Here is a 230686-nt window from a genome sequence, read left to right on the forward strand (position 1 = left end):
GCCAGCGTGCGCGCGAGCTTCGCGAGATTGTCGTCATCCATCGGCGTCGATGCGTTCATCTCGCGATGTAATGCTGCACGATATCGCGGATCAACGCGGCGTCCTCGGCGCTGACCTTGGCGTAGATCGTCGGACCCGCGGCGGCTTCCGGGTCGCCGCTTCTCAGCATGAGCGCGGTCCAGTCGAGCAGCCTGCGCGTGGAGAACGCGCTCGACAGATCTTCGCGCGCGAAGGCAGCGCGACAGTCCGCCGCGATGGAGGCAAGCGTCGTCGCCATGGATGCGCTCACGCCCTCACCGAAGGTACGCACGAGCACCTCGGCTTCATCGGTGGGAGAAAGGTAGTCGAATTGATACACGCGCCAGCGGTCGAGGAACGCCTCGTTCATCACGTTGGCGCCCTGATACAAGTGCCGATATTGACTCATCGCGCCGACTGCATTGGCTGTCGCAAACAATCTAAACGAGGGATGCGGCGTCACGATCTCGTTGCCCTTCTCCTTGAGCAGGAGACGTCCGCCGGGTTCCAGCACGGCGGTGAGGACGGCGAGTATCGCGGGTTCGGCGAAGTCCACTTCGTCGACGATCAGCCAGAGACCTTCGCGCATGGCGGTGGGCAACACGCCGTCGATCCAGATGGTCTCGCCGCCCTTGACGGTCCAGAAGCCGACGAAGTCGCCGACTGTCGTCTGGCCGTTCATGTTCGAGCGCAGCACGCCCTGATTCGTATGCGCGGCGACTTGTTCGATGAGGCTCGTCTTGCCCGTTCCCGTATGCCCGATCAGCAAGAGGCGCCGGTTCTCGACGATGTCCAAGAGGATGTCGCGTGAGCGTGCCGCGAAGAGATAGGCCGGGTTCGGTGCGGGAACGAAGGGTCCGCCCGCACCCGTCGGCATGGACACGGAGTCGATGACCGTGCTGTCCACCATGCTCACGACGCCCACGCTTGCAACGGCCGCGCGCTTCAAGTCCTGCATGAACGCATGACGGTTTGGAGACGACGCCTGATCTTCCCGATGCTTCACGAAGCCTTCACGCCGCCACTTTTGCAGCTTGGCTTCGAGATTGTCGAGGTCGACCACTGTATCGACACGGACTTCGCCCGCATTCAGACGATGCAGGATGCGATACAGATGCGGCCGGTCCGCGTGACTGACGGTCCATTGGCCGGCGTTTGCATCGGCGGGATGAACATAGACGCCGACGTGAGACGCGTCGCGCGTGGAAGATTCGAAAGAGGCGTTCATGAAAGGCGAGGCGCGGGCGATGACCTGTGCGAGGGTGCATCAAAAGTTACGCCACGTCCAGCTTACTTCGTCGTGACCGACGACGGCACGAAGACGAAACCTTCCATCAGACGCCGCGCGCTGCGGCTCATGATGGCTTTCGTCACGGTCCAGCTTCCGTCGCGTTGCTCGGCTTTCGCGCCCACTTCGAGACTGCCGGAAGGATGCCCGAAGCGCACCGGTGCGTGCGCATTCGCGACGAGCCGGTTGACGACCGTCCCCGGAATGGCCGCCGCGACGGCGATAGCCACGGCGCCCGTGCCCGTCATCGCGTGATGCAGCTTGCCCATGGAAAAGATACGCGCGTTGATGTCGAGCGCGCTCGCATCGACATGCTTGCCGCTCGATGCGACATAGCTCGCGGGCTTCGCGACGAAGGCGAGCTTCGGCGTATGCGGGCGCGATTGCGTGGCTTCGTCGGCTGACGCGGCGAGACCCATGCGCACCGCGGCGTGAGCGCGAATGGCTTCGGCTCGTTGCAGCAAGGCGCTGTCGCCGTTCACGTCGCGCTGCAGCTCGCTGCCTTTCAAGTCGAGCGATGCCGCATCCACGAAAATGGCCGGGTTTCCCGCGTTGATCATGGTCATTTCGACCGGGCCGACGCCGGGCACGTCGAGCACGTCGATAGCGTTGCCGGTCGGAAACATGCTCTCGTTTGCATCGCCGGCCGGATCGAGGAATTCGATCTTGATCTCGGCTGCGGGGAAGGTCACGCCGTCGAGTTCGAAGTCGCCTTCTTCGACCACTTCGCCATCTTTCATCGGCACATGCGCGGTGATCTTCGCGCCGATATTCGCCTGCCAGATGCGCACGGTGGCCGTGCCGTTACGCGGGGCATCGACGAGACCCTGCGCGATGGCGAACGGACCGACCGCCGCAGTCAGGTTGCCGCAATTGCCTGACCAGTCGACCACCGGCCGGTCGATGGCGACCTGACCGAAGCGATAGTCCACGTCGCAATCTTCACGCGAGGAAGGACCGATGATCACGACCTTGCTCGTGCTGGAGGTCGCGCCGCCCAAGCCGTCGATATGCTGGCCATAAGGGTCGGGGCTGCCGATCACGCGCAGCAGGACGGCGTCGCGCACGGCAGCGTCGGCGGGTAGCCAGTCGTCGCGGAAAAATACGCCCTTGCTTGTGCCGCCGCGCATGTAGACGGCCTGAAACTTCGACTGAGCCAAGATGATTCTCCGGGTGTGCACGCATTCGATGTCTTCATTAAACATCAAAACGTCCCGACCCGGATAACTTACAAAACCATCTCAACGCCTGGCATAGTCTTTCGCCGAACACAGCGAGGCTGCCAGCGCGACTTGCGTTTCATCCTCGCCGCGCAGACGCGCGAGCCACTTGCCCGCGTTTGCCGATGCAGTAGCGAACGGCGCGGTCACGCGTTGCAGATAGGCTGTCATCGGCGAGACGATACTGACGTTCTCCATCATGCCGCGATCTTCGTGATCGAGGATATGGCAATGCATGACGAATTCGCCCGTGAAGTCCTGATAGATCGTGCGCATGGAAAGCTGATACCCGGCCTTGATGAAAAGCGTATCGCGCTCCACGCCTTGCAGGTTGCAGTACTCCGTGTCGCCGGTTTGAAGCTCTTCGTCGGTGCAACCCCCCGAGCCATTGAAAATGGAGTTGCCGGCTGCGTTCTTGATGTCGATGATCCTGAACGGATTCGTGTGAATGTGAAACACGTGTGTGGCGAAGGCCGTGGCAGAGACGTTCCATTGATCGATGTTGCCGAGCACGCCGGTGTAAGCAGTGACGCTCGGATCGTAGCTCTTGCCGTTGATGGTGAATGCGGGCGGCTTGATGTCGAACACGGCAGGAACGACGTTGACCACCTTGCCATCCACCGGCACACTGGGCGCGAACGCTCGCAACGTAAGCGATGCGAGATCCGTCTTCGCGGGTTCCGCGAGCGTGGGATTGGCCGCGACCAGTTGATTGCGAATGTATTGCCAGTAGCGCGAGTGATTGCCGACCGTGGTGTTCGGAATGTTGACGCCGGGACCGACACGCGCGAGCGACAACAGACGCCGGTCCTTCGCCTTCGATGAATTGGTTCTGAAGTTGATGGTCGCGGAAGCCGAGGCGGCTTCGTCGAGTATGCAATACACGCCCGGCGATGGAAAGGCCACGAGCACGTCGCTGCGGTAGCCGGGGTTCATCGAATTGACGTCCTTTTCGACCATCGCGTTCATGGTGATGCCGTCTTCGGCGAACTCGAGTTGCTTGACGGTTTCACCGCTGCAGAGTTGATCGAGCGTCAGGGTCTGCGACGTCTTGGTGTTGTCCTTCGCGAGCGCCGAGGCTGCCGCGCTCGTCGCCGTGTTGACCTGCGCCGCGCTCAAGGACTGCGAATCCGCCACGCCAACGGCCGAGAGATTTGCACGCACTATCTTCACATTGATGGTGTCGCGATTGCCGCCATGCACCATGCGAAGACGGCGCACTTCGCCTGCGGGTACGAAGGTCGTGGCGCTCGGAAAGACTGGCTGAACCACGCCGTTGATCTGCGTATAACGGCCGGATATTTGCCACGTCGAATTGAACTGCCCCGTGTGACCGGGCCGCGGGTCCTGAACGAAGGAAAGCTGGTTCGTATAGCCGCGAATTTCGCCGATCTTTCCAGATGGGCAGATCCATTCGAAAGTGGTCGGGTCGGCCAATGGCACGGTGGATTGCGCGTCGCTGAAGCAGCCGTATTCGATCTGCTGAAACAGCATGACGTGTTCGCGCATCGGCAAGGGCAACAGCAGGAAGCGGCGATGCAGGATGGTGTCGATATCGGCGCTGCCATCGACGACGCCACGGCGCGCCTGACGTGAACCGCGCACGATCAGCACGCCGGCCATGCCGCTCGCGACATCGATGGCAGTCGAGCCGTGCAGATGCGCGTGATACCAGAACGTGCCGGAGGGATGCGTCGACGGAATGTTATAGACGTATTGCTGCGACTGCTGAGGCAGCACCGTCAGCAGCACGTTGTCCGACTTGCCGGAAGGCGAGACATGCAGACCGTGCGTATGGATGTTCGTGTGATTGAAGCAATGCGGCGTGGAGTGATCCGGATTGTCCGGGCAGTCGTCCACGGGATCGTTCACCTGCAACCTGTTGTTGAGCTTCAGCCTGAGCGTGGCGCCCGGCTTGATGCTGATGGTCGGCCCGGATGGGCAGCCATTGTACGAACGCATCGACACGGTATCAAAGGCGTTGGTGGAGGGGTTGTAGATGCGGTAGCTGCCCTTTTGCACCGACAGCGTGACCGAGGCCGAATTACCCGATGGATTCAGCCCTTGCAAGCACTGAAGCCGCGCGAGTATCGAAGCAAGCCCGCCCGGCGTTGCGACCGCTGTGTTGTCCGCCGTGGTGTCGGAGTCGTCGCTGAGATCGTCGAACGAACGTGTGGTCAGCGTGCTCGACGTGCTCTGCGCGAAGCTCATAGCGGGCGCGAATGCACAAGCAAGAAGCACGATCGGCAGAGCGCTTTTGAAACGACGAACGAGGGATTTCATGATCCGCTCCTTGCATGGACGAACACGGTTGGCTCGCTGCAAGAGGACATTAGGTGATTGGAAGAATGTCGTATCCCTAATCTTTTTCGATCTGTTCGCTTCACCACACGATGACCCGAGCGAGACGGTAAAAGCCGGTTGGCGTTGAAATCCCTGAGAGGGGAATATGAAAGGAAACCGAAGGGCGATGCCTCGGCGTCATCGCTTGCATGGAATTAGATCGGAACCCGAAACAATCTTCAGATGCGACGAAATTCATCGCATCAATGCCATGGATTCATGTCTGACGATTAGGCGAAGTCGTCCTTGCACTCCCAATCCCGTCATAAGCTTTCCACCCGTTCGTGCTTTTGCATATGCAAATCGATTCGTTCGCGTCCGCGTGACGGCGTTTTAACGTGTGCGCTGCGGCAGCAGCCCAGCAACGCCGCCAAGATCATCGACGACAGACGAAACAAAGGAACGGCATTACATGGCAGGCATCGATCGACGGGGATTTCTCATTTCATCGGGCGCGGCGCTCGCGTCCGCAAGCCTGTCCTCACTGGCGTTCGCTCAGGGCGACGCCGGAAGTCCGAAGCGCGGCGGCACGCTCAACATGCTGATCAATCCCGAGCCGCCCGTGCTCGTGTCCATCTTTCAGACGACGGGACCCGCGCTCGTCGCCAGCTCGAAAGTGCTGGAAGGCTTGCTCGCCTACGACTTCGATCTGAAACCGAAAGCGCAATTGGCGACCGCATGGAACGTAAGCCCGGACGGTCTCAAGTACACGTTCACGCTGCGCGAGAACGTCAAATGGCACGACGGCCAGCCGTTCAGCTCGGCCGACGTCGCGTTTTCCATCGATTTGCTCAAGTCGATCCATCCTCGCGGGCGTAGCACGTTTGCCAACGTGGTGAAGGTCTCGACTCCCGATGCGAGCACCGCCGTGATCGAATTGTCGAAGCCCGCACCGTATCTGTTGAAGGCGTTGTCGGCGGGCGAATCGCCGATGGTCCCGAAGCATCTCTACGCCACGGGCGACCCGCTCTCGAATCCGCACAACAACGCACCCGCCGGCACGGGACCGTTCCGCTTCAAGTCGTGGACACGCGGCGCGAATATCGTCTATGAGCGCAACCCGGACTACTGGGATGCGGGCAAGCCGTATATCGATTCGCTCGTGTTCAAGGTCATTCCCGATGCGGCGGCGCGTTCCGCTGCGTTCGAAACCGGCGCGCTCGATCTCGGCGGCGAGAATCCGGTGCCGCTCACGGACTTGCCGCGTCTTGGGCAACTGCCGCAGCTTGCCACGGAAACGCGCGGGTATCGTTTTCTTCAGCCGCAATCGGAGATCGACTTCAATCTCGATCATCCGATCCTGAAGGATCTGCGCGTGCGTCAGGCCATTGCGCACGCCATCAATCCGCAGATAGTGCAGCGCACGATTGCATACGGTTACGCCGATATTTCGCCGACACCGATCACGCCTGCATCGCCCTATCACGACGCCAAGATCACGCCCTATGCGTTCGATACGGCGAGCGCCGAGAAGCTGCTCGATGCGGCGGGTTATCCGCGCAAGAACGGCGGGCCGCGTTTCAGTCTCACGCATGACTTCCTGCCTTATGGCGATATGCATCGGCGTCAGGCGGACTATGTGAAGTCGGCGCTCTCGCGCGTGGGGATCGACGTGACAGTGCGCTCGCAGGACTTGCCTTCGTTCCTGAAGCGCGTGTATGCGGACCGCCAGTTCGACTTCACCAGCATAGGCGTGAATACGCTGTTCGATCCGAGCGTGGGCGTGCAGCGTCTCTATTGGTCGAAGAATATTCGTCCGGGCGTGCCGTTTTCCAATGCGCCGCACTACAGCAATGCGGAAGTCGATACGCTGCTCGAATCGGCATCCGTGGAAACGGATGAAGGCAAACGGGTCGCGCTTTATCAGCAGTTCCAGCAGATCGTGAATCGCGACTTGCCTGTTCTGAACCTCATCGCGCCGCGCATGATCACGGTCGCCAACAAGCGCGTGCATAACCACACGGTGTCGGCGCAAGGTCTGGAAGGCAATCTCGCCGATGTCTGGCTGAGCGCGTGAAGGCATCCAAATGAGCCGACGCACGCGCCTCGCCGCCATCGTTCGCCGCACGGCGTGGCAAGCCGTGCCGACGATGCTTGCCATCGTGATCCTCAACTTCTTCCTGCTGAAGCTCATGCCGGGCGATGCCGCCGATGTCATCGCGGGAGAGTCCGGCTCGGCCACGACGGAGAGCTTGCAAGCATTGCGCGCGAAGTTCGGTCTCGATCAGACGGTGCTCCATCAGTTGTGGTCGTATCTCTCGCATCTCGCGCACGGCAGTCTTGGTTTCTCGCCGCGTTACGACGCGCCCGTCATGCAGCTAATTCTTTCGCGGTTGCCCAATACACTCATTCTGATGGGCGCGGCACTTGGCATTGCAATCGTGGCGGGCATCGTACTCGGCGCGGTCATGGCGCATTGGGCCGGCAAGTGGCCGGACCGTGTGCTGTCCGTGCTTGCGTTGTTGCTCTATTCGACGCCGGGCTTCTGGGTCGGGCTTCTCGCCATCGTGCTGTTCTCGGTGCATCTCGGCTGGCTGCCGAGCGGCGGCGACGTGACGGTTGGCGCGAACCTTCATGGCTTCGCTTATCTGGCCGATATCGGCAAGCACGTGCTGTTGCCCGCGGTCACGCTCGCCACGTTCTTCGTCGCGATCTATGCGCGTCTCACGCGCGCCGCCATGCTCGAAGTGCAGCGGCAGGACTTCGTGCGCACGGCGCATGCAAAAGGATTGCATCCGTTGCGCGTCACCGTGCGGCATGTGCTGCGCAATGCGCTGATGCCGCTCACGACGATGGTCGGCATTCACTTCGGTACCTTGCTCGGCGGCGCGGCCGTGACCGAGACGGTGTTCAGTTGGCCAGGGCTTGGCCGCCTCGCGGTCGATGCCGTCATGGCGCGCGACTTCAGCGTTCTGCTCGGCGTGCTGCTGCTTTCGTCGCTGCTCGTGATCGTGGCGAACGTGGTGGTCGATCTGTTGCAGGCATGGCTCGATCCGCGTATAGCCTGATACGCCCGGCACGCCCGACACGCCTGACATTCATTCGAGGACGCATGGCTTCCGATTCCCCCGAACTCGCTTCATCCCATGCCTCGCCCTGGCGGCGTCAGCTCGCGGGCGCGTTGTTCGGCACCCGCCGTGGTGAAGGCGCACCCACGGCCCGCGCGCGGCGTGGCGCATGGCACGCGTTATTGCGCAACCCTTCGGCGCTTGCGGGACTCGTGTTGCTCGCGGCGTTCATCGTGCTTGCGTTGAGCGCGCCGCACTTCTTTCCGGGCGATCCGCTCGACATGGTAGCGCTTCCATTCGAATGGCCTGGCGCCGATCCGATGTATCGCCTCGGCACCGATTCGCTTGGCCGAGATGTCGCCGCGGGCGTAGCCCACGGCACGCGCGTGTCGCTACTGATCGGCGCATCGGCGGCTGCGATCGGCTTGTTGATCGGCACGCTCGTGGGCGCTATCGGCGGCTTCTTCGGCGGTCTCGTCGATGATCTGCTCGTGCGTATCACCGAACTCTTTCAGACAGTGCCGTCGTTCCTGCTCGTGATCGTGATCGTCGCTATAGGACGGCCCAGCGTGACGATCATTGCGCTTGCCATCGGCATTGCTTCGTGGCCCACGGTCGCGCGAATCGTGCGTGCCGAGTTCCGCACCTTGCGTCAGTCGGACTTCGTGCTTGCGGCGCGCAGCCAGGGCTTCAGCAACGCGCGCATCATCTTCGGCGAGATTCTGCCGAACGCGTTGCCGCCGGTGATCGTCACTGCATCCGTGATGGTGGCGAGCGCCATCCTGATCGAATCGTCGCTTTCGTTTCTCGGCATGGGCGACCCGAACGTCGTCACGTGGGGCGGCATGATCGGCGCGGGACGCGATTCGCTGCGTACCGCGTGGTATCTGACGGCGATACCGGGCGCGGCCATCGTGCTCGCCGTGCTCGCATTGAACCTGCTCGGCGACGGTCTCAACGACGCACTCAACCCGCGCATGCGCGAACGACCATGACGAGGCGCGACGTGGCCAATCTACTTGAAGTGCGCGACCTGCGCGTGAGCTTCGGCGCGCAACACGCGGTGCGCGGCATCGACCTCAATATCGCGGAAGGCGAGACGCTGGCGCTCGTCGGCGAATCGGGCTGCGGCAAGTCCGCGACCGCGCTTTCGCTCATGCGTCTCGTGCCGGAGCCCGGCCGCGTGACGGGCAGCGTGCGTTTCGACGGACGCGATCTGCTTGCGCTGGCCCCACGTGAAATGCGTGCGATGCGCGGCCGACAGATATCGATGATCTTCCAGGAGCCGATGACATCGCTTAATCCGGTGCTGTCGATCGGCGCGCAGATCGTCGAGACCTTGCGGCAGCATGAGGCGCTCTCGAAGGAAGCCGCACATAGACGTGCCATCGAATTGCTCGACCTCGTGCATATTCCCGAGCCGCAGCGGCGCGTGTCCGACTATCCGCATGAGCTTTCGGGCGGGCAACGTCAGCGCGTGATGATCGCCATGGCGGTGGCGTGCAGGCCGCGTCTTCTCATCGCCGATGAACCCACCACCGCGCTCGATGTGACCATTCAGGCGCGCATCCTCGAATTGCTCGCGGAGCTGCGGCGCGAACTCTCGATGTCGTTGTTGCTCATCACGCACGACCTCGGCGTCGTCGCGAACCATGCGGACCGGGTGGCGGTGATGCTGGCGGGCGAGAAGGTCGAGGAAGCGAGCGTGGAGCAGCTTTTTACCGCGCCCAGCCATGCCTATACACGGGGATTGCTCGGGGCGTCGTTGAATCTGTCCGGCGAGTTGCATTATCGCGAGTGGAAGCTGCCGGAGATAAGGCACACCGTCACCGAAGACGGTAAGCCCGTCTTCGACGTTACGCCGCTTGCGCCGCATCGGATCGTGCCGACCGCACAGGCGGACGATGTGCCCTTGCTTTCAGTGCGGGATTTATCGGTGCATTACGCGCATCGTCATGGCAAGGACTTGCTGCGTGCGGTCGATGGCGTGTCGTTCGACATCGCACGCGGTGAGACGGTCGGTCTCGTTGGCGAATCGGGTTGCGGAAAGTCCACGCTATCGAAGGCGATCATGCGGCTTGTGCCGTCCGCTGCCGGCGCGATCCAACTGCGCGGCACCGACCTCGCACCGCTTTCCGAACGTGCCTTGCGCCCGCTGCGCCGTCAGGTGCAGATGGTGTTCCAGGACCCGTATGCGTCGCTCAATCCGCGCCGTAGCGTGGGTGAAATACTCGAAGCGGTGCTCGAAGTAAATGGCATCGGCGATGGCAAGACACGGCGTGCACGCGCTGCGGCCATTCTCGATCGCGTCGGTTTGCCCAGTGCCGCGCTCGGGCGCTATCCGCATGAATTTTCGGGCGGTCAGCGTCAGCGCATAGGCATTGCGCGTGCGCTGATTCTCGAACCCGCGCTTCTTATCTGCGATGAACCCGTGTCCGCGCTCGACGTATCCATACAGGCGCAGATTCTCAATCTGCTGGTCGAACTCAAGCGCGATCTCGGGCTTGCGTATCTCTTCATCTCGCACGATCTTTCGGTGGTGCGCTATATCGCGGACCGCGTGCATGTGATGCAGGGCGGACGCATCGTGGAGAGTGGACATCATCGCGAAATATGGCGAGCGCCGCGGCATGCTTATACGCGCACGCTGCTCGAAGCCATTCCGGTGAAGCAATTCGATGCGGAAGCCGCATGACACAGAACCATTCAAACAAGGAAGAAGGTATGTCACAACAGGACCCGCGCCAGGCCGCGCTCGATGCGCTGCCCGCGCTCGCCGAGGCGATCGGCGAAGATGCGGCCGCACGCGAGGTGCGCCGCGAGTTGCCCTTCGAGGGCTTCGCATTGTTTCGTCAGTCGGGTCTTGGCAAGCTGCGCTTGCCCGTGGAATGGGGCGGTCTCGGCGGGTCGCTCGAAGACGTGTTTCATGTGATCGCCACGCTTGCCGCGCATGAAAGCAATGTCGCGCATGCGCTGCGTATTCACTTCGATCAGACCGAAGCGCTGTTGCTCTCGCCCCGCACGCCGTTCAACGAATTGCAGATCAGGCGCGTGGTGGATGGCGCGATCTTCGGCGGAGCTTCGACCGAAGCGGGCACGTCGCGTCCCGGCGAGATCACGACCCGTTTGCAGCGCGACGGGGAACACTTTCGCCTGAGCGGCCGCAAATATTACTCGACGGGCACGGCGTTCTCGGACTACGCGCGCCTCAACGTGCAGGACGAAAACGGCGATGCGGCCGTTGCCATCGTACCCGTGCAACGTGAGGGTTTTCGCGTGATCGACGACTGGGACGGCATGGGCCAGCGCATGACGGCAAGCGGCAGTCTCGAGTTCGACAATCTGCTCGTGCATGCCGATGAAGTCACGCCGCGCGTGCAATCGACGCTCACGGGACGTCATGGCGGCGCGTTGCGTCAGTTGCATCTCGTGACGGTGGCGGCGGGCATCGTGCGCAATATCGTCGCGGATGCAAAGCGTTATGTGCTGAAGCATGGCCGGCCGGTGATGCACAGCACCGCGCCCACCGCGCGCGAGGATGCGTTCATTCAGCAGGTGATCGGCGAACTGAGTGCGCATAGTCACAGCATCGATGCACTGGTGCGCGAAAACGCGCGCGAGCTGGAGCGTTCCGCGCAAGCCATTCGCAATGGCGTTGCGAATGCCGAGGCGCTCGTGCTCGAAGGCGCGCTTGCGACGGCACGCACGCAGATCGTGGTCAGCAAGCTCGCGCTGTTTGCAGGCGAGCGGATGTTCGAGGCGGGCGGTGCATCGGCGACTTCGCGGGCGCACAACTTCGACCGGCACTGGCGCAATCTGCGGACCATCTTCAGCCACAATCCGCTGCTGCACAAGGCACGCGTGATCGGCGACTACGAATTGAACGGCGTGACCACGCATTTGACCGAAGGGAAGGTTTTCTAAGCGGCATTGAAGCCGTTCACCGGACGAGGCACGGCGACGTGTCCAGCGCTCGCGTGGGTTTTCAGCGCAAATCGCCTTCATCACGAGGCGATGAAGCCATCGCAAAGCTCAGGGCTTGTAGCCGTCGTTCAACGTCTGCAGGAACGCGACGATGTCGCGAATATCCGCGTCCGTCATCGCGGGCTTGTCGCCGAACTTGCGGTCGAACGGCGCGTCCTTGTCATCGATATTCGCGTGATACCGCGGCGGCAGATCGTCGTACTTACGCACCGCGCCCTTCGCGTCTTTCGAATAGAACTTTTGCGGCGCGGTATTGCGCTCGTTGTAGAAGGCCATCACGTCGTCGAGCGAATGATAGATGCCGTTGTGAAAGAACGCGTGGCGCGTAGCGACGTTGCGCAGCGTTGGCGTGAGGAACATGCCGCAATACTGCGTCTGGTCGCGCAGATCGTCACGGAAAGGTCCGCATACGCCCATGTCGAAGAACTTCGGATCGTGATTGGTCGCGAGCTTGTCGTTGCGCGGCACGCCAAGCGACTCGTACTGATAATCCGTGAACATGGGCGGCAGGCCATCGCCGCCAGGCTTCGACAAATGGCATCCCGCGCAATTGGCCTTGGCGGGATCGTTGAAGAGGTGCAGGCCGTGCAACTCCGCTTGCGTGAGGCGCGTCTTGCCTTCGAGCCAGTAGTCGTACTTGCTCGTATAAGGATGAAACGCCTGTTCCTCAACCTGATAACGCGCCACCGCGAACATGGCTTCCGACACGGCCAGGCCGCGCGTATCGAAGATGCGCGGGCCGAAGAGCTTTTCGAATTCGCCCTTGTAGGCCGTATGCGCGAGCTTGCCGGACACTTCGTCGAGACTCGTGTTCGCCATCTCGACCGGGTTCAGCATGGGACCGGATGCCTGTGCCTGCAAGGTATCCGCGCGGCCGTCCCAGAAGAGGCCGCCTTGTGGAACCAGCGCGGGTGCGGCGGGCGCCACGCCTGCGTTCTTCGTGGCGCGTTGCGTGCTTTTGGCCTGATCGGCGAGTTGCGCGAGATCGGGCGGGGCGTCGGCATCGCCTGCATCGGGACCAATGCTGAAGTTCGGTTGCCGATACAGATACATGAGCGAAGGCGGCGGCCGATAACCCTGCAAGCTCAAATGCGGTCCGCCTTCCTGCACGGACAGATCATTGGATGGCCCGAACGAATGGGCCGGGTCATGGCATGACGCGCACGACTGCTTGCCGGATGCGGAAAGCGTCTTGTCGAAGAAGATGTTCTTGCCGAGTTGCGCGACCGCACTCAGTTGCACGGCCGGCGGACGCTGCAAGACAACCGGCGCGGGATTCGCGCCGGTCAGGTTTTCCACGATCTCGCCGACGGCCGCAGGCACATGTGATGGATACATCAACGCAAACGCACCGAACGCGCCTGCGGCGATCACGAGGGCAGCAACGCCGCGTAACGCATGACGCCTGAGCGGCGGCTTGTGAAGGGAACGACCGAAGGGGGGTTCGACAGTAGCGGACATGTGCGGATGAGTTCGGAAAAACGCGATGTCGCCGGCGAGCGGCGACACGATACGAGTGGCGATGGCGCGCATTGAACGCGCACGCCATGCGCCACCTTCAGATTGCGGGCACCGATGCGACCGGCGAACCGAGCGACTGATCGACGAAGACCTTCGGGTTGTTGCCCTTGCCCGAGAAGTCGAACATGCCCATGATGCTGCCGGCCGTGGCGTCGAACGAACCGCTGCCGAGACGCGTCGAACCAAGCCAGTTGTCTTCGATGAAGCGCACCACCGAAGCCTGCGAGATCGCCGTGTGATCGACGTAATTCACCTTCGCCCAAGGCGAGATCACGAGAAACGGAATGCGCGTGCCCGGACCGCAGCGGCCATTCACCGCGCCGCCGTTCACGCCGACGGGCGCCGCGCCCGAGCCGCATTTGCCCGCACCGTTCAACTGGTCGGCTTGCGGATCGAACGACGATGAAGTCGGTACCGCATAAGCGTGGTCGTACCAGCCATCCGAGTCATCCCATGCAACGATCACGGCCGTCGTGTTCCAGTCCGGCTGTTGCTGCAGGAAGTTCACGATCTTCGACGTGAAAGCCTGCTCGTCGAGCGGATCGGAATAGCCCGCATGGCCGTCCTGGAACGCGGGCGCCTTGATGAAGCTCACCGAAGGGTAGTTGCCGGCCTTCACCGCAGCGAAGAAGTCGTCGCTATCGTATTCGTGATTCGCGGGCTCGGCGGTCTTGCCATCCGCCTCCAGCGACGAACCGATGGCCGCCGTCGAACTCGGACGCAAATGCTGCGGATTCGCCGTCGACGCGTAGTACTGGAACCAGTTGTGATGTGCAACGTAGTCGGCCGTGGATGCATTGACCACGTTCGAGAAGGTCGCGCGCTTGCAACCGGTCGAGCCGTCGCTGTTCACGGTGGCGAGATTGAAACCGCCCATGAAGCCGCCCCACGTGATGCTCTTCGCATTGAGCAAGTCGCCGATGTTCTTCGAGGTCATCAACGCCTGATCCGTCGTGCTCGAACAGACGTCGTTGGCGGGATCGACGTCGTTGATCATCGAGAAGCCGCCTTGACCGTCGGCGACATAGTACGAGCCCGATGCCGTCGTCAGGTTGAACACGGGCTTGCTCGTCTTCACGATCTGCATGCCGTTGTTCTGGCCGGAGACGACTTCGAGCGCGCCGGGCGTGGACGGGCCGTAGGTGTCGGTGTACGCGTTGTCGCTCATCGCGAAGTTTTGCGCGTAGTTCCACAACGCGGCGACCGTGTTGCCGTCGTAATAGCCCATGACTTGGCCTGCCGTGCCGAATGCACCCGCGCCGCCGCTCGAACCCTTACCCGTGTATTTCGGGAAGAGATCGGCTGCACCGTTGTTATAGGCTTGTTGTTCCGCGGTGTAAGCGTGGTTCTGGTCGGCGGTTGCGGCTTGCGTGCGATCGAGGCGGAACGGGTTGGCGGCAGCCGCGCCGTTCAGCGTGTTGACGAAGTTCGGGTTGGCCGTGAGCAGCGTGCCAGTGAGGCCATTGACCGTCGGCGTGCCGGCGGCCGCCGTGAAGGCGGGCTCGCCTGCGGGGTTGGCGGCGTTCGGGTAGGTTGCGAAGTAGTGATCGAACGAGACGTTCTCGTTGAAGATCACGACTACGTGCTTGATGGGCGTGGCGGTGACGAGCTTGTTTTGCGCGCTCTGTTGAGCGTTGTTGTCGTGATCGCTGCCGCAGGCGTAGAGGCCGAAGGCGGCGATCGCGGCCGATGTTGCGACCATGATGGCTCGACGAAACATGAAGGAACTCCGGGGGTCGATGTGATTTTGTTTGATGAGGCGCAAAGGCTTCTCCTCGACGCGGATTACAACACTCGCGTGTTGCGCGTCGAAGTCGAAGCGCTTTCGCACCTCTTACTTCACATTGACGATTCGGCGTACTCCGGCGTGTTTCCGATCCGACTCCGTAAGGCTTATTTCGCGGCAGCCCCGATGCCGTTCAGTTCCTCGATCACTTCCTGCGACAATTCGAGGCCCGCACTTTCGATGTTCTGCCGCAAATGCGCGCGTGATGACGTACCCGGAATGAGCAGGATGTTTTGCGAGCGTTGCAGAAGCCATGCAAGCGCTACTTGCATGGTGGTGGCGTTCACTTGTTGCGCGACGCGATTCAAAATGTCGGATTGCAAGGGCGAGAAGCCGCCGAGCGGAAAAAACGGCACATACGCTATGCCTTGCTGCGCAAGATGATCGATCATGGCGTCGTCGCCGCGATGCGCGAGGTTGTACTGGTTCTGCACGCAGACAATAGGCGTGATGCTCTGTCCTTGCGCGAGTTGCTTCGCCGTGACGTTGCTCAGGCCGATATGCCGGATGAGGCCCTTGCGCTGCAATTCCGCAAGCGTCGTAACCTGTTCCTCGATATCGCCTTCAGCGGGACCGGCTATGTCGAACATGACGCGCATGTTCACGACGTCCAGCACGTCGAGGCCGAGATTGCGCAGATTGTCGTGCACGGCAGATTCGAGTTCGGCGGGAGACCGCGCGAGATTCCACGATGCGTCGTCGCCGCGTTTGGCCCCCACCTTGGTGACGATCACGAGATCGTCGCGATACGGATAGAGCGCTTCACGAATCAGTCGATTGGTCACGTGCGGGCCGTAAAAGTCGCTCGTGTCGAGATGCGTGATGCCGCTGTCGATCGCTTCACGCAGCACGGCGATGGCTTCGTCGTGGTCCTTGGGCGGGCCGAACACATGCGGCCCTGCGAGTTGCATGGCGCCGTAACCCATGCGCGGCACGGACGATTCGCCGAGTTGATAGAGGCCAGCGCGGTTTGCGTCGGTCATTGCAATGCTCCTTGCATCCGTCGATGCGAAATGGATTCTTGAAACTGCTCGTCTATAATACGAATAATCCTTCAGATTGTGCATTCGCATATGTCGAGCGACAACAAGACCGCGTTGAAGCCCCGCAAGCTGCCGCGCCAGGCGCGTTCGCAGGCCACCGTCGATGCAATCTTCGACGCCACTATTCAGGTTTTGCTGGCCGATGGTTTGCAGCGGCTCACCACCATTCGAGTGGCCGAGAGGGCCGGTGTGTCCATCGGCACCTTGTATCAATACTTTCCGCACAAGCAGGCGTTGTTGTTCGCGGTGCTGGAGCGGCATCTCGGCAGAGTAGGCGACGTGCTCCAGCAGGCGGCGGAGTCGGTGCATGGCGAGTCGCTGGCGACCATGGTGTCTACAGTCGTGGAGGCATTCGTACGAGCAAAGACCGCACGCATAGATGAAGCGCGCGCGCTGTATGCGGTCGCGGCCGAACTCGATGTGCGGGAGCTTGCGCAAGGCGCGGAACGCCGAAGCCGCGCTACGCTCGTTGCCATGCTTGCGACAGCGTCGGACGCCATCTTCGACGATCTCAATACCACTGCCTTCATGCTCGCAGCGGCGATGGTTGGACCCACGCGCTTGATGGTCGAAGGCGGAGCACCGCGCGCCATGTTGCGGGCCCTGCCGCGTCAACTCGAGTCGCTATGTCTGGGTTATCTGGAGCGAGAGGCAAGGCCGCGCGCGCGGTTGAAGCGCACTGGCGCTTCGTGAGTACGGCGTGCATGGGGCGGAGTTAGCCAGCCTTCGAGTTTTGAGCTAGGCTTGATGTCTCGACTCAACTCATGGCTGCAAAATCATGTCTCGTCCCCTGCAAATCGACTTCGTTTCCGACATCGCGTGCCCGTGGTGCGCCGTTGGTCTTTCGTCATTGCAACGCGCGCTGGAACGCCTAGGCGATACCGTCGATGCAACCATCACGCTGCATCCGTTCGAACTGAACCCGGACATGGGTCCGGAAGGCGAGCGTATTGTCGATTACCTGGGCAGGAAGTACGGCCGCACGCCCGAGCAAATAAAGGAAGCGCAAGCGATGATCCGCGAGCGTGGCGCGAGCGCCGGCTTTACCTTTGGTCAGCGCGATCGGGTGTACAACACATTCGATGCGCATCGGTTGCTGCATTGGGCGCGTATCGAAGGCAAGCAAGTGCCGCTCAAGCTCGAACTCCTGCGTGCGTATCATTCCGATGGTAAAAACCCGAGCAATCGAGATGTATTGATCGAAGCCGCCAAGGCCGTCGGGCTCGACGGCGACGCCGCGCGTGAAGTGTTGACGAGCGGTGCGTATGCGAACGAAGTCCGAGACGAGGAACGCGAGTTCCAGCAACTCGGCATCAATTCGGTGCCCGCGATCATCTTCGATCGACAATATCTCGTGAGCGGTGGCCAGCCCGTGGAAGCGTTCGAGGAGGCCATCCGCAAGATCGTCGCCGAGGCGCAGTAAGGAAACGAAGGGCGCGCTTACTTGGCTGCGCCGACGAGCGAGAAAGCGTCCCAGGTCGGATCGATAGGCGTGTGCGGATTGTGCGTGAGCGCTTCAGCCACGAGCGGTTCGCATGCGCCGTAATCCGAACCGACACTGTCGCTATGCGCTTGTGGGAAGTTCACGCCCGTGACCTGACCGCCCCAACGATTGACGGTCGCGGTCATGCTGCACTTGCCAGCCCCACCCACCTTCAAATCCAGCACGAGCGCGTTCAAGTCGAGCGCCGCATCGGAGTTGGAAAAATTCCACTGCACTTCCATACGGTCGCTTGGGCTATTGCGATCCACGAGCTTCATGGTCTTGTCGGGAATGCCGACGGACTGCACCAGATCGAGCACATTGGAGCCGATGAGCGCGCCGTCGGTGTTGCGGGCTTCATGCGTTCGAATGGCGCTACATCCTGTCAGCAACGTGAAAAGAAAAGCGAAAGCGATCGTCAAACGTGACATGCGGGCTCCTTTCGATGAGCGTATCGATTGATGAAACGGCGCGCGTCCCTCGAATGGTGCAGGATTGCCGAACGACGCGAACCGCTTGAATACTGGTGCGACACCGCTGCTGCGGGCTGGTTCCAAACTTGCGGCATCGGTGTATGTGTTGAACACGGGTTACTCGCTTTCAACGCGCCACGGAAACAGTCCAAGCCATGCGAAGGAGACTTGATGCACAACGATGAATCACGACAATCGAACATGCGGCGACGCGTGCTTGCTTCCATCGGCGCGGGTTTGCTCGGCACGATGAGTGTGGGTGCAGCGACGCAGACGGCATTTGCTGCAGGTGCAAAAAACGCGCCTCGTCTGGAAACCGTGGCAACTTTCGACGATGATTTTCGTCTCGTGGGAATCGGCGTATCGAAGGAGGGGCGTGTGTTCGCCACGGCGCCGGCTTCGGCGAAGCGATCGCGTTACAGCATGGTCGAAGTCGATACGAAGACCGGCGCGCTCACGCCGTTTCCCGACGAAAGCTGGAATGTTTTCAAACCGGATGAAGATGGTTCGCATCAGTGGATCTCGGTGCAGGCGCTATGGGTCGATGAACAGGACCATCTGTGGGCGCTCGACTCGTCGCTGACATCGGTCGATCAGACACGTCAGCCACCGAAGCTGATCGAGTTCGATCTGGCTACGAAGAAGATCGTGCGTCGGTTCGACTATGGCAGTGTGGTGACGCCGAAGGACTCGCTCAACGACATTCGCGTCGATCTGAAACACGGCTACGTGTTTTTGAGCAATGCTGCAAATCAGGGCGGCGTGGCAGTGACGAACCTTGCAACTGGCGAGTCGCGTCTCGTGCTCGCGGGCGACAAGTCGAGCGTGTCGGACCCGCAGCAGCATCTCATGTTCCGCGATCAGATTGCGCGCAAGGGCGATGGCAGCGTCCTCGTCTTACAGACCGATGGCATTGCGCTTTCGCCCGATCGCGAATGGCTTTATTACCGGCCGCTCACGGATCACCACTATTGGCGAGTGCCGACCAAGGCGCTTATCGATACGTCGCTTTCTGCTGACGCCCTATCGAAGAAGGTGCAGTTTCTCGGCGACGGCGCGTTGACCGGCGGTCTCATCATGAGTCCAGCTGGCGTGCTATACGGTGGCGATCTGGAGAACAGGACCGTGGTGGGCTTCGATGTCGTCGAGAAGCATGGCAAGCCTGGGCTCGTGCAGAAGACGCTGGTGGGCAAGCATCCGCAGCTTTCATGGGCAGATGGCTTTGCTATTCAAAACGGCTACTTGTATATCGCGGATTCGCATTTGCATGAGTTGAACAACTTCTCCAATCCTTACCCGCGCGAAGGCAAGTTCGCGATCTTTCGCGTGCGCTTGCCGAAGCAGCCGGCGCATGGGTTGGCGGGTTGAGTTTAGCCTGGCGGTTGATGCTGCGGTTTATCGACGGATTGCCCAAGCGAGTCAAGCAAGGGCCACGCGCTTGCCAGTTCGCTTCGCATTTAGTCGATGAGCCATTGCGCGATCTGCCGCGCATGCTCCGAAAAACTCGACGAGCGATGTTCGACCACACCAGTGACAACCCTTCGCTACATGACGACTCCGTGCTGGCACCACCTTGCCTTCGTTAAGCGGTGCCGCTATTGCCAGCAACCATCCGGGGACAATGCGACGCACAGAGTTCGAAACTGCGTGGACTGAAGGGCAGTCGGTCAGGTCGGTTGATGAGGTATCGGTTTGGAGAATCTGCTTGGCTGAGTCGGTATGCACGATTCAACGTGGAAGCGCCGCCAACGCAATATCGCCCGCGTTCCCTAATTGCTCGACCTGCCAGCATTTATCCATCAACGCGCGAGTTTGCTCGGGCGAGAGAATCCCATCGGCGAGATCGGAGAACTTCTTCTCCAATTGCTGATCAGTCATCGGCACTTCGGTACTGCCGATAGCGTGCTGAATATACTTGTGCAGCTTGCGGCCGTCCTTCAGCACGATCGTCATGTCGACCTGTTCCGGTTTTATCGCGGGATCGATGATCGCATTCACCTTGTCGCGCAACGCGATGGTGTTCGGGTCGCGCACCTTCGCATCGCTGAACTGCTTCTCACCGGCCGCGCCGTCGATGATCGCAATCGCTACCGCATGATAGATGCTGAACTTGCCTTCGAGCCCGATCTGCGGCGTCTTCTTCCCCGTCAACTCAATGACGAGAGGATGCACGCGAAGATCGATACGTTCTATTTGATCCGCTTGCAGCTTGTTTTCGTTGCGAAGCTGAATTGCAGCGTCTATTGCCGGATGAATGACGATGCCGCATGCAAACGGCTTGTACGTATTCAAGGTCGATTCGTAATGCGATCCCAGACCTTCGGTAATCTCGCGGTAATCCTGCTTCGTGCTGATGGTGTTCGCCCATCCGCGCTTGGCTTCGATCATGCCGTCAGAACTCGTGTAATCCCTTGCCGCCAGCAAGGCCGCGAAGATGCCGTTCGCGGCGGCACGCCCCGGATTGAAGCTCTTGTTCATCGAGCCGAATGACTCGCGCAGTCCTACCGGTTGCGACGCTGCAAGTCCCAGCGCCCATACCATTTGCTGAACGCTCAGTCCCATGAGCTTGCCGGTCGCGGCGGCCGAGCCGAATACGCCGCATGTTCCGGTGATGTGCCAGCCGACATCGTAGTGGTTGGGATACACGGCATTGCCAATGCGCAGTTCGGTTTCGACACCCAGCACGAGTGCGTTGAGGAAGTCCTTGCCCGACACCGGTTGGTATTGCGAGAACGCGAGGATCGCGGATGCCACGGGACCCGCTGGGTGAATGATCGTCTTGAGATGCGTGTCGTCGTAATCGAAGATATGACTGCTGACGCCATTGATAAACGCCGCGTTCATGATGTCGAAGCGCTCGGCGCGGCCCAGCAGATTGGCTTGTGGCGGACCTCAGAATGGCGTGAGCGCGGCGACGGCGCGACTGACGGTTTCATCGTGCGAGCCGCCCACCGCGACGCCGACCCAGTTCATGAGCGTGCGCACGCCTTCCTTGCGTGCTGGCGCGGGCAAATCTTGATAGCTCGTCTTGCAGATGAACTCCGCAAGTATGCGTGTGACTTTCGGCGGGCGGGCGTTGGGTGCGCTTGCGGGCGCAGGTGTTGAAGCCGAAGCCGCGTTAGATTGAGCGAACGCGGCCGGACTGACGGTAGCCGATGCCAAGGCACCCGCTGCGCTGGTCCTGAGAAAATTACGACGGTCGAATGCGGACATTTTCTTTGTCTCCTTGAGTACTCATGCCGTGAAAGATGGCTCGGTATCGCGGCGAGCAGGTTTCGCTCCCGAAGGGATCAGACTCACGGTCCTCCAGCGTGATAGGACCTCTCCTTGACAGCCTCGTTCAGCAACTGTTATTAATAATGGTTATCATTTAGCCTGAATCGATCACGCCGTTGGCTTACGTGAGCATCGCGCTTGCAACTCCTGCTCGGCCATCTGTTTCGATGCCTTCGGCGTCGGTCACACGGCGCGTGTCCGCGACGGGACACAGCGCACTCATGAACTAAAGGATTCGCCAGCCAATGACTGGTTTGATTACGAACCGAATTGCCCGCGTGGGGCCGCTCGTATCGCGCATCGTCTGCGCGATGTTGGGCGGTTACACGCTTGCCGCCCTGACGAGCGTCGCCGCGCTCGCGCTGCCGATGAGCAAGCCACAAGCGGTGCTCACCGGCATGCTGGCAAGTTTCGTCGTCTACGTATGCGCGGTGATCTGGGTCTTCGCGGTGCGGAGCGCAACGCGCGCATGGTTCGGATGCCTTATCTTATCGATACCGCTCCTGATCGCAGCGTGGTCGGTATGAAGGCAGACGTCAAACCGCGCGGCATCCGCCAGAGCATGTCGGACCTGCATACATGGTCCGGTCTGCTCGTCGGGTGGATTCTCTATGCCATGTTTCTCACCGGCACGGTCAGTTACTTCAAGGACGAGATCTCGCAGTGGATGCGCCCGGAAGTCGCGCATCAAAAGGTCTTGCCCGACGCGGCATCCGCTGCCGAACGCGTCGCCGCGACGCTCGGCACCATCGCTGCGGGAAGCTCGCAATGGAGCTTCGACTTGCCGAACGATCGCAGCAGCGTGATGGGATCGTTCTGGCGCACGCCGGGCGCGGCGCAGGGCCGGCGCACGTTTTCGGAAGCGAGCCTCGATCCTGCAACCGGCCAGAAAGTGACTACGCGCGAGACGCTCGGCGGTGACTTCTTCTACCGCTTTCATTTCCAGTTTTACTACATGCCCGCGCTGTGGGGACGCTGGATTGCAGGCTTCTGCGCGATGTTCATGCTGGTCGCAATCGTGAGCGGCGTCATCACGCACAAAAAGATTTTCATCGACTTCTTTACGTTTCGATGGGGCAAGGGACAACGCTCATGGCTCGACGCGCACAATGCGCTGTCGGTGTTCGGCCTGCCGTTCCACTTGATGATCACCTACACCGGTCTCGTTACGTTGATGGCGATGTACATGCCGTTCGGCGCATCGGCCGCATTCAAGACGCCCGCGGAACGCCAGCAGATGACGGCGCAACTGAGCGCATTCATTCAACCGGGCAAGCCCGATGGAACGAAGGTTCCGCTCGCGCCCATCGCTCCGATGGTGCGCGAAGCCGAAGCGCGCTGGGGCCGGGAAAATGCGGGACGAGTGACGATCACGAATCCGGGCGACGGCGCGGCACGCGTGGCCGTATCGCGTGGCGATGCGGTGCGTGTATCGATGAGTCCGCAGTATCTTCTCTTCGATGGCGTGACGGGCAAACTCATCGACGTGAAGGACAGCGTGGGCGCAGCCGCCGAAACGCGCGGTGTGCTCTATGCGTTGCATCTCGGGCGCTTCAGCGGTCTGCAACTGCGCTGGCTGTATTTCATCGTCAGTCTCGCGGGCACGGCGATGGTCGGCACTGGCCTCGTCATGTGGACGGTCAAACGCCGTCAAAAGCTGCTCGATCCGACGCGGCCGTACTTCGGCTTCTGGCTCGTCGAGCGGCTGAATATCGCGAGCATTGCGGGACTTTCCATCGCCATGACCGGATATCTGTGGGCGAATCGACTATTGCCCGTGTCGATGCACGACCGCGCCGAAGCGGAGATCAACCTGTTCTTCGCCATCTGGGCGGCAACGTTGCCGTGGGTGTTCGCGCGGCCCGCGAAGCGCGCGTGGATGGAACTGCTTTGGCTTGCGGCTGCCTTGCTCGCGCTCTTGCCGATGCTCAATGCCTTCACGACGCAAAGGCCGTTCTGGCGCAGTGTCGCGGAAGGCGATTGGGTGTTCGCCGGATTCGATCTGATGATGTGGGCGTTCGCCGCGTTGCATGCCGCATTGGCGATACGCACAGCACGTCACACGCCGCGCGTGAAGCCCGCGAGAACCGTCGACGAGCGCAAGGTGCCGATGAAGGAAACCGAGGAGGAAAGCACGTGACGCAGGGAATCGCCTTGCTGGTCTGCGTCGTGTCATTCGCGTTTCTTGCGCTGGCAATGGAGCGGCATCAAGAGACCCTCTTCGGACGCGAGTTGTCACGCGGTCAGTCGCGCGCGTTTCGCACCGCCGGATGGTGCGGCCTCGTGCTCGCGCTTCGATACCTCGTCGGCGGCGAAGGCTGGGCGCTCGGACTCGTGAGCTTTAGCGGATGCACGAGTCTTGCCGCAGGCATCGTATATGGCGCGCTCATCTTGCTTGAGCGACGCGAGGTTCGTGGATGAATGAAGCATCGCCCACGCCTCGCATCCATCAAAACGCCGTGCGTAATCCGATCATCACGCTGCGACCGCCTTCAGGCGCGATGTCCCTTACGACCGAACTCGCGTAACGCACTTCCTGATTCGTCAGGTTCTGTCCGCGCACGTAAGCGAGCCAATCCGTTGGTCCGACGCGGAACTTGTACGTGAGCGTGAGCCCGAGCGTCGTGTAGCTTCCCGTCGGCAGATCGTTCTCCGGCACGCGATGCTGCGCCCACGCGTGAACCATTTCCGCGCGCGCGCCGTAAGGACCGTAGCCGTAGTCGAGCGCGAGCGTCGTGCGCAACGGCGAGATGCGCGGCAAGGCTTCGCCGGTATCGACATTACGGGCATGCGTGTAATCGGCGACGACTTCTACATCGAGCCGATGCGCGCCTTGATCGAGCACGCGCCATTTGCCATCCAGTTCGATGCCGTAAAACTCCGCGCGCACGCCGCGATAAACCGCTTCGTCGAGCGCGTCGTCGGTGCCCGGCGCCACGGGCGTGTCGTCGTCGTTGACGAGACGGCCCGTGTTGAACTCGGTCAGATAGTTGCGAAAGCGGCTGTAGAACACGCCCGCGCTGCCTTTGTTGGGGCCGCTCGCGAAGCGCAAGGACAAGTCGGTGGACACGGCCTTTTCCTTCTGCGCGTCCTGATTGCCGATCAGGTACTGACCGGTGGCATCGTGCGGACCGTTGGCGAAGAGTTCGTAGTAAGTCGGCGCGCGCTCCGTGTAGGCGAGATTGCCGACCACCGACCAGATCGGATTCAGCTTGAACAACGCGCCCGCGGACACGCTTCCCGCGTTGAAATCACGCGACATCGCCGATGCGAATTTCTCGTTGCCGCCCGCCGTCGGGTCGATCTTCACATGCTCGTAGCGTGCCCCGACGCTGAGCGTGAGCGCGTCGTTGACGGCCCATTCCTCGAGTCCGAAGAGCGCGGCGCTCGTCGTCTGCGATGTCGGCACGAGCGCTTCGTCGCCGAGCGCGGAAAATGTGTTTTGACTCAACTGCACGCCGATGGCGCCATCGAACGGACCGATCTTCTTGTGACGCGCCTCGATGCGCGCCTCGTAGCCGTGGTTACGAAAGGTCGTGCCGGTTTCGCCGTCGTCGATCTCCTTGTGTTCGTAATCGGTATAGCCGAAGTTGAACTTGAGCTGGCTGAACGGTCCTTGCAGATTGCGTATCTCCGATGCCGCCGTCACGTGATCCTGATGCATGCGCAGACGCACATCGTCTTCGGCGACCGATCCGTAGTTCGCTTCGTAGCCGTTGTAGCTCACACCCGCATATCCGTCGGCCCAGGTGTAGGACGTGCCGACCGCGCCGCCGTGCCAGCGCCCGTCGCTATTCGGGATGCTGCCGTAGGGCTCTTGCGCGTCCGGTCCGTCGAGCTCGCGCTGGCGATCCGAGTGCGTAAAGCCGGGGACGCGCTCCTTGCTGGTTTCGCGGTCGAAGGCATCGACGTGAAACGCGAACTGTCCGTTGCCGCCTTCCACGAGCGCCGCGCCCGCGCGCGCATCGTTGGCGCCGCCATAGCTGGCATCGGCCTGACCGGAGACGCCTTTGATCGGCTCGCGCGGAATGCGGTTGTCGATGGTGTTCACCACGCCGCCTATCGCGTTGCCGCCGTATAGCAGCGCCGCCGGTCCGCGCACGATCTCGACGCGCTCCACTGAAAGCGGATCTTGCGGGACGGCGTGATCGTACGAGAGCGACGATGCATCGAAGGCCGCGACGCCGTTTTGCAATATGCGGATGCGGTCGCCGTCCATGCCACGGATGATCGGCCGGCCGACCATCGGACCGTAAGTCGTCGTGGAGACGCCGGGCAGACCGTTGAGCGTCTCGCCGAGCGAATCGCCGCGTCGCAGAGCGAGGGCGTCGCCGTCGAGCGCGCTGGATGGCGACATCAACTGGTTCGATCCAAGCGGATTCGCCGTGACGAATACCGGCGTGAGCGCGGTGTCCTTTACGTTGCCGGCGGCCGTCTGGCCGCGTGCCACGGCGGTGACCAGCAGCATGCCGAGTGGCAAGAGGCGCTGTTTGCGCGGCGCTGGATGAGCGAAAGGCGTATGGTGCAAGATTTTATTGCTCCTGTCGAAATGATATAACGTTGCATCCGATGAGCGTACGGAGGCGTAAGGAACGGCATCCACCGCAGGCGGTGAGATGATATAACGTATCTTTACAAAAACGCCAGTGTCACGTGATCGACTAAACAACGCGCGTCAGTTGCGCAAAACACCACACCTTTTTGCGATGACTTGCCCCATCGTGTCCGCTGCGATATTCGATGTGATAAAAGTCCGCGTGCTTTTTTCGATCGGCTTCACGAGAGCCATCGGCAAAGCGCGACATACAACATCGATCAAAGCATCCAGCTCACGACATCCATGAAGACGATCACATCGCGTGCCGTATCCGCCCTTGGCATCACGGCCATTGCACTCGCCTGTCACACCGCATTCGCGCAAAGCTCGGTCACGCTGTACGGCGTCGCCGACGTCGGCGTGCGCTATCTCACCAACGCCAATGCCAACAACGACGGCAAGGTGTTCATGACCAACGGCGCAATCACCAATAGCCGGATCGGCTTGAAAGGCACTGAAGATCTCGGCGGCGGTCTCAAGGCGATTTTCCGTTTGGAAAGCGGCGTGGAATTGCAGAACGGCCAGTACTCGGATAGCCAGCGCGAGTTCAATCGCGCGGCGTATGTCGGTCTGTCGAACCAGTACGGCACGCTCACGCTCGGCCGCCAGAAGACGCCGCTTTTCGACATGCTGGGCGATACCTACGACCCGCTCACGGTCGGTAACTACTTCGAGAATGCGTGGTTGCCGGTCGCGCTCGGCGCCGGTCTCTATGCGGATAACGCGGTGAAGTACAACGGCACGTTCGCGGGCCTGACGGTCGCGGCGATGTACTCGTTCGGCACCAACTACACGTCGACGGGCGCGGGCGGCTTCTCGGGCCAGGTGCCGGGTCACATGGGCGCGGGCAACATGTACGGCTTCACGGCTTCGTATGCCGTGGGGCCGCTTGCCATCGGCGGCGGCTACCAGCAAAACAGCGACAACGCCAGCAACAAGCAGAAGATCTGGAACGCCAACGCGGTCTATACCATCGGTCAGGCAAAGCTCTACGTCGGCTATCTGCATTCGACGGATGACACCGGTTTCGTCGATAGCACGCTGTCGCAACGCGATCTCGTATCGGGCGTGGATATCCTCAAAGGCTCGGGTCGTCGCGACGATGGTCCCTTCGCCGGCATCACCTATCAAGTGACGCCCGCGCTCTTGCTCACCGGCGCGTTCTACTACGACCACATGAAGAATGCGGCGATCGGCGGTGGAGAAGTCGGCAGCGGCAATCGCTATACGGGCGTGGCGGTCGCGGAATACGCGTTGTCCAAGCGCACCGAAGTTTACGGCACGGTGGACTTCAACAAGGTAACGGGCGCGGGCTTCGTGGAACTGCCGGGACGCTCGAATCAAACGGGCGTTTCCATCGGGCTTCGCAATATTTTCTAAGTGCTATCGATGACGGCGCGTTCGCATCGCGCCGCCGATGTCGCCTCTTGCGGGTGCGAATATTGCGATCTTTCGTGCTATTCGAAGAAGGACCGGAGTCAGCGCGCTTGCGCTGACTCCGCCTCACAGGAGACGACATGCCCGAGAATCAGTCCCCCGATGTCTGCCGCATGGGTGTCGCGTTTATCGACGCCCAGTTGCAATCGCTCTATATCCACGCGGCGCTATTGAGCGGATGGATCGAGAACGGCGGTCCTGCGCCCGATTTCAGCGGCGTGGAGCGGCTCCTGACGATGCGCCACGCGCATCCCGAAGCGCACACGCATAGCGAAGACGGCATGCCTGCCAAGCGCGCGCCGGACGATCCGCCGCCGTCGCTTCCGTCACTCGACAATCCCGCCGATCGCATGGCTTTCGCGCTTCGCGTGCCGTCGACGAACGCGATTCTCGCCGTCGCCGATTTTTTCGATGCGCATCGCCTGTCCGGTTCGCGCACGCCCGAAGTGCAGTTTCTGATGCGTATCCGCGATGCCGCCGTCAATGCCAATACCTTGCATGTGGAGACGGGCGTTTATCGTCCGCACGCGGCGTATGGCGGAATCATCATCGACGAAGCGCTCGACGGCGCACGGCTTTTCAGCGACGGAGAAAAGCCCGGCTTCATGGAATTTGGCGATACGGTGGGGTTACTGCGATATCTGCGCACGCTTCTGAAGAGCATGCAGACGGTGATCAGTTCAGGCGATGCAGGTTGAGCGCGGCAATCGGCGAGCATGAAGTCCGCTGAATGCCGCGCCCGGCATTCATGATCCTGCTTACTGCGATGCTGCGGCGGCCTTCTTTGCGTGATGCTTGTGGCTGTGCTTCTTGTAAGCAGGCCGCGGCTTGTTGTTCGGATATTGCGCTTCGGCGAACGACACGCTCGGTGCGAAGATAGCGGCGACCGCCAACAGGGCAACAGCTTTCTTGAGAGACATTTTCATCAGGAACTCGCAGAGAAGAAAGGCTTGGAAATGCGCGGCGGCGAGGCCTTCGCCGCATGCGCGGTGAGCACTGTAGAGACTGCGAAGCGGAGTGTAACTTGGGGAAAACATCAGCGCTCGTTAAAACAACAATGGCGTTGTTTTTTGCGGGACTGCCACGGAATTTGCACGCTTCCGGCGCACGTTTAGCGGTATTTCGTTAAACTCGACGAAAGCTCGCGCGCGCAAGCCACCTGTGGATTGCAATCGATACCGTCAGGAAAATCCATACACGAGCGACTGGGAAACCGGCGAACTATCCCTCCATCAGTCCTTACCTTGTTTCCCTGCACTGCGGAAACGCTCAGTCGTTTTCTTGCAGCTGGCCGCGCAACGAGCCACAGCGCTAGTCGCCCAGCAACGTCTGCACGCCCTGCGCGAATTCATCGAGTAAGACGGGCTTGCGCAATACGATGGCGTCCTCGGGCAGCGTCGCCTTGACGGCATCGATATCGTCGTAGCCGGTCATGAACATCACCGGCAGACGCGGATGCGTTTCCGCGAGAATGCGCGCGAGCAAGCCGCCGTTCAAGCCCTGCATGGCCTGATCGGTCACAACGACATCGGGCGGCGAACGATCGATCGCCTGCAGCGCCGCAATGCCGCCGCTCACCGCTTCGACATCGTAGTTCGCGTCGCGCAGCAGTTCGGACAACGCTTCGCGCACGTTGGCTTCGTCATCGACCAGAATGATGCGCACGCGCCTTCGCAGCGCGACTGGGCTCGCCGATTCGCATTCGCCGTCAGCATCGCCCGCTTCCTGAACGGCCGTTCGCAGATACAGCGAGACGGTCGTGCCCGCGCCCGGTTCCGTGCCGATACGCGCGATCCCGCCCGCCTTGAGCGCCACGCCATACACCTGCGAAAGCCCGAGCCCCGTGCCCTTGCCTTCGGGCTTGGTCGAGAAGAAAGGCTCGAACGCGCGCCGGGCGACTTCGGGCGGCATGCCGGGGCCGGTATCCGACACGCGCAGCTCCACGTAATTGCCATTCGCGAGATCGGGGTCGCCCTCGGCTTCGAAGACACGTGTGGCGACTTCTATTCGCCCGCGTCCTTGCATTGCGTCCCGTGCGTTGATGACGAGATTGAGCAGCGCCGCTTCGAGTTGCGTCGCGTTGGTCAGCACGCGAACGCCTTCGGAGCGAAGCTGAAACGCGAGCTGGGTTTCGGGCCCGAGCACGCGCGCCAGCAGTTCCTTCATGCCGTGCACCGAACGCGTGACGCACAGCGACTCCAGTTCGACCGATTCCTGCCGGGAAAACGTCAGCAATTGCCTGATGAGCGCCGCGCCATGCGTGACCGCCTGCAGACCGTTGGCGCTCCAACGGCGCACCTGATCCGCGTCGTGCGCGCGATGCTCGACGAGTTGCAGACACGTGCTGATGGTCTGCAGGAGATTGTTGAAGTCGTGCGCAATGCCGCCCGTCAACTGCCCGACCGAACCCACGCGCTGATTCTGCTTGAACGTTTCGTGCGCGGCGTCGTCATCGGCGAGTGCGTCGGTGATCTTGCGCTGCAGTTCGCGTTTCTCCTCGCCGCGCTGAATGCCCATGCGCCGCAGCTTCAGCATGATGGCAGCCTGACGCGCGAGCGATTCGAGCGCCGTGCATTGTTCCTGACTCAAGGCACGCGGCTCGCGGTCGATCACGCAGACGGTGCCGAGCGCGTGACCGTCGTCCGTGACGATAGGCGCGCCCGCATAAAAGCGGATATGCGGCTCGCCGAGCACGAGCGGGTTGTCCCTGAAACGCGGATCGAGCGTCGCGTCCTCGATCACCAGCAGCGAGGTGGGTTCCAGAATGGCATGCGCGCAGAACGCCTGATCGCGTGGGGTCTCGCGTGCGCCGAGACCGATGCACGCCTTGAACCATTGCCGGTCGCGGTCGATCAGCGAAACGAGCGCGATAGGCGACTGGCAGATCGTCGCGGCCAGCGTGGCGATGTCGTCGAAAGCGGGTTCGGGCAACGAATCGAGTACGTCGAAGCTTCGCAGCGTATAGAGACGTTCCGCTTCGGTGGCGGGCACGGCCGCGCCACTGTGCGTTGATTTGGGCATGAGTACGAGGGCAGAACGGGTAGCGAAAGGCGCTGACCGATCATGGGACGTGATCGTGCGCCGTCGCTCAGTGTACGCTGGTTCGCCGTGCGTTATCGGACAGGCTCAAGTCCGTGCAAGCGCGCTGCGCTTCGCTGGTTTGCGCCGTTTGCGCGCACCCGGCACGACGCCGATGCGCGGATCGCGAGCGAGTACGAGTTCCGCGAGCCGACGCGCCGTGTCTTCGAACGCCGGATCGTCCTGCGGCACGTAGAGCCATTTTCCTAGCACGGGATGTGGCTGCAAAGTCGGAATCTCTTCGATGAGCGCTGCATGATGCTCTTGCGAGGTGCATACGAGCACGCCATTCCATGGCTTGTCGCGGTCGGCGGCCACGAGACACATCAGTCCATCGATATACGCGGCGTCGGAACCGAACATGCGCTTTTGAATGAACGTGTCATCGCTCTCGAGCGGCTCGAAAACCCATAGCAGCGAATTACGAACGGTGGAGGGCATGATGGCGGTCGCGAGCCTTGACGGGCTCCATGTTACAACTCGAAGCGGTCGCGGGTCGTCACGTAATCGCTTGCGCCGAAGCGCCCGACCGGAAAGTAATGCTGTAAGCGCACGCGCCAGGTGTCGAGGTCGATGAGCTCGTCGCGTGCGTGCAGCATCAATACCTTGCCGATGAAGATGTGCCGGCTTGCGGTTTCCAGCGTTTCCCACAGCACGCATTCGAACGCGACGGGCGCCTCGGCGATGCGCGGCGGCTTCACGCGCAGCGACGGCAGCGCGGTGAAACCAACCGCGTCGAGTTCGCTGACATCGGCGGCGAAGCGTTCGCCGCAGCGATGCATCTGCTCGGCGATTGCTTCATCGGCGAGATGGACGACGAATTCCTTCTCGCGCGGCACGTTCGCGGCTGTGTCTTTCAACGTGCCATCCGCGAGCCGGTTGATGCTGATCATCACGATGGGCGGTTCTTCGCCGAGCATGTTGAACATCGAGAAAGGCGCGGCATTCACGGTGCCATCCGCACCGAGCGTGGTCACGAGCGCAATGGGCCGTGGCACGATGAGGCTCGCCATCAGCTTGTAGCGCTGGTATTCGGTGATGGCCTCGAAGTCGATTTCCATGTCATTGCACCTTTTCAATGCCGAGCAGATGCGCAAGGCTCTTGGTGCCTGGCATCCGTGTGGTTTCTATACGCGCTTCGAGTCCCTGCAGATGCGCGCTCATATGCGCCGCCGCGCCTTTTGCGTCGCGTCGTTCGAGGCAATCGAGAATGGCGGTGTGCTCGTCGTGCTCGCATGGCGCGTTGCCCGCCGGTTCATAGACGCCAACGATAAGCGAGCAGCGCGAGACGAGTTCGTTCAGATACTGCAGCAGGATGGCATTGCCCGCGAGCGCCGCGATGCGCAGATGAAACTCGCTCGCGAGGCGCGCCCATGACGGTTGATCGAAGCGGTGCATCGCTTCGTGTTCTTGGTTGAGTTGCTCGCGCAAGGCGGCAATATCCGCGCTGCTCGCGCGCTCCGCCGCGAGTTCGACGAGCGCGCGTTCCACCGAGCGGCGCGCTTCGAACACCTCGCGCGTTTCCTCGCGCGTCGGTTGTGCGATCACCGCGCCCTTGTTGGGCCGCAACACCACGATGCCGTCGTACGCGAGCTTTTCGAGCGCGCGCCGGACCACTGCGCGGCCCACGCCGAAGAGCTCGCACAGTTCCGGCTCGGGCAGCTTGGTGCCGGGCGCGAGACGCCGGCTCAGCACACCGTCGAAGATGCTTCGATAGATGCGCATATCGGCGGCATCGGCTTGATCACGCATGCGCGGCGAGCTCATGCGGCGCGCGCGGCCGTGCTCGCCGCCTGTTCCATGTGCCGCGCGATTGCGCCGGGCGTGGTGAGCCAGATGTCGTTGCGCGCCGCCGCGATATGCGCGAGCGCGCGCCGTAAATGACGCAAGCGATACGGTTGTCCGACGATATACGGATGCAGCGCAATTCCCATGACGAGGCCCTGCGGCGTGCTCGCGCGTTGAGTCTGTTCGAGCATTTCATCGAACTGGTCGACGATCATGTCGGTGAACGCGCACATGTCGAGATGCCGCGCCATGATCATCGGCAGATCGTTCAGCTCTTGCGGATAAGGCACGGACCACAGCGCGCCGTGACGTGTTTTCATGCGCACGGGCCGGTCGTCGTGACACCAGTTGAGCGTGTAGCCGTAACCCGTTTCAGCAAGAAGGTCCGGCGTGTGATGCGTCTCCGAGATCCACGGCGATAGCCATCCTTGCGGCATCACGCCCGACTCCGCAAGGATGCGTTCGCGACAGTGCGCGAGTAGCGCGCGCTCGCCGGCTTCGTCGAGATCGCTCTGACGCTCGGCGTTCGTGTGACCGTGCGCGATGAGTTCATCGCCCCGCGCCACACATGCTTCGATCAGCTCGGGGCAATGATCGTAAAGCGACGTGTTGATGAGCGTGCCCGCGGGCATGTCGAGCGCATCGAACAATTCAATGCAACGCCACGCGCCCACGCGATTCCCGTACTCGCGCCAACTATGGTTGAGGACATCCGGTTGCGGCGATAGTGGTCCGAGCGCGGCCCCCAGTCCTTCGCCGAACGCAAAGTGTTCGAGGTTGAAGCCGAGATAAACCGCGAGACGCGCGCCGTTCGGCCAGCAATACGGCTCGCCATGATGAATCGCTTGATAGTCGAAACGGCCGTGCGATCGGAGTACATCGGGATTGAAGTCGCTCATTGTCGATGAATGCATGAACCGGTTTGGTTACGTCGTGCCCCAAGGCGGACCTGTTGCGCACCGCGAACGTACACGCCTCGCGTCGCGACGTGCCGACGATCGAGGCTTGCGATCGTGTGCAATATGCGAGCCAACGTGTCGACACGCATACTGCGCTACGCGTTGCATGCGATGAAGCCGAACCACGACAGCAAATGGCATATGTCTTGCAATGGCTTCGCGCTGCAAGCCATTTCCCGTCAGCGCGTTCATAAGGACAAGCCTTCATGGTTCAGCCGGCATCAACCGTGGTTCACGCGACAGCCGCCGATATCGAACTCGTTCACGTGACGAAGCGCTATGCGGATTCCGTCGCCGTCGATGCGATCGACCTGCGCATTCCCGGCGGCGCGTACTGTTGCCTGCTCGGTCCTTCGGGATGCGGCAAGACATCGACCTTGCGCATGATCGCGGGGCACGAGTGGATTTCCGAAGGCGATGTGCTGATCGGCGGGCGCAACGTCACGCGCGAACAGCCGGCCGCACGCGGCACCGCGATGGTCTTTCAAAGCTACGCGCTCTTTCCGCATCTGTCCGCGCTCGATAACGTCGCCTTCAGCCTCAAGATGCGCGGCGTCGGGAAGGAAGCACGCAGAAAGCGCGCGGGCGAACTGCTCGAACTCGTCGCCATGTCGCCCTACGCGAACCGCAAGCCCGCGCAGCTTTCCGGTGGGCAGCAGCAACGTGTGGCACTCGCGCGCGCCTTGCTCAATGAACCACGCTGTCTTTTGCTCGACGAACCGCTCTCCGCGCTCGATCCTTTCCTGCGCGTGCAGATGCGCGCCGAACTCAAGCGCTGGCAGAAAGAACTGGGCATCACTTTCGTGCACGTCACGCACTCGCAGGAAGAAGCAATGGCGCTCGCCGATCTCGTCGTCGTGATGAGTCACGGTCATATCGAACAAAGCGGCACGCCGTTTGAAGTCTTCAACCGGCCGCGCACCGAATTCGTCGCGCGCTTTCTCGGCGGCCATAACGTGCTCGGTTCGAAGGGCGGGCTGTTCACGGTGCGTGCGGATCATCTGCGGATCGCGCCGCAGGGCACGACGCCCGGCACGAGCGCGGGCGAGGGAGGACTGAGCCGCATCGGCGGACTCGCGTGCACGGTGCGCGAGGCCGAGTATCAAGGCACGCATGTGCGCATGACGCTCGTGCCGCTCGACGGTTCCCCCGAACTCGTTTCTATCGTCAGCGATGCCGACTACGACGCCGAGCGCCTCGGCCCCGATGCGCGCGTGACCGTCTGGTGGGATCAACGCAACGCGCATCCGCTCGCGGCGTGATGCGCGCTTGAGCCAAACACATCAAAACCCGAAACGAGGAGGAAGGCTATGAGCAATGACAATGCACGTCCGCAAGCGACTCAGGAAATCAAAGAGACCAAAGAGGAACTGGAAAGCCGCGGCCGCACGCGCCGCACTTTCATCAAGGGCGCCGTGGCGGCGGCGGGCATTGCCGGGTTCCCTTACGTGCATGCACAAGAGAAGATCACCTTGCGCTATCTCGGCACGGCGGTCAACCAGAGCGCGGACATTGCGAAGAAGTTCAAGGAAGACACGGGCATCGAGATTCAATACATTCCGGTGACGACCGATGACGTCACCAAGCGCATCATCACGCAGCCCAACTCGTTCGATATCGTCGATACCGAATACTTTTCCCTCAAGAAGCTGATTCCGGCGGGCACGCTGGCCGGCATGGATGCAAAGCGCATCAAGCTCGCGGACAAGATCACGCCGGTGCTCACGAAGGGCGAAGTGAACGGCAAGAAGATTGGCGATCAGGGCACGGCCCCGAAGAAAGTGATGTTCTTGAAGGGCGCGCGCTCGACGGAGTTCTCCGCGACGCCTACCGAATGGATGACGCTCATTCCCACGACGTATAACGCGGATACGCTCGGCATTCGCCCGGACCTCATCAAGCGTCCGGTCAACACGTGGGCCGACTTGTTGAATCCGCAATTCAAGGGCAAGGCGGCGCTGCTCAACATTCCGGCTATCGGCATCATGGATGCGGCAATGGCCATCGAAGCAATGGGTCAGGTCAAGTACGGCGACAAAGGCAACATGACCAAGGCCGAGATCGATCAGACCATCAAGGTGCTGATCGAAGCGAAGCGCGCAGGTCAGTTCCGCGCCTTCTGGCGCGACTTCAACGAAAGCGTGAACCTGATGGCATCGGGCGAAGTGGTCATTCAGTCGATGTGGTCGCCCGCGGTCACGAAGGTGCGCACCATGGGTATCGCCTGCACGTTTCAGCCGCTGAAGGAAGGTTATCGCTCGTGGGCGTCGGGCTTCGGCTTTCCGCGTTCGCTGCAAGGCAAGAAACTCGATGCGGCCTATGAGTTCGTCAACTGGTTCCAGGACGGCTGGGCGGGCGCCTATCTGATGCGTCAGGGTTATTACCCCGGCGTGACGGAGACGGCCAAGACGCACATGCAGGCTTACGAGTGGGACTACTGGATGGAAGGCAAGCCCGCGACACAGGACATCAAGGCACCCGATGGCCAATTGCTCGAAAAGACCGGCGCGGTGCGCGACGGCGGCTCTTATACGCAGCGCATGGGCGCCATTGCATGCTGGAACGCGGTGATGGACGAGAACATCTAGATGGTGCAGAAGTGGAACGAGTTCATCGCCGCCTGATGTTGACGTGAGGTTCGCATGATGCACACAAGGAGCATTTGCTGATGGCATCCGTCGAGTATTTGTCGCAAGCGAAGGAAGCGCCGAAGCGTCATCGGCGCGTGAGCGCATGGTTGCAGGCCACGCCGCTGACGCTCACCTTCGTGTTGTTCTTCATCGTGCCGCTCGTGATCACGTTGATCGTGAGCTTCTGGGATTTCAACGAATATCAGATCATCCCGGCGTTCACGCTCAAGAACTATGTGGCGATCTTCGACGGTTGCAGCTCCTTCACCGATGTCTGCGTGACCTTCAAGACATATTGGTCGACGCTCAAGTTCTGCGCAATGGTGTGGGCCGTGACGCTCGTGCTCGGATTCTCCATTGCGTACTTCCTCGCGTTTCACGTGCGCACCACGGCCATGCAGACCATTCTCTTCTTGCTCTGCACGATTCCGTTCTGGACGTCCAACGTCATCCGCATGATCTCGTGGATTCCGCTGCTCGGCCGTAACGGGCTCGTGAATCAGGCGCTGATCAACGCGCATCTCATCGATCAACCGCTGGAATGGCTGCTGTATTCGAACTTTTCGGTGGTGCTCGCGTTCGTGCATCTGTTCACGTTCTTCATGATCGTGCCGATCTTCAACGCGATGATGCGTATCGACAAGTCGCTCTTGGAAGCCGCGCGCGATGGCGGGGCGAGCGGCTGGCAGGTGATCCGCGATGTCGTGTTGCCGCTCTCGAAGACCGGAATCGTCATTGGCTCGATCTTCGTCATCACCATCGTGATGGGCGACTTTCTCACAGTGGGCGTAATGGGTGGACAGCAGATTGCGTCGGTGGGCAAGATCATTCAGGTGCAGACGGGCTATCTGCAATTTCCCGCCGCAGCGGCCAACGCGATCATTTTGCTGGCCGTCGTGCTGATGATCGTGTGGGCGCTCACGCGTGTGGTCGATATCAGGAAGGAGCTTTGACATGGCCAGCGGCATTGCGGGATTGAAGAAACATCGGGAGCACCGGCCCGCCAGCTTTTACTGGCTCGCGTTGCTGTTCGGCTTGTTCGTGCTATTCCTTTATGGACCGGTCATCACCATTTTCATTCTCTCGTTTCAAGGTCCCGAAGGCGGTCTGACGTTTCCCATGCGCGGCGTCTCGCTGCACTGGTTCGCGCAATTGCGTCAGGGTGTGGGCGATATCGATATCTGGGCTTCGTTCGGCCGCTCCGTGAAGCTTGCGCTCGCGGTCACGGTGCTGACCGTGCTGTTCTCGGTCACGGCGGGTCTCGCCTTCAGAAGGCGTTTTCGTGGCGATACGGCCGTGTTCTACGTGTCGGTGGCGAGTCTCATCATGCCGTCGATCATCGTGTCGCTCGGTATCGGCCTCACGTTTCGTCTGCTCGACAACGTGATCAAGTATCTGGCGAACGAGTGGGGCTTTACTTCTTTCGCGGATTCGTGGACCACGTCGATGGGCCTCTTCACCTCCGCGCTCGGCGCCCATCTGACGTGGACGCTGCCGTTTGGTTTGCTCGTGATGTTCGCTGTCTTCAACCGCTTTAATCCGGCTTACGAGGAAGCGGCGCGCGATCTGGGCGCATCGCCGTGGCAGAGCTTCAGGAATGTGGTGTTGCCGATCATCGGGCCATCTGTCATTGGCGTGGGAATGTTCGGCTTCACGCTGTCATGGGATGAAATCGCGCGGACGTCGCAGGCTATCGGCGAGCAGAATACGTTGCCGCTCGAATTGCAGGGCCTGACGACATCGGTGACCACGCCGGTCATCTATGCGCTCGGGACCATGACCACGCTGATGTCGCTGGCGGTCATGGTCGGCGGCTTGTTGATCGTGAGGGCGGTGACCAGGCGCCGGACTTCGAAGTAGGCGCCGGCGCTTTCCTCACGTGCGATCAAATGCAATCAAGTGCGATCACCTATGATCGTGCTCCCAGCGGCCGTCGTTCCAGCCGTTGTCGTCGTCATGACCGGTATGAGCGGCGCGCCAGTGGTTGCCGCCCTTGCACACGAGTTGCGATCCGTTTGCGCTGCATGACGCTTCATAGCCCGGCGAATAGAGAAACTCGCCGACCCAATGCGGATTCACGTTGGTGTTGCCGGGGTTGTACGCGACGAAGTTCGCTGCGTCGTCCGTGCTGCCCGAGCCCGTGTAGCGCGCTGCCAGCGGATACGGAAACACCGGACGCGTGCGCGTGGTCTGCCCGGTCGTATCGACAAGCGATGCCACGATCTTGCCCGGCTTCGCGCCCGTTTCAACCCACGCCATGGCGGGCGTCAGCATGTCGAAGGTGCTGGGACCGTCGCCGCCGCCGCAGTGCGCAACGCCCGGGAACAGATACAGCTTCCCGAACTTCTCGACGCGCTCGTCGCCCATGTATTCCTTCATCTTCGCGTAGTACTGCAGCGTCGATTGCGGCGAGATGTGCTGGTCTTCCAGGCCGTGCCAGAGAATCAGCTTGCCGCCGCGTCGATGAAAGTCACTCAGATCGGGATCGGTTGCAGCAAGATAGTTCGACGTCTGCACGGTCTTCCAGAACGATTCGACAGTGAACTTCAGATCGCTGAACGCGGCGTTCGGGCGCGAGTCGTTGAAGTAGTCGAGGTATGCCAGGAACGGCATCACGAAGTTGATGCTGCCGCTAGGTCCGGCGTCCGTCGCGGGCACGAAGAGCGACCATTGCAATTCCGAACCCCATTCACGCGCGATCGGCTGTTCGAGATGACGGCCATACTGATCCGTCGCGCCATCGTGAATCTTGCGCACCACCGCGGCTTGCGCGGGCGTGAGACACGTGGCGTCGGGCTGCCCCTTCGCACACACGAGACTCGCGGGATCGAAATGACAAGCCTGCGGATTGTCGATGATGCCGTCCGTCACGCCGTCCTGACCGTCGCACGACTTCAGCACGGCGGCGTGGATCATCGGCAACTTGTCGGCGAGCAGAATGTACTTGCCCGTCTTCTGGTCGATGTTGACCGCCGCCGCCCAGCCGTGGTGGAACGTGTTCTGCACGATCAGATCGTTGGCCGGCGCGCCCGCGACGATGCCGTCGAAGTCGTCGGGATAGCGTTGCGCTTCCATCAGCGCCTCACGTCCGCCGTCTGAGCAGCCGTCGAAATACGAGTACTTCGGAGCGCGCGCATAGAACTTGTTGATGATCGCCTTGGATACCTGCGCCGTGGCGTGCTCCGCGCGATAAGCAAAATCGATCTTGGCTTTCGGATCCAGCGCCCATGCGCCATCGTTGCCGCCTTCGTGGCCCATGTCGGTGGCGGAGATGGCGATCTGACCGTTCGTGACCGACACGCAGGTCGATGCCATCGGCGCGCTGATCGAGAGATTGCCGCACAGACCGCCGCATCCCGTTTGCAGATAGCGCTGCGTCCAGCCTTGCGTCGGCAAGCGCAATTCAAAGAGCGATGCGCCAGGGCCTATGGTTCCCTTGATATCGCACACTTCGGAAGGCAGTCCGGGTCCAGCCGTCGCGCCTGGAGGCATGCCGGGGTTGCTGATGACCGTTCCTTTTGCAAGGACCGTTGCCGAGGTGATGGTGACGGTACCATCGGTGACGCCGCTTAGATCGAGCGTGGCGACTGCCGCGCAGTTCATCGCGGGAAGGATCGAGGGGAGGTCGGCTAGACCGCTTGAATTGGCCGCCATTGCTTGAGGCGCCATGAATACGCATGTCGTCAAAAGAGCAAGCCACGCATAGAGCGTGCGGATGCATCGTCTGAGTAGGGCGGGGTTGCTGCAGAGTAATCGCATCATCGTCTCCTGAGGTCGTCGGGTCACTTTCCAGCGAGTACGGAGGATGACGAAAGAGTTTCGCTATAGGGAGAGGGCGTATACCCGGCAACCCTGCTTAGTCGGCGCTCTAAAGCGTCAACGTTTGCGGCGCCGGCATGCTGCACCAAGGCGGAGCGGACATACCGCGCTTCCGGTGACCGATAAACAAAACAGATAGCCAGGCAAATGATACGCAAGGAAAGCGTCCTTCGTGCCGTACGCGGCTTCACCGAGACGCTTCGCCTGACTCATGCTAAAACGCTTCGAAGGCATCGAATCTGTTTATCGGGCACCGCATGGTCTTGCTGCGCAATACCGCGCCAAATCACGCTGACGTGCATTTTCCAGCCCATGGGCATGGTTAACCCATCCTTTGCGTGATCAAACACAGGGACTAGCTTGCGTCATCGCCTGATAACCATTCCGGAGAAGCGTCCATGAGTAGCAACCTGCATCCGAGCGGCAGTCAGTTTCCGAACGGCATTGCAACGCCCAAGCCCACGAGCGCGTCGTCGGCCATACGCGCCGGTGTAGCCGGTGGTCTGGCGGGCGCCGTCGTCATCTGGATCTACGAAGCATTGATCTGGGTAGGCGTACAGCATCTGATGCCCCTTGCGGGCATTCCGCGTAACGCGACCGGGCTGGTCTTCGGAAAAGCGTTTCAGGAAGCGAGCGGCATTTGGGCGTATGTGATTGGCACGGGTATTCACTTCGTGTTCGCCATTGCTTGGGGCATTCTCTTCGCACTCGTCTGGCCGTACTTTCGCCGACGCGGCTACGAGGCGACGTTCATCGCATTGTTCTATGCCGTGCTCGCGTGGATAGTGATGCATGTCGCCATCATGATCGCTTCGGACAATCATCCGAATTACTATGATCCAGCTGTCGTCATCGGCGGATTCATGTCGCATATCTTTTTCACTGTGCCGCTCGCGCTTATCGTAAAGCGCAAGATGGAAGTGCGTTAGGCGTTTAGCCTATCGATCGGTCCGCAGCGGCTTGCCTCGTTCGAGGCGCATGAGCCGTTCGCGGATTGAGTCTCGCTGTCACCTGTTTCAAATTCCCTTATTGCAGCGCGAAAGCAGACGGCATGGCAGAAGACGCATGCCGCGTTTCTTCAATCTCGCGCAGAAGTCGACTTTCTTGTCACTTCGCGGTGAAAGCCCACATTGGGTTGCAGCCGAAAGACGAGTAAACGGTTTCCTTTTTGTTTCCGAAACTCCGACTCCATCTAAAACCATGCCTTGTTCGTGCCGGGTAATCCCCTATCAGGTCGTTGGATAAAACGTTTGACAGCATCGGCTTACAAAGCCTAAATTTGGAAAACGTTTTCCGGTGAAGTTCGCTGACTCAAGCTCGGGGCTTCAATCAAATCATTTTTAATCTTCACCGATTCCGATGAAAAACTTCGGAAGGCCAAATAACGTCCGGTGTCGATCAAGCGCTCAAAGGACGCGCAAAAGAAACCCCCCGCACTACCCACATTCATAACTAAAGACGGAGACAACATGAATCGAAACAGGCAAATCACGCGTGCGTTCGCGCTCGGCACGCTCTCGGCGCTCGTCCTCGCTGCATGCGGTGGCCATGACTCATCGGATGGTTCCACGCCGCCGCCCGCCGCTGTGGCGGCTAATTCGCTTCAAGCCGTGGTCTACGGCGCGAACGACACGAGCGTGCCCGCCGGCGCCGGCGTCCCCATCACGATGATGGGCCAGATGCGCGCGCTCTTCGACCTCATCCGCAAGTCGCCGGATTTCACTCAGGTCGTGATGGATCTGGGCGATGACAGCCCCGTGCACGTACTCGATACCAACACGGGCGACAAGTTCCTGCCGGGCAAGCTGGCGCTCGGTCTGTCTTACATCCTCATCGACATGAAGAAGAAGAGCGACCCCAAGTACGCCGACTATCTCGCAACCTATCAGAAGATAACCACGGCGATGATGGCGCAGTCCGCGAGCGGCGACTACGTCTACGCGAACACGTCCTGGGGCGAGTATTACTATCTCGTCGCCCTCAACAATTTGAAGGCGAACGGCATGCTGAACGAAGTCTTTAGCGATGCCATGCTCAACACGTTGCAAGGCCGCCTCACGTTCTGCGACATGTTCGGCCCCGATGCAAGCGGCAAGGACAATACGTGCCCGGCTGGCGGCGCGTCTATCGACGTGGCTTCGCTCAACACGGCGCAGAATTACTATGCGGTGTCATATGGCATTGCCGGGCTGAGACAGAAGCTCGGCTGGAGCAATCCGGGCTTCGTCTCCACTTCGGACCCGGCGGTTGCGACCATGGGCGCGCGCGATGCGCTGCTCTACACGTTAACCAAGCATATCCGCAATGATTCGTCGGGCGGCTTCTCGGATGAGGCATCGAACACGCATACGACCTACTACGATCAGGCGCGCTTCGACCGCTACAGCACGCTGCTTATCGCGGAGACGGTCGAGCGCAGTCTCGAGATGGGCAACGAAGCGAATTTGACGCCTGAATTGAAGGGCTATTTGCGCAAGTCGATCGATCTGATTCTGCCGCAGATCAATCCGGACGGGCAGGGCTTCAACTACGGCCGCTCGATCGGACCTTACGGCGATTCCGCTTTCATGGAGATTCTCACGGCCGCAGCCAACGCGGGCGTGCTGAGTGCCAAGGAGATGCAGGTCGCCTACACGTTCATCTACAAGGCAGCGCTGCGCTTCGACACGTTTTGGTACGACCCGAACCTGCCGACGCCGTCCGTGAACATGTGGGTGAAGGGGCGCGGCACGGACACATATCGCGGCAAGCCTCGCGTGATGGGCGAAAACTTCAGCCTGCTGCATCAGTACATGTACGTCAACGCGTGGTGGAGCAAGCTCGGCTTCGGCGGCCAAGCCCCCATGAGCGACAGCGATTTCAAAGCATGGCGCGATGCATTGCCTCATTACACGCTCACGTATTACAACTTGCCGAGCGACAGCGCGCATCCGTATAACGCGGCGTTGCTGACGGTGCGTGATGGCGAGCGTGTGATCAACCTGAATCTGAGTCAGGCGCCGGACTACAACTCGTATTCGCCGTACTATCCGGTGCCGTTCTCCGACAAGCTCATCTACGGCACGACCGACCTGGGTTACGCCTTGCTGATTCCGCAAGTGACGTACAACGGCAAGACATACATTCCGGTGACGTACTACAAGAATCTGAGCGTGCTGGAGAGCAACGGTCAGGTGACCGTTTCCTTCGATACAACGAAATTCCGTCAAGCGACCAAGAACGCGGCGTACACGACCGATATCGACCTGCAAGCGCACACGGTGCTGACTTTCGCGCATGGCACGATCACGCGTACGGACACATTGAGTTCGGCCACCCTTGCGGCGCCGCTCGCGGTGGAAACGGACTTTACCTCGTTCGCGGACTTTCAAAGCACGGCGGCGGGCGCGAACGGTAACTCGGTCACCTACGCCAATAGCGCCGCGACGAGCTATGCCACGAGCGGCTTCGATGCTTGCGCGCTGTCGAATTTCGATGTCGCGAACGGTGTCACCAATCCGCTGTCGACTACGCCTGTCGGCCAGTTGCACTCGAACTTCGCATGCAAGACGAATGCGTTCTCTCTTGCGGGTGGCGCGCAACGCAACTTTAGCTGGACCTTGAAGTACGCGGACCCGAACTGATCCTCGTGCAAGGCAAAGCGGGCTCCTCTTGCGAAAGGAGCCCGCTTCTTTTTATTCGACGTGCGCGGCAAATCCGGTCTGTCCCGCAGCATGCTCGTCTTGCAAGGTCAATTGCGGAATGCGGTAGTCGCCATGATTCTGCCGTCTATAAGCAATCGGCGCGTGGTCCCAGAGGGTGTCTAGCCGTTCTCCGAGCGCATCGCGCGTGGCCTCGAAACGCGTTTCATCCATCTTGCTCGTGCGATACACCACGAACGGTGGCACCACGTCGAAGCCCGGATAGAACAGCATGCCGTGCTGGATCGGGAAGAGGATATCGTCCATCGGGCCGTTGATGCCGCGCGCGTCGTAATGCGATTCCCAACCGCCGGTCGTCACGATGATCATCGCGCGTTTGCCCGACATCATGCCTTCGCCATAACGATCGCCCCAGTGCGTGTCCGAGTGTTCGCCCACGCCGTAAGCGAAGCCATAGGCATAGACGCGCTCGAACCAGCCTTTCATGATGGCGGGCATGGAGAACCACCACATCGGGAATTGCAGTATCAATGCGTCGGCCCAGCGCAGCTTGTCCTGTTCGATTTCGATGTCGCGGCTTTGCAGGCCGTTTGCGAACGCGTGTTTCGAATCGAGACTGGGATGAAACGGCGCGTCGGTGTTGCGCTCGCGCACGTCGTTCGCGTCGAGCGTCGTCTTCCAGTTCATCTCATACAGGTTCGACATCTGCACCGTGTGGCCGTTATCGCGCAGGCGCTGCACGGTAAAGTCGTTGAGGGCGCCGTTCAACGAGCGGCGTTCGGGGTGGTCATAGACGATCAGCACATTCATGGCTGCAACTCTCCGGGTTCGTATGACCGCCAGACTAGTGCGGATGAAGGTATATTGGAAATGAATAGTCAATATGCCAGGCATTTCGATGGATAATATTCTCCGCAGACTCGATCTCAATCTACTCGTGACACTCGACGCGCTGCTCGCCGAACACAACGTCACGCGCGCGGCCGAACGGCTGAACTTCTCGCAGCCTTCGGTGAGCGTGCATCTGGCGAAACTGCGCGATATCTTCGGCGATCCGCTATTGCTGCCCGGCCCGCGCGGCATGCGTCCGACTGCGCGCGCCGAGGGTTTGCGCGAGCCATTGCGCGAAGCGCTTGCAGCACTTGCGCGCGCGGTGTCGCCGGAGCAGGCATTCGAGCCGGCGAGCGCGGAGCTTACGTGGCGTATCGCCGCAACCGATTACAGCGAGTCCACCGTGCTCATGCCGGCGATAAACGGCTTGCGGCTGGCCGCACCGCGGACGCGCATTGCCGTGCTCGAAGCCACGCCGCCGCGTCTCGCGCGACAAGCCGAACGCGGCGAGATCGATCTTGCGTTTCATATCACCGAAGGCGCGCCACCGGGTCTGCATCGGCAGGCGCTTTTTACCGAACGCTATGTGCTTGTGGCGAAGAAGGGGCATCCGCGTCTCAAGCGCAAACCCAGCCTCAAGCAGTTTTGTGCGCTCGAACATGTGATCGTGTCGCCGGACGGCGGAGGCTTCTTCGGTCCGACCGACGAAGCGCTCGCGGCACTCGGCGTCGCGCGTCGCGTCGTGCTGTCCGCGCCGCATTTTCTCTTCGTGCGCTCGCTGATTGCATCGACCGATCTCGTGGGCATGCTGCCATTGCGGCTAGTCGAGCACGATGCGGCGCTGCACGTGGTGGACGCGCCAATCGAAGTGTCCGGCTATGAAATGTCGATGTTCTGGCACGAGCGCGTGCATCGCGATCCGGCGCATCGGTGGTTGCGAGACTTCATCGCCGGATCGGTATGACGCGCGATTGCTAAGACGTGAACTGCGAGCGCAGCGACTTGCGGATGATCTTGCCAGTCGCCGTCATCGGCAATTCGGAGACGAAGCGCACCTCGCGCGGATATTCATGTGCCGCAAGCCGCGTGCGGACGTGCTGCTGCAGTTCGAGCACGAGGGCATCGCCCGGTTCGAAGCCGTCGTTGAGCACGACGACCGCGCAGACGATCTCCGTGCGCCGTTCATCCGCCACGCCGATGACCGCCGCGAAGCGCACGGCGGGATGCCTCAAAAGACAGTCCTCGATCGGTCCCGGCCCGATGCGATAACCCGCGCTCGTGATGACATCGTCGTCGCGACCGATGAAGCGAAAGAAGCCCTCCGCGTCGAGCATGCCGAGGTCGCCCGTCAACAGATAGTCGCCGCGAAACTTCTGCGCGGTCGCGGCCTCGTCGCGCCAGTAGCCGAGAAACATCACGGGATCGGGCGCGGCAATGGCGATATTGCCGGGCGTGCCCAAAGGCTGCGGCCTACCTGAATCGTCGACGACAGCCACGCGGTGCCCCGGCACCGCGCGCCCGATCACGCCGTCGCGCGGTTCGAACCATCTGGCGCACGAGGAGAGCACCACGTTGCATTCGGTCTGCCCGTAGAACTCGTTGATGGTGACGCCAAGCGTTGCGCGGCCCCACGACAGCAACTCCTCGCCGAGCGATTCACCGCCGCTCGCCACCGAACGCAACGCGAGCGCCGGCGCTTTCGCTTGCGGCGTCGCACGCATCATCTTGAGCGCGGTCGGCGGCAGGAACGTGTGGCTCACGCCATGCCGTTCGAGCAGATCGAACGCGGAGTGGCCATCGAACTTGTCGAAGCGCCGCGCGAGTACCGGCACGCCGTGATGCCACGAAGGCAAGAGCACATCGAAGAGGCCGCCGATCCACGCCCAGTCCGCGGGCGTCCACATGAGCGTCGCGTCGAGCGGGAAGCACTGCTGCGACATCTCCACGCCCGGCAGATGGCCAAGCAGCACGCGATGTCCGTGCAATGCGCCTTTCGGTTTGCCCGTGGTGCCAGACGTATAGATGATGACGGCGGGATCGTCCGCGGAAGTATCGACGAGGGCGTCTTCTTCCGATGCCGCTTCGAGCGCGGGCCAGAACGTAGCGTCGCTGCCATCGGTCGCGAAGACGTGGCGCAACTCCGGCAGCGATGCGCGAATCGACGCGATCTTCGCCGCGCCTTCGGCGTCCGTCACGACGGCGGCGGCCCCGGAATGCGCGAGCCGGAACTCGATTGCATCGATACCGAAGAGCGCGAAGAGCGGCACGGCAATGCATCCCATGCGATAGGCTGCGAGATGCGCGATCGCCGCTTCGACCGATTGCCGCACGAAGATGGCCACGCGCTCGCCGCGCTGCACGCCGCGTTCGGCAAGCGCGTTGGCGAAGCGGTTGGAGAGGCGTTGCAGGTCGTCGAAGGTATAGCGTTGCTGCGAGAGATCGTTCGATTCGACGATCAGCGCGAGCCGGTTCGAGCTGTCCGCCCATTTGTCGCACACGTCTTGCGCGATGTTATAGCGCGCGGGGATGCGCCAGGTGAAGGCGGCATCGACTGCTTCGTAGGTGTCTCCTGACGGCAGCATGGTTTTTTGTGGTGGGTGAGGGTTCCTCGATCATACGCGTTGCAGCGTCTGCTCCTTCACTTCGTGGTCGCGCTCGGGCGTAATCTGCTCCCAGGTGCTATGCACATGCCGCCTCAGAAATTCCCCAAGCCGCGCGCCATCGCGCGCGTTGAGCAATTGCACGATGATCTCGTGTTCATCGATAGCGGTATGCCACGTCTCCGACGTCACGCTACCTTGAAAGCGATAGCGATAAAGCTGCCGGTTGAGCCGCTCGTGCACTTGCGTGAGCGTGGCGTTCTTGGCCGCCACGATGATGTTCGCGTGGATCGCCTGATTGAGCCGGAAGTAATTCATGCGGTCGCGCCGCTCGTAAGCCGCGTGCATCTCGTGATGGAGCGCGCGAATCTCGGCGATCTCCGCATCCGTCGCTAAACGACACGCCTGTTCGCCGCCAAACGCCTCGATTGCGCCCAACACGTCGAGCTTCTCGCGGATTTCCGCCGCGCTCAGGTCCGCCACGACCGCGCCGCGCTTAGGCAGCACGACGACGAGGCCGTCGCCCGCCAGTTCCTTGAGCGCCTCGCGCAATGGCGTGCGCGAGACCGTCAGCCGTTCGGCGAGCGTGCGCTCGCGCAGGCGCTCGCCGGGCTTGAGTTCGTCGGTCGCGATCATCGTGCGCAAGCGTTGCGCAATCTGCATGGAGAGCAGCGAATCCGGCTCGTCGGCGCTGTCGAAGCCTTCCTGCTCGTCGTCTGAATCCTTCATTTTTGCTTGTTCCCTCGTCGCGGCGACATCCTCGGCCGCTCTGGTATGCCACTTTACCAGCGAACGCGTCACCTGAGATTTGCGGCCGACAATCGGCCCGTCTAGGTGCGATCCCGCACTTGACGGTACACGACGATAGAACTAAATTTCGGTATACCAGAATCAGACAGAGCGCAGAACGTCGTCCGACGCCTGCGAAATTCATAAGAACGCGACTTGGAGACCTGCATGCCAATCAACCGAAAACACCGTTGAATAAGGGTTTCTTGCCGATGCCCGTGTAGTTCGTCCGTGTTTTCGGCAAATAACTCCATCGTTCGGGCGTCGCATTCGTCCGGTATACCGCAAAGAAAACCTCGTCGACACCGGCGGGGCGCCACGCTTTTCGAGCCGCACTACTTCATGTCGCCTTCGCTCTATACGTTGATCGCGCCCGTTATCGCGATCCTTCTGCTGGTACTGCTGATCACGAAGGTCAAGCTTCACCCGTTTCTCGCGCTCATTCTCACGGCCGGCTTTCTCGGCTGCGCGGCCGGACTCGCGCCTACCGCCGTCATCAAGAGCTTTGAAAAAGGCTTTGGCGGCATTCTCAGTTCCGTGGGGCTCGTGGTCGGACTCGGCACCATGCTCGGCGGCTTGCTGCTCGAATCGGGCGGCGCGGATCGCATTGCCAACGCATTCATCGGACTCGGTTCTAAGCGCTGGATTCCGGCGGCCATTTGCGCGGCGTCGCTGCTCATCGGCTTGCCGCATCTGTTCGATGTGAGCTTCGTGATGCTCGTCCCGCTCGTCTACGCCATCGCGCATCGCACGAAAAGTCCGCTGATGGCCGTCGGCATTCCGATGGCCGCCGGCCTCTACGTCTCGCACGGACTCTTGCCGCCGCATCCGTCGCCGACGCTCGCGCTTGCCGCGTTGCATGCGGACGCGGGCCGCACGATCTTTTTCGGCCTGATCGTCGCCGTTCCGATGGCCATTCTCTCCGGCCCGCTCTTCACGGCCTTCGTCATGCGCTTTCTGCCGGTTACGCCAGGCGAGGGTCTTTATTCGCCCGCTGCCGCCGACGACAAGAAAGCCGGCCGCGCCACGCCGCCGCTCGCGCTCGTGCTCGTCACGGTCCTGTTGCCGCCGGTCCTGATGATGATCCGCACGTTCGGCCGCAACTACGCGCCGACCGGCACGCCGATGCGCGAACTGCTCGAAACCGTGGGCGACCCTATCGTCTCGTTGCTGATTGCCGTGCTGTTCGCAATCTGGTCGCTCGGCGTCAAGAGCGGCCTCACGTTGCCGCAGATTCAGAAGCTCCTCGGCAAGAGCGTGGCGCCCGCTGCCGCCGTGATCCTGATCCTCGGCGCGGGTGGCGGCCTGAAAGAGATGCTGCTCGCCACGCATATCGGCGACGCCATCGCGCATTGGGCCACGCATTGGTCGATCTCGCCGCTCGTGCTCGGCTGGGCGGTCGCGGCGCTGATCCGTATCGCGATCGGCTCGGCGACGGTCGCAACCGTGACGGCGGCGGGCATCGTCGCGCCGATCGCGGCGGCCACGCCCGGCGTCAATCTCGAACTGCTGGTGCTCGCCGTGAGCTCGGGCGGACTGATGCTCTCGCATCTGAACGACTCGGGCTTCTGGCTTTTCAAGGAATATTTCCGCCTCTCGGTCGCCGATACGCTCAAGACCTGGACGCTGCTCGTCTCGTTTCAATCGCTCGTCGCCCTCGGCGTGATTCTCCTCATCAACTCGGTGATCGGCTAAACGTGCCGTTCACGTTCCCCACAAGATCAGGCCTTAAAGGACAGACATCGCCATGAACTACGAACATCTCTTCAAGTCGCTCGGCAGCCGCACGATCCGCATGGCGCTCGTCGGTCCGAAAGGCGGCTTCGGCCGCTCGCTGCTCGTGCAATGCCGCGCGTTGCCGGGCCTCGAGATCGCCGCGCTGTGCGATATCGATATCGAAGGCACGCTCGCCGCCCTGGCTTCGCTCGGCTTCGCGAACGATACTGCGCGCGTCTGCAACAACGCCGACGACGTGCGCGCCGCTCGCGCTGATGGCCGTATCGCGCTGGTGGGCGACCATCTGCTGTTGAAGAACGTGGAGCTCGATATCGTCGTGGAAGCGACGGGGCATCCTGAAGTGAGCGTGCAGATCGCCGAGAACGCATTGAAGCGCGGCGTGCACGTGGCGATGGCGACCAAGGAAACCGATTCGGTCGTGGGCCCGTATCTGAACCGGCTCGCGCTCGAAAACGGCGTGACGTACACCACGCCCGACGGCGATCAGCCGAGCAATCTGATCGGCCTCGTGACGTGGGCGCGCGTGCTCGGTTTCGAAGTGATCGTGGCTGGCAAGTCGAGCGAGTACGACTTCATCTACGATCCGGACGCGCATACCATCGACTATCTCGATCAACGCCACGAAGTCTCGCTCGATGCATGCTGGACGCCTGGCGACGATATCGCCGCGACGCTCGCCGCCCGTAGCAAGGCGCTCTCGATGCTGCCGCAAAGCGCGACGCCCGATTACTGCGAGATGAACGTCGTCGCCAATTCGACCGGCTTCGTGCCGGCTGCCGATGCGCTCAACTATCCGCTCGCGCGCTTGAATGAACTCGCCGATATCTTCGTGCCGAAGGAAGACGGCGGCATTCTAGAGCGCACCGGCGTGGTCGATGTCTTCAACTGCCTGCGTCGTCCGGACGATCTGAGCTTCGGTGGCGGCGTGTTCGTCATCGTGCGCTGCAAGGACGAGGAAACCTGGGAGTTGCTCAAGCAAAAGGGCCATGTGGTCGGCAAGAACGGCCGCTATGCATGCATCTACTTGCCGTATCACCTGATGGGTCTCGAAACGCCGATGAGTATTTTTTCGGCGGTGCTGCTCAATCAGCCGACTGGCAGCGCGGAGCAGTTGCCGCACGCGCAAATGGTGGCGCGTGCCGAACGCGACTTCAAGGCGGGCGAGACGCTTGCCATGGGCGGTCATCATCACACCATTCAGGGCGCGACGCCATTGCTCATCGAACGCGCGAAGGCGGGAGTCGCGGCGCCGTTCTATCTCGCGGCCAACAAGCGTCTTCTCGCCGATGTAAAGCAGGGCGACCTCGTTCCGCTCGATGCGCTCGACTTGCAAGGCTCGGCGCTTTACGAAGCGTGGAAGCGCAATCCGTCGCTATAAACGGCCTGAGATACGACGAGGGCTTTCGACCCATACAGGAGGAGACATGCAAACCAATTTATCCGCGAGCGCCTCGGGCAGTTCGCTGCGCGCGCTTCTTTGCACCACCCGCTGGCGCATGGTGCTGTTGCTCTTCGTGCTCTATACGATCAACTGCATCGACCGCATGTCGCTGTCCATTGCAATGCCGACCATCGTGCGCGAGTTTCATCTCGCCGCGACGATGCAGGGGTTGATCCTCTCTGCGTTCTTCTGGACGTACAGCACGTTCCAGATTCCCGCTGGCTGGGCCGCCGACCGCTTCGGCGCACGCCGCATGATCGGCATCTCGGCGGTGCTGTGGGGCGGCTTCCAGTGTCTTGCCGCGTTCGCCATGAACGGCGTGACGCTGTTGCTTACGCGTATCGGTCTCGGCGTGTTCGAAGCGCCTTACATGCCCGCCGCGACGAAGCTCACGGCGGCGTGGCTGCCGCCCGCGGAACGGGCGCGCGGCGTGACACTCATCGATAGCGGCGCGCCGCTCGGCTCGGCGCTCGGTGGCCTGCTCATCAGCGCGCTGATCGGCTTCTCGGGATCGTGGCGTTCGGCGTTCCTGATCGTGGGAGCGGTGACGATCGTCTTCGGTCTCGTCGTCTATCGCATGCTGCGCGAGACGCCCGAGCGGCACGCGGGTATCGACCAGGCGGAAGTCGCGTATATCCGCGAGCAGAAGCTCGTTGCTGGCGAAACCCCTAGCGCGAAGATGGCGCCGCTGTCACGCGGCATCATTTCGGCGATGGTGGTGGGCCGTGTCGGTTGGGCGATGGTGTTCTTCGGCCTCGTGACCTGGGGACCGAACTATTTGTCGGTGGGACGCGGGCTCGATATCCGCGGCATGGGCTTCGCGACCTTCATCATTTTTCTCGCGGGCGCGGTCGGCGAGATTCTGTCGGGCGTGACAGCCGACTGGCTGCAACGGCATTTCGCACGCAAGACGGCGTTCAAGATCCTCTTCGGCGTGTCGGGCGGCATGTCGCTTCTTTGTCTGCTGGCTTTGCCGTTCGTGGCGGATATCCGGTTCGCGGTCGCCGTGTTGTCGCTCGGCGTGTTCTTTCACTTGTGGGGCGGCCTGTACTGGCTCATTCCCGCGATGCTCGCACCGCGCGAGCAAGTCGGCCTCGTCGGCGGCGTGATGAACTTCGCGGGCACGGGCGGCGCGATCATCGTGCCTATCGTCGTGGGCGTGATCGTCGATATGACAGGCGGCTTCACGGCGGTCATCCTGTTCTTCGCTGCGGCGGCGTTCGCTTATCTCGTCGGCTCGCTCTTTATCGATTTCGGCCGCAACGATTCAGGAGCGCGCGCATGAAGGAGTTGTACGAAGGGCCGATCATCGACGCGCATCAGCACTTCTGGGACCTCGAAGCGAATCGCTATCCGTGGCTCATGCCGGGCGTGCTGATCGAACATCGTTACGGCGACTACACGCCGATCAAAGAGACGTACCTGCCATCGGACTATCTGCGCGATGCGGCGGGGCATCGCGTGATCGGCAGCGTGTATGTCGAAGCCGAGTGGAACCCGGATGATCCGCTCGGCGAAACGCGCTATGTCCGCGAGCTTGCCGAAGAGACGGGTCGCCCCAACGCGATCGTGGCGCAAGCGTGGCTCGACCGCGCCGACGTGGACGACGTGTTGTCCGCGCAAGCCCGCGTGGCTCGCGTTCGCAGCGTGCGTCACAAGCCGGGCGCACCGGACAAGGATGGCCGCACGCTCATGTCCGACGAACGCTGGCGGCGCGGCTATGCCTTGCTCGAACGATACGGCCTGCACTTCGACTTGCAGGCGTCGTGGCGGCAACTGTCCGAAGCGGCACAGCTCGCCCGCGATTTTCCACACACCACGCTCATCGTCAATCATGCGGGCGTGCCCGGCGATAGATCGAACGCGACGCTTACGCGTTGGCGCGTGGCGCTGGAAGAACTCGCGCGTCTGCCGAATGTGGCCGTGAAGGTGTCGGGGCTGTGCGAGGCGGGCAAGCCGTGGAGCGTGGCCGCAAACCAGCCAGTGCTCGATACGCTTCATCAAGTCTTCGGCGCCGGGCGCCTCATGTTCGGCAGCAACTTCCCCGTGGATGGCATGTTCATCTCGCTCGACGGTCTGCTACGCGGCTTTGCCGAAGTGGTGCGCGCCTGGCCGCGCGCGGATCAAGAGGCTTTCTTTCACGATACGGCCGTGCGCATCTATCGCCCGGAAGGGCTCGACGACAACGCACGCGGCACTCACGCAAGGACATCGCGATGACCACCAACACGCTCGGCTTCGACCTGCCGATACTGGATGCGCATCATCACTTCTGGGACTTGTCGGACGGCGACTTTCCCTGGCTCACGAACGAGTATGACGACGCCTTCTTCCTCGGCGACTATCGCCGAATGTGTCAGGACTTTTTGCCGCCGCAGTATCGCCAGGCGACGGCCGGCTTCAACGTGATCGGCACCGTGCATGTGGAAGCGGAGCGTTCGCGCAGGCAACAAGTGCGCGAAACCGACTGGCTCACCGCGCTCAACGCGAAAACGGGATTACCCAGCGCGATCGTCGGCCATGTGTTCTTCGTGCAGCCCGATTGCGATGCGATTCTCGCAGGCCATGCAAACAGCCCGCTCGCGCGCGGTGTGCGCTCGAAGCCTGAAATCTCCAGCGGTCCGCATGAATCCGTTGCGGGCCAACCGGGCACGATGCAAGACGAAGCATGGCTTGCGGGTCTTGCTTTACTCGATAAGTACGGCTTCTCGTGGGACTTGCGCGTGCCGTATTGGCACTTGGAAGAAGCGGCGGAAGTGGCGCGTGCATTCCCGAAGACGCCTATCGTCACGAACCATCTCGGCTTGCCGCTCGATCGATCGGACGAAGGCGTCGCGATCTGGCACCGTGGCATGGAGAAGCTCGCGGCGTGTCCGAACGTCTATCTGAAGGTATCGGAACTCGGCTTGCCGAACGGCACGTGGGACAGCGCGAGCAATCGCCGCGTGATTCGCGAAGCCGTCGATCTATTCGGCTACGAGCGTTCGATGTTCGCGAGCAATCTGCCGGTGGGTAACTTGTCGGCGAGCTTCACGGAGATCGTCGCCGATGTGCTCGGCGCCTTGCCGCAAGCCACCGAAACCGATTTACGCGCGTTGTTCGAAGGGACCGCGCGACGTTTCTATCGCGTCGAATAAAAACATGACCGCACGAAATCAAGGAGACTGACATGACGCCCGCCATCGACGAAAACAGGCTTTTCAGAAAGATATCCCTGCGCATTCTGCCCGTGCTGATGCTTGGATTTTTCTTTTCCTATTTGAACCGCGTGAACGTGGGGTTCGCCAAGCTGCAGATGTCGAGCGACCTCCATTTCAGCGATGCCGTGTATGGCTTCGGCGCGGGCATCTTTTTTCTCGGTTACTTTCTGCTCGAAGTGCCGAGCAACGTAATCTTGCATCGCGTGGGTGCGCGACGCTGGATTGCGCGAATCATGGTGACGTGGGGCCTGCTTTCGTGCGCGACCATTTTCATCCGCACGCCGACGCAGTTTTATGTCATGCGCTTTCTGCTGGGTCTCGCCGAAGCGGGCTTCATTCCGGGCGCGATCTATTACATGAGTCAGTGGTATCCGGCGGCGCGACGCGGACGCGCATGGGGCGTGTTTTATATCGCGCTGGCATCGTCGGGCGTCATCGGCGGACTCGTGTCCGGCTCGATTCTCGGCTTTCTGTCGGGCGTCGGCGGCATGCGCGGCTGGCAGTGGCTGATCTTGTGCGAAGGCATTCCGACGATACTCCTCGGCATCTATATCTACTTCCGCATGAGCGAGGATATTCGCCGCGTCACGTGGCTGACCGATGGCGAGAAGACGCATCTGAGCACGGTGCTTGCGGCGGAGAATCGCGACAAGATCGCGCATGGCTTCATGAGCCTGCTGGGTCATGGACGCATCTGGGCGCTGGTGCTGATCTATTTCGTCTACAACATGGGGCTGTACGCGATCAGCTTCTGGATGCCGACGCTCGTGCAGAAGATGGGCGTGGCCGATCCGTTCACCATCGGGCTTCTCACGGCGTTGCCGGGCGTGTGCGCGATCATCAGCATGCTGGCGTTCGGATTCTCGGCGGATCGTCGCAAGGAACGCAAGTGGCATCTGATTGCCGCGTTCTCGATGGCCGCGCTTGGCTTTGCGTTGTGCGTCGTGTGGCAGAACCAGCCGGTATTGGGCGTGATCGCGCTGTGCATCGCCAACATGGGCGTGCTGTCGATTCCCGCGTTGTTCTGGAGCTTGCCGACGGCGTTTCTCACCGGCGTGACGGCGGCAGCGGGCATTGCGATGATCAACTCCATCGGCAATCTCGCGGGCTTCGTGTCGCCCTATATGATCGGCTATCTCAAGGACGTGACGGGACGCACGGATGTGGCGTTGATCGTCGTGGCGGCGGGTTTGTTGGTCGGCGCGGTGGCGGTGGGGTGTGTCTTGCGTGGGCGTAGCGGAGTTGGGGCGGCGGGGGTGGGGGTGAGGAGTTGAGGCAGCCGGAAGGCACAGACCGGATGTCCGTGCCTTCCCCGATAGGCCCTGCCAGCGAGGCACGCTACGATGCCTGTTTCCCCAGGCATCGTGACAGCATGAAGGACGAACGCCTCACCGAGATGAGGATCTTCAGGGCCGTCGCCGAGACGGGCGGTTTCACAGCTGCGGCGCTCGCGCTCGATTTGCAGCAGCCTTACGTCAGCCGCACTGTATCCGCGCTGGAGAAGCGGCTCGGCGTATCGCTTTTGAGGCGCTCCACGCGTCGCCTTCAGATGACGCAGGAGGGCACGCAGTATCTCGCGCTCTGCAAGCGCATTCTCGAAGAACTCGAAAGCGGCGAAGCACAACTCTCGCGCGCGGGCCAGCACATGTCCGGCGATATTCGCGTGACCGTGGCTACGTCGTTCGGCATGGATCAGATCGTGCCGCTCATTCCGGCATTTCTCGAACGTTATCCGGGCCTGCGCGTGCGGCTTTCTCTTTCGGATACGCTCGCCGATATCATCGGAGAAGGGTTCGATGTCGCCATCCGCATGGGCAATTTGCAGGACTCGAATCTCGTGAGCCGCAAGCTATGTCATCTGCAGCGAGTGGTCACGGCGTCGCCTGCGTATATCGCCAGACATGGGGTACCCTCGACACCCGCGGAACTCGCCCGACACAACTGCCTGATGTGGGAACCGCCGATGGACCATCTCAACCATTGGCCTTTCATGGTCGGCGGCGAGCGCACGTCCATGCTCATCAACGGCAACTTTCAGACGAGCAGCGGCGTGAGTTCGGTTTATATGTGTCTTGCAGGCGTGGGCATTACGCGGATGGCTGAACACATGGTGTTGCCTTCCATTCGCAGCAACATGCTCGTGCCTTTGCTCACCGACTTTCAATCGAGCGACGAAACCGCGATCTATGTGCTGTATCCGCGCGATTCGACTTTGCATCCGCGCGTGCGTGCGTTTATTGATTACGTGGCGGATAAGCTCCGGCGGCCGCCATGGGCCGCCTGAAGCAACGCGTCATTTGTCCAACGTTCGAGGCAAGCGCATCGTCATGCAGGCGCCGAGCACGAGGAATGCGGAGATCACATACATGCCGACTTCCGCGTGTCCAAGCCACACGTTGAGCAAGCCTACGAGATACGGCGACATGAAGCCCGCGATATTGCCCACTGAATTGATGAACGCCAACGCTGCCGCCACCGATGCTCCCACGAAGAGACTTGTCGGCAAGGCCCAGAACAGCGCGATGCACGAATAGACGCCCGCTGCGGCGACCGACAGGCAAGCTACCGTCACGAGCGGCCCCGCCGACAACCACATGCTTACGGCAAGTCCAACCGCGCCGATCACCATGAACGCCGCGAAGTGGATGCGCCTGCCGCCGGTGCGATCGGCGCTGCGGTTCGACAAATAAAGCGCTATCGCCGCAAAGATGTTCGGCACGGCCGTATAGAGTCCGATGGCGAACGGGTCGGCGACACCGCTGCGCTTGACGAGCGAGGGCATCCAGAAACCGAGCGCATAAAGACCCATGATGAGGCAGAAGTAGATCGCGCAGAACGCCCACAATTTCTTGTTGCCGAGAAAGCCGCGCACGCTCGTATAGTCGATCTTGCTGGCGTTTTCCGCGCGAATGTCGGCGAGCACGAGATTGCGTTCGTCGTCCGAAAGCCAGCGCGCCTTGGCGGGATCGTCGTCAAGAAAGCGCAACACGACGAAGGCGAGCACGATGGCGGGCAGCGCTTCGATCAGAAAAAGCCATTGCCACGGGGCTAGCTGGTCGTTACCTGAAAACGCGTGCAGGATATAGCCGGAAATCGGCCCGCCGACGACGAACGCGAGCGGCGCGCCCATCACGTAGATGGACATTGCGCGACCGCGGTAGCGCGCGGGAAACCACAGCGTGAGCAGATACATGATCGCCGGTGCGAAGCCTGCTTCGGCGGCACCAAGCATGAAGCGCGCAATGTAGAACATGGTCGGCGTCTTGACGAGGACCATCGCCGCAGAAATGACACCCCACGTGAGCATGATGCGCGCAATCCAGCGGCGCGCGCCGACCTTGCGCATCACGAGATTGCTCGGAACCTCGAAGAAGAAGTAGCCGGCGAAGAAGATGCCCGAGCCGAGGCCATAGATGGCGTCGTCGAAGCCGAGTGCATCGAGCATCTGCAACTTCGCGAAGCCAACGTTCACACGGTCCAGATATGCCACGAGATAGCAGATCAAGAGCAACGGCAAGAGCCGCCAGTAAGCCCTGCCATAGATGCGGCCAGCATCCGTTTCCTTGACGGCCTGATCTCCGTATAGCGCTTCCATGCTTGTCTCCTGTATTTTTTAGCGCTTTATCACGGCATGCTCGTATGGCACGCATGCCGCTGGGTCATTGCTCAGTCGAGATATTCCGGCTCCTCTTCGGCGATCTCATACAGCATGGTCTGGAAATGCAGCCAGCTGATGAACGAGTTGCCCAGATGACGATGCGAATACTCGGCATGCTCCGGGTCGATCTGCAACGGGCGCGATTCGGTCGCGTCCATGAGCAGCTGCATCTTGCAACAGTGATCGAGGGCGATGAACGTCCATACTGCATCATCGATGCTATGGCGGCTCGCCGTCAGAAGCCCATGGTTCTGATGGATTACGGCCTTGTGTTCGTTGAAGGCGCGTGCAATCGGATTACCCGATGCATCCGCGACCGGCACCTTGCCCGCGCCGTCGCGCACGACCATATGCGAGCCATAAAACATGCAGGCGTCCTGCGTCACATAGTCGAGCGGCTTGCCCATTGCGGCCCACGCATCGCCATGAACGGTATGCGCGTGACACGACCCGATGATGTCGGGATTGTCAGCGTGGATCGCGGAATGCAGCACGTAGCCTGCGCGGTTCACCGCGTACTTTCCTTCGACCACTGTGCCCGAATGATCGACGAGCACGAGTTGCGAGGTCTTCACGCGTGACCATGGCACGCACATCGGATTGGTCCAGAAGAGTTCGGGATGTTCCGGGTCGCGCACGGTCAGATGGCCGCCGAAGCCGAAGCTGAATCCGTGCCGCGCGAAGATCCGGCATGCGGCGGCGAGATGCTCTTTGCGATAGCGCCGTTCTTCCGCCGAGGAGGAAAACGTGGGCTCTTCGGGGAAAATCAGCCCGTCCTGCGTCGGGCTGTAGATCGATTCCTTTGCTTCCATCAACATCGGTGTCCCCTTGTTCGAAATGTGAGACCCCAGTATAGGAAAGCCTTCCGCAAGAATTCAGTACCGCGCCGGAATAGCATTTATGCAACGCCATGCCGATATTGCGCCCGCACAATTTTGGCGTCGTACGATCAATTGCCAGTCGCCGCTCTCCGGGCAGGCCGTCGCTTTCAATCGTTCATGGAGCTTTCAGCAATGAAAAGGTCAATGTTGATGGTCGCGCTGCCCGCCGCTTTATGCGCAGCTTCGGTGCATGCGCAAAGCAGTGTCACGCTATACGGCCTGATCGACACGGGTATCGTCTACACCAACAATCAGACCGGCCACAGCAACTGGCAGATGCTCAGCAGCGTCACGCAGAACACGGTCTTCGGGCTGAAAGGCAGTGAGGATCTCGGCGGCGGCCTTAAGGCCATCTTCAAGCTGGAGCAAGGCTTCAATCTGAATAACGGCACCAATGCATTCGCGGGCGATGGCTTCGGCTCGCAAGCATGGGTCGGCCTGCAACACGACGACTACGGCACGCTCACGGCCGGGCGTCAATACGACGTGCTCAACGATCTGCTCGGTCCGCTCACCGCCGAATTCAATACGTGGGGCGGCAGCATCTCGGCGCATCCGTTCGAAAACGATAATCTGGCGGCAAACTCGGTCGTCATCAACAACACCGTCAAATACGTCAGCCCCACTTATCGCGGCGTGACGGTCGAGAGCATGTATTCCTTCGGCAATAGCGCCGGAAACTTCGCGGATAACCGCGCGTATGGCTTTTCGGCATCGTACGCGCAAGGGCCGTTCACGGTCGCGGGCGGCTATCTGCAATTGAATAACGCGGGCGGCGGCATTGCGGGGACGAATTTGAATGGCGCGGTGTCGCAAGGGGATGGCAGCGCGAACTTCGTCGCGCAACGGCAGCGCATCTGGGGCGCGGGCGCCAACGCCACCTTCGGGCCGGCGACGGTCGGTCTCGTCTGGTCGCACACGCAACTCGACAATATGAACAGCGTGCTTTCCATCGGGCTCGGCAACTATATTCCGCTCGATGGCACCCTGCGTCTCGACAATTACGAAGCGAACGTGCATTACGCGCTCACGCCCGTGTTGAGCGTATCGGCGGCTTACACGTTCACGGACGGCGCTTATGGCAACGCTGCATCCATCGCTTATCCGTCGTGGCATACGGTCATGTTGCAGACCGACTATTCGCTCTCGAAACGCACGGATGTCTATCTCGAAGGCGTCTATCAGCACGTAAAGGGGGCGCCGCCCGATTCCGTGCTCGGGCAGGCGATGCTCAATACGTTGTCGCCGTCATCGACAGGTACGCAAGTCGGCGTCACTGTCGGCTTGCGGCACGCGTTCTAGCATGATTCAAGGGCGCGCGGCCACTTCGTCGAGATGGAACAGCAGGTCGGCGGGGTCTTCGTAGACGCGCAGCGCGCCCGAGCGTTCCAGTTCGTCGCTGCCATAACCGCCCGACAGCAGGCCGACGCCGAGCGATCGGCAGCGACGCGCCGCGAGCATGTCCCAGATGCTGTCGCCAACCACCACCGTATGCTCGATCGGCACGTTCAGACGCGCGGCCGCCGCAAGGAACAAGTCGGGATCGGGCTTGGCGTATTTCACCTGATCGCGCGTGACGACCACTTGCTTGCCTGGGTCCACGCCCAATGCTTCGAGATTGAACGCCGCCGTTTCCATGCGGCCGCTCGTGGCGATCGCCCAGCGCGTGCCCGCCTGGGTCAGCGCGTCGAGCAATTCGCGCGCGCCCGGCAATGGGCAGACCTGTGCGCGCAGACTTTGATAAGCGTCGGCATGAAGGCGCCGCAGACGTTCCACGCGATCCGCGTTGATCTCCCCATGCGTTTCGCGCAGCAATTGATCGGTGAAGAGGCCGCCGCTCATGCCGATTTTGCGATGAATGCGCCACACCGACAGTTCGATGCCCTCGCTGTCCAGCGCTTCTTTCCACGCGAGCACGTGCTGATAGACGCTGTCGACCAGCGTTCCGTCGAGATCGAAGAGAAAGGATGTTTCGATTCGCATGGTCTGCTCCCTTGATGAATGGCGTGTTCCGGTTCCTTTCATGATACGCACGATCCTCGTCCGCTTTCGGAAATGCGCGACGCATGCGCTTCAAATGCGATAATCGATGTTTGCACCGCGCGGCCAAAAGTGCGCGGTTTTCTCGCATCGAATAGCCGCAACATGCATTCTTTACGCATTCATTACGCCCGACGGAGCTGACCTTGAGCCGCATCGACAATCCCTCCCGCGATCAGGAGGCCGGCGTGGCCGACTCCACGCAAGACACGACCCGTATCGACGATACGCGCATCGGCGCGGTGCGCCCGCTGATCTCGCCAGCGCTTTTGCTCGACGAACTGCCGGTCACGCCCGGCGTGCAGGCGCTCGTGGAAACGAGCCGCGCGCGCATCGCGGACGTTCTGCATGGCCGCGATGACCGCCTCGTGGTCGTGGTCGGACCGTGTTCCATTCACGATCACGACCAGGCGATCGAATACGCGCACCATCTGAAGACCGTCGCGGATCGTCTCGGCGACGATTTGCTGATCGTCATGCGCGTGTACTTCGAAAAGCCGCGCACGACGGTCGGCTGGAAGGGCTATATCAACGACCCGCGTTTGGACGGCAGTTTCCGTATCAACGAAGGTCTGCGCCGCGCGCGTGAGCTTCTGCTGGAAATCAGCGAGCTTGGTCTGCCAACGGGCACCGAATTTCTCGACCTGCTGAGTCCGCAGTACATCGCGGACCTGATCGCGTGGGGCGCGATCGGCGCACGCACGACGGAGAGTCAGAGCCATCGGCAACTGGCGTCGGGGCTGAGTTGCCCGATCGGCTTCAAGAACGGCACGGACGGCGGCGTGCAGGTCGCGGCGGACGCGATCGTCGCGGCGCGCGCGAGCCATGCCTTCATGGGCATGACGAAGATGGGCCTTGCCGCCATCTTCGAAACGCGCGGCAACGACGACTGCCACGTGATCCTGCGCGGCGGCAAAAAAGCACCGAATTACGATGCGGCTAGCGTCGCGGCGAGTTGCGCGGCGTTGGCGGCGCTCGGACAGCGCGAGCAGGTGATGATCGATTGCTCGCATGCCAACTCGAACAAGTCGCATCTGCGGCAGGTGGATGTGGCCGAAGACATCGCGCGGCAACTGATCGCGGGCGAAAGCCGCATCACCGGCGTGATGATCGAAAGTCATTTGGACGAAGGGCGGCAGGACCTCAAGCCGGGCGTGCCGCTCAAGCACGGCGTCTCGATCACGGATGCGTGTCTCGGCTGGAGCCAGACCGAGCCGGTGCTCGAACTGCTTGCCGATGCGGTGAGACAGCGCCGTCGCGGCTAGGCGTGCGTACCTAGCCGTCTCCGCGTTCGGAGACGGCTAGCGGATCACCGAATCACCGCTGCGTTCAACGCTTCGATCAACGCCAGCGGGTCGTAAGGCTTGCGCAACTGCGTCGCGCGCGGCAAGGCCTTGCGTTCGTCGGCGCTCAAGACGAGGTCGTATCCGGTGACGAACACCACGCCGATTCCGGGCGCCTCACGGCTAGCCGCAAGGGCCAGCTCGATGCCCGATTCGCCCGCCAGATCCACATCGGTCAGCAAGAGTTCGAAGCGCTCTTCGCGCAGCAGGGCGAGCGCCTCGGCGACGCTGCCGGCTTCCACGAGATCGAGCCCGAACGTGCGCAGCAACTCGGCGCTGCTTACGCGCACGAGTTCGTTGTCTTCGACGAACAGCACGCGCAGGTGCGAAAGGGCGTCGGCGGGCGCGGCATCGGAAACCGTGTTGCCGGTGACCGTCGCGGGCGGTGCGCTGGAACTCGCGCCCTTGCCGCTAGCCGCGAGCACCTGACGCACCTTGCGGGCGAGCGCCTCATGCATATAAGGCTTGCTCAGCAGATCGATTCCTTCATCGAGCCGTCCCGCATGCACGATGGCGTTGTCCGTGTAGCCCGACGTGAACAGCACCGCGATACCCGGCACGCGTTCGCGCGCCTTTCGCGCCAGTTCGGGGCTGCGTAGCGGACCGGGCATCACGACATCGGTGAAGAGCAGGTCCACGGGCACGCCGCTCTCGACGATAGCCAGCGCGCTTTGCGCATCCTTTGCACGAAGCACGCGATAACCGAGGTCGCCAAGCATGGCGACGACGGTTGCGCGCACTTCTTCGTCGTCCTCGACCACGAGAATGGTTTCGTCGCCGCCGTGCGCGGGGCCGGCGTCGATCGTGGTTTCGAGGTCTTCTTCCTGGCGCGCGCGCGGAAGATAAATGCGTATCGTCGTGCCGTGTCCTTCCTCGCTGTACACCTTCACGTGGCCGCCGGACTGCTTCACGAAGCCGTACACCATCGAGAGTCCGAGACCCGTGCCCTGGCCCTCGCGCTTGGTGGTGAAGAACGGTTCGAACGCGCGTTCCTGCACTTCGGGCGACATGCCCGAGCCGGTATCGGTAACAGCGACCATGACGTATTGGCCGGGCAACAGGTCGGCGTGGCGCTTGGCGTAGTTTTCATCGAGCGATGCATTGCCCGCTTCGATGGTCAGCTTGCCGTGCGCGTTCATCGCGTCGCGCGCGTTGATCGCCAGATTGAGCAGCGCGTTCTCGACCTGGAACGGATCGACGAGCGTGTTCCACAAGCCGCCCGATACGATCGTCTCGATCTCGATGCCGTCGCCCAGCGCGCGGCGGAACATGTCGTCGAGACCGCGCACGAAACGGCCCAGATTGACGACCTTCGGCGCGAGCGGCTGGCGTCTGCCGAACGCAAGCAGCTGCGAGGCGAGGTTCGCGCCGCGCGCCACGCCCGCGAGCGCGCTCTTCACGCGCTGCTCGGGGCGTTCCTGGCCCGCGACGTCCTTTGCCAGCAATTGCAGATTCCCGCCGATCACCTGCAGCAGATTGTTGAAGTCGTGCGCGACGCCGCCCGTCAACTTGCCGATGGCTTCCATCTTCTGCGCCATGCGCAGCGCTTCCTCGGCGTGCCGCAGCGCGTCGGCGGTTTCGCGGTCCGCGGTGACGTCGCGCCCCACGCCGTGTATGCGGCGCGTGGCCGGGTCGATCGACAAGGTCCACGCGATCCAGCGCCAGCCGCCTTCCACGAAGCCGTGCCGGCACTCGTAACGCACGGACGCGCCGCTTTGGCGCAGACTTTCCATCGCGCTCGCGACCGCTTCGACGTCGTCGGGATGGACGAGGTCGAGCATGGTTCGCGCATGCACGCGCTGCAGATCGACGCCGAGCACGGTCGACCACGACGGGCTCACGCGCAGCAGCGCGCCTTCGAAGCTCGTCACGACGAACAGGTCTTCGGTCAGTTCCCACAGCCGGTCGCGGTCCGCGATGGCGTCGGCGACGCGGCGTTCGAGCGTATCGTTGAGATCGTGCAGCGCGGCCTGCGCCTTGGTGCGCTCGGCGATCTCGTCCTGCGCCGCCTGAAAGAGCCGCGCGTTGTCGATGGCGATAGCCGCCTGCGCGGCGATACCCACGACGATCCGCTCCGCGCGCAGGTTGAACATCGCCGGTTCGGGATGACCGAAGAACAGCCCGCCCAGCACTTCGCCCGTGCGCGAGATGACGGGCGCGGCGAGATAGCTGCATACGCTGAGATGACCTTCCGGCATGCCGTAATGCGGCGCGCTCTGGCCGTAGCGCGGGTCTTTGGTGATGTCGTCGGAACGCACCACGCCTTCGCCCGCGAAAGTCGGGCCGAAGAGCGCGGTGTTGCGCGGCATGGGAAAGCGCGAAAACGCGTCTTTCGGCACGCCGGAGATGGAATAGAGCGTGTAGCTCTCGCCCTTGTCGTCGAGCAGGTTGTAGAAGAACGAGCCGAAGGCCGCGCCGGTGAGCTCGGTGGCGGCATCCACGACGACCTGCACGGCGCGCGACAGATCGAGCTCGCCCGCGACCGTGGTGCCGACGTCGTTCAGAATCTCCAGCATGCGCGACTCTTCGCGCAGGTTCTCCTCGGACGCGCGCCGCAGCCGCGCGATGCGCAGATTGCTCGCGACTCGCGCAAGCAATTCTCGCGCGGCGAAGGGCTTAGTCAGATAGTCGTGCGCGCCAGCCTCGAGACCGCCCAGGCGCGCTTCCTCGCCCGCGCGCGCGGACAGCAGCACGACCGGTGTCTCGCGCAGCGCTTCGTCGGCGCGCACCGCGTTCAAGAGGCCGAAGCCGTCGAGGCGCGGCATCATCACGTCCGACACGATCACTTCGGGATGCCCGGTGCGAGCCGCTTCGAGCGCGCTCTCGCCGTCGGCCGCGACGCTCACTTCGTGGCCCGCCGCGACCAGCATGCGACGCATGTATTCGCGCAGGTCGGCATTGTCGTCGACCACCAGCACGCGGCCGCGGATTTCATCGGCGGATGCGCTGGCGTTCGCGCCCGCGCCGAGCGGTGTTTCGTCGTCGAGGGCGAGCGCCGGTTCGCTTGCGTCGGGAATCCAGCGCAAGGCGGCATCGACATAACTGCGCGCGCCGCTGCTGGCTTGCGCGCGCGGCGTATCGGCATGTTGCGCGTCGACTCGTTCATGCGCGGCGGGCAGCGTCACGGTAAAGCACGTGCCCTCGCCGGGACTGCTTTGCACGCTGATGGCGCCGTCGTGCAGCTTGACGAGCTCCTGAACCATTGCAAGGCCGATACCGCTGCCTTCCACCGAGCGCCCGGTCGCGCCCGCCACGCGATGAAAGCGCTCGAACACGCGCGCCAGTTCCGCCTCCGCGATGCCGATGCCGGTATCGCGCACGCTCATCTCCACGCGCTGCGCGGCGTTCGTGCGCAGCGTCACTTCGATCGTGCCGCGAAACGTGAACTTAAACGCGTTCGACAGCAGGTTCATCACGACTTTTTCCCACATGTCGCGATCGATGTCTGCGAGCACCGGCGTCGAGGGAATGTCGATGTAAAAGCGCAGCCCCGCCGATTCGATGGCCGAGCGAAACAGCGAGGCCAGCTCCGCCGTGAACGCGCCGATGTCAGTGGTCTGCCGATGAATCTCGATACGCCCTGCCTCGATGCGCGAAAAGTCGAGCAGCGCGTTGACGAGCTTGAGCAGGCGCAAGCCATTGCGATGCGTGATTTCGAGCAGACGCACTTCGTCGCCCGCGCGCTCCGGCTTCGTCAGCAGGTCTTCGAGCGGGCCGAGCATCAGCGTGAGCGGGGTTCTGAACTCGTGGCTGATATTCGAGAAGAAGGTGGTCTTGGCGCGGTCGATTTCGGCAAGCGCCTCGGCGCGGCGGCGTTCTTCCTCATAGGCATGCGCGGCGCCGATGGCCGCGCCGATCTGGCCGCCCACGAGGTTCAGGAACGCGCGATAGCCTTCGTCGAAGAGACGGTATGGATTGAGCGCGGCGATCAGCACGCCCGCGCGCCCGGTCTCGCCCGACGGCGCGATAGGCAGCAGCACCGCGTGCGTCGGCGCGGCGTTCCACGAGCCGGTGGGCAGCGGTCCTTCGATGAAACCCTTCAGATTGGTCACGAGCCGCGCTTGGTTGTCGCGCAGCACTTCGTGAACGGGCCACGCGCCCGCATGCGCCGCGTGCAGCACTTCCGGCGCGGCCGCACTGCCCGGCGCGATGCCGCATGCGCCGGTGAGCGTGGCGCTTTCGTCGCCGGGCTCGGCTGTATAGAGCAACGCGAAAGGCATGTCGCGCGCGGCATTCGCGAGCACGTTCATCGAACGTTCGCAGGCCTCGCGCCACGAACGCGCGTTCGCGGCCGACGCAGCCAGTTCGCGCAGTACGAGCAACTGGCGTTCGCCAAGCACGCGTTGGGTATCGTCGCTATTGGCGCAGATGATGCCGCCCGCGCCGCCGCGATCGTCCGGAATCGGGCTATAGGAGAACGTGTAGTACGTTTCCTCCGGGAAGCCGTTGCGTTCCATGATGAGCAGCTTCTGCTCGACGAAGGTTCCTTCGATGCCGGCAAGCGCGGTGTCGAGCAGCGGGCCGATCTCGTTCCAGATTTCGCGCCACACGACCGACGTCGGCTGACCGAGCGCTTGCGGATGCTTGCCGCCGATGATCGACTTGTAAGGATCGTTGTAGAAGAACAGGAGGTCGGGACCCCAGCCGACCCAGATCGGCTGCCGCGAGGTGAGCATGATGCGCACGGCCGTCTTGAGACTCTGCGGCCATTGTTCGGGCGAGCCGAGCGAGGTTTGCGTCCAGTCGAAAGCGCGGATGAGCGCGCCCATTTCGCCGCCGCCGAGCAGAAAGCTCGGCTCGGGCGCGTCGGTGCGCGTGTCCGGTATCAGCTTGTCAGCTTCCATTGACGCAGGTTCTCCTCGCTGCATGTCTTTTTTGCATGTCGTTTCGCGTGTGGATCGGCTCGACGCGGCTTGGCCCAGCGAACGGCTTTTCAACTATTGAGCGGACCAATCTTGCCTGTGGAGGCGCTCGCGCAAGCATCTCGATTTTCGCACGGAACGCCGTTTTCGCTTCGCAAATACGCATCAAACGCAAGGTGAACCGGCGCGTGGCACCTGCCTGCGCTTCAATGCGCGGCGATCGGGTCGAGTCCGGTGGCGCGCACGGTGTCTTGTGCCTGCGGCGAAGCGAGGTAGCGAAGCAAGGCGCGCGCCTCCTCCGGGTGCTTCGAGCCAACCGGAATGCCCGCTGCGAAACGCGTGACGGACTGCACGGACTCCGGAATCCTCCCGACGAAATCCGCGCCTTGTACCGGTAACAGTTCGCTCACTTGCTGGAAGCCGAGTTCGTACTGACCGTCCGCGACGACCGAGGCCACGGGAATCTTCGGGATCATCTTCGCCTTGGGTTTCACCTGATCTTCGATGCCGAGTTTCTTGAACATCTCGTTCTGGATATAGACGCCGCTCGCGCTGTCCGAATAAGCGATCGATTTTGCGTGCAGCAGCGTTTCCTTCAATGCATCGACATTGCCGATGTCGGGTTTCGGCGCGCCGGCTTTCACCGATACGCCGATGCGCGAATCGGCGAGTTCGACACGCGAGTCCGGCATGACCTTGCCTTCCTTGATGAGATCGTCGAGCGCGTAGCCCACCATGATGACGACATCGGCGGGTTCGCCGCGCGCGAGTCGATTGGGGATGGCTTCGGGCGCCTTGCCCATCGACGGGCCGAGTTGGGTATCGAGCGTATTGCTGGTTGCGGCCGTGAATTTCGGGCCGAGGATTTTATAGGCGGCGGTGAAGCCTCCTGAACTCATGACATGAAGCTCCTCGGCTTGCAAGGAAACAGGCGCGGCAATGGCGCCGAAAGCGATAAAAACGAATGCGGCGCGTCTTGAGAAGAGTGGTTTCATAGGCGGCTTGTTTGGTGGTTCAATGGCTGGGCCAGGTTGGATTTGGTCATAACTTTTTGCACTATACTGAAATCGATGCGTTATCGTTCGGCCTTCGTTTTTGCGGGCACCGGTACGAATGTGGAAACAACGCCGCGACTTGATTCGCGAAGAGGGATCAAGCGAACGCCTCATCTCCCGTCCGCAAGACGAAATAACAGAGATCTACCTGAGATCGAATTAGTTTGGTTTCCTACGCAAGAGAAATAATCACCATGCCTGAAGACAATGATCGAAACGTAACGATGACATTTGCTGAAGCCGAAGCGAAGTTTCGTCAGGACATCGAGGCCAATCCTTCCTCGGTTGCAGCAAAAAACAATCTCGCGCTGGTGCTGCGCCAGCTTGGCCGCTTCGCCGAAGCAGAGACGTTGTTGAACGAGGCGCGGACTCTGCAGCCCACGTCCGCCGACATTATTGTCAATCTGGCGCTTGTCATGGCAGATCAAAAGCGTTTCGCCGACGCCGCATCCTTTTGCCGTGAAGCGCTGGCTATCAGGCCGGATTCCTCACTCGCGCACTGGATGCTCGGCTGCATCCTCAGCGACGAAAAGCGCGAGTCGGAAGCCGAGGACGCTTTTCGCCAGGCTATCCATCATCAGCCGGACATGGTTCAGGCGCATTGCGCGCTGTCTGATCTGCTGCGCCGTCGGCAGCGTCTGCCGGAAGCCGAGGTTGCAGCGCATGCTGCCATCGAAGCGCAGCCGCAGTCGGTCTCCGGCTATCTTGCGCTCGGTGATGTCCTTTGCGCCGCCGTTCGTCTAACCGAAGCCGACACTGCATTTCATCGTGCGCTGGACATCGATCCCAAATCGGCGGAAGCCTATTGCGGTCTGGGCAATGTGTCGGAACGACGCTTCAATCCGGCCGAGGCCGAGGCGCACTTCAAGGAAGCTTTGGCACGGCGTCAGCCGTTTTTCGAGGCGAGCATCGGTTTAGGCATGGCCATGCTCAATCTCGGCCGATTCGCCGAGGCGGAAGGTGCGCTGCGTCAGGCGCTGGCCATTCGCCCCGACGACGCGCGCGCGAAGGATGCGCTCAACTTCGTTCTTACGCGTCAACTTAAACCGGCCCCGCTTGTACCAGGGACGGTGTTTGCAACTCCGCCGAACCAGAAGACGTCGCCCTAATGCTTGGGTAAGCCGGGCGATTGTTCCTGCGAGGAGCATGTCGAACACAACACCTCTCGCTGCTCCGTGCCACTTTCCATGGCGATGCAGCGAGCAGAATGCCCCAGGCATGACCGGACCCTTCACGCGTTCGCGGGGAAGGGTCCGCACTTTGCCGGTTGCATCGATCGCAAGGCGCGGCGCTGCTTGCTAAAGCGGCGTTTCGTCGCGATAGACTTCATCAAGCTCCAACGCTCGTGCAACATCCAAACTCTACCGCGCCACCTTCGCCACCAACGCTTTCCTGTTCAGCACCCGCGCCTGCAGCACGATCACGAGCAGCAGGAACAACCCGCGAATCACCGACTGCCAGTAAGCCGATAACGAGATATAGCCCAGGCCGTTCTCGAAGTTGAGCAGATTGAAGACGAGGCCGAGCAGTGCGACGCCCGCAATGGTCATCGCGATAGAGCCGTCGCCGCCTGTCAGACGCGTGCCGCCGAGCACCACCGCCGAGATCGCGAACAGTTCCCAGCCGATTCCTTCGTTCGGCTGTCCCGCGCCGAATTGCGCCGCGAGAATCGCGCCGGCGATGCCCGCGAGCAAGCCGCTCACGGCATACACGGCGACGAGCGTGCGATCCACATTCAGTCCCATCAGACGCGATGCTTCCTCGCTCCCGCCGATAGCCAGCGCATGCCGCCCGAAGCGCGAGCTGCGCAGCGCGATCCAGCCGACAATCGCCGCCGCGGCCGCGACGAGTCCCGGAATTGGCAAGCCGAAGAGATCGCCTTGGCCGAAGTTGGCGAAGCTGGTGTCCGACGAGATGGCGACGGCATCGTTATGGCCGAGCAGAAGCGCGAGGCCATGCGCGCCGAGACTCGTCGCCAGCGTAACGATGAAGGGCAGTATCCGCAGATGCGTGATCACGAGCCCGTTGAGCAGGCCCACCGCGAGACCGGCAGCCGAGCCCGCGAGCACCGCCGCCACGCCGCCATGCGGACTCGCGAGCGCCGCGACCACGCTTGCGAGCGCGGCCACCGCGCCCACGGACAGATCGATACCGCCCGTGATGATGACGAACGCCATGCCGATGGAAATCAGCGCGAACATGGAGTTGTAGCGCCAGAACGACGTCACGTTGTATTCGGATGCAAAGTGCTCGTACCGCACGACGCCAAGCACGAGCAGCGCCGCGAGCGCGATGAGAATCGGGAGGTTCTTCTTCATGTCGTCGTCAGCCTCGCTTTCTCTGCACGTACACGGCGGCGATGATGATCGCGGCTTTCAGCACCAGCGCGGCGGCATCCGGAATGCCGTGTGCAAGCAGCGTATAGCGCAGCAACTGGATGATGAGCGCGCCGATCAGCGTGCCCGTGATATACGCCTTGCCGCCCGTGAGCGCGGTGCCGCCGACGGCCACGGCCGCGATGGCATCGAGTTCCACGCCGAGGCCGACCACGTTCGCATCCGACGACGAATTCACCGAGATCGAAATCAGTCCGGCCAGACCCGCGAGCGCCGCGCACGCCGTGTACGCGATCATCTTCACGCGCGCGGTCGGAATGCCGGAAAGATACGCCGCTTCCTCGTTGCCGCCCGTCACGAGCAGATATTTGCCGAAGAGCGTCTTACGCACGATCCACGTAAAGATGGCGACGAGCGCGAGCATGAGCAGGATCTGAAACGGCACGCCCGCCACGCGGCCCAGCGCAATCCACTGAAACGCGGGATTGTTGAAGGCCTGCAGGCTGCCATCGGTGACGACCTGCGCAATGCCGCGTCCCGCGATGAACAGCACGAGCGTCGCGACGATAGGCTGCACATTCAGCCGCGTCACGAGAAAGCCGTTGAAGACGCCGCATAGTGCCGCCGCCACGATCGGCAAGGTGAATGCGAGCAGCAAGCCGCCCGGCCCGTCGATGTTCATGAAGAGCATCGGCGCGAGCGCACCGGAGATGGCCATCGAAGCGCCCACGGACAGGTCGATGCCGCCTGTCGCCACCACGAGCGTCATGCCGATGCCGACGATCACGATCGTCACCACCTGCGTGAGGTTGACGTTGAAGGTCTGCAGCGACCAGAAGTGATCGGTAAAGAGCAGGTTGAAGAGGATCATCGCGACGAGCACGACGATCTCGCGTTGAATCGCCATGCCGCGCTTTTTCTTCCGCGCGGGCGCGGTTTCCGCGACGATAGGTGCGCCGGTTTTCTCTATCACGACTCGGTTCCTTGAGCGGCCGAAGCCAATGTCGATTCCTCGCCCGTGCCGTAAGCGATCGCATCCATGATCGAGGTCTCGGTCATCTGCGCGCCGTCCAGTTGCGCGACCGTTTCGCCGTCGCGGATCACGACCGCGCGATCGGCCACCGCCGTCAACTCTTCCAGTTCCGATGCCGACAGCAGCACCGCAAGCCCCGCATCGCGCAACTCACGCACGATTTTCGCGACATCGGCTTTCGCGCCGACGTCGATACCGCGCGTGGGTTCGTCGAGCAGCAAGAGACGCGGGTTGGTCGCGAGCCAGCGCGCGAGCAGCACCTTCTGCTGATTGCCGCCCGATAGCTCGCGGATCGGCTGATCCGGCGAGCGCAGTTTGATGCCGAGCGAGGTGATGAAGCCATCGACGATTTCGCGCTGTTTGGCCACGTCGATCACGCCGCGTCTGGTCAGCGCCGGCAGGCACACGAGCGTGAGGTTGTCGCGCACGGAAAGCTCCGGCACGATGCCTTCGGCCTTGCGATCCTCGGTGAGATAAGCGATGCCGCGCGCGATGGCGTCTTTCGGCGACTTGAATGCGACCTCCGCGCCGTCGACCGCGAGTGTGCCGTTGGACGGACGGTCCGCGCCAAACAACAGGCGCATGGTTTCCGTGCGGCCCGAGCCGAGCAATCCGGCGAGTCCGACGGCTTCGCCCGCGTGGACATCGAGCGTGACGTCGGTGACTTTCGCGCCCGCCGAGAGACCCTGCGCGCGCAACGCCACCGCGCCGCGCTTGGCGAGATTCGCTTCCTTCACGGCATCGTCTTCGTGCACGACGGCGGCAAGCGTGCGGCCGAGCATGGTCGTGACGAGCTTGAGCTTGTCCATCTCCTGCATGCTGCTTTCGGCGACGGTCTGGCCGTCGCGCATCACCGTGACGCGGTCGCACAGTGCATAGAGTTCATCCAGCCGGTGCGACACGAAGATGACCGCGCGGCCGTCGTCACGCAAGCGGCGCACGACCGTGAACAGCAATTCGACTTCACGCTCGTCGAGCGAGGAAGTCGATTCGTCCATGATCACCATCTTCGCATCCGACGATACCGCGCGCGCCAGCGCGACCATCTGCTGAATGGCGGTGGAGTATTCGCGCACGGGCTTTTTGACGTCGATGTGAAGGCCGAACGATTCGAGCAATTCATGCGCGCGCCGCTGCACGGTTTTCCAGTCGATGAGTCCGAAGCGGCGCGGTTCGCGTCCGAGAAAGATGTTCTCGGCCACCGACCGGAACGGCACCAGGTTGATCTCCTGATAGATCGTGCTGATGCCCGCTTCACGCGCTTCCTTGGGCGTGCGGAAATCGGTTTCGCGGCCATCGAAACGAATCGTGCCCGCGGTCTTTCTATACGCGCCCGTGAGAATCTTGATGAGCGTGGACTTGCCTGCGCCATTCTGGCCGATGAGCGCGTGCACTTCGCCCGCCGCCACGGTGAGGCGGGCGCGCTTCAATGCGGGCACACCGCCGAAAGCGATGTCGATGTCCTGCATGTCGAGGAGGGGAGCGTTGGGCATGGCGTCGGTGTTCGTCCGGAGAAAAGAGCGGGCGTCCGTGAATAGACGCCCGCGAACCAGCCAACTGCGCTCAATACCCGTACTGCATGCTTTCCTTGACGTTGCTCTTGTCGTAGAAGCGGTCCGAGACCTTGACCCACGGCGGGATGGTTTCGCCCTTCGCGAACTTCTGCGCGACGTCGCACGCGAGCGGGCCGAAGAACGGACTCGACTGCACGCTTGCGCCCAGTTCGCCCGCCTGAATGGCTTCGAGTCCGCCCTTGGTGCCGTCGATGGTCACGAGCACGATGTCCTTGCCCGGCTGCTTGCCGGCCGCCTTGATCGCCGCGATTGCGCCGAGCGCCATTTCGTCGTTATGCGCGTAGACGGCGGTCACGTCCGGATGCGCCTGCAACAGCGTTTCCATGACCTGACGACCCTTGTCGCGCGCGAAATCGCCGCTTTGCGACGCGACGATCTTCATGCCTGAGTTCTTCGCGATGACATCGTCGAAACCTTTCTTGCGGTCGTTTGCCGCGGAGGCGCCGGTCGAGCCTTCCAGTTCGATGATCGTCGCCTTGCCGTTGGTCGCCTTAACGAGCCAGTCGGCGGCGCGCTGACCCTGATCGATGAAGTCCGAACCGATGAACGTGATGTAGTCGCGGCCGGCCTTTACCGTCGATTGATCGACGTTGCGGTCGACGAGTATCACCGGAATGCCGGCTTTCTTGGCCTGCAGGATGACCGGCACGAGCGGCTTCTCTTCGCGCGGCGGGAACACGAGCAGATCGACGTGCTGCGCGATCATGCTTTGAATGTCCGATACCTGCTTCGCGGCCGAACTGTTCGCGTCGGTCATGACTACCTGCCAGCCGCATTTCGCGGCGACATCCTTGAAGCTCTTGGTTTCCGCAAGCCGCCACGGATTGTTGCTCTCGGTCTGCGCAAAGCCGACCTTGAGCGGCTTCTTGTTGGCAATCTTCGGCAAGCCGTCATCGGCGGCATGGGCCGCGCTGAAACCCATGGCGAGCGTCAGGGCGGCAAGCGTGGCGGCGAGCGGGCGCAAGCCCAGGCGAGTGTTCTTTTCTAGCGACAGCATGTCTTCCTCCGATAGGGATGGGTGCCTTCTTCTATTGATGCCGATGCTTATGTGTTGCCCGGTCTGCTGCTGCGAGAGTTGATTTCCGGCGAGGGCGTAGTCGGTTTATGACTCGTCATCGCTAATGATATTAATTGCGAGTTGCTTTGCTTCGGTAATTTCCCTGACGGAACCGCGTTCGATGAGCGGGCCGTCCAGCTTCACGGTGCGGCGTCGCACCGGTGCGCCGGCCGCGCGGTTGTGTTCTTCCTGCAGTAGCGTTTCCACGGCCCAGCGACCCAGGTCGTAGTTGGGCAAGACCACGCTCGACAGCGGCGGATGCGTATGGCGCGCGATCTCCTGATCGTCGTAGCCGAGCACGGAGACATCGTCGGGCACGCGCAGTCCGAGTTGCTTGAGCGCTTCGATTGCACCGAGCGCCATCAGGTCGTTGGCGCAGAAGATGGCCGTCGGCGGATTCGCCTCGCGCATCAATGAAAGCGTCTGCTCGAATCCAGTGGCCGGTCCCCAGTCGCCTTCGCGGACCAGTTCCGGCGCAAACGGCAGGTCCGCCGTCGCCAATGCCGTGCGATAACCCTTGAGCCGGTCGCGCGCCGCGTCTTGCCACGGTTCGCCGTTGATATAACCAATTCGCCGATGCCCCGCCGCCAGCAAATGATCCGTCGCCGTGTGACCGCCCGCGACCTCCGCCGGCACGACCGAAGACACGTTCGCTTCGCTCGCATAGCAATTGAGCAGCACGGTCGGCACCTGTTCGAGCGCGGCGGGCACGGTGACGCGGCGCGTGTAGACCGTCGCGTAGATCACGCCGAGCACGTCCGGATTGCCGAGCGTCGCGTCGAGCACGCGCGCCTCGATTTCCGCGTTGCCGTGCGTCGAATAAACCGCGAGCATGCGGCCGTGCGCGAAGGCGGCATCGCGCGCGCCGTCGATGCTCACCACCGGATGCGGACTGGTCGAGATTTCATCGGCCAGATAGACGATCAGATTGCGCTCCGCCGTATCCAGCGGCGCAAACGAAAGCGGCTCGCGCTGCGTCATGCGATAGCCGAGTTCGTGCGCGGCGCGCAGCACCTTGTCGCGCGTGGCGTCCGAAAACTTCGCGCCGGACGCGTTGTTCAGCACGAGCGATACCGTCGATTGCGAGACTCCGGTGAGTTTCGCGATGTCGGTCATCGTCGGGCGGCGTTGGGTGGTTTTCTTCATCTGGCGCGCCGTCGTAACGGCGGCGATTCATCCGTGAGCGTGCCGCTAATATTAATGATGATTCCGCGAAATGCCGCTCGGGGTTTGCACTGGTTTTGCGTGGAAAATTACTAATAATATTGACGGACGGATTACGCCCATGCCATTCTTGGCTTCACTTCGGCAAACATAAAACAAGGAGACGACACGCATGGGCCGATACGACGAGAGCGCAAGAGATGCGCTCGCGCAGGACTTCGAGCGCGATGGCTTCGTTTTGTTGCGGGCACACTTTCCACGCGCAACCATCGAAGCTTGGCGCGATGCGTTCATGCCTTTGCTCGCGCCGCATAGAGAAGCAGCGGACGGAAATCGCGGGCCAGGCCGCTATTACGTGACCTTGCCCTTCGAAGGCGCATTTGCCGATCCATCGATTTTTTGCGATGAGGACATCGTGGCCATCGTCGAGCGCGTAGCCGGCGCCGATCCGGTCATGTGCCAGCTCGCAACTGATACGCCCGTGCGCGGTTCTGACTTTCAGGACTGGCATCGCGATACGCCCGCGCTCTTCGACGACGCGCCGGAAACGCCTTCGTTCCAGCTAGCGGTGAACTTCCCGCTCGTCGATGTCGACGACAGCAACGGTCCGCTCGAAACCACGCGCGGCACGCATCGCATGTCGCGCGAAGAAGCGCTCGCCGGTCTCGCCGATGGCCGCTTCCCCGCCGAACGCGTGCCAATGCGAATTGGCGACGTGATGATTCGCGATGTACGCGGCTTGCATCGCGGCACACCGAATCTTTCCGGTGCGCCCCGGCCTATGGTCGTGGTCGGCTACAGCCGGGCGTGGTATTTCCGGCCTGAAGTGCGGATCGATGTGCCGCGCGATGTCTTCGCCAGCTTGCCCGCTCGCGCAAAGCGTTTGCTGCGTTACAACCCGCAAGTCGAAAGCACGGCGCGCACCTTCGACGAAAGCTACCGGCAGTTTGCATATTGAACGCCGCTCTAGACTCCAACGCCCGCGGAAGTGAAGCGCTCGTCGAACTGCGTCATGGCGCGCGGCGTGTTGTACTCGCTCCGCATATCGGCGGCGCGATAGCTGCGTTCTTCGAAACGCGCGATGACGGCGTCGTTCACTGGCTGCGGCCCGCTACGCCGGATGCGCTCGCTGGAAGGAATCCGCTCGGCATGGGCAGTTTTCCGTTGCTGCCGTATTGCAACCGCATTCGCGATGCGCGCTTTGCCTTCGATGGCGTGGAGATCGATCTGTCCGGCGACGGCAACGGTTTTGCGCACGCGCTGCATGGCAATGCGTGGCGGCTGCCGTGGCAAGTGAGCGCGTTATCGGAGGCGCAGGCGACGTTGAGTTTGCGGCACGAGCCTTCGCAAGAAGCCGCGCATCACTGGCCGTTCGCTTACGAAGCCGAACAGCGCATCACGCTCGACGCACATGCGCTCAATGTGACGATCAAGATGCGCAATCTCTCGCCAAGAGCGATGCCCTTCGGCATGGGACATCACCCGTACTTTCCGCGCACCGAAGCGACTTTCGTTCACGCAAATGTCGACTCGATGTGGCATGCAAGTCCCGATCCGCTGCCGCTGCACGCCGGTCCGCATGCTAGCGTCGATGCACTGACTTCGACGCAAGGTATGTCTGCAAACGGCTTCGATCTGGATAACCACTTCACGGGTTGGAAGCACACGGCGACAATCGACTGGCCGAACGAAGGCCGCTCGGTCACGCTGCACGCCGATGCACCGCTGGACTTCATGGTGATCTACGCGCCGGCCGTGTTTCCTTCACTGCTTTGCGTGGAGCCGGTGAGCAATGTCGCGGACTGGGTCAATTTGAATGTCGAGCCGGCGCTGAAGGGAGGAGGCGTGCTGCAAGCGGGTGAGTCGATCACGGCATCGTTTTCGCTTACGACCAACGTGCGCTGATTCATCGATTCGCTGAAGAACAAACGAAAGCGCCCGGACCAAGGCCCGGGCGCTTTCAACTGTTGACGACTTAATTGGACTGGCCGCCAGTGCTGTTGTTCGACATGCCGTTGTTCGACATGCCCGAGCTGCCCTTTTTCATCTTGCCCATCTTGTGCGAGCCGCTGCTGTTCGAACCGGATGTGTCGCCACCGGTGGCGCCCGAGGTCGAACCCGTCGTGCCGTTTGCGTTCGGTGTGCTCATGCCCGTGCCACCTTGACCCGCGCCGTTACTGCCTGCCGTGCCGCCACCGCCGCCTGCTCCGCCGCCCGCGCCCTGCGCGAATGCCGCGCCCGACAAGCTCAGAACCAGCGCCGATACCAGCAAGCTTTTTTGTGCAATCTTCATGATGTCCTCCCGAGTGGAATTTCGATGCGCGCCGCCTCGTGTCCGGAGCGACGTCGCTGCTTACATACCGCAATCGGCGTGCCGCGTTGCGAGCGAGCAGCTTTCAGCCGTCGACGTCTAAAAGAAAGAACACCGGGTTAGCGGTTAGGCAAGCACTTCGTCACACCACTCAATAGCCCACGAGCGCGCGCAATGCAGCGCATCCGCCTGGCTCTGGAAGGAGTCGAGATCGCCTGAATCGAAAACTTCCACATGCGCGGTGTCGTCTTCCGAGGCGCGCGTAATTCGCGCGTGAGCCTGGTAGTTCCCGTCTTCGTCGTGTGGCGCGGTGCAGTCGATGTGAAAGGACCGGTAATCAAAGCGCATTGATTTCTCCGTAGGTGAGTGGACAAAGGCTAGCACGCTTGCGGCGTCTTGCCGGGTGCATGGCTTGCTCTTTCGTGACGAGAAACTTAACGGATGAACGCTCATGACCACTCGACACGCGCAGCATGGACACCCTGCGGACGAAGATGAAGCCCAAATCTACGGGGCTTTCAAGGACCTCGTGAACATGACGCCGCACCAGATAGAAAAGTGGCTCGCGACGGATCAATCCCGCGAAGTTGGCCAGAAAGACGGCAACAGCGAGTCCGTGGGACACAAGTCGGGGCGGCACATTATCGACATACTTGGCAAGAAGAAGGCTGACCTGAGCGGTGACGACTACGCGCATATGCGCAAAGTGGTCGGCTATATCAAGCGACACCTCGCGCAACGACCGAATGACGTCGAGCACTCGCATTGGCGCTATTCGCTGATGAACTGGGGTCATGATCCTCTCAAATAAGCCTGCCGAAACGGTCGATTGCTTTCCGCTACTCACACCCATAGAATACTGTACGTATATACAGTATAAAAGCCAAGATGGAACTGTCCGAAAAGCTCGAAATTCTTGCTGACGCCGCCAAGTACGACGCGTCGTGCGCCAGCGGCGGCGCGCCGAAACGGGAATCGCGCGGCATCGACGGGCTCGGCGCAAGCACGGGCTCGGGCATTTGCCATAGCTTCACGCCGGACGGCCGCTGCGTGTCGCTGCTCAAGATTTTGCTGACCAACTTTTGTCTCTACGATTGCCGCTACTGCATCAACCGCCGGTCGAGTAACGTGCCGCGCGCCCGCTTCACGCCGGACGAAGTCGTCAAGCTCACGCTGGACTTCTATCGCCGCAATTACATCGACGGCTTGTTTCTCAGTTCAGGCGTGATCCGTTCGTCGAACTACACGATGGATCAGCTCGTGCAAGTAGCACGATTGCTGCGTGAAAAGCATCGCTTTCGCGGTTATATCCATCTAAAGACCATACCGGATGCCGACCCGGAACTCATCGAACTGGCGGGGCGTTATGCGGACCGCTTGAGCGTCAACATCGAGCTGCCGACCGAAATCAGCCTCGAACGTCTTGCGCCGGAGAAGAGCGGCCGCACCATCAAACTCGCGATGGGCAACATTCGCGTGGCGCGCGAAGAGTCGGAAGCGGAGCCGCGCGCGCCGCGTTTCGCGCCCGCCGGGCAGAGCACGCAGATGATCGTTGGCGCGGACGAGACCGATGACCGCACCATCCTCGGCACGGCGGAAACGCTGTACGGTTCTTATCAACTCAAGCGCGTCTATTACTCGGCCTTTAGCCCTATCCCCGACAGCCCGTCGGGTGTGCCGTCGCAGGCGCCGCCATTGTTGCGCGAGCATCGGCTGTATCAGGCGGATTTTCTGATGCGCGGCTATGGCTTCGAAGCGCAGGAGTTGCTCGGAACGGCCGGTAACCTCTCGCTCGATATCGATCCTAAGCTCGCCTGGGCGCTGTCGCATCGCGAACGCTTTCCGGTGGATCTGAACGCCGCGCCCGTGCGCATGATCTCGCGAGTGCCGGGCATCGGCATGCGTAATGCCAAGCGTATCGTCGAGTTGCGCCGTTCGCGGCGCGTGCGGTATCACGATGTCGCGCGGCTGCGTTGCGCAATGGACAAGGTGAAACCGTTCATCGTGACGGACGATTATCGGCCGCCGCTGCGCGAAGCGTCGACGGAGCAGTTGCGGCGTTCGCTCGCGACCGAGCCCGTGCAGTTGTCGCTCATCTGAGCGAATCATGCACGTCATCGAGATAAAGGACGACTTCGACTCCTGGCGGGGCGCGGCGCTCATCGCGCTGGCAAAAGAGCGCGCGCCCGAATCGATCGAATGGCGCACGGCCGAAGGCGCGGCGCAAGCGCCTGCGCTGTTCGGCGACGTCGTTGAAGACGCCGCCGCTTCCGAGGTGAAGCCCGCACAGATCCGCGTTTCGAAGGAGCTGGCGGCGTTGCTGAAAGACGCAGCCTGCTTTCGCGACGAACGCCGCTGGAGCTTCCTCTATCTCGTGCTATGGCGCTGGACGCATGGCGACCGTTCGGTGGCATCGCCCGCGGATGAAGACGGCGCGCGGCTTTACAAGATGGCCAAGGCCGTGCGGCGCGCGCAGCACGACATGATCGCCTACGTGCGTTTCCGGCAGCGCGACGAGGCGCTCGGCGCGCCCGAGTACGTCGCATGGTACGAGCCGGATCACGACGTGCTCGCTTGGGCCGCCGAACACTTCGCGGCGCGCATGGGACGCTCGTCATGGCTCATCACCACGCCCGACGGCGCCGCGCTCTTCAACGGCGAGCGCCTGCAACTCGAGCGCCGCCGCGCGCTCGCCGCCGATCACGCGAACGACACAGCCGACGCCGCCGAGGCGCTCTGGATGACCTACTACCGCAGCATCTTCAACCCGGCGCGGCTGAACGAGAACGCGCTCGAACAGCATATGCCGGTGCGGTTCTGGAAAGGTTTGCCCGAAGGCGCGCTCATTCCCAAGCTCGTGAGCGATGCGCGCGGCGGCGCGCGGCGGGTCGGCCAGGCGCGCAGCGTCGGCGCACTCGGCGGCAAGGCGGTGCAGGTCGAAGCCGACGCCGCGCAACCCGAACGCGACGCGCCTACATCGCTCGATGAATGCCGCCGCTGTTCGCTGTGGAAGCACGCGACGCAAGCCGTGCCCGGCAGCGGCCCGGCCGACGCGCGCATCATGCTGCTCGGCGAGCAACCGGGCGATCAGGAAGATTTGAAGGGCGAACCGTTCGTCGGCCCGGCAGGGCAGTTACTCGACGACGCCATGCGCCGCGCGCAGCTTCCGCGCGAGCAGGTCTATCTCACGAATGCGGTCAAGCATTTCAAATGGGAGCCGCGCGGCAAGCGGCGCTTGCACAAGACGCCCGGGCAGCAGGAAATCGAAGCGTGTTCGTACTGGCTCGACAAGGAGCTTCAGGAGACCGGCGCGCGCGTGATCGTCACGCTCGGGGCCACGGCGCTGACTGCCTTGCTCGGCAAGCGGGCGACCTTGCAGGCGCATATCGGCCGCGTGGTGCCGTATGGCGACAAGTTCATCGTCGCTACATATCACCCTTCGTATGCGCTGCGGCAGAACGACGAAGCCGCGCGCGAGAAAACCGTCGCGGCTATCGTCAGTGCGCTCGAAAAGGCCGCCGAAGTGAACGCGTCGCGCTAAAACGCCGACTTCACGACGCCGCCATCCGCGCGAACCGCCGCTCCGTTGGTCGCCGAAGACAGTTCCGAGCACACATACACGACCGTGTTCGCAATCTCCTCGGGCGTGATGAAGCGCTTGAGAATCGAGGTCGGCCGGGCTTCCTCGAAGAACTGCTTTTCGAAGTCCTTCAGGCTCTTTCCGCCCGAGAGCTTCTCCGCGAATTCCGTGACGCCTTCCGAACTCGTCGGACCGGGCAAGACCGAATTGACCGTCACGTTCGTGCCCGAACACGTCTCGGCGAGACCGCGTGACAGCGCCAACTGCGCGGTCTTGGTCAACCCGTAGTGAATCATCTCGACGGGAATCTGAATACCGCTCTCGCTGCTGATGAACACCACGCGGCCCCAGTTTTTCTCCTTCATCTTCGGCAGATAGGCGCGCGAAAGCCGCACGCCCGACATCACGTTGGCGTTGAAGAAGCGCAGCCATTCTTCATCGGAAATTTCTTCGAAGGGTTTGGGATCGAAGATGCCCATGTTGTTCACGAGAATATCGACACTCGGGAAACGCTTCACGAGTTCCGCGACCTGAACGGCATCCGATACGTCGCCCGCAAAACCCTCGGCCTGTGCGCCCGGCGCCTGCTCCTTGAGCTTGGCAAGGGCGGCATCGACGGAAGCCTGCGAGCGGCCGTTGAGGATCACCCGCACGCCTTCGCGCGCGAGTCCCACCGCGATGGCGTGCCCGATGCCCTTGGTCGATCCGGATACGAATGCCAGCTTGCCGGCGATCTTGAGGTCCATATGCGCTCCTTGAAAACGATTCGTGGATGCGGCGCGCCACCTCGCGCGACGCCTGGCGGTCATGGTAACCAGAAGTGGTGCACCTCTGCACAAGCGGTGCGCCGGCGCGGGCCGCGAAGGCCGCGAAAGACGTGAAACCTCGCGACATAAATGCTCGATGGCGCACGCGGCGGGCATCGTCCATAGTGGCGACCAGCGTGACGCAGACATCGCGGTAACGAGTGAACCGAAGCGCCGTATCACGCACAGCCAGGATCGCGGTTATACGGTCCGATATCCCCGAATTTTTGCTTTCCGGCGCGGCCGGCATACAAGGTGCACATCATGTTCGACTCGATCAAGACCCCTTCGCTCCACTCGCTGCTGAAGCTGGCTCGCCGCGCGACGGTGGCAAGCCTGTTTGCCGGAGCGGCGCTCATGGCCGGTTGTGCGAACGCAAACGCGCAGACCGTCGCAGGCCCCGACGTGATCTACGTCTACGCTTTCGATAGCGACGCGTCCCAAGTCAAGCTCGATCAACATGGTCTCGTGTCGAAGCTTTCCCGCGCGTTCTCGGGCGATACTTCCGCCGCACAGCAAGCGCAGGACGCCACGGCCGCGCGTGAGGAAGTGGCCAACGAAATCGTCGCGAAGCTGCAAGCGCAGGGTCTGCGCGCCATTCGCGCCGACGTCGCGCCGCCGGACGATCAAAACGTGCTCGCCGTGGTCGGCGACTTCAGCACGATCGATGCGGGCAATCGCCGCCGGCGCGTCCTGATCGGACTCGGCGCGGGCGAAAGCAAGGTGGGCGCGAACGTGCAACTCGTCTTCAAGCCGGCGCACGGCGCGCCGCAAGTCATCGAACAGTTCGATGCCAAGGGCGACAGCGGCCACGCACCGGGCGTCGCGGAAATGGCGGGCGTCGGCGCGGCGGCGGGCCATGTGGCGAGTTCGCTCGCGGTATCGGGCGGCATGCACGCGGTATCGGAGACGAAGCACGCGGATGTATCGTCCGATGAAAAGCGCCTGGGCGACGCCATCGCCAAGGAAATCGCCAAGGTGAGCCGGGAAGCAGGCTGGACGGCATTTAGCGGTTGAACAAAAACCCAATACACTGTGGGTCCCGGACGCCAGTTCCTTCACCGAGACCCCCGCATGCCGGCGCTTGCCCTGATTGCTGTGATTGTCCTGACCGTCGTCGTGACCGTGGTCATCGTGCTGCTGATCGCGAATCTGACGAGCGGCGAAAAGAAGATCGAACACAAGATCGAACGGCTCTACGCGAGCGACGACCCGCAATTCCTCCGCTCGATGGGACTGTTGCTCGGCCCGCCCGTCGTGGATGGCAACTGCTTCGAGATGCTCGTCAACGGCGACCAGATTTTCCCGTCTATGCTCGCGGGCATTCGCGGGGCGAAGAAAACCATTACCTTCGAAACGTTCATCTACTGGTCGGGCAAGATAGGCGAAGAGGTGGCCGCCGCGCTCGCCGAGAAAGCACGCTCCGGCGTCGCGGTACACGTGCTGCTCGACTGGGTCGGCTCCTCGAAGATGGACAAGCGCTACTTGCAGATGCTCAAGGACGCGGGCGCGGAGGTCATTCAGTATCACAAGCCGCACTGGACCGGTCTTGGCCGCATGAACGACCGTACGCACCGCAAGTTGCTCGTGATCGACGGTCATACGGGCTACACGGGCGGCGTCGGCATTGCCGAGGAATGGACCGGACACGCTCAGGACGAGAAGCATTGGCGCGACACGCACTTCAGGATAACCGGCCCGGCGGTGGGACAGATGCAGGCGGTCTTCATGGACAATTGGGTCAAGGCCACGGGCAACGTGCTGCACGGCGGCGACTACTTTCCCGAGATCGCGCCCGCGGGCGACGGCCTCGCGCACATGTTCAGCTCATCGCCCTCGGGCGGTAGCGACGACATGCAACTCATGTATCTCATGGCGATCACCGCCGCCACGACGTCGATCCATCTGTCGAGTGCGTATTTCGTGCCGGACAAGCTGACGATCAACGCCATCGTGGAAGCGGCGAAGCGCGGCGTGCGCGTGCGTATCATCACGCCGGGCAAGCGGATCGATACACACACGGTGCGCGAAGCCTCGCGCGCCTGCTGGGGCGACCTGCTCGCGGCGGGCGTGGAGATGTACGAATATCAGCCGACCATGTTCCACTGCAAGCTGATCGTGGTCGACGAATATCTCGTGTCGGTCGGGTCGACCAACTTCGACAGCCGGTCTTTCAAGCTCAACGACGAAGCCAATCTCAACATCTACGACCGCGACTTCGCGGCCCAGCAGACCGCTATCTTCGACGACGACGTGACCCGAGCCAAACGCATCACGCTGGAAGACTGGCAACATCGGTCCTTGCGTGAACGCGTGCTCGAACGCGTGGCCGCGCTTCTCGATTCGCAACTTTGAAGCGCTTCTTACCTGGACAAAAGTTGCGTGCGGAACTAATTGCAGCCGCACACTAAAGAAGCGCGATACCGCGCCGATAAGACGCTCACACTATTGAGTCTTCGACATCGGCCCGGACATGCACGGCACCTATAACTTATGGCTGGTCGCGGCATCCTTGATCGTCGCGACGCTTGCCTCCTTCACCGCGCTCGACATTTCGGGCCGCCTCGCCATGCTTGGGCAGTCGCGCCTGCGCCACGTCTGGCTCGCAGGCGGCGCGGCGTCCATGGGCCTCGGCATCTGGTCGATGCATTTCATCGGCGTGCTGGCGTTCCAGTTGCCGATTCCGCTCGGCTACGACTTCTGGATCACCACGGGATCGCTGGTCATCGCCGTCCTGACATCTTTCTTCGCGCTCTACGTGATCACCGGCGCAAAGCTCACGGCGCGACGGCTCGTGGTCAGCAGCGTGATGATGGGCGCGGGCATCGCGGCCATGCACTATACGGGCGATGCCGCCATGCGCATGCTGCCCGCGATCGTCTACGACCCGACGCTGTTCGCGGCGTCGATCGTGATCGCCATCGTGGCTTCGGGCGCGGCGTTGTGGATTGCGCGAACCTTGTCTGACGCGAACAAGTCGCACGTGCTGCCCAAGCGCGCGGCGGCGGCGCTGGTGATGGGAATCGCCATCACAGGCATGCACTACACCGGCAACGCGGCGGCCGAATTCGCGCCGGGTTCGATCTGCGGCGCGGCCAACGATGTCGATACACACTGGCTCGCGACTACCGTCGTGCTCTTTACGCTCACCATTCTGATCATCACGCTGGTGCTGTCGCGCCTCGATGCGCGCACCGCGTTCCTCGCCGGCTCCGTCTCGCGGCTGAACGGACAGATCGTGCGCATGGCGACCTTCGACACGCTGACCGATTTGCCGAATCGCAGCACGATCACCGAGCGCATCGAGCGCGCGATCAAGAGCGTGCAGTCGGGCGGCAACGGCTTCGCCATTCTCTTCATGGACCTCGACGGCTTCAAGACGATCAACGATTCGCTCGGCCACTCCATCGGCGATGAAGTGCTGAGGGCTTTCGGCCGGCGTCTGCAACAATGCGTGCGTGGTGGCGATACGGTGGCGCGCATCGGCGGCGACGAATTCGTCGTGATGCTGGAAAATCTTCCCGAGCCCGCCGATGCCGAAAAGATGGCCGAGCGCGTGCTCGAATCCATGCGTCAGGGGCTGATGGTCGCGAAACATACCTTGCAGGTAATGCCGAGCATCGGCATTGCGCTTTATCCGCAGGACGGCGACACGGTCGATGCCTTGCTCAAGCACGCGGATATCGCCATGTATGAAGCGAAGCGCGGCGGGCGCAGCACCTATCGCTTCTTCGAGGCGAGCATGAACGAAGCCGCCGTGCGGACCTTGCAGATTCAGCAGGCGTTGCACGAGGCATTGAACGCGGGACACTTCTATTTGCTATTCCAGCCGAAGTTTCGCGGCGCCAACGGTACGCTGGCGGGCGCGGAAGCGCTCATCCGGCTGGATCATCCCGTGATCGGCGTACTGACGCCGCTCGAATTCATTCCGATTGCGGAGCGCTCGGGGCAGATCGTGCAGATCGGCTACTGGGTCGTGCGCGAGACTTGCCGACATATCGCGCGCTGGCGTGCCGAGGGGCGGCCGGCGGTGAAGGTGGCCATCAACTTGTCGCCGCGTCAGATGAACGAAGTGGACCTCGTGGCGAACGTGATGCGAATCGTGCGTGAAGAGAGCGTGCCGAGCGACCAGATCATGTTCGAGATCACCGAGACCGTCGCCATGCAGGACGCGCCGCGCACCATCGAGATGATTCGCGCGTTTCAGGACAATGGCTTCGAAATCGCCATCGACGATTTCGGCACGGGTTATTCGAGTCTCGCGTATCTGCAGCGGTTTCGCGCGAAGCAATTGAAGATCGACCGGTTCTTTACCAACGGGCTGGACGAGAACGGCCACGAAGGGCGCGCGATCGTGTCGGCGATCATTGCGCTCGCGCATTCGCTGGACATGGATGTGGTCGCGGAAGGCGTCGAGACGGGATCGCAATTGAATCGCCTGCAAGACTTGATGTGCGATGAAATGCAAGGCTTCTTGCTGGCGCGACCGCTTTCGGCGGATGCGTTTGGCGAGTTGCTGGTTCCCTCGAACGCGAGGACCGATGATGCGGTAAATGGCGCATCGGCGTCTGGCTTAATTACGGGATAAGCGCGCCGGGGGTTTCATAGCGATCCATACAATCTCCCTCCCGAACGAAGCTAGTGCTGGAGCGAGATGTCGATGTACAGAAGTAACTTGCCGCATGTATTGAGCTTTATCAATCTCAAGGGCGGCGTGGGAAAGACCACGACGGCGGTGGCCGTCGCCGAAATGCTTGCGCACGAGTTGCGCAAGCGCGTGTTGCTGATCGACCTCGATCCGCAGACGAACGCAACCATCAATCTCATCTCCGAAAGGCGCTGGGACGAACTCGATCGCGAAGGGCAAACCATCGCGCAGTTGTTCGAGGACAAGATCAACCTGCATCGCAAGCCGAAGTTCGATATAGAGAAGGCGATCGTGCGCGGCGTTTCCACGGTCGATGGCGGCATTGCGCGGCTCGATCTCTTGCCTTCGAGCATCCGGTTGATCGACTTCGAAGAGCGCATTGCGATGATCTCGCACAACCCCGGTTTTCTGATTAGTCCGCTCGATGTCTTGCGTCAGGCGCTGGAGCCGGTGCTTGAGCGTTACGAGTATGTGATTATCGATTGTCCGCCGAGTCTTGGTTCCGTCACGAAGAACGGCTTGCGCATTTCCACGGGCTATTTGATTCCGACGATACCGGACATCGTTTCGACTTGGGGCATTTACCAGATCGTGCAAAACGTACGGAGCTTTGGTGCGCGCTTTGGGCGCGTGCTCGAGCCGCTTGGGATCGTCGCGACCAAGGTGCAGAGGAACAACCTGCACGCGCGCGTGATGAGGACTTGTTCCATGGACGACTGGGCAAGTTCTCGGAAGAGGGCGTGCCGCAGCCGCGCTTTTTCAAGAGCAGAATTCCGCTGGCGGTAGACGTCGCGCGAGGCGGTGATGCGGACGCGGGGCTGCGCACGCTGAAAAGCAAGTATGGCATCGAAGCCTATGAGGCTTTGCACGAGCTTACCTTGGAGATATGGGCGCTATGCGAAGCACGATGCCATTGAGGAAGTTGTTGATGCGGCTTGCCCGGGTGGTGGTGGAGGAGGAGGCGGTTTATCCTGGGTTTGCGGTGAGACTAGGGGCGGTGTTGGTTTCGGTAGGGCAGGAGGTGGAGGCGGCTGCGGCTCCGACTGCAGTGCAGGTTCCTGCGGCGGTTCCAAGTCCGGTCAGGTTGCAGCCGAGGTTGCGTCTGCGGTTCCTGCCTATGCTGCGGCTGCGGCTGCGGATGCGGATGCGGATGCGGATGCGGATGCGGATGCGGATGCGGTTCCGACTTTGCGTGCGCGCTCGCCGAAAATCGCCTTGCCCGATGTGCATAAGGAGTTTGCCAAGCTCGGCGATGAAGGCTTGCGCATATGGCTGCGTTCACTCGCGGTGGATACGCTTAGGGCGATCATTCGGCGCGAAGATATGGATGCGGCGCGAAGGGCTTCGAGATGGAAAGATGTCGGAAGGCTGGCAGAGTTTATCGCCGATGCGCTGGAGGTCAGGAGGAATCGAGGTGCGGCGTTTATTGGGCGCGAGCTGCGGGACATTGGCGGATCGTCAGATGGTATGGACGTCTGACGCCAACGCGTGGGTTCTGGGAAAATAGAAAGCGGTCGTCCTTCAGAACGATGAGGGGCCATTTGTAGCGGCCCGCCTATCGCTCGCACAATTAGGGCAGCGGTGGCAATCAACGAATAATGTTCATGTCGAATGGCATATTCTTTGGGTACATTCCTGCGCAAGTTCGCCGATGCGACAGACATGGCGTAGAGGTCGCAGCCCTGCTTTAAGAAAACGCGGAGCCATCGGTGATGGCTCCGCGAATCATAGTCGCTAGCTAATTATCTTACTGAACAGATATCGCGATTCCGGACTTTAGGCCACCAGTTGTATCGGCTCGGTTGATGTTGATTGTAACGCTCGTATATGAGGAAGATGACGTCGAACCGGCGCCCGCGATATCGACTTGTGCGAGTGCGCTTCGCGTGATTTTCTGCATACTCATTTTTGAACCTATTTAAAGTAAAAGCGTTGATAAAAATTCTCGAACCTGTTGACGAGAATGGGTTTTCCGAGGTCGTCATGTATGGGTATCGATGCAACGACACGCGGATGTTTGACGGATAGCGCGGTGACTATTCGACCAGTCAATCTGGGAGCGTTTAGAGCGCGTTAAATCCTTAAGATTGGTTCACATATTGTTAGTTCGGAAAACGAACCTTAGACCAGTTAATTATAAGCGAAGTTGACTGTAGCTACTGCCGTCACCGTACCACCCGTCATTGCTCCAAGTCGGTAGAATTGCGCAACCATCGGGATGGTCATCTCATTCGTCTGATCGACAGCACCGAGCGATTCAGCGCTTCCAAGCGTAATAGGCGATCCAGTCGTGTCGCCAACGTTCGTTGCCTTCAGCAACTGCACACCCACCTGCGCCGCCGAACCGGTGTTTTTCAACACGCTGGTCAACGTGTCATTCGTACCATTCACGGTCATTGTCACGTTGGTATTCGTAGCACAAGCGGCCAACTTTACGTTGAACGGTCGAGGATTTTGAGTGGACCCCACAGCCGCGAAATCGGTCGTCTTCGCCGTGTCGAGCGAGATCGTCTGGTTCGCACTACTCGAATCGACCGTGCAGGTTGGCAGAATGATTGTGCCTGTGAAGTTGAGCGTCGCGTCTACTGCAAACACCGACTTCGCGGCGGCCAATGCTGAGACTACTAGAATGAGCTTAAGTTTGTTCATCTTGCTTCCCGGAAATGTTTATAAACTTGAATGGTGCAAACACGTTTTTTACGCTTCTATTGGTACAGCACAGTCATTGTCATGGTCGAGTTCGCCGGTCCCGGAGTGAGGGTTCCTGTTCTGTAGTAGCGTGCCGTGAGCGGAATGTTGTAGCTACCGCCTGTGGCGCTATTGAAGTTGCTTAAAGCTTTGTACACGCTAAGCGGAAAGACTGCACCGGTGCTGTCATAGAGCTGAATTCCGACGCCACCGGCGGATGGGCTTCCGCTCAACGCTGCGACGTTGGCAAAGCCGGCCACTGCACCATTCGACGGATCGATTCGGTATTGAATGCTGTTAATTTGCCCAACCGAAAGGCCTGCTACGGGCGCACCACCGGGGCAGTTATTCAAGTCGAGCGTAAACGATGCCGGATTGCTCGACGTCGACCCAACAGTAGGTAAGTCACTTGGGCCGTGTATGCCCATGGGGATCGTCTTGTCTGGTGTCTGACAAGTCAACACGGTCACGACGACAGGCGAAATGTTGAAGCTTATAACTCCTGACGCAGGATTATCTCCGGCGGGTGGGCTAACAGCGCCTTCCCATGAAAAGCCTTGCGCAATCAAACCTGAAAGCGTGCCCGGAGTAATATCACCGATCTTCACCAAGGCAACGATCAGTTGACCCCCATTGTCATTAGTGCCGTTACTGTTCCAGTGAAAGCCCATGCCGTTAAAGCCGACAGGACCGGCCGTGCGTCCGTGAGCATTCAGATTGCCTCCCATCGCGATTCCCACGCCAGGAAGGGTCGTCTGATAGACAGGGAAAGCGGTGCCGTTATACGAGGCCGTATAGCTCGTCATGGTCGAGCTCATGCCTGCGAGTTCGAAGTCTATTCCTGAATAAGTAAGGTTAGTCGATGTACATGTGTACATGTTGGTCGTGTTCGGCATCATTGACCAGGATGTCAGCATGGAACCATTGGCCAGGTCGCGAGGAACCGCAACCGTGCCCGGCATCGTGATAGTAAAACTCGTATAGTTCGAGCGGCATGAGACATCGGCTTTAGCATTGTTAGGGAGCATAGTGACAGCTAACACCGAGCACACCGCGAGCCGCGCGAATGTCAGCACTATCCTCTTAACGTGATTCATGTATAACTCCAAAATGGTTAGCTCGTGCCTTGCATTACTGGCATACGCCGTCCGCGATCTTTAGCAAGATCGGCGTCACCGAGTTTGTCTTTTCTGGCAACTGATAAGGCACGGAGCAGGTTTGATCAGATGCGTCGCCCCACTTGACATTCAATTTGCCGCTATCGAGCTTCAGTCCCACCGCGATAATGCGGCTGCCCTGAGCAACGGTACCGACGGTGTTCTGTGCGTCGTCCGAAACTGTGGCGCCAAACGGAAGCGGCTTGCCGTTGGCCTGCAAGACACGCATTACTGCGGACTTGCCCTTGTCCTCGGTTTCGAACTTGAGCTTCACGACTGCGCCTGCCGTCGGCGCTGTTCGCTGAACGGTTGATTTCAGCTCGATATTCAAAGGCAAGCCCTTGGGATCGATCTCAACGTCGTTATTCGAATACGGCTGTATGCCCGACACCACTGCGTGGCCCCAAGGATCGACGCCAAGCCGTTCGAGCAGATCGGCATTCATGCAAGGGACCACCTCGTGAGAGTCCCCTCCCAGCTCTCGAACCTCGATATTCAGCTTTCCTTTCCAGGCGTCGTTGACATATATGTCGGACCGATACGTGCCCGGAAGCACTTCTTGGCCCTTATTGAATCGAGATACATCTAACTTCTCGGAATCGCTGGAATCGAGGAATTGCTCGTTAAACTCGACGGCGGCATAGTGTTGCGGTGCATCCGCCCAGGCACGGCAACTGGTACCCACTGCCGCGATAGCTTGAATGACCAGAATACTTACCGGTTTCAGGTGCGTGCCTGCCAACTTAATGCTGCGGTATTTCATGTTCCCTGACGCATACGAAAATTACGGGCGTGCATAGCCATGCAGCCATTAAAGGCGTGCATGCCAGCCTGCGCGTCTTTTGGAGGAAATCCGGCGCGTTTGCAAACTCGTGGTTAGTTGGCCACGCGGTCGAACCGGGGTTGTCTCTTAGTCAGGGAGCCAGACTCGCTTCGCCAGACTGGGGGCCGCCGTAGTCGTTAATGGCCGTGTATTTGACCTTTCCGCCCGATGAAGGCACTTCACCCTTGAGCGGAAACGATTTTGATTCTCCCGGCCCGACCATTCCACCTTGATCGAATGCCGCGGTATGCCCGTCCCCCGTAAGTTCGATGCGGTCGAAAGAAACGTGATACTGAGAGCTATTGGACGCTTCGATCGCATTCGTCGAGCCATCACGCTTGATGTGCCACACGACAGCGCCGGGCGCGTCCGATGCTTGTCCTTTCAGTCCAGTCGGCCGGAAGAAGAACTTGATGCGTGTACGGAACGCCAATTGCAGCTGGTTGGCGGAAGCGTCATCGCCGGATGGCTTTGGCGGGACTTCCAGCACGTTCAGGTAGAGAATTGATTCCTTGTCGGCAGGCAGCGCCTCGCCGGTCGACATGATGCGCAACGTCTGAGACTTGCCCGGATCGATGCGCATGATGGGAGGTGTGATCGTGAACGGGACGTCGATGCTGTCCGGCTTGGCGTCCGGGTCGCCCTTATCGAGCCACACCTTGGTCAGCCCCGGGAGCTTTCCATTGTTCGTGAGCTTCACGGTGACTTCGGAATCGCTCTGGTTGTAGACGACGCGCGTGCCGGCAATCACCACGGAGGCGTACGCTTGTGGCGCCGCCGTGAGATGCCCAATGCACAGCGCTGTAATTGTGAGTAGCCTGCTTGCCAGTCTCATGGGAACTAAAATCTCAACCAAATGCTTTGACCCAACGCGAGGGTGGGCTCGCGCCCACCCTTGCATGACCTCTTACTTGTGCGAACTCAACCGCCGCTAAAAGCGCGGCTTATTGATAGTCGATGCTATAAACGACTGACGAGTTCGCCGCGCCAGCGGACGTTACACCGGTTGCGTAGTACTGAACTTGATAGTTCAGCAGAGCCGAGCCTGAAGAGATGTTGGCCGCGATGGAGTTCTGCAAATCGCGCGAAAAACCTGCCTTGATAGGCGAGGAGTCAGAGTTCAACAGTTGCAGCTTGACGTTTCCGGCGCCGCCGCTTGCGACCATCAGACGACCATCGCTCGGGTCGACGGTTGAGCCCGCTTCATAGAACACCGCCGCCTTGCTGCTGGCGGTAACCGGCGAGCAGGCCGTCAGTGCTATGTGGTAGGACGTCGTGCCGGCTGTCTGGCCTGAAGCCGTGAGTTGGCTGGTCATAACGTTAGGCAAGTTGACGGTGAAGTCTTTAGACGACGTGTCGTTGCCGTTGATGGTACAAGTAGAGGCAGTCAATGCGCCGTTGAACGTGATGGTTCCGTCCGAGGCGAATGCGCTGGCGGCAGTCAAGCCAAGCAAGCCAGCAACGAGGGCCGAGATAGCAAAAGTCTTCATACGAGATTCCAGACAGTTAGATTTGCGAATGTGTTTTAAGTTGAATCGCCGCTAAGTATGTGAAGCGTCGAGCCTGGATTGGCGCCGAAAAGGTGCGCGTCAGTCCAGACAGTCAGCTTCATCAGACGACAGAGTCAGTGCGACTAAAGTCATCCGAGTCGCTCTCTACAAAGCGTGTTTGAATGATCCGGTATCCTTATCTAAGCTTCAACGAGATTGGTCTTATATTTTCATTGGCATTGTTGCTTATGTTTAGGAAATCGAATCTTTGATTGAGAAGTGCCAATGTAAGTGTGAAGGAAATTGCTTTAGGGCAGTGGGTGAGCCGGCTAATTTGCTGCGCCTCGGGCGTCGTATGCTTCCTTGCGCCTGTTTTAGTATTTCGATGTAAGAAGGGTTTGATCCGGCGATGCAGAACCAAAATGTGCTCTTGGATTTCCGTCTCCGCCGGATTGGTGAGGCACCCGGAAAGCGGCGCGAACACTAGCCGACGTTATCAGTTCGCAAGCAGCACAGATGAGTGCTTGACGCTAGGCAGCTTGCCCAAGTGGAACTGCTTCCCACCACGCTTCAGTCGTGGCGGTTGCATGCGAAGTGCGTTCGGGGAAAGTGGCTCGTAGTACCTCTGTCATGTTGCGCAGCGGTACCTCGACCGGTGAACAAGACAGAAGTCACCTGGACGGCGAAAGTCGAAAGCCGAAAACCTTGCATCTTAGACAGACGCGCCTTGCGGAAGGTTGGTTTTTTGTTGGCGCCAAGGAAGACCATCAGGTCGAGCGGACGCTTGAGATAGGGAAAGACCCGAAGGACAATGTTGACAAGATGAAGTCTTGATGCACGCGCCTAGACGACCCATGCGTACGAAAGCACTGGCACAACCCATCGTGCCCACGCGATCTTCGGCTTTAACATGCCGCGCCGAAGCACGAGCGCATCACGCCCCAGGTAGACTAAGCGGTATTAGATAGCAGCAGCCGAGCAGCGCAAAACCAATGCGCGTCGCCGTGCCTAAACAGAAGGTCAAATATGACGCGCCGCAGCAAACCCGAAAGCTGCTGCGGCGCGTTCGCCTTACACAGGCTTGATGTTCGAAGCTTGCTTGCCCTTCGGGCCCATCTTTTCTTCGTAGCTCACTTTCTGGCCTTCCGCCAGGCTCTTGAAGCCGTCAGCGCGGATTTCCGAGAAATGTGCAAACAGGTCCTCGCCACCGCCATCAGGCGTGATGAAACCAAAACCCTTTGCATCGTTGAACCACTTGACCGTACCGGTTGCCATATCTTCTTCCTGAATTTTGCCGCGTAGCGGCGGTTTCCTATCGCGATTGCGCTAAGGCGCCTATAGTGAACTGCCTACGTCTGAAAGGCAACTGGTGTTGTGCGCAAAATTACTTCTGCGTCAAACTCCGGTTCGCGAAACGCCGGATTTCCTGCCTTTCGGGCACACAACGTCCATTTCAACCTCAATAGACCGATGGCAAGCCGTCCGGCCGATGCTTGAAGCGCCTGTGCACCCAATAGTACTGCTCGGGCATCAGGCGAATCTGTTCTTCCAGAAATGCATTCATGCGGCTCGCATCGACCGTGTCGCTGGCGGACGGAAAATCGATCAAGGGTTTAAAGACCTTAAGGCGGTATCCTCGATAATCGGGCAACACCTCGGTGACGAACGGTACCACACGCGCATGTCCCAGCTTTGCAAGCCGAGAGACGGCAGTCAACGTGCAGGCCGGCACGCCGAAAAACGGCACGAAAACCGAATTGTCGATGCCGTGATCCATATCGGCCGCCAGCATCACCGGCGTGCCCGAGCGAAGCAGCGCAACCACCTTCCTGGCGCTCGTCGACCGCTCGATTAGCTCGGCGCCGAACCTGCCGCGCTGCCGTTTGGCTAGCGCGCACAGGCGCTTGTTAGACATGCGGGTGTAGAGCGCGGCCACCGGCGAAGTCGTCGAATGCACCAGACAGCCGACCTCGATGGCAACGAAGTGAAAGCCCATGAAAATGGTTGGCGGGGCGTTTTTATCATCGAGATCGATTTCGCTGTCTATCTGCACTATCGAACGTATCGACTTCGCGCTGCCGTACCACTGAATACCGCGCTCGAGATAGCTGCGGATTACATGACGAAAGTGCTTTTTGGCAAGCTCTTGATAGTGCGCTTCGGAATTGCCGGGAAAGCAAAGGCGCAGATTGACGAGAACGATGTGCTTGCGACGGCTCGGGATCTCGTACAGCAGCGCGCCAAGCATGCTGCCAATTCTGGCAACCCATCGATATGGAAGCATCGAGAGAGCACGGAGCAGTAGCGCGACAGGCGTGAAGCCGGGGTTCTCCGGTATTTGTTCTCGTGGATGAGGGAGGGAATCGGCTTTCATGGGCAGGTACCACTCGGTAGTAAACACCGTTTGCTCCGTAGACCGGCCTGAACCAGCTATTTACACATACGTAGTAGGCATTTAGTCTTGTTGAGCCGGAAAACAGCCGGCTGGATATTTCACGCTGATGGTCGGTGGCCTGGACGCGCCGGCCAAGGTGGCAAAGACTATTTTTCGCGAATCGATCGCCGATGCGATCGTGACGCACGCAAGACATTAGTCGCAGAGAATGGCGACTCTTGGCGGATTAGAAGCGGGCAAGGCTTGCGTTCAAACGCGCCTGCAACCGAGGAGATCGTGCAACCCGTCGCTGCACTTACACGAAGTTAGAACTAACGAAGCGAGTATTGAAAAGGATCGTCAGATCAATAATGCGCTAATTACTAATAAAGCGAGTCGTGCGAAAAGGGCGCTTTCTCGTTGAAGGGAGCATGGATTGTTGAAGCCCCTTGGACGATACGGGCACGATCGATAGGAGGGAGCAACTCACAAGCGGCGAATGGTGCGTGCCGCGTGGCTTGCTTCAGGAGGCATGCTGTGAAGCTTAACACGCATGCGGCTGTAAATCGGTAAAACATAAAGCAAGTGGAACGATATTTACCGGGCGTTGTGCAACTAAATCCTACGCCAACTAACGCGCGCGTCATTCTGTGTGCAGAGACTAATTAATTTAGTACGGTCGAGCCATTATAAGCCGTTGTGGCAGACGTTGACCCGTGACCAAATTCGAATATGCGAACTGATACATCCATGATTCGAATCGACCGCGCCATCGGCAAAGAATTCAGAGATATTCGGATACCGAAACATAACGATTAACTTCAAGAAGTCGAGTCATCTCTTCGGCAAAAATAGGCATGGACTTTTCGCCGTGGCGTGCATCGAATGATTAGCGACTCAATTCATCGCTGCGCGCATCACACCGACAACGAACATCAGCATGAAGTCGTTGAGATCACGATCATCGTGGTTTGCCTGCCCGTCGCCTCTGGAACACCGGGCGGCGTCTTCCCTATAATCGCCCGATGGAAACTCAACTCGACAAACGCTTCGGCTTTCTGGTCGCCGATGTGGACCGCCTGTGCGGCAACCGCTTCGACGAGCTGGCCAAGTCATCGCTGAATCTGACCCGCGCGCAATGCCGCGTGCTTGCCTATCTGTCGCATTACGGCGAGGTGAATCAGGCGCGGCTCGCCGGGCTGCTCGAGGTCGCGCCGATCTCCGCCGGGCGGCTGCTGGATCGCATGGAGGAGGGCGGCTGGATCGAACGGCGGCTCAATCCCGACGACCGCCGCGAGCGGCAAGTGAGCATGACCGCGAAAGCCGAGAAGGCGCTCGACCGGGCGCGGCGCGTCGGCGACGAAATCACTTCCGAGGCGCTCGCGGGCCTGAGCCGCCAGGAAAGCGAGCAGTTGATCGGGCTCCTGCAGCGGGTGCGGGCGAACCTCAGCCGGATCGTCGACAGATAAGGTTTGGATCGGTTCTTGCTGCCGCGACAGGCGCTTTATTCACTTCCTGGGGAGAAGAATTATGCTTAACCTACGCACCGCACCGCTCGCCGTCATCGCGCTGTCCGTCGCGGCGCTCGTCACGCTGCCCGCGACGCCCGCACACGCGCAAGACGCCGGCGCTTCCACGCCCAAGCAGGTCAAGAAAGCGCAGCGCAAGGAAGCGCGCGCAAAGAAAAACGCCGAACTCGGCGAGCTCGAAAAGAACGGCTATAACCCCGGCGGCGAGCAGAACGACTATCCGCAGAATCTGCAGAATGCGCAGGCCAAGGTCAACGCAAAGAAGGCCGGACAACCGGCGCCCGCTTCGACGCCGTGAACCGGACGCTCAGTCACGTGAAGCTTCAGTCCAGCTGATACGACAACGAAGCGTTCACACGCGGACTGCGCGATGCGCTCTCGACGGGTGCATCGCCCGTTGCCTTGGCGACGGACAGATCGATGCTGTAGTGCTTCGAATCCGACACTCGAAAACCCATCCCGAACGACGACAAACGCCGCGGACTCGCCGTGCCGCCGTGGAGAAAAACGCGCGCGGCATCGACCATGACGTAAGGCGTGAAGGTCTTCAGAAACGTCATGCCGATATCGAGCGGCCGGTTCATTTCGAATGACGCGCCGAAGCCCGAATCGCCCGACACTTCGCCCGGCTGATAGCCCAGCGCGAAACGCTGCGCGCCGAACGAAACCTGCTCGGATGTCGGCAGGGAGTCGGGCGAATACTGCCCTGTCAGCGAAAGCGCCGTGCCGATTTTCATCGGCCATTCGTTGCTCTGCGTGTAGCTCGCGCCGGTCCGCACGAAGGTGAGCGAGACGGGATTGACGGGCGCGTAGCCGGCAATGTTGGTGTCCGCGCTCTTCGAGGCGCCGAGCACGTCGAACGCCTTCGCCACGTTCACGCTCGCGCGCCGCACGACGCCTGTCGCAATGCCGGTGTAATCGAGCTGCAATTGCGCGACGCGAATCTGCGAGCGCTGCGACAACTGCGGATTGCCCGCGACGATGGTGTTCTTCAGCCGGTCTTCATCGTGCGATGCATAGACGCTTCCCGTGCCGACGAGACTACGCGCGTTACTCAGCAGGAACGGATAGACGGCGGAAAACGCGAGCTTGTCGTTCACGACGGTGCGCTCGATATAAGACGGCAGCCCCGGATTGTCGACCGGATGCCCGTGATAATGCGATGCATCGACTTTCGCGGTGAAGCCATCCGTGCCGATGGGCAACGAGCCGTTGAGCGCGTAATAGGTTTGATCGTCGCGTCCCTTGGGCAACAGCGCGGACGCCGACAGCGATTCGCCGAAGCCGAGCATGCCGTTCTCGGTCGCGCTCAGAATGCCCTGCACGCCCGGATGATTGAAGTCGATGCCCGTGCTCACGTTGAAAGGCTTGCGCTCGATATCGAGTTCGAGCGTGGCGGCGCCGTCCGTATTCTGCGGCGGTGCGACGGTCGCACGCGTCTTCACGCCCGGAATCATGCCGAGCACGTTGATATAACGCTCGAAATTCGCTTGCGTGAGCGGCCGGTCCTGACGCATGCGGTCGGCCACCGCGCGAATGCGCTTCTCGGCCGCGCCCGCGTTGCCCTTCACGACGACCTGCGCGATATACCCTTCGACCACCGTTATACGCACCACGCCATCCCGAAACGTTTGCGCCGGAATGAAGGCGAACGAAAGCGCATAGCCGCGCTCCTTGTAAAGCGCGGTGATGCCGTTGGCGGTTTCGATCAGCTTGCCGATGGTCACGTCCGTGCCGACGAGCGGCGCGAAGCGTTGCGCGACATCGTCGAAGGGCAGAGCCTTGACGCCCTCGATTTCGAATTTGCGCGGCGTGAGATGCTGTGCGAGGAGCGCGTCGAGCGCGGGAGCGGGAGGCTGCACGTTCACCGATACCGCCGGCTTGGGCGGCGTGTTCACTTGCGGCAGGGCATCGAGCGGATTGCCGCCGATGCTCGCGCGCGGCGCCGCCGGAGCAGTTTGAGCGAGCGCGAGTTGCGCCGTGAATGGTGCGCCGATTGCGGCGAGCAAGAGCACCCGTTTCCAGTCGCGGATCTCCACGATGAATCCTCGAAGGTTGTCGCGAGAACGTCGTACGGTGCGTGCTTCTTCCAACGTCCTGCACGGGCAGCGCCGCGTTCTTCGTCGTGTGTTGTCGTTTGGTGATGCGATTCGTGGCTTCGATCGGACGCGTGTTGTGTTGCTGGCATGCGCGTCGACATTCGCCTGGCGTCACGCCGTTTCCGAACCGCGATACGCCGCGATCCGGAAACGGTGACGCCTGGCTTCATGCGTTAGCGTCGCGGTCCTCCGAGCACGCCGCCGACGATCGAACCCACCGCGCCGAGCAAGCCTGTGCCAGAGCCGTTTGCGGTGCTGGCGGTGCTACCCGTGCCGCCTGTCGTCGTCGCGATACCCACGCCCGTACCCGCGCCTGCGCTGGTCGTGCCGTGCGTCGTGGCAACCGTCACGCCGACCGCGCCCGTGATCGTGGTCACCGTGCCGAGCACGCCGCCGCCCGAACCGGACGAGCCGGTCGTGCCGCCCGGCGCACCAGTGACCGCGCCAACGATGCCTGTCACCGGAGCCAGCACGCCACCGGCCGATCCCGTGGCGCCTGTAAGCGCGCCGGTTACGCCGCCGACCACGCCCGTGACCGGAGCAAGCACACCGGCACCGGCGCCTGTACCGCTCGTCGCGCCTGTCAACGCACCCGTCACGCCGCTGACCACGCTCGTGACCGGCGCGAGCACGCTCGTACCGCTGCCGGTCGCGCCCGTCAACGCACCCGTGACGCCGCCGACAAGCCCCGTGACCGGTGCGAGCAAGCCCGCCGTCGAGCCCGTGCCGCCGCCCGTCGCGCTCGTAAGCGCGCTCGTCACGCCGCCGACGAGACCGGTGACCGGCGCAAGCAAGCCTGCCGTCGTTCCAGTGCCGCCCGTTGCGCCCGTCAGTGCGCCCGTGACGCCGCCGACCAGACCCGTGACCGGCGCAAGTACGCCCGAGCCTGCGCCGGTAGCGCCGCCGAGAATGCCAGTGATCGGTGCGAGCGGATTGGACGCCGGCGTGCCGCTGACGAGGCCGCCCGCGGATGCCACCGTCGTTCCCGTGGTCGACACCAGATTGCCCACGCCCGCCGTGACCGGATTGGCGCCCGTGCCTGCGATGCCCTGACCCGCCTGACCGAGCGCGCCGCCGAGCGTTGTGAGGAGGTTGTTGACCGGCGTGCCGAGGCCCGTTGCCGCGCCGACGGTCTGCGTCGTCGAACTGACGACAGACGTGATCGGCGTGATGGCCTGGCTGACTTGCTGCGTGAGTTGCTGAACCGGTGCGCCGGTCAGCGTCTGATCGAGGACGCCGCCCGTCTGCGTCACCGCGTTACCCACGATTCCGACGATGCTCCCGACCGGCGTCGTAACAGGTGCGAGCGGCGAAAGCGTACCGGTGCCGAGGCTCGATACGAGCGTCCCGGCGCTGCTGACCGTATCGCCGGTTTTTTCGACGACACCGCCAAGACTCGCCACCGTCGTGCCGACCGGATTCGTGCTCGAGCCGATGGTTCCGAGCCCGGCCGACACGCCATCGCCGAGCGTCGTGACAGCCGCGCCTGCGTTCGTGACGACATCGCCCGTGGCTTTCGTGGTGCCCGCGCTGACGAGCGGCGTGGTCGTCGCGCCGATTGCCGACCCGATTCCCGATACCGTCGCGCCAAGCGCGGACACCACGTTGCCTGTTTTGCCTACGACGGCCGCGACAGGCTGAGGCGTCGTGCTGCCCGTGGTGCCACCGCCGGTTCCCCCACCGCCAGTGCCCCCGCCGCCCGTGCTGCCACCGCCGGTGCTGCCACCAGCCGTGCTGCCACCACCCGTGCTACCGCCTCCGGTGCTGCCACCGCCTCCGGTGCTGCCACCGCCCGTACCGCCGCCCCCGGTGCTGCCACTACCCGTGCTACCGCCTCCGGTGCCGCCGCCGCTTGTGCCGCCCGTGCTGCCACCGGAGCCCCCGCTGGTCCCCCCGCCACTACCGCTGCCACTACCACTACCCCCGCCGCTACCCGTTCCGGTACCGCCGCTGCTGCCCGAGCCCGTGCCGCTGTCGCCGGTCGTGATCGTTCCAGAGCCGCTACCGCTCGCGCCTGCCGACTTGCTCATCGTGCCCGAGCCGCCACACGCCGCCAGCGTGAGTACGCTCGCGACCGCTGCCGCGACGATAGACTTGCGCAAGAATTCCTGTCCGACGTTCCTCGTATTCATGATGGCCCTCGTTACTTTGTTTTGGTTGAACCGCGGGCCAGTAACTGCGAAAGGTGTGCCAACGTACGGACGACGGGGCTCGCAGGCGTTCCTCGCCCTGCGAGAAGCGCTCGCGAAAGGAGAATTTCCAAATGAATTCGGGGTTCGGCGGGAGATTGCGGCCGCCTCTCACCGCGTATCGGCAAACGGCAATTCGGACGTTCGTAACGTAACGAACATCGAGCCGCGTTACGACGCGACGCGTTACGCGGGCCCGCCATAAAGAGCCAGTCAATGAAAAAGAGCGGGGCAGGAAATCAATACGAGTCGCTGCATTCGCATCAAGTTGATTTTACTGATATGCCAGAGTTTATTTACCCGATGCAAATATTGATGCACTGCACGATACAAAATGTTCTGACGTAATTGATTTTGAGATGTGCATGCGATATAAATTCGCCAACGCAGTCCTCTTCTTTCGGCAAACGTTGTGGGAGGGTAGCGATCAACAAGAAAAACCAAAAATATCGAGAGAGTTGGAGCGCCGCTCCGATGCATGGGCCCGGGGTCACGACATCGCGTTCGCGTGGTGGTCTGCCGCCTGGAGCCTCGCACGAAGAGGCGAATCCGCGGCCAGGCAGTACACCATCCGAGGGCAACAAGAATGACATCTACCTTGCTTCAATTCATCCGCGACAGGCGTGGGATCACCGCCATCGAATATGGGCTGATTGCCGGCGTGCTTGCGCTCGGCATCATGACGGCCGTGGGCGGCGTCTCCACTCAGCTCACGTCCACTTTCAACGCGATAAAGGCGGAGCTCGCTAAAACGTCGAGCTAATCCCATCTTTATTCGCTGACGAGATGCCGATTCGCGCGCCGGAGCAATCCGGCGCGCGGACCGAATACATCTTTCGAGTTTCGATTAAACCTCCGTATTACTACGGAGGGCGCTGTCTTATTGCCTGCCGATTTACGCTGCCATGATTTATTTTGAATCCGCGATATTTATCGGCTGGGCGCTGGCGGTCGTCTTATTTGACTGGCAGCGCAGGTCCATTCCGAATTCGCTGGTCGCGGCCGGAGGCGTGTTCGCGCTTGCGTTCGCCGCGCTCGGCATTTCGCCTTTTCAGACGGCGATCGGCTTCGCATTGCTCGGCGCGTTGGCGGGTTTCGCCGCGCTCTTGCCGTTCTACCTGCTCGGCATGATGGGCGCCGCCGACGTCAAGGCGTTCGCCGTGCTCGGCGCGTGGTGCGGCCCGCGCGAACTCGTCGGCGTCTGGGTCGCGGCGAGCCTTGCGGCCGCGGTGCATGCGCTCGTGTTGCTCGCGCGCCGTGAGGACCGCGTGGTGCTGTCGCTGCGCAGTCTTGCCGCGCATGCGAGCGTGGCCGAACGCAGGCGCAACAGCACGCCCTACGGCGCATTGCTCGCGGCGGCTGGGATCGGTCAGCTGGCGCTGCATCTGCTGAACGCAACGGGGCGGCCAGCATGAAGTCCGCGCCATCAATCCAACGGCCACGCCCACGACGAAACCAGCGCGGCAACGTGGCGGTCGAGTTCGCCATCGTGTTTCCGCTGTTCTTCCTTATCTTTTACGCCATCGTCACCTACAGCCTCGTGTTCGTCGCGCAGCAGTCGCTGACGCTCGCAGCGGAAGAGGGCGCACGCGCCGCGCTGCGCTATCAGGCCAACGCGACGAGCATCGACGACGCCCTTGCGCGCCGTGGCAGTGCCGCCTGCCAGACCGCGCAAGGCTTGTCGAACTGGCTTGCGGGACTCGCGCAATGCACCGCCACGCCCGCGCCGTGTACCTACGACGGGACCCTGCGCTGCATCCAGGTGACGCTCGCTTATGCCTATGCGCAAAAGCCGCTGGTGCCGACGCTGCCGTTGATCGGCCTCGCGCTGCCCGATTCGCTGGTGGCGCGCGCGATGGTCCAGCTCAATCCGGACAACGTGTTATGAGCGTCCGCCCGAACTTTCACGATTGATCTCACATGGCCAACGTCACACGAACGCTCGCGGTCCTGTTTTTCATGCTGGCCATCGCGCTGGGCATCTTCGCGTTCACGCTGGCGCGCGCCCCGGCGCCGCTGCCGGCAAGCGCCAACGGCGGCGCGCCCGGTCCCGCGCTCGCGGTGGATCGCAAGCTCGCGCCGGTGGTGATCGCCGCACGCGATCTGCAGCCCGGCAAGCCGCTCGATGCCGCGTCGCTCACGGTGCGCATGCAGGCCGAACCCGCGTCCGGCGTGTTCAGCGAAACCGCCGCGCTCACCGGCCGCACCACGCGCGTCGCGGTGCCGCAAGGCACGCCGCTCACGGTCGAGACGCTGTCGAGCGGACTTGCCGACGTCGTCGAGCCGGGCGAACGCGCGGTCGCGGTGCGCGTCGACGAAACCAACGCGGTCGGCAATCTCGTGCGCCCAGGCAATTTCGTCGATGTGTTTTTCACGCTCAAGCGCGAAGGCGGCGGCAGCAGCGGCGCCGAAGTAGAGGCGACACAGGCGCGCCTTCTATTGTCGAAAGTGCGCGTGCTGAGCGTGGGCGGCGCGTCGGTGGAAGGTGTCGATGGCAAGGCCGCGGGCGACACGAACCAGGCGACTCGCAATTTGAACGCACAGACCGCCGTGCTCGCCGTGCGCACCGCCGATGTCGATGCGCTCACGCTCGCCGAAAGCTCGGGCCGCCTCGTGCTGGCGCTGCGCAACACCAACGACGCCGAAATGCCGCCGCCGCAGTCGTGGCTGCCCCTGCATGCCGCTGCCTTGCATGCCGACGCGGATGGCGCCGCACGCGCGGCCGCCGGGGTATCGCTCGGTGCGCTGTCGGGCGCGCGCGCCGGCCGCGAACCGGTGACGCAACCGCGTGCGGCGGGCGTGGCGCGTGCGCCGCGTAGCAACGAAGTGGAAGTGATCCGGGGTGGCCGTGTCGAGCGAACCGCATATTGAGCGCGCCGATGCCGGCTATCCCGATGAATTCGAAACGAAGCAAGCCATGACGATGACGATAAACCGGCCACCGATCTTGCGGTTCCACACGCGCGCGCTCATGGCGTGCTGCGCGGTTTTGCTTGGCCTCAACGCGAACGTGGCGCAAGCCGTCGCGACGCCGCACGCGGATGACATCGAGCGTGCATCGACGGGCAGCGCGCAAGACGCTCCCGTGATCGCGCTTGCGACCAGTGCGCAGCGGGTTCTCGCGCATGGCCGCACGGTGTCGCGCGTGGCCGTCGCCGATCCCGGTATCGCCGATGTTCTCGTGCTCAAGAATGGTGGCGTGCTGCTGGTCGGCAAGTCGGCAGGCACGACCAATCTGCTCGTCTGGGAACAGGGCCGCGACACGCCGGCGTCCTATACCGTCGATGTCGCCGCCAGCGCGAACGCCGCGCTGCTCGACCACGACGCGCCGCAAGTGCGCGTGCTCGGCAAGACGGCCGTGCTCAGCGGCAGCACGCCGTCGATGGCCAAGCATCAGCGCGCGGCAGCGGCGGCGCGCGCGGCTATCGGCAAGGACGGCGCGCTCGTCGATACATCGACGGTACAGAGCAAGAGCGTCGTGCAGGTGGACGTGAAAGTGGTCGAGTTCAGCAAGGCCGTGCTGAAGGAAGCAGGCTTCAATCTGTTCTCGCAGAATCATGCGGGCTTCGCGTTCGGCAGTTTCGCGCCCAGTTCGCTGGGTTCCTATACCGGCGGCGCGACGACCGCGTTGCAGGTGACGTCCACCTCGCCAATCGGCGCCGCGTTCAACCTGCTACTCAACTCGGGCTCGCGCGGTTTGTTCGCTAACCTGAGCCTGCTCGAAGGGAACAACCTCGCGCGCGTGCTCGCGCAGCCGACGCTCGTCGCGCTCTCGGGCCAGAGCGCGAGCTTTCTCGCGGGCGGCGAAATTCCGATTCCGGTGCCGCAGGCGCTCGGCAGCACGACCATCGTTTATAAGCCGTATGGCATAGGCCTTTCGCTCACGCCGACCGTGCTCGGCGCCGACCGCATTGCGCTGAAGGTCGCGCCCGAGGCGAGCCAACTCGACTTCGCGCACGCCATCACCATCGACGGTGTTTCGGTGCCCGCGCTCACCACGCGCCGCGCGGAAACGGCGGTCGAACTCGGCGACGGCGAGAGCTTCGTGATCGGCGGGCTGGTGGATCGCGAAACGGCGTCGAACGTAAACAAGGTGCCCTTGCTCGGCGACTTGCCGATCATCGGCGCGTTCTTCAAGACTTTGCAGTACTCGCAGACGGACCGCGAGCTGGTGATCATCGTGACGCCGCACCTGGTCGCGCCTATCGCCCGGGGCGCCGCCTTGCCGATGACGCCCGGCCAGCAGTCCGAACAGCGCGACGGACCGGTGTGGAAGAGCTTCGTCGGCGGAGCGCTTTCTTCCGACACCGCGCCAGGATTTTCGCGATGAACACCCAAGGATTCGGACCCGGCAAGGCAGCAGCGGCGGCGGCAGCGGGCGAGCCGCTCACCGCGCGCTTTCTGCTGGCGAGTCCCGAACCGTCGAGGCAAGCGTGGCTGCAGCAGGCGCTGACCAGCACGGGCGCGGTGGAAATCGCGCCGTGCGATGCCGTCGCGCTGGTCACGCGCATCGCGGAATGCGCGCCGGCCATCGTGTTCATCGACTTCACCGAGCGCGCCGATTACCACGCGGCCGCACTCGCCGAAGCGGCCCGCGACGCTTTTCCGAACGTGCCGGTCGTGGCGCTCGGCACGCTTGCGACGCCCGCACCCGCGCTCGCCGCGTTGCGCGCGGGCGCGCGCGATTTCATCGATACCGGCGGGCATCCCGGCAGCGTGCTCACGGTGGCGCGGCGGCTCATCGACGAGCGTCCCGAACATGTGCCCAAGCGCGGCAAGCTGACGGTGCTACTCGGCGCGCGCATCGGCGTGGGCGTGAGCACGCTCGCCGCCAATCTCGCCGTGAGTCTGCAACGGCGCGGTCAGAGCGCGCGCCGCGCCACCGCGCTGCTCGATCTCGGCCTGCCCGCCGCCGACAGCGCGCTTTTGCTCGACACGCGCAGCGAACTGCATTTCGTCGATGCCGTGCGCAACCTGCGCCGGTTCGACGAAACCTTCGTGCACACCGCCTTCGCGCGTCATGCGAGCGGCCTCGCGCTTACCGCGCTGCCCGCCGATCTTGCCGAAATGCGCGCGATTTCCTTTGCCACGGCCGTCAGCACGCTCAACCGGCTGCGCGCATACTTCGACCACCAGATCGTCGATCTCGGCGGTTTTTCGAATCCCGACTTTGTCGCGCAAGTCGTGCAGGCCGCCGACGAAACCTGGCTCGTATGCGATCCGAACGTGGTCTCGGCGGTCTCGGCCGTCACGCTCGTCGAGCATGTGCGCGGCGGCGAGCAAACCGAAACCGCAGCGCGGAAGATTTCGCTCGGTCTGGTCGTCAACAAGTTCGATGCGGCGCTCAACTTCGGCGCGGATCAACTGGCCGCGCGGCTCGGGCTACCGCTCATCGGCATCTTGCCGGAACGTGCGCAGGCGCTCGGGCGCGCGGTGAATCAGGGAAGCTTGCTCGCGGATACCGCGCCGCGCGACCCTTACGTGCGCGCGCTTTTACCTCTCGTCGCGCGTCTCGCGGATGAACCCGCGCCCGCCGGCCGCCATGCACTGCCCAAGGCTACTGAAAGCCCGGCCGCCGGACTCGCGCAACTTCTTCCCACCTTTCTCAGGCGGTCATGACGATGGTTCAGGACTTCAGCAAGGACATCGCGTTTTCCAACGATCTGGCCGAGGATGCCGTCGCGTTCGCGCACTCGCAGCAGTTCCAGGACGTGGCGAGCGCGGCGCATGAACATCTGCTCACGCGTATCGAGGAACTCGGCGCCGAATTCGGCCGATGGTCGCGCCAGGCCATCCAACAATTCGTCGATCTGGAGATGGACAGCTTCGTGCGCCTGCGACGCATCCCGCTCAACGAGAGCGAGGTACGCCTCGTCGCGGCCGCGCTCACGAAGGAGCTCGCGGGCTTCGGTCCGATCGAGGACTTGCTCGCCGATGCCGCCGTGGAAGACATCCTCATCAACGGCTATAGCGATGTCTACGTGTCGCGTCACGGCATGCTCGAAAAGATTCCCGTGCGCTTTGCGGACAACGCGCACCTCTTGCGCATCGTGCGGCGGATTCTCGCGCCCATCGGCCGACGGCTCGACGAGTCGAACCCGATGGTCGATGCGCGCCTGCCAGACGGCGGCCGCCTGAACGTGGTCATCGAGCCGTTGTCGATCGACGGGCCGGTGGTGTCGATCCGCAAGTTTCGCCGCGATCCGCTGCGCCCCGACGATCTGCTCGCGAACTCCACGTTCAATCAGGAGATCAGCTCGCTGCTCGAAGCGGCGGTGGAGGCGCGCTGCAACGTGCTCGTCTCGGGCGGCACGAGTTCGGGCAAGACGTCGCTGCTCAACGCGCTCGCGTTCTTCATTCCGAAGCACGAACGCGTCGTGACGATCGAGGATACGGCCGAGTTGTCGCTCAATCATCCGCATGTGGTGCGGCTCGAAAGCCGTCCGGGCGGCTTCGACGGCGCGGGCGTCGTGTCGATTCGCGATCTCTTGCGCAACACGTTGCGGATGCGGCCCGACCGGATCATCGTCGGCGAAGTGCGCGGTGGCGAAGTGCTGGAAATGCTGCAGGCGATGAACACCGGCCACGACGGCTCGATGGGGACCGTGCACGCGAGTTCACCGCGCGAGTGCCTTTACCGGCTGGAAATGCTCGCGGGTTTCGCGGGCTTTCAGGGCACCGAGGCAAGTCTGCGGCGGCAGATTGCGAACGCCATCGACTTTATCGTGCAGATCGGGCGGCTCTCGAACGGCAAGCGGCGCATTCTTTCCGTGACGGAAGTCACCGGGCTGTCGGACAACATCATCGCGATGCAGGAGTTGTATCGCTACGACCCCGTCGCCGATGCGAATGGCGAGGAAACCGACCGCTGGACCTCGCTCGGCATTCATCCGAGCTCGCCCAAGCTCGCGAAGTATCGGCAGGCGTTGGGCGCGTCGCTTGCAGAAGGATTCGGCAAAAGCGGTGGCGGCGGTTTCGGCGGCTTCGGCGGAGGCTTCCGTGTCTAGAGGCACGGCGCTCGTCGCAATGCTCGCGCTGTTGTTCGCGGCCGCCGCGCTCGCCTTGTGGCGGCGCGGCGCGCAAAAGCACGAACGCATGCTCGCCGCGCGCTTCGTTGAGCGGCAGGTCATGGCGTCGCACGCAACGCCCCGGCCGCGCACTGCACGGCAGCCCGAGCAGTCGCGGGCATCGGCGAACACGCACTCGGGCGTGAGTGTCGAGATTGCGCGAGACATCGTGCGGGCGCGTGCCGCTTATGGACATCTGATGCGGCGTGCGGGAATCGAACGGCCGCGCGCTTTCTTTTTCGTCACGCTCGTCGCCGCCGCGCTGGCCGCATTCTGGATGACAGCGCGCACGAACGCATTGCTCGGGCTTGCGGCCGCCGCGCTCGTGCTTGCCGTGACGGCGGCAGCGCTGTTTTGGCGCGCGCAGAAAAGACGTCAGCGTATCGTGCGGCAGTTGCCCTCGTTCATGGATGGCATCGTGCGGCTCATCGTCATCGGTCATAGCGTGCCGGCGGCGTTTCAGACCGCGCTCGGAAGCACGGAGCCGCCGCTCGCCGATTGCCTCGACCGCGTGTTGCCGATGCTGCGTACCGGCATGGAGATCGATCACGCGCTCGGCGCGGTGGCGCGGATGTATCGCGTGCGCGAGCTCGAACTGGTGGGCGCGGTGCTGCGCGTATCGGTGAAATACGGCGGGCGCTCGGACGTGATGCTCGACCGCATGTCGGCGCTCATGCGCGATCTGGAACAGGCCGACCGCGAACTCGTCGCGCTGTCGACGGAAACGCGCCTCTCATCGTGGGTGCTCGGTCTCCTGCCCGTTCTGCTCGGCGCGGCGGTGATCGTCACCAACCCTCAATATTTTGATGCGATGTGGACCGATCCGCTCGGCCAGCGGCTCGTGTACGCGGCGCTCGGCCTGCAAATGCTCGGCGTGTGGCTGCTGTTTCGCATGGCGAGGCTCAGGACATGAGCGCGCGCGCCGTAAACGTTAAGAGGACGCGATGCATCTGACGCCCAACCTCGTGGCCGCGTTCGCCGTGCTCGCGCTCGCATGCGCCGCCGCCCTGATCGGCGCGCTCGCGTTGAGCCGCTACGCGCGCATGCAACGCTCGGCGCGCACGCTGGAAGGTGCGCTCACGCAACGTGTCGCGGCAGGCGCGCCGGTATCGACGGATAGCGGGCCCGCGCGCAGCGAAGCGCCGCCGACGGGCCTGTTCGCCGCCATCGGTCGCGCGAGCATCGGGTGGCTCGATACCTCGTTCGGGCGCATCGCCGTGGCCGACGAAGACCGCCGCCTGCTCGATCGCTGCGGCTATCTCGACGCGCGCGCTCGCGGCGCTTTCATGCTGGCGCGCATCGCGGGCGCGGCGCTCGCGCCGGTCGCGCTGATGTTGCTCGCGCGTGGCACGCCGCACGGCGCGCGCTTCATGCTGCTGCTGTTCGTCGCGCTGTCGGGCGGCTTCATGGCGCCGAAGTGGTTCGTGCAGAGCCGGGCGAACGCGCGTCAGCGTGCGGTCGGCAACGAGCTGCCGATGTTCGTCGATCTGTTGCGGCTGTTGCAGGGCGTGGGGTTATCGCTGGATCAGAGCCTGCAAGTGATGATCCACGACTTCAAAACGGTGCTGCCGATCTTGTCGAAGGAACTGGCGGCGGCGCAGGCGCAGTTTGCGACGGGCCGCACGCGCGAGCAGTCGCTCAAGCGCCTTTCCAGCAGCTACGAGAACGAAGACCTCGCGACGGTCGTGCGGCTCGTGATTCAGGTGGAGAAATACGGCGGCGCGGTGCAGGAGCCGCTCAGGCAGTTCGGCGACCGTCTGCGCGAGGCGCGACGTGCGGCGCTGCGTGAGCGCATCGGCAAAGTCACCGTGAAGATGACGGGCGTGATGGTGCTGACGCTGTTGCCTGCGCTGCTCATCGTCACCGCGGGGCCGGGGTTTCTCGCGGTATTGCATTCGCTTTCGGGGCTTCATCGATGACGCAATCTTCAATCAACCGGACGCGACTCGTCACGCTTGCCGCTATCGGCGCATGCATGCTGTTAGGCGGATGCGCGAGCAAGATGGAAAGCGGCTACGGCGTCGGCATTCAGGCCGAACGTCAGGCCGCGCTCGATCAGGCGATGCATCGCGATGCCGCGCCCGACACGCCCGGCATGTATCTGGCGCTCATCGACCGGATGCAGTCGCAAGGGTTGTACTTCGCGTCGCTCGCGCATATCGACGCTTACGAGCAGCAGTATGGCGAGTCGCCCGACACCATTCTCTTGCGCGCCGATGCGCTGCGTCAGACCGGCCAGACACAGCCCGCCGAAGCAGCTTATGCGCGTCTCGCCGATACCCCGTTCGCCGCGCGCGGTCTGCGTGGACTGGGTTTGCTGGCCGGCCAGGCGGGCGACTTCCGGCTGGCGGCAATGCGCTTCGAAGCCGCCGCGCAGCGCGCGCCGACCGATGCCGCGACGCTGTCCGACCTTGGGTACGCGAAGCTGCGCGAAGGCGACATAGCGGGCGCGCGCGTGCCATTGATGAAGGCCGCCGAACTCGCGCCGGACAACGCGAAGATCATGAGCAACGTCGCGCTCTTTCTGCTTTCGAGCGGGCAGGCCGCAAACGCGCAGGGATTGATGACGCAACAGAAGTTCGCGCCGGACGTGCAGCAGGCCATTCAGGGCGATGCAAAGCGCGTGCAGCAGGCGGCGCGCACGTATCGCGCGCAAGTGCAGGACGAAGGCGGCGGTAGCCGTATCGCGTCACGTTGAAATCGAATCGAGCGAGGAAGCAGTCGATGAAAGCATCGTCAATGGCAGCGATCTGGTTCAGCGCGATGGCGCTCGTATCCGCAGCGCGGGCCGAGGAAGGCGCACCGGCAGCAAGCGAAGTCGGTCACGCAACCGAAGCCTGGCTCACGTTGCAGTCGAGCAATGCCGCAGCCGGTCCCGCGCGCCCGATGCCCGGCGCGCAAGCGAGTCTTGCCTACGCGCGCTACATGAAGTCGTTCGAGACGGCCATTCCCGAGCGCTACGGCTCGTCGCTGGAACAGGCGGGGCGGCCGGCGCTCGATGTCAACTATCACGACGCGGACTGACCGGCCCATGACACGGCCTTTTCGCCATCGACCAGCGCGGCGCGCGCAACGCGGCGTGGCGGGCACGCTCGCGGCCATCTGGCTGATCGTGGCGGTGGCGGCGCTCGGCGCGATCGACGTCGGCAATTTCTTTTTCGCGCGCCGCAGCCTGCAAAGCGCGGCCGATCTCGCGGCTACAGCAGGCTCGCAAGTCGCCGATGCCGCGTGCACGCGCGCCACCGCCGCCGCGACGGGCAGCGCGGCGGTCAACGGCTTCGATGCCACCGCGTCGGGCAACGGCATGACGACCGCGTGCGGCCGCTGGGACACGCAAGCGAACGCCGCGCCCGACTACTTCGCGGCGGGCGGCACGCCGATCAACGCGGTGAAAGTCGTCGCGACGCGCACCGTGCCGTACTTCTTCGTGGGGCCGGCACGCACGGTGACGGCGACGGCCGTCGCCAAGGTCACGGATATCGGCGCGTTCAGCATCGGCACGACGCTCGCGAGCATCGGCCCGGGACCGATCAACGGCCTGCTCAACGCGCTGCTCGGCACGAGCCTCAATCTCTCGCTCGCGTCGTATCAGGGACTCGCCGATACCCGCGTGAAAATCGCCGATCTGGTGACGGCGGCGGGCGTGGGCACGGTCGATCAACTGCTCGCCACGAGTCTCACGGCCGCGCAGATCGCGCGCCTGATGGTGAACGCGCTGCAAACGACGAGCGTGGCCAACGCCAATCTCTCGACGGCGCTTGGCGCGATGCAGACCATCGCGAGCGCCAATATCCCGGGCAATCAGACGATCTCGCTCGGCAAGACATCGACGGCGCCGGGGCTGCTTTCGGTGGCGCTCGCCAACACGCAATCCGCGCTCAACGCGACCATCAGCCCGTTGGACGCGCTCTTCGTCATGGCCGAGATCGCGCAGGCCGGGAAGTCGGCGGTGAACGTGGCGGGCGGGTTGAATCTGCTCGGGATTTCCGCCGGGCTGACCGTGCGGGTCATTCAGCCGCCGGTGCTCGCCATCGGCGAAGCGGGCCAGGATGCCAACGGCAACTGGCGCACGCAGGCGCAGACCGCGCAAGTGCGCGCATCGCTCGATGTCACGGTCGGCACGCTGTCGCTCGTGCTCGGTCCGCTCTTCGGCAACATCGCGCCGACCGTGCATCTGCCCGTGGTCGTGGAGGCCGTGGCGGGCTCCGCGTACCTTGCGTCGACGCAATGCAAGGGGCCGCCGCTCGCGCGGCGCTCGGTCATCGGTGTCAACAGCACGGTGGCGAACGTGTGTGTCGGCGACACCCCCGCGGGCACCGCCGCCTGCTCGCAACCGGCGACGCTCGTCAACGTGCTCGGACTGCTGACGGTCACCGCCAAGGTGACCACCGGCTCCGTGCCTTCGGCATCGGGCACGCTCACATTCGATGGCCAGAGCGGCAACAGCGACGACTATCAGACACTTGCATCGCTGCCGGGGAAGACGCTCGCCAACGCGTTGTCCTCGCTCAACACGAGTCTCTCGGCGCCTGGCGGTTTGATACTCGCGTCGCCGCTGCTTCCGTCCGCGCTGCTTAATAGCATCGCACCGCTGCTGCTTGCCTTGCTCACGCCCGCATTGACCACGATACTCGCCGGACTGGACCAGGTTCTCGTCCCCGTCCTGCAACTCCTCGGCGCGCAGATCGGCACGAGCACGATTCACGACTTGTCGCTTACCTGCGGCGAATCGCAACTGGCGTACTGAACGACATGAGACAGATCACCAAAATCGATGGCCTCGACATCCACGTGTGGGAGGGCAAGTCCGACATCGTCGAGCGCGTGGTGCGCTGCATGTCCAGTCACGAAGTGGATGTATTGCGCGCGGACGGCACGTCCATCAGCGCGCCGCGCGATTCGTCGCGCCCGGCGATCGCGATCATCAGCGTAAGCGTGATAGACAGCGGCGCGTTCGTGCTGCGCGACTGGGAAGCGCGTCATTCGATGCCCGTGGTCTGGGTCGGCGCGGCGCCGCGCGAACGCGATCCGTCCATGTTTCCCGCCGATTATTCGCACATCCTGCCGCTCGATTTCACCGGCGCCGAATTGCGCGCGATGGTCTCGAAACTCGCACAGCAATTGCGCGCGCATGGCGAGGAAGCGCAGGCGTCGCATGCGTTGATCGCGCATGCCGAATGCATGCAGGCGCTCCTGCACGAAGTCGATACCTTCGCCGATTGCGATACGCCCGTGCTTCTGCACGGCGAGACCGGCGTCGGCAAGGAGCGCATTGCGCAATTGCTGCACGAGAAGCATCGCCGCTATGGCGAAGGTCCGTTCGTGCCGGTGAACTGCGGCGCGATTCCCGATGGTCTCTTCGAGTCGCTGTTCTTCGGGCATGCGAAGGGATCGTTCACGGGCGCGGTGCTCGCGCATAAAGGCTACTTCGAGCAGGCCAACGGCGGCACGCTTTTTCTCGATGAAATCGGCGACTTGCCGCTCTATCAGCAAGTCAAGCTGCTGCGCGTGCTGGAAGATCAGGCGGTCACGCGGCTCGGTTCCGCGACGCCCGTGCGGCTCGAATTCCGGCTTATCGCGGCGAGCAACAAGAGCTTGCCGCAGCTCGTGAAGGACGGCACGTTTCGCGCGGACCTCTATTACCGGCTCGCAGTCATCGAACTCAAGATTCCGACGCTGGAAGAACGCGGCGCGGCCGACAAGATTGCGCTCTTCAAGTCGTTCATCAACGAAGTGGTGGGCAAGGAGAAGCTCGAGTCCTTGCCCGAGTTACCGTACTGGCTGGCGGACGCCGTCGCCGATGTCTATTTTCCCGGCAACGTGCGCGAGTTGCGCAATCTGGCGGAGCGCGTGGGTGTGACGGTGCGGCAACTCGGCTCGTGGGACGAAGGGCGCGTCAAGCGGCTCCTCGTGCTCGCGCGCAATGCGCAACCCGTGGATAACGCCACTGAGCTGCTCGTCGACCGCAGCAAGTGGGACATGAACGAACGAAATCGCGTGATCGCGGCGCTCGAAGCGAACGGCTGGCGCCGGCAGGACACGGCGTTGCATCTGGGCATCAGCCGCAAGGTGCTGTGGGAGAAGATGCGCAAGTTCCAAATCTTCGATGAGGAACCGGAGACGCGCCCGCTCTGACTGCCGCGCTCGGGTATCGATTCCGGGCGTCCAAAAAAAACGCCGACGCATGCCTACGTCGGCGAAGTTCTGGCGTTTCGAGGGCTGCCAGAAGCTCTGGGCGGCCGGATGAAATCAGTGGGTCCGGCCTTATGTCCTTTCAACCTTCCATACAGGCGGTGCGCGCCTTCATGCCGCGTCCGCGATACGCATCGCCGAGCGCCGGCTGGTTTGCCGCGTGATTGCATGGGCTCCCTGCATGCCTTGCATGTCCGCGTGAGCATCCACGCCCGGCACGTTGTCCATGCCGAACGTGGGCCGCGCGAGCAGGAAGCCTTGCGCGAGCACATGCGGCCACTGCGCGAGCCATTGCGCCTGCGCGGGCGTCTCCACGCCTTCGACGACGATCGATACCTTGAGCCGCGTGAGCAGCGCGAGCACCGAGGAAAACACCATGCACGCATTCGGGCAGCGCGGCGCTTCCGCGAGCAGCTCCTTGGCGATCTTCACGGTGCCGAAGTCGATCGGCCCGAGCGCGGCGAGGCACGCGTAGCCGGTACCGAAATCATCCATCGCAATGTTGACGCCTTTATTACGGAAGCGCTGGACGACCTGTTGAATCGACGGAAAGAGCGCAAGATCCTCGCTTTCCGAGAGTTCGAGTTCGATATAGCTCGACGCGATGCCATGCGCCACGCAGATCGCTTCCATGCGTTTTGCGAAGCCCGGCATGGCGGCGACCGAAGGCGGCACGTTGACCGCGACGGGATAACGCTTGCCGCCGCGCGCGAGCCACGCGGCGATATCGCCTGCGACGGCATCCATGACGAACCAGGTGATCTTCACCATGACGTCCGGGTCCTGCAACGCCTCGCAGAACGCGCCAGGCAAGAGCACGCCGTAGTCTGGATGACGCCAGCGGATGAGCGCTTCCATGCGCGCGAGCTCGCCGCTGTCGACTCGGTAGATTCCCTGATAGGCGATACAAAACTCGCCAGCCGCGAGACCCTGAAGTACGCGACGCCTCAATGCCTGACCGGAGTCGCGCACGACGTTCTCGACCTGCGAGCGGGATGTCGTTGTACTCATGCTTTGCCGCCCTCCCTTAGTGTTCAAGAGAAGGTTTGCAGGAGTCGTGCCAGTTTGGATATACGCGGCGGTTCGGCGTTCGGATGCGGACTTCAGAAAGGGAAAACCCGAATTTTTGCCGGTGTTGAGAGATCCTCGGAAGCATCGGGAAGAGCGTATCGGTCAAAGGTAACGTTACGTCGAGGCAAGCGTTACGCCCGCATGCGTCGTCACCGTGCACGGCGCCTTGTAGTTTCGAGCCTGTGTGTAATAACTTTTGCAATGCTGACTAGTGGAGAGCGCACGTTCGCGGCTCAGTAAGTGATGGTCGCAAGGATGGTATCGCTATAAGTTCCGGCGGTGGGTGTGGCTTGCGGCAGCACGCGCGCATAGACCGTGATCGCCTGACTCGAACCGGTGCCGGTGCCTGCAAGAGCCGGCGCGGAATTCGTGCCATCGCCCCACGGAGTCGAGTAAGCCGCGTTCTGATAGAGCTGATATCGCACCTGTTCGCTGCCGCCGCCGCGCGTCATGCGCCGGTCCGCGACGCTTGCGCCGCTGCCGCCGCCGGCCGATAACGTTATCGAGTAAGGGTCGTTGCTGGTGCATGCCACGCTCAGTGTGCCCGTTGCCGTCAAGGCGCCATCGAGTAGTCCGGCCGTGCCGAAATTGATGTTGGTCGCGGCAAGCGTGCAATCGTTGATGACGGTCGCGCTCACGGTAAAGGAAAGGGCGTTCGAATTGGCGGTCACGGTCGAGCAGTTGGGCGGCGAAACAACGTATTGCTGATACGTCATTTCGGCCTGCGTCGCGCCCGAGAATGTCGATAGATACGTTCCCGCGACGAGCGTGCTCTGACCCGCCGCGATGCGTCCATAAAACGGCAAGGTACGGCTGCCGGATGCCGTGCCGAGCGCGAGGATAAGCGGTATGTCGAGCGCCACCGCGCCGTAACTCGCGGAGCGCCGCGAGCCCCAGATCGTGCCGCCGGTCGAATCGGCATAGAGGTTGTATTGCAGCGTGCTGGCGCCGTTGGCCGCCAGGCGCGGCGCGTAGGACGCACCTGCGCTGCCCGTCCCGATGCTGATGCACGCCCGCACCGGCAAGGTCAGCACGAAGCCCGTGCAAGACACCGTCACCGAGCCCGAGACGTTCGCGGACGAATCCGTCGCGGGCGCGATCGATCCGAAGTTGATGCTCGATATCGACGCCGTGCACACTTGCGCACGCACCGGCGTCGTCATGAAGACGAACAGCGCGATAGCCAAGAACCATGCGCGCTTCATGGCGACGCGCTCTTGCAGGTGAATGGGCCGAGCGTCGGCAAGGCGTGTGCTTGCGCCGTGAAGTCAACGTGCGCTTCGCAGGGCGTGCCGGATAACGTGGCGTCGAGCGTATTGGTCGCGGCGAGATCGTCGATGAAGGCGAGTCCGTCGTAGCCGACGACGTAACGCTTGCCGGTCTCGCGGTGCGTAAGCGTCGTGCCCGGCGGCAAGGGAGCGCTTGCGGCATCGACGAGCTGCAGTTGTGCGCCGCTGAAACCCCGTAACGGAAAACGCGCGACGACGCCCGCCCGCGATTGCGGCGCGAGATTGAGCTGCGTGGTGGCGATGGATGTATCGGCGGGAAGATCCAGCGGGTCGATGCCGAGATGATTCGCCTGATACGCGATCAGATCCGGCACCAGCAGATGCCCCGCGCCATTGGTCTTGCCGATCTCGCGGTTCTCGTGCAGCACGGGCACGTTCGCTACGCCATCGGTGGAGACGAGCGCGAAGGCGTCGTCGATACGGCGGCCCGCGAGCACATCGCCTTCCATCATCACGATGGAGCCCGATGCGTCCAGCTCGCCATACACGCGCGACTGCACGCTCGCCACGGTGCCGAGCAAATCGCCATAGCGAGTGCGATACGCGCCTTGCGCAAGCGACTGCTGCACGCCGTTCTGATGCGCCGTCTGCGCTTGCCAGCCAAAGCCGCCGCCGTAGTCGGCCGTCTTCGTCACCGATGCGCCGAAGAGCGGTTTGCCGTGATCGCTGCCTGCATCGACGCTCGCGTTGAGGGCGCCGCCGAGCGCGAAGGCGAGCGCCACGAAGACGCCGGTGTTACGCGTGTCGCCGAAGTCGTGATACACGCTCGCCGATAGCGACGTGCCGCGCGGCAACGTCACCGTGTACGCCAGCGAACCGATGCGCGAGTCGCCGTAGTAGGGATCGGCAAGACCCACGTAACTCGCGCTTGCCGTGCTCGAAGAACCCAGCACGCGCACGGGCGCGGCAAGCGTCGCGCGATACGTCGAACGCGGCACGGGCGTGCCTTCGGCGGACGCCAGATCGCTGTAGTGAGGCGTCGCTTTCTGCGCTTGCAGATCGACGGAAAGCGCGGGCGTGCGCCATTGCCATCCCACCGAAACCTGCATGCCGCTGCCGCCATGCGGCGCTTGCGGAACATAAGGCGGCGAACTGCTATCGAAGCCGTTGTAGAAGCTTGCCGGATAGATATAAAGGGGCGCGGGATTCGAGCCGCCGTTGCCCGCGCTGCCCGCCAGCGACACGTTGAAGACGCCCGCTTGTCCGACGCCGAACAATACGCCGGCGCCCGCGTTGTAGACGCCGCGCGTGGCTTCGCCGTGTGCTTCGAGCGTGATGGTATCGGTTAAACCGCGCCTGATCGACGCCGATGCCGACGGGTCGCCCGCATAGTCGAACGAGCGCAGCGCATACGCGCGGCGCACGAAGCCCGCTTCGACGGAGAAGTCCGTGAGGCCGCTTGCGAGCAGACGCGCGTCGATATAGAGCGGCACCGTCGTCATCACGCTGCGGCCGAGCACATCGCGGCTCACGATCACCGCTTCGCCCGCGCCGTTGATGGCCGGCACCGCATTGATGACGAACGGTCCCGAGGGCGCCGCGCCGCTGAACTGGCGCACATTGTTGACGTAGAGATCGACGGCGCTCGGCACGGCGGCCGAACCGCCGAGCGCGGGCACGGGATACGTGACGAGATCGGGCCGCAAGCCGAAATCGCGCGATAGTTGCGCGCCTGCCATGCGCACCGGGCGCGTCCACGTGAGCGATGAGGAAATCGTGTCGCCGATGCGCGTGGTCATGAGTGAAGCGGTGTCCGAATGGCTCCACGACGTATCGAGCCGCACATAGCGGCGGCTGTCCGCATACCAGTACGCCGTGCCGGTGTTGTCGAAGAGGCCGCCCGGATAGAAGAAGCGTTCCTCGCCATAGAAGCCGTATTGCGCCGGCGAGTTGGTCTGCACGCTCGCTTCGTAGTTGATGACGAGGCCCGTGCCGGTTGCGGCCACCGGCGCGCGTGCCGGAATGTTGGAAAGCGCGGAAGGCACGCGGCGCGCATCGGCGGCTTCGAGGTCGATGCGTTGCTGTTGCTCGAAGTATCGATAACGCAGGCCCGGCACGACACCCAGCGCGATGCGGCCGTTCGCTTGCGCTTGCAGGTCGTCGGTGCGCAAGCCGAGTTCGCGCAATTCGCCGGGCGTCGTGTAGATCATCTCGTCGGTCACGAAGAATTGCGCGATCTTTTGCGTCGATGTTCCGTTGATCGACACTTCGAGATATAGCTCGCCGCGTTCATGGGGAAGGGCGCCTTGCATCTGAGTGGGCGCTATTGCCGGTGTCGAGTCGTTCGCGTGCGACCACGCGGGCATGGCGGACCACACGATGATCGGCACCAGACGAAGCACATGAGCGCGTGACCGGCTCGCACGCGGGCGCGGCGATGGCATCCACGGCCTAGCGGTCGGAGCCCGGCGGTCCCGGCTCGACGTTCACACGCATGGTCACGGGCTCGCCGTTGACGACGGCGTGCAAGGTCGCCCACGTGCCATTCGCAGGCGCGCCCTGCACGGGCCAGCGGCGCGCGGCGCCGGGCAACGCATAGCCGAGCAGTCCCGCCGAGACTTGCGTGCTCTGACCATCGGACCAGTCAAGATGAACGCGGCTCAGTTGCGCATGCGTTTGCGCGCCGTTCGACACGCGCAGCATGACGTCGGCTTCGTTGCTTGCCTGGCTCTTGCGTTCCAGCGCGAACTTCAACGCGGGCAAGCGCGCTTCGTCCGCGCCCACGAAGACCGGCACCGAGTAGCGCAACTGCATGCGCACGCCCGTGTTCTGTGCGCTCTGTCCGTTCGGAATTTCATCGATCAGCAGACGATACGTCTCCTCGCGCGCAAGCGGCTCGCTTCCCACTCGCAGAATGCGGATGGTCTGATCGCCGTTCGGCGCGATCTGCACGATCGGCGGACTCGCGACGATGGCGGCCGTGCGCTCCAGATGGTCTTCGTCGAGCGACTGGGTCCATGCGAACACGCGTACCTGAGCATTGAGCGGCGCACTGCCGTCGTTATGCAGCGTGAGCGCGGCGGCGGGCCTTTCGGCGGAGAGATCGAGCCGGATCGGCGACACTTGCAAGGCCGCCGCCGATACGTTCGCCGCGTACAGAAGGCACCACCACGAGAAGCCCGCCAGCGCACACGCGAGCGCCCGCCTGCCGGGCCGCGCGGCCCGGTAACACTGCGATGAGCGCATGCTAGAACGTGACGGTAGCCATGACGACGGATGAATACGTGCCCGCGGCCGGCGTGGTCTGCGGCGCGACGCGGCCATAGACCGTGACCGTCTGCGCCGCGCCCGTGCCGGTGCCGGAGACCGTGTCGGTGCCGACCGTCTGGCCCCAGACGAGCGTGCGCGCGGCATCGCGATAGAGCTGATAGGCGACCGTCGGCAGAGGCGTGCCCGTGCCCGCGAGCAGCCGGTTCGGCACCGTGGAACCCGACACCGAACCCGCATCCAGCCCGACGTTATACGACGCGCCGTTCGAGCAGGTGACGCTCAACGTGGTGGTCTGATCGATGTTCGCCGCGATAACACCCGAGTTGCCGAAATTGAGCGGATTGGCCGCGATCTGGCAATCGTTCTGCAGCGTGAGGGATACGGTGAAGGTAGTGGTTCGCGTGGCTGCGTTCGCTCCGAACGGAACGAGCGGCCCCGATGCCAACGCGATGCAAAGCACGGAAACGGCAAGGTTACGGCGACGCATTGTTCACCTCTTCTCTGGAAGTGTCTTCCGCGCGCCAAACGTTTGCGCTGCTCTCTCAGATTTTTGGCGCGTCGTGACGCCCCGATTATGTGCATTCCTCAGACGTTAAAGCGTAAGCGATTGTAACAATGCGTCGTCAAGGGTCGACGTTTCAGAACGCGATCTCGACGACCGGCATTGGCGGTCGTTGCGCGGCCTTGATATCGGCGATGCGGACGTCCGCGAAATATTCGCCCGCGAGGATGCGGTACTGGCCGCCTGCGGAACAGGCCACGCTTGGCTGCGTGGCGCCCATATCGAGCGTACAGATATCGTAGACGGTCAGCGTCACGGGCAACTCTGCGTTGCCGGTGCCTGCGAAAGCGGAAGGTGCCGCGCTGAGCGCGAACGTCACCACGACGGACCATGCCGTCAGCGAACGGATGCTGGATGCCATGAGTTTCACGATGAACAGCGGTGACGGATGCAGCCGACGGCGCGGCCGCGAGCGCCGCTACTTCGGCGCCTCTTTTCGTTTACGGCATCCGCTGAGGAAACTTGATCGAGCGACCCAGCCTCAAGCGGCAGCAGTCTCCGTCACGGGCCGAAGACGTTCGAGCGCACTGCCGTCCTGGTTGAACAGATGCACATGGCGAATGCTGAAGCCCGCATTCAGGCGTTGTCCTTCGAACGCAGTGGACTCGCCCGAGCCCTTTACTTGAATCACGAGGTCGTTCGGCAATCGCAGATGCAAGAGCGTCTCGCCACCGAGATGCTCGATCACCATCACTTCGCCGGCAACACCGCTATCGATATCGCCGCCGCATTCCTCGACGAAATGTTCCGGGCGAATGCCGAGCGTGAGCGTCTCGCCCGCCTTCACCGACGAAGCCTTGAAGGGCAGCGTGAGCGCCTCGCCACCGGGCAGTTCGATGCTGACGCCGGCGGCATCGACACGTTGCACGCGCACGTCCATGAAGTTCATCTTCGGCGAGCCGATGAAGCCCGCGACGAAGCGATTATGCGGCGTGCGATAAAGCTCCAGCGGCGTGCCGATCTGCTCCACGCGCCCATGATTCAGCACGACGATTCGATCGGCCATGGTCATCGCTTCGGTCTGATCGTGCGTGACGTAGATCATCGTCGCGTTGAGTTGCTTGTGCAGCTTGATGAGTTCGAGGCGCATCTGCACGCGCAAGGCGGCATCGAGATTCGAGAGCGGTTCGTCGAAGAGAAACACTTGCGGTTCGCGCACGATCGATCGCCCGATGGCAACGCGCTGACGCTGTCCGCCCGACAACGCGCGCGGCCGGCGTTCGAGCAGTTGACCGATCTGCAGAATCTCGGCTGCGCGCTGCACGCGTTCCTTGATCTGCGCTTCGGGCAGCTTCAGCATGCGCAGTCCGAACGCGATGTTCTCGTACACCGTCATGTGCGGATAGAGCGCATACGACTGAAACACCATCGCCACGCCACGCTGCGATGGTTCGAGTTCGGTGACGTCTTCACCGCCTATCAGTATTTGCCCTGAATCGCTGCGTTCGAGCCCGGCGATGCTTCGCAGCAAGGTGGACTTGCCACATCCCGATGGTCCGACGAAGACCATGAACTCGCGGTCCTTCACCTGAATGTCGACGCCCTTGAGCACATCGGTGCCTGCAAAGGACTTGCGGATCTGCTGTAGATGAACGGCGCTCATGCCTGTCTCCGTCTATGGCCGGGCCACGAGTGTGTTCATCGCAGCGCAGCATCGAATGGCTTCGTCGATTTAGTTCTTGACAACCTGTTCGGGTCAAAATATACAATTGTAAAACCGAAATTACAAGTGAAACGACACAGACGGTCTTCGCCGCATACGCCGTGTTTTCCACCCGTTTCCCTTCGCACTCGCAGGAACCGAAAGACGCTACGAACGAATCCGCAAGCCATCACTGCTCTAAAAAAATCAAAGGAGACAGGCATGAAGAAGCGCTTCACCCAGGTGAGACAACTTGGTCCCGTCAAGCACGTAGCGGCTGTCGCGCTACTTGCGGCCAGCGCGGCTTTCGCCGCATCGAACGCACAGGCGTGGACGCTCAAGGAAGCCGCGGAGCCGTATTCTGGCACCACCATCAAGGCCATCTTTCTGGATCGTCCCGGTTACAAGGCAGCACAAACCCTGATACCGCAGTTCGAGAAAGAAACGGGCATCAAGGTGCGCTGGGAAGTGATTCCGTACGAGAACACGCGTGAGAAGGAAGTGCTCAACTTCGTGGGCGGCGGCGATCAGGACATCGTGCTCGTGGACGTCGTGTGGATCGGCGAATTCGCGAGCAACAAGTGGCTCGTGCCCATCAAGAAGTTCACGGACGATCCCAAGCTCGCGGACCCGAATCTCAATCTGAAGGGCTTTTTCCCGATTCTGCTCGACTCGTTCGGCACATGGGACAAGGTCACGTATGGCCTGCCGTTCGATAATTACTCGGGCCTCATGTTCTACAACAAGTGCATGCTGAAGGACGCGGGTTTCGACGAGCCGCCGAAGACCTGGGACGAGTTGCTGACAACCTACGCGCCGAAGCTCACGAAGGGCGACAAGTTCGCTTTCGCGTTGCAGTCGCGGCGCGGCGAGACGCAATCGGCGGATAGCTTCATGCGCGTGTTGTGGCCCAATGGCGGATCGCTTCTCGATGCTAAGTTCAAGTCGAACCTGATGTCGCCGCAATCGCAAGCGGGCCTCGAATACCGGCAAAAGCTGATGAAGTACATGCCGCCGGGTATCGTCGATTTCGATCACGCCGAAGCCGTCAACGCGCTTGCGCAAGGGCAGGTCGCGATGATCACCGAATGGTCCGCTTTCTATCCGACGCTCACCGACCCGAGCAAGTCGAAGCTCGGCAACTGTCTTGCGATCACCACCGAACCGAAGGGGCCGGCGGGACTCAAGCCCGCGCTCGGCGGCTTCTCGCTTGCCGTGAATGCAAAGGCCAGCGCGAAGAAGCAAGCGGCATCGTGGCTCTTCATCCAATGGATCACGTCCGAGGCCATGGCGAAGCCTTATCTCGAGGCGGGCGGCGTGCCGGCACGCACGGCGGTCTATCAGGACAAGGCGGTGCAGGACAAGTATCCGTTCGTGAAGCCGATGGTCGAATCCTGGCAAGGCGGCGTGCCGGATTATCGTCCGCGTTTCCCCGAATGGCCGGCGGTGTCGGAAGTCATCGGCGAATGGGGCAGCAAGATCATGCTCGGTCAGGTGACGGTGAAGGATGGCGCGCAGACCATCGGTCAGAAGACCGAGGACATCCTGAAGAAAGCCGGCTATTACGACGGCAAGAAGCCTTTGCTCAAGTAATCGGCTGAACGCTAAACATCAGGAACCGGAGGCGATCGAATGGCAGGCGTGGCAACTTCTCCAAGGCTCGGAAAGCGGACGCGTTACTTTGGCGTGGTGCCGCGAACGCCTGCCTTCTGGTTCCTGATTCCGGCGATATTCGCGCTGGCGGTCATCGGCATTTACCCGCTGCTGCTGGCGCTCTATAACTCGTTTCATCAGTACAAGCTCGCCGATCTCGCGTCGGGCACGCCGTTCGTGGGCATCGACAATTACGTGGCGACGCTCACCGATCCCTCGTTCTGGGGCGCGCTCGGCCGCACTGCGTTGTTCCTTTGTCTTACCTTGCCGATCGAGGTCGCACTCGGGCTCTTTGCGGCGTTGATGCTACACCGTATCGACTTGCGATGGATGCGCGCCGCCGCTCGCGTGAGCCTCGTCATTCCAATGGCGACAACTTATGCGGTCGTCGGCCTGATCGGCCGCCTGATCTTCAACCGGCAGTTCGGCGTGGCGAACTATCTGGCGGGCCTCTTCGGCATTCCGCCGCAAGACTGGCTTGCCGATCCGACGCTGGCGTTCGTCTCCGTGATGATCATGGATATCTGGCAGTGGACGCCGTTTTGCGCGCTGATTCTGCTGGCCGGGCTTTCCATGGTGCCGAAGGAAGCCGAGGAAGCGGCGCGCCTCGAAACGCCGAAGTGGAGCATGATTCTTTGGCACTTGCAGCGGCCGTATTTGCTGCCGGGTTTGACGGCCATCCTCATTCTGCGCTCGGCCGACATGCTGAAGATGTTCGATGCCGTCTTCACCATGACGCGCGGCGGCCCCGGCACCGCGACGGAGTTCATCAGCATCTATATCCAGCGCGTGGGCTTTCGTCTCTTCGATCAGGGCATGGCGTCCGCTCAGGCCATCATTCTCTTGATCCTGACTATCGTGCTGTCGCGTCTTTATATCCGCTTCGTGTACCGGGAGGCCGCGTGAGTTCTCCGACCCTGCAAGCCGCAAATGGCGGCATGACCAAGCGTGCCCTGCGTGCGCGTGCCGCACGCAAACGCGCCACCGTATGGCACTTTTTCGGTCTGGCGATCGTCTTTCTGTCGTCCGTGTTTCCGTTCTACTGGATGGTGACGACGAGCCTGAAGAGCCAGTCCGACGCGCTCGCGTATCCGCCGAAGTGGCTGTTCAGTCCCACGTTTCATCACTATTCGGCGGCGCTTTTCGAGCATGACGTGGCGGGCAGTCTGCTCAACTCGCTCATCATCGCGAGCAGCACGACGGTGCTTGCCATTCTGCTCGGCGCGCCCGCTGCCTATGCGCTCGCACGCTTCGAATTTCGTGGCAAGGAAGACCTGTGGTTCTGGTTCATCTCGAACCGCATGGTGAGCCCCGTGGTGCTCGCGGTGCCGTTCTTTCTGATTGCGACTAAGCTCGATCTCGTCGATACGCACATCGTGCTGATTCTTCTTTATCTGACGTTCTCGTTGCCGATCGTCGTATGGATCTGCACCGACCAGTTCCGCAATATTCCCGTGGAACTCGACGAGGCCGCGCGGCTCGATGGCGCGTCGCCGTGGCGCGTGTTCTGGCGCATCAACTTGCCGCTCGCGATGCCGGGCATCGTCGTATCCGCCATCTTCGCTTTCATTTTCTCGTGGAACGATCTGCTATATGCGCTCGTGCTGACACGCACCGATGCCATTACATCGCCGGTCGCCGCGACGAGCTACATGAGCGGTTACGAATTGCCCTGGGGCGAGATCATGGCCACGGGTACGCTGATCGTCCTGCCGATGGTCGTCTTCGCGCTGCTCGTGTCTGGGCGGCTGGTGCAAGGTCTCACGATGGGCGCGGTGAAGTAGACTCCTTCGGCCTTCCATTGTGACCAGACACTCGATATGAGCAAGACAGTACCACCCCTAGCCTTCGCCGAAACCGACGAATCCATCGACTCGGAAGAGGAATTGCAGGCGCGCGTCGCGTGGCACTACTACGTCGGCAACCTGACGCAGCAGGAGATCGCGGAACGTATAGGCAGCAACCGCGTGCGTGTGAACCGGCTGCTCGCGGCAAGCCGCGAGTCGGGTCTCGTGCAGATCACCATCAACAGCAAGATAGCGCCATGCGTCGCGCTGGAAGAAGCGCTCAGCAAACGCTTCGGTCTTGAATGCGCGGTGGTCGTGCCGACCGGTGCGAACACCGAAGCGAACAACGCGGCGCTCGGCATCGGCGCGGCGAGCTACTTTTCGAGGCAGATAGTTGCAGGGCAAACTATCGGGCTTGGCTGGGGACGCACGATCCGCGCCGTGCTGCGCGCCATGCCGCAACGCAGTTATGGCGCGGTGTCAGCGGTGTCGCTGCAAGGCGGCCTCTCGCATTGCCCGAGCATCAACACGTTCGACATCGTTTCCGACTTCGCGGATATCTGCCGCGCGGACGGATATCTGTTCGCCGCGCCCATCTACGTCAGCAGCCAGAAGGCGCGCGATGTGATCCTGCAGGAAGGCACCGTGCGCGAGACCTACGAACTCGCGCGCAACTCCGACCTCGCCCTGCTGACTTGCGGCGATCTGACGGAATCCCTCGTCGTAACTTATGGCATCGACAATCCGGAGCAATTGCGCACGCTCGAAAAAGCAGGCGCGGTCGGCGACATGCTCGGGCATTTCATGGATGAAGACGGCGAGCTGATCGATCATCCGCTGAATCGCCGCACCGTTGCGATCACGCTCGAAGACTTGCGCAAGCTGCGTCGCGTGGTTCTCGTCAGTGGCGGCGCGAAGAAGTTTCATGTCACGCGTGCGGCGTTGCGCGGACGCTATCCGTCGGTGCTCGTGACCGATGAAGACACGGCGCGGCGACTCTGCGACGAACCTTGAAGAGAACATGACCGACACCATCGACCGTAACCGCGAGTTTGCAGGCAAGACCGTGCTCGTCACCGGCGCGGGCAAGGGCATCGGCCACGCGACCGTGCATCTCCTGATCGAACGCGGGGCGCGGGTCGTTGCCTTGAGCCGCAGCGCTGCCGATCTCGCGCAACTCAAGGAAGAGACCGGCTGCGAAACCATTGCCGTCGATCTCGCAAATGCCGATGCCACCCGCGAAGCCGCGCGCGGCGCGCAACCGGTCGATCTGCTCGTGAACTGCGCGGGCATCGCGCAATTGCAGCCGTTCCTCGAGACGACCGCCGAAGCGTTCGATCTCACCATGAACGTCAACGTGCGCGCCGCGATGATCGTCGCGCAGGAGTGCGCGAAGAGCATGATCGCGCGCAATGTGGGCGGGGCCATCGTCAACGTGTCGAGCTTGTCGGCGACCGTCGGCTTGCCGTTGCATGCGGCGTATTGCGCGTCCAAGGGCGGACTCGATGCACTGACGCGCGTCATGGCCGTCGAACTCGGACCGCACGGCATCCGCGTCAACGCCGTGAACCCTGTCGTGACGATGACGCCCATGGCCGAGCGAGCCTGGAGCGACCCCGTCAAATCTGGCCCGATGCTCGCGCGCATTCCGCTGAACCGTTTCGTGCAGCCCGTGGAAGTGGCGCGCTCCATCGCCTATCTGTTAAGCGACGATTCCAGCATGGTCAGCGGCGTGAGCCTTGCCATCGACGGCGGCTTTCAGGCGGGCTAGCCAACAATAAACATTTCAAGGAAGGAACGACGATGGAAGCACTGGTTCTCGAAGAAGCACGGCGTATCAGCTTGCGGCCGTTCAGCTTGCCGCAGGTGGTCGGACCGCGCGACGTGCGTATCCGCATTCACACGGTGGGCATTTGCGGCAGCGACATTCACTACTACCAGCATGGCCGCATAGGACCGTTCGTCGTCAATGAGCCGATGGTGCTCGGGCATGAAGCGTCGGGCACGGTCATCGAGGTCGGCGATGAAGTGAGCAATCTCAAGGCGGGCGACCGCGTGTGCATGGAACCCGGCGTGCCGGACATGGAGTCGCGTGCATCGCGTGAAGGGCTTTATAACCTTGACCCCAAGGTGCGCTTCTGGGCCACGCCGCCCGTGCATGGCTGTCTCGCGCCGTTCGTCGTGCATCCCGCGGCCTTCACGTACAAGTTGCCGGACAACGTGAGCTTTGCCGAAGGCGCGATCGTCGAGCCGCTCTCCATCGGCTTGCAGGCTGCGAAGAAAGCCGCGATCAAGCCGGGCGATGTCGCCGTCGTGCTGGGTGCGGGCACCATCGGCATGATGTGCGCGCTGGCGGCGCTCGCAGGTGGATGCAGCCGCGCCATCGTCTGCGATCTCGTGCAGGAGAAGCTCGATCTCATTGGCGCGGTGCAGGGCGTGACGGCCGTGAATATCCGCGAACGCAATGCGAAGGACGTGATCGCCGAACTGACCGACGGCTGGGGCGCGGATATCGTGATCGAGGCGAGCGGCAATGAGAAGGCCTTCGAGGGCATTGTCGATCTGTTGTGTCCCGGTGGCTGCCTCGTGCTGGTCGGCATGCCGCAGCGCGCCATTGCCCTCGATGTGGTCGCCGTGCAGATCAAGGAAGCGCGCATCGAATCCGTATTCCGCTACGCGAATATTTTCCCGCGTGCGATCCAGTTGATTGCATCCGGCAAGCTCGATGTGAAGCCGTTCATCTCGCGCACATTCCCCTTCGCCGATGGTATCAAGGCGTTCGAGGAAGCATCGAGCGGCCTGCCTACGGATGTGAAAGTGCAGATCGTGCTCGAAGAATAACGAACGCCAAAACGATAACCGGAGACACGAACATGACGGATATGACGGCCATTGTGTGCCGCGCGCCGAAGGACTATCGCGTGGAGCGCGTCGCGCGCCCGACGCCGGGCAGAAACGAGATCGTCATTCGCATTGCCGCATGCGGAATCTGCGCGAGCGACTGCAAATGCTGGTCGGGCGCAAAGATGTTCTGGGGCGGCCCGAACCCTTGGGTCAAGGCGCCGGTCATTCCAGGCCATGAATTCTTCGGCTACGTGGAAGAACTGGGCGAGGGGGCGGCCGAGCACTTCGGCGTGAACAAGGGTGACCGCGTGATCGCCGAACAGATCGTGCCGTGCGCGAAGTGCCGCTATTGCAAGTCCGGGCAATACTGGATGTGCGAAGTGCATAACATCTTCGGCTTTCAGCGTGAAGTGGCGGATGGCGGCATGGCCGAATACATGCGCTTCCCGCCGACAGCCATCGTTCACAAAATTCCGGACGGCATCTCGCTCGAAGATGCCGCGATCATCGAGCCGCTCGCGTGTGCCATTCATACGGTGAATCGCGGCGATATTCAGCTAAGCGATGTCGTCGTGATCGCAGGCGCGGGACCGCTCGGTTTGATGATGACGCAAGTCGCGCATCTCAAGACGCCCAGGAAGCTGGTCGTGATCGATCTCGTGGATGAGCGGCTGGAACTCGCGCGCGAATACGGCGCGGATATCACCATCAATCCCAAAAGTGACAACGCGCTCGACATCATCCGCTCAATCACGGACCAATACGGTTGCGATGTCTATATCGAAACCACGGGCGTGCCTGCCGGCGTGTCGCAAGGGCTGGAATTGATTCGCAAGCTTGGACGCTTCGTGGAGTTCTCCGTGTTCGGTGCGGATACGACGGTCGACTGGTCGATCATCGGCGACCGCAAGGAGCTCGACGTGCGCGGCGCGCATCTCGGTCCTTATTGCTATCCCATCGCTATCGACTTGCTGGCGCGCGGGCTCGTGACTTCCAAGGGCATCGTCACGCACGACTTTTCCCTGGAAGAATGGGACGAAGCGATCAAGACCGCCAATTCACTCGACTCAATCAAGGTTTTGCTCAAGCCTAAGAGCGCTTGAAGCAGGTGTTGCAAGCGCGCCGCATTTTCTTAAGCAGGCGTTTTCTCGCTGACATAACCCGTACTAAGATGTAACGGTCAACGACGACGCTCGCCGAGGCCGAATGTGAGACGAAAGGATCTGCTCTATCTTGCGATTCTGGCGCTTCTTCTAAAGTTCTTGCCTGTCCTTGCGCTCTGTTTCCTGGCAAGCGGCTTAGCGGATTTTCAACGCAGCCGCCAGTTCGATGCAGCAAACTGGCGGCGTTATTTTCTTGGCAATGGCCTGCTTACGTGGGTGCTTTCTCCCTTCAATTTGCTGGTCGATCTCATCTGCGAACGGAATCACGGCGTCTACGATCTCTCGCAGTTACCGGCCGCGCATCAAGACGAGATCCGCTCGATCATCGCCGCTTTCAACGACCATCTTCCGCTAGTGAACGCGCGCCTCGGAGGGCAAATGGCAAGCAAGCGCCGCGGCATGTGTTTCGTGCGCTGGTATGGCATGCCTGTCGATAGTTCGCTTGACTTACCGGAAATGGCGCGCGACTTCAAATACGTCAAGACCATCGGCATATCGGTTTTCAATGAGCGGCAGAGTACGTCAGTGCATTACGGACCGCTGCGTATTACCTTGCGTTGTCTTTACAACCTCCGTCCTATCGACGACGAAAATGTCTTTATCGAAGTAGCGGGGCTTCGTCATTATTGGCACGACGATCCGCTATTCATTTTCGACGATACGCTCGTGCATCGGTCGGTCAACGAATCCGATCGCTTGCGGTACTGCATTTTTCTCGATGTCTTGAGGCCTTCGCATTTTGCGCGCGTGCTTGACGTCATGGTCGCGGCGGTGCGTCTTGGCGTCATGTCCATGCGACGTGTGTTCTATGCAAACTGGGAAATGATTCGCTAGCTTGCCAGTAGGCGGAGGGCCGTGAAGCAACTCGCCTTAGCTTTTATCATGCAACTAACTGTCGATCGCGCTTGGTACTTTATGTTGACGCCTTAAAGCAAATGCCTCATTCCTTAAGCCTGCAAAGCAACATGGTGCTAAAGCCGTTTGAGCTAAAGGCGTCGCCATCCATGCTCCTTTTTTAATGCGGCGCTACAATCCGCTTGCCTCGTGCTTAGTCGCCTTGCATTCGAGACGCGATGAATTCAAAGACTGACGGCCGCCCCACGCCTTCAGCTCATGCGATATCCGATAACCATTAATAAGCCGGAGCCGCCCAATGACCACGCTTTCCATCAACGGCCAGACGCATACCGTCGATGCGCCGCCCGACATGCCCTTGCTTTGGGTGCTGCGCGATCTTGTGGGCCTGACGGGCACCAAGTTCGGCTGTGGCATCGCACAATGCGGCGCCTGCACCGTTCATCTCGACGGCGTCGCCGTGCGTTCATGCGTGCTGCCTGTGGCGGCTGTCGGTGAGCGCAAGGTGACGACGATCGAAGCCGTCGGCGACACACCCGCTGGCAAGAAGGTGCAAACCGCATGGCGTCAGCTGGATGTGGTGCAGTGCGGCTACTGCCAGTCCGGACAAGTCATGTCAGCGACCGCATTGCTCACGACCGTTCCCAATCCGACCGACGACGACATTGACGCCGCGATGGCGGGCAACATCTGCCGCTGCGGGACGTATCACCGCATCCGCGCGGCGATCAAGCAAGCCGCGAAGGAGGCCTGAGATGTCGCAAGGCTTAATCGAGGCGGGACGTCATGCGTCGCGCGGGACATTCTCGCGCCGTGCGTTTCTCAAGTTTGGCGTAACGATAGGCGCGGCTGCCAGCGGCGGCTTATTGATCGGCTTTAGTCTGCCGGCCGCGAGCCAGGATCAGAAGAGCGGCAAGTCCGTTATTGCCGGCGATGGTGTCGAAACGCCGCAAGACGGCATATTCGCGCCCAACGCCTTCGTGCAGATCGACAAGAGCGGCAAGGTCACGCTCATCATGCCAAAGGTCGAGATGGGACAAGGCGTTTATACGGCGCTCCCCATGCTGATCGCCGAAGAGCTGGAAGTGCCGCTCGACAGCGTAGCGATTGCGCATGCGCCGCCCAACGAAAAGCTTTTCATGGACCCGTTGCTGGGCGGTCAGCTCACCGGCGGTTCAACGTCGATTCGTTATGCATGGGAACCGATGCGCAAGGCAGGCGCCGCCGCACGCATGACGCTCATAGCGGCTGCGGCGCAGCAATGGCAATGCGATGCATCGACATGCAGCGCCGCAGGCGGCAAGGTCACGCAGGCATCGAGCGGACGCAGCGTAAGTTATGGCGAACTCGTCGAAGCAGCCGCCAAATTGCCGGTTCCCAAAGACATCAAGCTCAAAGACCCCAAGGACTTCACGCTGATCGGCACGCCCGCCAAGCGTCTGGATTCTCCCGAAAAAGTGGATGGCACGGCGGTATTCGGTCTCGACGTGCGCTTGCCCGACATGGTCTATGCGGCCATCGTGAACTGCCCGGTTTTCGGCGGCACGCTCGTTTCCGTCGACGACAGTCACGCCAAAAAAATCCCGGGCGTGAAGCAGGTCATCAAGTTCGACAACGGCGTGGCGGTCATCGGCGATCATACGTGGGCCGCCAAACGTGGCGCGGCCGCACTCGTGATCGAATGGAACGAAGGCGCGGGCGCGAACACATCGACGAAACAGCTTGTCGATGAAATGGCGAGCGCATCACGACGCTCGGGCGCCGTGGCGCGCAAGGACGGCGATGTCGACAAGGCGTTCGCCAATGCCAAGACGCGTGTCGATGCCGTCTACGTGCAGCCGTTGCTCGCACACGCGACGATGGAGCCGATCAACTGCACGGTGCACGTGCGCGCCGATGGTTGCGATGTCTGGCTAGGCACTCAAGTGCCCACGCGTGTCGTCGATGCAGGCGTCAAAGCCACGGGCTTGCCGCCCGAAAGGATCGTCGTGCATAACCATCTGCTCGGCGGCGGCTTCGGCCGCCGGCTCGAATTCGACATGGCCACGCAAGCGCTCAAGATAGGCAAGCAGCTTGGCGTGCCGGTCAAGGTCACGTGGTCGCGCGAGGAAGACATTCAGCACGACATGTTTCGTCCTTGCTATCACGACACGCTGTCGGCCGGTCTCGATGCGAACGGCAAGCCCGTGGCGTGGACGCATCGCATCGTCGGTTCGTCGGTGCTTGCGCGTTTTGCGCCGCCGGCGGTGAAGAATGGCATCGACCCGGATGCGGTGGAAGTCTCCGCCGATCTTCCCTACGATCTGCCGAATCAACTCGTGGACTACGTGCGCCAGGAGCCACGCGATGTGCCGACCGCATTCTGGCGCGGCGTGGGACCGACGCGTGGCACGTTCGTCGTGGAGAGTTTCATCGACGAACTCGCGGCGCAGGCGAAGATCGATCCCGTGCAGTATCGACGCGATCTGCTCGGCAAGTCGCCGCGCGCGCGCTATGTGCTCGATGTCGCCACGCAGGCGGCGGAATGGGGCAAGCAAACCATGCCGCAAGGTCAGGGGCGCGGCGTGTCGGTCATGCATGCGTTCGGCAGCTACTTCGCAATCGTGGCGGACGTCGCGGTCGATAAAGCCGGCGCGGTGAAGGTCAGTCGAATCGTATGCGCGGTGGATTGCGGCATGGTCGTCAATCCGAATACGGTCGAGGCGCAGGTGCAAGGCGGCATCATATTCGGCATTACGGCGGCGCTTTATAGCGAGATCACGATCAAGGACGGCCGCGTCGAGCAGAGCAATTTCACCGACTACCGGATACTGCGTATTCACGAAACGCCGCCGGTGGAAGTGCATATCGTCAAGAGCAGCGAAGCGCCGGGAGGAATCGGCGAACCGGGCACGGCGGCACTCGCGCCCGCCATCACCAATGCGATTTATGCCGCCACCGGCAAGCGACTGAGGCAATTACCAGTCGGCAACCAGTTGCAAAGCGCTTGACGGAGGCCGACATGAAAAACGTATTCAAGCCTCTCGTGGCTGCCTGTTTTGCAGCGTATGCCGTGACGTCGACACTCGCGCATGCAGCGGATGCATTCGCCGATGCACTCGTCGCACGCGGCGCTTACCTTGCCAAGGCCGGCGACTGCGTGGCCTGCCATTCCGCTCCGCGCGGCAAACCCATGACCGGCGGCTTGCCGATGATGACGCCGTTAGGCGCCATCTATACGACCAATATCACGCCCGACCCCGACACAGGCATTGGCCGCTATACGGAAGAGGATTTTGCTAAAGCCTTGCGCGAGGGCGTTGCCAAGGATGGCCATAATCTTTATCCGGCCATGCCTTATCCGTCTTATGCAAAGATCAACGATGAAGACATGCATGCGCTTTACGCGTATTTCATGCATGGCGTCGCGCCGATCAAGCAGGCTAATCGCGAACCGGACTTCAAATGGCCGCTCACCATGCGCTGGCCGCTCAAGCTTTGGAATATGGTATTTCTCGAGAAGGGCGTGTACCGCGATAAATCCGGCAAGGATGTCGCCTGGAACCGTGGCGCCTATCTCATTCAAGGCCTGGGCCATTGCGGCTCGTGTCATACGCCACGAGGTATCGCGTTCCAGGAAAAAGGACTCGACGAAACGAGCAGCGTCTATTTAAGCGGGGGCTTGCTCGACAACTGGTTTGCATCGAACCTCACCGCCGAACACAACACCGGTCTTGGCCGATGGAGCGAGCAGGATATCGCGACGTTCCTCAAAACCGGCGCGAACGGGCACGCGTCCGCATTCGGCGCAATGACGAGCGTGATCAACAACAGCACGCAAGCCATGAACGACAGCGATGTGGCGGCCATGGCGAGTTATCTGAAGTCGCTGCCGGCAGCGGGCGGTAACGGCAACACGCCGTATTCGTATGATGCCAAGGCCACGAAGGTGTCCCTGGCGCGTCCAGCTGCATCGGATTCGGGCGCGCGTGTCTACACGGCGTACTGCATGCATTGCCACGGCGTGGACGGTCGTGGCTTTGCGCCGATGCTCGCGCCTTTGGCGGGCAATCCCAACGTGCTGGAAAAGGATGCGTCGTCGCTCATTAACGTGACGCTGAACGGCACTGGCGACCTCGTCATTCAAGGCGTGCCGGCGCCTTATCCCATGCCTCGCTATGCGCCGGTACTGAGCGATCAGCAGATAGCGGACGTACTAACGTTCGTTCGCGGCGCATGGAACAACAACACGCCCGCCGTCAACGTCGAGGACGTCACCAAAATGCGCAAGTCGACGCAGGCGGCGCGTTGAGCCGCGTCAAGTGGAAAAATCGACCACGTCGAGCGTGACCGAACTCGACGGATGAGCAAGGAATTTACGATGAACGCGAGCGCTGATGCGCTCGTAGCCATCGCTTAACGCTTTGAGCAGACGCTCGTCGGTAGCACCGACGGGCGCCCAGAAATATTGCTCCAATGCCTTGCGCGTGATGTTGCACTGAATGGCCTGCTCGCGCGAGAAGGCAACGAAACTGACGGACGCGCGGTCCGCCGAGACGCTGGCATTGACGTTCATCTTGCTTGTCATGATTCGACAGGGTTGTCCGGTTCGCGGTTTTTATTTTGTCAGAAATTCGCCGCTCCGCGCATGCTTCATCGTTCGGCAAACGTGCGCAAGCAGGCAAACGACTTCCTTCATTACGGTGACGTGGGAAGCCGCTAAAGTATTCTAAAGGGTTTGCCGAACGTTCGTTCGCTAATGCATTACGCGTTCGCTTTCCCCGCCGCGTCTCAAATGGCGGGCCGGACGGCCCGCACGAGCTACCGACGCTTGTCATTTTCGACAAAAGAATGGAAAGAAAAATAAAAACAATGCATGCTCAGGTGTACTACTCTAGATCGAATGTCCAGAGCAGTGTCTCCACCAAGAGCAGGAGTCGATAACGGTTCGACCTGGCGCGGCTCGCCCCGGTGTCAAAGATGGCGCGTCGTGCATTCCCGAAAGTTCACCAGGCAGCGGTCCGGCTTGCTTCGCGGACGTCTGTTGCCGCCAGCAGGAGCGGAACATGAAGCTTCCATCGACGATGGATCCCTGGAGCCGTACCCTGGCATTGCTCGATAGCCGGTCAAGCCGACGATCGCAGTCTGGCGAGACCCATGGGCTGATGCCGCGTGCCTTCACGCGCGAGCCATCGAACGCATTAGCGCGGGCGGCGGGCGCGGAAAGCGTGAACATTCGCGTGTTGGAGCGCTTGAGCGAATCGACACTGGCGCTTTCATGGCACGATCCCACTTCATTCAATTATTCAGAGCAGGTGTGGGCGCTTTGCACTGCGCGCAAGGGCGGAACGTGCGTGCTAAGCGGGCAGGTGATCAGGCGCGGGCAGCCGGTGTACCGGCCAAGGCGCGTGGGCAGTTCCGTGCCGCTCAATAGCGGCGCGATGATTCTCGCGGGCGCGCTCGTGACGGATGTGCACGAGCCTGCCGAGATGGCGCAGGAAAGCTGAGAAGTCGTCAAGAGGGCGTGTGCAATGCACGCCTCGCCACACCGCTTTTTTGATTGTTTCGCCAACGCCATATTCATCAAGCCATTGCGCCGTGCGCGGTTAAAGCACGTCAAGCGCATCGAACGCAATTAGGCCGAAAGCAATAAAAAGTAATCTTTTGAGCGATTGCCGCTATAACAATGGTATCGCTTTAAGATGTCTCGACGGGTGAGTGTGCGCGTCAGATTAATGCTTTATTGTTTAAGCCTTTATCAATTCTCGTACGCTCATTCCCTAGACCTATGCAGGATATCAAACGGGGGAAGAATGGTTACATTGGCTCAGTTGGAAACTCAGATTCAAAAATTGCAGCGCCGTGCAGATGCATTGCGTGAACGTAAATCGAGCGAGGTGATCGCAAACATTCGCGCGCTGATGCAGGAATATGGCCTGACTACGGCGGATCTCGACAAGAGCGACAGTTCGCCTGGCGTCAAGAAGCGTGGGCGTCCGGTGGGGTCGAAGAATGTGGCTTCGTCCAGGAAGGCCGTCAAGAAATCGAAGATGCCGCCTAAGTATCGTGACCCCGCGAGCGGTCTGACTTGGAGTGGGCACGCGCGTCCGCCGGCCTGGATCAAGGATGTAGCAGACCGTAGCGTGTATTTGATCGACGGCGCATCGAACGGCAAAACGGGCGCGCGTCGTGACAGTCCGGCGCAATCGTCTAAGGCAGCGGGCGCCAAGAGCAAAGCTCGTCCGGCAGGAAAGAAAGCGGCAAGCGTGCAAGAAGCAAGCACTTGAAAATGCGCTTAGCGCGGTTTAATCCCGCTAAGCAAGCAACGGACTGCGCATGCTGGAATAGCCGCTTGCGCGATCGTAGGCAAGCCCGACTTGCAACACGGCAAGATCCATTTGCGCCGGCCCGATTATTTGTATTCCGGCTGGCAAACCCGCAGGACCGAAACCGGCTGGCGCGGACAACGCGGGTAAGGACGCCATGGTTGCGGGCACCACGGTTTCCATCCATCGGTGATAGGTATCCATTGTTCGTGCGCCTATGGAATGAGGCCAGTTGAGCGTGGCATCGAAGGGGAAGACTTGTGCCGCAGGCAGCACCAGAAAATCATAACGTTCGAATAGCGCGTTTAGCGTTTGATACCACGCCGAACGGTCCAGTGCGGCGCGGTAGACGTCTTCTCCCGAAAGACCCAGTCCGCGCTCGATTTCCCATACGGCTTCGGGCTTTAGCAATGCGCGCTTAGCGGCATCGCGATAAAGCGGCGCATTAGCGCCCGCAATGGCGAAGCTGCGTAAATCGATCCACGCTTGCCACAAGCGATTGAAATCGAATTTCAACTCTGCCGCTTCAACCGTGCAACCTGCCGTTTCAAAGTGACGCAAGGCGGCGCTACAGGTATCGAGCAAGGACGTCTCGGTAGGCAGATATCCGTTCAGATCGCCAAGCCAGCCGATTCGCGTGCCACGCATATCGCGCTCCAAGGCACTGGCAAATGCCGCCGGTGAATCGCCGCGGCGCGAGAGTGGGGCGCGCGCATCGAATCCCGCTTGCACCGAAAGCAGGAAGCCGAGTTCGGGGACCGTGCGCGCCATTGGACCGGCGACGCTGAATTGCTGATAGAACACTTCGTCGGCGGGGCCATACGGCACGCATCCCGGTGTACTGCGAAATCCGAACACGTTGTTGAATGCCGCAGGCGTGCGCAGCGAGCCCATCATGTCCGATCCATCGGCCACGGGAAGCATGCGCAACGCGACCGCAACGGCTGCGCCGCCACTGCTTCCGCCAGCCGACCGAGATGGATCGAATGCGTTGCGCGTCAAACCATAAACGGGGTTATAGGTATGTCCGCCAAGGCCGAACTCGGGAGAGTTGGTGCGGCCAATGAAGACCGCGCCTGCGCGACGCGTGCGTTCGAAAATGAACGCATCGGTTTGCGTGATTTGCTTGGCGAAGAGGGGCGAGCCTTTGGTCGTCACCATGCCGGCGACGGGCAAAATGTCCTTGGGCGCTTGAGGAAAACCATGCAACACGCCAAGACTTCCGTTACGCGCCAACTGCGTGTCGCGCTCGCTTGCGAGCTTTAAAAGACTCTCGTGATCCTGCATCGCGACAATCGCGTTGACTTGCGGGTTGAGGCGATCCACTTGCGCCAGATACGCGCTCATCACTTCGACGCAAGATACTTCTCGTGCATGGATAGCTTGGGATAGCGCAATGGCGTCGAGTGCAACGATATCGTTGGTGGGCAAGGAAGCAAGCCTGGTCATATGCGTTTAGCGATTTAATTCGGGTAACACGTATCTCGCGACTTCCTCGATGACCGCGCGTGCCTCGCGCCGCTCAGACGAAACGTTCAGCGTGACGTGATGCGTGCCGTTATCCCGCATGGCGCGCAGCAGGTCGATCAACGCGCGATAACCCGTGCGATAGCCAAGAGGAATATCGCTGGCAGGTTCGTCGGGATCTTCGCTCAAGTCGAGACGCATGGCCACGCCGAATGCGCGAAATTCGCCGGGCGACACGCGCTCGACCGCTGCGCGCCACATGCTATAGCGGCCGCGCTGCGCTTGCGGTTCACGGTGATAAGTCATCCAGCCAAGCGAGTGACGCGCAATCCAGTCGACGCTTTGACCGCCGGAGCCGACTGCGATCAAGGGAATCGAAGCGTCCTGCTCAGGCCGCAGAAAGAATGCGGGCGCACCTTCGGGCTCGCGGTCCGGAATGACGCGCGAGGGCACCTCGATGGCCGCAGCGAGCGTCTCCCAATGCCGTTTGTATAAGTCGCGGCGTTCTTCAGGATCGCGCCCGAAGGCCGCATATTCAGGCGGCCTGTCACCGGAGCCGACACCGAGAATGAAGCGTCCACGCGAAAGCGTATTGACGGAAACGGCGCCCTTGGCGATATGAAGCGGGTGTCTCAACGTGAGCACGATTGCTCCGCTTGCAAGCGCTATACGCTGCGTACTCGATGCAAACGCGCCGAGCAGCACCCACGGATCGAGGTGTCCGACGGGATCGGGATAGTCGATGCTATTGAGCGGGACATCGCGCACCCAGAGCGCACGAAAGCCGAGTTGATCTGCAAGACGCGCGAGTTCTAGCTGCTCGCTAAAGTCCACTACGGTCCGGCCCGACGTTACCAAGGGAAGCAAGGCCGATGGAGAGCTTGCCGGGTGCGAACAGCGTGTTCGCGATGGAAGAGGCGGACATGGCACTCGACGGAAGGATGAGAAGGGCATGCTCCATCGATACTATCACTCGGCAAAGAAGCCCGACGCCGTCAAGCGCCGGGCTTTTCATGGCGTTAAACCGCGGGCACCACGCGGCGATGCGTCACGAGCGATACGGCGAACGTCACGACGATATTCACCGCCAGCGCAATCAGGCCGATATAAAGCGGCCACGATCCCGCGCCTACATGCAGGACATACACCGGCTTGAGCCCTTGCAAGATGGCAAGTCCAGTGCCGAGCACGATACCGACGAGCCAGCCGAGAAAGAGGCCGGGCATCGTCATGCGGCGCGTGTAGAGACTGAACACGATAGCGGGGAATATTTGCAGAATCCACACGCCGCCGAGCAATTGCAGGTCGATGGCATATTGCGTCGGCAGGAAGACGATGAACAGCAGCGCGCCGAACTTCACGACGAGCGATACCACCTTGGCCGTCGCGGCTTCCGAAGCGGGCGTCATGTCCGGCGAGATCAGCGGTCCCCACAAGTTGCGTGTGAAAAGATTCGCCGCGCCGATCGACATGATCGCGGCCGGCACGAGCGCACTAATGGCAATGGCCGCCGCCGCGAAGCCCACGAACCACGAGGGAAACAGCGTGTTGAAGAGCGCGGGCACGACATCCGACGCCGATTTCACATGAATGCCCGCCGCGATCGCCATATAGCCGAGCAATGCGATCAGGCCCAGCAGCAAGGTATAAGCAGGCAGAAAGATTGCGTTCTTGCGCACCGTGGTCGCGGACGACGAAGACAGCACGGCGGTCATGGTATGCGGATACATGAATGCCGCAAGCGCCGATCCAAGCGCAAGCGAAGCATACGCCGTGAATTGCGCGGGCTTGAGCGTGATGCCCGTTGCGCCGCCCTTGGCCTTGAAGAACTGATCGGCGGTATCGAACACATGCGCATAGCCGCCGAGCTTCGACGGAATGACCCACACGGCCGCAATCACGACGATGTAGATCATGATGTCCTTGACGAACGCGATCATCGCGGGCGCGCGCAGGCCGCTCGTGTAGGTGTAGAGCGCGAGGATCACGAACGCGACGATCAATGGCAATTCGCCCGTCACGCCAAGTCCCTTGATGACCACCTGCATGCCGACCAGTTGCAGCGCGATATAAGGCATGGTCGCGACGATGCCCGTCAACGCGATGGCAGCAGGGAACCACTTGCCGCCGTACTCGCCGTGCACATAGTCCGCAGCGGTGATGTGATTCTTGGCGTGCGCGATTTTCCAGAGCTTGGGCATTACCGCGAACACGAACGGGTACACGATGATCGTATAAGGCAGCGCGAAAAAGCCGTACGCGCCGACCGAATAGACCAGTGCGGGAACCGCGATCACCGTATAGGCGGTATAGAAATCGCCACCGACCAGGAACCACGAAATCAATACGCCGAACTGCCGGCCGCCCAAGCCCCATTCATGGAGTTGCGTAAGATCGCCACGCTTCCAGCGCGCCGCAAAGAAGCCGACGACGGTGACCAATAGAAAGAACGCGATGAAGATGGTCATCGCAACCGGATTGACTGGATTGAGATCGTTCATTTGATGCCCCGATACACGACATAAAGCAAAAGCGACGTGAGCGGCACCCAAAGAAACTGATACCAGTAGAAGAAGGGAAAGCCTGCGAACGATGGATGCGTGTCGTTATAAAACGGCAACCAGAGCAGGGCAATATAGGGAATCAAAAGAGTCGCCCAGAGCCATGGACGGTTCTTGTTTTGGTCGCTCGTGTCGGGTTCCAACGCTGGTTCTCCTCATACGTCGTTGCGGGTTCGAGGCGCGGCACAGTATCGTCTTTTGTCTGCGCCTGGCGCTGCGAGCGAATTATCCAAGATATTTGTAATTGATGCGCGCATGTCACGCTATCTTCGTTTAATGCTTACGTGTTCCTTTCCGGTGACGTCAAGCATTAGCTAAACCATCGCCTTTGGTTGGTCTTGGCACGATGCGCTAAAGCTGAACCGCTTTGAAGACGACCGGCATTGCACGCTCGACGCTAAAGCCCGGGGGATCGATCGACACACTCATGCTTCGTCGGACGATCCTTCGAGGTCGATACCCAATTCAGCCGCCATGCGCTGAACCATCGCTCTTAGCTGGTTGACTTCAAGTGTCAGGCGCTTTTGCTCGGCCTTGAGCGATTCGACTTCCGATGGCGACCAAGATTCGCGTTCAGCGACATCGCGCACGGGGAAATCGCTCATGCTCACTTCGCCGCATAGCAAATGCACCCAGCGGCTTTCGCGCTCGCCCGGCACGCGCGGCAGTTTCATCACGCGCGGCGGGTCGTTGGAAGCGAGCTCATCGAGAAAGCTCTCCACGGAGGAGATGTCCGCGAAGCCATGCAGACGCGCGCTGTTCGAACGCAATTCGGCAGCGGTTTGCGGGCCGCGCAAGAACAACGTTGCGAGCAAGGCAACCGATTGGCTCGGCACACCAAGCACACGATTGACGTTATGTTCGAAACGCGGCACGCGGCTGCTGCTGCCTTCCATCACGAGCGAGAGGCGCTTCAATCCGTCGATGGTCGTGAGGACTTCGTCCTCGCTCACGTTCATGACTGGAGCCCGGGCGGTCTTCTGGTTGCATCCCGAGGTGAGGGAGTTGAGCGATAAAGGATAAGTGTCTGGCACGGTATGCTGCTTTTCGACGAGCACGCCGAGGACGCGTGCTTCGAGTGGCGTGAGTTCGCGCAAGGCAGGGCGCGAAGCGGGAGAAGAGGGCGTATTCATAAACTGTCGGAGACTGGCGGTGAGACGCTTATGATACCGGTGGAGCGCAACGATTCATGCGTACGCGCACCGCCGTGCGGCCGTCTGGCTTCCTCAGACTGTGCACTCGTTCGGACCGATGCGCTTTTATGGTGCATGGTTGTTGGCATCGGCGCAATATAAAGGTGTTTAATTCCGGCTTGTACCATTGGCATTGAAGTTGCTTTTCGATTGAACGGCACTGGGCTGCCCGCGCATTCGATGCAGACGAAATCGTGGCTATCGTTGGCATCGCGCTTAGAGGTCGCCTAAGAAACAACACGACATACCGGTTGAGTCCGGTCGGCCGCGTCGTTCAGGCTTTCGAGCGTTTGCGAGTGCAACCAGAATTACGAGCGAAGGGGCCCCGCCCCAGCATGCACTTCATATGGAAGACCGGTTATGACGCAAGCATTCTTCAACGAGATGTTCGAGCAAAGCGTGCTGGAGGCGCGCGGTGTGCCAGCGGCAGCCTTCAATGACGTGGGCGATCCGCGCAAGCATTACCGCGATTTCATGACCTGGCTCATCGCGCAGAGCGAACAGCAAATCAGCCTCAAGCGCGCCGAAGCCGATCTCAACTTCCGCCGCGTCGGCATTACGTTCGCAGTCTATGGAACGAGCGATACATCCGGCAGCATTCCCGAGCGCACCATTCCCTTCGATGTCATTCCGCGCATCTTTCCCGCAGACGAATGGAAAGCGCTAGAGCGCGGTTTGCGGCAACGCGTCAATGCGCTCAATCGGTTTATTCACGACATCTACCACGAGCAGAACATCATTCGCGCGGGCATCATTCCCGAGGCGCAGATTCTCAACAATTCGCAGTATCGGCCGGAGATGCGCGGCGTTAAGGTGACGCGCGACATCTATGCGCATATCGCGGGTATCGATATCGTGCGCGCGGGCCAGGGCGAGTTCTACGTACTCGAAGACAATCTGCGTGTGCCGTCGGGCGTGTCCTACATGCTTGAAAACCGCAAGATGATGATGCGGCTCTTTCCCGATCTGTTCGCGCGTAACCGCGTGGCGCCGGTTGCGCATTACCCCGATTTGCTGCTCGATACATTGCGCGCGGCGGCACCCGCAGGCGTTGAAAATCCGACGATCGTCGTGATGACGCCCGGCATGTATAACTCGGCGTATTTCGAACACACGTTCCTAGCGCAGCAAATGGGCGTCGAGTTGGTCGAAGGACAGGACCTCTTCGTCGACCACGACTTCGTGTATATGCGCACGACGCAAGGGCCGCAGCGCGTCGATGTGATCTATCGCCGCGTGGATGACGACTTCCTCGATCCGCTCGTGTTCCGCGAAGATTCGTCGCTCGGCGTTCCGGGCCTCATCTCGGCATATCGCGCGGGCAACGTATCACTCTGCAATGCGGTAGGAACAGGCATTGCAGACGACAAATCGATCTACCCGTATGTGCCGGACATGGTGCGCTTCTATCTCGGCGAAGAGCCGATACTCAACAACGTGCCGACATGGATGTGCCGCAAGCCAGACGACTTCAGGTATGTGCTCGATCACTTGCCCGAACTCGTCGTGAAGGAAACGCATGGCGCGGGCGGCTACGGCATGCTGGTCGGCCCGGCATCGACGACCGCGCAGATCGCCGAGTTTCGCAAGGTGCTCGAAGCTCATCCGGACAAATACATCGCGCAGCCTACGCTCGCGCTATCGACATGCCCGACGTATGTGGAGGCAGGCATCGCGCCTCGCCATATCGATCTGCGTCCGTTCGTGCTGTCGGGCAACGAGGTGCGCATGGTGCCGGGCGGCCTCACTCGGGTCGCGCTACGTGAAGGTTCTCTTGTCGTGAATTCGTCGCAAGGAGGCGGAACCAAGGACACGTGGGTGCTTGAACGCTAAGAGCCCCGGCTCGAGAATCGAGACGCGAACCTTTATATCAACAACCGGGAAAACCCATGCTGAGCCGTACCGCGGATCATCTCTTCTGGATGGCGCGCTATACCGAACGCGCCGAAAACACCGCGCGCATGCTCGACGCGAACTATCAGCTTTCGCTCTTGCCGCAGTCCGACGAATATGCGGAACTGGGCTGGCGCGCGATGCTTTCCATCTCCGAACTAAGCGGCATCTATTCCGCCGCGCACCACGGCATGAAGAGCCACGAGGTCGTCGACTTCATGGCGCGGGACATGTCGAATCCCTCGTCCATCGTGAGTTGTCTGCGGGCTGCTCGCGAGAATGCGCGCGCTGTACGCAGTTCCACGAACAGCGAGTTGTGGGAATCGCTCAATACGACGTGGCTCGACTGTCAGCGCATGCTGGCCGATGGCATTCTCGAGCGCGAGCCCTATACCTTCTTCGAGTGGGTGAAGTTTCGTTCGCATCTCTCGCGCGGGGTTCAGCTCGGCACGCTCGTCAAGGACGATGCGTTTTACTTCATGCGTCTCGGAACCTTCATCGAACGTGCGGATAATACGGCTCGCATTCTCGATGTGAAGTTCGAGATGATGGAGCAGCGCGCCGATACCTCCGCGCAGCCGTTCGATTATCACCACTGGACCGCCGTGCTGGGCTCGGTATCGGGCTTCGAGGTGTATCGCCGAGTGTATCGCGATGTCATCACGCCCGAGCGCGTTGCCGGCCTCCTGATTCTCTATGGCGAATGGCCGCGCTCGCTTGCGGCGAGCATTGCCGAAGCGGAGCTGCTCATCCGTCATGTCACCAAGGGTCGCGAAACCGAGGCGTCGCGCCTGGCGGCGCAGTTGAGCGCCGAGCTTAGAACGGGACGCATCAGCGAGATTCTGCAAGCGGGGCTGCACGCGTATCTCGTAAGCTTCCTCGCGCGCGTGAACGATCTTGCAGGCCGTATCAGCCGCGAGTTTCTCTTGCCTATCGCTCCCGAGACGCCGGAAGCGACTCAGGAGCCCTCGCAAACGCAGACGCAAACGCAGGGGACGGGTCAGTCGCAGAGCCAGTCGCAAGGCTCCGCTTGAACGCGTCCCTAGCGTTTCGACGCCGCCGCGACGACGCGATGCACGAAGCGCAGCTTGTCGATCACCGCCGGGGCGAGCGTGAACGGATAACCATCGGGCATGCCCAGGCTGCGGTTCAGGCTGTTGAGCACATAGGTCAACGGAAACCAGCGTTTCATCAGGTTATCGAAGGTGGTTTCCTCGACAGGCGTCTGGTCGGTAAGCGTCGGTTCATGCGGACTGTCGGGGACGAGCGCGAGGCCGCAGGACACGGCGGTATCGAGCGTATCGACGATATGCAGGTAATGCGCCCAGGTCTCGGCCCAGTCCTCCCACGGATGCATCGTGGCATAGCTGCTCACGAAGTTCTCTTCCCAGTTGGGAGGCGGTCCCTCGTTGTAATGGCGCTGGAGCGCGGCGTTGTAGTCTTGCTGCTCGTCGCCGAATGCAGTGCGATATGGCGCAATTCGCGCGGTGTCGCCAATCAGGCGATCGAAGAAATAGTGCCCTGTTTCATGGCGGAAATGACCGAGCAAGGTGCGATACGGCTCATGCAGATCGGCGCGCGTTTTCTCGCGATGCGCATCGTCGGCTTCCGCGATGTTGAGCGTGATGATGCCGTTGTCGTGACCCGTCATCACGCCGTGGCCTTGCGAATCGCCTTCGAGAAAGCGGAATTCGAGGCCGCGTTCCGGGTCTTCCTGCCGCGAGATCACCGGCAGGCCGAGCTCGGAAAGCGTATAGAGCAAGCGCCGCTTGGCCGCCTCGATCCGATACCAGTAGGTGCGGTTGTCGGGATTGTCGAGGTTGGGAATGACGCTCGTGAGCTTGCAGGAGCAGCAGAGCGTTTCCGGCGAGTCGGCGGGAACCACCCAGTTGCAGACGTTCTCGACCTCGTAGTTATGACACGGGCGGTACAACATGTCTTTCGCGAGGGGATGCAGGCTTTTCCATTGGCCTTCGCCGGTTTCCTCGAATGCGCTGATCTGATTGAGTTCGGGCACGTAGCCAAGCCGCGCGCCGCAATTTTCGCAGTGTGTGTTCTCGAAGAACACGAGCTGATCGCAGCGGTTGCAGTGAAAAGTCTTCATCGTGATAGCCGGAAGGGGTGGAGTTCGCGTCGGAACCGACGCGGTGTTCGTGGATGCGCGCAGTCCACGCAATCATCGTGCCGCGTTAAGCGCTCTTCCCGCCTGGCGTTACAGCAACGCTTAAGCAACAGATAAGACGCGCACGATGCACTGTCCGTGTGCGGCGTCATTTGAATAAAAGGAGTCCGGTGTGTCCATTCGCGTCGCGTTGAACCATGTCACGCATTACCGTTATGACCGGCTCGTCGGGCTGTCGCCGCAAGTGGTGCGCTTGCGCCCGGCGCCGCATTGCCGCACGCCGATTCTGTCGTACTCGTTGAACGTCGAGCCCGAGGAACACTTCATCAACTGGCAGCAGGACGCGTTCGCCAATTACCAGGCGCGCCTTGTTTTCCCGGAGAAAACGCGCGAGTTCAAGGTGACGGTCGATCTCGTCGCCGAGATGGCGGTCTATAACCCGTTCGATTTCTTTCTCGAACCGTCCGCAGAAAAATTCCCGTTCGCCTACGCGCCGGATTTGCGCCACGACCTCGCACCCTACATGATCAAGCGCGAATTGACGCCGCGCTTTGCGGAGTTCATCGCGAGCATCGACCGTACGGAGACGCCGACCATCGACTTCATGGTCGGATTGAATCAACGTCTCGCCGATGAGATTCGCTACCTGATCCGCATGGAACCGGGCGTGCAGACGCCGGAGGAAACGCTCGTCAGCGCTGCCGGTTCGTGCCGCGATTCAGGCTGGCTGCTCGTCGAAACGCTGCGCCATCTGGGACTTGCAGCGCGCTTCGTCTCGGGCTATCTGCTGCAGCTCGCGCCGGATACGAAATCGCTCGACGGTCCGAGCGGCACGGAAGTCGACTTCACGGATTTGCATGCATGGTGCGAAGTGTTTCTGCCGGGCGCGGGCTGGATCGGTTTCGATCCGACCTCGGGCCTGCTCGCGGGAGAAGGCCACATTCCGGTGGCGTGCACGCCGGAACCGGACAGCGCGGCGCCCGTTTCAGGTGCAGTCGATGAGAGCGAAGTCGAATTCACTCACACCATGACCATCACGCGCGTGCTGGAAACGCCGCGTGTGACGAAGCCGTACAGCGAGGAAGACTGGAGTGACGTGCTGCGCATGGGCGATCAGGTCGATGCGCAGTTGAATGCTTCCGACGTGCGCCTGACGATGGGCGGCGAGCCGACCTATGTCGCTGTGCGCGACCGCGATGCGCCCGAATGGAACACCGACGCCCTCGGTCCGACCAAACGCGCCTACGCGGTCACGCTAATGGACAAGCTGCGCGCGGAGTACGGCGTGAACGGCTTCCTTCATATCGGCCAAGGCAAGTGGTATCCCGGCGAGCAGTTGCCGCGCTGGGCGCTGTCGCTATTCTGGCGTGCGGACGGCGAGCCGTGCTGGAGCGATCCCACGCTCTTCGCGGACGAACGCGAGCCCGCCAACTACACCGCCGAAGATGCCGAGCGCTTCATTCGCCATCTCGCGGGCAAGCTTTCCTTGGATGCAAAATACGTTCAGGCGGGCTACGAAGACAGTTGGTACTACCTGTGGCGCGAGCGTCGCCTGCCGGTCAACGTGGACCCGTTCGACTCGCGTCTCGACGACGAACTGGAGCGCGCACGGCTCTTCCGTGTGTTCGATTCCGGCTTGCCCTCGGTGACCGGCTACGCGCTGCCGATTGCCCGCGAAGCCGCCGACGGCACGCGTCCGGCGCACTGGGCGAGCGGCCCGTGGTTCTTCCGCGACGAGCGCATGTATCTGATTCCGGGCGATTCGCCGATGGGCTACCGCATGCCGCTCGATTCGCTGCCGTGGGTGGCCAAGAGCGACTATCCGTATCAGCACGAGCACGACCCGTTTGCGCCGTCCATGCCGTTGCGGCGGGCGGCTGAATTTCGTATGCAATATGCCGCCGACCTGGATTTTGAATCCGGTGTGCAAAATGCCGAGCCGGGCGCAGATGTTCTCGGCAGCGATGCGGCAGGTCCGGGGAAAGCATTGACCGGATCGTCAGCCTTGGGCGATGCATCGGCGTATTCGGCAAGCACTCGCATGCCCGAACGAGGCGAATCCGCGAAGTGGATCGCGCGTACCGCCGTGTGCGTCGAAGCACGCAATCCGGCGCGCGCCGCAGGTCCGAAAGCCGAAGCCGATGCGCTCAAGAAACACGGCAACGGCAATAAGCTCATGCATGTGTTCATGCCGCCGCTGACCTCGCTCGACGCGTATCTCGACTTGCTCGCCGCCGTCGAAGCCACGGCCGCCGACCTGCGTATCCCGGTGATCGTCGAAGGCTATCCGCCGCCGCGCGACACGCGTCTGAAGGTGCTGCAAGTCACGCCCGATCCTGGTGTGATCGAGGTGAACATTCATCCGGCATCTAACTGGAAACAGCTCGTCGAGCACACCGAATTTCTCTATAACGCGGCGCACGAGACGTATCTGAGCCCGGAGAAATTCATGCTCGACGGCCGTCATACCGGCACGGGCGGCGGCAACCACTTCGTCCTTGGCGGTGCGACTCCGCCCGACAGCCCGTTCCTGCGACGGCCCGATCTGCTCGCGAGCCTGATTGCCTATTGGCTCAACCATCCGTCGCTATCCACACTGTTCTCGGGTCTCTTTATCGGTCCGACGAGCCAGGCGCCGCGTGTCGACGAGGCGCGCAACGATCAGGTCTACGAGCTTGAAATTGCATTCAAGGAACTGCAACGCCAGCTCGATCTGCTGGGCGGTCGCGACAGCGCCACCGTGCCGCCTTGGCTCATCGACCGCATTCTGCGCAATATCCTGATCGATGTGACCGGCAACACGCACCGCGCGGAATTCTGCATCGACAAACTGTATTCGCCCGATGGTCCGACCGGCCGCCTCGGCCTGCTCGAACTGCGCGGCTTCGAAATGCCGCCGCACGCGCGCATGAGCCTCGTGCAGCAGCTTCTGCTGCGCGCGCTGGTCGCCCGCTTCTGGGAAAAGCCCTACACCGCGCGCCTTACGCGCTGGGGCACGGAGCTGCACGACCGCTTCATGCTCGGCAGTTTCGTGGAAATGGATTTCGAGGACGTGCTGGCCGACTTGCGCGAAGCCGGCTTCGCATTCGAGAAGAGCTGGTTCGATCCGCATTTTGAATTCCGTTTCCCGCTCGTCGGCGCCTACGACACCAATGGCATCGAACTGACGCTGCGCAATGCACTCGAACCGTGGCACGTGATGGGCGAGGAAGGTGCGATAGGCGGCACGGTGCGCTTCGTCGATTCTTCCGTCGAGCGGCTCGAAGTGCGGGCGCTCGGGCTCAACGGCGCCCGGCATGTCATTACCGTGAACGGCCGCCCCTTGCCGATGCAGCCCACGGGACGCGTCAGTGAATATGTGGCCGGCGTGCGCTTCAGAGCATGGTCGCAATCGGCGTCGCTGCATCCGACCATCGACGTGCATGCGCCGCTGACTTTCGATATCGTCGATACCTGGACGGGCCGCGCCATCGGCGGATGTCAGTATCATGTCGCGCATCCGGGCGGGCGCAATTATCAGACGTTCCCGGTGAATGCATACGAAGCGGAGAGCCGCCGGCGCGCGCGTTTCTTCGCGACGGGACATACGCCGGGCGCAACACAGATCGAGCCGCAGCAACGCAGCCTCGAATTCCCCTTCACGCTCGACCTGCGCTATCGTTAAGAAGCGCTCATTCACGGAACCAGACGATCTTGCCGTTTCAATCGACCTTGCCCTTCGACACGTCCGGTGCGCGTGTCGACGCACTCGCGCTGATGCGCACCTTGCCGGCGCGCGAAGGGCACTGGGACGAATTGCGCGATTCTTCCGGCCAGTTGCGCGAGCCCTGGCGCCAGTTTTTCGAATTGCTCGGTGAAGACGGTATCGAGCATCTGGATGAAGGCGTGGCCGCCGTTGCGCAGCAGATTCGCGACAACGACATCACGTACAACGTCTATGCCGATAACGGCGAGCCGCGCGCGTGGTCGCTCGACCTGCTGCCGCTTCTGATCGACGAAGAAGAGTGGGCCGTGATCGAACGCGGCGTCGCTCAGCGCGCGCGTCTCATGGAAGCGATCATGGCCGATATCTACGGCCCGCAGACGCTGCTGCATCGTGGTCTCTTGCCCACCGCGCTCGTATTCGGACATCCTGGCTATCTGCGTCCCGTGAAGGGCTACGTACCGCCTGGCGGGCGCTTTCTGCAGATCGTCGCGGTCGATCTCGCGCGCACGCCAAAGGGCACATGGACGGTCATGGCGCATCGGACCGAGGCGCCTTCCGGCCTCGGTTATGCGCTCGAAAACCGGCTCATCGTCGCGAGTCTATTTGCCGATCCGTTTCGTGCCATGCGCGTGAGCCGTCTCGCGCCCGCTTATGCGCAACTCATCGCGACGCTCGCACGCGCCGCACGCGCCACCATGCGCGACGACGATGGCGAACACGAAGAGACTTCGCCCGATGCACCGCATATCGCGCTCTTGAGTCCCGGACCATTCAGCGAGACTTACTTCGAGCACGTGTTCCTTGCGCGCTATCTGGGCGTGACGCTCGTGGAAGGCAAGGATCTGACGGTGCGGCATGACAAGCTCTATCTCAAGACGCTCGCGGGTTTGTCGAGAGTGCATGCAATATTACGGCGGCTCGACGACGCATTTTGTGATCCAGTCGAGTTGCGCGGCGACTCGACCATCGGCGTGCCGGGACTGCTGCAGGTCATGCGCGCGGGCAACGTGATGGTGTCCAACGTGCCGGGGGCGGGCTTCACCGAATCTCCCGCGCTCAATGCATTCCTGCCGGGTATCGCCGATGCCTTGCTCGATGAGTCGCTCGACTTGCCGACCGTGCCGACGTGGTGGTGCGGCGAGCCCGCCGCGCGCGAGGAAGCTTTCGAGCAACTGGACCGAGCGTTGCTCGCGCCGACGTGGCCGGGCGCGCAAACCGACCATCCGCCGGGCATCGACGCGGGCGTGCAGGACCTGGCGGAATGGCGCGAACGGATTGAACGCTCGCCGGATGTTTTCACCGTGCAGGAGAACCTGCAGTTTTCGAGCGCACCGCGTTTCAATGATGGCGCGTTGGGTTCGCGTCCCTGTGTGCTGCGCGTGTATGCCATTGCGAACATCGACGGCGGCTTCAGCGTCGTGCCGGGCGGCTTCACGCGGCTTGCCGCAGACCGGCGAGCCACGGTGTCCATGCAGTTCGGCGGCAGCAGCGTGGATACGTGGGTGCTGTCGAGTCAACCGGTGCCGGCCGCATCGCTGTTGCCTTCGCCGATGAAACCGGGCGACGTGCGCGCGCGCCGCACGGTGTCGAGCCGCGCGGCGGAAAATCTTTTTTGGGCGGGCCGCTACAGCGAGCGCTCGGAGAACAACGTGCGCCTGTGCCGCCTGCTTTTGGGCACGCTCGAAGTCAACGACAACGGCGATCTGTTCCCGACGCTTGCCGACTTCGCGGCGCAATGCGGCCTGATTCCATCGATCGATACGCCCGCGCGCAGTTCTCCGCAAGCCTTCGAGCGCGCATTGGTGATGGGTCTTGCAAACCGGTCGACGAGCATCGGCGGCAATCTCGCGGATCAGGCGCGCGCCTCGGGCGAAATTCGCGACCGTCTTTCCAACGATCACTGGCGCAACATTCTCGCGTCGCGTAACGATTTCCGCGATGCCCTCGCGCTGCTTGCGCTGCCTTCGGCGAGCGGAAGTCCGAATGCGAGCGGAAGCGGCGAGTCCGCGCCGCCGGTCAGCAGGCACTACGACCGCGTAATGCTCGCGAATGCGCTCGAACATCTGGCGACGCAGCTATCCGCCATCAGCGGTGCGCAAGGCGACCGCATGACGCGCGACGAAGCGTGGCGGCTGCTCTTCATTGGCCGGCATATCGAACGCGTCGCGAACATGGCGAGCTTCGTGCGCGTGGCTGCCGAGCACGGCACGTTGACCACACCGGCAGGCTTCGACTTGTTGCTGCAGCTTTTCGACAGCACGTTGACGTATCGATCGCGCTATCCGGGACGGCTGGAAGTGCCGGCGCTCATCGACATGATCGTGCTGGATGAAACCAACCCGCGCGGCCTCGTCGGCGTGTATGTCCGCTTGCGCAAAAAGCTCGATGAAATCGCGGCGGCGGCGGGCGGCGCGCGTCGAACGCATTTTGCATTCATCATGCCGCATGCAGAATCATTTCCGAGTCTCGAGTCGCTGTGCGAGACGGACGAAGACGGCCGCTTCGCCAATCTGATCGAACTGTGCGACCGGCTCATGAGCGCCGTGGGCGTGGCTTCGAACGAGGTAAGCGCGCGTTACTTCAGCCATGCGAACACGCTGGCCTCGCAGGTATCTTCATGACCGTATCCAGCAACCCCGAAGCCACGACGCTCGCGGTCACGCATCGCACCACGTATCGTTATTCGACGCCTGTCGAGATCGCGCAGCATCTCGCGGTGATTCGCCCATTGCATTGCCCGTGGCAACAGGTGATCGCGCACACGGAGCGGATCGAGCCGGTGCCGTCCTATGTGCACAGCCGAGTCGATGCGTTCGGCAACGACGTGCTGTACTTTTCGCTCGATGCGCCGCACGAGCGTCTTTCGATGACGAGCGAGACCACGGTGCGGCTCGTGCCGCGCTGGAATGCGTTCGATCCCGCCGAAACGCCGCCGTGGGAAAAGGTCGTGCAACGCCTGCAATACCACGCGGGCGCGCGGTTCTTCGCGGAGAGCGAGTTTTGCTATGCGTCGCCGAACATCGCGCTCGATCAGGCGTTGCGCGAGTACGGCGCACAGAGCTTCGAGGCCGACACACCGCTCGTCGTGGGTGCAATCGATCTGATGCATCGCATTCATGCGGATTTTGAATACCGCCCGTCGTCGACTGCGTTCGATACACCCGCCACGCGCGCCTTCGACTTGGGTCACGGCGTATGCCAGGACTTCGCGCAGGTGATGATCGGTTGCCTGCGCTCGCTCGGCTTGCCGGCGCGCTACGTGAGCGGTTACTTGCGCAACGACCCGCCGCCGGGCCAGACCCGGCTGATCGGCGCGGATGCCTCGCATGCATGGGTTTCAGTGCATTGCCCGCAGAGCGGCTGGGTCGATCTCGATCCGACCAACGACGTGCTGGCGGATCTCGATCACATCACGCTCTCCACGGGGCGTGACTACACGGACGTGTCGTTATTGCGCGGGATGATTCTCGGCGGCGGGTCGCACCACATAGACGTGGCGGTGAACGTGCTGGCGTTGTAAGTCTGGCATTCTGCATTCAACAGACCGCATGCAGAATGCCCTATTCATCAGCGCACTCATTGGCCTTCCGGGAAGTCCGCGCCCAGCGTCACCGCTTCCCAGCCATCGAAGTCCTTGCGCAGGGCTTCGACTTTCAGGCGCGCGTTGGTGAGCGCGGCCTTGCCGAGCAAGAGCCGCAACGGCGGATTGTCGCTTTCGACCGCCTTGATGATCGCTTCGGCGGCACGCACCGGATCGCCCGGCTGCTTGCCGCTGTAGTTGCGCACCATATCGACGCGCGCCTTCGCGGTCTCGGCGTAATCGTCGATGGTATGCGGCGCCTGATTCGCCGAGCGGCCCGCCCAGTCGGTGCGAAACGGTCCCGGCTCGACGATGAGCACCTTGATGCCGAGCGGCTTGACTTCTTGCGACAGTGATTCCGACAAGCCTTCGACCGCGAACTTCGTCGCATGATAGAAGCTGATGCCCGGGAACGCGATGATCCCGCCGACCGACGAAATATTCACGATGGTCCCGCTCTTTTTCGCGCGCATGCCCGGTAGCACGGCTAGGGTCATATCGACCAAGCCCCAGACGTTGATTTCAAACATCTTGCGCACTTCTTCGCTTTCGCTTTCTTCCAGCGAGCCGAAGTAGCCGATGCCCGCGTTATTCACGAGCACGTCGATGCGGCCGAACTTGGCCGTCGCATCGCGCACTGCGGCTTTGACCTGAGCAGGGTCGGTGACATCGAGCGTGAGCGCAAGCGCCAGATCGCCGTACTCCTTTGCAAGATCTTCGACGGCCGCGACGTTGCGCGCGGTGATCACGGTCGGGTAGCCGAGGCCCAGGGTCTTGGCGGCGAGCTCACGGCCGAAGCCGGTCGAACATCCGGTAATGAACCAGACGGGTTTGTCAGCGGTCGTTGCCATGTGCGATTCTCCGTTAGAAAACGTTATTTCGTGAGCAATTCGCGAGCATGATCCATTCCCTGCTTGTGCGACAGCGTCTGGAGATTCAAGCCCTTATAAGCGCCGCTGACAGACAAAGACTTCAAAGCGCCTGACGAATCAGCATATCGACGCTTGGCCTATGTTCGATGTCTTGCTGCGAAGTCGGGAGCCCGTCACGCTCATCGCGAAGAAATTCGATGAAGGCGCGCAGCTTCGGCGCGACATGACGGCGGTCCGGGTAGTAAAGCGTATAGCCGGGCAGTGGCGGGCTCCAGTCGGCGAGGAGGCGCACGAGCCGGCCTTCCTCGATGAATCGCTCGATATAACCATTGATCATATAAGCGATGCCGATGCCATCCAGCGCCGATTGCACGAGCGCAGCCGAGTCATTGAGAATGAGCCGACCTGTCACGACGAGATCAAGCGATTCCCCATTTTTGTTGAAACACCAGCGCTCGATCTGTCCGGTGCTGATCAGACGAAAGCTTATACAGTCGTGCGCCGCCAGATCATGCGGATGCTTCGGAACGCCGCGCCGTGCAAGATAGTCAGGCGATGCGACGATATGCGCTTCGATGGGCGGCCCGATCCGTACGGCCACCATATCGCGCTCGACACGATCGCCAAAACGAATGCCCGCGTCGAAGCCGCGCGCCACGATATCGACGAGCGAATTGTCGATGCACAGGTCGACGCGAATCTCCGGATAACGTTCGAGAAAGCGGCGTAACACGGGCTGCAGCACGATCATATGACCCGAGCGCGCCACCGTAATGCGCAAGGTTCCGGACGGTCGTTCGGCCGCCGCGCCGAGTTCTTCCGAAGCGAGCGCGAGTTCGCGCACTGCGGGCAAGACGCGTTCGAAGAATTTTTCTCCGGCTTCGGTAAGGCTCACGCCGCGCGTATTGCGCGAGAACAACGCGAGGCCCACGCGCTTCTCAAGTGTGCGAATAGCCTGACTTACGGCGGAGGGCGACACGCCAAGCCGCACGGCAGCGGCGGAAAAGCCCTTTTCCTCGGCTACGGCGACGAACGTCATGATGCCGTCCAACTGATCCTGATGCATGCACGCATTCCTCGAACGAATATCGGCGCTTCCTTGCAAGCCACGCGAGCTTGAACATCTGATAAAGGCGCTTCGAAGCAGGGCATGTTAGCAGCAGCGGACGCTACCGGCAGGAGTGAAGGGATGCGTCAAGCGCGAATTGCCATGCAGGCTTTTAAGGCTGGCTGAAAGCGCGCCGGGGCTGCATGCGCTAAGGTAGAGAGCTTGGTTGCCTACACGCTTGTTCGCCTTGAATGGAGAATCACACGATGGAATACGTGAAACTGGGCTCGACCGGACTCGAGGTCTCGCGCCTGTGTCTCGGCTGCATGACGTTCGGTGTGCCGGAGCGCGGCACGCATCCATGGACGCTCGACGAAGAAAAGAGCCGCCCGATCATTCAGCACGCGCTGGACGCGGGCATCAACTTCTTCGATACCGCCAATACCTATTCGGATGGCACATCGGAGGAGATTGTCGGCCGCGCATTGCGCGACTTCACGCGACGCGACGATATCGTCATTGCAACGAAGGTCTTCAATCGCATGCGTCCCGGTGCGAACGGTGGTGGCTTGTCGCGCAAGGCTATCTTCAACGAGATCGATAACAGCTTGCGCAGACTCGGAACGGATTACGTCGATCTCTACCAGATTCATCGATGGGACTATACGACCCCGATCGAGGAAACCCTCGAAGCGCTGCATGATGTCGTGAAGGCGGGCAAGGCGCGTTATATCGGTGCGTCTTCGATGTATGCGTGGCAGTTCAGCAAGTCGCTGTATCTTTCGCGTGCCAAAGGATGGACCGAGTTCAAGACCATGCAGAACCACTTGAACCTGCTGTATCGCGAAGAAGAGCGGGAGATGCTGCCGCTTTGCGTGGATCAGGGCATCGGCGTATTGCCGTGGAGTCCGCTTGCACGAGGACGCCTGACGCGGGACTGGGATGCGACGAGCGCAAGACAAGAGTCGGATGCATTCGGCAGCACGCTGTATCGAACGGACGATGCGGACCGTGCAGTGGTCGAAGCCGTTGCCGCCGTCGCTCAAGCGCGTGGAGTACCGCGTGCGCAGGTTGCATTGGCTTGGGTTGCACAGAAGACGCCTGTGAGTGCGCCGATCATCGGTGCGTCCAAGGTGGGACATATCGACGATGCAGTTGCTGCGCTCGAATTGAACCTGACCGACGAGGAAATCGCGCAGCTCGAAAAGCCTTACGTGCCGCACGCGGTGGCCGGGTTCAAGTAAGCGTTTCGGCGTCAATGGCTGCGTTGTCCATGAGATGACGCAGCCATCGTCGAGGATGCTAAACCTCGCTCGCGGCTTTTCGCGTGACGGCCGAAAGGCGCGACCTGACGAAGCCGATATGTTCGCGCAAAACGTAAAGCGCATCCGCATACGCAAGCGGCACTTTGAGCGTGTTCAACGACTCCTCGATGTAATCGAGTTCGACCAGCAGGCCCTTGCGCTCTTCATCGTTCGACATTCGCATGGCGCCGCGTTCGACCGCCAGCAACGCGCCGTAGTAACGATAGATTCGCGACCTCACGCGCCATCGATACAAGCCTGGCACGATCCGCAGCGCCGGAAAAATCAGCACCGCCACGGGCAGCAACAACACGAGCGCGCGATCCGCGATATTCGCAAGCCAGAACGGCAGCACGCGGTAAAAGAAGCCCTTGCCGGAATGGTAATAACGGTTGGCGTCCTCGCTGATCGGAAACTCATGCGCGACGAAATTCGGAAACTGTCCGCCGCGTTGCAAGAGTCCGGGCTTGCCATGCACTTCCTGCGCGGCTTCGATCAATAGATCGGATAGCGCGGGATGCAGCGTTGGACGCGCGACGAGTTCGACGGTTGGCGCAACCAGATGCACGGTCTCGGACGGCACGCGACGGCCCAGATCGAGCACGCCTGGCGGCAGATCGATCTCATCGAGATAGGGAAAAACACGCGTATAAGCGCGCGCTTCCTGAAAGTCCATTACCGAGACGCCAGGTACTTTCAAGATGCGCAGCATGAGTGCGCGTGTGGCGGAATCGCCGCTTAGAAAGACGGCATCGACCTGATTGCTGACGAGTTGCGTGGCCGCGTCCAGGCCGTCTGTTGCAAATAGCTCAGTGCTTCCACCCGGTCTGATGCCATTCGCTTCGAGCAGCTTGAGCGACAGCATGCGCGTGCCGCTGCCTTCACGGCCGATTGCAATGCGCTTGCCTTCGAGTTGCGAAAGCTGCGTCAGCCCCTTGCCGCGATAGAACACGACGAGCGGGACATACGACACGCTGCCGAGCGATATCAACGATGACGCATGCTCCTTGCTCGCCACGCCACCCTGCACGAGCGCGAGATCGATTCTCTCCTTCGGATCGAGCAGACGATGCAGGTTCTGCACCGAGCCATCCGATGGCATTACCTTGAGCGTGACGCCGTTTCTCGCGAGGATCTTCGCGTACTCTTCGGCGTAATAGTAGAACGAGCTGTCGGTTTGTCCCGCGCTTATGGTGATGGTGCGAGGCGGCGCGGGATCGAGGAGCCAGAAGACCAGCGCCCCGGCGATGGCAAGCGCAAGCACGACAGGCCCGGCAGTCCAGGTGAGATCGTGCAGCACGCTATGCGTATGTTCGTGTGGCAGATACGGGCGCTTCGCGTCTTGCCGCTTCATGAGTGAGCGACCCTGAAGGTCCGGCAAGCACAGGCATGATTGACCATGGCGAGTCTCGTTGATGAGCGGCGTTGACCCGCAGTGTACCGCTTACAGGCGGTAAGGCATGCCCGTCATGCCCGTCATGCTCGCCGCATCACGCCCAATGCGCGGGCACCCAGAATCTGCCGACCCAGTGCGCGGGAACCCACACGGCAGGGCGCGGCGCCGGTGCGACATAAACCGTCGCTGCGGGCGGCGGCGGAGTCGCGACGACGGGCGCTGCGATCACCGTCGTCGTGCTGGCCGTCACGGTGCTACCCGTGACCACGGTGGCGCCATGCGAGCCGCTGCTGGCCACATAAGCACCCGACGTACCCGATGTCACCACGACGCCCGGCGCGACGCTCGTAGCGCTTCCTGAGTGCGTTACGCTGCCGCCGCTCGCGGTGTTCACCGTGCCCGAGCGATTGCAGGTGTAGCCCGCGCAATTCGTGGATGCGTTATGCGTCGAGGTGTTGCCGTTGGGTCCGGTCACCGACCCCGTCGATGAGTACTGGCCGACGCCGTTGCGCGTGACGGTGCTGTCGGTGGTGGTGGTCTTGCCGTTCGGCGTGGTCATGTTGCCGGTGTGATTGCAGCTGCCGCCGGCGCAGTTCGTATCGCCGGAGTGCTGCACGGATCGTCCTTCCGGACCCACGGCGGTGCCCGAGTTCGCGAACTGCCCGGTGCCGGTTCGCGTGACCGTGCCGGTGTTGGTCGCCACGCCGCCCCACGGATTCATGTAGCCGCCGGCATGCGAGCAACTGCCGCCACCGCATGAACCCGCGTGCGCGCCGTTATATTCGCCACGGCCGGTGTAGGCGGAGCCTGAGCGGGTCCAGCCCGCGAAGGCCGAGCTGCTTGCAAATGCGAGCGCCGCGGTGGTGACAATCACGAGTACATGACGCAGCGCGCGAGCAGTCGCATGCGTGCCGGATGGGTTCGATACGGTGACGTCTGATCTGCTTTTCACGGGAAGTCCCTTCGATTCGTGGGTGGCGATGCAGATCACTATAGGGAAAGCGTCTCGCGCAGTCTCTTCCAAACTTATTTCACGAGATGTCGCGCCGACGCGAAATCGCGCTTTGCGTCACACTAGGGCCTCTTCGTTAGCAGCAGAGCCATTCATCATGTCTATCGCGTCTACTTCTTCGGTCCGCGTCGCCATACTCGACGACTACCAAAATGTCGCACTCAAGCTCGCAGACTGGTCGCCGCTCGAAGGCCGCGCCGAGATCACCGTCTTCAACGATCACATCGCCGAGCGCGATGCTTTGCTCAAGCGCCTCGAACCCTTCGATGTCATCTGCGCCATGCGCGAGCGCACGCCGCTCACGCGCGACATCATCGAGCATTTGCCAAGGCTCAAGCTGATCGCATCGACGGGTGCGGCGAATGCATCCATCGATCTCGACGCAGCTGGCGACCGTGGCGTCGAGGTCAGGCACACGGGTTACTCGTCGACAGCCACTATCGAGTTCACCTGGGCGCTCATCCTCGCGACGATGCGCAACATTCCCGCCGAGAATCGTTCGTTGCAAAGCGGCGGATGGCAGGTTGGCCTCGGCACCGAACTCGCGGGCAAGACGCTCGGGCTTCTGGGTCTCGGGCGTATTGGTTCGGCAGTCGGCGTGATCGGCCGCGCGTTTGGCATGAACGTGATCGCGTGGAGCCAGAACCTTACCGAGGAACGCGCGCAAGAGAAAGGCGTGCAGCGCGTCGATAAGGAAACGCTCTTTCGCACGTCGGACCTGGTGTCCATTCACTTGCGGCTATCGGAGCGCACGCGGCATCTCGTGAGCGCGCCTGAATTCGCGCTGATGAAGCCGACGGCGCGGCTCGTGAATACGTCGCGCGGGCCTATCGTCGATCATGCCGCCTTGCTCGATGCACTCACGTCGAAGCGAATCGCAGGCGCGGGGCTCGACGTGTATGACGAAGAACCGCTCGCCGCGGACGATCCACTGCGCTCGCTGCAGAACGTGCTTGCAACGCCGCATATCGGCTATGTCACGGAAGAGTTGTATCGCACGTTCTATAAAGACACGGTGCGCAATATCGTCGAATGGATGGATGCAACCAAGGCGTAGTCATGGTTGCTTCGGCGGCTGCGGATTGCGTGCAGGGTTCGTATCGATCTTTCTGATCTCGCTGATCGCTTCGCTGTTCAGCGCGATCAGGTCGGCTTCGAGTGCATCGGCGAGCCGCTTGTCATAGACCTCTTGCCCTTGCACATGGAAGGTGAACCACTCGATGTACTTGGCCTTCTTCACCGGGTCTTCAATGGTGTCGCGCGTCCATTGATAGAGCGGATAGTGTTCCGTTCCCTCGCGTTCCGCTTCGGCGACGTAGCCCGCGAAGGCATCGAACTGACATTGCAACTCGGCGTCATGCGTTCGCAATAGCGAAGCGAGCGGCGCGAGCGCAACGTCATCCATGTTTTGGCGAGCCTTCGTCGCATAGTCCGGCGCGAGCCTGATTCTTACCTGATATTGCCATGCATCGCTCATGATGCGCTTCTCCCTTTAGTCCTTTCAGATTCGAAAGCAGTTGCGCGAACTGCGCGCGTGTCTCGCTTCAAATACACTACACTTCCTCTCGCATCGTCAGAAGCTTGAAGCGACGATGCCCGTCCATGCAGGCGACGAACAAGAGGAGGGTAACGATGAGCCTTCAGCACTCGATGTTCTGCCCATGCTGCGAAGTCATGCAGCCGGGCGTCGCAAGCCGCCGTCGCTTTCTCGCGATGGCCACGCAGAGCGCAGCGGCGCTCGCACTGTTCCCGCATCTTGCTTATGCAGACGACAGTGTGCCATCTCTATCCTTCGACTCCATACCCTATCCCGTGCGCTTGCCGACCGACATGTACCTCGGCGAATGCTCGGGCGTTGCGGTCAATTCGGCGGGGCACATCTTCGTTCTTTCGCGCGGTAACAGCACAGGTCCCGCGTATGGCGCGGCGGCCGCGCAACTCCTGGAGTTTGATCGCAATGGCCGCTTCGTGCGCGAGATTGGCCACAACCTCTATGCGTGGTCGTTCGCGCATACGGTCAAGATCGACCGGCACGACAACATCTGGGTGACGGATAAAGGCTCGGACATGATCATCAAGTTCACGCCTGAAGGACGCGTGGCGATGGTGTTCGGCCGCAAGCAGGAAGCAGCGGACGAAGAAACCGCGCCGCTCAAGCATCCGAACCCGCCGCTGGCTTCGGAGCCGGGACGCTTCAGGCAAGTGACCGACGTTGCGTGGGACACGGCAGGCAACACTTATATAAGCGATGGTTATATCAACTCGCGCGTGGCGAAGGTCGATAACGACGGCAATTGGATCAAGTCGTGGGGCGAGCGTGGCAAGGCGCCGGGGCAGTTTCATACGCCGCACAGCATTACCGTCGATGCAAACAACATGGTGTACGTCGCCGATCGCAGCAACCGTCGCATTCAGGTCTTCGACACGGAAGGCAACTTCCAGCGCCAATTCACAATCGACGTACCCGTACCGCCGGATGCGCGTCCTTCTATTGGCAACATGCCGGATGAAGCCGCGATTGCGGCGGGCACTTTCGCGCCCGGATCGCCCTGGGCCATCTGCATCTCACCGGGACCGAACCAGGTGCTCTATAGCGCCGATGCCTTTCCAGGCCGCATCTACAAGCTCTCGCTCGACGGCAAGCTGCTCGGCGTGCTTGGCCGTGCCGGCAAGCAGTTGAAGCAGTTCGGCTGGATTCACGAGATGGCGTGTCCATCGGAGAACACGCTCTTCGTCGCGGAACTGCTCAACTGGCGCGTGCAGAAGCTCGTGCTTCATGCATAGACGCTATGCTCAGTTTTGCTTGCCCCGCATCGACATAATCGGTTTGGGCAGCGGGTCCTTACCGGTTTCACGCCATGCGCGCAGCGTATCGAGCGCGACTGAGTTGCGTACATAGCGATGCCATACGAAGGCGAGATCGAATATCAGAATGGCCAGCCACCACGCATAGAGAAACAGCAGCGCACCGATCACCACGGGCCATAACGGCTTGTTTGCGAGGTCGCCCCAGAGTCGCACGCCGACGATGAGGATTGTCATCAACGTGCCCGCTGCGACGAGCACGCGGCGTCCCCATCGCGGTTTGCGCGGCGCGAACCATCCCGTCAGCGCGACGATCAGCGCGGCCAGGGTGAACATGATTTTCCCGGTGAGCGCGCTGGGCGCATCGCCATCATGCGTGACTGGACTCGCGAGGAACTCGGCAACGCCATTCAGGATCACGAGCCAGAAAATGGCGACGCCCGCGACGAACGCAGCAAGCGCGACGAGACGCCAACGTAGCCGTGCAACCGGATGCGTGGCGCCGCTCGCCTTGACGAGCCGCGGTATGCGTGCGGCCACCGTCGTGCCCATCAGAAGACACGCGAGCGCGAACACCGAGCGCGTCAGGTATATAAACGCTGGCGCCGTGCTCGCGCCGCTCGCACCTGAGGTGGCCGTGACTGCCTTGTAGATGAAGAACACGGCCATGAGATGAAGCGCGAAGCTAAGCAGATAAGGAATCGCCGTGCCGACCATGCCGCGTAACGGCAGATTGCCCGGCGCCTTCGCGGTGTTCTTGCGCAGCACCACGTCTTCGATGAAATGGCCGAAGACATTCGAGTCCGTCCAGTAATCCGTATGCGCCTTGCCCGGCAGCCAATAGCGAGAGAAGCCGATGTCGTGCTTGTCTGCATCGAACTCGAAAGCCTCGCAGCCGCGCTGTTGCAGAAAGTCGCGGGCGGTATCGAGCGCGAAGCCGACCGGATCGCCGAAGTCATAGTAGTTGCGCCAGCGAATACGCGAGGGCAGTGTCAATGGCCCACCCGGACGATCGACTTGCGTGATGCACTCTCCTTGCACTTCGCTTCGAAGTTGCATGCCGTCCCAAAGTCTTGGCCACAAGAGGATGTGCTTGTCGATGGGTGAACCGATCGTCATGAAGCCGCGCAGACTCTGTACCCAGCTCGTATCGATGACTTGCTTGTGGTCTCTAGGGTCCGCTGCCGTCGGAGCGGAAAGCGCCTGCAGAATGCCCAGAAAACTGATCACCGTACCTTCGCTGTGCGCGACGATATACACCTCGGGCGGACACTGACAGCGCTCGGTGACGAGCGCGACGAGACGCTCCATCACGCGATGAAACCGGAACACGATGGTGTCGCGATGCTGCTTGAAATCCGCGACAAGCTGCACGTCGCCCACATAGTCGCGCAGCACGGGCGCTAGATCGAACTTGAAGATGCCGGCCTTCTCGGTCACGGCAAGCAGGCTTTGCATGATGGCGACGGTTTCGACCACTTCCTCCACCACACCCGCGGCGAGCGAGAAATCGGCTGGTTCCAGCTTGCGATCCGCGACGGTCAGCATGTATGCCGCCTGCGCGCGGCTCACGATGGACAACCCCCAGGCCTTGCTTTCTTCGAGCGTGTCGTCCTGTTTGACCACTTCGCGCGGGATGTCGGCCCAATACACTTCCGCGAAGCCAAGCGCGGAATAGAACTCGCGCTGCTCGGCGGTATAAGGACCGCCTTGCGGCAGATCGAGCTGGCGTACATCCACTTCGCCGACACCCGCGATATCGAAGTATCCCAACGGCATGACGGGCAATGGCGGATCGTAGCGTGCGCCGAACTGGCTCGCGACCGAACGCACGGTATCGCTGTGCAGTTGATTGCCGATGCCGTGTATCGCCACGACGATCTTCTGAACGCGCGGCTTCATGGGGACGTTGGTGGCTTGCTCGAGGTTGCCCGAGTCGGAGGCGGCGGGGCGTGAGGCGTCGTTCATGGGCGTCTCCTGGCGTCGGGGCGCGGGCGCTTGCTGGCTGGACGATGCGGTACGGGCTGTTGCGCCAGATGGAGATTAGTCTATTTTTGTGCGCATGGCTTAGTGTTTTGCATTTTGTGTACCGGCGTGCTGTATGTTGCACGCAAGACCAAAGGTTGTCGTGCGCACGGAGGGTTGCAGGATCACGCTCCGACAGCGGAGAATGCGTGCCGCCGGGGTTTCGGAACGAATTCTAAATACCAAGTAACAAGCAAATGATTGAACTGGATGGATCGGCCGGCGAAGGTGGCGGCCAGGTTTTACGCACGGCGCTCACGCTTTCGCTTTTCACGGGGCAGCCTTTCAGGATCGGGAATATCCGCGCAAGGCGAAGTGAGCCAGGGCTGTTGCATCGACATCTCTTAGCGGTGGCGGCAGCGCAAGCAATATCCGGTGCGCAATGTTCCGGAGCAGAAGTCGGATCGCGGATGCTGATGTTCGCGCCGGGGCCGATCAAGAGCGGCGAGTACAGCTTCGATATCGGTACGGCGGAAAGCTGCACGCTCGTCTTGCAAACGATTCTGCCGGCGCTTTTATTCGCCGATAAAGCATCTACCGTGCGTATACGCGGCGGCACACACAATCCGATGGCGCCGCCCGCGCATTTTCTGCAACGTGCATGGCGTCGCGCGATGGGCGACATGGGAGCGGTCATCGACATCGAGATCAAGCGCTTCGGCTTCTATCCGGACGGCGGTGGAGAGATTGTCGCCACGGTGCAGCCGTGCAAGGGCTTGCGTCCGTGCGAGTGGATGTCGCGTGGCGCGCTCGATACCGCGTATGCGGAGAGCTTCATCGCGGCGGCGCCCGCCGGCGTTGCGCAACATGAACTCGACGTGGTTCGTCCCGGCATGGGATGGGACGACTCGCAGCTGCTCGTGCGTGGTCTGGAAGCCGAACCGGGGCCGGGAAACGCGTTGCTCGTCACGCTCGAACATGCGCACGTCACCGAGGTATTTACGGCGTTTGGCGAACGCGCGGTATCGGCGGATAAGGTTGCGCAGACCGTGGTTCGAATGGCGGATCGCTATTTGGCATCCGCTGCGGCCATTGGCGAGCATCTCGGCGATCAGCTCCTGTTGCCACTCGCGCTCGCGGGCGGCGGCCGCTTCACGGTCGAGAAAATATCGATGCACGCAAGGACGAATGCGGAAGTGATCGAGCGCTTTCTGCCGGTGCGCTTCGAGTTCCATGAAGCCGACGATGCGACCGCATCGGTCGTCGAAGTCATGCGTCGCTGATCACCGGGGCATGTGAACGCTTCACATGCCCGAGCAACAATGCGGCGCACTTGTTCGCGCGAGAGCGGCATTCTTTACGTCGATACCGCCATGACTATTCATTCGCATGGCACTCGTCGTTATCGACAGACTTCTTACGGGCAAGCATCGGCGAAAGAATACTTCAGGCGCGTATCAAACGTATTCATGCGCGGTAGCGCCGGAGTGAAGCAGGTGCATTGAACTTGCATCTGCGAGCAAATCAAACACGAAGTTAAAGAGCACTATGACCAAACGTACAATCAACGAGTCCGAATTCATCACGCACGACAGTGAGAAGCTTTTCTACCGTCATTGGCCGGCGGCGAAATCGCGTCGTCGTGGCGCAATCGTCTTGCTGCATTGCGGACACGAACATTCGGCACGCGTCGCGCATCTCGTCGATGAGCTGAAGTTGCGTGACTTCTCCTTCTTCGCATGGGACGCGCGCGGACATGGCAAGTCGCCGGGGCCACGTGGATATAGCCCGAGCGTGGCTGCGTCGGTGCGTGACCTGCAGTGCTTCATCGATCATATCCGTGATGCGCACGGCATTGCCGTGGAAGACATCGCTGTTGTCGGGCAAAGCGTCGGTGCGGTGCTTGCAGCGACGTGGGTGCATGATTACGCGCCGCCTGTGCGCTGTCTCGCGCTGGCATCGCCCGCATTTCGAATGAAACGGTATATACCGTTTGCGCGGGCTGGGTTACGGCTCGCGCACAAGCTGCGCGGCTCGTTCCATGTGAAAAGTCTAGTGAGGCCCGAGCTGCTCACGCAAGATATAGAACGCATCGCGAGCTATGCGGCCGATCCGCTCATTACGCGGCCGATCGCCGTCAACATGTTGCTGGACCTGCACGATACGTCGAAGCGTATCGTCGACGATGCCGCTGCCATCACCGTGCCTACGCAAGTGTTGATTTCAGGTGCGGACCGGGTCGTGCAGCGTGCGCCGCAGGACCTTTTTTATGATCGGCTGCGTTCGGCTCGCAAAGAGCGCGTCGTGCTGCCGCGTTTTCGTCACGATACGCTAGGCGAGCGGGATCGCGCCAAGGCGCTGGAACCATTGCGCGCATTTATCTTGCGTGAATTCAATGCGCGCAGCCCGCGTGTATCACTCGTTCACGCGAACAAGCGCGGACCATTCCGCGACGAGTACGAGGCGCTGCTGAAGCCTCCAACAAAGCCGTTCGCACGTTTTTATTGGTGGATGAACCGGCTCGCGCTGAGGGCGGGCGGGGCGCTTTCGGAAGGCATCGCGCTTGGTCTTTCGCTTGGGTTCGATTCGGACGCGACGCTCGACTATGTCTACCGCAACGAGGCACGTGGATGCGGTGGCATCGGACGTCTCATCGATCGCTTTTACTTGAATGCGCCAGGGTGCAAGGGTATGCGGCAGCGCAAGACGCATATCGAAGCGCTCCTGGGTCTGGCTATCGCGCGGCTGGTTCGTGAGGGCTCACCCGTGCGTCTCGTCGATGTCGCGGCCGGGCATGGACGCCACGTGCTCGACGCGATAGCAAATTCAACCGACGACGCCAACGTGACCGTCGATCGCATCGTGCTGCGCGATGTGAGTGCGATCAATGTCGAAGCGGGACGTGCTTCGATCGCACGGCGGGGACTCGAGTCGATCGCCCGCTTCGAGCAAGCCGATGCCTTCGATGAAGCGTCGTTCACCACGCTCGAACCCCGTCCGACGCTTGCCATCGCGGCGGGTTTATACGAGCTTTACGGCGACAACGCGATGATCGAACGCTCGCTGCATGCGCTTGCGCAAGCAGTGCTGCCGGGCAGTTATCTCGTCTATACGGCACAGCCGTGGCATCCGCGACGCGAATTTATCGCGCGTTCGTCGAGTACTCATCGCGGTGAGGCAAGCCGGGTCATGCGGCGTCGCTCGCAGGCCGAGATGGATGAACTCGTCAGGCGCGCAGGTTTCCGCAAGCTGGAACAGCGTATCGATGAAATGGGTATTTTCACGGTGAGTCTTGCGCAGCGGGAAGCGAGGCAATGAGCGATGCGGCGGCCGCTATCGCTGCGCTGCTTTGTGCTGGCGTGGAGTGACTGTTGGCATCGCGGTGGCGTTTAGCGGACTTTGAGCGTCGTGTAAAGTCGTCGCCTAAGCCACCTTCACGGGCTAGTGCAAGCGAACAGTGCACAATGACGCCAAGAGCGACTTTAACCGCGCGCGAATGAAGCACCGTCGCTAGACAAGACCCCTTGCCGCAGAGAGACAAATGAAGAAAGGAAAACCCAAGCTCACCCGCGACGACGCCGAGCGTCTCTTCGAAGGTCTGCCGAAATCCAGCACGAGCGAGCGTAAATCCGGCCGGCCCGAGAATCCATTCGAAGCTGGCGCGTTCGAGCCTGTCGAGCGCATCGACGAAGAAGCCAAGCTCTGGAAAGACAACCTGATCACGCTGCCGATGGCGGTCGAGCTGCCCGCTGGCTATGAATCGGTCGCACGCATGCGCGATGCGATGGCACGAGCATGGCGCCTGAGATGGGTGAGGGAAAGCGGTCACGAAATCGTGACGGAATTTCCTGAAGGATGGTCGGCGCTTCGCCCGGAGAGCGGTCCTATCGAAGTGCGAGATCCGGCGGGCGTGGTGCGCGCCGTGTTTGGTTGGGCCAAGGATGCCGAGTTGCGAATCTTGCCGCGATATTCCCTTGAATCGCAGACCAACGGTTCAAATGGGCTGGGCAGTTTGCTCGTCCGCGATCGATCGAACGGTCAAATTCTCGAAAGATCGTCGACCTGGTCCGCGCAAAGTGGCACTAACCATCCCGATTGGACACGGCTGTCGACGTGGCTCAACTCGAATTATCCATTCCATCGCGATCCTTTACGGTACTGGGCAGACTGCGAGGGCAATCTTCAAGGCTAAGACACGGCTTGGCGCTTGATCGAATTTCTTTAGGGAATATCTTGCGACCTGTACGAGCGCGTCTTGCCGTGACACGCTAAGAAAGCACGCGCTTGGCATTAAAGCCCACGCGCCAGGCAAACGGAATCAAGCTATTTCGCTTAGCGCACAAAAAGGCCCAGCCACTAAGCGCTGGGCAATCCAGTGATTGAAGGCCACCGGAGGAGGATCTTGGAGACGAGGCGCACAAGACGATTGCGCGCCAGACCTTGAACGAAAACAACTGAACAGATTAGGAGCCAAAGAATACAGGCTTCATGCCGTCGTTGGCATCCGGACGGACGGAAGCGCTGATCTTGTGTCCCACGCGAGCCACTGCATGGTCGAAATTGCGCAGCGTATGGTGTGCGCCCGAAGCCGATGTGCCATCCGCGGCGCCGCCGACATCCGTTGCGTTATTGCCTTGGGCGTTCACACGAGCTTCCGCGGCTTGAATATTGGCCGGATATTGCGTTTGATCGCCGGTGGGGTTGTAGCCGGCTTTTTCGAGTTGAACCAGTTGCGCCTTCACTTCAGCGCGAGTCACCGGCTGGTTCGTTTGAGCGAACGACGACACGGCAGGGATTGCAAGAGCAGCGGCAACGATGAGCGATTGAACGAGTTTCATGATGCTTACCTCCAGGCTTCGTTTTTGCGCAAACACCCGTTTGCGTTTCAGTGCTTGAAGTCTAGGCGGCACGTGCTTGGGAATTAAGTGCGGACTGAACAAGTAATTATTGTTAAATACGCGTTAACCCTCAATAGCCGATGACGCCGTTGCATCGGACGCGCTCGCGTAAAATCGCCTTGCCGCCGTTCTTTCGTTCGAATGACAGGACACCCTATGTTGCAGCCGTTTGCATCATCAGAACCGTTCACGATTGGCGTCGAACTGGAAGTCCAGGTCGTCAATACGCATGACTACAACCTGACGAAGGCGACCACGGAGTTGTTGAACCGCGTTCGAGAGGAAACCTTCGCGGGGGCCATCGACCCCGAGACGACCGAAGGGATGATCGAACTCTCCACTGGCGTGTGCCGGAACTTCGACCAGGTCAGCAACGAGTTGCAGGTGCTTCGCGATACGCTCGTTCGCGCCGCCGACTTTCTCAACGTCGGCGTATGCGGTGGCGGCACCAACTTCTTCCAGAATTGGTACGACCAACGTTCCGATGGACGCGAACGCTCCGAATATCTCATGGGCTTATACGGGGCGCTTTATCAGCAGTTCACCATCTTCGGTCAGCACGTGCATGTCGGTTGCCCGGACGCCGACTCGGCGCTCGTCCTACTGCACTCGCTCTCGCGCTACGTCCCGCACTTCATCGCGCTCGCCGCTTCTTCGCCGTTCGTGCAGGGCAGCGACACGCAGTTCCAGTGCGCAAGACTCAATTCGGTCGCGCCGTTCCCCTTGTCGGGCCAGGCGCCCTTCGTGACGAAGTGGAGCGAGTTCGAACAGTACTTCGAGCGCATGACCAACACGGGTCTCGTCAAGAGTCTGAAGGACTTTTACTGGGACATTCGTCCGAGTCCTGGATTCGGAACGATCGAAGTACGCGTCATGGATACGCCGTTACGCGTGGAACGAGCCGCCGCCATCGCAGCTTACATTCAGGCGCTTTCGCGCTATCTGCTGGTCGATAAACCCTTGACGCTGAGTGAACGCGACTACGAGGTTTATCGGACGAACCGGTTCATGGCTTGCCGCTTTGGTCTCGATGCAACATGCGTGAATCCGGAGACGGGGCAAAGCAAACCGATCAGAGACGACATCCTTGCCACGCTCGATGCGATCAGCGGCCACGCTCAGGCTCTCGGCGGCCAAGCAGGCCTCGAATCGATCAGGCGTGCGGTGACGAGCGGCACGAGCGATGCCACGTGGTTGCGCCGCGTCTATGGCGCGCATGACTCCTTGCATGAAGTCGTGCGGCAGCAATGTCAGATATGGCGTGGCGCGCAGACGCTCGAATGAACTCAAGGCAATGACTAAAGCGTTAGCCTGAAACCGCGCACCAGCACTCCTGGCAATTGCAGGCCGCCTGTCGAACGTTCGCCCCACGTCGAGTCGTTCAACAGCAGTTCGGGCGTGGCGCCTATCCGGTCGAGTTCGCTTCCTAGCAGCCGATAAAGGCTGTCGTCGAAGCGCATGGCTTCGATGGGCGCGACGATCTCGCCATGCTCGACCCAGAACGTGGCAAAGCGCGTCATGCCGGTCATGCGGCAATCCATCCGGTCGGAGAAGTTCACGTACCACAGGTTGCCGACATAAAGACCGGTGTCGAGCGCGGCGAGCACGTCGCTGTCGGCGAGATCGCCGCCTTGCATCGAAAGCGATATGGGCATCTCATTCGCGGGCGCGCCGTTGGGACGCAAGCCGTATTCGCGGGCCGTGCGCGCGCTGGTGAGTTGCTGCGCGCCGCGGCCTGCTCGAATCAGCGGGACGGTCTCGCGCTCGTAGCCGTCTTCACTAAAGCCCGGTGTAATGCCGAGACCGATGTCTTCGGTGAGCGTGACGCGTTCGTCCAGCGAAGCCTCGCCGCTATTCAGGCGATGAAACTCGCTACGCGATGTTGCCTGCTTGCGTGCCGAAAACGCCGTAAAGGACGCCGTGCCGATGAGTTCGGCAAGCGCGGCCGGCGCGAGCCATGCACGATAATTCCCCGGCGCAAGCGTGCGCGCGGGCCGGGCCAACACCGGCATGCGCGCCGCGGCCTCTTCGACTTTTCTTGCGAAGACTTCGTCGCTCCATTGCTCGCCCGCGTAGGTCGTCTTGATTGCGCGTCCGCTTGCATCGTAAAGCGACCAGCTGAAGTTGAAGTTGTCGAGTTCATGCCAGCCACGGCTCCCATTCGACGATGCAAAGCCGCGCGCCATCGATCCACCGGCATAGAAGCCGACGAAGTCGAGCCGTGCCGCGCATCGTTCGACCACGCTCAAGAGCGATTCGATCTCCGGCAGCGTGCCGCGTCGTCGAGTGGCCTGGGTCCATGTCGCCGTATCGACGAGCAAATGCGGATCGGCGCTGGCGTCTTCGAGCGCGGCCCGCAGCGCGGCGAGGGTCCCGGCGACGGCTTCGTCGTCGGTATGCGCGTCGCCGCTTATCGTGAGCGTCGAATAAGCTTGGCGCTCGTTCCTGATGAGCCGCAGCGTCAACGCGCCCTGCGAGACGTGCCCGATCTGACGGACCTTGCTTGCATTGAAGCGCACGAAGTCCGATTCCTCGGCGGCAAGTGTGGTCAATGCCACTTCGCCTGTGACGAGCCGACGCTCGACGACATCCGCGAGCCGCATGAAGCGATGTTCCCAGTTTGCCGCGGCGGCTGTCATCGCGTGCCTCCGAACACATCCACGTTGCTGAACACGCATGCAGGCGATGCATGGCCCACGCGCACGATCTGCATTGGCTCACCCTTGCCGCACATTGCCGTGCCGTAGATGCCGCGCGTTGCTTCGTTGCCGACCGCGACCAGGCTGCGCCAGAAATTCGCCGAAATGCCGCGATAGCCCGGTTGGCGAACCACTTGCGTAAGCCGGCCATTCTCGATCAGTTGCCCGAACTCGCAGCCGAATTGAAACTTGTTGCGATAGTCGTCGATGGACCACGAGGTGTTCGTGCGCATCAGAATGCCCTGTTCGATGTTCGCGATCATCTCGTCGAGCGTACTCTCGCCAGCTTCGATATTGAGGTTCGCCATTCGGTCGATAGGCGGGCGGTTCCAGCTCGATGCCCGCGAATTCGCGACCCCGCCGATGCCCGCGCGTTGTTGCGAGAGCGTGCCGCCGAGCGCGCGTTCGAGCACGCCGTTGCGGATCAGATGGTGTTTGCTCGCAGCGGCGCCGTCGTCGTCGAATGCGTAGGTGGCGACCTCAGCGGCCACATCGGGATCGAACGTCACGTTCAAGAGCGGCGAGCCGTATTGGTAGGTGCCGAAGAACTCGGGCTTCACGAAGCTCGATCCGGCGAAGTTGCGTTCGTCGCCGAGAATGCGGTCGAGTTCGAGCGGATGACCGATCGACTCATGGATTTGCAGCATCATCTGATCGGGCATGAGGAGCAGGTCGCGCACGCCGCTCGGGCAGTTCGGCGCGGCGAGAAGCGCGAGCGCTTCGTTGGCCAGCCGCTCGCCGGCGCCATCAAAAGCGAAGCGATCGAGGATTTCGACGCCGCCTTGCGCGATGGTTCCGTAATCGCCGCCCAGCGTGCGGACCTGCGTATCGCCGTGGGCGTGCGCCGCGACCGCCAATTGCGGCATGGCGAACCGGAAACGCTGCTCGATGCGAACGCCGTCGCTCGTGATCAAGGTTTGTTCGCTTTCGATGACCTGCATGGACGCGGTGCGCTCGACGATACGCGGGTCGATGCTCGCCGCGGCGCATTCTTCCGCGAGCCGTTCAAGCCATTCGCGCCGCGCCGGCAGCGTGGCCTCGATGCCGGGCGACGCGTATTCGCCGCTTTGCGATGGACGCGCGGCGAGCCTGTGATCGACGAGCGAGACGCGTGCGCTTGCCTTGGCGCGGCGCGTGGCGAGGTCGAGCGCCGCCTGCAAGCCAGCCGGGGACAAGTCGGCGGTCGCCGCATAGCCCGCGCCGGCGCCGTGCCATGCAGTGAGCATTGCGCCGCGATCGCGCGCGGTGCGAAGTGGCTGGATCACGTCGTTGCGAACCTTGTGATCGTCCGTGCGTTCATCGACGAAGCGCACCGAGTGGAAGTCCGCTTCGCTGGAAAGGGCGCGAACGTGCTCGTCGAGTGATGGACCGTTCATATCGCTTCCGTGTTTTTACCGTCGGGTGCGCAAATGCGTGCGCAGGCAGCGTTAATATGCCATGGCACGGACCAACGCACGCGCGTTTGCGGATGTGTATCCTCTCGATGTCGTCATTCGAGGATGCCCCTGTGAAATACCCACTCATACTGGGCTTCGCTATCGTCGCGCTGGATGTCGTCGTGTGGCGCGCGCGTCTGCCCGCGCAAGACCTCGCGCGGCTGTTCATACGGCTCGCGCTTTTCGTCGCGTTGAGCTGGGACCTCTTTTCCTCTGACCTGAATCCGTTCACTCAGGCGCCTTACGCTGCCGTCGTCGAATTGCACTGGCTTGGACAAGTGCTCGAAATCATCTGGTGGCTGACGGGCGCGCGGTTGCTCACGCTTTCGCTCGACACCTTGCTTTTGCCGCGCGCCTGGCGCAAGCAGCGGCTATTTTCAGATGTGTTCGGTGCGGTGGTCTTTCTCGCAGCGGCCGTGGCAGCGCTCGGCTTCGTGCTCGAATTACCAGTGCGCGGGCTCGTTGCGACGTCGGGCGCGCTCGCCATCGTGCTCGGTCTCGCCATTCAAAGCACGTTGAGCGACGTGTTCGCGGGCATCGTGCTCAACACCACGGAGCCTTATTCGGTTGGCGACTGGGTCTTGATCGATGACGTCGAAGGCAAAGTGATCGAAATGAACTGGCGCGCCACGCATTTGCTCACGGGCCAGGGCAATACGCTTATCGTGCCTAACGCGGTTGCATCGAAAGCCAAGATTTCGAATAACAGCAGGCCGGCGAACATCCACGGAATTTCTCTCATTCTCGAGATCGATCCCGAAGCCCGGCCAAAGACCGTGCTCGATGCCTTGGGCCGTGCCCTGACCGGCTGTAATGTCATTCTCGACAGCCCCGCGCCTTATGCGCGGATGAAGCGCGCCACGCTCAATTCGGTGCAATACGAAGTCGTGGCGTTCGTCGATGACATGAACAAGAAGTCATCCGTGTCCAACGAGTTGTTCGATCTTTGTTACCGGCATCTCGCGGCTTCGTCCGTGGCGCTGCGCGCGCTCGGCATTCCCGCGCCCGCCGTGACCGCGCACGATGCACGAGAGGCCTTGCTCAGACGCGTGAGCCTGTTCGACAGTCTGACGAGCGATGAAATAGAGCGGCTTGCCAAGCGGCTCTTGCGGCACGAGTATCAGGCAAGGCAGCAGATACTCGCGCCTGACACGGTGCCCGACAGTCTCTCTATCGTTCATTCGGGTGTGCTGTCGGTCACTTATCACGAAGCGACAGGAGATCGCGAAGTTGCCCGCGTCGGTCCTGGAGAGGCCTTCGGGGAGGCCGGGCTGCTTGCTGGTTTGCCGATGCACGTATCCATCTCGACGCTCACACCCGTAGTGCTATATCAACTCGGTAAGGACGATATGACGTCGTTCCTGAAAGATCATCGGGACGTCGCGAAGCAGTTGTGTCAGCTCCTCGCTTATCGTCAGGACAAGCTCGGCCAGTTGACGAATCCCATGCCGGTGGAAGAGGAAAAAGGCACATCGCTGTTTCAGTGGTTGCTGGACAAGGTCAGGTTTCGGCACGCGTTGCAAGAAGCTTCTCAGGTCAAGCAGACCAACAAGTCCGCTTAGAAGAGGCGTTTGAGCGAAGACACGTAGTCGCGTTGAACGAGGCCATCCGTTGGCATCTTATGAAATTTCTTGGAGAGGTATCTCATGGGCGAATATAGGCAACTGCATACCGACGATGGCACCTTCGCCGTCTATGTCGAAGTTCCCGCCAACACGCCGGCGCCCGCCGTCGTGGTGCTGCCTGAAATTTTCGGTATCAACGCGGACATGCGGGAAACATGTCAGGAGCTGGCGAGGCAAGGATTCATCGCGCTGTGTCCCGATCTCTTCTGGCGGCTAGAACCGGGCGTCGAATTGAATAGCTGGTCCGAGGAGGAATGGAAAAAGGGCTTTGCGCTCTATCAGGCATTCGACATCGATCTGGGTGTTCGAGATGTCGGCGCCACGGTTGCCATGGGACGTGCCCTGCCCGAGTCGAACGGCAAGTGCGGGTTGATGGGCTTTTGCCTCGGCGGTCTGATGACTTTCCTGACGACCGCACGCGAGGGTGTCGATGCCGCCGCGGCTTATTACGGCGGTCAGACTGATCAGTACTTGGGCGAAGCAGACAGCATACGAGCGCCGATGATCATGCATCTCGGTACCGAAGACGAATTCATATCGACGGATGCACAGGCCGCAATCAAGGCGGCGATGAAGAACAGGACGAATGTGATGGTGTACGCGTATCCCGCATGCAGTCATGCGTTCGCGCGGCACACAGGTTTGCATTACGATGCGGCCGCGGCAGAGCTTGCGAATGAACGGACCTATGACTTGTTTCGGCGCGAGCTGGCGGGGACTTGAGTTGTCGGGCTGCGTGTTGGTGGAGGTCTTTGGCATCGGTGGAAATGTTCGCCATTCATCGCCAGGCCCACGCACTCACCGCCCGGCTTCGACTTACCACTTACGCCATTGCGTCCCGCTTCGCGACACACAACTCGATGAACCGCTGCACCGGCTGCGTAAGCGTCGCCCCACGCCGCGTGGCAATTCCATAAGGCGCGCCTGTCCTGTCGATTCGTATGGGCAGCACCGCCACCAGTCCATGTTCCTCGAAGTATCTCGCCACCTTGAGCGGCATCAATCCCACCGTCCCCGCGCCGGAGCGCAAGAGCGACAAGGTCGCGAACGTCGATGACGTCTCGATCGCATAGCGCGGGAAGGGCACTTGCGCATCGTCGAATAGCTGTTCGAGAAGCGAGCGCATTGGCAGGGTGGCCTGAGGGACGATCCACGGATTCTCGCCGATGCCCGCGAACGTCACGTTCGCGTCCGTGGCCAGCGGGTCCGCGCCATCGACGACGAAACACACTTCCTCCACTTCGAGCGGAATGAAGTCGTAAGCCTCGGGATGAACGCTGATGCTCGGCCGACCGATCACGAGATCGAGCAGCCGCTGATCGAGCATCGACAAGAGCCGCGCACTGTTGTCCTCCCAGACTTCGACGGAAATATCCGGCTGAATGCCGCGCAACTCTCGAAGCACGGGCGTGAGCCATACGGGGACCGAGCCCATGACCGCGCCGACCGCGAGCGTGCCGCCGCCGCCGCGCAAGAGGGCCGCGAGTTCATCGCGCAATGCGCCGATCTCCGAACGGACCGCGCGCGCATGGCGAATCACACAGCGGCCGAGTTCGTTCGGCACGATGCCGCGCGGCGAGCGCGCGAAAAGCTCCGCGCCGAACAAAGACTCGATCTCGCGCAGCGACTTGGTCGTGGCGGGCTGTGAAAGCGAGACCTGATGCGCCGCCTTGCGCAGCGAGCCGTGGTCGTCCAGCGCGATCAACAACGCAATGTGATTGCCGCGCAATCTACGCAAAATCGCATCGATACTGGTTATCACCGATATAACTCCAGCCTGTCACCTGATCCGAAGGTTTCATTATCTGGCCAGGGCGTTCTCTCCCTACACTGGCTCAGACGTCGCCGCCCATGCTCGGCCACGCGGCTCGATCATAGCCGCATTGATCGACGAACGAGCAAGCGAACAAGCGGGCGGCGTGATGAATCATGCATCCCTATGGAGAGAAGCAAATTGAAAAGAATCGGTATCGACGTCGGCGGCACCTTCACCGATGTCGTGATGGTGGATGACCAAACGGGGCAAATCTGGTCGACCAAGGTGCCGACGACGCCGAAGGATCGCGTCGTCGGAACGATCGAAGGCTTTCTCAAGATTCTGGAGCTTTCAGGCACGCAAAGCGAAGACGTCGCCTTTCTCGGCCACGGCACGACGATGGCGACCAACATGGTCGTGGAAGGCACGGGCGCTAAAACCGCACTCGTCACGACGCGCGGCTTTCGCGACATCCTCGAACTGCGGCGCGTGTCGCGTCACGACCGCGCCGATCTGTACGATCTGCTGTTCGACAATCCGCGTCCGCTCGTCGAGCGGCGCTGGCGGCTCGAAGTCGGGGAGCGTCTGCGTTACGACGGCAGCATGGAAATGCCGCTCGATCACGCCGGACTCGAAGCCCTTGCCGCACAGATTCGCGAGTCGGATATCGAAGCCGTCGCCGTGTGCTTCCTGCATGCGCATGTGAATCCGCAGCACGAGCGCGAAGCCGTCGATACGTTGCGCCGCTTGCTGCCCGACCGCTTCATTTGCGCATCGCACGAGGTCAATCCCGAAGCGATGGAATACGAGCGCACGAGCTCGACCGTCATCAACGCAATGCTCGGTCCGGTCTGCGGCCGGTATATCGGCAGGCTCATCAGCACGCTCGCGCAACACGGCTTTGCGGGCAAGTTCCTCTTCATGCAGTCGAACGGCGGTCTGGCAAGCCCCGCGATGGTCGCCGACAAGCCGATCGTGCTGCTCGAATCCGGTCCCGCGGGCGGCGTTTCCGCGGCCATCCGCAACTGCGAGAAAAGCGATCTCAAGAACGCGATTCTCGGCGACATGGGCGGCACCACGTTCGACGTATCGCTGATCCGCGGGTTTCGGCCGGAGCTGCGCAACAAAAGCCTGCTGCATACCTATACCGTGCGCTCGCCCAGCATCGATATCGACTCGGTGGGCGCGGGCGGCGGCTCTATCGTCTGGATCGATGCGGGCGGCGGCGTGCGGATCGGTCCCGAAAGCGCGGGCGCGGATCCGGGCCCTGCGTGCTATGGGCGCGGCGGCACGCGTCCGACCGTGACCGACTGCAACCTCGTGCTCGGCTATATCGATCCCGACAGCTTCCTCGGTGGCGAATTCAAACTGGACGCACAGGCGGCGTGGCGCGTGGTCGAAGAAGTCATCGCCAAGCCGCTCGGCGTCTCGGTGCCGGAAGCTGCGCAAGTCGTGCGCTCGGTGGCCAATGCACTGATGGCCCAAGCCATCCGCATCATGACGGTGGAACGCGGCTACGATCCGCGCGAATTTTCGTACATCTGTTACGGCGGCGCAGGGCCGGTGCACGCGGTCGATCTGGCGCACGAGATGGGCATTCGAAGAGTCGTGATTCCGCCGCTGCCGGGGCTTTTCAGCGCATTCGGCATGACGGTCGCGGACCAGCAATACGACTATCAGCGCCCGCTGGAAAGCGATCTCGCGATGATCGACGACGCCACCTTGCAGCATGCGCTCGACGAACTCACCGCCGAAGGCATGCAAGAGCTGCAACGTCATGGTGTCGACGCAGACGGCGTGAAAGTGGTGCGTCTCGCGGATTGCCGCTATGCCGGTCAGCCCGATGTCATCACCGTCGAAGTGCAGGGCGATGCACAAGGCATTCGCGCCGCGCTTGCGCAAACCTTCGAAACGGCGCATCAGCGGCAATGGAATTTCATCAGTAAGGACAAGCCGGTCGTGGTCGCCAACGTGCGTCTGCAACTCGTCACGACGACGGGTTGGCGCGGCGGCGTCGCAAGCAGCAAGGGCGGCGCGATGCCGAAGCCGGTGCGTACGCGCGAGGTCTATTTCGACGGCGGCGTGCGCACGCTTCCCGTGTTCGCGCGCATGGAGATTCCCATAGGCGCGACGATCGAAGGGCCCGCCGTCATCGAAGAGCACAGCAGTTGCGCCGTGCTCAAGGCGTCGCACGTCGCGCGTGTCGATCCCGATCTGAATCTCGTCATCGAACTGGCAGCCTGATATATACGGACATCCTCATGGATATTGTTACTTACGAAATCATCCGCAGCAGTCTCTTCGCCGTCGCGCGTGAAATGAAGATCGCGATGATGCGCACCGCCGGCAGCCCGCTCATGCATGCGAGCGGCGACTCGTCCGCCGCGATCTTCGACGCCGACATGCAGCTCGTCGCGCAAGGCAACGACATTCCGACGATGCTCGGCTCCGCCGTCATCTCGACGCGCGTCTCGGTGGAGGCGATGGGACGCGAGAACTTGCGCCCCGGAGATGTCATCGTCAGCAACGACGCGTATGTCGGCGGCGGCAATCATCAACCGGACGTGCAGTTCACGCGCCCCGTTTTCGCCGATGGCAAGATCGTCGCCTTCGTGATGACGCGCGGCCACTGGACCGATATCGGCGGGCAGTCTCCGGGCAGCTATACGGTCACCACATGGGACGTGTTCGCGGAAGGTATCCGCATTCCGCCGGTGTTTCTGTATCGCAATGACGAGCCTGTGCAGGACATGCTCAACCTGCTCACGCGCAATAGTCGCAATGCGCACGAGTTACGGCTCGACATTCAGGCGCAATACGCGGGCACGTTCGTCGGCGATCGGCGTATCGGCGATCTGGTTGCGAAGTATGGCGCCGATGCCTTGCGCGACGTGATGAGCCAGAGCCTCGATCACTCGGAGAAGCTGATTCGCGCGGAAATAGCGCGTATTCCCGATGGCGTCTACGAAGCCGAGGAGTATCTCGATCCGATCGAAGCGCCGGGCTGGAAACAGGAGCGTCCGCTTCTCAAGGTCAAGGTGACGAAGACGGGCGATCACATCACGTTCGATTACACCGGCACCGGCGCGCAAGTGCGCGGCGGCATCAACTGTCCGCTGTCGGTCACCTGCAACAGCACCTGGTTCACGGTAAAGGCGCTGACCGACCCGGGCATTCCGATCAATCAGGGTTGCTATCGACCGGTGACGATCATCGCGCCCGAAGGCAGCGTGCTGAACTGCCGCTATCCGGCCTCGGTCGTGTCGGGCAATACGGAAACGTCGCCACGCGTGATCGATCTGCTTCTGAAGGCACTCGCGCCCGCGGTGCCCAAGCGCATCACGGGGCAAAGCAACTGCGCGTCGTGCGCGGGCATCTTCAGCGGACGCGACACGGACCCGGCGCGCATTGGCCGCACCGGCCAGGAGTTCGTCACGATGCACGACGTCCACGCGGGCGGCATGGGCGCGCGCGCCGAGAAGGATGGCGTGAGCGGTGTGCGTGTGTACGTGGGCAACGCGGGCAGCCAGTCCATCGAGATGATCGAGGCGACATCGCCGCTCGTCGTCGAGGAATGGTCGCTCGTGACCGACAGCGGCGGCGCGGGACGCAGACGCGGCGGCCTGACGTCGCGGCGCGTCTATCGCGTCGAATACGACGAGGCGACCTTCACCGTCTCCGGCGAACGCGGACGCTCGGCGCCCGAAGGCCATTTTGGCGGGATGGCGGGCACGCGCTTTCAATGCATCGTGCAGCGGGCGGACGGCAGCGAGCACGCGGTAGCTGCGAAGGGCGGACAGACGGTGGTGTATCGCGGCGATCGCGTGTCGGTGCAGCCGGCAGGCAGCGGTGGTTATGGCGATCCGCACGAGCGCGATCCGTTGCTCGTGGCAGCCGATATCGCCGATGGCTACGTCAGCGCCGAAGCCGCCGCGCAACGTTACGGTCCGAGCGCACAGCCGGCAGCGGAAGAGCCGGCAGTCGCATCGCTCGCGGTGGCGGCGGAATGAGCGCGGGCGAAGCCATGAGCCCGACCTTGCCGCTCGCGGGCGTGTGCGTGGTCGAGATCGGCCATAGTCTTGCCGCGCCCTATGCGGGCATGATCCTCGGCTCGTTGGGCGCGGAGGTCATCAAGATCGAAAGCGCGGAAGGCGGCGACTATGCGCGCGACTGGGGCCCGCCCTTCGTCGATGGCGCCGCCGCGCTGTTTCATGCGGTGAACCACGGCAAGAAGAGCATTGCGATGACGCTATCGAATCGCGACGACGCGGAGGCATTGCGTGCGCTGATCGAGCGCCGCGCCGATGTCGTTCTGCAGAATCTCAAGGCCGGCGGCACGGAGAAGTACAGCCTAGGCGGCGAGCAGATGCTGCGCATGAAGCCCTCGCTCGTCTATTGCAATCTCGGCGCGTTCGGCACGGCGGGACCGCTGCGCGACAAGCCCGGCTACGATCCGCTCGTGCAGGCGCTTTCGGGTCTCATGAGTTTTCTGGGTCAGCCGGGCGAGCCGCTCTCGCGCATACCAGTGTCGGTCAACGACATGGGCACCGGCTTGTGGGCGGCAATCGGCGTGTTGGCCGCGCTCTTCCGACGCCAGACGACTGGCGTGGGCGAGGTCGTCACCGTGTCGCTGTACGAAACCGCGATCAGCTGGGCTGGCATTCAGATCGCGGATTATCTCGCCTCCGGCGTGCTGCCGGGCCGTTGGGGATCGGGAACGGCTGCGATCGTGCCGCATCAGGCGTTCGAATGCGCGGATGGCACGATCATGGTCGCGGCCGGTAACGACCGATTGTTCCGCCGCCTTTGCACCGTATTGTCTATCCCGACACTCGCCGACGATGCACGCTTCGTGACCAACGGCGCGCGCGTGAGCCATCGCGTCGCGCTCATCGACTTGTTGCATCTCGAGTTTCGCAAGCACGGCACCGCGCACTGGCTCGAAGCGCTCGACGGGGCGGGCATTCCGTGCGGGCCCATCCAGACCATCGATCAGGTGGTCGCGCACGAGCAGACGAAAGCGCTCGACCTCTTGCGCACGACCGACGATGGCGCGGCCACGGTCGTCGGCGTGCCGATATCGTTCGGCGGGTCACGGCCCGCGCATGTGGGCGTCACGCCCAAGCTCGGCGAACATAACCATCTGTTGGCGAAGACGCCACTGGAGACATCTTGAAACTCGCATCGCAACTTGGCGGCGCGCTCGACACGCTGTCGCTCGAAGACATCGATCAGCAAATTCTCGTCGTCACCCTGAACCGCCCGAATGTGTCGAACGCGATCAGCACGACGATGGGACAGGAGATCATCCGCGTTTTCGGCGCGCTGGAAGCCGATCCCACGCTCTATCGCTGCGTCATTCTGACGGGCGCGGGAGAGCGTGCGTTTTGCGGCGGCGCGGATCTCAAGGAACGCGAAGGCATGACCGACGAGCACTTCGGCGTGCAGCACTATCTGTTCGAACGCATGAACCGCGCGATCACCTATTGCCCCGTGCCGATCATCTGCGCGGCGAACGGCGCGGCGGTCGCGGGCGGGCTCGAACTGCTGCTCGCCTGCGATTTCGCGTATGCATCGGAACATGCCGTTTTCGGCTTCACCGAAGTGAAGCGCGGCATCATGCCGGGCGGCGGCGGCACGCAGCAATTGCCGCGCACCATCGGCGCCCGCCGCGCGAAGGAACTGATCTTTCGGGGAGCGAAATTCACGGCGCAGGAAGCATTGGCGTGGGGCGTCGTCAATCGTCTTTGCGAGCCGGGCCGCGTGCTCGCCGATGCCATCGACGCCGCCCGCGACATCTGCACGAGCGCACCGCTGTCCGTGGCACAAGCCAAGAAGGCGGTCGACCTCGGCATGCAGGGCGACTTGCGCACGGGCCTTTATCTGGAAATCGAAGCCTATAACCGGCTGATTCCGACGGCGGACCGTCTGGAAGGCATCAGCGCGTACAACGAGAAGCGCGCACCGCGATTCAAGGGCGTTTAGTTCGAACGCAACAGCCGGCATACCTATACCCGGATAACCGGAGGAGACAGACATGACCCCCAACATCGGCAGCTTCGACATGCCGAAAGCCGAAGCGACGTATGGCAAGATCACGCGCCGGCTCATCCCTTTCCTGTTCCTGTGCTATGTGTTCGCGTTTCTCGACCGCATCAACATAGGCATTGCGCAGCTCGACATGAAGCACGATGTCGGCTTCAGCGATCTCACATACAGCATCGGCGCGGGCATCTTCTTCCTCGGCTACGTGCTGATGGAAGTGCCGAGCAACTTGCTCTTGGCGCGCATCGGTGTGAAGCGGACGTTCTCACGCATCATGATCCTGTGGGGCTTGATCGCGGCGGGCACGGCATTCGTCACGCTGCCTTCGCATCTCTACACCGTGCGCTTCTTTCTTGGGCTTGCCGAAGCGGGGCTTTATCCGGGCGTGATCTTTTATCTCACGCGCTGGTATCCGGTCGAACGGCGCGCCAAGGTCATCGCGCTCTTCACGTGTGCAACGGGCATTGCGGGCTTGTTCGGCGGGCCGCTGTCCGGTGCGCTCATGACGTACTTCAACGGCTACTTCGGTCTGCACGGCTGGCAATGGATGTTCATCGTGCAAGGCTTGCCCGCGACCGTGCTGGGCGTGGTGGCGTTCTTTTATCTCGATGACGGCCCGCAGCAGGCGAAGTGGCTCACGGAAAGCGAAAAGGCCGTCGTGCTCGCGGATATCCGCAAGAGTTCGAGCGTGTCGGCGAAGCACGAGGAGCACACGTTCGGACGCACGCTCACGGACTTTCGCGTCTACGTGATGGGCTTCGTGTGGTTCACGCAGATTGCCGGCGTGTTCGCCATCGGCTTCTGGCTGCCGACGCTCATCAAGAGCGCGGGCGTGTCGAGCGCGTTGCAGATCGGCTGCTATTCCGCCATTCCGTATTTCGTGAGTTGGGTCGCGCTCATCATGCTCAACCGTCATTCGGACCGCACGATGGAGCGCCGCTGGCATTGCGCCATCGCCATGATCTTCGGTGCCGCGGGACTCGTCGTCGCGGCGTTCACGACCGGCAATCTCGCGCTGTCGCTTGCGGCGCTCTCGGTGGCGACCGCGGGCATACTCGCGCCCAACCCGCTCATCTGGGCAATCTCGACGGATTACATCCGTGGCAGCGGCGCGGCGGGCGGCGTGGCGGTGATCAATTGCGTGGGTCTGCTCGGCGGCTTCGTGAGCCCGATGATCATCGGCTCCATCAAGACGATGACCAACAGCATGGCAGGCGGCCTTGGCGCGATTGCCACGCTGATGGTGCTCGGTGCCATCGCGGCTGTCGTGCTTGCGCCGTCCACATCGAGCGCGCCCGTGAGCGAAGGACGCGCCGAAGAAGGCGGTGAACGCGTACCGGATGCAACCATCTGAACGAAGGGAGTGAAAATGAAAGATGTAGCAGTACAGATACGTGAAGTCGGCTTGCGCGACGGCCTCCAGATGGTCCACACCATTCTCGGCGCCGCGCAAAAACTCGAATGGTGCGCGCGCATGGTGGATGCGGGCGTGACCGATATCGAAGTGACGTCCTTCGTGCCGCCGAAGATCGTGCCGCAATTTGCCGATGCGGTCGAGGTGGCGACGGGCGCGCTTGCCATCGACGGATTGCACGCGGCAGCGCTCGTGCCGAACTTGAAGGGAGCGCAGCGTGCCTTCGATGTCGGCTTGAACAAGGTCCACTACGTGCTGTCCGCGAGCAACGAGCACAACCTGAAGAACGTTCGGCGCAGCACGGCGGAATCCGTCGAAGACTTCGTGCGCATTGCGGCGGCGCGCGATGAACTCGGACGGCGCGTCGTGCTGGGCGCAGGCGTGGCGACGGCGTTCGGCTGCACCATTGCCGGTGAGGTGGATGAAGGCATCGTGCTCGGGCTGGTCGAAACGTTGATCGAGGCGGGCGCGCAGGAGATCACCATCGCCGATACGGTCGGCTATGCGAATCCCGCGCAGGTCTATGCGCTCATGCGTCGCGTCATGGAGCTTGCGGGGCCCCTGCCGGTTGCGTGCCATTTCCACGATACACGCGGACTCGGTTTGGCCAACGTAATGGCCGCACTCGATGCGGGTGTGCGTGCGTTCGACTCTTCGCTCGGCGGACTCGGTGGATGTCCGTTCGCGCCGAACGCCACGGGCAACATCAACACCGAAGACACGGTGTTCATGCTCGAAGCGCAGGGCATGACCACGGGCATCGATATAGACAAGTTGCTGGCGATACGCGAGACGATTGCCGCGTGGTTGCCGGGCGAACCATTCACAGGCGCCATTGCGCGTGCAGGCTTGCCGAAGACGTTCGTGCGAGCAGGGGAAGCAGTGGCGGCTTAGGGCTCGCCGCTGGTGTTCACCCTCATGCTCACCTTTACGCGTTCGAGGCGAGCTTCTCCAGCAGATCGACGAGCAGATCCGGCGCGAGCACCATCGCGTCGTGTCCCGTGTCGATGGTCTCCCAATTCCACGCGGGCAAACCCTTGATGCGTTCGCGCACGGGTTCGAGCGTCTCGTATGAAGGGTTCGTGCAATGCACGTAGGTACACGGCAGCCCATTGCCGAGCGGATGCTGTAAGTCGAGCGGTGTGGTGTAGGTTGCGAGCGGGTGAGGCGTCAGGCGCCTTTGCACCCACGCGGCGCGTGCATGATCTTCCGGAATTCCGGTGCCCTTCAATCCGTTGACGGGCATCGCCAGTGGCTGATCGCTCGCCTGAACGGATTCCATGCGCTCGCGCACCACCTCCGGCGGTAGCACATCGAAAGCAGCTTGCCCGTTATCGACGAGCAACGCGTCCAACATGACGAGCGAACGTATCGCGTGAGGCATGCGGTCCGCGACGCCCGAAGCCACCAGTCCGCCGAAGCTGTGACCTACCATGACGATGTTCAAGAGCTCTTCGGCATCGATCAGATTGTTTATATCTGCGATGCAGACATCAAGCGACGTCGCGGCTTCCAGCAGATGCCGCCGTTCGCCCAAGCCCGTCAGTGTCGGCGCGAAGACACGATGACCGCGCGCGATCAGCTTGTCGGCGACGAAGCGCCAGCACCAGCCGCCATGCCACGCGCCATGAATGAGGACGAAGGTGTATCGCGGTGCGGCGGGACGAACCTGCTCTGCCGATGAATCATGCATCGATGTCTGGCTCCGGAAACGGTCATGCGTGAACGTCAGCACTGAAGGCCGCATTCTGCGACGGCTGCGCGTGAGTTGTAAAGCGCGAATAGCCAGTGAATCCGCGCTGCCTGTCATTACGTTCGATACTGGTTATCACCGATATAACCCGCGCATCTCACCTGATCGGAAGGTTTCATTATCTCGCCTGAGCGCGGCCTCTTTACACTGGACCGGTCCAAGGTTCCGCGCAGCGGCAGCCGATTGAAAGCCGCGCAGACGTCGGGATAGAGAGAGACACTATCGAACGAAGGAGACACGCTGTGAATCGTACCTTTGTTGAACCCGAGCCGGCGGTATCCGACGAATCATCAACCGTCTCGACGTCGAGCGCCGAAGAGCGGGCGCTCTATCTGCGCGTCACGCTTCGCATCGTGCCATTGCTGTTCGTTTGCTACGTCGTGGCTTTTCTGGACCGCATCAATGTCGGCTTTGCGAAACTGCAGATGCAGGACGCGCTCAGTTTCAGCGACAGCGTCTACGGTCTCGGCGCCGGCATCTTCTTTCTCTCGTACTGTCTGCTGGAAGTACCGAGCGCCATGTTGCTCAGGCGGGTGGGCGCCAAGAAGACGATTGCGCGCATCATGATCTGCTGGGGAATCGTCGGCATGTGCACGGCGTTCGTGACGAACGTCACCGAGTTCTACGCCGTGCGGTTGCTGCTCGGCGTCTTCGAGGCGGGCTTCTTTCCAGGCGTCATCTTTTATCTGAGCTCGTGGTTTCCGGAGAAGCGGCGCGGCGTGATCATCGCCTGCTTCATGGTCGGCTTTCCGGTCGCGGGTCTGGTTGGCGGTCCCGTCTCGGGATGGGCGATGACGCAACTCGCGCATGTCGCCAACATGGCGGGATGGCAATGGCTTTATATCGTCGAGGCGTTGCCGGCCGTGGCGCTTGGCATCGTCACGTTGTTCTTGCTGGACGACAATATCGACAAGGCGCGCTGGCTCAGCGAATCAGAAAAGAAAGTGCTTCGCGATGGCTTTCTCGTCGAGACCGAACGCAAGCGCAAGAATGAACATCGCGGTCACGGACGCCTTGCGGATGCGCTTGCGGACCCGAAGGTCTATATGCTTGCCTTCATCGACTTTGCGTTTGTCTGCGGAACGTATTCGGTGACTTTCTGGCTTCCTACCGTCATGAAAGATTCAGGCATCTCGAACCTCTCGCAATTGGGCTGGCTTTCGACGATTCCCTACGCCATGGGCGCTATCGGCATGGTGGCTATCAGCCGCAGTTCCGACCGCATGCTCGAACGGCGCTGGCACGCGGCCTGCGCCGGTGTCGTGGGTGCGGTGGCGTTGCTTCTCGTGTCGCATCCGACGAACTCGCCGGCCTTGACCGTCACCTTGCTGACCTTCGCATCGATCGGCATCTTCGCGACCAACGTGCTGATCTGGTCGCTCGCCGCGGATTATCTTCATGGCTCGCCTGCTGCGGCGGCAAGCATTGCGTTCGTCAATTGCATCGGCTTGCTCAGCGGCTTTTGCAGCCCATTCGTGATCGGCTGGCTCAAGACGATGACCGGCACGCTCGTGAGCGGCCTCTACGTGATGACGGCGATACTCGTCCTCGGGATCATCGTCATGCTCGTAGGGTTCAAGCCGCAGACAAGCAAGCCGGTTTGAGATGACCGACACGTTCTCCATACGTTCTCACGAAAACACGACGCTCATGCACAAGATCGCCATTCTCGATGACTTCCAGAATACCTCGCTCAAGTTCGGCAACTGGAACGGCTTGCGAGAGCACGCCGAAATCGATGTGTTCACCGACCATATCGATGACGAAGCGGAACTCATCGAACGTCTTCGGCCGTATGACATTCTCTGCGTCATGCGCGAGCGCACCCGCTTCACGCGAAACGTCCTGTCGAAGCTCGAGAACCTGAAGCTGCTTGCGAGCACGGGGCCGTGGAATGCGGCTATCGATATCGAAGCCGCCGACGAACTCGGTATCACGGTCTGCGCGACGGCTTCTTCGTTGACGGCTGCGGCGGAGCACACCTGGGCGCTCATCCTCGCGGCGGCGCGCCACATTCCCAGCGAGGCGGCTTCGTTTCGCGAAGGAGGCTGGCAAGTGTCGGTCGGCCGCGATCTCAACGGCAAGACGATCGGTCTTCTCGGGCTGGGTTATTCCGGCAGCGTGACCGCCCGCGTGGCACAGGCGTTCGGCATGAAGACGATTGCGTGGAGCCAGAACATGACGCCGGAGGCGGCCGCCAAGCATGGCGCGACCTATGTGACAAAGGAAGAACTGCTTGCACGAAGCGATATTCTTTCCATTCACGTCCGCTTGTCGGAGCGCACGCGAGACCTGATAGGCGCGGCGGAACTCGCCACCATGAAGCCGAATGCGCTTTTGGTGAACACGGCGCGCGGACCCATCGTCAACGAACGAGCGTTGATCGACGCGTTGCAGCGCGGACAGATTGCGGGCGCGGCGCTCGATGTCTACGATATGGAGCCACTGCCCGCCGGGCATCCCCTTCGCTCGATGAGCAACGTGATCGCGACATCCCACATCGGTTACGTGACCGAGGACTCGTACGCCATCTACTATGGCGAATCGGTCGAGAATATTCGCGCGTGGATCGAAGGCAAGCCCATTCGAGTGATCACCGCCGACAAGCGAGAGATTGGCTACGAGCCTGCGGTCGGCGTTTGAAGCGTACTTGCCTCGACGCTGCGCGAGGCCGTTCGAGTTGCCGCGGTGTCGCGAAACGGCTTCATCTCAGTCGGCGTAGGACGGGTCTTCCTTGTCCAGAATGCGCTTCATCTCTTCGAAGTGCGCGAGGGAGAAATCCGCAATGCCTTCCCAGTCGCGCGCCGTCTTCTCGGCGACTTCTGGCGACAGCAGTTTCAGCGGTTGTCCCGTTGCATACGCCATGCACAGAATCTGGCAGGCGCGTTCGAGCGTGTACATGTCGTCATACGCTTCACCAACGGTCGAAGATGTCACCATGACGCCGTGATTTCCCATCATCAAGCGCGACTTGTCACCGAGTAGGCCGGCCAGACGCGCGCCTTCTGCCGCGGTATCGGCCATGCCACCGAAGGACGTATCGAGCGCAACGCGATTGAAGTAACGCGCCGTGTTTTGTTCGACCGGCTTGATCTCCGGGTCGGCGAGACATGCGAGCGCGGTAGCGTGAATCGGATGCAGATGCATTGCCACGCGGATATGCGGAGCGAGCTTGTGAAGCTGTCCGTGGATGGCCCACGCGGTGGGATCGATATCGTCGCGGCCGGCCAGGTCGTCGGCGTCGTCGGCATCGAGCAACAGCAGGTCGCTTGCGCGGATGCGCGAGAAATGCACCCACTTCGGGTTCATCAGAAACTTGCGTCCATCTGGCGATACGGCCGCGCTGAAGTGATTCGCGACGGCCTCGTGCATGCCCAGCCGGGCGAAGCATCGGAATGCGGCAGCGAGATCGATACGAAGCTGGCGTTCGTTCATGAGTCGGGTATCCGGTGTCGAGGTGAGGGGTTCGAAGTCATGCGTATGAAGGCAAGTGGTCGTGCATGTCTGTCGAGCTCGGCGCCCGATCGACGATTAAGCACCTCCAACTACGCATCGCGCGCCCATCGAATGCGTCAAGGCGGGAAGCGTATTCTCCAATCAACAAACACCGCCCGACGCTCACAACCGTCCCAACAACTCCGCCTTCTTCGAAGCGTACTCTTCATCGCTAAGAATTCCTTTAGCGTGCAATTGAGCGAGCTTCTCGATGGTGGCAAATACATCCGACTCTGCCGCCGATGACCGAGCACTCACCGGCGCCTCCTGCACAGGCAAACCCCCGCTTGAGGAGACAACAGGAAGGCTCCCGACATCGACCAAACCGTGCTGGCTTCCAAACGTAAGAGACGCACCGTGCGACTGCTGCTGCGAGAAGCCGCCGATCTCGTGATCGAGCGTGTCGTAAAGCGTCGTCTTTCCGTTCACTTCTATCGCCAGGCGTTTGGCTTGAGAGAAGAACGCGTAGCGCATGCCGTTCTGTGCGCCGGTGCTATTCGGCCAGCCTAGATCGGCGGGCCACCAGTTGCCGGAATTGCTCGTATTGGCGGGAACGAAGAGACTCACCGAGCCGACGGGGCCGCCTGCAGTCTGCTGTCGATGACCATCACCATCGCGATGCTGATACTGAGCACCCTGGCTCTGCGACTGAAAACTGCCGCTGCGAATCAGGTCGGGCTGACTGGCGATCAGGCCAGAAAGCTCGGAGCACAAGCCGTTCACCTGACCCTTCAGGTGGTTGTTGAACAGGTCCGAGACCATGGTCATGCCACCCAGCATCCACTGGCCGGAACCTCCGAACTCAGGGTGGCTGAATTGCGCCATGCCGCCGTTTCCCCGAATCACGGATTCGAGCATGCTCATCACGGCATCGGTGCTAAAGCCGTGTCGCCGGGCAATTTCTCCGATGATTTGCTCGCCAGCCGGAGTCAGTTTTTGCATGATGTTCGCTCCCAAGGTTTCCTGTGACCTTATCACGCGGGAGAGTCGGGCGTGGTTTGCGCTGGCTTCAACCTCTTGCAACCAAAGCGGCGTCGCGCATCACTAAAAGTGCCGCTACTTCCGGTGGCATCGCGGCGAAATGCAACTACCGGTCCACCCGTTTCCATGCAACAAGCGACGCGCGCCTAAAACGTCCGGCCTTCCACCAAATGCGTCTTCACGCCATTGAGCATGTAGTCGCCCACGACCTTCGCCTTATGATGCAGGGGGTTATGGCTGAAGATCGTGCGCAGATTGCGCCAGTGCCGATCGAAGTTATGTTTGCGCGAAGTCGCGGACGCGCCGCCCGCATCGAAGAGACGCTCGCCCGCCTGCAAGGCCAGCTTGCCGACGACGATCTGCGTGCGCGCCGTGGCGAGCGCGCTTTGCAGCACGAGTTCATCCGCGGTCGGATCGGCATTGCGGATGGCGTTCGACGACACATCGAGCGTGCGCGCGTTGTCCCGCACCAGCACATCGATCGTGTGACTCAACGCCGATAGTTCGCCCACCACCTGCTGAATGAACACGTCCTCGCGGGCCGTGGCCGCGGTGGAGTGCATGACCGGGCGCCCATGTCCCGTGACATAGCCGCGCGCATCGGACACGACATTGCGCACGATCCCCGCCGCCACCGCGACGAGGTGCAGCTGCCGATACGCGCCGCCGTGCCGGCCGACGAGCGACGGATAGCCTTTTTCGATCACTTCGCTTGCGTCCACCTTCACGTTGTCGAACACCACGCTGCCGCTTGCCGTCATGCGCTGACCCATGCCGTCCCAGTCGTCGAGCACTTCGAGTCCTTCCGTGCGTACCGGAATGATGGCCGTCACGCCTTTGCCGTTTTCATCGACCAGATTGGTGCGCACGAAGTCGGCGTACGCCGTGCCGGTCGTGTAGTACTTCTTGCCCGTGACGCGGAAGTGGTCGCCCTCGCGCCGCAATGCCGTTTCGATTTCGCCCGCGCGCGCCGTGCCCTGTTCGCCCGATGCGCCGCCGAACAACCCGCCTTCGACGATACGGCGCACTTGCCGGTCGTGAAACGGCGTGTCCGGTGCAAGACGCATGGATTCGGCGACATCGAAATGCACGCGCAACGCATGCGCGACGTTCGACTCGGCAGCCGCGAGCGTCGTGACGACGTGAATAGCGTCTTCGAGCGAGCCGCCCAGTCCGCCGCGTTCGGCGGGTATGCGCAACGCGCCGAGGCCCGAACGGCGGAACGCGTCGAAGGCCTCGAACGGCAGTTCCCGGCGCAGCTCGCGCTGGGCGGCATCGGCGCCGATTTCGTCGGCGAGTGCGGGCAGGGCGGCGAGTGCGTCGGAGAGTCGTCTGGAAGTGCTCATGGTGGAGTCGTGGAAGGTGTTAGCGGCGAAACGCGGCGCCGGGATGACGCGCGTTCAGGAAGCTGCTTTGCCCGCCGAGCTTCTCGCGCAGGCTGCCCGGCGCATAGCGCGTCTTGTAGCGGCCGCGCGCCTGCAACTCGGGGACGATCAATTCCGCGAAGTCCTCGTAGGCTTCCGGCGTCACGGCATAGCTCAGATTGAAGCCGTCGATATCGGTTTCATCGACCCAGTCTTCGAGTGCATCCGCCACTTCGTCCGGTGCGCCGATGAACACCGGACCGCGTCCGCCGATGGCGTTATGCAACGCCAGTTCGCGCACGGTCCACACACGTTCCGGATCGAGCCGTGTGAAGCCTTCAAGCGCCGAGGACGTGCCCGCGTCGAGCTGCATGTAGCGGATCGGCTCGTCGGGGTCGTAAGTCGAGAAGTCGATGCCCGTCCAGCCGGAAAACATCGCCAGCGCGGCTTCGGGCGTCACGTAGCGGCGATAGTCCTCGTATTTGTCGCGCGCCTCGCGCGAGGTGCGGCCGGTGACGATGGTCGCCATCGTGAAGAACTGAATGTCGCGGCCGTCGCGTCCCGCCTTGACCGCTTCCGCACGCGTGCCCGACACCACGGGCGTCAGCACCTTCTTGCTCGGCCCGCTCAGATAGATGCCTTCGGCGTGACGTCCCGCGAAGCGCTGCCCGCGCGCCGACGACCCCGCCTGGAACAGCACCGGCGTGCGCTGCGGCGAAGGCTCGGTCATGTGGATGCCCTGCACCTTGAAGTACTTGCCGTGATGATCGACGCGATGCACCTTCGACGGATTGGCGAAGATGCCGGTGTCGCGGTCGCGCACGCTCGCGCCGTCTTCCCAGCTGCTTTCCCATAGCTTGTAGACGACATCCATATACTCGTCGGCGATGTCGTAGCGCTCGTCGCGCGAGGCGACGCCGTCCTTGCCGAGCACTCTCACGCTACTCTGTGCGAAGCCCGTGACGATGTTCCAGCCGATGCGTCCGCGCGTCAGGTGATCGAGCGTGGACATGCGGCGCGCGAACACATACGGCGGCTCGTGATTGGCGTTGCTCGTGACGCACAGGCCGAGATCGCGCGTGGCGTAGGCCATCGCGGAGAGCGACATGATCGGGTCCTGCTTCGGCACCTGCGCTCCGTGACGCAAGGCCGTATCGATATTGCCGCCGTGCACGTCGTTCACGCCGATGCTGTCGGCCATGAAGAGCGAATCGATCAGCCCGCGCTCCAGCGTCTTCGCCAGATCGACCCAGTAATCGAGCGTGTTGTATTCGAGCGAGCGGTCGCGCGGATGCCGCCACATGCCTGGCGAATGATGCACGGCGCTGTGCAAGGCGAATGCATTGACGCGGATTTCCTTCTTGATGCGCTGTGCGTCGTGGCTCATAGGAAAGGCTTGTCACCGTTGATCGTCACGCGAAAACCCGAGCGCACTTCCGGGTAGTAATCCCACACGGCGAGATGCTGAACCGCGCGGTTGTCCCAGAAGGCGATGGAATGCGGCTGCCAGCGAAAGCGCACCTGGAACTCGGGCGCGGCGAAGCGTGCATAGAGCAGGCGCAGAATGCCTTCGCTCTCCGCCTCGGACACGCCATCGATGTGCGTCGTGAAGTTCGAATTGACGAATATGCCACGACGTCCCGTTTCCGGATGCGTGCGTACCACCGGATGCGATGCCTTCGGAAAGCGCTTGCCCGTATCGTCGATACCGCGCAGGCGATTGCGCTGCCGATAAGTCGGCTCGCCATCGTGCGTGGCGGTCAGTCCTTCGAGATAAGATTGAAAGCCGGGCGACAGCGATTCATACACCGCGTAGGAACTGGAAAAGAGCGTGTCGCCGCCATACGATGGCAGCGTATGCAGATGCAGGATGCTGCCCATTGGCGGCGCTTCGTCGCAAGACACGTCCGAGTGCCAGTGGTCACCCGCGACGCGTTTGCTACCGGCATCTGCGTGGATCGTCAGGATCTCCGGGTAGCCTTCGGGACCGGGACTATTCGGATGCACGTGCAACGTGCCGAAATGCCGGCCGAGCGCGAGATGCTGGTCCAGAGTGATCGGCTGATCGCGAAAGAAGATCACCTGATGCGCGAGCAGCGCGCGGCGCACGTCGGCCACCTGCTGCGTGGAAAGCGGCTGCGTCAGGTCGATGCCGCCAATCTGCGCGCCAATATGACGCGTGAGCGGCTCGACGGTGATGGTCTCGTATGCGGTATCAAGCATGGCTTTCGTCCTCGATGGGCGAAACGCTGTGAGCGCTTCGGAAAGATGCGGCGGGATGCGGCGCGGAAAGGTGCGCCGCGCCTTCGCCATAGAGTTTTTCGCGCAAGGTGCCTGCGCGATAGGCCGGTTTATAGACGCCGCGACGTCGCAGTTCGGGCACGACGAGATCGACGAAATCTTCGTGTGTGCCGGGCAACAGCGCGTGACTGAGATTGAAGCCGTCGATGCCCGTTTGCGCCATCCAGCTTTGGAGTGCATCGGCGACTTCGGTGGGCGAACCGATGAACACCGGTCCCTTGCCGCCAATGGCGTTGAAGATCGCGAGTTCGCCTATGGTCCACACGCGCTCGGGATCGGCCACGGTGAATGCTTCTATCGCCGACTGCATGCCTTCGCTCTTCACGTAGCGCAACGGATCGTCGGGGCTGTACTTCGACAGGTCGATACCGCTCCAGCGCGAGAACAATGCAAGCGCGCCTTCCAGACTCACGTGGCGCTGAATGTCCTGCCACTTCGCCTGCGCCTCTTCGGCGGTCGGCGCGACGATCACGGTGGCAAGCGCGAAGAACAACACCGAAGCGGGATCGCGGCCGAGCGCGGCGGCCCGTGCGCGCACATCGGCGACATCGCGCGCGACCAGATGCGCGGTCGGCGAGCTCAGGAACACGCATTCGGCATGACGCGCGGCGAAGTCCTTGCCGCGACCGGACGTGCCTGCCTGATACAAAAGCGGTGTGCGTTGCGGGGAAGGCTCCGAGTAATGCGTGCCCTGCATCGAGAAGAATCTTCCTTCATGGCGAATCTCGTGAACGCGCGCCGGATCGGCGAAAACGCGGGTCTCGGTATCGCGTACCGCCGCGCCGTCTTCCCAGCTTTCTTCCCACAGGCGGTACACGATCTCCATGTATTCGTCGGCGAGATCGTAACGCTCGTCGTGCGGCCGCGCGCCGTCCTGTCCTATCGCCCGCGCGCCGCTCTGCCCGAAACTCGTCACGATGTTCCAGCCAATGCGCCCGCGCGTCAGATGATCGAGCGTGGACATGCGCCGCGCGAAGAGGAACGGTGCTTCGTAGCTCACGCTGCTCGTCACCGCGAAGCCGAGATGCTCGGTGACCTGCGCCATCGCGGAAACCAGCAAGAGCGGATCGAGGCGCGGGAACTGCAGGCCCCAGCGCACGCCCGCGGCGTTCGAGCCGCCATAGACGTCGTACTGGCTGATGCCATCGGCGAAGAAGAGCGCGTCGTAGCCACCGCGTTCCGCCGTCTTCGCGAGATCGGTCCAGAGCGAGAGCGAGTTGTAGTCGAGCGCGCGGTCGCGCGGATGCGCCCATAGCCCGGGCGAAAGGTGCGTCGGCGCGAAGGCCAGAAACGCGTTGATGCGGATTTCCTTCGACATGGCGTGCGTCCTATGTCTGCTTCGATGCGATGGGAAAATGACACATCACGCGATGCGTCGCGGACAACTGAAATTCGGGCGGCGCTTCCGTGCGGCAGACGTCGCGCACGGCGGGGCAGCGCGTATGAAAGACACAGCCGGAAGGCGGCGCTAACGGCGAAGGAATCTCGCCACCAATAAGCTCGACAGCGAACGAATCCGGCTCGGACGCGGCGATCAGCGCGTGCGTGTACGGATGCGCCGCGCGCTCGACGATATCCTCGCGCGTGCCTCGTTCCATGAAGCGTCCGAGATAGAGCACGCCGATATGGCTGCTCATGAACGCGACCACGGCGAGGTCGTGCGAAATCAGCAGATAGGACAGGCCGAGCGCATCCTGCAGGTCTTTAAGCAGGTTGAGCACTTGCGCTTGAATGGACACATCGAGCGCGGAAACCGGCTCGTCCAGCACGAGAATCTCCGGTTCCAGCACGAGCGCGCGCGCAATGGCCACGCGCTGACGCTGGCCGCCGCTCAACTCGCCGGGGCGCCGCCGTTTGAATTCCGCAGGCAGGCCGACTTGCGCGAGGAGTTCGTCGAGACGCTTGTCGAGTACCGCGCGAGCAAGGCCGCTGCGCTGAATACGCAGCGGTTCCAGCACGATGTCGCTGATCGTCATGTGCGGATCGAGCGAGCCGAACGGGTCTTGCAAGACGGCTTGCACGGCGCGTTGCCGCCAGCGGACGTCCTTTGCCTGCGTGTGCTTGTCGAAGACGCGTTCGCCGAAGAAGACGTTGCCCTGGCTTGCATCGTCCGCGCCGAGGATGATCTTCGCCAGCGTGGACTTGCCCGATCCCGATTCGCCGACGAGTCCAAAAGTGCCGCCAAGCGGCAGCACGAACGATGCGTCTTCCACGGCGCGCAGCATCTTCGGACGCGCGAAAAGTCCGCCGCGCACCGGGAACGTTTTGGTGACGCGCGCCACTTCTATCGCCGAGACTTGCGTGTCGGAAGCACTCATGTCGTGGCCGTCGCAAGAGGAGGATGCGCGGTGACGTCGTACTCTTGCGGATGCCAGCAGGCGACTTCGCGGCCGGCATCGAGCGAGCGCGTCGCGGGATAACTGCTCAGGCAATCGGCTTGCGCGCGCGGGCAACGCGGCGCGAAGCGGCAACCTTCTGCAATGCTGCCAGGCAAGGGCGGATGTCCGGGAATCACCGTCAGCCGATGCTGCAAGCTGAACAGTCGCGGCACCGCGCCGAGCAGCCCTTTCGTATAAGGATGGCGCGGCCGCGCGAACACTTCTTCCACCGGACCCTGCTCGATGATGCGCCCCGCATACATCACCGCGACGTCGTCGCAATAGCCGCGCACGAGATGCAGATCGTGTGTGACGAGCACGATCGCCGTCCCGCGTTCGGCTTGCACCTCGCGCAACAGGTCGAGTATCTGCAGACGCACGGTGATGTCGAGCGCGGTGGTCGGTTCATCGGCGATCAAGAGGCGCGGATTACACGCGAGATTCATGGCGATTGCCACGCGCTGGCGCATGCCGCCGCTGAACTGATGCGGATAGCTCTTGAGCCGGCTCTCGGGCGCGGGAATGCGTACGCGCCGCAATAACTCGATGGCGCGCGCCTCGCGTTCGGCGCGGCTCGTCACGCCCTCCCGATAACGAAACATCTCCGTGATCTGCCGGCCGATGGTCAGAAGCGGATTGAGCGAGGTCATCGGGTCTTGCAGAATCATGCCGATATCCCGGCCACGCAGCGCGTTCAGTTCGGCGGGTGTCTTGTCGCGCAAGTCGACGCCATCGAGCAGAATGCGGCCCGACTTCAAGCGCACGCCGCGCGGCGGCAAACCAAGCACGGACAAACACGTCACGCTCTTGCCCGAACCCGATTCGCCGACGAGACCCAGCGTGCGGCCCGCGTGCACGGAAAAGCTCACGCCGTCGACGAGTCGCACGCGTCCGTTCGCGCCGGGCGCTTCGACCACGAGATCGTCGATCGCAAGCACGGGCTCGTTGCTCATCGCCAGTCCTCCCCGGCGCGTTCGCCGCGTTGCAGACTCTCGCCGATGCGGTTGCTGCATAGAACCGTCGCAATCAGCACGAGGCCCGGCAGCGCGGAGAGCCACCACGCGGTATCGAGATAATTGCGGCCCTCGGCGATCATGCCGCCCCACGAAGGATCGGGCGGCTGCACGCCGAGTCCGACGAAGCTCAACGCTGCTTCCATGAAGATGACAAGCCCGATGTCGAGCGTCAGCAAGACGATGAACGTATTGCGCACGTTCGGCAGCAGATGACGCAGCACCACATGAAGCGGCGTGGCGCCGGCCAGTTTCGCGATCAGGATGAAATCGCGTTCGCGCAGACTCAATGCCTCGGCGCGGATGATGCGCGCGAAGCGCCCCCAGTTCGCGAGCGTCACCACGATGACGATGTTGGTCACGCTCGGCCCGCATATGCCGACGATCAGCATGGCGAGGAACACGGGTGGCAGCGCGTACTGGGCATCGACGACACGCATGAGCGCGGCATCGAAACGTCCGCCGACATATGCCGACAAGAGCCCCGCCAGCGCGCCGAAAAAGCCCGCCAGCAGCACCGCGCAGAAGGCGATGGAAAGCGAGATGCGTCCGCCATGGAGCGTGCGCGTGAAGACGTCGCGACCCATCTGATCCGTGCCGAACCAGTGATGCATGCCAGGCGCCTGAAGCGTCGCCGCGAGGTCGATGCCATTGGGATCGACGCGCGTGAGCCACGGCGCGAGCACGGAGCCCGCGACGATCAGCACCAGCACGCCGGCGTTGATCGCGACGCCGCTATCCAGCCATGCCAGGCGGCCCCATGCGTGCTCGCCGCTATTGGAGGGAAAACGCGCGCTCATTGTCGATACCGGATGCGTGGGTCGATGAGCGCATAGAGCACATCGACCGCGAGATTGATCGAGACGAACAGCAGCACGGAAACGATCACGGCCGCTTGCACCACCGTGAAATCGAGCGTGCTGATGGCCTCTACCATGAGGCTGCCGAAGCCCGGCCACGAAAACACGGTCTCGATCGCCACTGCGCCGCCTATCAACACGCCGAACTGCGAAGCCGTGAACGCGACAATCGGCAGCGCCGCGTTGCGCAGCGCGTGCGTCACGATCACGACGCGCTCCGGCAAGCCCTTGATGCGTGCCATGCGGATGTAATCGGCTTCGAGCACGCTCAGCATGTTGGCGCGCGTGAGCCGCGCGATGCCCGCCGCCGAATACCACGAGAGCGCGGCGACGGGCAGGATCAGATGACGCCACGAGCCGTGGCCGCCGGTTGGAAGCCAGCCCCATTGCACGGAGAAAAGACGGATGAGCAGCAGCGCGACGAAGAACGGCGGCGCGGCCTGACCGAGTACCGCAAAAAACGACGCCGCCCGATCGAAGAGAGATCCGCGCCGCACCGCCGAGACGACGCCGAGCGTCAACCCGAGCGCGAGCGCCACCGCCAGCGACACACCCACGAGCAGCAGACTGGATGCAAGCCGGCTGAGCGCCATGGTGAGCGCCGGCGCGCCGAAGTGAAACGAGTTGCCCATGTCGCCGTGGAGGATGCCGCTCAAGAAACGCGCGTACTGCACGGGCACGGGATCGGCAAGACCGAGTTGCTCGCGAAAGAGCTGCCGGTCCGCTTCGGTGGCTTCGGGCGGCATCAGCAAGTAAGCGGGGTCGCCCACCATGCGCACCAGCACGAAGATCAGGACCGACATCAGCCAGACCGTGATCAAGGCCGAGCCCACCCGCCGCAGACCGTAGGCGATCATCTCAGTTCCCCGCCACGGTCGGCGCGGCCCATTGCACCGAGCGGAAGTTCAGGAAGCCGCCGCCTTGCTGCGGTTGCCATTGCAACGTCTTCTTCTTCGCATACACGTAGGTGAATTCGGAGATGAAGAACGCAGCGGCGTCGTCGTGCAGTTCGCGTCCGACCTGCTGGAAGATCTCGCCGCGCTTCTTGGTATCGCTGACGCGTGAGGCATCGGCGAGCAGCGCATCGACCTTCGGGTTCGAATAGTCGGACCAGCTTCCATTCGATGCAAACGCGCCGCCCACCGGATGCACCGGGTCATACAACGCATTGGTGAACTGACTCAGTGCGAGCGGCCCGGACGTGTGCGTATTGTTCAGCCGCTGGAAGGTCGCATAGGTGAGGCGGTTGAGCTTGACCTTCACGCCCACTTGCCCCCAGTACGCGGCGATCGCTTCGGCCACGCCTTGCGGCATGTCGCCCTGGATGTTGAGCGTGGTCTCGAAGCCCTTCGGATAGCCCGCTTCGGCGAGCAGCGCTTTTGCCTTTGTCGGGTCGTAGGCATACGGCTTGATCGAACGATCCGCGCCGTACGGATAGTAGTTGGAGATCATCGTGCCAAGCGGCTCGCCCACGCCATAGAGCACGCTCTTGATGATGGCTTGCGTATCGAGCGCATAGCTCAGCGCCTGGCGCACCTTGACGTTAGAGAACGGCGAGTTCTTGTCGGTCGTGTAGACGCGCACGTACACCGGCGACGCGACGCGGCTTTCGATCACGTCAAGCCCGCTTTCCTTCTTGAGCCGAGCATAGTCGGAGAAGGGCAGCGCGACGGAGATATCCACTTCACCGCGCAGCACCGCATTGACACGGCTCGCGGGCTCGGTGATCGCGCGAAAGATCAGCGTCTTCACGCGGGGCTTTTCGCCCCAGTAGTCGTCGAAGCGCTCCAAAACGAGTTCGCTGCCGCCGGGCGCGAGCGACTTGAACTTGTACGGCCCGAGCGACACCGGCCTCTGCGCGAAGGCATCCGGATTGGGCAGACTCGCGAGATAGTCGGCGGGCACGATATACAAATACCCCGCGATCTTGTTCGCGAACGCGCCGTCCGGCGCCTTGAGCTTGAAGACGACGGTGAGGTCATCGGGCGTTTCCACCGAGTCGATCACCGGCGCGAAGAACGGACGACGCGTGCTCTTGCTGCGTGGATCGAGCACATGTTCCAGCGATGCCTTCACGTCGCGCGACGTGAGCGTTGCGCCGTTGTGGAACTTGACGTTGGGACGCAGCTTGTAGGTGAAGACGCGCGCATCGTCGGATACTTTCACGCTCGTGGCGAGACGCGGCACGAGATCGCCCTTCAGGTCGAAGCCATAGAGCGTGTCGTAAATCTGCCATCCGTAGCGCAGCGAATCGCCGCTGACAGCCACGAGTCCGTCGAGGTTGTAGAACTCCTTCTCGACGCCGATCACGACCGTATCGCGATCGACGGCGGGAGCCGTGCTCGCCGCCAGTGAAGGTTCGATGAACGCGCCGGACAAAGCGGCGGCGAAGACCAGTCCGCGAAGGACCGACGAAAACGTGCGCATGGATGGGAGCTAGGTAGGGAGCGTGCAGGTGAGTAAGCAATGATGACGCGCGCCCGGCCTATTGCGAAGCGAGTAAATCGAATATGCATATGAGCCCTGCGCTCGTGAGGTTTTCTGCGCCGGGCATGAATGAAAGTCATGCTCGCTTAATGCGTTTCGCGCAGTTGCTTATCTTCAGAAATTCGAAGGCGCGCACGCGTGCGGCGTTAGCATGTGATCCCCTTCATTGCGTCTTCTCGCGTATCGAATCGATGTCTTCCAACTTTCCACGCTTCGGCGTCTGGGCGCTCGTGCACGGCAGCCGCGCGGCGCTGCAGGACCCCGCAGAACCTTATGACGCATCATGGGCGCGCAACAAGGCGCTCGTGCTCGAAGCCGAGCGTCTTGGATACGACTCGGTGCTCGTCGCGCAGCACACGATCAATCCGCACGATCCCTCGCTCGATCAGCTCGAAGCGTGGACGGCATCGGCTGCGCTCGCGGCGCTGACCTCGCGCATCGAGATCATCACGGCGATCAAGCCTTATCTCTATCATCCGGTGGTGCTCGCGAAGATGGCGCAGCAGATCGAGCACATCAGCGGCGGGCGCTTTGCCATCAATCTGGTGAATGCGTGGAATCGTCCGGAGCTGGAGCGCGCCGGTATCGGTTTTCCGGAGCATGACGAACGCTATGCCTATGGCCGCGAGTGGATAGCCGTGCTCGACAAGCTCTTGCGCGGCGAGGTCGTGAATCATCATGGCGACAACTTTCGTATCGACGAATACCGCTTGCGTCCCGCCGATCCTTTTCGCGCGCGGCCGCGCTTCTATGTCGGCGGCGAATCGGAACCGGCGCGCTCGCTCGTGGCCGCGCATGGCGACGTATGGTTCATCAACGGCCAGCCGCCTGAAGATGTTGCACGCCTGATCGCCGATGTCGGTGCGCGCGTGCGTCCCGCTGGCGCCGATGCCTTGCGTTTCGGCTTGTCGGCCTTCGTGATCGCGCGTGAGACGCAGGCGCAGGCCGAGGCGCATCTCGACCATCTCTTTGCGTTGGCGGAACTCGACAAGCCGCTGCGCGAACAGCAGAAGGCCAATACCGATCCAAACACGGTCATGCACAAGACCTTCGCGAAGACGGCGCGCGTGGGATCGAACGGCGGCACGGCGGCGGGTCTCGTCGGCGATTACGATACGGTCGCGCGGCGCGTGGCGGACTTTCACCGGGCGGGAATCGAACTCTTCATGCTGCAGTTCCAGCCGTTCGAAACCGACATGCGCGGCTTTGCGGAAGAGGTCGTGCCGCGCGTGCGTCGATTGCTTGCTGCGTAAAACGAAGGGGTAGCGCTTCTGTTTATGCGTGAGGAGCGCTGCGGCACGCATTGGCGGACGTGCGCCGCTGGGGCCGCGCAGCGCGTTCCCGCTTGGTGAGCGACAACGCCGCAGCCCGAGATCAGAAAAACGCGCCCGTCGGCGGCAGTTGTCCGTTCAGCAAGTTCTGGCCAAGCAAGCGCTCCTTGTAGAGCCGCGGATTATGCGACGCGATCACCTTGATGTTGCGCCAGTGCCGGTCGAGAGCGCCCGTGCGCGAGACGACCGAGCCTGATCCCAGATCGATCAGCCACGACGCGATTTGCGGCGCGAGATCGTCGATGACGACCTTCGCTTCGGCCGCCGCGAACGTGGCTGCGAGCGTGGTGTCGTATTCATCGCGCGTGCCGTAGCTTTCCGATGCACGCTGCAGCGCCGCGACCGCGCGGTCCGCCGTCGCCTCGACACTCGCCGCATAAGCACGGATGCGCCCGAGCAGGGTCTGCAACACCGGTTCGTCTGCCGGATGCGCGGCCTCGCCATGATAGAAGTTGCGGCCGCGCGAACGAAGCACCTCGACGGCATCCAGCGCCACGCGCCGCACGATGCCGGCAATGCAGTTGGTCAGATAAACCTGATGGAAGGTGTATCCCCAAGGCGCGGCTTCATCCGACCTTGGCGGGTCAGTCGGATAGACATGCGCGGCCGGCACCGTCACGGCGCGAAACCTGGCCGTGCCCGAACCTGTCAAGCGCTGGCCGAAGCCTTGCCAGTCGTCGGCGTTGTCCACGCCTTCGCCGCGATCGAGCACGTATTGCACGTTGCGGCCCGCGCGACTTTCCACGGCAAGGCCGATGAACGCATCGTTGTAGAGGTTGCCCGTGGCATAAACCTTGTCGCCGGAGCCGACGTAGACATCGCGGCTTGCGTCCCATTCCAAACGGCTCAGGACCTGCGTCGGTCGCGCGCCAGCGGCAGTCACATCGGTCTGCGTGAAGCTCAATCCGACGGTCTTGTTCTGCCTTGCGAGGTCGAGAACGTGCGCATGAAACGGAAGGTCGCGCCGCCTGAGCGCTGCCTCGATTTGCCAGAGATGGTTACGAAACGCGTGCGCGATGTTCGAATCCGCCGCCGCGACATCTCGCGCGACGACGAGCAGTTCGCTCAAGGACAAGCCGAGGCCACCCGCATCGACGGGCAGACGCGAGCGGCCGAAGCCCGCCGCCTTGAGCCTTGCGATCTCATCGTGCGGCAGACGATGCGCAAGCTCGCGTGCAGCCGCAGTCGATGCAATGTCCGCGATGATTTCCGCGAAACCGAGCCTTGCTGACAGCGGCGAGACCAGTTTCGGCGCGGTAGGGTCGATGTTCTTCGTATCAGACATGGGATCGCTCTCGTGCGAAGTTGCGCGACCACGCGTTCGACAGATTGCGGCCGTGATCGCAGGCCAGTGTGTATCGCATGTTCATGGCTCGCCTCGTCAGACCTTGATGCTGTAGTCGGCCACCTTGATGCGCGAATTGATGATCTTGCGTTCCGCGAGCCAGTCGGCGGCGCGTTGAAGCTGCGCCATAAAGGCAGCGTCATCGGGTTCATGAAATTGATTCACGCGCTTGAGACTCGCCAGATAATCGCGCACCTGATCGGGATATTTCGCTTCACCCTGCACGAGTTTTTCGGATTCGTTGGAATGACTCGACTGCCATGCGCCTTCGACGTAATACGCGTCGATGACCGCGCGAATCAGCTCGGAGTTTTCCTCGGTGAACTTGCGGCGCGTCACGAGCGAGCTGTAGTCGATCAGAAAATCCAGATCGCGTCCTTCGTTGAAGATGTCCTTTGCGTCGTTGGCGTTGCGCGCAATGTCCACGGCGGGCGACCACATCGACCATGCATCGACCTTGCCTTGCGCGAAGGCGGGCGCTGCGTCGGGTGGATTCAGATAGACGAATTCAACCTTGCCGCGGTCGATGTGATTCTTTTCCAGCGCTGCGATCAACAGAAACTCGCCGAGCCCGGAACGGTTGACCGCGACCTTGCGCCCGGCCAGATCCGCCACCGAATGGATGCCGCTCGTCTTCTTGACGATGATCGCGGTCGAGCGCGGCGAATAGACATCGAACGCATTGAAGACGAGTGGCGAGCCTGCGAGCATCGACGCAAGCGCGGGTGTCGTCGAGCCCCAGAAGCCGAAGTCCGCGCTGCCGCCGACCACGGCCTGTAGCGAGGGCGCGTGATTCGGAAACGGACCGATCCATTCGACCTTGATGTTCTTGGCCGCGAGCGTCTTTTCGAACACGCCCCGTTGCCGCGCGATATCGGGGAGACTGCCGTAACCCCAACCTATGCGCACCGTGTCCGTGTTGCGCGTCAGCTTGCGCGGTTCGGCGGCGCGCGCGGGAATCAGGCTGCTTGCGGCGACGCCGGCCACGAGGCCGCCTGCCGCACGCAACCACTGGCGGCGGTTCAGCGAGGATTCGATCATTCTTGTTGGTACCTTTCGAGTTTTGCAGGAAACGATTGGTGGATCAGTGAGACTGGACGCCCAGTTCATCGAGCAGAATCGGCCGCAATTGCAGCGGCGCGTGATCGCCGGGCCGAAACGATGCAGCGATGCGACCCGCGCGCATCACGAGGATTCGGTCGGCGAGCGTGAGCGCTTCATCGACGTCATGCGTCACGATCAGCACGCCCGGCAGATGACGCGCGACGAGTTCCTTGACGAGCCCGTGCATCTTGATGCGCGTGAGCGCGTCGAGCGCCGCGAATGGTTCATCGAGCAACAGGAGCGCGGGGTCGCGAACCAAAGCGCGCGCGAGCGCCACGCGTTGCGCCTGACCGCCGGAAAGATTCCGAGGCCAGTCATCTTCACGGCCCGAAAGTCCAACTTCGCCCAGCGCGCGCGCGGCGCCCGTGCGTCCTACCGTGCTTTCATGGCCGAGCGCGACGTTCTCCCACAACGTCGCCCAAGGCAGCAGCCGATGCTCCTGAAACACGACGGACGGCCGCTCGGGCGCGCGAATCTCGCCGGTATCCGGCCGGTCGAGCCCGGCAAGCGCGCGCAAGAGCGTCGTCTTTCCGCAGCCGCTTTCGCCTAACAACGCGACGAATTCGCCTTTGCGTATATCGAGGTCGAGTGCATCGATGACGACGCGCTTGCCATAGCGCCGCTGCAGACCTCGCACCGATACGGCAAGGGAGGCGTGGCTCACGCGTTCGGCGGCGCGCGCGCGGATGTCGGAGTCGCGCGACAGGGCGATGCTCTCGGTCACTGGGTTGCTCCTTTGGCGTAGTTCGCGTGCCACGATAAGAAATGCGCTTCGAGCAGACGCACCAACGCGTCCGCCACCACGCCGATGACCGCGTAGATGACGATGGTCAGCACGATGACATTGGTTTGCAGGAATTCGCGGGCGTCCATGGCGAGGAAGCCGATTCCCTTGGTCGTCGCGAGCGTCTCGGCAATGACGAGCGCGAGCCACGCGTGAGCGAGCGCATAGCGCACGCCCGTGAGGATCGACGGCATGGCGCCGGGAAGAATGATCCGTCGCACGATCGCGGTCCAGTCGAGGCCGACCACCTTGGCGAGTTCCATCAGCTTGGGATCGATCTGACGGATGCCGAGCATGGTGTTGATATAGATGGGAAACAACACGGCGAGCGCGACCAGAAAGATCTTCGCGACTTCGCCGACACCGAACCACACGATCACGAGCGGCAGCATGGCGAGGAAGGGAATGGCGCGCACCATCTGAATGGAGCGATCGAGAAGCGCTTGCGCGAGCGGCGAAAACCCGACTGCGATTCCGAGCACGAGACCAACCGTCCCGCCGATAACGAAGCCCGCGACGGCGCGCAAAAGCGACACACCGAGGTGAACGAAGAGATCGCCAGAGCGCATCAGACCGAGCGCGGTTTCAAGAACGCTGCTGGGCGCGGGAAGCACTTGCGGCGTGATGAGTCCTGCGCGTGCTGCCGCTTCCCAGATCACCACGACACATGCGGGGACCAGCCACGAAAGCAGCTTGTAGAACGTGCCTTTCGACACGCCGAAGCGTTGCCGTTTCGATGCGACATAGCTGTTGCGAGTGGATGTCAGGTCCGCCATGTCGGTTCCATGAAATGCCGTGAAAGAGGTGCTTGAGCGGTGACGCATTTGGCGCCAAGCGAGCCTGTTATTAAAAGCCGCGCGGCATTGCAATGACAAACGGTTTTTTCTGCTTTGCTTTTCAGGGTCTGGGTGGGGATGTTGTGAGGTCGTGTTCGTCGATGACTCGAATGCAGTTGCCCCGTTGTAGCGAACGATGCATTCCCGCCGTCCGCGATACCATTGCGAGGCAGACAATGGAACTTGGGCAGATGCGTTTACTACAGCCGCACCGGCTTGCCAATGAAGCATGAGCCGCCATGGAGACAGCAATGATAGTCAGCAATCAGCAGGAAGTGACCGAAGCCGTGCTTGCCGAACTGAGCCGCGCGCCGGATGCGCGCTTTCGCGAAATCATGTCGGCGGCGGTGTGTCATCTGCACGGCTTCGCGCGCGAGGCGCGGCTGTCCGAGCCGGAGTTTCATCAGGCATGCGCGGTAATCGCGAAGCTCGGGCAGTTGACCACCGAATCGCATAACGAAGTCGTGTTGATCGCCGGATCGCTTGGGCTGTCCGCGCTCGTGTGCCTGCTCAACAACGGCGATCGCGGTCAGACCGATACGACCGCGAACCTCATGGGCCCGTTCTGGCGCATGGACTCGCCGCGCACTGAAAGCGGCGGCAGCATCGTGCGCTCGCCGACGCCGGGCGCGCCTATCTTTGTCAACGCTTGGGTGCGCGATTCGAGCGGGCGTGCGGTGGAAGGCGCCGAGGTGGACGTGTGGCATACATCGGCGGATGGTTATTACGAGAATCAGGACCCCGCGCAGGCGGATATGAATCTACGCGGCAAGTTCACTACCGATGCCAATGGCCACATCGCGTTTCGCAGCGTGAAGCCGGCGGGCTATCCCATTCCGCTGTCGGGCCCGGTCGGCGCGCTGCTACGCGCGCAAGGCCGGCACAACATGCGGCCTGCGCATATCCATTTCATGATCTACAAGCCGGGCTTCAAGACACAGTTTTCGCAGGTCTATTCGAGCGATGATCCCAATCTTGAGACCGATGTGCAGTTCGGCGTGACGCGCGCGCTCGTCGGGCAATATGTGCTGCATGACGGCGAGACCGCACCCGGCGCGGACGTTCAAGGGCCGTGGTATTCGCTCGATCATCACTTCGTTATCGAACCCGGCGAAGCCAGGCTACCGAAGCCGCCTATCACTGGCAAGACAACCGGTCCGCGACCCGAGCAAACCGTGCTCGAACGCACCGGACATTGAGGAACCGACATGCCTATCGTACATATTTCCCTCGTCGAAGGACGCGATGAAGCCGCCGTCAAGGCCTGCGTGAAGGCGGTCGCGCGCACGGTCCATGAAACGCTGGGCGCACCGCTCGACACCATCCGCGTGTATGCCACCGCGGTGCCCGCCGCGCATTGGGCCGTCGGCGAACGCACGAAGGACGAGATGCCCGCAAGCCCGAACAAGGCAGAGGAGTCACGATGACGCCGCGACTGTTCATAGGAAGATGGATGACGCCATGTCGGGGCGACTGAGATCGCCGGCACCACATCGAACGAGATCGCGTAATGCGCATCGACGATAACGGGACCTTCTGGGGGCTTGGCTATGAAGGCCCGCTCAGTGGCGGTCGTGGCCTCGATGGCAAGCCTGTCGACGACATGCGCTAGCGCGCGCGTTCATGCGGCACGCGTGAAAGATGAGCTGAAACGATAAGGCCCACGGCTTTGCGCGATGCGGCAAACCGTGGGCTTTTGTTCAGAGACGCTCAGACATCGGCATGCGTGCTCGTGAAGTTCACATAGCTGTTGTACGTCGGCGTGATCGGCGCACCGTTGATCATGATGCCAAACGTGTGATTGCCGCTGTCGAGCACGTAGTACATGGCCGAGTGAATGTTGTGCGTCTTGCGTGCGTCGTAGAACGATTGCAGGCGAGACTGCACGAAGGTCGCGCGATAAGCATCCGTCTGCTCGGGGTTCGCGTTCCACTCGGTGATCATGAAAGGTACGCCGTAGCGCGCCTTGCAGTACTGCGGCAGATCGAAATGCGGGCCCGCGCCGTCAGAGCCGATGTCGAACAGGTCACCATACACTTCGTAGTTGTGCCACGTCGTGATGTCCCAGCGGACCTTCGGATAGCCACTCGTGCCATCCGGCTGGAAGCCGTCCCACAATGCATCCGATGCGCCGATGTCCGCCACGCAAAAGTTGATGCCGCACTTCGCGTCCGGCTGTACTGCTTTCACGCCGGCGATGAGACCGCGCATGACGCCGCGCATGACGGGCCAGTTTGCGTTGTTGAAGTCGGCTACGTCCGTTCCCGCGCGGTTCGAATACAGCACGGTTTGCGAGCGGCGCGTCAACTCATTGCCGCATTCGTACATGGTCACGCCATACGGCTTGAGCGCGCTCGCTACCGTCAGGCCGGTGTTGTAGGCGTCGGCGTAAGCGGCGGCTTCGCTGCCATACAGCGCGCCTGAAGCATCGGTCAAACCTTGCTGAATCAGGCAAAGCATGCTGATGCCCGTTCCGTTGAAGGCCGATGCCAGCTTGGCGACGGCGCTGATCTGCTTCGACGTCGAATTGCAGCCCACCCGATACATGTTGCAGCCCATGCCCTTCAGGATCGCGATGAGTTGTGGAGGTGTGTAGGTGTAGTCGTAATGGCCGTTCATCCCGAAGAACATGCCCGGCGTCGCTGCCATCGCAATGCGCGGGTCACGGCAGATGAGCCATTTGTTCGACCACACGTAGAACTGGCCGCTCGTGTTCTTCTGGTAAATCTTGCCGCCCGACCAGAGGAGCATCGAGACATTGGCGATTGAAACAGCCGTCTTGTTCTTGTACACGATGGCGCCAGTCACCGTCCAAACCGCACCCGTCTTGTCCACGATCGACGTACCGCTCGGGATGGTCGTGCCATCGGCGGAAGGCGTGATTACCGCGGCCTTTGCGGTGGAATCCAGTTGCGTGGAATCGTCGGAAGCCTTGGTTGCCGCTTGCGGTAGATCGCTACCGCCGCCGCCACATGCGGAAAGCATATAGGTCCCGGACAACGCGCTCATGCTAGCCAGAAATTTACGTCGATTAATCATCATTTCGCAGTTCCGCTGGTCTGGCGGAACACTCCTTAAGGTCAGAGATCGATATCAATGTCCTATTAAGTAAGGACGACTAACGAATGAGCCAAGGATGCAGCAGTGTTTGCCTTGCCTACCTGGGATACTTCAAAGTTGGCCGTTGTAGCAGGGAAAGAGCGAACTTCGTGCAGTAACCACCGGCCTGCCGTGTTGCCCTAACTTCGTTCGACACGCGATGCGAAGCCGCCGCGCCTGTGTCTCACAACCACCTTCTTCAAAGTTCATACGATAGGTTGGATTTTACGCAATGTTACAAAAAGCGTGTGAGAATTCGAACGTTTTCGGGCAAAAAGTAACGAATGCATGGCGTTGCCATATCGAAGAGGAAAATAGTGCGACTCTGCTGCAGTGCTTTATAGGAGTATTTGCCCATTTTTCGTTGTTTTGCGCGAGAGTGAACAAATTACCTCTACATATGTACGAACGTACTATTCCCAATTTTTGCGTTAAACCAGCGTATTTTTGGTAAGCGCAGCGCGACGAGAAAACTCTCCGACGCGCCGCGCCCCGACCATCATCCTGCGACCTGGAAGAACGACACCGCATCCACGAGCTTGCGCCCCTGCTGATCGAGCGATTGCGAAGCCGCCGCCGATTCTTCCACGAGCGCCGCGTTCTGTTGCGTCACCTGGTCCATTTGCGCAATCGCCTGGCTCAATTGTTCGATGCCCCGGCTCTGTTCGCTCGATGCCGCCGCGATCTCGCCCATGATGCTGCTCACGCGCGAGACGGCCTGCAGCACTTCGGCCATCGTCGTCCCGGCTTCGCCCGCGAGCGAAGAACCCTCCGCGATACGCACGCCCGACGCGCCAATCAACTCCTTGATCTCCTTCGCGGCGGACGACGAACGTTGCGCCAGGTTGCGCACTTCCGAAGCGACCACGGCAAAGCCGCGTCCTTCCTCGCCCGCGCGCGCCGCTTCAACCGCCGCATTCAACGCAAGGATGTTGGTCTGAAACGCGATGCCTTCGATGATCCCGGTGATATCCGCGATCTTCTCCGAGCGCGTGCTGATCTCCGTCATGGTCGCGACCATGCGCCCCACGGCGGCATTGCCCTGCTGCGCCACCGCCGATGCATCCGCCGACAACGCATTTGCCTGTTGCGCGTGCTCGGCGTTCTGCCGCACGGTCGAGGTCAACTCTTCGACGCTCGCCGCCGTCTCTTCCAGCGATGCCGCTTGTTGTTCGGTACGCGTCGACAGATCGACGTTGCCCGTGGCGATCTGGCTCGATCCCGTGGCGATGCCATCGGCGCAAGAGCGGACATTGCCGATCAGACTGACGAGATTGCCTTGCATCGTGCGCATGGAGGCGAGCACGCTGTGTTGCGGGGCGTTATCCGCGTGCGCGACCGGGCTCAGATCGCCGGAAGCAACGCGCTGCGCGACTTGGCTCAGTGCATCGGGTTCCGCGCCCAAGGCTCGCAAGATGCTGCGCGTGATGATGAATCCCGCGCCCACGGCCAACGAGGCCGCCGCGATGCACGCGGCGATCAGCAGCATGCGCGAGAACGCGTAATCCTCCGCCGACTCTTGCACGAGCTTCGCTTCGCGCTGGCTCGTCAGGTCCAGGTAATCTTGCGTGGCCTTGATGAGCGCGGCGAGCAGCGGACGGCACTCGTCGTTCATCTTCGTAATCGCTGCCTGATGCTGGCCCTTCAGCGCCAGATCGACGATGGCGAGCGCCACCGGTCCGTAAAGCGATTCGACGCGGTCGATCTCCGCAACGCGCGTCTTTACTTCGGCCGAGACATCCGGCGCGCTCGCGACCATTTCCTTGAAGCGGCGCAAATCGCGTTGCACGTCTTCATGCGCCTGAAGGACGGCTGCTTTCTCGAGTTCGAGATCGGCGGGCTTCGTCACGAGCACGAGATTGCGTGCGGCGATCGCGCGCCGGTCCACTGCGGTGCGAATGCTTTCGGCCAGATGCGCGCGCGCGTTGATGCCGTTGACGAAGGACGTAAAGCGCTGGTTCGCTTCGCCGAGCGTCTCGATTGAGAGCGCGGCGACGATCAGCACTGCCGCCGTGAGCAGGCCGAAGCCAATGGAAAGCTTCGTTTTCATGCGCATGGGTTGCAGGTTCATCTCGTTCTTTTCCTTTTTGATGGCAGTGCTGTCGTTGACGCTCGCCGTCCTTTACGCGGCGAGCGCGGGTTCTTTCTTGCATCGCTTACGGCAGCGTCGGGAAAATATGAAGATGAACGAAAGTATGACGATGTTAGCAAACGTTTTACATCGCCCTGTCCAGGATATGTCGCAGGGTGGGTAAGGCTTTCTTCGACGAATGGGATGAATAGAGCCCGGATTTGTCCATGCCTTGGTTAAGATATGGGCTCCTGTCGATGACAGGTCTCCATTCGTCACCGCGATGCTGTTCTCTACCCGGGAGCGACAACGAAAGCCTGCGAAAATAGCGCTCAATGCTCGCTTACTCATATAACCCTTTGCTTGTCGTCTGCTCGCTTCTCGTGGCAATCCTGGCCGCGTACACGGCTTTCGACATGGCAGGGCGTATCGCGCAAGCCAGGGGGCCCGCGGCGCGCTGGTGGCTCATCGGCGGTTCCTGTGCAATGGGACTCGGAATCTGGGCAATGCACTTCGTCGGCATGCTGGCGTTCAGCTTGCCCATCAAGCTGGGCTACGACCCGCTAATTACATTTGCATCGCTTCTAATTGCCGTCGCGGCATCGATGTTCGCGCTCTGGCTCGTCTGTCAGAAGACGCTGCCCGCGTTCAGGATCGTGATCGGGGCGCTATTGATGGGACCGGCTATCGCCGGCATGCACTACACGGGCATGGCCGCCATGCGCATGCGGCCGCCGATCGAATACGACCCATGGCTCACCATTGTGTCGGTGGCCATTGCCATCGTCACCTCGGGCGCTGCGCTCTGGATTGCCTTTCGCTTACGTCAGCAGGCGTCGCGGCTCTTGTTTTTTCGCGGCAGCGCGTCGCTCCTCATGGGCTTTGCCATCGTCGGCATGCACTACACCGGAATGGCGGCCGCGCGCTTTCCCACGGGCGCGATATGCGGTGCCGCTAAAGAAGGCGCGGATACCGGATGGCTGGCGGTCGTGGTGATCGTCGTGACACTCTCGGTGCTGGCCATCGCGCTGATCATCTCCGTTCTGGACTTGCGGCTCGAATCGCGCACCGCCGTGCTCGCGGCGTCGCTCGCGGAGGCGAACAAGGAACTTGCCTATCTGGCGCTTCACGACAGCCTTACCGAGTTGCCGAATCGCGTCTTGCTCGAAGACAGACTGGAACAACTGGTGCATGGCGCGCGCGATGCAAAGCGTCGCTTCACGTTGATGTTCATGGACCTTGATGGCTTCAAGGCGGTCAACGACGCGTTCGGACATCATGTCGGCGACCTGTTGCTGATCGAAGTGTCGAAGCGCATCCGCGCCAACGTCAGGTCACACGACACCATTGCGCGGGTCGGCGGCGACGAGTTCGTGCTGCTCTCGAACGTCGACGACGCAACCGTGGCCGCGCAAATCGCCGCGACCTTGACCGAGACCATTGAGAAGCCGTTTCGCATGGAAGGCGAGGAAGTGCAGATTTCCGTGAGCGTGGGCATTGCGATCTTTCCCGACGACGGTGCGACTCAAGAAGAGCTCCTGAGCAATGCCGATACCGCCATGTATCACGCGAAAGCCCTTGGCCGTAGCGGTTTTTGTTTCTTCGAACCGTCGATGCATGCGGACTCTTACGAGCAGATGCAACTCGCGCACGAGCTTCGCGTGGCGTTGACGCGCGGTGAGCTCGCCTTGCACTATCAACCCAAATTCAAGGCGCCAAATGGTCCGGCGGTGGGCGCGGAAGCGCTATTGCGCTGGAACCATCCCGTGCACGGACTGATGGCGCCCAACCGCTTCATTCCGATGGCGGAGAAGACAGGGTTGATCGTGCCTATCGGCGAATGGGTGCTGAGCGAAGGATGCCGGCAATTAAAGGCGTGGCACGATCGCGGTCACACAGAGTGGACCATCGCAATCAATCTTTCGCCATTGCAGTTCGTTCACTCGGGTCTCGTACGAGCGGTTCGCGGCGCGCTGCGGCGCAATGGCCTCCCAGCGGAATCGCTGATTCTGGAGATCACTGAATCGACGGCCATGCGCGATGTCGAAGTGAGCCTCAAGGTCTTGCAACGACTGCGGGAAGAAGGCGTGCAGATCTCTATCGATGATTTCGGCACCGGCTACTCCAGTCTGCTTTATCTCAAGCGCTTGCCCGCCAACGAACTCAAGATCGATCGTGGCTTCGTGCGTGAACTTGCTCACGGTACGGAAGACGCGGCCATTGTTTCGGCCATCGTGGCGCTCGGACAAACGCTCAATCTCAGGATCGTGGCGGAAGGCGTCGAAACCACTGCACAGCAGGCTTTTCTCACGCAACTGGGATGCGACATTCTCCAAGGGTTTTTGCTCGGCAAGCCAATGACGGCCAATGCGTTTATCGCTTCCGTCGCCGATGTCGCATCGACAGGACGCCATTGAAACTTCGCCAGTAACTTTTTCTGCCCATCACGTTAGCTAGCCAACAGAACGCCGACGAGGGTCGATCCGTTACACGTTGCACGGTGCTACTCTCCCGTCATAGTTACCGTAGCGCTGGACCATACGGTCATTCCAAAAGACAAATCCGAGTCGGGGACCGCACATGTTGCGAACGGTGGTCGATCGTGTCAGGCGCTTTCGGCGCAGTGAAGGCTTCAAGCATTCTCTCGCCGCTCCAGTGCGTTTCTCGCTGCATGCGCGACAGCGGCTGAATCGCAATGTGTTCGCTATCGAGATCAGGGAAAACTCCGGCTTTTTTTCCGTGATGCAGATGGTGCTCTTCATCCTCAAGCATTGCGAAGAGAAACGGCTGACACCGCGAATCTCGGCACGCGGCGGTCTCTATGGCGACCCGGAAGGCAAGATAGACTGGTTCTCGGCGCTCTTTGAAAGCGTGCGGGCATCCGGCGATGTGAAGTTGCCGCGCAGAGTGCGAACCTCTACCGTGCGCGATCTCGTGCAACTCGGCTTGCGGCAACGTCATGAAGCGGGTCTGCGGTTGCAAAGTTCGAGCGAGTTGTTTCGCTCGCAGTACCGGCCGGTTGCAGCCATTCGCGATGAAGTCGATGCAACCTGCGCCAAACTCGATATCGGCCAATCGACACTCGGTGTTCACTACCGGGGCACGGATAAGAAGTTCGAAGCGATGACCTTGCCCTGGGCCGACTTCTGCCGGCTGGTCGAGCAGACCCTCGCGCTCAATCCGCTTCTGACCAACATCTTCGTTTCGAGCGATGAGCAGGCGTTCATCGACTTCTTCCGCGCGTGGCCGTTCAATCGGCCGGTCAGTGTTGCACCGGCCAAGCTGCTGTCCACAGGCGACATGCCGGTGCACTTCAGCGGTTATCCGGGTTTGGAGATCGGGCGCGAAGCGTTGGTGTCGAGCCTGCTGCTTTCGAAGTGCGGATACCTTGTGAAGATGCCTTCTTACTTGTCGGCATGGTCGAAGATATTCAATCCCGATTTGCCGACTACCTTGGCCGTACCGCCAAAGCCTGACGCGTTCTGGTTTCCCGACAGCCAGATCTGGATCGAACAGGAACAGGTGATGGGCGGCAAGGCGGCGTGAGTCGCGCGCTTGTATTAACGCATGAAGCCTGCTGTCGTGACTCTGACTCAACGGGTGTTGATTTCTTTGCGTTGGAATGCCAACGCGTCATTCGCTACGCTTGAATCGATGCCGGGCGCATGACCCGGCAGCCGACCAGCGGCGAATCGACATCCATGAGACATGACCTTTCCATCGTGCTGTTGCACGCCACGCCCGTTGCCATCGCGCCGATACACGACGCGTTCCTGCGCGACTGGCCAGAAGCCAGGCTCACCAATCTTCTCGACGACGGTCTGACCTCGGCCAGAGGCGACAGCAAAGAGCTGCCCGACTCATTGCAGACACGCTTCGTGAATCTTGCGCGATACGGGTACGAAAGCGGCGCGGATGCGGTCCTCGCGACGTGTTCGGCCTTCGGTCCCGCCATCGATGCCGCGGACGCGGCGCTTCCCATACCTGTTTGCAAGCCGAACACCGCCATGTTCGCCGATGCGCTTGCAGAAGGCAGAAACATCGCGATGATCGCAACGTTCGCGCCGGCCCTGCCGACCATGGTGGCGGAGTTCTTCGAGGAAGCATCGAACATGAACCCGCAAGCTACGCTGGCCACCTTCGTGGTCGACGATGCAATCGACAAGCTGCGTGCGGGCGACCGCGACACGCACAACCGTATCGTTGCAGAAAAGGCCGCGAGCCTGCATGGCTACGACGCGATCATGCTGGCCCATTTCTCAACCGCTCAGGCACTCGATGCCGTGACTTCAGTCGCGAGTTGTCCGGTATTTTCCGCACCGCGCAGCGCGGTTGCCGATCTCAAGAAGCGCCTGCATTTGTCGCGCTGAAGTCTTTTACCGTCATGGATTCAACGATGCCTACTCCATCGCTCGCGCCAGCCGTTTCGATGATGAGCACGCTCGCGGTCAAGAGCGCGCTCGTCGATGTCGTCATTCCAGCGTTCGAACGAAGTAGCGGCATCCGCGTGCAAGCTATGTTCGATCCAACCAACGTGCTGCAAGAGCGCGTGTCTGCCGGTGAAAGAGCGGACATGCTGATTGCGACTCGCGCCTATGTGAAGCGTCTCGCCGATGAAAACGTACTGGATGTACCGACGGTGCGCGGGTTGGTCAGAACCGGCGTGGGTGTGGCGGCATCTGTGCGGGACGTGCCTCGGTCGATAAGAAGCGTTGAAGACTTGCGCGAGGTCCTGTTGAACGCGCGATCGGTCGCATATTCGAAGACCGGCGCAAGCGGCGTTTATTTCGCCACCTTGATCGAAGAGATGGGCATCGCGGAGCAGGTCAATCAGCGCGCGACCATCATCGAGAAGGGCTTTACGGGCGAATGCATCGTGCGTGGCGAGGCGGACGTCGCCATTCAACAGATGAGCGAACTGGCCATGGTGGCGGGCATCGAGATCATCGGCCCGCTTCCGGAAGAGATTCAGTTCCATTCCGACTTTTATGTCGGGATGTTTTCTGGTCGCGCACAATCGGAAGGTGCATGTGCCTTGCTGCAATCCCTTTTCTCCGATACAGCGCGCCACGCGTATGAGCGGCTTGGCCTAACGGTTCTTTGAGGAGACGATATTCATGCAGCGCGCAGACGACAAGCAAACGCCCAGTCACCTCATCACGCCCGTTACGGTGTTCGGCAATCTCGCATTCGTGAGCGGCCAGCTTCCGCGCGAACACGGAGCGATCAAATACAGCGGCAAGGTCGGCGCGGACTTATCGGCTGAAGACGCACGAGAAGCGGCAGCGTTATGTGCAAAAGCATGTCTCGATGCACTCGCGCACGCGCTTTGCGGACATGAGCGCATTGCGCAGATCGTGAAGATCACGGGATTCGTCGCATCGGCGGCGGATTTCACCGGACAGGGCGCGGTGATCGATGGCGCGTCCCGCCTATTGATCGAAACGCTCGGAGAACGCGGCAAGCATGCACGAAGCGCGATCGGCGTGCAGCAGCTTCCGCATGGCGCGGCAGTGGAAGTCGAAATGATCGTGGGGTTGAAATGACTGCACGGTCTTCGCGCGTACGCTTCGCGGCTAATCTCAAATGGCTCTTTACCGAGTTGCCATTTCTTGAGCGATTCGAAGCCGCTGCGTTGCATGGCTTCGCGGCAGTCGAATACGCATCGCCATATGGCTACGATGCCACCGAGCTTCGCAACGTGTTGAGCCAGTGGAGCTTGAAACAAGTGTTGATCAACACGCCGGCGGGCGAAGCAGGAGCCGTAGGCGCCAACGGCTTTGGCTGTATTCCAGGCTATGTCGATGTTTTTCGCGAAGGTGTCGATCTCGCGTTGAACTACGCTAACGCGCTGGAGTGCAGCCTGATTCACTTGATGGCGGGACGAGTGCCGGACGGCTGCTCGCCAGCCGAGGCCAAAGCCGTCTTTCGTTCGAATCTCGCGTGGGCCGCAAAGCGCGCGGAAGGGCAGAACGTAACCTTTGTGCTCGAATGTCTGAACCAGCAAGACGTGTCGGGTTACTTCCTCAAGAGTCTCGCTCAGGCGAGCGCGTACGTCCGCGACATCCCGCAAGGCAACGTCAAACTGCTCTTCGATTTTTATCACGCGGCAATGAGCGGCATGGACGTACTGGATGCGTTCGCCATGCATCGTCGTGACGTGGCGCACATTCAGGTCGCCGACGTACCAGGACGAAACGAACCGGGCACGGGCGACATGTCATGGCCCACGATTGCACGAGCGATAGCCGATAGCGGCTATTCAGGCTGGATAGGATGCGAGTACCGTCCGCGTGGAACGACTGCCGCCGGACTCGATTGGCGTCAAGCCTTTACGCAAGCCGCAGGCTTGAGCAAGCACTCAGAACATCGTTCTTAGATTGGCCAACTCGAATTCAGCTCGAAGCCATTTTTCAAACACGGCCGCTTCGGCCGAATTGCGCAGACTCGACGAGCGCAGCAGATAGTAAGAGATATTTTCGACGTGGAACTTCGGGTCGGAGAATGGCTCGATCAACCGGCCATCGCGTAGCTCTTCTTCCGCGAGGATCTCGCTTTCCAGCACCACGCCCAAGCCCTTTACCGCAGCTTCGATTGCCATGGCGGAGCGGTCGAGCCACAAGTCGTGCGCGGGCTTGACGACGAGGTTGCCTATGCGCCGAAAATAATCGACCCAGTTCAGCGGATTATTGGAGTGGATGAGCGTAGCCTTAGCCAGATCCTTCGGGCCTTTCAGGCCGAGCTCCTCCGCGAGTTGCGGACTGCAAAGCGGCCTGAGCCGTTCGATGAGCAATGGCTCGGCAAGCTTCAATCCCGGCGTTTGAGGCCCATGCGCAATTGCTATGTCGTAGCGGTTGGCATCGAGTTCATGTGTGTGAAGCGTCGCCAGTCGAACGCGAAACAGCGGGTTCGCTTTCAGGAAGTTCTGCAAACGCGGTTGCAGCCACTTCACCGAGAAGCTATTGGGCACGGCAATCGACAGATGACCGCCCCACGATTGCGGCGCGATAAGACTCGTCGCAGTGGCGATCATGCCGAATGCTTTTTCCAGTTCGCGCGCATAGGTTCGGCCCGCGACGGTCAGCACCGCGCGCCCGGCATGTCGCTGAAAGAGCGGAACGCCGAGAAAGTCTTCGAGTTGCTGAATGTGATGACTCACCGCCGACGTGGTAATGCCGATCTCTTCCGCGCCTTGCGTGAAGCTGCCGTGCCGAGCGGCCGCTTCGAACGCGATCAGCGACTTGAGCGGCGGAAAGCGCACACGGCGCGTGTCCGGAACGGCTTCGGCTTCATCGCTTTCCTTCTTTCTCGAACCGGCCGTCATCTATGCCCCCGTGCCCCAATGACGGCAAGGATAAAGCATTGCACGGCGGAAGACATTCGCAGCATCGATATCGATCAACCGAGACATGTCTCGAAGAAGCGTTTGAGTTCCGCTGCCAGCGCTTGCGGCTGCTCTTCGGGAATGTAATGCCCGCAGTCTTGGATCACACCGCCGCTCAGGTCTTCGCAGAGCGGCTTCATCAGTTCATGGATGGTGGGCGCGCTGCCCACATCGCCTCCAAGTGCGAGCACGGGCTTTTTGATCTTGCTGGCAAAGAGCTTCTGGTTCTGCTTCATGTCCTCTTCGACGGCCCGATAATAGCCGAGCATGCCGCGCAGGCCGCCGAGCGACGCATACGCCTTTACGTATTCGTCGATGTCGGCAGGCTCGAACGTGGCCATTGCGTTGGCGGTCTTCTTGTTGAAGAACCATTCGATCAACACGCGCTCCTTGCCTGCAATGAGCGCTTCAGGCAAGTCGTCCACCGCGTTGAACAGGAAGTGCCAACTCTTCCAGTTCGAAGGCGCGGTGACCGATACTTCGGGCTTGAGCGTGATGCCGGGGATGTTGCCATCGATGAACACGATGCCGTCGAGCTCGGCCTCATAGCGATGCGCGTACGGATAAGCAATCCATGATCCGATGTCATGGCCCACGTAGAAGTGACGCTCGACACCCAGCGACCGCAAGAGACCATTGATGCGCGCGGCGGCGGTCTCGGTGTCGTAGCCGGTGGTGGGCTTGTCCGAGTAACCTTGACCGGGCAAATCGATGGCGATGGTGCGGTAGGAATCGGCCAGAAGCGGTTGCACGCGACGCCACGCATAAGCGGTCTGCGGGAAGCCCGCCACGAGCACGACCGTCGGGCCGACGCCACCATCCACCATATGAAAGCGGATGTCTCCGCTTCGCACGAAGCGCCTGGTGAAGGACTTGCCGCCAAGGTCTATCACGCCTGACATGTCGGTTCTCTTTCTGAGTGAAGGTGCGTGTTGTGCATTGTATCGGGCCAAAAAGCCGGCTTCACGATGCACCCACGGAGCGCGCGAGCTGACGCGCCTGCCGGGGATAGTTGTCGTCGACGAACTGCGCGCTGATCAGCCCGGCTTCGAGGTCGGCTGCAATGTCATCGAGCGATCTGCGATCCGGGTTGCCGTATCCGCCGCCGCCCGCGTCGCGAATCTCCACGATACCGCCGTCTGGAATGAGCACGCGCGCCTTGGGATCGGTCTCGACATCGTCCACGAAGATGAGCCGATGCGCGCCGGCGCCCGCGCCTGCAAATCCTTTCGCGGCTATCTTGGTCCGCGACGCCATGAACGATGCCTCGATGGGATGACCCGTGTCGTTCCTGATCGCGAAGATCTGACCGTTGCCGCCTTGAAACTCGCCGGGCCCGCCCGAGTCTCTGAGTATCTCTTTCTTGAGGAAGGTGCAGCAAATCTGCTGCTCCCAGAATTCAACCGAGCCGCCGATGATGTTGGCCGGTGCGGGCAAGGCAGGGCGGCCATCGTAACCTGCTAGCGCGCCGTATCCGCCCGCCGAAAAATAGATCGACGAATAGTGCTTTCCCGCGCGCGTCTGGCCGCGAAGATTCATCTGGAACACCATCCCCGAGTCGGCTTGCACGTCGTCGGGGAAGGCCTCAGCCAGCGCATTGAAAATGAGCGGTCCGACGAAATGGCCGAAGACATGCCGCGCACCGGTCGGGTTCGGCCTGAGCGCATTGAGAATGCAGTTGTCGGGCGCCGCTATGGTGACGAAATCGAGTATGGCCTGATTGTTGGGAATGCTGGGCGCGACGAGCACTTTCGTGCAGAAGTAGCAGAACGCGCGTGTATAGCAGATCGGCACGTTGACGCCGCGATTCACCACCGGGTCCGTTCCGGCGAAGTCGTACGCGAAGCCGGAGTCGCTCAACGTGACGGTGACGGAGAGCGAGATGTCGGGGAAGTCCTTTCCGCCCTCGACGGGTATGGTCGCCGCATAACTTCCCTTGGGCATGAGTTCGAGCTTCGCGTTGATCGACTTGCGCGTGAGCGCGAAGATCGCATCGGCGGCGTCGATGGTGTTGGACAGCTTGTGCTCCACGAGAATCTTGACGAGCCCTTGCGCGCCGACGTTGCATGCCGCGACATTGCAATAGATGTCGCCCAACACGTAATCGACCGTGCGAACATTGTTTCTGATGAAGTCGAACACGAAGCGATTCTCCACGCCCGCTTCGAAGAGTTTCACGGGCGGAAGCGAGAAGCCTTCCTCGTAGACGTCCTTCGCGACCGAACCCATTCCCACGCCGCCGACATCGGCAAGATGCGAAACGGTCAGGCAGTATCCGGCAATGCGTCCTTCGAAGAACACCGGTTTCACGACGTTGATATCGAACGTATGACCCGTGCCGATCCAGGGATCGTTGGTCACGATGATATCGCCGTCGCGCAGAGCGGCCGCGTCGAACACGTCGAGGATATGAGCAAGCGTGCTTGGGCCGGTTCCCGTGAACGACGGCACACTCGTCGCGCCTTGCGCAATCAGCTTGCCGCGTGCGTCGAAAATCATGCACGAGAAGTCGCCGCTTGCCCGCACCATCGTCGAGAAAGCGGTGCGTTCCATGGCCGAAACCATTTCGTCCGCAACCGAGACGAAACGGGACCAGATGATGCCGGCATCGACCGGGTCCATCTTGACTGTAGCATTCACGACTTGAGCTCCGCGATGAGATCCAGCGTCGATGCAATCCGTGCTTCGGCAAACGCTGGAACGTAGATGGTGGTGTCGTTCTCTTCGATCAGCGCGGGGCCGGAGCGCTTCCAGCCAACCGGCAAGGCGTACCGGTTGAAGACGGGGACTTCGGTCCAGACTTCCGTTGCGCCGTCGCTGATGTAACAGGACCTGGGTTCCTTCTCCATCCTTGCTGAAGGCGTGAGCGCGTCGTAGCTGAAGTCGCGCACGGACTTGAGATGCTCGGGCAAGGAGACTTCGACCACCCACGTGCTGATCTCGATACCGTAGTCCGGAAAGTTCAGGCCGAAGATGTCCTTGTAGGCATCGAGGAATCTGGCGCGAATGTTTGCCGCATTCAGATAACGCCCTTCATCGGATATCTCGACGGTCACTTCCGAGTCTTGTCCTTCGTAGCGCATGCCGAGTTTCACGATGATCCGCGCGCCGCCATCGACGAGCTGGCTTGCGTATGGTTCGGCCTGCACGAGTCGAGCGACTTCTTGCGCGATGACGTCATCGGTGACATCGGCGAGACTCATCCTTCTCGTTTGCTGCAGGATGATCCCTTCGCTGCTCGCGAACTGACCCATGGCGGAAGCCACGCCCGCGGCGAACGGAAAGATCACGCGCCGGATGGACAGCAGCTGCGCAATAGGCAACGCATGCACGGGCGACGAACCGCCGGTGCAGACCAGCGTGGCGCGCCGGTAGTCGACACCGAGTTCCGCTGCATGCACGCGAAACGCGCGTGCCACGTTTTCGTTGATGGTGCGATGAATGCCGATAGCCGCGCGCTCCACCGAGATGTCCAGCGGTTCCGCGATGTTCTGCTGAATCGCACGCTTGGCTTCAACCCGGGTGGCGTCGATGCCGCTATTGCGAAAGTTCGCCTCGCCGAGAAAGCCGAGGAAGAGATTCGCGTCGGTGACGGTCGCGGCTTGTCCGCCGCGCGCATAGCATGCCGGGCCGGGAACGGCGCCCGCACTCTTCGGTCCGACGGAGATGGCGCCGCGTTCGTCGATCTCGGCGATGCTGCCACCGCCCGCGCCAATCTCGATCAAGTCGAGCGCGGGAATGATGAGCGGAAAGCCGCTGCCGGCTTCGAATGCGCCTTCGCGTGCCACTTCGAGGCCCGCTTGCACATCGACCTTGCCGGCGATGAGGAACGCGCCCTTGGCGGTCGTGCCGCCCATGTCGTAGGCGAGCACGGTATCGTCCACGGCACCGCTGTCTTGCGGCGCCGGCGCATTACGTGCGGCGATCTCTCTCGCGGCGAGAACGCCTGCCGCGGGACCGGACTCGATCAAACGGACGGGCGCTCTGACGCAGTGACCGATGGGCAGCGGCAGCCCGGACGACGTCATCATCAAAAGGCGGCCATTGAAGCCCGCGTCGGCGGCTCTCGTCTCCAGGCGCTTCACGTACTGACTCAGCAACGGCTTGGTGAACGCATTCACGGCGCATGTCATCCAGCGCTCGTACTCGCCCGAACGCGGGGCCACGGCGCTGGATGTGGAAATGACGGCATTGGGGAAGGCTTCTGCAAGCCAGCTTTCCACCAACTGCTCGTTGGCGGGGTTTTGAAAGGCATGCAGAAAACAGATGGCGAAGTTCGTCACGCCCGTTTCCTCGACGAGACGGCGCACGTCCGCGATGAGTTCAGCTTGGTCGGGTTGCCGCACGAGATCACCGGTGTAGGCAATGCGTTCACGTACCGATACCTTCAACCGGTGTTTGGTCAGCGGTTTCGGAAAAGCCAGCCTCAGATTCGATACGTTGTAACGATGCTCACGGCCGGTTTCAAGCGTCGTGCCGAAGCCTTCGGTATGCAGCAAAATGAAGTCGTGCCCCTTGCGTTCGATGACGGCGTTGGTGATGACCGTCGTCGCATGCAGGAAGACATCGCAATCCGCGAGGTCCAGTTCCGCATCGCGGCGTAAGTGCTCGAAGCCGGAAAATATCGCTTCTTCCGAGCGTTCGGGCGTGCTCAGGACCTTCGCGGTGGTGACCCTTTTCTTCTTGCTGTCCAGCAATACGAAGTCGGTGAACGTGCCACCGATATCGACTGAGATGGCAAACCTAGACGTCATCATATTTTCCATTTATCAGCGAGATACAACAGCGCATGCTCACTTCAAGCCGAGTTGTTCCGGCAACCAAAGCGCGATCTGGGGAAACACGATCAATGCAATGCCGAACAGAATGAGCAGCACGAGATAGGGCAGCGTGGCCTTGGTGATGACGGAGAGCTTCTCTCCCGTGATGCCTTGAATCACGAAGAGATTGAAGCCTATAGGCGGGTGAACCTGAACGATCTCCACCGCGATCACCAGAAAGATGCCGAACCAGATGGCGTTGAATCCGGCTGCGAGAACCATCGGCAGAACAATAGGCAACGTAATGACGATGATCGAAAAGCCTTCGAGAAACGAGCCGAGCAGGATATAGCCGATGAACAGCACGAACAGCAGCGCAACCGGCGACAGGTGCAGTTCCTGCACGAACGTGGCGGCCGCCTGTCCCACGCCGAGAAACGCGGACGCACTGCCGAGAATGGATGCGCCGAGAATGATCAGCGCGATCATGGAACAGGTCTTTACCGCGCCAAGTCCGACTTCCTTCAGCTTTTCAACGCTCAGGTCCTTTTGAAAGCCCGCGATGGCAAGCGCGCCGACCACACCGGCCGCAGCCGCTTCCGATGGCGTGACGAGCCCGCCGTACATGCTGCCGAGAACCGCGCCGATCAATAACGCGACCGGCGCAAGATGTTTGAGCGAAGCAAAGCGCTCGCGCCAGGGCATGGTCGCGAAACTTTCTTCCTCGGGAATCAGGCTCTTGTTCCAGGTGGTGTGAATCATGATCCACGCCATGAAGCACGACGCGAGAAGAATGGCCGGTATCAGTCCTGCGGCGAAGAGCTTGAGCACGGAAACCTGCGCCAGCACGCCATACACGATCATGATGTTCGATGGCGGCACGAGAAAGCCCAACGTACCAGCGCCTGCCAGACTGCCCATGGATATCCGCTTGTCGTAGTTGCGTCGATTGAGCTCCGCAAGCGTGACGCGGCCCACGATCTGCGTCGTCGCCGCCGACGAGCCAGAGATGGCGGCGAAGATCGAGCATCCGATGACATTCGAATGCAAGAGCTTTCCAGGCAGCAAGCTCGCCCACGGCGCAAGTCCCTTGAAGAGCGACGTCGAGATGCGCGTTCGAAACAGAATCTCGCCCATGACGATGAAAAGCGGCAAGGCCAGCAGCTCCTGCGTCGTCATCACGTTCCATGCGTACTGAGCGATCAGCCGGTCGACCGGAATGGGCCTGAAAATGAAGAGCGCGAGCGACCCGGTAATGGCAAGCGTCAATCCAACCCATATGCCGATGGACAGGCCGCCGAACAGCAGCACGGCCATTGTCGTGAGTATCGTTCCCATGTGTCTCAGCCTTCAATGAATCAGGTTCTTGTCTTCGACAGGCTCGTCCAGAAACAACTGGCCGAGGCGGGCGAGTAACTGCAGCGCAAGCAGCATCGCGCCGAACGCGACGAATGCCTTGGGTATCCACAAGGGCGTGCTGCTGGCAAGCGAGCGTTCGTCGGTGAGAAACGCCTGATACGAGAAGTGCGTCATGGCGACCGAGAAGAACGCCGCGAACGCGAAGCCCGCCGCCGCCGATACGCATTCGAGGCCCTTGACGACGCGAGGCGATGCGTTCGACAACAGCACCCTGACGCGGATATGGCCGCCTGCGCGAAGCGTGAGCGCGGCGCCGAACGTGAAGGTCACGGCCATCAGATACGAGCTGTATTCCCATGCGATGGGTATGTCCTTGGGCAACCAGCTCACCACGGTCGACAGCGTCCGCACGACGATGCCGGCAATCATCAAGAGACATAGCAGGCAGAGGCAGAGGGCGCCGAGCCAGCCATCCAGACGGGCGAGCATATCGATGGAGAACAACGCCTTCTGCACGAACGCACGTCCCTTCGAAATCTCGACATGCGCGCTTGTGTCGATGTTTTCCATGGGCATTGACTCCGCTGTGACCGTGGTTTTCGAAGAGCGGATGCGGCTCACTGCTTGCCGACCGCGGTCAGATAGCTTTTGAGGAGTGGCTTGGCGGCGGGCACCGCGTCCTCGAAGGCGGTCCAACTCGGCTTGCCCTTGGCGGCCATGGCGTCGCGCACGGCCGCGGGCGGCGTGTAGATCTCCATGCCCTTCGCCTTGAGGGTCTCGAAGTTCTTGCTGTCTTCCGCTTTTGCCGCGTCCCAGAACACGGGTTCGAGTCGTGCGACGACCTCTTCGATAGCCTTCTGGTTTTTCGCACTGAGCTTGTTCCAGGCGTCGAGATTGACCGACACGCCTTCGAAGTTCGATTGCCAGTTGACGACGTTGCACGCCTTCTGGAAGTCCCAGAACTGGCCATCCACGGCAGACGATGTCGATGTCGACACGCTATTGATGACGCCCGTCGACAGCGCGGGCACGACTTCACCCCAGGGAATCTGCGCCGGCGATGCGCCAAGGCTGCGGAAGAAGTCGCTGCCGTTGCGGTCGGTCGTGCGGATCTTCATGGTCCTGAAGGTGTCCGAGTTCGACAGTTCGACTTTGGAAAAGACGTTCTGGCCGGGCCAGGGAATGGTGAGCAGCAGCTTCTGATTGAACTTCTTGAATTCGGCGTCGTAGTAGGGCTTCGAGACGGAACGGAAGGTCTTCATCTCATCAAAACCGGATACGAGATACGGTACCGACGATGCCCCGAGAATCGGCGAGATGCCGACTTGCTGCGCGAACTGAAACGACCCGATGGGCACGAGTCCATCGCGAATCACGCTCAACATTTCCGGGCCCTTGAAACCGAGTTGCCCGCCCGCGTGAATGTTGATCTTCACTTCGTTGTTGGTGGCGGCGGCCACTTCAGCCGCGAACTTCTCGTCCAGTTTCGTCTGGTAATTGCCCGGCGCATTCGCGGTGGCGAAGTCCCAATCGACGGCAAACGCAGGGGTTTGCAATGTGAATGCGGCGCTCAGCGCGAAGAAAGCACCTAATCTTTTCAGTCCGTTCATTTGAACCCTCTGCGAAGTGAATGCGGTCGCGGCGTGGGTAGCCGCGTGTTCTCAATCCGCGTTCAGATTAGATTCGCAGGGGGAGGGCTGCCAGTTCAAAAAAAAAATGACATGTTGAATGAAATTCAACGGGGACTTGCGGCTCCCTTGGCTACGACATTCAGACGTTCCCGATGATCGCCACGCGCTGTCCCGCCTTCACGGGCGTGCCAGGCGCCACATGGATATCGGCGACGATGCCCGCGCAGGGCGCGCACACGGCGATCTCCATCTTCATCGATTCGATCACGAACATCACGTCGCCTGCCGCAATGCGCTCGCCCGCCTTCACGCGCACCTGCCAGAGATTGCCCGCGATCTCGCTGTCCACCGCGGTCTGACCGTCTTCGAGCGGCACGGTCTCGCCTTCGGTTACAACCGGAGGCTCGAAGCTCTCCTGTGCTTGTCCCGCTTCACGCCAACGCTCGCGTTCCGCTTGAAACGCGGCTTGCTGACGGGCGCGGAATGCATCGATACCAGCCGCCTCGCGTTTCAGAAACGCCTCGTAGTCGGAGAGAGACAGCTCTGTCTCCTCGATCTTGAGCGGATAACGTCCAAGCGGAAAATGCTCGCGAATATGCAGCAGTTCATCGGCCGGGACTTCGTAGAAGCGGATCTGATCGAAGAAGCGCAAGAGATACGGACGGCCCGCGAAATCGGCAATCGCGCGATAACGGTTCCACATCTGCAACGTGCGCCCGACGAACTGATAGCCGCCCGGACCTTCCATGCCATAGACGCAAAGATACGCGCCGCCGATGCCAACGGAGTTCTCCGCGGTCCACGTACGCGCCGGGTTGTACTTGGTCGTCACCAGCCGATGGCGTGGATCGAGCGGCGTTGCAACTGGCGCGCCGAGATAGACATCGCCCAAGCCCATCACGAGATAGCTTGCGTCGAAGACGATGCGCTTGACGTCATCGATCGATTCGAGGTCGTTGATACGCCGGATGAACTCGAGATTGCTCGGGCACCACGGCGCATCCGGCCGCACGGTGGTCATGTACTTGTCGATGGCCAGGCGGCAAGCGGGATCGTCCCATGACAAAGGCAAATGCACGATGCGCGAAGGCGCGCGCAAGTCCTTTTGCAACAACACGCGTTGCCACGTCTGCGCGACCGTATCGAGCAACGTTGCAAGCGGCAGGCGCTCAGGCTGATAGTGAACCTGCAGCGAGCGGATGCCGGGCGTTAGATCGATCACGCCGGGCAACTCGAGCGCTTCGAGCGATTGCATCAGCGCATGGCCACGAAAGCGCAGGACGAGGTCCAGTTCCGCGGGGCCGAGTTCGAGCAGCAAGTGCGTATCGCCCGACACACGCGCAACCAGCCGGTCGTTATTCGCGCCGATGTCCAGCACGATGGGCGATGTCAACGCGCGTCTTCCATCAGCGCTTGCAGGCAGTGCTTCAGGCGGCTCAAGCGTCTTCAATTCGACGAGACGCGCCCGTGCCGCCGCGCGCGCCTCATCGATCCGCACAGGCACGAAACGCACCTTGTCGCCCGCCTTCAACTGCCCGATCTGCCACAGGTCCGCTTCGATGATCGTCACGGGACACACGAAGCCGCCGAGGCTCGGGCCATCGGGACCCAGAATCACAGGCATGTCGCCAGTGAAGTCGATCGCGCCGACCGCATACGGATTGTCGTGAATGTTCGACGGATGCAGTCCCGCTTCGCCCCCGTCCTCGCGCGTCCATTCGGGTTTCGGTCCGATCAGGCGCACGCCGGTACGGCTCGAATTGAAGTGAATTTCCCATTCGGTTTCAAGAAAGGTCTCGATGTATTGCGGACTGAAGTACTCCGGCGCGCCATGCGGACCATAGATCACGCGCAGTGTGCGAACCGGGTCGAGCGCGGGCGTGAACGAAAGGCGCACGCCATGTGCGCGATCCATCGAGGGATGCAGATGCAGTACATCGCCCGCGCGCAACGCACGTCCGCCGTGGCCGCCGAACTGACCCAGCGTGAACGTGCTGCGGCTGCCGAGGTACTGCGCGACATCGAAGCCGCCACGCACGCACAAATAGGCGCGTGCGCCCGCTCCACGAATGGCACCAAGTGCAAGTGTCGCGCCTGACGGAATGAAGAGCGTCGTGTGCATCGGCTGCTCGATGCCATCGACGGTCACGCTCAACGCCGCGCCCGTGATAGCGACCACCGCGTCCGTATTGAAGCGCAACGTGGGACCGCTCATCGTGATTTCGAGCGCGGACGCATCCGGCGAATTGTCGAGAAGCCGGTTCCCAAGGCGTAACGCTCGATCATCCATTGGGCCCGAGGGCGGAATACCGACCGCCCAAAACCCGAGTCTGCCGGGAAAGTCCTGAACCGTGGTCTGCGTGCCGCCGCTCACGATCTCGACGGTGCTCGCGCGATACTTGAGCCCTTCGAGACAACGCGTCCACGGCTCGCCCGAAGCGAACGGCGTGTCGTCGATGATCTGCCGCAGATACACGCGATTGGTCTCCACGCCGTAGATGCGCGTGGCGTCGAGTGCTTCGGCGAGCGCGTGGCGCGCGGCTTCGCGTGTCGGTTTCCACGCGATCAGCTTCGCGAGCATCGGATCGAAATAGGGCGGCACTTCGCAGCCGGCTTCGATCCATGTGTCGATGCGCAGCGCGCTGCCATCCGCTTCGGGAAACGCGACCTCGGTCAGCAAGCCAGGACTCGGCTTAAAATCGCGGCCAGGATCTTCTGCATAGAGCCGCGCCTGTATAGCGTGACCAACGGGCTTCAACGCGGCGCCGAGTTCGTCGAGCGGCGCAAGCGTGCCTGCCGCGAGTTCGATCATCCACTGAACGAGATCGACGCCCCAGACTTGCTCGGTCACGCCGTGTTCGACCTGCAGCCGCGTGTTCACTTCGAGAAAATAAAACTGCGCGGCACCGCTGTCGTATACGAACTCGACCGTCCCAGCCGAACGATAAGCCACCGCTCTGGCAAGCCGCAACGCCGCTTCGCACAATGCCTCTGCCATGCCATCGGGCAACGAAGGTGCGGGCGTTTCTTCGAGCACTTTCTGGTTACGCCGCTGCACCGAGCAATCGCGTACACCGAGTGCAAGCGCGTTGCCGCGGCCATCGCCGAAAATCTGCACTTCAAGATGCCGCGCGCGTTCGATGTACTTCTCGATGAACACGCCCGCATCGCTGAAGTTGTTTTGCCCGAGGCGCTTCACCACGTCGAACTGCGCGGCGAGTTCATCGGCATTCCAGCACACGCGCATGCCGATACCGCCGCCGCCCGCCGTGCTTTTCAACATCACCGGATAGCCAATGCGCCCAGCCGCCTGCAACGCGGCTTCGGCGTCTTCGAGAAGGCCGGTGCCTTCGAGCATCGGCACGCCTTGCTCGGCCGCAATGGCGCGAGCCGTATGCTTGAGTCCGAAGGCGCGCAATTGCGCGGGCGTCGGTCCTATGAACGCGATACCGGCTGCTTCGCACGCCTCCCCGAATAGCGCGTTTTCCGAGAGAAAGCCGTAGCCGGGATGGATGGCCTGCACGTTTTCGCGGCGCGCGATCTCGAGGATCTTCGCGACATCCAGATACGTGGATGAAGCCGCGCCCTGACCGAGCGAATGCGCGATGGGCGCTTTGCTGACGTGGCGGCTCGCGAGATCGGCTTCGCTATAGACCGCGACGCCTGCTATATCGAGCGAACGCAAGGTACGAAGGATGCGGCACGCAATGGCACCGCGATTGGCAATCAGGACTTTGTCGAACATGACAGGGGCGGATGCGTCGGCGGGTCGTCCCGTCGATTGAAAGATGCACGCCGGGGTCGTCCCCGGCAGCGTCCTCAGACTTTCGTTTGATGAGACTTTAGCGAGTCGCGCGAACAGGCGCCGAGTCGTCCCGCGCGAATCATCATCACGAGATAGAACCATTCACGCAGGCGGTTCATTCGCCTCATTCCCATATCAGTAACTCCGCGGGTGTCGGGTTGTAGGCGTTGCAGGGGTTGTTCAACTGCGGGCAATTGGAGATGAGCACGATGACGTTCATCTCCGCGCGCAGTTCGACGTATTTGCCGGGCGCGGAGATGCCGTCTTCGAACGTGAGTCCGCCATCGGCCGTCACCGGCACGTTCATGAAGAAGTTGATGTTCGGACTCAGGTCGCGTTTGGAAAGCCGTCCGTCGTGCGCGCAGGCGCGTAGGAAGTTGTCGCGGCAGCTATGCATGTAGCGCTTTTCGAGCGCATAGCGAACGGTATTGCTCTCCTGAGCGCATGCGCCGCCAAGCGTGTCGTGACGGCCGCATGTATCGGCGACGATGGTCAGCATCGGGTTGCCGAGGTTGGAATACAGCACGGTTCCCGTCGTCAGATAGAGGCTCTTTTGGCGGCGCAGGGTGCGTTGCGGATCGAAACGTTCGCGCGGGTTGTCGAGGCTGTAGAAGAGCGTATCGACAGCCTGATTGCCTTCCATATCGCGAATGCGCAGCGTCTGTCCGGCCTTCAGTTCCTTGAGCCACGGCTCGCCGGCGCCGAGCGTTTCGCGGTGGATCGCATCTTCTGCACGGCGGTCGCTGGCGGTGAGGTAGGTCGTCATGTTTGTCGGTCTCCGCTCAAAGATAAAAGCGCTCGGTATTGATGAAGCCACGCACGTTTTCCTCGCACGAAGTGCGGCAGAGTTCAGCCACTTCTCGATCCGCATTTGCCAACGAGAGCTTCACGGGTTGCGGCGCATAGTTCGCGTTCGGATCGAGCGGATGCTGAATTGCGGTGAGCACGACGAGCGTGTTCATCGGCGCATAGAGCTCGACGTAATCGCCGGGCTTCGAATTGCCGCTGACGAAGGTAAGCGCCCCCTGGTCCGTCACGTCGACGCGGCTGAAGAGATTCAGCGTCATCAAGAGATCGGAGAGGCCGAGATTCCATTTGCCCATCTCGACAAGCAGGTTGTCCACACCATTGCGATAAAAGCCGTTACGCAGTTCCTGATAGCGTCCCGCGCCATACTTCTCATGCACTTCCCCGGCATTCGATACCCCGCCGATGCTGTCGTGCCACCCGCATGTATCCGCGACGATGGCGGCAAGCACGCGGCCCATGTCGGAGTAGAGGCAATGGCCCGCGCTTAGTTTGGCCGTGTGCTGGCACTTGAGCGTATCGGGTAAATTCAAGCGTTCGCTTTTTTCGGCGGCGTTGAACATCATGATGCTGACATTCGCGCCGCCATCCATATCGGTCAGGCGCAACGACTG

191 protein-coding genes and 2 pseudogenes (2 of these 193 cut by a window edge) are annotated in these 230686 nt (G+C 61.6%); 99 read left to right on the forward strand and 94 right to left on the reverse strand.

The window, feature by feature from the left end; all coding sequences use genetic code 11:
- From NCR40_RS24945 to NCR40_RS24960, 4 genes are all read right to left on the reverse strand, one after another.
- Nucleotides 1-59: the 5' portion of a cobaltochelatase CobT-related protein gene (locus NCR40_RS24945; protein ID WP_250510979.1), read on the reverse strand. The gene continues 1615 nt to the left of window position 1, outside the view; the window shows 59 of its 1674 coding nt (coding positions 1-59); the start codon lies at nt 57-59; the stop codon falls past the left edge of the window.
- Nucleotides 56-1246, reverse strand: coding sequence for an AAA family ATPase (locus tag NCR40_RS24950; RefSeq protein WP_250510980.1), 1191 nt, complete (start codon nt 1244-1246; stop codon nt 56-58). Before NCR40_RS24950 ends, NCR40_RS24945 begins: the two co-directional genes overlap by 4 nt.
- Nucleotides 1247-1308: 62 nt before the next feature.
- On the reverse strand, nt 1309-2511 hold the full coding sequence (gene prpF, locus NCR40_RS24955; protein WP_404989386.1) for a 2-methylaconitate cis-trans isomerase PrpF: 1203 nt from the start codon (nt 2509-2511) through the stop codon (nt 1309-1311).
- A gap of 36 nt (nt 2512-2547) precedes the next feature.
- Entirely contained in the window at nt 2548-4809 is a 2262-nt protein-coding gene (locus NCR40_RS24960; protein WP_250494505.1) for a multicopper oxidase family protein, read from the reverse strand.
- Between the two features lie 472 nt (nt 4810-5281).
- Between NCR40_RS24960 and NCR40_RS24965 the strand changes: the two genes are divergently transcribed.
- Genes NCR40_RS24965 through NCR40_RS24985 form a run of 5 tightly spaced genes read left to right on the forward strand, consistent with a single transcriptional unit; the run spans nt 5282 to nt 11801 of the window.
- Nucleotides 5282-6886, forward strand: coding sequence for an ABC transporter substrate-binding protein (locus NCR40_RS24965; RefSeq protein WP_250510982.1), 1605 nt, complete (start codon nt 5282-5284; stop codon nt 6884-6886).
- A gap of 10 nt (nt 6887-6896) precedes the next feature.
- Nucleotides 6897-7877 (forward strand): ABC transporter permease, encoded by a 981-nt coding sequence (locus NCR40_RS24970; protein WP_250510983.1) that lies wholly within the window; start codon nt 6897-6899, stop codon nt 7875-7877.
- A 44-nt stretch (nt 7878-7921) separates the two neighbouring features.
- On the forward strand, nt 7922-8872 hold the full coding sequence (locus NCR40_RS24975; RefSeq protein ID WP_250510984.1) for an ABC transporter permease: 951 nt from the start codon (nt 7922-7924) through the stop codon (nt 8870-8872).
- A gap of 11 nt (nt 8873-8883) precedes the next feature.
- Nucleotides 8884-10572 carry an ABC transporter ATP-binding protein gene (locus tag NCR40_RS24980; RefSeq protein WP_250510985.1) on the forward strand — a complete coding sequence of 563 codons (1689 nt, stop codon included), beginning with the start codon at nt 8884-8886 and terminating at the stop codon, nt 10570-10572.
- A gap of 29 nt (nt 10573-10601) precedes the next feature.
- Nucleotides 10602-11801, forward strand: coding sequence for an acyl-CoA dehydrogenase family protein (locus tag NCR40_RS24985; RefSeq protein ID WP_250469250.1), 1200 nt, complete (start codon nt 10602-10604; stop codon nt 11799-11801).
- A gap of 108 nt (nt 11802-11909) precedes the next feature.
- On the opposite strand, the gene NCR40_RS24990 is transcribed toward NCR40_RS24985, so the two are convergent.
- The 3 genes from NCR40_RS24990 to NCR40_RS25000 form a co-directional block, all read right to left on the reverse strand.
- Entirely contained in the window at nt 11910-13322 is a 1413-nt protein-coding gene (locus NCR40_RS24990; RefSeq protein ID WP_404989405.1) for a cytochrome-c peroxidase, read from the reverse strand.
- A gap of 97 nt (nt 13323-13419) precedes the next feature.
- The gene (locus tag NCR40_RS24995; RefSeq protein WP_250494509.1) at nt 13420-15102 is read right to left on the reverse strand and encodes a phospholipase C; all 1683 of its coding nucleotides are present in this window, start codon (nt 15100-15102) and stop codon (nt 13420-13422) included.
- 173 nt (nt 15103-15275) lie between these two features.
- Nucleotides 15276-16151, reverse strand: coding sequence for an aldo/keto reductase family oxidoreductase (locus NCR40_RS25000; RefSeq protein WP_250510986.1), 876 nt, complete (start codon nt 16149-16151; stop codon nt 15276-15278).
- Between the two features lie 90 nt (nt 16152-16241).
- Between NCR40_RS25000 and NCR40_RS25005 the strand changes: the two genes are divergently transcribed.
- Nucleotides 16242-16904: a TetR/AcrR family transcriptional regulator gene (locus NCR40_RS25005; RefSeq protein ID WP_250469255.1), complete on the forward strand. Its 663-nt coding sequence runs from the start codon at nt 16242-16244 to the stop codon at nt 16902-16904.
- Between the two features lie 85 nt (nt 16905-16989).
- Nucleotides 16990-17634, forward strand: coding sequence for a DsbA family oxidoreductase (locus tag NCR40_RS25010; protein ID WP_250510987.1), 645 nt, complete (start codon nt 16990-16992; stop codon nt 17632-17634).
- Nucleotides 17635-17651: 17 nt separating this feature from the next.
- Here the strand turns inward: NCR40_RS25010 and NCR40_RS25015 are convergent, their stop codons facing one another.
- Nucleotides 17652-18125 (reverse strand): hypothetical protein, encoded by a 474-nt coding sequence (locus NCR40_RS25015; RefSeq protein WP_244830887.1) that lies wholly within the window; start codon nt 18123-18125, stop codon nt 17652-17654.
- Between the two features lie 213 nt (nt 18126-18338).
- On the opposite strand from NCR40_RS25015, the gene NCR40_RS25020 reads away from it, so the two are divergent.
- Nucleotides 18339-19535, forward strand: coding sequence for an L-dopachrome tautomerase-related protein (locus tag NCR40_RS25020; protein ID WP_250510988.1), 1197 nt, complete (start codon nt 18339-18341; stop codon nt 19533-19535).
- Nucleotides 19536-19895: 360 nt separating this feature from the next.
- Here the strand turns inward: NCR40_RS25020 and NCR40_RS31650 are convergent.
- A pseudogene (locus tag NCR40_RS31650) lies at nt 19896-21380 on the reverse strand (MmgE/PrpD family protein).
- 308 nt (nt 21381-21688) lie between these two features.
- Here NCR40_RS31650 and NCR40_RS25035 point away from each other — a divergent pair.
- Genes NCR40_RS25035 through NCR40_RS25045 form a run of 3 tightly spaced genes read left to right on the forward strand, consistent with a single transcriptional unit; the run spans nt 21689 to nt 23864 of the window.
- On the forward strand, nt 21689-21970 hold the full coding sequence (locus tag NCR40_RS25035) for a DUF3649 domain-containing protein (RefSeq protein WP_250510991.1): 282 nt from the start codon (nt 21689-21691) through the stop codon (nt 21968-21970).
- Nucleotides 21967-23583: a PepSY-associated TM helix domain-containing protein gene (locus NCR40_RS25040; RefSeq protein WP_250510992.1), complete on the forward strand. Its 1617-nt coding sequence runs from the start codon at nt 21967-21969 to the stop codon at nt 23581-23583. Before NCR40_RS25035 ends, NCR40_RS25040 begins: the two co-directional genes overlap by 4 nt.
- Entirely contained in the window at nt 23580-23864 is a 285-nt protein-coding gene (locus tag NCR40_RS25045) for a DUF3325 domain-containing protein (RefSeq protein WP_244830883.1), read from the forward strand. The genes NCR40_RS25040 and NCR40_RS25045 overlap by 4 nt, the downstream gene beginning before the upstream one ends.
- Nucleotides 23865-23892: 28 nt before the next feature.
- On the opposite strand, the gene NCR40_RS25050 is transcribed toward NCR40_RS25045, so the two are convergent.
- Nucleotides 23893-25911 carry a TonB-dependent receptor gene (locus NCR40_RS25050; protein WP_250511107.1) on the reverse strand — a complete coding sequence of 673 codons (2019 nt, stop codon included), beginning with the start codon at nt 25909-25911 and terminating at the stop codon, nt 23893-23895.
- 372 nt (nt 25912-26283) lie between these two features.
- On the opposite strand from NCR40_RS25050, the gene NCR40_RS25055 reads away from it, so the two are divergent.
- Entirely contained in the window at nt 26284-27420 is a 1137-nt protein-coding gene (locus NCR40_RS25055; protein ID WP_244830882.1) for a porin, read from the forward strand.
- A gap of 137 nt (nt 27421-27557) precedes the next feature.
- Entirely contained in the window at nt 27558-28175 is a 618-nt protein-coding gene (locus NCR40_RS25060; protein WP_250510993.1) for a hypothetical protein, read from the forward strand.
- Between the two features lie 60 nt (nt 28176-28235).
- On the opposite strand, the gene NCR40_RS25065 is transcribed toward NCR40_RS25060, so the two are convergent.
- The 6 genes from NCR40_RS25065 to NCR40_RS25095 form a co-directional block, all read right to left on the reverse strand.
- Nucleotides 28236-28403 carry a hypothetical protein gene (locus NCR40_RS25065; RefSeq protein WP_250469264.1) on the reverse strand — a complete coding sequence of 56 codons (168 nt, stop codon included), beginning with the start codon at nt 28401-28403 and terminating at the stop codon, nt 28236-28238.
- Between the two features lie 385 nt (nt 28404-28788).
- On the reverse strand, nt 28789-30498 hold the full coding sequence (locus NCR40_RS31365; protein WP_284507854.1) for an ATP-binding protein: 1710 nt from the start codon (nt 30496-30498) through the stop codon (nt 28789-28791).
- A 105-nt stretch (nt 30499-30603) separates the two neighbouring features.
- Nucleotides 30604-30996: a hypothetical protein gene (locus tag NCR40_RS25080; RefSeq protein ID WP_250510994.1), complete on the reverse strand. Its 393-nt coding sequence runs from the start codon at nt 30994-30996 to the stop codon at nt 30604-30606.
- A gap of 32 nt (nt 30997-31028) precedes the next feature.
- Nucleotides 31029-31616: a flavin reductase family protein gene (locus tag NCR40_RS25085; protein ID WP_244830878.1), complete on the reverse strand. Its 588-nt coding sequence runs from the start codon at nt 31614-31616 to the stop codon at nt 31029-31031.
- A gap of 1 nt (nt 31617) precedes the next feature.
- Nucleotides 31618-32307 carry a GntR family transcriptional regulator gene (locus tag NCR40_RS25090; RefSeq protein ID WP_250510995.1) on the reverse strand — a complete coding sequence of 230 codons (690 nt, stop codon included), beginning with the start codon at nt 32305-32307 and terminating at the stop codon, nt 31618-31620.
- Between the two features lie 11 nt (nt 32308-32318).
- Nucleotides 32319-33257, reverse strand: a complete 939-nt coding sequence (locus tag NCR40_RS25095; RefSeq protein WP_244830876.1) for a polysaccharide deacetylase family protein — start codon at nt 33255-33257, stop codon at nt 32319-32321.
- Nucleotides 33258-33508: 251 nt separating this feature from the next.
- On the opposite strand from NCR40_RS25095, the gene NCR40_RS25100 reads away from it, so the two are divergent.
- The 4 genes from NCR40_RS25100 to NCR40_RS25115 all read left to right on the forward strand — a co-directional run bounded on the left by NCR40_RS25100 (nt 33509) and on the right by NCR40_RS25115 (nt 37792).
- Complete coding sequence (locus NCR40_RS25100) at nt 33509-34564, forward strand: ABC transporter ATP-binding protein (protein ID WP_250510996.1); 1056 nt, start codon at nt 33509-33511, stop codon at nt 34562-34564.
- 48 nt (nt 34565-34612) lie between these two features.
- Complete coding sequence (locus NCR40_RS25105) at nt 34613-35890, forward strand: ABC transporter substrate-binding protein (protein WP_250510997.1); 1278 nt, start codon at nt 34613-34615, stop codon at nt 35888-35890.
- Nucleotides 35891-35970: 80 nt separating this feature from the next.
- Nucleotides 35971-36885 carry an ABC transporter permease gene (locus tag NCR40_RS25110; protein WP_244830873.1) on the forward strand — a complete coding sequence of 305 codons (915 nt, stop codon included), beginning with the start codon at nt 35971-35973 and terminating at the stop codon, nt 36883-36885.
- A gap of 1 nt (nt 36886) precedes the next feature.
- Nucleotides 36887-37792, forward strand: a complete 906-nt coding sequence (locus tag NCR40_RS25115) for an ABC transporter permease (protein ID WP_284507855.1) — start codon at nt 36887-36889, stop codon at nt 37790-37792.
- A 45-nt stretch (nt 37793-37837) separates the two neighbouring features.
- Here NCR40_RS25115 and NCR40_RS25120 read toward each other — a convergent pair whose 3' ends face one another.
- A complete protein-coding gene (locus NCR40_RS25120) occupies nt 37838-39694 on the reverse strand; it encodes a tannase/feruloyl esterase family alpha/beta hydrolase (protein ID WP_502801025.1) in 1857 nt (618 codons plus the stop codon).
- Nucleotides 39695-40149: 455 nt separating this feature from the next.
- On the opposite strand from NCR40_RS25120, the gene NCR40_RS25125 reads away from it, so the two are divergent.
- Together NCR40_RS25125 and NCR40_RS25130 are read left to right on the forward strand one after the other, a co-directional pair.
- On the forward strand, nt 40150-40680 hold the full coding sequence (locus tag NCR40_RS25125; RefSeq protein WP_250469272.1) for a hypothetical protein: 531 nt from the start codon (nt 40150-40152) through the stop codon (nt 40678-40680).
- Between the two features lie 540 nt (nt 40681-41220).
- Nucleotides 41221-43374, forward strand: coding sequence for a hypothetical protein (locus tag NCR40_RS25130; protein WP_250510998.1), 2154 nt, complete (start codon nt 41221-41223; stop codon nt 43372-43374).
- A 51-nt stretch (nt 43375-43425) separates the two neighbouring features.
- Here NCR40_RS25130 and NCR40_RS25135 read toward each other — a convergent pair whose 3' ends face one another.
- Entirely contained in the window at nt 43426-44202 is a 777-nt protein-coding gene (locus tag NCR40_RS25135; RefSeq protein WP_250510999.1) for an NAD(P)H-dependent oxidoreductase, read from the reverse strand.
- A 73-nt stretch (nt 44203-44275) separates the two neighbouring features.
- Between NCR40_RS25135 and NCR40_RS25140 the strand changes: the two genes are divergently transcribed.
- Entirely contained in the window at nt 44276-45187 is a 912-nt protein-coding gene (locus NCR40_RS25140; RefSeq protein ID WP_502801026.1) for a LysR family transcriptional regulator, read from the forward strand.
- A gap of 10 nt (nt 45188-45197) precedes the next feature.
- Here NCR40_RS25140 and NCR40_RS25145 read toward each other — a convergent pair whose 3' ends face one another.
- Together NCR40_RS25145 and NCR40_RS25150 are read right to left on the reverse strand one after the other, a co-directional pair.
- Nucleotides 45198-46805, reverse strand: a complete 1608-nt coding sequence (locus tag NCR40_RS25145; RefSeq protein WP_250511001.1) for an acyl-CoA synthetase — start codon at nt 46803-46805, stop codon at nt 45198-45200.
- Nucleotides 46806-46835: 30 nt separating this feature from the next.
- Entirely contained in the window at nt 46836-47552 is a 717-nt protein-coding gene (locus NCR40_RS25150; RefSeq protein ID WP_250511002.1) for a GntR family transcriptional regulator, read from the reverse strand.
- A 402-nt stretch (nt 47553-47954) separates the two neighbouring features.
- Between NCR40_RS25150 and NCR40_RS25155 the strand changes: the two genes are divergently transcribed.
- From NCR40_RS25155 to NCR40_RS25185, 7 genes are all read left to right on the forward strand, one after another.
- On the forward strand, nt 47955-49307 hold the full coding sequence (locus tag NCR40_RS25155) for a GntT/GntP/DsdX family permease (RefSeq protein WP_250511003.1): 1353 nt from the start codon (nt 47955-47957) through the stop codon (nt 49305-49307).
- 52 nt (nt 49308-49359) lie between these two features.
- Nucleotides 49360-50727, forward strand: coding sequence for an NAD(P)H-dependent oxidoreductase (locus NCR40_RS25160; RefSeq protein WP_250469280.1), 1368 nt, complete (start codon nt 49360-49362; stop codon nt 50725-50727).
- Nucleotides 50728-50773: 46 nt separating this feature from the next.
- Entirely contained in the window at nt 50774-52075 is a 1302-nt protein-coding gene (locus NCR40_RS25165) for an MFS transporter (protein WP_250511004.1), read from the forward strand.
- On the forward strand, nt 52072-53010 hold the full coding sequence (locus tag NCR40_RS25170) for an amidohydrolase family protein (protein ID WP_250511005.1): 939 nt from the start codon (nt 52072-52074) through the stop codon (nt 53008-53010). Before NCR40_RS25165 ends, NCR40_RS25170 begins: the two co-directional genes overlap by 4 nt.
- Nucleotides 53007-53927 (forward strand): amidohydrolase family protein, encoded by a 921-nt coding sequence (locus NCR40_RS25175; protein ID WP_250511006.1) that lies wholly within the window; start codon nt 53007-53009, stop codon nt 53925-53927. Before NCR40_RS25170 ends, NCR40_RS25175 begins: the two co-directional genes overlap by 4 nt.
- Nucleotides 53928-53959: 32 nt before the next feature.
- On the forward strand, nt 53960-55264 hold the full coding sequence (locus tag NCR40_RS25180) for an MFS transporter (RefSeq protein ID WP_244830861.1): 1305 nt from the start codon (nt 53960-53962) through the stop codon (nt 55262-55264).
- 98 nt (nt 55265-55362) lie between these two features.
- A complete protein-coding gene (locus tag NCR40_RS25185; RefSeq protein WP_250469287.1) occupies nt 55363-56274 on the forward strand; it encodes a LysR family transcriptional regulator in 912 nt (303 codons plus the stop codon).
- Between the two features lie 9 nt (nt 56275-56283).
- Here the strand turns inward: NCR40_RS25185 and NCR40_RS25190 are convergent, their stop codons facing one another.
- Complete coding sequence (locus NCR40_RS25190; RefSeq protein WP_250469289.1) at nt 56284-57585, reverse strand: MFS transporter; 1302 nt, start codon at nt 57583-57585, stop codon at nt 56284-56286.
- Between the two features lie 71 nt (nt 57586-57656).
- Complete coding sequence (locus NCR40_RS25195; RefSeq protein ID WP_250469291.1) at nt 57657-58466, reverse strand: class II aldolase/adducin family protein; 810 nt, start codon at nt 58464-58466, stop codon at nt 57657-57659.
- A 195-nt stretch (nt 58467-58661) separates the two neighbouring features.
- Here NCR40_RS25195 and NCR40_RS25200 point away from each other — a divergent pair, with 195 nt between their 5' ends.
- Nucleotides 58662-59831 (forward strand): porin, encoded by a 1170-nt coding sequence (locus NCR40_RS25200; protein WP_250469292.1) that lies wholly within the window; start codon nt 58662-58664, stop codon nt 59829-59831.
- A gap of 6 nt (nt 59832-59837) precedes the next feature.
- Here the strand turns inward: NCR40_RS25200 and NCR40_RS25205 are convergent, their stop codons facing one another.
- Complete coding sequence (locus NCR40_RS25205) at nt 59838-60512, reverse strand: HAD family hydrolase (RefSeq protein WP_250511007.1); 675 nt, start codon at nt 60510-60512, stop codon at nt 59838-59840.
- Nucleotides 60513-60715: 203 nt separating this feature from the next.
- On the opposite strand from NCR40_RS25205, the gene NCR40_RS25210 reads away from it, so the two are divergent.
- Complete coding sequence (locus NCR40_RS25210) at nt 60716-61834, forward strand: 3-deoxy-7-phosphoheptulonate synthase (protein ID WP_284507856.1); 1119 nt, start codon at nt 60716-60718, stop codon at nt 61832-61834.
- Between the two features lie 44 nt (nt 61835-61878).
- On the opposite strand, the gene NCR40_RS25215 is transcribed toward NCR40_RS25210, so the two are convergent.
- Complete coding sequence (locus NCR40_RS25215; RefSeq protein ID WP_250511008.1) at nt 61879-66756, reverse strand: response regulator; 4878 nt, start codon at nt 66754-66756, stop codon at nt 61879-61881.
- Nucleotides 66757-66980: 224 nt separating this feature from the next.
- The gene (locus tag NCR40_RS25220) at nt 66981-67769 is read right to left on the reverse strand and encodes a substrate-binding domain-containing protein (protein ID WP_250511009.1); all 789 of its coding nucleotides are present in this window, start codon (nt 67767-67769) and stop codon (nt 66981-66983) included.
- 254 nt (nt 67770-68023) lie between these two features.
- Between NCR40_RS25220 and NCR40_RS25225 the strand changes: the two genes are divergently transcribed.
- On the forward strand, nt 68024-68938 hold the full coding sequence (locus NCR40_RS25225; protein WP_250511010.1) for a tetratricopeptide repeat protein: 915 nt from the start codon (nt 68024-68026) through the stop codon (nt 68936-68938).
- A 252-nt stretch (nt 68939-69190) separates the two neighbouring features.
- Here NCR40_RS25225 and NCR40_RS25230 read toward each other — a convergent pair whose 3' ends face one another.
- The 5 genes from NCR40_RS25230 to NCR40_RS25250 form a co-directional block, all read right to left on the reverse strand.
- Complete coding sequence (locus NCR40_RS25230; RefSeq protein WP_250511011.1) at nt 69191-70147, reverse strand: ABC transporter permease; 957 nt, start codon at nt 70145-70147, stop codon at nt 69191-69193.
- 7 nt (nt 70148-70154) lie between these two features.
- The gene (locus NCR40_RS25235; RefSeq protein ID WP_244831005.1) at nt 70155-71072 is read right to left on the reverse strand and encodes an ABC transporter permease; all 918 of its coding nucleotides are present in this window, start codon (nt 71070-71072) and stop codon (nt 70155-70157) included.
- A gap of 62 nt (nt 71073-71134) precedes the next feature.
- The gene (locus tag NCR40_RS25240; RefSeq protein ID WP_250511012.1) at nt 71135-72691 is read right to left on the reverse strand and encodes a sugar ABC transporter ATP-binding protein; all 1557 of its coding nucleotides are present in this window, start codon (nt 72689-72691) and stop codon (nt 71135-71137) included.
- A 70-nt stretch (nt 72692-72761) separates the two neighbouring features.
- Nucleotides 72762-73769: an ABC transporter substrate-binding protein gene (locus NCR40_RS25245; protein ID WP_244830853.1), complete on the reverse strand. Its 1008-nt coding sequence runs from the start codon at nt 73767-73769 to the stop codon at nt 72762-72764.
- Nucleotides 73770-73874: 105 nt separating this feature from the next.
- Entirely contained in the window at nt 73875-74975 is a 1101-nt protein-coding gene (locus NCR40_RS25250; protein WP_250511013.1) for a LacI family DNA-binding transcriptional regulator, read from the reverse strand.
- Between the two features lie 190 nt (nt 74976-75165).
- On the opposite strand from NCR40_RS25250, the gene NCR40_RS25255 reads away from it, so the two are divergent.
- Entirely contained in the window at nt 75166-75951 is a 786-nt protein-coding gene (locus NCR40_RS25255; RefSeq protein WP_250511014.1) for a phytanoyl-CoA dioxygenase family protein, read from the forward strand.
- Complete coding sequence (locus NCR40_RS25260) at nt 75948-76898, forward strand: aldose 1-epimerase (protein ID WP_250511015.1); 951 nt, start codon at nt 75948-75950, stop codon at nt 76896-76898. The genes NCR40_RS25255 and NCR40_RS25260 overlap by 4 nt, the downstream gene beginning before the upstream one ends.
- Before the next feature lie 70 nt (nt 76899-76968).
- Here the strand turns inward: NCR40_RS25260 and NCR40_RS25265 are convergent, their stop codons facing one another.
- The gene (locus tag NCR40_RS25265) at nt 76969-77286 is read right to left on the reverse strand and encodes a hypothetical protein (protein WP_250511016.1); all 318 of its coding nucleotides are present in this window, start codon (nt 77284-77286) and stop codon (nt 76969-76971) included.
- Between the two features lie 144 nt (nt 77287-77430).
- On the reverse strand, nt 77431-77757 hold the full coding sequence (locus NCR40_RS25270; RefSeq protein WP_409015138.1) for a hypothetical protein: 327 nt from the start codon (nt 77755-77757) through the stop codon (nt 77431-77433).
- Here NCR40_RS25270 and NCR40_RS25275 point away from each other — a divergent pair.
- From NCR40_RS25275 to NCR40_RS25285, 3 genes are all read left to right on the forward strand, one after another.
- On the forward strand, nt 77756-78115 hold the full coding sequence (locus NCR40_RS25275; RefSeq protein WP_250511017.1) for a DUF3140 domain-containing protein: 360 nt from the start codon (nt 77756-77758) through the stop codon (nt 78113-78115). The two genes, NCR40_RS25270 and NCR40_RS25275, sit on opposite strands and share 2 nt — an antisense overlap.
- Before the next feature lie 77 nt (nt 78116-78192).
- The gene (locus NCR40_RS25280; RefSeq protein ID WP_250511018.1) at nt 78193-79404 is read left to right on the forward strand and encodes a putative DNA modification/repair radical SAM protein; all 1212 of its coding nucleotides are present in this window, start codon (nt 78193-78195) and stop codon (nt 79402-79404) included.
- A gap of 7 nt (nt 79405-79411) precedes the next feature.
- Complete coding sequence (locus NCR40_RS25285; RefSeq protein ID WP_250511019.1) at nt 79412-80845, forward strand: UdgX family uracil-DNA binding protein; 1434 nt, start codon at nt 79412-79414, stop codon at nt 80843-80845.
- Here NCR40_RS25285 and NCR40_RS25290 read toward each other — a convergent pair.
- Entirely contained in the window at nt 80842-81630 is a 789-nt protein-coding gene (locus NCR40_RS25290; RefSeq protein ID WP_250511020.1) for an SDR family NAD(P)-dependent oxidoreductase, read from the reverse strand. The genes NCR40_RS25285 and NCR40_RS25290 overlap by 4 nt on opposite strands.
- Before the next feature lie 324 nt (nt 81631-81954).
- Between NCR40_RS25290 and NCR40_RS25295 the strand changes: the two genes are divergently transcribed.
- The 5 genes from NCR40_RS25295 to NCR40_RS25315 all read left to right on the forward strand — a co-directional run bounded on the left by NCR40_RS25295 (nt 81955) and on the right by NCR40_RS25315 (nt 87817).
- Nucleotides 81955-82707: a DUF4410 domain-containing protein gene (locus NCR40_RS25295; protein ID WP_250511021.1), complete on the forward strand. Its 753-nt coding sequence runs from the start codon at nt 81955-81957 to the stop codon at nt 82705-82707.
- A 57-nt stretch (nt 82708-82764) separates the two neighbouring features.
- Nucleotides 82765-84045 (forward strand): cardiolipin synthase, encoded by a 1281-nt coding sequence (cls, locus tag NCR40_RS25300; RefSeq protein WP_244830842.1) that lies wholly within the window; start codon nt 82765-82767, stop codon nt 84043-84045.
- Between the two features lie 118 nt (nt 84046-84163).
- The gene (locus tag NCR40_RS25305) at nt 84164-86278 is read left to right on the forward strand and encodes a putative bifunctional diguanylate cyclase/phosphodiesterase (RefSeq protein WP_250511022.1); all 2115 of its coding nucleotides are present in this window, start codon (nt 84164-84166) and stop codon (nt 86276-86278) included.
- Between the two features lie 72 nt (nt 86279-86350).
- Complete coding sequence (locus tag NCR40_RS25310; protein WP_250511023.1) at nt 86351-87124, forward strand: ParA family protein; 774 nt, start codon at nt 86351-86353, stop codon at nt 87122-87124.
- A 429-nt stretch (nt 87125-87553) separates the two neighbouring features.
- Nucleotides 87554-87817 (forward strand): hypothetical protein, encoded by a 264-nt coding sequence (locus NCR40_RS25315; protein WP_250511113.1) that lies wholly within the window; start codon nt 87554-87556, stop codon nt 87815-87817.
- A 651-nt stretch (nt 87818-88468) separates the two neighbouring features.
- On the opposite strand, the gene NCR40_RS25320 is transcribed toward NCR40_RS25315, so the two are convergent.
- The 7 genes from NCR40_RS25320 to NCR40_RS25350 all read right to left on the reverse strand — a co-directional run bounded on the left by NCR40_RS25320 (nt 88469) and on the right by NCR40_RS25350 (nt 94870).
- Nucleotides 88469-88987: a fimbrial protein gene (locus NCR40_RS25320; RefSeq protein WP_250469313.1), complete on the reverse strand. Its 519-nt coding sequence runs from the start codon at nt 88985-88987 to the stop codon at nt 88469-88471.
- 56 nt (nt 88988-89043) lie between these two features.
- Nucleotides 89044-90123 carry a fimbrial protein gene (locus NCR40_RS25325; RefSeq protein WP_250511024.1) on the reverse strand — a complete coding sequence of 360 codons (1080 nt, stop codon included), beginning with the start codon at nt 90121-90123 and terminating at the stop codon, nt 89044-89046.
- A gap of 34 nt (nt 90124-90157) precedes the next feature.
- Nucleotides 90158-90946, reverse strand: a complete 789-nt coding sequence (locus NCR40_RS25330) for a FimD/PapC N-terminal domain-containing protein (protein ID WP_250511025.1) — start codon at nt 90944-90946, stop codon at nt 90158-90160.
- A 151-nt stretch (nt 90947-91097) separates the two neighbouring features.
- The gene (locus NCR40_RS25335; protein ID WP_250469318.1) at nt 91098-91841 is read right to left on the reverse strand and encodes a fimbria/pilus periplasmic chaperone; all 744 of its coding nucleotides are present in this window, start codon (nt 91839-91841) and stop codon (nt 91098-91100) included.
- Nucleotides 91842-91950: 109 nt separating this feature from the next.
- Entirely contained in the window at nt 91951-92496 is a 546-nt protein-coding gene (locus tag NCR40_RS25340; RefSeq protein ID WP_250511026.1) for a fimbrial protein, read from the reverse strand.
- 1071 nt (nt 92497-93567) lie between these two features.
- Nucleotides 93568-93771 (reverse strand): cold-shock protein, encoded by a 204-nt coding sequence (locus NCR40_RS25345; RefSeq protein WP_244830836.1) that lies wholly within the window; start codon nt 93769-93771, stop codon nt 93568-93570.
- Nucleotides 93772-93955: 184 nt separating this feature from the next.
- The gene (locus NCR40_RS25350; protein ID WP_284507857.1) at nt 93956-94870 is read right to left on the reverse strand and encodes a lipid A biosynthesis lauroyl acyltransferase; all 915 of its coding nucleotides are present in this window, start codon (nt 94868-94870) and stop codon (nt 93956-93958) included.
- Nucleotides 94871-95895: 1025 nt separating this feature from the next.
- Between NCR40_RS25350 and NCR40_RS25355 the strand changes: the two genes are divergently transcribed.
- On the forward strand, nt 95896-96339 hold the full coding sequence (locus tag NCR40_RS25355; RefSeq protein ID WP_244830835.1) for a MarR family winged helix-turn-helix transcriptional regulator: 444 nt from the start codon (nt 95896-95898) through the stop codon (nt 96337-96339).
- Nucleotides 96340-96400: 61 nt separating this feature from the next.
- Nucleotides 96401-96697 carry a DUF4148 domain-containing protein gene (locus NCR40_RS25360; protein WP_244830834.1) on the forward strand — a complete coding sequence of 99 codons (297 nt, stop codon included), beginning with the start codon at nt 96401-96403 and terminating at the stop codon, nt 96695-96697.
- 25 nt (nt 96698-96722) lie between these two features.
- On the opposite strand, the gene NCR40_RS25365 is transcribed toward NCR40_RS25360, so the two are convergent.
- Nucleotides 96723-98438: a ShlB/FhaC/HecB family hemolysin secretion/activation protein gene (locus tag NCR40_RS25365; RefSeq protein ID WP_250511027.1), complete on the reverse strand. Its 1716-nt coding sequence runs from the start codon at nt 98436-98438 to the stop codon at nt 96723-96725.
- Between the two features lie 233 nt (nt 98439-98671).
- Nucleotides 98672-100630, reverse strand: coding sequence for a collagen-like triple helix repeat-containing protein (locus NCR40_RS25370; RefSeq protein WP_250511028.1), 1959 nt, complete (start codon nt 100628-100630; stop codon nt 98672-98674).
- A gap of 643 nt (nt 100631-101273) precedes the next feature.
- Here NCR40_RS25370 and NCR40_RS25375 point away from each other — a divergent pair.
- The 13 genes from NCR40_RS25375 (at nt 101274) to NCR40_RS25435 (ending at nt 113889) form a co-directional block, all read left to right on the forward strand.
- The gene (locus tag NCR40_RS25375) at nt 101274-101450 is read left to right on the forward strand and encodes a Flp family type IVb pilin (RefSeq protein WP_244830831.1); all 177 of its coding nucleotides are present in this window, start codon (nt 101274-101276) and stop codon (nt 101448-101450) included.
- Nucleotides 101451-101592: 142 nt separating this feature from the next.
- Entirely contained in the window at nt 101593-102102 is a 510-nt protein-coding gene (locus tag NCR40_RS25380; protein ID WP_244830830.1) for an A24 family peptidase, read from the forward strand.
- Nucleotides 102099-102575: a TadE/TadG family type IV pilus assembly protein gene (locus NCR40_RS25385; protein ID WP_244830829.1), complete on the forward strand. Its 477-nt coding sequence runs from the start codon at nt 102099-102101 to the stop codon at nt 102573-102575. Before NCR40_RS25380 ends, NCR40_RS25385 begins: the two co-directional genes overlap by 4 nt.
- A gap of 32 nt (nt 102576-102607) precedes the next feature.
- Nucleotides 102608-103558, forward strand: coding sequence for a Flp pilus assembly protein CpaB (cpaB, locus tag NCR40_RS25390; RefSeq protein ID WP_250511029.1), 951 nt, complete (start codon nt 102608-102610; stop codon nt 103556-103558).
- 100 nt (nt 103559-103658) lie between these two features.
- Complete coding sequence (locus tag NCR40_RS25395) at nt 103659-105017, forward strand: type II and III secretion system protein family protein (RefSeq protein ID WP_502801029.1); 1359 nt, start codon at nt 103659-103661, stop codon at nt 105015-105017.
- Nucleotides 105014-106306 carry a P-loop NTPase family protein gene (locus NCR40_RS25400; protein ID WP_250511031.1) on the forward strand — a complete coding sequence of 431 codons (1293 nt, stop codon included), beginning with the start codon at nt 105014-105016 and terminating at the stop codon, nt 106304-106306. Before NCR40_RS25395 ends, NCR40_RS25400 begins: the two co-directional genes overlap by 4 nt.
- 2 nt (nt 106307-106308) lie before the next feature.
- Nucleotides 106309-107694 (forward strand): TadA family conjugal transfer-associated ATPase, encoded by a 1386-nt coding sequence (locus NCR40_RS25405; RefSeq protein WP_244831002.1) that lies wholly within the window; start codon nt 106309-106311, stop codon nt 107692-107694.
- The gene (locus tag NCR40_RS25410) at nt 107687-108667 is read left to right on the forward strand and encodes a type II secretion system F family protein (protein WP_502801027.1); all 981 of its coding nucleotides are present in this window, start codon (nt 107687-107689) and stop codon (nt 108665-108667) included. Before NCR40_RS25405 ends, NCR40_RS25410 begins: the two co-directional genes overlap by 8 nt.
- A gap of 37 nt (nt 108668-108704) precedes the next feature.
- Entirely contained in the window at nt 108705-109673 is a 969-nt protein-coding gene (locus NCR40_RS25415) for a type II secretion system F family protein (RefSeq protein WP_502801030.1), read from the forward strand.
- On the forward strand, nt 109670-110452 hold the full coding sequence (locus NCR40_RS25420) for a tetratricopeptide repeat protein (RefSeq protein WP_409015136.1): 783 nt from the start codon (nt 109670-109672) through the stop codon (nt 110450-110452). The genes NCR40_RS25415 and NCR40_RS25420 overlap by 4 nt, the downstream gene beginning before the upstream one ends.
- A gap of 26 nt (nt 110453-110478) precedes the next feature.
- Complete coding sequence (locus NCR40_RS25425; RefSeq protein WP_250494555.1) at nt 110479-110778, forward strand: DUF3613 domain-containing protein; 300 nt, start codon at nt 110479-110481, stop codon at nt 110776-110778.
- Nucleotides 110779-110785: 7 nt separating this feature from the next.
- Nucleotides 110786-112501, forward strand: a complete 1716-nt coding sequence (locus NCR40_RS25430) for a TadG family pilus assembly protein (protein ID WP_250511033.1) — start codon at nt 110786-110788, stop codon at nt 112499-112501.
- Between the two features lie 5 nt (nt 112502-112506).
- A complete protein-coding gene (locus tag NCR40_RS25435; RefSeq protein WP_244830823.1) occupies nt 112507-113889 on the forward strand; it encodes a sigma 54-interacting transcriptional regulator in 1383 nt (460 codons plus the stop codon).
- A 168-nt stretch (nt 113890-114057) separates the two neighbouring features.
- Here the strand turns inward: NCR40_RS25435 and NCR40_RS25440 are convergent, their stop codons facing one another.
- The 7 genes from NCR40_RS25440 to NCR40_RS25470 all read right to left on the reverse strand — a co-directional run bounded on the left by NCR40_RS25440 (nt 114058) and on the right by NCR40_RS25470 (nt 121681).
- Entirely contained in the window at nt 114058-114957 is a 900-nt protein-coding gene (locus NCR40_RS25440) for an EAL domain-containing protein (RefSeq protein ID WP_250511034.1), read from the reverse strand.
- Between the two features lie 293 nt (nt 114958-115250).
- Nucleotides 115251-116222 carry a Csu type fimbrial protein gene (locus NCR40_RS25445; RefSeq protein ID WP_250511035.1) on the reverse strand — a complete coding sequence of 324 codons (972 nt, stop codon included), beginning with the start codon at nt 116220-116222 and terminating at the stop codon, nt 115251-115253.
- A complete protein-coding gene (locus tag NCR40_RS25450; RefSeq protein WP_250511036.1) occupies nt 116219-118648 on the reverse strand; it encodes a fimbria/pilus outer membrane usher protein in 2430 nt (809 codons plus the stop codon). The genes NCR40_RS25445 and NCR40_RS25450 overlap by 4 nt, the downstream gene beginning before the upstream one ends.
- 49 nt (nt 118649-118697) lie before the next feature.
- Nucleotides 118698-119492, reverse strand: coding sequence for a fimbrial biogenesis chaperone (locus NCR40_RS25455; RefSeq protein ID WP_250511037.1), 795 nt, complete (start codon nt 119490-119492; stop codon nt 118698-118700).
- 1 nt (nt 119493) lies between these two features.
- On the reverse strand, nt 119494-120003 hold the full coding sequence (locus NCR40_RS25460) for a Csu type fimbrial protein (protein ID WP_250511038.1): 510 nt from the start codon (nt 120001-120003) through the stop codon (nt 119494-119496).
- A 151-nt stretch (nt 120004-120154) separates the two neighbouring features.
- Nucleotides 120155-120439, reverse strand: a complete 285-nt coding sequence (locus NCR40_RS25465; RefSeq protein ID WP_250511039.1) for a hypothetical protein — start codon at nt 120437-120439, stop codon at nt 120155-120157.
- A 120-nt stretch (nt 120440-120559) separates the two neighbouring features.
- Nucleotides 120560-121681, reverse strand: a complete 1122-nt coding sequence (locus tag NCR40_RS25470; protein ID WP_250511040.1) for an ABC transporter ATP-binding protein — start codon at nt 121679-121681, stop codon at nt 120560-120562.
- Between the two features lie 261 nt (nt 121682-121942).
- Here NCR40_RS25470 and NCR40_RS25475 point away from each other — a divergent pair, with 261 nt between their 5' ends.
- The 11 genes from NCR40_RS25475 to NCR40_RS25525 all read left to right on the forward strand — a co-directional run bounded on the left by NCR40_RS25475 (nt 121943) and on the right by NCR40_RS25525 (nt 134313).
- The gene (locus tag NCR40_RS25475; protein WP_250494563.1) at nt 121943-123313 is read left to right on the forward strand and encodes an ABC transporter substrate-binding protein; all 1371 of its coding nucleotides are present in this window, start codon (nt 121943-121945) and stop codon (nt 123311-123313) included.
- A gap of 39 nt (nt 123314-123352) precedes the next feature.
- Entirely contained in the window at nt 123353-124279 is a 927-nt protein-coding gene (locus NCR40_RS25480) for a carbohydrate ABC transporter permease (RefSeq protein ID WP_244830813.1), read from the forward strand.
- Between the two features lie 32 nt (nt 124280-124311).
- Nucleotides 124312-125157, forward strand: coding sequence for a carbohydrate ABC transporter permease (locus NCR40_RS25485; protein ID WP_284503485.1), 846 nt, complete (start codon nt 124312-124314; stop codon nt 125155-125157).
- Nucleotides 125158-125193: 36 nt separating this feature from the next.
- A complete protein-coding gene (locus NCR40_RS25490) occupies nt 125194-126174 on the forward strand; it encodes a sugar-binding transcriptional regulator (RefSeq protein ID WP_244830810.1) in 981 nt (326 codons plus the stop codon).
- 7 nt (nt 126175-126181) lie between these two features.
- Entirely contained in the window at nt 126182-126931 is a 750-nt protein-coding gene (locus NCR40_RS25495; RefSeq protein ID WP_250511041.1) for an SDR family oxidoreductase, read from the forward strand.
- Nucleotides 126932-126963: 32 nt separating this feature from the next.
- Complete coding sequence (locus tag NCR40_RS25500) at nt 126964-128001, forward strand: NAD(P)-dependent alcohol dehydrogenase (protein ID WP_250511042.1); 1038 nt, start codon at nt 126964-126966, stop codon at nt 127999-128001.
- A gap of 32 nt (nt 128002-128033) precedes the next feature.
- The gene (locus tag NCR40_RS25505; protein ID WP_244830806.1) at nt 128034-129107 is read left to right on the forward strand and encodes an alcohol dehydrogenase catalytic domain-containing protein; all 1074 of its coding nucleotides are present in this window, start codon (nt 128034-128036) and stop codon (nt 129105-129107) included.
- 105 nt (nt 129108-129212) lie between these two features.
- Complete coding sequence (locus NCR40_RS31535; RefSeq protein WP_250511043.1) at nt 129213-130001, forward strand: aspartyl/asparaginyl beta-hydroxylase domain-containing protein; 789 nt, start codon at nt 129213-129215, stop codon at nt 129999-130001.
- A 319-nt stretch (nt 130002-130320) separates the two neighbouring features.
- Nucleotides 130321-130776, forward strand: coding sequence for a (2Fe-2S)-binding protein (locus tag NCR40_RS25515; protein ID WP_244830799.1), 456 nt, complete (start codon nt 130321-130323; stop codon nt 130774-130776).
- Between the two features lies 1 nt (nt 130777).
- Nucleotides 130778-133012 carry a xanthine dehydrogenase family protein molybdopterin-binding subunit gene (locus NCR40_RS25520; protein WP_250511044.1) on the forward strand — a complete coding sequence of 745 codons (2235 nt, stop codon included), beginning with the start codon at nt 130778-130780 and terminating at the stop codon, nt 133010-133012.
- Between the two features lie 11 nt (nt 133013-133023).
- Nucleotides 133024-134313, forward strand: coding sequence for a c-type cytochrome (locus NCR40_RS25525; protein ID WP_250511045.1), 1290 nt, complete (start codon nt 133024-133026; stop codon nt 134311-134313).
- A 6-nt stretch (nt 134314-134319) separates the two neighbouring features.
- Here the strand turns inward: NCR40_RS25525 and NCR40_RS25530 are convergent, their stop codons facing one another.
- Nucleotides 134320-134577, reverse strand: coding sequence for a DUF1488 family protein (locus NCR40_RS25530; RefSeq protein ID WP_250469358.1), 258 nt, complete (start codon nt 134575-134577; stop codon nt 134320-134322).
- 490 nt (nt 134578-135067) lie between these two features.
- Between NCR40_RS25530 and NCR40_RS25535 the strand changes: the two genes are divergently transcribed.
- Together NCR40_RS25535 and NCR40_RS25540 are read left to right on the forward strand one after the other, a co-directional pair.
- Nucleotides 135068-135508: a DUF3331 domain-containing protein gene (locus NCR40_RS25535; RefSeq protein ID WP_250469359.1), complete on the forward strand. Its 441-nt coding sequence runs from the start codon at nt 135068-135070 to the stop codon at nt 135506-135508.
- Nucleotides 135509-135703: 195 nt separating this feature from the next.
- Nucleotides 135704-136288, forward strand: coding sequence for an H-NS histone family protein (locus NCR40_RS25540; RefSeq protein WP_250511046.1), 585 nt, complete (start codon nt 135704-135706; stop codon nt 136286-136288).
- A 27-nt stretch (nt 136289-136315) separates the two neighbouring features.
- On the opposite strand, the gene NCR40_RS25545 is transcribed toward NCR40_RS25540, so the two are convergent.
- The 5 genes and pseudogenes from NCR40_RS25545 to NCR40_RS25565 form a co-directional block, all read right to left on the reverse strand.
- Nucleotides 136316-137776, reverse strand: coding sequence for an amidase (locus NCR40_RS25545; RefSeq protein ID WP_244830792.1), 1461 nt, complete (start codon nt 137774-137776; stop codon nt 136316-136318).
- A gap of 6 nt (nt 137777-137782) precedes the next feature.
- Nucleotides 137783-138719 (reverse strand): annotated as a pseudogene (locus tag NCR40_RS25550) (LLM class oxidoreductase).
- Between the two features lie 94 nt (nt 138720-138813).
- Nucleotides 138814-140295, reverse strand: coding sequence for a monocarboxylate uptake permease MctP (mctP, locus tag NCR40_RS25555; protein WP_250511047.1), 1482 nt, complete (start codon nt 140293-140295; stop codon nt 138814-138816).
- Complete coding sequence (locus tag NCR40_RS25560; RefSeq protein ID WP_370652249.1) at nt 140292-140498, reverse strand: DUF3311 domain-containing protein; 207 nt, start codon at nt 140496-140498, stop codon at nt 140292-140294. The genes mctP and NCR40_RS25560 overlap by 4 nt, the downstream gene beginning before the upstream one ends.
- A gap of 282 nt (nt 140499-140780) precedes the next feature.
- Nucleotides 140781-141488 carry a YceH family protein gene (locus NCR40_RS25565; protein WP_244830789.1) on the reverse strand — a complete coding sequence of 236 codons (708 nt, stop codon included), beginning with the start codon at nt 141486-141488 and terminating at the stop codon, nt 140781-140783.
- Nucleotides 141489-141908: 420 nt separating this feature from the next.
- Between NCR40_RS25565 and NCR40_RS25570 the strand changes: the two genes are divergently transcribed.
- Complete coding sequence (locus NCR40_RS25570) at nt 141909-143381, forward strand: circularly permuted type 2 ATP-grasp protein (protein ID WP_250511048.1); 1473 nt, start codon at nt 141909-141911, stop codon at nt 143379-143381.
- Nucleotides 143382-143437: 56 nt separating this feature from the next.
- Complete coding sequence (locus tag NCR40_RS25575) at nt 143438-144475, forward strand: alpha-E domain-containing protein (RefSeq protein WP_250469366.1); 1038 nt, start codon at nt 143438-143440, stop codon at nt 144473-144475.
- An 8-nt stretch (nt 144476-144483) separates the two neighbouring features.
- Here NCR40_RS25575 and NCR40_RS25580 read toward each other — a convergent pair whose 3' ends face one another.
- Entirely contained in the window at nt 144484-145545 is a 1062-nt protein-coding gene (locus NCR40_RS25580) for a zinc-binding metallopeptidase family protein (RefSeq protein WP_250511049.1), read from the reverse strand.
- Nucleotides 145546-145735: 190 nt separating this feature from the next.
- Between NCR40_RS25580 and NCR40_RS25585 the strand changes: the two genes are divergently transcribed.
- Genes NCR40_RS25585 through NCR40_RS25595 form a run of 3 tightly spaced genes read left to right on the forward strand, consistent with a single transcriptional unit; the run spans nt 145736 to nt 152789 of the window.
- The gene (locus NCR40_RS25585) at nt 145736-149227 is read left to right on the forward strand and encodes a transglutaminase family protein (RefSeq protein WP_250469368.1); all 3492 of its coding nucleotides are present in this window, start codon (nt 145736-145738) and stop codon (nt 149225-149227) included.
- Nucleotides 149228-149256: 29 nt separating this feature from the next.
- The gene (locus tag NCR40_RS25590; RefSeq protein ID WP_250511050.1) at nt 149257-151890 is read left to right on the forward strand and encodes a circularly permuted type 2 ATP-grasp protein; all 2634 of its coding nucleotides are present in this window, start codon (nt 149257-149259) and stop codon (nt 151888-151890) included.
- Nucleotides 151887-152789 carry a transglutaminase family protein gene (locus NCR40_RS25595; protein WP_250494576.1) on the forward strand — a complete coding sequence of 301 codons (903 nt, stop codon included), beginning with the start codon at nt 151887-151889 and terminating at the stop codon, nt 152787-152789. The genes NCR40_RS25590 and NCR40_RS25595 overlap by 4 nt, the downstream gene beginning before the upstream one ends.
- Before the next feature lie 56 nt (nt 152790-152845).
- Here NCR40_RS25595 and NCR40_RS25600 read toward each other — a convergent pair whose 3' ends face one another.
- Together NCR40_RS25600 and NCR40_RS25605 are read right to left on the reverse strand one after the other, a co-directional pair.
- Nucleotides 152846-153700: an oxidoreductase gene (locus NCR40_RS25600; protein WP_250511051.1), complete on the reverse strand. Its 855-nt coding sequence runs from the start codon at nt 153698-153700 to the stop codon at nt 152846-152848.
- 121 nt (nt 153701-153821) lie between these two features.
- Entirely contained in the window at nt 153822-154787 is a 966-nt protein-coding gene (locus NCR40_RS25605; protein ID WP_250511052.1) for a LysR family transcriptional regulator, read from the reverse strand.
- A 248-nt stretch (nt 154788-155035) separates the two neighbouring features.
- Between NCR40_RS25605 and NCR40_RS25610 the strand changes: the two genes are divergently transcribed.
- Nucleotides 155036-156013 (forward strand): aldo/keto reductase, encoded by a 978-nt coding sequence (locus tag NCR40_RS25610; protein ID WP_244830776.1) that lies wholly within the window; start codon nt 155036-155038, stop codon nt 156011-156013.
- Between the two features lie 58 nt (nt 156014-156071).
- Here NCR40_RS25610 and NCR40_RS25615 read toward each other — a convergent pair whose 3' ends face one another.
- Nucleotides 156072-157427 (reverse strand): TAXI family TRAP transporter solute-binding subunit, encoded by a 1356-nt coding sequence (locus NCR40_RS25615; RefSeq protein WP_244830774.1) that lies wholly within the window; start codon nt 157425-157427, stop codon nt 156072-156074.
- A gap of 136 nt (nt 157428-157563) precedes the next feature.
- Nucleotides 157564-158421, reverse strand: coding sequence for a hypothetical protein (locus NCR40_RS25620; protein WP_250511053.1), 858 nt, complete (start codon nt 158419-158421; stop codon nt 157564-157566).
- 157 nt (nt 158422-158578) lie between these two features.
- Here NCR40_RS25620 and NCR40_RS25625 point away from each other — a divergent pair, with 157 nt between their 5' ends.
- Nucleotides 158579-159538, forward strand: a complete 960-nt coding sequence (locus NCR40_RS25625) for a D-2-hydroxyacid dehydrogenase family protein (RefSeq protein ID WP_250511054.1) — start codon at nt 158579-158581, stop codon at nt 159536-159538.
- Here NCR40_RS25625 and NCR40_RS25630 read toward each other — a convergent pair whose 3' ends face one another.
- Nucleotides 159539-159958, reverse strand: a complete 420-nt coding sequence (locus NCR40_RS25630) for a hypothetical protein (protein ID WP_250511055.1) — start codon at nt 159956-159958, stop codon at nt 159539-159541. It lies immediately after the preceding gene.
- A gap of 155 nt (nt 159959-160113) precedes the next feature.
- Here NCR40_RS25630 and NCR40_RS25635 point away from each other — a divergent pair, with 155 nt between their 5' ends.
- Complete coding sequence (locus tag NCR40_RS25635; protein ID WP_250511056.1) at nt 160114-161265, forward strand: peptidyl-alpha-hydroxyglycine alpha-amidating lyase family protein; 1152 nt, start codon at nt 160114-160116, stop codon at nt 161263-161265.
- A 9-nt stretch (nt 161266-161274) separates the two neighbouring features.
- Here NCR40_RS25635 and NCR40_RS25640 read toward each other — a convergent pair whose 3' ends face one another.
- Nucleotides 161275-163254: a DUF2339 domain-containing protein gene (locus NCR40_RS25640; protein WP_250511057.1), complete on the reverse strand. Its 1980-nt coding sequence runs from the start codon at nt 163252-163254 to the stop codon at nt 161275-161277.
- A gap of 254 nt (nt 163255-163508) precedes the next feature.
- Here NCR40_RS25640 and rtcA point away from each other — a divergent pair, with 254 nt between their 5' ends.
- The 3 genes from rtcA (at nt 163509) to NCR40_RS25655 (ending at nt 167443) form a co-directional block, all read left to right on the forward strand.
- Nucleotides 163509-164534 carry an RNA 3'-terminal phosphate cyclase gene (gene rtcA / locus NCR40_RS25645; RefSeq protein ID WP_250511058.1) on the forward strand — a complete coding sequence of 342 codons (1026 nt, stop codon included), beginning with the start codon at nt 163509-163511 and terminating at the stop codon, nt 164532-164534.
- A 265-nt stretch (nt 164535-164799) separates the two neighbouring features.
- The gene (locus NCR40_RS25650) at nt 164800-166569 is read left to right on the forward strand and encodes a bifunctional alpha/beta hydrolase/class I SAM-dependent methyltransferase (protein WP_250511059.1); all 1770 of its coding nucleotides are present in this window, start codon (nt 164800-164802) and stop codon (nt 166567-166569) included.
- A 223-nt stretch (nt 166570-166792) separates the two neighbouring features.
- Entirely contained in the window at nt 166793-167443 is a 651-nt protein-coding gene (locus NCR40_RS25655) for a hypothetical protein (RefSeq protein ID WP_250469386.1), read from the forward strand.
- 271 nt (nt 167444-167714) lie between these two features.
- Here NCR40_RS25655 and NCR40_RS25660 read toward each other — a convergent pair whose 3' ends face one another.
- On the reverse strand, nt 167715-168089 hold the full coding sequence (locus tag NCR40_RS25660; RefSeq protein ID WP_244830998.1) for a DUF4148 domain-containing protein: 375 nt from the start codon (nt 168087-168089) through the stop codon (nt 167715-167717).
- 216 nt (nt 168090-168305) lie between these two features.
- On the opposite strand from NCR40_RS25660, the gene NCR40_RS25665 reads away from it, so the two are divergent.
- A complete protein-coding gene (locus NCR40_RS25665; RefSeq protein WP_250469388.1) occupies nt 168306-169433 on the forward strand; it encodes a YbdK family carboxylate-amine ligase in 1128 nt (375 codons plus the stop codon).
- A 14-nt stretch (nt 169434-169447) separates the two neighbouring features.
- Here the strand turns inward: NCR40_RS25665 and NCR40_RS25670 are convergent, their stop codons facing one another.
- Nucleotides 169448-170788, reverse strand: coding sequence for a TldD/PmbA family protein (locus NCR40_RS25670; protein ID WP_250511060.1), 1341 nt, complete (start codon nt 170786-170788; stop codon nt 169448-169450).
- Nucleotides 170785-172224 (reverse strand): TldD/PmbA family protein, encoded by a 1440-nt coding sequence (locus NCR40_RS25675; protein WP_250511061.1) that lies wholly within the window; start codon nt 172222-172224, stop codon nt 170785-170787. The genes NCR40_RS25670 and NCR40_RS25675 overlap by 4 nt, the downstream gene beginning before the upstream one ends.
- 131 nt (nt 172225-172355) lie before the next feature.
- Here NCR40_RS25675 and NCR40_RS25680 point away from each other — a divergent pair, with 131 nt between their 5' ends.
- Both NCR40_RS25680 and NCR40_RS25685 read left to right on the forward strand, forming a co-directional pair.
- A complete protein-coding gene (locus NCR40_RS25680; RefSeq protein WP_250511062.1) occupies nt 172356-173846 on the forward strand; it encodes a mechanosensitive ion channel domain-containing protein in 1491 nt (496 codons plus the stop codon).
- 84 nt (nt 173847-173930) lie between these two features.
- Entirely contained in the window at nt 173931-174632 is a 702-nt protein-coding gene (locus NCR40_RS25685; RefSeq protein WP_250511063.1) for a dienelactone hydrolase family protein, read from the forward strand.
- Nucleotides 174633-174732: 100 nt separating this feature from the next.
- On the opposite strand, the gene NCR40_RS25690 is transcribed toward NCR40_RS25685, so the two are convergent.
- The gene (locus NCR40_RS25690; protein ID WP_250469397.1) at nt 174733-175671 is read right to left on the reverse strand and encodes a LysR family transcriptional regulator; all 939 of its coding nucleotides are present in this window, start codon (nt 175669-175671) and stop codon (nt 174733-174735) included.
- A 192-nt stretch (nt 175672-175863) separates the two neighbouring features.
- Here NCR40_RS25690 and NCR40_RS25695 point away from each other — a divergent pair, with 192 nt between their 5' ends.
- The 6 genes from NCR40_RS25695 to NCR40_RS25720 are packed head-to-tail and all read left to right on the forward strand — an operon-like array spanning nt 175864 to nt 184018.
- The gene (locus NCR40_RS25695) at nt 175864-177909 is read left to right on the forward strand and encodes a hydantoinase/oxoprolinase family protein (protein WP_250511064.1); all 2046 of its coding nucleotides are present in this window, start codon (nt 175864-175866) and stop codon (nt 177907-177909) included.
- A 17-nt stretch (nt 177910-177926) separates the two neighbouring features.
- Nucleotides 177927-179675 (forward strand): hydantoinase B/oxoprolinase family protein, encoded by a 1749-nt coding sequence (locus tag NCR40_RS25700; protein WP_244830748.1) that lies wholly within the window; start codon nt 177927-177929, stop codon nt 179673-179675.
- Nucleotides 179672-180841, forward strand: coding sequence for a CaiB/BaiF CoA transferase family protein (locus tag NCR40_RS25705; RefSeq protein WP_250511065.1), 1170 nt, complete (start codon nt 179672-179674; stop codon nt 180839-180841). Before NCR40_RS25700 ends, NCR40_RS25705 begins: the two co-directional genes overlap by 4 nt.
- Nucleotides 180838-181650 (forward strand): enoyl-CoA hydratase-related protein, encoded by an 813-nt coding sequence (locus NCR40_RS25710; protein ID WP_244830744.1) that lies wholly within the window; start codon nt 180838-180840, stop codon nt 181648-181650. Before NCR40_RS25705 ends, NCR40_RS25710 begins: the two co-directional genes overlap by 4 nt.
- A gap of 52 nt (nt 181651-181702) precedes the next feature.
- On the forward strand, nt 181703-183064 hold the full coding sequence (locus NCR40_RS25715; RefSeq protein WP_244830742.1) for an MFS transporter: 1362 nt from the start codon (nt 181703-181705) through the stop codon (nt 183062-183064).
- A 15-nt stretch (nt 183065-183079) separates the two neighbouring features.
- Nucleotides 183080-184018, forward strand: coding sequence for a hydroxymethylglutaryl-CoA lyase (locus NCR40_RS25720; protein WP_250511066.1), 939 nt, complete (start codon nt 183080-183082; stop codon nt 184016-184018).
- A gap of 34 nt (nt 184019-184052) precedes the next feature.
- Here the strand turns inward: NCR40_RS25720 and NCR40_RS25725 are convergent, their stop codons facing one another.
- Complete coding sequence (locus NCR40_RS25725) at nt 184053-184817, reverse strand: alpha/beta fold hydrolase (RefSeq protein ID WP_250511067.1); 765 nt, start codon at nt 184815-184817, stop codon at nt 184053-184055.
- 302 nt (nt 184818-185119) lie between these two features.
- Here NCR40_RS25725 and NCR40_RS25730 point away from each other — a divergent pair, with 302 nt between their 5' ends.
- A complete protein-coding gene (locus tag NCR40_RS25730; protein ID WP_250511068.1) occupies nt 185120-186481 on the forward strand; it encodes an MFS transporter in 1362 nt (453 codons plus the stop codon).
- A gap of 46 nt (nt 186482-186527) precedes the next feature.
- Entirely contained in the window at nt 186528-187520 is a 993-nt protein-coding gene (locus NCR40_RS25735) for a D-2-hydroxyacid dehydrogenase family protein (protein ID WP_250469518.1), read from the forward strand.
- Nucleotides 187521-187586: 66 nt separating this feature from the next.
- On the opposite strand, the gene NCR40_RS25740 is transcribed toward NCR40_RS25735, so the two are convergent.
- The 11 genes from NCR40_RS25740 to NCR40_RS25790 all read right to left on the reverse strand — a co-directional run bounded on the left by NCR40_RS25740 (nt 187587) and on the right by NCR40_RS25790 (nt 199696).
- Nucleotides 187587-188312, reverse strand: coding sequence for a class II aldolase and adducin N-terminal domain-containing protein (locus NCR40_RS25740; protein ID WP_250511069.1), 726 nt, complete (start codon nt 188310-188312; stop codon nt 187587-187589).
- Between the two features lie 183 nt (nt 188313-188495).
- Nucleotides 188496-189314 carry an SHOCT domain-containing protein gene (locus NCR40_RS25745; protein WP_250511070.1) on the reverse strand — a complete coding sequence of 273 codons (819 nt, stop codon included), beginning with the start codon at nt 189312-189314 and terminating at the stop codon, nt 188496-188498.
- A gap of 185 nt (nt 189315-189499) precedes the next feature.
- Nucleotides 189500-190699 carry an acyl-CoA dehydrogenase family protein gene (locus NCR40_RS25750; RefSeq protein ID WP_250511071.1) on the reverse strand — a complete coding sequence of 400 codons (1200 nt, stop codon included), beginning with the start codon at nt 190697-190699 and terminating at the stop codon, nt 189500-189502.
- A 19-nt stretch (nt 190700-190718) separates the two neighbouring features.
- Nucleotides 190719-192083, reverse strand: a complete 1365-nt coding sequence (locus NCR40_RS25755; RefSeq protein WP_502801031.1) for an LLM class flavin-dependent oxidoreductase — start codon at nt 192081-192083, stop codon at nt 190719-190721.
- Nucleotides 192084-192100: 17 nt separating this feature from the next.
- Entirely contained in the window at nt 192101-192940 is an 840-nt protein-coding gene (locus tag NCR40_RS25760) for a TauD/TfdA dioxygenase family protein (protein ID WP_250511073.1), read from the reverse strand.
- A complete protein-coding gene (locus NCR40_RS25765; protein WP_250511074.1) occupies nt 192933-194336 on the reverse strand; it encodes an LLM class flavin-dependent oxidoreductase in 1404 nt (467 codons plus the stop codon). Before NCR40_RS25765 ends, NCR40_RS25760 begins: the two co-directional genes overlap by 8 nt.
- A 10-nt stretch (nt 194337-194346) precedes the next feature.
- On the reverse strand, nt 194347-195336 hold the full coding sequence (locus NCR40_RS25770; protein ID WP_250511075.1) for an oligopeptide/dipeptide ABC transporter ATP-binding protein: 990 nt from the start codon (nt 195334-195336) through the stop codon (nt 194347-194349).
- Entirely contained in the window at nt 195333-196349 is a 1017-nt protein-coding gene (locus NCR40_RS25775) for an ABC transporter ATP-binding protein (protein ID WP_250511076.1), read from the reverse strand. Before NCR40_RS25775 ends, NCR40_RS25770 begins: the two co-directional genes overlap by 4 nt.
- Nucleotides 196346-197209 carry an ABC transporter permease gene (locus tag NCR40_RS25780; protein WP_250511077.1) on the reverse strand — a complete coding sequence of 288 codons (864 nt, stop codon included), beginning with the start codon at nt 197207-197209 and terminating at the stop codon, nt 196346-196348. The genes NCR40_RS25775 and NCR40_RS25780 overlap by 4 nt, the downstream gene beginning before the upstream one ends.
- Entirely contained in the window at nt 197206-198126 is a 921-nt protein-coding gene (locus tag NCR40_RS25785) for an ABC transporter permease (protein ID WP_244830690.1), read from the reverse strand. The genes NCR40_RS25780 and NCR40_RS25785 overlap by 4 nt, the downstream gene beginning before the upstream one ends.
- Nucleotide 198127: 1 nt before the next feature.
- Nucleotides 198128-199696, reverse strand: coding sequence for an ABC transporter substrate-binding protein (locus NCR40_RS25790; protein ID WP_250511078.1), 1569 nt, complete (start codon nt 199694-199696; stop codon nt 198128-198130).
- 251 nt (nt 199697-199947) lie between these two features.
- Between NCR40_RS25790 and NCR40_RS25795 the strand changes: the two genes are divergently transcribed.
- Nucleotides 199948-201009, forward strand: coding sequence for an LLM class flavin-dependent oxidoreductase (locus NCR40_RS25795; protein WP_250511079.1), 1062 nt, complete (start codon nt 199948-199950; stop codon nt 201007-201009).
- 121 nt (nt 201010-201130) lie between these two features.
- Here the strand turns inward: NCR40_RS25795 and NCR40_RS25800 are convergent, their stop codons facing one another.
- From NCR40_RS25800 to NCR40_RS25815, 4 genes are all read right to left on the reverse strand, one after another.
- Nucleotides 201131-202372: an acyl-CoA dehydrogenase family protein gene (locus NCR40_RS25800; protein ID WP_250511080.1), complete on the reverse strand. Its 1242-nt coding sequence runs from the start codon at nt 202370-202372 to the stop codon at nt 201131-201133.
- A 96-nt stretch (nt 202373-202468) separates the two neighbouring features.
- Nucleotides 202469-203473, reverse strand: coding sequence for an NrtA/SsuA/CpmA family ABC transporter substrate-binding protein (locus NCR40_RS25805; protein ID WP_250511081.1), 1005 nt, complete (start codon nt 203471-203473; stop codon nt 202469-202471).
- A gap of 43 nt (nt 203474-203516) precedes the next feature.
- Entirely contained in the window at nt 203517-204260 is a 744-nt protein-coding gene (locus NCR40_RS25810; RefSeq protein WP_250511082.1) for an ABC transporter ATP-binding protein, read from the reverse strand.
- Nucleotides 204257-205096 carry an ABC transporter permease subunit gene (locus NCR40_RS25815; RefSeq protein ID WP_250511083.1) on the reverse strand — a complete coding sequence of 280 codons (840 nt, stop codon included), beginning with the start codon at nt 205094-205096 and terminating at the stop codon, nt 204257-204259. The genes NCR40_RS25810 and NCR40_RS25815 overlap by 4 nt, the downstream gene beginning before the upstream one ends.
- A 311-nt stretch (nt 205097-205407) precedes the next feature.
- On the opposite strand from NCR40_RS25815, the gene NCR40_RS25820 reads away from it, so the two are divergent.
- On the forward strand, nt 205408-206355 hold the full coding sequence (locus NCR40_RS25820; RefSeq protein WP_250511084.1) for a dioxygenase family protein: 948 nt from the start codon (nt 205408-205410) through the stop codon (nt 206353-206355).
- A gap of 9 nt (nt 206356-206364) precedes the next feature.
- The gene (locus tag NCR40_RS25825; protein ID WP_244830680.1) at nt 206365-206583 is read left to right on the forward strand and encodes a tautomerase family protein; all 219 of its coding nucleotides are present in this window, start codon (nt 206365-206367) and stop codon (nt 206581-206583) included.
- Nucleotides 206584-206866: 283 nt separating this feature from the next.
- Here NCR40_RS25825 and NCR40_RS25830 read toward each other — a convergent pair whose 3' ends face one another.
- Both NCR40_RS25830 and NCR40_RS25835 read right to left on the reverse strand, forming a co-directional pair.
- Complete coding sequence (locus NCR40_RS25830) at nt 206867-208195, reverse strand: hypothetical protein (protein ID WP_244830996.1); 1329 nt, start codon at nt 208193-208195, stop codon at nt 206867-206869.
- Nucleotides 208196-208754: 559 nt separating this feature from the next.
- Nucleotides 208755-210326 carry a methyl-accepting chemotaxis protein gene (locus NCR40_RS25835; protein WP_250511085.1) on the reverse strand — a complete coding sequence of 524 codons (1572 nt, stop codon included), beginning with the start codon at nt 210324-210326 and terminating at the stop codon, nt 208755-208757.
- Between the two features lie 335 nt (nt 210327-210661).
- On the opposite strand from NCR40_RS25835, the gene NCR40_RS25840 reads away from it, so the two are divergent.
- From NCR40_RS25840 to NCR40_RS25865, 6 genes are all read left to right on the forward strand, one after another.
- Nucleotides 210662-212743, forward strand: a complete 2082-nt coding sequence (locus NCR40_RS25840; RefSeq protein WP_250511086.1) for a putative bifunctional diguanylate cyclase/phosphodiesterase — start codon at nt 210662-210664, stop codon at nt 212741-212743.
- Nucleotides 212744-212906: 163 nt separating this feature from the next.
- Nucleotides 212907-213872 (forward strand): O-fucosyltransferase family protein, encoded by a 966-nt coding sequence (locus NCR40_RS25845; RefSeq protein WP_250511087.1) that lies wholly within the window; start codon nt 212907-212909, stop codon nt 213870-213872.
- Nucleotides 213873-214027: 155 nt separating this feature from the next.
- A complete protein-coding gene (locus tag NCR40_RS25850) occupies nt 214028-214696 on the forward strand; it encodes an aspartate/glutamate racemase family protein (protein ID WP_250511088.1) in 669 nt (222 codons plus the stop codon).
- Nucleotides 214697-214722: 26 nt separating this feature from the next.
- On the forward strand, nt 214723-215430 hold the full coding sequence (locus NCR40_RS25855) for a substrate-binding domain-containing protein (protein ID WP_250511089.1): 708 nt from the start codon (nt 214723-214725) through the stop codon (nt 215428-215430).
- 13 nt (nt 215431-215443) lie between these two features.
- Nucleotides 215444-215872: a RidA family protein gene (locus tag NCR40_RS25860; protein ID WP_250494613.1), complete on the forward strand. Its 429-nt coding sequence runs from the start codon at nt 215444-215446 to the stop codon at nt 215870-215872.
- Complete coding sequence (locus NCR40_RS25865) at nt 215869-216705, forward strand: hydroxypyruvate isomerase family protein (RefSeq protein WP_250511090.1); 837 nt, start codon at nt 215869-215871, stop codon at nt 216703-216705. Before NCR40_RS25860 ends, NCR40_RS25865 begins: the two co-directional genes overlap by 4 nt.
- Here NCR40_RS25865 and NCR40_RS25870 read toward each other — a convergent pair.
- The 10 genes from NCR40_RS25870 to NCR40_RS25915 all read right to left on the reverse strand — a co-directional run.
- A complete protein-coding gene (locus NCR40_RS25870) occupies nt 216688-217650 on the reverse strand; it encodes a LysR substrate-binding domain-containing protein (protein WP_250511091.1) in 963 nt (320 codons plus the stop codon). The two genes, NCR40_RS25865 and NCR40_RS25870, sit on opposite strands and share 18 nt — an antisense overlap.
- A 74-nt stretch (nt 217651-217724) precedes the next feature.
- The gene (locus tag NCR40_RS25875) at nt 217725-218612 is read right to left on the reverse strand and encodes an alpha/beta fold hydrolase (protein WP_244830663.1); all 888 of its coding nucleotides are present in this window, start codon (nt 218610-218612) and stop codon (nt 217725-217727) included.
- A 61-nt stretch (nt 218613-218673) separates the two neighbouring features.
- Nucleotides 218674-220350, reverse strand: a complete 1677-nt coding sequence (locus NCR40_RS25880; RefSeq protein ID WP_250511092.1) for a hydantoinase B/oxoprolinase family protein — start codon at nt 220348-220350, stop codon at nt 218674-218676.
- On the reverse strand, nt 220347-222467 hold the full coding sequence (locus NCR40_RS25885) for a hydantoinase/oxoprolinase family protein (RefSeq protein WP_250511093.1): 2121 nt from the start codon (nt 222465-222467) through the stop codon (nt 220347-220349). The genes NCR40_RS25880 and NCR40_RS25885 overlap by 4 nt, the downstream gene beginning before the upstream one ends.
- Nucleotides 222468-222503: 36 nt before the next feature.
- Nucleotides 222504-223808 (reverse strand): TRAP transporter large permease, encoded by a 1305-nt coding sequence (locus NCR40_RS25890; protein WP_250511094.1) that lies wholly within the window; start codon nt 223806-223808, stop codon nt 222504-222506.
- A gap of 12 nt (nt 223809-223820) precedes the next feature.
- The gene (locus NCR40_RS25895; protein WP_244830655.1) at nt 223821-224399 is read right to left on the reverse strand and encodes a TRAP transporter small permease subunit; all 579 of its coding nucleotides are present in this window, start codon (nt 224397-224399) and stop codon (nt 223821-223823) included.
- 47 nt (nt 224400-224446) lie between these two features.
- A complete protein-coding gene (locus NCR40_RS25900) occupies nt 224447-225439 on the reverse strand; it encodes a TRAP transporter substrate-binding protein (protein WP_250511095.1) in 993 nt (330 codons plus the stop codon).
- 160 nt (nt 225440-225599) lie between these two features.
- Nucleotides 225600-229205 (reverse strand): urea carboxylase, encoded by a 3606-nt coding sequence (uca, locus tag NCR40_RS25905; protein WP_250511096.1) that lies wholly within the window; start codon nt 229203-229205, stop codon nt 225600-225602.
- Between the two features lie 184 nt (nt 229206-229389).
- Nucleotides 229390-230031: an urea amidolyase associated protein UAAP2 gene (locus tag NCR40_RS25910; RefSeq protein WP_244830645.1), complete on the reverse strand. Its 642-nt coding sequence runs from the start codon at nt 230029-230031 to the stop codon at nt 229390-229392.
- A 16-nt stretch (nt 230032-230047) separates the two neighbouring features.
- On the reverse strand, nt 230048-230686 hold the 3' portion of the coding sequence (locus NCR40_RS25915; protein WP_250511097.1) for an urea amidolyase associated protein UAAP1. 66 nt of this gene lie beyond the right edge of the window; 639 of the gene's 705 nt are visible here — the last part of the coding sequence; the start codon falls outside the window, past its right edge; the stop codon is at nt 230048-230050.

Source organism: Caballeronia sp. GACF4 (assembly GCF_023631025.1).
Classification (GTDB): Bacteria; Pseudomonadota; Gammaproteobacteria; order Burkholderiales; family Burkholderiaceae; genus Caballeronia.

What these genes read in the sequence shown, in the direction of transcription:
- NCR40_RS25865 (WP_250511090.1), top strand. Translation starts at nt 215,869, where the DNA reads ATGACTGCACGGTCTTCGCGCGTACGCTTCGCGGCTAATCTCAAATGG.
- NCR40_RS25490 (WP_244830810.1), top strand. Translation starts at nt 125,194, where the DNA reads ATGAGCAAGACAGTACCACCCCTAGCCTTCGCCGAAACCGACGAATCC.
- NCR40_RS31365 (WP_284507854.1), bottom strand. Translation starts at nt 30,498, where the DNA reads ATGCCCAAATCAACGCACAGTGGCGCGGCCGTGCCCGCCACCGAAGCG.
- NCR40_RS25125 (WP_250469272.1), top strand. Translation starts at nt 40,150, where the DNA reads ATGAGTAGCAACCTGCATCCGAGCGGCAGTCAGTTTCCGAACGGCATT.
- NCR40_RS25860 (WP_250494613.1), top strand. Translation starts at nt 215,444, where the DNA reads ATGCAGCGCGCAGACGACAAGCAAACGCCCAGTCACCTCATCACGCCC.
- NCR40_RS25805 (WP_250511081.1), bottom strand. Translation starts at nt 203,473, where the DNA reads ATGATCGAATCCTCGCTGAACCGCCGCCAGTGGTTGCGTGCGGCAGGC.
- NCR40_RS25850 (WP_250511088.1), top strand. Translation starts at nt 214,028, where the DNA reads ATGAGACATGACCTTTCCATCGTGCTGTTGCACGCCACGCCCGTTGCC.
- NCR40_RS25110 (WP_244830873.1), top strand. Translation starts at nt 35,971, where the DNA reads ATGGCATCCGTCGAGTATTTGTCGCAAGCGAAGGAAGCGCCGAAGCGT.
- NCR40_RS25835 (WP_250511085.1), bottom strand. Translation starts at nt 210,326, where the DNA reads ATGAACCTGCAACCCATGCGCATGAAAACGAAGCTTTCCATTGGCTTC.
- NCR40_RS25565 (WP_244830789.1), bottom strand. Translation starts at nt 141,488, where the DNA reads ATGAATACGCCCTCTTCTCCCGCTTCGCGCCCTGCCTTGCGCGAACTC.
- NCR40_RS25325 (WP_250511024.1), bottom strand. Translation starts at nt 90,123, where the DNA reads ATGAATCACGTTAAGAGGATAGTGCTGACATTCGCGCGGCTCGCGGTG.
- NCR40_RS25010 (WP_250510987.1), top strand. Translation starts at nt 16,990, where the DNA reads ATGTCTCGTCCCCTGCAAATCGACTTCGTTTCCGACATCGCGTGCCCG.
- NCR40_RS25660 (WP_244830998.1), bottom strand. Translation starts at nt 168,089, where the DNA reads ATGAAACTCGTTCAATCGCTCATCGTTGCCGCTGCTCTTGCAATCCCT.
- NCR40_RS25165 (WP_250511004.1), top strand. Translation starts at nt 50,774, where the DNA reads ATGCAAACCAATTTATCCGCGAGCGCCTCGGGCAGTTCGCTGCGCGCG.
- NCR40_RS25910 (WP_244830645.1), bottom strand. Translation starts at nt 230,031, where the DNA reads ATGACGACCTACCTCACCGCCAGCGACCGCCGTGCAGAAGATGCGATC.
- NCR40_RS25155 (WP_250511003.1), top strand. Translation starts at nt 47,955, where the DNA reads ATGTCGCCTTCGCTCTATACGTTGATCGCGCCCGTTATCGCGATCCTT.
- NCR40_RS25665 (WP_250469388.1), top strand. Translation starts at nt 168,306, where the DNA reads ATGTTGCAGCCGTTTGCATCATCAGAACCGTTCACGATTGGCGTCGAA.
- NCR40_RS25475 (WP_250494563.1), top strand. Translation starts at nt 121,943, where the DNA reads ATGAAGAAGCGCTTCACCCAGGTGAGACAACTTGGTCCCGTCAAGCAC.
- NCR40_RS25630 (WP_250511055.1), bottom strand. Translation starts at nt 159,958, where the DNA reads ATGAGCGATGCATGGCAATATCAGGTAAGAATCAGGCTCGCGCCGGAC.
- NCR40_RS25445 (WP_250511035.1), bottom strand. Translation starts at nt 116,222, where the DNA reads ATGAAGCGCGCATGGTTCTTGGCTATCGCGCTGTTCGTCTTCATGACG.
- NCR40_RS25485 (WP_284503485.1), top strand. Translation starts at nt 124,312, where the DNA reads ATGACCAAGCGTGCCCTGCGTGCGCGTGCCGCACGCAAACGCGCCACC.
- NCR40_RS25090 (WP_250510995.1), bottom strand. Translation starts at nt 32,307, where the DNA reads ATGCGTGATCAAGCCGATGCCGCCGATATGCGCATCTATCGAAGCATC.
- NCR40_RS25200 (WP_250469292.1), top strand. Translation starts at nt 58,662, where the DNA reads ATGAAAAGGTCAATGTTGATGGTCGCGCTGCCCGCCGCTTTATGCGCA.
- NCR40_RS25235 (WP_244831005.1), bottom strand. Translation starts at nt 71,072, where the DNA reads ATGGCGATTCAACGCGAGATCGTCGTGCTCGTCGCGATGATCCTCTTC.
- NCR40_RS25545 (WP_244830792.1), bottom strand. Translation starts at nt 137,776, where the DNA reads ATGACCAGGCTTGCTTCCTTGCCCACCAACGATATCGTTGCACTCGAC.
- NCR40_RS25700 (WP_244830748.1), top strand. Translation starts at nt 177,927, where the DNA reads ATGGATATTGTTACTTACGAAATCATCCGCAGCAGTCTCTTCGCCGTC.
- mctP (WP_250511047.1), bottom strand. Translation starts at nt 140,295, where the DNA reads ATGAACGATCTCAATCCAGTCAATCCGGTTGCGATGACCATCTTCATC.
- NCR40_RS24975 (WP_250510984.1), top strand. Translation starts at nt 7,922, where the DNA reads ATGGCTTCCGATTCCCCCGAACTCGCTTCATCCCATGCCTCGCCCTGG.
- NCR40_RS25825 (WP_244830680.1), top strand. Translation starts at nt 206,365, where the DNA reads ATGCCTATCGTACATATTTCCCTCGTCGAAGGACGCGATGAAGCCGCC.
- NCR40_RS25105 (WP_250510997.1), top strand. Translation starts at nt 34,613, where the DNA reads ATGAGCAATGACAATGCACGTCCGCAAGCGACTCAGGAAATCAAAGAG.
- NCR40_RS25275 (WP_250511017.1), top strand. Translation starts at nt 77,756, where the DNA reads ATGACCACTCGACACGCGCAGCATGGACACCCTGCGGACGAAGATGAA.
- NCR40_RS24985 (WP_250469250.1), top strand. Translation starts at nt 10,602, where the DNA reads ATGTCACAACAGGACCCGCGCCAGGCCGCGCTCGATGCGCTGCCCGCG.
- NCR40_RS25655 (WP_250469386.1), top strand. Translation starts at nt 166,793, where the DNA reads ATGAAGAAAGGAAAACCCAAGCTCACCCGCGACGACGCCGAGCGTCTC.
- NCR40_RS25895 (WP_244830655.1), bottom strand. Translation starts at nt 224,399, where the DNA reads ATGGAAAACATCGACACAAGCGCGCATGTCGAGATTTCGAAGGGACGT.
- NCR40_RS25215 (WP_250511008.1), bottom strand. Translation starts at nt 66,756, where the DNA reads ATGGAAGCTGACAAGCTGATACCGGACACGCGCACCGACGCGCCCGAG.
- NCR40_RS25725 (WP_250511067.1), bottom strand. Translation starts at nt 184,817, where the DNA reads ATGCATGATTCATCGGCAGAGCAGGTTCGTCCCGCCGCACCGCGATAC.
- NCR40_RS25310 (WP_250511023.1), top strand. Translation starts at nt 86,351, where the DNA reads ATGTACAGAAGTAACTTGCCGCATGTATTGAGCTTTATCAATCTCAAG.
- NCR40_RS25375 (WP_244830831.1), top strand. Translation starts at nt 101,274, where the DNA reads ATGACATCTACCTTGCTTCAATTCATCCGCGACAGGCGTGGGATCACC.
- NCR40_RS25385 (WP_244830829.1), top strand. Translation starts at nt 102,099, where the DNA reads ATGAAGTCCGCGCCATCAATCCAACGGCCACGCCCACGACGAAACCAG.
- NCR40_RS25380 (WP_244830830.1), top strand. Translation starts at nt 101,593, where the DNA reads ATGATTTATTTTGAATCCGCGATATTTATCGGCTGGGCGCTGGCGGTC.
- NCR40_RS25830 (WP_244830996.1), bottom strand. Translation starts at nt 208,195, where the DNA reads ATGATTAATCGACGTAAATTTCTGGCTAGCATGAGCGCGTTGTCCGGG.
- NCR40_RS25040 (WP_250510992.1), top strand. Translation starts at nt 21,967, where the DNA reads ATGAAGGCAGACGTCAAACCGCGCGGCATCCGCCAGAGCATGTCGGAC.
- NCR40_RS25305 (WP_250511022.1), top strand. Translation starts at nt 84,164, where the DNA reads ATGCACGGCACCTATAACTTATGGCTGGTCGCGGCATCCTTGATCGTC.
- NCR40_RS25340 (WP_250511026.1), bottom strand. Translation starts at nt 92,496, where the DNA reads ATGAAGACTTTTGCTATCTCGGCCCTCGTTGCTGGCTTGCTTGGCTTG.
- NCR40_RS25400 (WP_250511031.1), top strand. Translation starts at nt 105,014, where the DNA reads ATGAACACCCAAGGATTCGGACCCGGCAAGGCAGCAGCGGCGGCGGCA.
- NCR40_RS25280 (WP_250511018.1), top strand. Translation starts at nt 78,193, where the DNA reads ATGGAACTGTCCGAAAAGCTCGAAATTCTTGCTGACGCCGCCAAGTAC.
- NCR40_RS25600 (WP_250511051.1), bottom strand. Translation starts at nt 153,700, where the DNA reads ATGGCAACGACCGCTGACAAACCCGTCTGGTTCATTACCGGATGTTCG.
- NCR40_RS25335 (WP_250469318.1), bottom strand. Translation starts at nt 91,841, where the DNA reads ATGAGACTGGCAAGCAGGCTACTCACAATTACAGCGCTGTGCATTGGG.
- NCR40_RS24990 (WP_404989405.1), bottom strand. Translation starts at nt 13,322, where the DNA reads ATGTCCGCTACTGTCGAACCCCCCTTCGGTCGTTCCCTTCACAAGCCG.
- NCR40_RS25770 (WP_250511075.1), bottom strand. Translation starts at nt 195,336, where the DNA reads ATGAGTGCTTCCGACACGCAAGTCTCGGCGATAGAAGTGGCGCGCGTC.
- NCR40_RS25405 (WP_244831002.1), top strand. Translation starts at nt 106,309, where the DNA reads ATGGTTCAGGACTTCAGCAAGGACATCGCGTTTTCCAACGATCTGGCC.
- NCR40_RS24950 (WP_250510980.1), bottom strand. Translation starts at nt 1,246, where the DNA reads ATGAACGCCTCTTTCGAATCTTCCACGCGCGACGCGTCTCACGTCGGC.
- NCR40_RS25750 (WP_250511071.1), bottom strand. Translation starts at nt 190,699, where the DNA reads ATGAGCACTTCCAGACGACTCTCCGACGCACTCGCCGCCCTGCCCGCA.
- NCR40_RS25580 (WP_250511049.1), bottom strand. Translation starts at nt 145,545, where the DNA reads ATGAAGACTTTTCACTGCAACCGCTGCGATCAGCTCGTGTTCTTCGAG.
- NCR40_RS25815 (WP_250511083.1), bottom strand. Translation starts at nt 205,096, where the DNA reads ATGGCGGACCTGACATCCACTCGCAACAGCTATGTCGCATCGAAACGG.
- NCR40_RS25435 (WP_244830823.1), top strand. Translation starts at nt 112,507, where the DNA reads ATGAGACAGATCACCAAAATCGATGGCCTCGACATCCACGTGTGGGAG.
- NCR40_RS25360 (WP_244830834.1), top strand. Translation starts at nt 96,401, where the DNA reads ATGCTTAACCTACGCACCGCACCGCTCGCCGTCATCGCGCTGTCCGTC.
- NCR40_RS25875 (WP_244830663.1), bottom strand. Translation starts at nt 218,612, where the DNA reads ATGTCAGGCGTGATAGACCTTGGCGGCAAGTCCTTCACCAGGCGCTTC.
- NCR40_RS25530 (WP_250469358.1), bottom strand. Translation starts at nt 134,577, where the DNA reads ATGAACGTCAATGCCAGCGTCTCGGCGGACCGCGCGTCCGTCAGTTTC.
- NCR40_RS25190 (WP_250469289.1), bottom strand. Translation starts at nt 57,585, where the DNA reads ATGGAAGCGCTATACGGAGATCAGGCCGTCAAGGAAACGGATGCTGGC.
- cpaB (WP_250511029.1), top strand. Translation starts at nt 102,608, where the DNA reads ATGGCCAACGTCACACGAACGCTCGCGGTCCTGTTTTTCATGCTGGCC.
- NCR40_RS25470 (WP_250511040.1), bottom strand. Translation starts at nt 121,681, where the DNA reads ATGAGCGCCGTTCATCTACAGCAGATCCGCAAGTCCTTTGCAGGCACC.
- prpF (WP_404989386.1), bottom strand. Translation starts at nt 2,511, where the DNA reads ATGTTTAATGAAGACATCGAATGCGTGCACACCCGGAGAATCATCTTG.
- NCR40_RS25870 (WP_250511091.1), bottom strand. Translation starts at nt 217,650, where the DNA reads ATGACGGCCGGTTCGAGAAAGAAGGAAAGCGATGAAGCCGAAGCCGTT.
- NCR40_RS25205 (WP_250511007.1), bottom strand. Translation starts at nt 60,512, where the DNA reads ATGCGAATCGAAACATCCTTTCTCTTCGATCTCGACGGAACGCTGGTC.
- NCR40_RS25185 (WP_250469287.1), top strand. Translation starts at nt 55,363, where the DNA reads ATGAAGGACGAACGCCTCACCGAGATGAGGATCTTCAGGGCCGTCGCC.
- NCR40_RS25460 (WP_250511038.1), bottom strand. Translation starts at nt 120,003, where the DNA reads ATGCGTCGCCGTAACCTTGCCGTTTCCGTGCTTTGCATCGCGTTGGCA.
- NCR40_RS25015 (WP_244830887.1), bottom strand. Translation starts at nt 18,125, where the DNA reads ATGTCACGTTTGACGATCGCTTTCGCTTTTCTTTTCACGTTGCTGACA.
- NCR40_RS25195 (WP_250469291.1), bottom strand. Translation starts at nt 58,466, where the DNA reads ATGTTGATGGAAGCAAAGGAATCGATCTACAGCCCGACGCAGGACGGG.
- NCR40_RS25180 (WP_244830861.1), top strand. Translation starts at nt 53,960, where the DNA reads ATGACGCCCGCCATCGACGAAAACAGGCTTTTCAGAAAGATATCCCTG.
- NCR40_RS25230 (WP_250511011.1), bottom strand. Translation starts at nt 70,147, where the DNA reads ATGAAGAAGAACCTCCCGATTCTCATCGCGCTCGCGGCGCTGCTCGTG.
- NCR40_RS25840 (WP_250511086.1), top strand. Translation starts at nt 210,662, where the DNA reads ATGCTCGCTTACTCATATAACCCTTTGCTTGTCGTCTGCTCGCTTCTC.
- NCR40_RS25420 (WP_409015136.1), top strand. Translation starts at nt 109,670, where the DNA reads ATGACGCAATCTTCAATCAACCGGACGCGACTCGTCACGCTTGCCGCT.
- NCR40_RS25845 (WP_250511087.1), top strand. Translation starts at nt 212,907, where the DNA reads ATGTTGCGAACGGTGGTCGATCGTGTCAGGCGCTTTCGGCGCAGTGAA.
- NCR40_RS25140 (WP_502801026.1), top strand. Translation starts at nt 44,276, where the DNA reads ATGCCAGGCATTTCGATGGATAATATTCTCCGCAGACTCGATCTCAAT.
- NCR40_RS25095 (WP_244830876.1), bottom strand. Translation starts at nt 33,257, where the DNA reads ATGCATTCATCGACAATGAGCGACTTCAATCCCGATGTACTCCGATCG.
- NCR40_RS25355 (WP_244830835.1), top strand. Translation starts at nt 95,896, where the DNA reads ATGGAAACTCAACTCGACAAACGCTTCGGCTTTCTGGTCGCCGATGTG.
- NCR40_RS25480 (WP_244830813.1), top strand. Translation starts at nt 123,353, where the DNA reads ATGGCAGGCGTGGCAACTTCTCCAAGGCTCGGAAAGCGGACGCGTTAC.
- cls (WP_244830842.1), top strand. Translation starts at nt 82,765, where the DNA reads ATGCCGGCGCTTGCCCTGATTGCTGTGATTGTCCTGACCGTCGTCGTG.
- NCR40_RS25270 (WP_409015138.1), bottom strand. Translation starts at nt 77,757, where the DNA reads ATGAGCGTTCATCCGTTAAGTTTCTCGTCACGAAAGAGCAAGCCATGC.
- NCR40_RS25150 (WP_250511002.1), bottom strand. Translation starts at nt 47,552, where the DNA reads ATGAAGGATTCAGACGACGAGCAGGAAGGCTTCGACAGCGCCGACGAG.
- NCR40_RS25570 (WP_250511048.1), top strand. Translation starts at nt 141,909, where the DNA reads ATGACGCAAGCATTCTTCAACGAGATGTTCGAGCAAAGCGTGCTGGAG.
- NCR40_RS25650 (WP_250511059.1), top strand. Translation starts at nt 164,800, where the DNA reads ATGACCAAACGTACAATCAACGAGTCCGAATTCATCACGCACGACAGT.
- NCR40_RS25610 (WP_244830776.1), top strand. Translation starts at nt 155,036, where the DNA reads ATGGAATACGTGAAACTGGGCTCGACCGGACTCGAGGTCTCGCGCCTG.
- NCR40_RS25745 (WP_250511070.1), bottom strand. Translation starts at nt 189,314, where the DNA reads ATGCAAAAACTGACTCCGGCTGGCGAGCAAATCATCGGAGAAATTGCC.
- NCR40_RS25575 (WP_250469366.1), top strand. Translation starts at nt 143,438, where the DNA reads ATGCTGAGCCGTACCGCGGATCATCTCTTCTGGATGGCGCGCTATACC.
- NCR40_RS25885 (WP_250511093.1), bottom strand. Translation starts at nt 222,467, where the DNA reads ATGATGACGTCTAGGTTTGCCATCTCAGTCGATATCGGTGGCACGTTC.
- NCR40_RS25605 (WP_250511052.1), bottom strand. Translation starts at nt 154,787, where the DNA reads ATGCATCAGGATCAGTTGGACGGCATCATGACGTTCGTCGCCGTAGCC.
- NCR40_RS25500 (WP_250511042.1), top strand. Translation starts at nt 126,964, where the DNA reads ATGGAAGCACTGGTTCTCGAAGAAGCACGGCGTATCAGCTTGCGGCCG.
- NCR40_RS25135 (WP_250510999.1), bottom strand. Translation starts at nt 44,202, where the DNA reads ATGAATGTGCTGATCGTCTATGACCACCCCGAACGCCGCTCGTTGAAC.
- NCR40_RS25220 (WP_250511009.1), bottom strand. Translation starts at nt 67,769, where the DNA reads ATGAAACCACTCTTCTCAAGACGCGCCGCATTCGTTTTTATCGCTTTC.
- NCR40_RS25615 (WP_244830774.1), bottom strand. Translation starts at nt 157,427, where the DNA reads ATGAAGCGGCAAGACGCGAAGCGCCCGTATCTGCCACACGAACATACG.
- NCR40_RS25020 (WP_250510988.1), top strand. Translation starts at nt 18,339, where the DNA reads ATGCACAACGATGAATCACGACAATCGAACATGCGGCGACGCGTGCTT.
- NCR40_RS25290 (WP_250511020.1), bottom strand. Translation starts at nt 81,630, where the DNA reads ATGGACCTCAAGATCGCCGGCAAGCTGGCATTCGTATCCGGATCGACC.
- NCR40_RS25685 (WP_250511063.1), top strand. Translation starts at nt 173,931, where the DNA reads ATGGGCGAATATAGGCAACTGCATACCGACGATGGCACCTTCGCCGTC.
- NCR40_RS25890 (WP_250511094.1), bottom strand. Translation starts at nt 223,808, where the DNA reads ATGGGAACGATACTCACGACAATGGCCGTGCTGCTGTTCGGCGGCCTG.
- NCR40_RS25100 (WP_250510996.1), top strand. Translation starts at nt 33,509, where the DNA reads ATGGTTCAGCCGGCATCAACCGTGGTTCACGCGACAGCCGCCGATATC.
- NCR40_RS25625 (WP_250511054.1), top strand. Translation starts at nt 158,579, where the DNA reads ATGTCTATCGCGTCTACTTCTTCGGTCCGCGTCGCCATACTCGACGAC.
- NCR40_RS25330 (WP_250511025.1), bottom strand. Translation starts at nt 90,946, where the DNA reads ATGAAATACCGCAGCATTAAGTTGGCAGGCACGCACCTGAAACCGGTA.
- NCR40_RS25170 (WP_250511005.1), top strand. Translation starts at nt 52,072, where the DNA reads ATGAAGGAGTTGTACGAAGGGCCGATCATCGACGCGCATCAGCACTTC.
- NCR40_RS25515 (WP_244830799.1), top strand. Translation starts at nt 130,321, where the DNA reads ATGACCACGCTTTCCATCAACGGCCAGACGCATACCGTCGATGCGCCG.
- NCR40_RS25265 (WP_250511016.1), bottom strand. Translation starts at nt 77,286, where the DNA reads ATGAAGATTGCACAAAAAAGCTTGCTGGTATCGGCGCTGGTTCTGAGC.
- NCR40_RS25715 (WP_244830742.1), top strand. Translation starts at nt 181,703, where the DNA reads ATGACCCCCAACATCGGCAGCTTCGACATGCCGAAAGCCGAAGCGACG.
- NCR40_RS25540 (WP_250511046.1), top strand. Translation starts at nt 135,704, where the DNA reads ATGTCTCGACGGGTGAGTGTGCGCGTCAGATTAATGCTTTATTGTTTA.
- NCR40_RS25055 (WP_244830882.1), top strand. Translation starts at nt 26,284, where the DNA reads ATGAAGACGATCACATCGCGTGCCGTATCCGCCCTTGGCATCACGGCC.
- NCR40_RS25595 (WP_250494576.1), top strand. Translation starts at nt 151,887, where the DNA reads ATGACCGTATCCAGCAACCCCGAAGCCACGACGCTCGCGGTCACGCAT.
- NCR40_RS25000 (WP_250510986.1), bottom strand. Translation starts at nt 16,151, where the DNA reads ATGACCGACGCAAACCGCGCTGGCCTCTATCAACTCGGCGAATCGTCC.
- NCR40_RS25740 (WP_250511069.1), bottom strand. Translation starts at nt 188,312, where the DNA reads ATGAACGAACGCCAGCTTCGTATCGATCTCGCTGCCGCATTCCGATGC.
- NCR40_RS25295 (WP_250511021.1), top strand. Translation starts at nt 81,955, where the DNA reads ATGTTCGACTCGATCAAGACCCCTTCGCTCCACTCGCTGCTGAAGCTG.
- NCR40_RS25855 (WP_250511089.1), top strand. Translation starts at nt 214,723, where the DNA reads ATGCCTACTCCATCGCTCGCGCCAGCCGTTTCGATGATGAGCACGCTC.
- uca (WP_250511096.1), bottom strand. Translation starts at nt 229,205, where the DNA reads ATGTTCGACAAAGTCCTGATTGCCAATCGCGGTGCCATTGCGTGCCGC.
- NCR40_RS25425 (WP_250494555.1), top strand. Translation starts at nt 110,479, where the DNA reads ATGAAAGCATCGTCAATGGCAGCGATCTGGTTCAGCGCGATGGCGCTC.
- NCR40_RS25080 (WP_250510994.1), bottom strand. Translation starts at nt 30,996, where the DNA reads ATGCCCTCCACCGTTCGTAATTCGCTGCTATGGGTTTTCGAGCCGCTC.
- NCR40_RS25120 (WP_502801025.1), bottom strand. Translation starts at nt 39,694, where the DNA reads ATGATGCGATTACTCTGCAGCAACCCCGCCCTACTCAGACGATGCATC.
- NCR40_RS25535 (WP_250469359.1), top strand. Translation starts at nt 135,068, where the DNA reads ATGAAGCTTCCATCGACGATGGATCCCTGGAGCCGTACCCTGGCATTG.
- NCR40_RS25175 (WP_250511006.1), top strand. Translation starts at nt 53,007, where the DNA reads ATGACCACCAACACGCTCGGCTTCGACCTGCCGATACTGGATGCGCAT.
- NCR40_RS25505 (WP_244830806.1), top strand. Translation starts at nt 128,034, where the DNA reads ATGACGGATATGACGGCCATTGTGTGCCGCGCGCCGAAGGACTATCGC.
- NCR40_RS25820 (WP_250511084.1), top strand. Translation starts at nt 205,408, where the DNA reads ATGATAGTCAGCAATCAGCAGGAAGTGACCGAAGCCGTGCTTGCCGAA.
- NCR40_RS24970 (WP_250510983.1), top strand. Translation starts at nt 6,897, where the DNA reads ATGAGCCGACGCACGCGCCTCGCCGCCATCGTTCGCCGCACGGCGTGG.
- NCR40_RS25245 (WP_244830853.1), bottom strand. Translation starts at nt 73,769, where the DNA reads ATGCTGTCGCTAGAAAAGAACACTCGCCTGGGCTTGCGCCCGCTCGCC.
- NCR40_RS25765 (WP_250511074.1), bottom strand. Translation starts at nt 194,336, where the DNA reads ATGTCGAAGGAAATCCGCATCAACGCGTTTCTGGCCTTCGCGCCGACG.
- NCR40_RS25065 (WP_250469264.1), bottom strand. Translation starts at nt 28,403, where the DNA reads ATGAAAATGTCTCTCAAGAAAGCTGTTGCCCTGTTGGCGGTCGCCGCT.
- NCR40_RS25525 (WP_250511045.1), top strand. Translation starts at nt 133,024, where the DNA reads ATGAAAAACGTATTCAAGCCTCTCGTGGCTGCCTGTTTTGCAGCGTAT.
- NCR40_RS25675 (WP_250511061.1), bottom strand. Translation starts at nt 172,224, where the DNA reads ATGAACGGTCCATCACTCGACGAGCACGTTCGCGCCCTTTCCAGCGAA.
- NCR40_RS25130 (WP_250510998.1), top strand. Translation starts at nt 41,221, where the DNA reads ATGAATCGAAACAGGCAAATCACGCGTGCGTTCGCGCTCGGCACGCTC.
- NCR40_RS25760 (WP_250511073.1), bottom strand. Translation starts at nt 192,940, where the DNA reads ATGCTTGATACCGCATACGAGACCATCACCGTCGAGCCGCTCACGCGT.
- NCR40_RS25225 (WP_250511010.1), top strand. Translation starts at nt 68,024, where the DNA reads ATGCCTGAAGACAATGATCGAAACGTAACGATGACATTTGCTGAAGCC.
- NCR40_RS25395 (WP_502801029.1), top strand. Translation starts at nt 103,659, where the DNA reads ATGGCGTGCTGCGCGGTTTTGCTTGGCCTCAACGCGAACGTGGCGCAA.
- NCR40_RS25370 (WP_250511028.1), bottom strand. Translation starts at nt 100,630, where the DNA reads ATGAATACGAGGAACGTCGGACAGGAATTCTTGCGCAAGTCTATCGTC.
- NCR40_RS25035 (WP_250510991.1), top strand. Translation starts at nt 21,689, where the DNA reads ATGACTGGTTTGATTACGAACCGAATTGCCCGCGTGGGGCCGCTCGTA.
- NCR40_RS25440 (WP_250511034.1), bottom strand. Translation starts at nt 114,957, where the DNA reads ATGAGTACAACGACATCCCGCTCGCAGGTCGAGAACGTCGTGCGCGAC.
- NCR40_RS25735 (WP_250469518.1), top strand. Translation starts at nt 186,528, where the DNA reads ATGCACAAGATCGCCATTCTCGATGACTTCCAGAATACCTCGCTCAAG.
- NCR40_RS25780 (WP_250511077.1), bottom strand. Translation starts at nt 197,209, where the DNA reads ATGAGCGCGCGTTTTCCCTCCAATAGCGGCGAGCACGCATGGGGCCGC.
- NCR40_RS25250 (WP_250511013.1), bottom strand. Translation starts at nt 74,975, where the DNA reads ATGAAGAAAACCACCCAACGCCGCCCGACGATGACCGACATCGCGAAA.
- rtcA (WP_250511058.1), top strand. Translation starts at nt 163,509, where the DNA reads ATGATTGAACTGGATGGATCGGCCGGCGAAGGTGGCGGCCAGGTTTTA.
- NCR40_RS25495 (WP_250511041.1), top strand. Translation starts at nt 126,182, where the DNA reads ATGACCGACACCATCGACCGTAACCGCGAGTTTGCAGGCAAGACCGTG.
- NCR40_RS25635 (WP_250511056.1), top strand. Translation starts at nt 160,114, where the DNA reads ATGAGCCTTCAGCACTCGATGTTCTGCCCATGCTGCGAAGTCATGCAG.
- NCR40_RS25060 (WP_250510993.1), top strand. Translation starts at nt 27,558, where the DNA reads ATGCCCGAGAATCAGTCCCCCGATGTCTGCCGCATGGGTGTCGCGTTT.
- NCR40_RS25640 (WP_250511057.1), bottom strand. Translation starts at nt 163,254, where the DNA reads ATGAACGACGCCTCACGCCCCGCCGCCTCCGACTCGGGCAACCTCGAG.
- NCR40_RS25350 (WP_284507857.1), bottom strand. Translation starts at nt 94,870, where the DNA reads ATGAAAGCCGATTCCCTCCCTCATCCACGAGAACAAATACCGGAGAAC.
- NCR40_RS25285 (WP_250511019.1), top strand. Translation starts at nt 79,412, where the DNA reads ATGCACGTCATCGAGATAAAGGACGACTTCGACTCCTGGCGGGGCGCG.
- NCR40_RS25705 (WP_250511065.1), top strand. Translation starts at nt 179,672, where the DNA reads ATGAGCGCGGGCGAAGCCATGAGCCCGACCTTGCCGCTCGCGGGCGTG.
- NCR40_RS25145 (WP_250511001.1), bottom strand. Translation starts at nt 46,805, where the DNA reads ATGCTGCCGTCAGGAGACACCTACGAAGCAGTCGATGCCGCCTTCACC.
- NCR40_RS25115 (WP_284507855.1), top strand. Translation starts at nt 36,887, where the DNA reads ATGGCCAGCGGCATTGCGGGATTGAAGAAACATCGGGAGCACCGGCCC.
- NCR40_RS25430 (WP_250511033.1), top strand. Translation starts at nt 110,786, where the DNA reads ATGACACGGCCTTTTCGCCATCGACCAGCGCGGCGCGCGCAACGCGGC.
- NCR40_RS25720 (WP_250511066.1), top strand. Translation starts at nt 183,080, where the DNA reads ATGAAAGATGTAGCAGTACAGATACGTGAAGTCGGCTTGCGCGACGGC.
- NCR40_RS24995 (WP_250494509.1), bottom strand. Translation starts at nt 15,102, where the DNA reads ATGTTTCGTCGAGCCATCATGGTCGCAACATCGGCCGCGATCGCCGCC.
- NCR40_RS24965 (WP_250510982.1), top strand. Translation starts at nt 5,282, where the DNA reads ATGGCAGGCATCGATCGACGGGGATTTCTCATTTCATCGGGCGCGGCG.
- NCR40_RS25775 (WP_250511076.1), bottom strand. Translation starts at nt 196,349, where the DNA reads ATGAGCAACGAGCCCGTGCTTGCGATCGACGATCTCGTGGTCGAAGCG.
- NCR40_RS25520 (WP_250511044.1), top strand. Translation starts at nt 130,778, where the DNA reads ATGTCGCAAGGCTTAATCGAGGCGGGACGTCATGCGTCGCGCGGGACA.
- NCR40_RS25160 (WP_250469280.1), top strand. Translation starts at nt 49,360, where the DNA reads ATGAACTACGAACATCTCTTCAAGTCGCTCGGCAGCCGCACGATCCGC.
- NCR40_RS25005 (WP_250469255.1), top strand. Translation starts at nt 16,242, where the DNA reads ATGTCGAGCGACAACAAGACCGCGTTGAAGCCCCGCAAGCTGCCGCGC.
- NCR40_RS25785 (WP_244830690.1), bottom strand. Translation starts at nt 198,126, where the DNA reads ATGATCGCCTACGGTCTGCGGCGGGTGGGCTCGGCCTTGATCACGGTC.
- NCR40_RS25255 (WP_250511014.1), top strand. Translation starts at nt 75,166, where the DNA reads ATGGGCCGATACGACGAGAGCGCAAGAGATGCGCTCGCGCAGGACTTC.
- NCR40_RS24960 (WP_250494505.1), bottom strand. Translation starts at nt 4,809, where the DNA reads ATGAAATCCCTCGTTCGTCGTTTCAAAAGCGCTCTGCCGATCGTGCTT.
- NCR40_RS25465 (WP_250511039.1), bottom strand. Translation starts at nt 120,439, where the DNA reads ATGGCATCCAGCATCCGTTCGCTGACGGCATGGTCCGTCGTGGTGACG.
- NCR40_RS25795 (WP_250511079.1), top strand. Translation starts at nt 199,948, where the DNA reads ATGTCTTCCAACTTTCCACGCTTCGGCGTCTGGGCGCTCGTGCACGGC.
- NCR40_RS25670 (WP_250511060.1), bottom strand. Translation starts at nt 170,788, where the DNA reads ATGACAGCCGCCGCGGCAAACTGGGAACATCGCTTCATGCGGCTCGCG.
- NCR40_RS25320 (WP_250469313.1), bottom strand. Translation starts at nt 88,987, where the DNA reads ATGAACAAACTTAAGCTCATTCTAGTAGTCTCAGCATTGGCCGCCGCG.
- NCR40_RS25050 (WP_250511107.1), bottom strand. Translation starts at nt 25,911, where the DNA reads ATGCTGCTGGTCACCGCCGTGGCACGCGGCCAGACGGCCGCCGGCAAC.
- NCR40_RS25455 (WP_250511037.1), bottom strand. Translation starts at nt 119,492, where the DNA reads ATGCGCTCATCGCAGTGTTACCGGGCCGCGCGGCCCGGCAGGCGGGCG.
- NCR40_RS25085 (WP_244830878.1), bottom strand. Translation starts at nt 31,616, where the DNA reads ATGGAAATCGACTTCGAGGCCATCACCGAATACCAGCGCTACAAGCTG.
- NCR40_RS25800 (WP_250511080.1), bottom strand. Translation starts at nt 202,372, where the DNA reads ATGTCTGATACGAAGAACATCGACCCTACCGCGCCGAAACTGGTCTCG.
- NCR40_RS25790 (WP_250511078.1), bottom strand. Translation starts at nt 199,696, where the DNA reads ATGCGCACGTTTTCGTCGGTCCTTCGCGGACTGGTCTTCGCCGCCGCT.
- NCR40_RS25240 (WP_250511012.1), bottom strand. Translation starts at nt 72,691, where the DNA reads ATGCCCAACGCTCCCCTCCTCGACATGCAGGACATCGACATCGCTTTC.
- NCR40_RS25900 (WP_250511095.1), bottom strand. Translation starts at nt 225,439, where the DNA reads ATGAACGGACTGAAAAGATTAGGTGCTTTCTTCGCGCTGAGCGCCGCA.
- NCR40_RS25345 (WP_244830836.1), bottom strand. Translation starts at nt 93,771, where the DNA reads ATGGCAACCGGTACGGTCAAGTGGTTCAACGATGCAAAGGGTTTTGGT.